The following is a 226,103-nucleotide window of genomic DNA, read 5'->3' as shown; positions in this document are numbered from 1 at the left end:
TTCGGCGGACGCTCCTGGCCGATCAGCAGGCGCTGGCGGTGCGGGTCCCAGGCGATGGCTTCGAAGCCTTTGTTTTCCTCAGGCGAGGTGCCGAGGTCGTAGGTGGTGAAGTCAGCGCGATTGAGCGCGGTGGTCTCGGCATCGAGCTTGACCAGCACCAGGTCGTGCTTGCGCTCGTCTACGATGGCGATCTGGCCATCGGGCATCACCGCCACGCCTTCGGGGTTGTCCCAGCCGAGCAGGCGAATCTTGCGCAAGACCTCGCCATCGAGGCTCAGCTCGACCAGAAACGGGTGCTTGCCCATCACCGAAAACAGCGTGCGGGTCTGCGGGCTGAAGGCCAGATCGGAGGCTTCATCGTCGCCGATACCGGCCATCTGCTTGGCGTCGATGTCGACGCTGTAGTCGGGCAGCCAGACGCTTTCCAGGCGCGTGCCGGGGCTTTGCTGGCTTTCCTTGAGCCACAGCAGCCCGCGGTCGTCCCAGTGCATGAGCACGGCAACGCCATAGAAAGTCACCGCCAGCAGCGCCAGCCACACTGGCCAGCGGCGCAGGGCAGAACGTTTCGGCGGCGTGGCCAATGAGGAGGAAGAAGAACGGGGCATCGTGCGGGTCACCTGAATCATGGGCAGCCAGCGCGATGCCTGGGGCCGACCTGCAGCCCCGGTCATGCGCCTGTACCCGGGAAAAGACCCGGCGATTATCCACATGGGTTGTGAAAAAAGGGTAAAGCCTGGGCCGCTGGCCGCTGCGGCGACTTACAGCACCCGGCTGTCGAAACGGCTGACGCCCGGCAGCTCCAGCACCAGCTCGTCACCGGAGTGGAACGGGCCAACGCCGGCCGGGGTGCCAGTGAGAATGACGTCACCTGCCTGCAGCGAGAACTGCGCGGCCATGTGCTGGATGATCGGCACGATGGGGTTGAGCATCATTGCGCTGTTGCCATCCTGGCGTACTTCACCATTGATGGTCAGGCGAATCGGGATGTCGTTGACGTCGGCGAAGGCGTCGGCGGACACGAACGGCGGCAGCACGCAGGCACCGTCGAAGCACTTGGCAATTTCCCACGGCAGGCCCTTCTCGCGCAGGTTGCTCTGCACATCGCGCAGGGTCAGGTCGAGCGCCGGGGCGAAGCCGGAAATGGCGTCGCGCACGTCTTCTTCGCTGGCCTGGGCCGACAGCGGCTTGCCCAGCAGCACGGCGATTTCCGCCTCGAAGTGCACCGAGCCACGATCGCCTGGGATGTTGAACCCACCTTCGGCAGGCACCACACAACTGCCCGGCTTGATGAACAGCAGCGGTTCGGTCGGAATGGGGTTGTTCAGCTCTTTGGCATGTTCGGCGTAGTTACGCCCCACGCACACCACCTTGCCCAGCGGAAAGTGGATGCGCGTGCCGTCTACGTATTGGTGCTGGTAACTCATGGCCGATTCCTTTGCTGACTAGGGTTCAGGGGCGAAGATCTTACCCGGATTGAGGATGCCATTCGGGTCGAACACCGCCTTGATCGCTTTCATGCAGGCGATTTCCGCCGGCGAGCGACTGTAATGCAGATAGTCGCGTTTGGTCATGCCCACGCCATGTTCGGCGGAGATCGAGCCCTGGTAGCGCTCGACGATCTCGAACACCCACTGGTTGACCGTGGCGCAGCGGGCGAAGAACGCCGCCTTGTCGAGGTGGGCCGGCTTGAGGATGTTCAGGTGCAGGTTGCCATCACCGATATGGCCGTACCAGACCACCTCGAAGTCCGGGTAATGCTGGCTGACCACCGCATCGATCTCACGCAGGAACGCCGGCACCTTGGCCACGGTGACCGAGATGTCGTTCTTGTACGGGGTGAAGTGGGAAATGGTTTCCGACAGGTACTCGCGCAGTTTCCACAGGTTCCTGAGCTGGGTTTCGCTCTGACTCATCACCCCATCGAGCACCCAGCCTTGTTCCACGCAGCGCTCGAAGGTGGCCAGAGCCTGCTCGGCGACCTCGTCGTTGAGCGCTTCGAATTCGAGCAGGGCGTAGAACGGGCATGGCGTCTCGAACGGGGCCGGAACGTCGCCACGGGCGAGGATGTGCGCCAGTCCCTTGTCGGAAAAGAACTCGAAGGCGGTGAGGTCGAGCTGCCCCTGGAAGGCATGCAGCACCGGCATGATCGAATCGAAGTCAGGCGTGCCGAGCACCATCGCCGTGAGGTTGCGCGGGGCGCGCTCCAACCGCATGGTGGCCTCGACCACGAAGCCCAGGGTGCCCTCGGCACCGATGAACAACTGGCGCAGGTCGTAGCCGGTGGCGTTCTTCACCAGGCCCTTGTTCAGTTCGAGCAATTCTCCCGTGCCGGTGACCACTTTCAGCCCGGCGACCCAGTTGCGCGTCATGCCGTAGCGGATCACCTTGATGCCGCCGGCGTTGGTGCCGATATTGCCGCCCACCTGGCTGGAACCGGACGAAGCGAAGTCGACCGGGTAATACAGGCCGTTCTCTTCGGCGAAGGCCTGCAACTGCCGGGTGATGACCCCAGGCTGGCAGACCACGCTGCGATCGACCGCGTCGAAGCCGAGGATCTGGTTCATCTGGTCGAACGCCACCACCACTTCGCCCAAGGCCGCCACCGCCGCCCCCGACAGCCCGGTACGTCCGCCCGAAGGCACCAGCGCAACTTGGTGGCGGTTGGCCCAACGGACGATGGCCTGGACCTGCTCGATGGTTCTGGGCAGCACCACGGCACTGGGTGCCGGCGGGTACTGGCGGGTCCAGTCGGTGCCGTAGGCCTGCAGCGAGGCGGGGTCGGTCAGCACCTTGGCGGGTGCGACCAGCGTCATGAGTTCAGCGAGTACCGCGGTGTCGGTCATGGCAGGAACACTCGGACTATTCATGGTCAGCCTGAACAGGCTTCATGTGGCGGAATCAGCGCAGATTGCGTCGCGCATGGTAGCATATCGCCCCCGTTGTTCGTGCTAGGCACCCTCGCCGCGCCGCTGCAACTTCTCGCCATTTTTCTCCGGGATACAGGTTTACGCAGATGAGCAAGACTTCTCTCGAAAAGAGCAAGATCAGGTTCCTTCTCCTTGAAGGTGTGCACCAGAACGCTGTCGATACCCTCACGTCAGCCGGTTACACCAATATCGAGTACCTCACTGGTTCGTTGCCCGAAGCCGAGCTGAAAGAAAAGATCGCCGATGCCCACTTCATCGGTATCCGCTCACGCACCCAGTTGACCGAAGAAATCTTCGACTGTGCGAAGAAACTGGTCGCGGTCGGCTGCTTCTGCATCGGCACCAACCAGGTCGACCTCAATGCCGCCCGCCAGCGCGGCATCGCCGTATTCAACGCGCCGTACTCCAACACCCGTTCGGTCGCCGAACTGGTGCTGGCCGAAGCCATCCTGCTGCTGCGCGGCATCCCCGAGAAAAACGCTTCGTGCCATCGCGGTGGCTGGATCAAGAGCGCTGCCAACTCCTTCGAGATTCGTGGCAAGAAGCTCGGCATCGTCGGCTACGGCTCGATTGGTACCCAGCTGTCGGTACTGGCCGAGAGCCTGGGCATGCAGGTCTACTTCTATGACCCGCTGACCAAACTGCCGCTGGGCAACGCCACCCAGGTCGCCAACCTGCACGAACTTCTGGGCCTGGCCGACATCGTGTCGCTGCACGTGCCTGAGCTGCCGTCCACCCAGTGGATGATCGGCGAGAAAGAAATCCGCGCCATGAAGAAAGGCTCGATCCTGATCAACGCCGCCCGCGGCACCGTGGTCGAGCTCGATCACCTGGCCGCCGCGATCAAGGACAAGCACCTGATCGGCGCCGCCATCGACGTCTTCCCGGTCGAGCCGCGCTCCAACGACGAAGAGTTCGAAAGCCCGCTGCGCGGCCTGGACAACGTCATTCTCACCCCGCACATCGGTGGCTCCACCGCCGAAGCACAGGCCAACATCGGCCTGGAAGTGGCCGAGAAGCTGGTCAAGTACAGCGATAACGGCACCACCGTTTCCTCGGTCAACTTCCCTGAAGTGGCGCTGCCGGCGCACCCTGGCAAGCACCGTCTGCTGCACATTCACGAGAACATCCCGGGCGTGCTCAGCGAAATCAACAACGTGTTCGCGGAAAACGGCATCAACATCTCCGGCCAGTTCCTGCAGACCGACGACAAGGTTGGCTACGTGGTCATCGACGTCGATGCCGAGTATTCCGACCTGGCGCAGGAAAAACTCCAGCACGTCAAAGGCACCATCCGCTCGCGCGTATTGTTCTGATACGTCGCGCTCGCCCGCATACGGCCTGTTCTGCCAGGCCGTATGCGGGCGCGCCGTACCGGCCCGGATCATCATGACTGGGCCAATCAACCCCTTCTGCATTACTCTGCCCGTCTGGCCTGCCCATCTGGCCTGCCCGTCTGGCGCGGGAAAAAATTCACCCTTTGGCAAACATTCCCCGCCGCGCACGGTCATAGCCTGCGCTTCACCGGCCAGGAGCAGCGCCGGCGAACGCCATTCACCTGCCAGACACAAAAAAAGGGACACCCATGCGTTTAACCATTGGCGTACTGCTTGCAGTACTGATCAGTCCATTGGCCCAGGCCGAGCTGCTGGATGAAGTCAACGACCGGGGCGAACTGCGCATTGCCGTACTGGCCGACACGCCGCCCTACACCTTCAAGGACGGCGAGCACCTGGCAGGCTACGACGTGGAACTGGGTCAGGCCCTGGCCGATGAACTGGATGTACGCGCCGCCTTCGTCGAGGCGCCGGCCTCGGAACTGGTGCCGGGCCTGGAAAGCGGGCGCTATGACATCGCGCTGAATGATCTGAAGGCGCCCGCCCAGGCCGAGATCGACACCAGCCAACCGTTCAGCAGCGAAACACGGGTGATTCCCTTCCAGAAAGACAACCCGGCCTTCCAGAGCGCGGTGAACAACGCCTTGCAGCGCCTGAGCGAAGCGGGTCGCCTGGCCGAACTGGAAGCCAAGTGGCTGAAACCTGCCGAGCAACCTACCGCGGCGCACTAGGCACTGCGATTCGCCCGAGGGCCTGGCTGGCCTGCTCCAGCTCGAGCTCGCTGAACACCTGCACGCCCTCGCGGCGCAACAGTGCAGCAGTGACGCCCTCGCCGCTCACCTTGACCCCGCTGAAACTGCCGTCATAGGTCAGGCGATTGCCGCACGACGGGCTGCCTGATTTCAGCACCGCCACAGCGATGGCGTGTTGCCGCACCAGCGCCAGTGCCTGCTGCGCACCACGCACGAAGGCCTGGGTGACATCTTCGCCGTCAAGGGTCAACACCTGAACCTGGTCATCGAGCACCTGCCCGCCCTGCCCACCGGGAATCTCTGCCGCTGGGCGCGGCGTGGGCAAGCCACCGGCCACCTCTGGGCACAGCGCAACCACCCGACCCTCGGCCTGCCAACCGCGCAATACATCCGGATGGCCACTGGCGCGACCGTCATAGCGCACCGGCTGGCCGAGCAGGCAGGCGCTGACCAGCACCTTGGGCAGCTCAGAAAGGGTCATTGCCGCGGCGCCTGAACCAGCCGGTGAGCGACAGCCGATCACGGCTGGCCGGCAGCACTTCATGGGCTACATCGCCCGACAGAAACACCACCAGCGAGGCCGCCTGCGGGGGCACATCGTGCTCGCCCTCGCGCAAATACATGCGCAGCTCCCCGCCTTGCCCGGCTTGCCAGTCTTCGTTGAGGTACAGCACCGCTGAGACCATGCGCCGGTCGTCATCCTGGAAGCGATCGAGGTGCCGCCGGTAGAACGCACCCGGGGGGTACAGGGCGAAATGGCACTCGAAATCTTCAAGGCCCAGGAACAGTTCGCGATTGATGGTCTGGCGCAAGCCATCCATCACCTCCAGGTAACGGTCGCAGCAGTCTGCGTCACCCGGCTCGATCCACTGGATGCGGTCACCTCGGATCGCCTCGCGGATGGTCTGGGCATCGCCTCGGCCGATCGCCGCCGGCTCCAGCTCGCCTTCCGCCGAACGGCGGCGACACTCGCCCGCCAGCGCGCGGATCAGCTCGCCGGGCAAGAACAGGGCCTGCTGCGACCAGCCACGGGCGGCTAGATCGTCGACGATGGCCGACAACATCGGGTGTACGGAAGGTAGGGTCATGGCCGGCATCATAGCGGTAACCCGAGCGCACAAATAGTAGGCTTCGCTGGCGGTACGCGCGTACCACCTGACGGGCAGCGGCCTTTGGGTTCTCGACAAATCAGGCCGGTGCCTAGGACAATGGCGCCCTGCCGACAGGAGTCCTGAATGCGCCGTCCGTTTTCCCTGCTTGTGCTGATGATCTGCGCCATGCCTGTCTGGGCAGACAGTCTCGATCAACTGTACAAAGCCGCTGGCTGGGCCGACCAACGCGCCCACTTCACCGATGCCGTGAGCGCCGCCCAGCAGCGCTACCGCAACAGCCTGCCGCCTGCGGTGTTCCAGGCCCTGGTCAACAACAGTAACCAGCGCTTCCAGGCCCAGGCCATGGATCGCCGCGCCCAGAGCCAACTGCGCGCCACCCTGCCTGACCCCGCTGCAGCGCTGACCTTCTTCCAGTCGCCGCTGGGGCGCAAGGTGGTCGCCGCCGAACTGCTGGCCACGCGCAAGGACCAACTGGCGAAAAACGCCGAAGGGCTGCCGAAGATTCAGGCCAGCGACAACCGCCTGCTGCTCATCGACCACCTGGCGCGGGCCTTGCCTGCGCGCGAAGCCGGGGCGGAGGTGAGCCTGGCCATCGCCGGTGTCGCCGCCGACAGCTTGAGCTCGATGCTGCCTGGCCTGTTCGGCGGTGGGCAGGCGCAGGGCATGCTCGACGGCCAGCGGCAACGGCTGATGCAGCAGATCGGCAGCGACCTGAACAACACCTTGCTGTATGTCTATCGCGAATTGTCTGACACCGAGCTGGAAGAATTCGCCACCTTCGCCGAGTCCGCCGAGGGCAAGGCCTATTACCAGGCCGCGCTGGCTGCCGTGCGCGCCGGCCTGGCCGTGGGCCAGAGCGGCGCCGACCTGAACTGATCAGCCCAAGTGCTGACCGAGAAACGTGAAGTACTGCTGGCGCACATCAGGCAACTCGTTGGCCAGGTGATGGCGCGCCTGGGGCAGCATGAGAATCTGCGGCTTGGCGAACTTGTCCTGCAGCACCCGCAGGTTGTGCTGCCAGTCCACCGTCCCGTCGGCCTCGCCCTGCACGATCAGTAACGGCCGATTGCTGCGCGGCGCCGCTTCGATGTGCTTGACCCACTGCACCAGCGCACCGACCCAGGCGGTCGGTAGACGCCGCGGCTGCAAAGGGTCTGCCTGCAGAAACGGCAGGAAGGCCGGGTCGCTGCTGTTGTCGGTGAAGCGCCGCTCGATACCACTGACGAAATGCCGCAGCACGCTATAGCTGAGCTTCGAGCGGCCCCAGGCGCGCGGCCGCACCAGCGGCGCCAGCAACACCACCTGGCCTTGCGCGGGGCTCTGTTCGGCGCAGTGCAACAGGTGATCGACGACGATGGCGCCACCGGTGCTCTGCCCGCACAGGTGCCAGGGTTGTGGCAGCTCGAGGGCCTGGGCCTGGATGAACAGCGCATCGAGCACCTGCTGATACACCGCGAAATCATCGATGCTGGCCCGCGGCCCACTCGACAGCCCGTGCCCCGGCAAGTCGCAGCTGAGCACCGCATAGCCCTTGCCCAGCGCCCATTCGATGACGTGACGGAACAGCCCCATGTGGTCATAGAAGCCATGCAGCAGGAACAGCGTCGCCACCGGCTGCGCTGGCAGCCATGCCTGTCCGACCACCTCGAAGCCGGCCACCTCGAACTTGCCCAGGCTGCTCGGGGTGGGCAAGTCGAGGCCGTAGAAGCGCTGGTAGAGCACGCCTTGCTCACTCAGCACGGCGCGCGCGTTCAGTGGTGCGAGGCTTTCGCGCAACAGGTCGGGGTGAAAACTGGCAGGCATGGGGCAAGTCCGAATCAAGCAAGCATTGACCTGCGATATTCAGCTCTGGCTCACGCCGTGGCAAGCTGGGCGACTCGTTCATCGCCAGCGCCGCAGCGCGACATCCGTGGATCGCCCATGTCCAGCCCTTCTCGCTCCACCCTGTCGCTCGTCCTGCTGGCGCTGCTCGGCGCCGCCGTGGCCTGGTTCGCTTACGAGCGTTTCCAGGCCCGCTACCTGCGCACGTTCGATCATCAGGCCACCCTGTTCGACGGCAGCCTGTTGCGGCTGCCGGCCGAAATCGCCGGCCCCGGGGCGATTCGCGTGGTGCACTTCTGGGACCCAACCTGCCCCTGCAACGTCGGTAACCAGCAGCACCTGAGCGAGCTGGTGCAACGCTTCGCCGGCGACGACGTGCAGTTCTATACCGTGCGCAAACCCGGCAGCCACGGGCAGCTGCCGCAGCCTCTGGCAAGCTTGCCGGAACTGCCAGCGCTGCCCGGCAGCGCGCAATTACCGGCAAGCCCCGCCGTGGCGATCTGGGATCGACACGGCACACTGGTGTACTTCGGGCCGTGGAGCGAAGGCGCGGTGTGCAATGCCGGCAACAGTTTCGTCGAGCCCATCCTCGAGGCCCTGCACGGCGGACGTACGGTGGCGGCGACCAACACCCTGGCGGTGGGCTGCTACTGTCCATGGTCAACCGCCGAGGCCCCTCGATGAAAACCCGTCTGAGCCTGCTGGCGCTGAGCGTGGTGCTCGCCTTGGCCACCTGCGTTGGCGTCTATCTGTACCAGAAGCAGCCACAACGCCACGGCGAGCTACGCCTGGCCGGGTTGCAGGCGCCGGTGCAGGTCGACTACGACGCCCGCGGCGTGCCGCATATCCAGGCGCAGAACGAGGCCGACCTGTACCGGGCACTTGGCTATGTGCACGCCCAGGACCGCCTGTTCCAGATGGAGCTCATGCGTCGCCTGGCCCGCGGCGAACTGGCCGAAGTACTCGGCAAGGCCCTGGTGCCGACCGATGCGCTGTTTCGCAGCCTGCGCATCACCGAACGCGCCACGCGCATGGCGCAACGTCACGACCACCAGAGCCCCACCTGGCAGGCGCTTCAGGCCTACCTCCAGGGCGTCAACGCCTGGCAGGCCGAACATCGGCCGATGGAGTTCGACCTGCTCGGCATCACCCCGCGCCCATTCACCGCCGAAGACACCTTCAGCATTGCTGGCTACCTGGCCTACAGCTTCGCCGCAGCGTTTCGCACCGAACCTGCGCTGACCTACATTCGCGACCAACTGGGCGCTGACTACCTGGGTGTGTTCGACCTCGACTGGCAGCCCGCCGGCAGCGTCGCCGCGCCCCTGAGCGCTGCCGACTGGCGCGGCCTCGAGCATCTGGCGCAGACCAGCCACGACGCCCTGCAGCTCACCGGCATCGCCCAGTTCGAGGGCAGCAACGCCTGGGCGGTGTCTGGCAGCCATACCCGCAGTGGCAAGCCGCTGCTGGCCGGCGACCCGCACATCAGCTTCGCCGTGCCGTCGGTGTGGTACGAAGCCGAGCTGAGCGCGCCAGGTTTCAACCTCTATGGCCATCACCTGGCGCTGACCCCGTTCGCCCTGCTCGGGCACAACGCCGAGTTCGCCTGGAGCCTGACCATGTTCCAGAACGATGACGTCGACCTTGTCCGCGAGCAGGTCAATCCGGCCAACAGTGAGCAGGTGCTGATCGACGGGCGCTGGCAAACCCTCGAACGCCGCGCCGAATCGATTGCCGTCAAAGGTGAGCCGGCGCAGGTGATCGAACTGCGCCACTCGGCCCACGGCCCGATCGTCAATCGCGTGCTCGGCGACAGCGCAGGCGATGCGCCGATTGCCCTGTGGTGGGCGTTTCTGCAAACCGAAAACCCTATCCTCGACGGTTTCTACCAGATCAACCGCGCCGCCTCGCTGGCGCAGATGCGCGAAGCGGCGAGCAAGATCCACGCTCCGGGGCTGAATCTGGTGTGGGCCAACGCCGCCGGCGACATCGGCTGGTGGGCCGCGGCGCAGTTGCCGATTCGCCCCGATGGCGTCAATCCTGCGTTCCTCCTCGACGGCAGCAGCCACGCCGCCGACAAGCTGGGCTTTCGCCCCTTCAGCGACAACCCGCAGGAGGAAAACCCAGCACGCGGCTACGTGGTCTCGGCCAACGCACAGCCGCCAGGCGAGGTCGCCATTCCTGGCTACTACAACCTTGCCGACCGCGGCCGCCGCCTCGACCAGCGTCTGCGCGAAGGCGGCACGCAGTGGGACACCGCGCGCAGCCAGGCGCTGCAACACGAGGTCGGCAGCGACTACGGCCCGCGCACGCTGGCACCGCTGCTGCCGACCTTGCGCCGGGTGGCCGAGGGCGAGCGGCAACAGGCACTGGTTCAGGCCCTGGCAGACTGGCAAGGCGACTACCCACTGGAGTCTACGGCGGCCACGCTGTTCAACCAGTTCCTCTATGAGCTGGCCTTCGCCGCCCTGCATGACGAGCTGGGCGACACTTGGTTCGAGGTGCTGCTGGGCACCCGCGCCATCGATGCCGCGCTGCCGCGCCTGGCCGCCGATGCCGGCTCACCCTGGTGGAAAAACCGCCATGAGCCATCGGCAAGTGGGCGCGAGGCGGTGGTGCGCCTGGCCTGGCAACGCAGCCTGAGCCACCTGCAAGCGCTATACGGTGAAGATCCGGCGGACTGGCGCTGGGGCCAGGCACACACCCTCACCCATCACCACCCGCTGGGAGCGAAAAAACCGCTGAACCTGCTGCTGGACGTAGGCCCGTTCGAAGCACCGGGCAGCCACGAAGTGCCGAACAACCTGTCGGCAAAAATCGGCCCGGCGCCCTGGCCCGTCACCTATGGCCCCTCGACGCGACGGGTGATCGACTTCGCCCACCCGCAACTGGCACGCACCCTCAACCCGGTCGGGCAGAGCGGCGTGCCCTTCGACCGTCACTACGCCGACCAGGCCCAGGCATACATAACTGGACAAGATTTCCCGGCGCAGCCGCCCACGGAGGATGGTCGCAGCACGCTACGCTTGCTGCCCGCCAATCCTACTCAAAAGGAATAGCCCGCCATGGACAAACACTTCATCGACATCGATGGCGCACGCCTGAGCTACGTCGACCAAGGCCAGGGGCCGGTCGTGCTGCTGGGCCACAGCTACCTGTGGTCTGCCGAAATGTGGGCGCCGCAGGTCGAGGCCCTGTCGAGCCGCTACCGGGTGATCGTCCCTGAACTGTGGGGCCACGGCGACTCGGCGGCGCCGCCACCCGGCACCACAGACATGGCCGCCCTGACGCGCCAGTACCTGCAACTGCTCGACGCCCTGAACATCAGCCGCTGCCATGTCGTGGGGTTGTCGGTGGGCGGGATGTGGGGCGTGCACCTGGCCCTTGCGCACCCGTCGCGAGTCGACCGCCTGGTGCTGATGGACACCTACCTGGGTGCTGAACCCGATGCCACCCGCGAGCGCTATTTCGCCCTGCTCGACGCCGCTTCACAAGCCGGTGAGTTCACCGAGCCGTTGCTGGACATCATCGTGCCGATCTTCTTCCACGCCGGTGGGGCCACCGTACCGGAAGTACGCGAGCGCTTTCGCAACGACCTGAAAGCCTTCAGCGCCGAGACCATTCGCAACAGCATCGACCCTTTGGGCCGGCTGATCTTCGGTCGGGAAAACCTGCTCGAACAGCTCGGCCAACTGCCTGCCGAGCGCAGCATCGTCCTGGGGGGCGATCAGGACATCCCGCGTCCGCCCGCCGAAGCCACTGAAATGTCCCGGCTGATCGGCTGCCTGGCGGCGCAGATCCCCGATGCCGGGCACATCTCCAGCCTGGAGAACCCCAAGGTGATCAATGAGTTTCTGCTGAACTGGCTGCCGCGCGCGGCGGGCTGAGTGGCGGCAGACACCCCACAGGTGCCATGCACACGCTGTGGGGGGCCGCTTGCGTTCGCTGCGGGTGCAGCGAAGCGGTGGCATCAGAACGCTGGCAGTACCGCGCCCTGGTATTTCTTCTCGATGAAGGCTTTCACCTCAGGGCTGGTCAGGGCCTTGGCCAGTTTCTGTATGGCATCGCTGTCCTTGTTGTCTGGACGAGCCACCAGGAAGTTCACGTATGGCGAGTCGCTGCCTTCGATGACCAGCGCATCCTTGGCCGGGTTCAGGCCGGCTTCCAGGGCATAGTTGGTGTTGATCATGTCCAGGTCGACCTGGTCGAGAACGCGCGGCAGCATGGCCGATTCCAGTTCACGGAATTTCAGCTTCTTGTCGTTCTTGACGATGTCCTTGGGAGTCGCCAGGGCATTGTTCGGGTCTTTCAGGGTGATCAACCCGGCTTTTTGCAGCAGCAGCAAGGCGCGGCCGCTGTTGCTGCCCTCGTTGGGAATGGCGACGGTCGCGCCTTGCTTGAGCTCGTCGAGGCTCTTGACCTTCTTCGAGTAGCCGCCGAACGGCTCGACGTGCACGCCGACCACGGTCACCAGGTTGGTGCCTTTGCCTTCGTTGAAGTTCTTCAGGTATGGCAGGGTCTGGAAGTAGTTGGCATCCAGACGCTTCTGGTCGACCTGTACGTTGGGCTGCACGTAATCGGTGAAGACCTTGATTTCCAGGTCCACACCTTCCTTGGCCAAGGTCGGCTTGATCAGCTCGAGGATCTCGGCATGCGGCACCGGGGTGGCAGCCACCACCAGTTTTTCAGCCGCCGAAGCCAGGCCAGTGAATGCAAGGGCAGCGGCCAGGGCCGTGGTCAGCAACGTCTTCTTCATGATGTTCCTTGAAAGTGTGCGAGTACGGGGTCGACAAGGTGCGGCCGAGCACAGCGATGGGCCGGCGTGAGGCGGACAATACCGGTAATACTTATGCCTTAACAATATCTTTTGATTTGCTTCTTATTCCAAATTGATCAGTCGTTATTCCCGTTGTTTCTGCTCCCCACAACGCCCTGCCCCGACTCGCCGGATTCCAGCTGCGCCAGGGCCTGACGCAGGGTGTCGCGCAGTCGTGCCAGTGTCTGCGGCTCGCGGCTGGCACCGAGTTGCGCCACCTTGGCGGCCAGCTGTTCGATGGGGTCGGCAGGTGGCAACCCGAGGTGTTCAGGCAGCACTTCAGGTCCGTGGCTGACCAACAGGGCAAAGTGGATGACGTTTTCCAGCTCGCGGGTATTACCCGGCCAGTCGTGCCCTTCCAAGGCCAGTTGCGCCGCCTCGCTGAGCAACGGCACGGGGCGGTCCAGCCGGGCGCTGTAGATGCCCACGAAGTACTCGGCAAGCGGCAGGATGTCACCCACGCGTGCGCGCAACGCCGGCAACAGCAGTTCGCCCTCGTGCAAGTAGTGGTACAGCCGCTCGTTGAACAGCCCTGCGCGCACCGCATCGGCAAGGTCGATGCTCGACGCTGCTACCAGGCGCACATCCACTGCCTGCGGCCGCTGCGCGCCGACGCGGGTCACTTCGCGGTTTTCCAGCGCTGCCAGCAACTTGCCCTGGATCGCCAGCGGCAGGTCAGCGATTTCATCCAGATACAGCGTGCCGCCGTTGGCCGAGCCAAACCAGCCTGCGCGGCCGCTGGCCGTGCCGCCATGGCTGCCGGCGCTGTAGCCGAAAAGCTCGGCATCGGCATAGGTCGGACTGATCGCCGCGCAATTGACCGAAACGAACAGCCCGACCCGATCGCTGGCCCGGTGGATCTGTCGCGCCAGCAGTTCCTTGCCGCTACCGGTCTCGCCGCGAATCAGCACGGGCAAGGGTTGCGGCGCCAGGCGTTCGAGCTCGTCGCGCAACTGCTGCGAGCGCGGATCGACGAACACCAGCGCCTTGGCGCGAATGCTCAGCGGGCTTTTGTCCAGCTCGGGGAAGGTCAGCAGCGGCTGGCCGAAGGTGTCGTGCAACGTCATGTGAACACTCCCACCACGGCATCGGTGGCCCTGGCGTGTACGCGGAAAACGGTGATGGCAGAGGCGCGTCAGGCGCGGCGCAAGCTGCGCTGTTCGGCCCGGCCCTGCAATCGATAAAGGTAGGCGAAGCCCTGCTCCCAGCGCTCGTGCCCGGACTTGACGTTGATATGCCCGGCGCTGGCCAGCAAGCCCACCTCGGCACCCCAGTCCTGGGCCAGGCACATCGCCCGTGGCACGCTGACGGCGGGGTCGTTATCGGAACTCACCACATGGGTGGCGAACGGCAGGCGCTGCCTGGGAATCGGTGCGAAGTTGCGCAGCGCAGCCGCGCAGCCAGGGCGCTCGACGTCGGCAGGCGCCACCAACAATGCCGCGCGCACCCGGCGCAGCAGGGTCGGGCTGGCCTGTGCGGCCCAGTGCGCCACGGTGACGCAACCCAGGCTATGGGCCACCAGAATCACCGGCGAGCACTCGGCGGCAATCGCCTGCTCCAGCGCCGACACCCAGTCCTCGCGCTGCGGGGTGAACCAGTCGAGCTGCTCGACCCGCGCGCTGTTGGGCAGTGTGCGCTGCCAGTGACTCTGCCAATGGTTGTCTGGCGATCCTTGCCAGCCCGGCACGATCAGATAGCGGATCGACTCATTGCGCATGGGTACGCCTCCCTAACGTGTGCATTGATGTGGCCGATTATAAGGGTGGTGTTATATGCGTAAAGGAATAAGAAGCTATTTGTTAATAACCATAAATCCAGATCAAAAAAAGGGTCGACCTCTGCCAAGAGACCGACCCTGAAGGCTTGCCTGATTCCACTCACACTCAGCGCGCGGTGATCACCGCCAGCTTGCTGATTCCCGCGCGCTCGATCGCCGCCATCGCCCGCGCCACCTCGCCGTAGTTCACGCTATCATCGGCCTGCAGTTGCACGCGCACCTCTGGGTCGTCGAGCTTGGCGCGCTTGAGCCGCGCCTCCAGGCCGTCGGACGGCAGTTCGTCCTTGTTGATGAACAGCTTGCCCGAGCCATCGATGCTGACCACCAGCGGGTCTTTCTGCTCGACCGGCGCCACCGCCTCGGTCTTGGGCAGGTTGATGGGAATGGCGTTGGTCAGCAGCGGCGCGGTGACGATGAACACCACCAGCAGCACCAGCATGACGTCTACCAGCGGCGTGACGTTGATTTCACTGAGGACCTCGTCGCTGTCCTGGGTCGAAAAAGCCATGTCAGGACGCCTCCTTCACGGCAACCGCTGGGCCAGCCTGGTGCTTGTGCAAGGCCGGGTGCAGCAGCACGCGGAACGCGCTCTTCTGCGCCAGGCTATAGAAGTCGTGGGCGAAATCATCGAGGTCGGCCGTGGTCAGCTTGAGCCGACGCAGGAAGTAGTTGTAAACCAGCACCGCCGGCACGGCGACGGCAATGCCGACCCCGGTGGCCACCAGGGCAGCGCCAATGGGCCCTGCCACGGTTTCAAGGCTGGCCGAGCCTGCGGCGCTGATGCCCTTGAGCGCTTCCATGATGCCCCACACCGTACCGAACAGGCCGATGAACGGCGACGTGGTACCGATACTGGCAACCACCGCCAAGCCACTTTCCAGCGAACGTCGTTCACGCACGATCTGCTGGCGCAAGGCGCGTTCGAGGCGGTCCTGGTGGTTGATGGCGTGGCTCAGGTCACTGCTCTGGCCCGGCTCGGCCACGGCGATGGCTGCGTAACCTGCCTGGGCAACACGTGCGGCGGGGCCTGGCTGGGTCTGGCTGAACTCAGCCGCAGAGTCGAGGCTGGAGGCAGCCCAGAAGTGGCTGTGGAAACGTTTGTCCTGACGTTTCAGGCGTATGAACTGCGTGATCTTGATCAGCGCCAGCGCCCAGGTGGCGACGGAGAAACCAACCAGCAGCCAGATGACTGCACTTTCAACGGATTCGAGGGGGGATGCCAACACGCTCATGATAGGGCCTTCCTATGTTCGGTCGATGGACGCCGGTTAACGAAGTTTGAAATCGATCGGGACGCTGACCCAGCCCGCCTGGGCCACGTCGCCTTGCTTGGCCGGCACGAAGCTCCAGCGCTTGACCGCGGCGATGGCGGCAGCATCCAGGGCATCGCGGCCACTGGTCTTCTGCAGCTGAATCTGTCCGGGTTTGCCGCTGGGCAAGACCTCCACGCGAAGCAGCACGGTGCCTTCCCAGCCGCGACGCTGGGCCAGCTGCGGGTATTCGGGTGCCGGATTCTTCAGGTAGGCGGCATTGGCCGAAGGCGGAGTGACCGGTGCAGGCTTGGGTGCCGGCGGAGCTGGCGCGGCCGCCGCTGCCGGCGGTGGTGCTTGAACCGGCTCTGGCTGTGGCTGCGGCTTGGGCACGGGCTTGGCGACTGGCTTGGGCAGCGGTTTGGGCTTGGGCTTGGGTACCGGCTTGGGCGCAGGCTTGGCAGCCAGTTCATCCACCACCGGCGGTGGCGGTGGCTCGACCACTGGCGGAGCAGGCGCAGGCGGCGGCGGTTCGACCACCGGTGGCGCCGGGGCGGCGAACTCGATGGTCATCGGCGGAATCTGCGGCGGCACCACCGGCAGTGCCGGCGTCGGCGCCTGGCTGATCCAGTAGGCAGCCGCGCCATGCAGTGCCACCACCAGCAAACCCAGCAGCAGCTTGTCACGGCCCTTGAGGCCGCTGAACGGCGTGCGTTGTAGACGTAGTTGAGCCAGCGGCACGCGTAGCGTGCGTCCAAGCTCGACCAGATCACCCGGCGCCGGGCGCCATGGCAGGTCGTAAGCCTTGACGGCCGTCTGGACATTACCCATTGAACGAGCTCCTGGGGGCGTTGATTCGAAACAGCGCGCCACGGGGCACCCTGTGAGCGAATCATCGACAGCCAGGCTTATCGCATAAAGTAATGTTTAAAATTAAAGTTATAACTAAAGCTGATATTTAGCGTGATCGCAGCGCCCGAAGTCGCGGATCTTCAGGGCTGCAAAGCAAAGCCATTGCATGGCATGCCTGAGCGGCATTGAAAATATACCTGACAGGCATCGTCCGGCAGCCAGCCGCTTGCCCCATGGAAACGAAAAAGCCGCCCATGGGGGCGGCTTTCGGTCAGCGGCAATGGCTTACAGCTGAGGACCTGCGGCAACGATGGCCTCGGACACTTCGAACTTCTTGAAGTTTTCCGTGAACAGTTTGGCCAGGCCTTTGGCGGCTTCGTCGTAAGCGGCTTTGTCAGCCCAGGTGTTGCGCGGATTGAGCAGCTCGGTATCGACGCCCGGAACGGCTTTAGGCACATCCAGGTTGATAGTGGCGACGTGCTCGGTTTCAGCACCGATCAGCGCGCCGCTCTGGATCGCCGCGATCACCGCACGGGTGGTGGGGATGTTGAAGCGCTTGCCGACGCCGTAGCCACCGCCGGTCCAGCCGGTGTTGACCAGGTACACCTTGGAGCCGAAAGCGTTGATACGCTTGATCAGCAGCTCGGCGTACTCGCCTGCCGGACGCGGGAAGAACGGCGCGCCGAAGCAGGTCGAGAAGGTCGACTTGATGCCGCTGCCCGAACCCATTTCGGTAGAGCCGACCAGTGCGGTGTAGCCGGACAGGAAGTGGTAGGCCGCCTGCTCGTTGTTGAGGATCGACACCGGAGGCAGTACGCCAGTCAGGTCGCAGGTCAGGAAGATCACCGCGTTGGGCTCGCCACCCAGGTTCGCTTCCGAACGCTTGGCAACGTGCTCCAGTGGGTAGGCCGCGCGGCTGTTCTGGGTCAGGCTGACGTCGCTGTAGTCGGCGTGCTTGGCGTCATCGATGATGACGTTTTCCAGCACCGAACCATGCTTGATGGCTTTCCAGATGACCGGCTCGTTCTTCTCGGACAGGTCGATGCACTTGGCATAGCAACCGCCTTCCATGTTGAACACCACGCCCTCGCCCCAGCCGTGCTCGTCGTCACCGATCAGGTAACGGCTTTCGTCGGCCGAGAGGGTGGTCTTGCCGGTGCCGGACAGGCCGAAGAACAAGGTCACGTCGCCGTCTTCACCGATGTTGGCGGCGCAGTGCATCGGCAGTACGTCGGCAGCCGGCAGCAGGAAGTTCTGCACCGAGAACATGGCTTTTTTCATTTCACCGGCGTAACGCATGCCGGCGATCAGCACTTTCTTCTGTGCGAAGTTGATGATCACGCAGCCATCGGAGTTGGTGCCGTCACGCTCGGGCACACACTCGAAGTTGGCAACGTTGAGCACTTGCCATTCGCCACGGCCAGCCGGGTTGTACTGTTCGGGATTGATGAACAGGCAACGGCCGAACAGGTTCTGCCAGGCGGTCTGGGTGGTCATCTTGACGGGCAGGTAGTGTGCGTCGGCGGCCCCTACGTGAACGTAGGAAACGAAGTGATCCTGGGCATCGTTGAAGGCTTGTACGCGGTCCCACAGGGCATCGAACTTGTCGGCCGGGAACTTGCGGTTGATCGGGCCCCAGGCAATGGCGTCCTGAGTGGTAGGTTCTTCGACGATGAAACGGTCAGCCGGCGAACGGCCAGTACGGTGGCCGGTTTCAACTACCAGCGCACCTGTATCGGCCAGCACGCCTTCACCGCGGGACAGCGCTTCTTTTACCAGTTCATCGACGCTCAGGTCGTTGTACACGGTGTTGTTGGCTTGCGTCATGAGAGATCCTCATCCGGCCCGAGGCCGAGTGCTCCAAACGTTTTGTAGTGGTCGGTATAAAACTACTACAGCGAAAAAAGTGGCCGGATTATGCCAGAAAAGCCCAAAAAAAGTAGGCCCCTCCTGTCAGAACTGCGGATTTGCGCAATTCGACAGGAGAATATCTTGGGCTTAAACGATTCAGTGGCGAGTTTCTGAGGGGGCGTCCGTACCACCGCCGTTGAACAGTTGTTCAACATCGCTGGCATCGAAGAAATACCGTTCATTGCAGAACTGGCAATCGATCTCGATCTGCCCATCACACTCTTCCACCAGCGCCTTGGCATCGGCTTCGCCAAGACTGACAAGCGCATTGCCCGATCGTTCGCGAGAGCAGCTGCAATGGAAGCGCAGAGGGTTAGCGTCGAACAGGCGCACGGCGTCTTCATGGTAGAGGCGGTGCAGCAGGGTTTCGTTGTCCTGCGCCCATTCGTCCGCTTTCAAGGTGCTGGCCAGGGCCAGTACATGCTGCCAGCTGTCTTCGCGCTCATCGGCATCGGGTTCGCGGTCGACCGGCAATTGCTGCAACAGCAGACCACGGGCCTTGCCATCGCTGGCATCGAGCCAGAAACGCGTATTCAACTGCTGCGACTGCAGGAAGTAGTTGGTGAAGCACTGCGCCAGATCGACACCGTCCAGCTCGACCGTACCTTGATAGCGCTGGCCTTTGACCGGATCGATGGTCAGGGTCAGGTGGCCGTTGGGCATCAGCTCGGCCAGGGTCGCGTCGGCAGCGATCTGCTCGGCTTCGTAGCGGGCCACGCCGCGGATTTCACGCTCGCCTGAGCACTCGACCATCAGCAGAGGAATCGGCCCCTGCGAGCGTGCCTGAAGAATCAGCAAACCGTCGAACTTGAGCGCGCCGACCAGCAAGGCGGTGGCCGCCATCAGTTCGCCGAGCAGGGTCGCGACCGGCGCAGGATACGGATGCCGGGCCAATACCTCGGCATAGCTGTGTTCGAGCGACACCCACTCGCCGCGCACGTCGCGGTCGTCGAAGATGAAGCGTTGGGTGAAATCGGTGTCAGGCAAGTCGCTCATAGGTTCTGGCTATCTGAAAATAATGACAAAATGATATTCGGGAAGTGAAAACCCGCTGCCGAGTGCGCGTTGACGCACTGAAATTTCGCTGGTGATAAAGGTATCTTATGGACAATCAACCCTTGTTCCAAGCCAGATGGGCTTGGGGGCCGCTGGCGGTGTGCACCTTGCTGCCCATTGCTCTGCTGTGTTTCTGGTTATGGCCTATTGGCCACCAACTGTGTCTGACTTTCGACGAGTGGTTGTTCCATACCCTCAATGCGCCGCTGGCCGAAAGCACGACCTGGCGTTACATCTGGACGGTGGGCAGCCTGCGCCCATTCGACATCGTCGTGGGCCTGATCATGCTCGGCCTGCTGATTCGCGGAAACTGGGTGTTCAGTGCATTCCAGGTGCGCGCGGCGTTCTTCGGGTTTCTGGTCACGCTGTTGCTGTTAGTGGTGATTCGCGCGCTGTTTTCCAAGTGGGTGGACGCCATGGGCTGGCAACATTCCAGCCCGTCGATGAACTTCCCGAGCGCCATCCACCTCAGCGACTACTACCCCACGCTGGAACAGTCCTGGGAATTGAAAGACCGCTCCAGCAAGAGCTTCCCGGGCGATCATGCCTCGGTCTTGCTGGTCTGGGCGCTGTTCATGAGCCTGTTCAGCCGCCGCACCTGGCAACATGTGGTGATCTGGAGCCTGGCGGTGATCTTCATGCTGCCACGCCTGGTGGCCGGCGCGCACTGGGGCCAGGACGACTACATCGGTGGCCTGCTGATGGCGATTCTGGCGCTGGGCTGGAGCTGCTACACGCCGCTGGCGGCCAAGGCCAGCTCCGCCCTGGTGCGCTGGACCACACCGTTGTTCACGCTGCTGCAGAAACTGCCGCTGATCAACCGGATGAGCATCGTGCGCCGCGCCTGATGGCGCGCGCCGAGGCCCTGTCGCTCAGCCGAAATGGCCGTGCAGTTGATGAATCTGCCGGCGCTGTTTCTTGTTCGGCCGACCATCGGTGGTGACACCGGTGGCGCCGGCCTTGCGTAGCTCGACGGCCTGCTCGCGGCGGCGGATGCTGTCTTCGGTCTCTTCGTACAGCAACTGCGCCTCAGGCGCTCCGCGACGCACGGCAGAGAGTGCCTTGACCACCACGGTCTTCTCATCGAATCCCATGCGCAATACGAAGCTGTCGCCTACGCGGGGTTCCTTGCCCGGTTTGCAGCGTTCGCCGCGGCAATGCACCTTGCCACTCTCGATGGCCGCCTTGGCCAGCGCCCGGGTTTTATAGAAACGCGCTGCCCACAGCCATTTATCCAGGCGGACCTTGTCGTCATCTTCGCCTTTGGCGGTCATCCCGATTCCTCGAATTCAGTCGTTCACGGAACTGTACTACCTTCACTGACGGATGCAAAAAGTCCGCGTGGTGCTTACAGTTCACCCCCTTATCCACAAGGCGTGTTATGTGAAGACATTTGACCATCTGAGTGTGATCGGCCTGCGCGAATGGGTCGCCTTGCCCGACCTGGGCGTTGCCAACCTGCGCGCCAAGATCGACACCGGCGCCAGCACTTCCAGTTTGCACGCCACCGAGATCACACCATTCGAGCGCAATGGTGAGCCCTGGGTACGCTTCATCGCACATCTGGGCAGCCTCAAACAGCTGCGCGCCCACCCCTGCGAAGCGCCGCTGGTGAGCATGCGCCTGATCAGAAGCTCCAACGGCCACGAGCAGATGCGTTACGTCATTCGCACCACCCTGGCACTGGGTGACCGGCGCTGGGAGGTGGAATTTACCCTGGCCTGTCGCAAGCGCATGCGATATCGCCTTTTGATTGGCTCGAAAGCGTTGGTTCACGGTCAATTGGTAGTGAACCCCGGTTTGAAATACGTTCAGGACAAGCCGGCCTACCCGGCAACTACCTTTCCTGCCACAGGTGCCGCATGAAGATCGCAGTGCTGTCGCGTAATCCGCGTCTGTATTCCACCCGTCGTCTGGTCGAGGCCGGTACCCAACGTGGCCATGAAGTCGTCGTCATCGACACCCTTCGGGCATACATGAACATCGCCAGCCACAAGCCGCAGATCCACTACCGCGGTAAACCGTTGCAAGGGTTCGATGCGGTGATTCCACGCATTGGCGCCTCGGTGACGTTCTACGGCTGCGCCGTGTTGCGCCAATTCGAGATGATGGGCGTCTACCCGCTCAACGAATCGGTGGCCATCGCCCGCTCGCGCGACAAACTACGCTCGCTGCAGTTGCTGTCGCGGCGCGGCATCGGCCTGCCGGTCACAGGTTTCGCCCACTCCCCTGACGACATTCCCGACCTGATCCAGATGGTCAACGGCGCGCCATTGGTGATCAAGGTGCTGGAAGGTACACAGGGCATCGGTGTGGTGCTGTGCGAGACCACCAAGGCGGCCGAGTCGGTGATCGAAGCGTTCATGGGCCTGAAGCAGAACATCATGGTTCAGGAATACATCAAGGAAGCCGGCGGCGCCGACATTCGCTGCTTCGTGGTCGGCGACAAGGTCATCGCCTCGATGAAGCGTCAGGCCAAGCCCGGCGAGTTTCGCTCCAACCTGCACCGCGGCGGTGTGGCCAGCCTGATCAAGATCACCCCGGAAGAACGCATGACGGCCATACGCGCGGCCAAGGTCATGGGCCTGAGCGTGGCCGGGGTCGACATCCTGCGCTCCAACCACGGCCCGCTGGTGATGGAGGTCAACTCCTCGCCAGGCCTTGAGGGCATCGAGGTCACCACCGGCAAGGACGTGGCCGGGATGATCATCGAGCACCTGGAAAAGAACGGCGGCCCGAACCAGACCCGCACCAAGGGCAAAGGCTGACACCCGCGCCGGCTGCGCCCTGCTGGCGCAGCGAGCGCGGGCGGCTCAGACCGCGTTGCGCGGCAGCAGCAGCCCGAGTGGCAGCCTTACCCGCGCTTCGATACCGCCGCCTGAGCGGTTGCGCAGCTCAACGTTGCCGCCATGCTGGGCGGCGATACGCTTGACGATGGCCAGGCCCAGGCCGGTGCCCTTGCCGCCACGGGCACGGTCGCCGCGAATGAACGGGTTGAAGATGCTCTGCAGCTCCGACTCGTCGATGCCGGCGCCGCGGTCGAGCACACTGAGCACCACGTAGGGCGCGCTGTGGTCGCCCGACACATAAGCCGCCACCTCCACCGCCTGTCCGCCGTGATGCAAGGCGTTACCGATCAGGTTGCCGAGCATGCGCTTGAGCGACACACGCCGCAGCGGGAAGGGCGGGATCGGCTCGAGGCACAGGCGCACCTGCTCTTCGGGCTGGTTGTACGGGGCCACCACTTCACGGATCAGGTGATTGAGGTCGACCTCCTCCACCGGCTCGTCACGCCCATCGCGAATGAAGGCGAGGAACTGGTCGAGAATGGCGTCCATGTCTTCGATGTCACGGACCATGTCGTCGGTGAGGTCGTGCTCGGCGTCCATCAGCGACAACGACAGCCGCAGGCGCGTCAGCGGCGTGCGCAAGTCGTGGGAAACCCCAGCGAGCATCAGCTCGCGCTCGCGCCCGGCCTGCTCGACGTCTTCCGCCATCTGGTTGAACGAGCGGTACACCTCGGTCATCTCGCTCGGGGTATCGCTGATCGGCAACCGCACGCTGCGGCCCTGACCCAGTTGCCGCGCGGCGAACACCAGGCGCTTGAGCGGCTGGTTCAACTGACGCACGAAAATCCACGCCGAGGCCGTGGACAGCAGCCCGATGGCGAGGAACCAGCCCAGCACGTTCCAGATCTTCTGGCCGCGCAGCGGGTGTGGGTAAAGCGGGACTTTCAGCCAGCCCGGCCCAAGACTCGGTGCGTTGACCCACAGCGCGGGCGGCGCATGGATGCGCAGGCGCACTTCGGTGTCTTCGCCCAGCTCGGCCTGCATCTGCCGTTGGTAGATTTCGCTGTAGGGCCAGTGCTGCTCGCCTTCCGGCACGCCGGCGCCGGTGACGCGGATCAGCCCGGCTGCCTCGGCGATCTGATCACGGTTTTCTTCATCGGCCGCCCAGTACGCGCGCAGCGTCAGGGCCACGCCGTGGCTGTACTGACGGTCGACCAGTACGTCCTCGTTCATCAGCAGGTAGACCAGGGTCAACGCCTTGGAGAACAGCACGACGATCAGCACCAGCCACAGGGTGCGAGAGAAGAAGCTTTGCGGGAACCAGAGAGGCGTTTTCATCGGACCAACTGCTGAATGACAGGGGCGCAGCGATGCCGCTGGCCGAACGCGAACGCAAACAGGGCGATCACCGAGGATCGCCCTGCTGCATCAGGGAGCGCCCGCGAACGGGGCTTCATTTACTGGCGTTGCCGTCCGGTACGAACACGTAGCCGACGCCCCATACCGTCTGGATGTAGCGCGGTTTGGAAGGGTCGGGCTCGATCATGCGGCGCAGGCGGGAAATCTGCACGTCGATGGAGCGCTCCAGCGCATCCCACTCGCGGCCGCGGGCCAGGTTCATCAGCTTGTCGCGGGTCAGCGGCTCGCGGGCATGCATGACCAGCGCCTTGAGCACGGCGAACTCACCGGTGGTGAGCATGTGGACCTCGTTGCCGCGCTTGAGCTCGCGGGTGGCCAGCGACAGCTCGTAGTCGCCGAAGGTGACGGTTTCGTCTTCGCTGCCCGGGGCGCCGGGAACGCTTGGCGACTGCCGGCGCAGTACCGCTTTCACCCGCGCCACCAGCTCGTCGGGGTTGAACGGCTTGGCCAGGTAATCGTCGGCACCCAGCTCCAGGCCCTTGATGCGGCTGAGCTCATCACCTTTGGCGGTGAGCATGATGATCGGGATCTGGTTGTTCGCGCTGCGCAGCCGGCGGCAGGCGGACAGGCCGTCCTCGCCAGGGAGCATGAGATCGAGCACGACGAGGTTGAATACCTCGCGCGCCAGCAGGCGATCCATCTGTTCGACATTGGGCACGGCGCGGGCACGGTAGCCTTTGCTGGTGAAGAAACGCTCAAGCAGACTGCTCAGCCCCGGATCGTCATCGACGATGAGAATCTTTTCACCTTCAGCGTTGTTTGCAGTGCCACTCATGAATAACTCCTCTGATGTCGGCCGGCATTATGGCGTAGCCGCTGTAGCCCGTGCCGTGTGCATTGTTAGCAGATTTTTCCCGGGGCGCCACTTCCCTGCTGCGCAGGCTGGCCGGGGGCCATCACCGCAAGCTGGATGCGATGCGTATAATGCCCGGCCTTGACCGAGCAGCGCCGGGCTTGTCGCCCGCCCGCGGCCTACGCATTCACCCATTGTCAGGTAGTTCTCATGGACAGCATCAACAGCCGTATCGCCGAGGAACTGGGCGTTCGCCCGCAGCAGGTCGCGGCGGCCGTAGCCTTGTTGGACGAAGGCTCGACGGTGCCTTTCATCGCCCGTTACCGCAAAGAGGTCACCGGCAGCCTGGACGACACCCAACTGCGCCACCTCGACGAGCGCCTGCGCTACCTGCGCGAACTCGACGAGCGCCGCGCCAGCATCCTCGCCAGCATCCAGGAGCAGGGCAAGCTGACTCCGGAGCTGAGCCGCGACATCCAGCTCGCCGATACCAAGACGCGCCTCGAAGACCTCTACCTGCCCTACAAGCAAAAGCGCCGCACCAAGGGCCAGATCGCTCTGGAAGCAGGCCTCGGCGAGTTGGCCGATGCGCTGTTCGGCGATGCGCAGCTGGCGCCGGAAACCGAGGCTGCACGCTTCGTCGATGCCGACAAGGGCGTGGCCGACGTCAAGGCCGCGCTGGAAGGCGCCAAGTACATCCTCATGGAGCGCTTCGCCGAAGACGCCGGCCTGCTCGAGAAACTGCGCACCTTCCTCAAGCACGAAGCGGTGCTCAGTGCCCGACTGGTGCCGGGCAAGGAAGAGGAAGGCGCCAAGTTCCGCGACTACTTCGCCCACGACGAACTGCTGCGCAGCGTGCCGTCGCACCGCGCCCTGGCGATCTTCCGTGGCCGCAACGAAGGCATGCTCAGCGCGTCACTGAAAGTCGGCGACGAGCTGCCCGGCACCTTGCACCCGTGCGAGCTGATGATCGGCGAGCACGTGGGTATCGAGAACCGTGGCCGGGCCGCCGACAAATGGCTGGGCGAAGTGGTGCGCTGGACCTGGAAGGTCAAGCTCTACACCCACCTGGAAACCGACCTGCTCGGCGAACTGCGTGACAGCGCCGAGAGCGAGGCGATCAACGTCTTCGCGCACAACCTGCACGACCTGCTGCTGGCCGCCCCCGCCGGCCCGCGCACCACCCTGGGCCTGGACCCGGGCCTGCGCACCGGCTGCAAGGTAGCGGTGGTCGATGCCACCGGCAAGCTGCTCGACACCGCTACCGTGTACCCGCACGCGCCGCGTAACGACTGGGACCGCACCCTGGCCGTGCTCGCCGCGCTGTGCGCCAAGCATTCGGTGGAGCTGATCGCCATCGGCAACGGCACTGCCAGCCGCGAAACCGACAAGCTCGCCGCCGACCTGATCAAGCAGTACCCGGCGCTGAAGATGACCAAGGTCATGGTCTCGGAAGCCGGCGCCTCGGTGTACTCCGCATCCGAGCTGGCCGCTCGTGAATTCCCTGATCTGGACGTGTCGATCCGCGGCGCGGTATCGATCGCCCGACGCCTGCAGGACCCGCTGGCCGAACTGGTGAAGATCGAGCCGAAATCCATTGGCGTTGGCCAGTACCAGCACGATGTGTCGCAGGTGAAGCTGGCGCGCGGCCTGGACGCGGTGGTCGAAGACTGCGTGAACGCGGTCGGCGTCGACGTCAACACCGCGTCGGTGGCGCTGCTCACGCGCATCTCCGGCCTCAACGCGACCCTGGCGCAGAACATCGTCGCCCACCGCGATGCCAACGGCCCGTTCGCCACCCGTGCGGCGCTGAAGAAAGTCAGCCGCCTGGGCGAAAAAACCTTCGAACAGGCCGCAGGCTTCCTGCGCGTGATGAACGGCGACAACCCGCTGGACGCCTCCGCCGTGCACCCGGAAGCCTACCCGTTGGTGCAGCGCATCGCCGCCGGCACCGAGCGCGACATCCGTTCGCTGATCGGCGACAGCAGCTTCCTCAAGCGTCTCGACCCCAAGGGCTTCACCGACGAAACCTTCGGTTTGCCGACGGTCACCGACATCCTCCAGGAACTGGACAAACCCGGCCGCGACCCGCGCCCCGAGTTCAAGACCGCGACCTTCCAGGACGGCGTCGAGAACCTCAAGGACCTCGAGCCGGGGATGATTCTCGAGGGCGTGGTCACCAACGTCACCAACTTTGGCGCGTTCGTCGACATCGGCGTGCACCAGGACGGCCTGGTGCACATCTCGGCGCTGTCGGAGAAGTTCGTCAAGGACCCACGTGAAGCGGTCAAGGCCGGCGACGTGGTCAAGGTGAAGGTGATGGAGGTAGACATCCCGCGCAAACGTGTCGGCCTGTCGATGCGCATGGGCGACACGCCGGGCGAGAAGGTCGACGGCCAGCGCGGCGGCGGCCGTGGTGCTGCGGGCAATCGCCCGGCGCAGGCACCGCGCCAGCGCGAAACGCCAGCGGCAGCGCCGGCCAACAACGCCATGGCGGCGCTGTTCGCCAATGCCCGGCAGTTGAAGAAGAAGTGAGGTTGACGCCCTGATGCCAGTGGGTCAGGGCGTACACTCAACCGGGCTGCTTCGCAGCCCGACACCGACACGCCCGAAGACGACAGCCAGCTCGGCAATGTCCAAGGAACCTTCTCCCCGGTCTAGCTCACCAATTGGTATCTGCGGTATTTTCGGCAGTGCTGTGGCACTGCTGGAACCGCGTAAACCAGGCGACAACGCCAGTTCCTTTTTTCCTACCCTTGTAGACCGTCTTTTCCACCCCCATATTGGGGCGACTGACGCGTGAAGGAATACATCTTGAGCGACCTCCTCAACAGCCGCCTGAGCCTGCTCAGCGCTAATCTTCCCCTGCTCGCGCAGTGCCTGCACGGCATTGAACGTGAATGCCTTCGCGTCACCGCCGAAGGTCGCCTGGCCCAGACCCCGCATCCGCATACGCTGGGTTCGGCACTGACCAACGAGCAGATCACCACCGACTATTCCGAATCGCTGCTGGAGTTCATCACCCCGGCGCTGACCGACCCGGCCCAAGTGCTGGAAAACCTCGAAGACATCCATCGTTTCGTCTACACAGGGCTTGGCGACGAGTACCTGTGGAGTCCATCGATGCCGTGCGCGTTGCCGGCCGAGGAAGACATTCCCATCGCCGAATACGGCACCTCGAACATCGGCAAGCTCAAGCACGTGTACCGCAAGGGCTTGGCCCTGCGCTACGGGCGCACCATGCAGTGCATCGCCGGTATTCACTACAACTTTTCCCTGCCTGAAGCCCTGTGGCCGCTGCTGCGCGCCGCCGAGGGCAGCCAGGAGAGCGACCGCGACTTCCAGTCCCGCACCTACATCGGGCTGATCCGCAACTTCCGCCGCTACAGCTGGCTGCTGATGTACCTGTTCGGCGCCTCGCCGGCGCTGGATGCAGGCTTTCTGCGCGGCCGTGCGCACCAGCTCGAACAGCTCGACGCCACCACCCTGTACCTGCCCTACGCCACCAGCCTGCGCATGAGCGACCTGGGTTACCAGAGCAATGCCCAGGCCGGCCTGACGCCGTGCTACAACGACCTGCAGAGCTACACCGACAGCCTGCGCCGAGCGGTGGCAACGCCCTACCCGGCCTATGTCGAAGTGGGTACGCACAAGGATGGCGAATGGGTGCAGCTCAACACCAACGTGCTGCAGATCGAAAACGAGTACTACTCCAACATTCGCCCCAAGCGCGTCACCTACACCGGCGAACGGCCGATCCAGGCGCTGGTCGCGCGCGGCGTGCAGTACGTCGAAGTGCGCTGTCTGGACATCAACCCGTACCTGCCAGTGGGCATCGATCTGCCGCAATCGCGCTTCCTCGATGCCTTCCTGCTGCTCTGCGCTCTGGACGACAGTCCACAGCTGGACAACGCCGAGTGCCGCCAGTGCAGCGACAACTTCCTCAGTGTGGTCAAGGAAGGTCGGCGTCCGGGTCTGGAACTTAGCCGTGATGGCCAGGCGATTCCCCTCACCACCTGGGCCAACGAACTGCTTGAACGCATCCGGCCACTGGCCGAACTGCTCGACCAGGCCAATGACAGCGACGAACACGTCAACGCATTGGGTGTGCAGCAAGCCAAGGTCGATGATCCTTCGCAGACTCCGTCTGCGCGAGTGCTGGCCAGCATGCAGCAGCACAACGAAAGCTTCGCGGCGTTCTCCATGCGCCAGAGCCTGGCCCACGCCGAGACCCTGCGCAGCCAGCCATTATCCAGCGAGCGGCAACAAGCGTTCGAAGCCATGGCGCGGGATTCGCTGGTGGAGCAGACCCGTCTCGAGCAGCAGGAAGTGGGTGATTTCGACCTGTTCGTCGGCGCCTATCAGGCCAGCATCCTGGCCATCAGCAACTGATGAGCCGCGCGTTCGCCCCGCGCCGGCCGCGCGCCAGCAGCCAGGCGCGGATCGCAGCGATCCTCGCCGCCGCCCGCGACCTGCTGCCCGAGCAGGGCGTGGCCGGTCTGTCGATCTACAGCGTGGCCGAACGCGCGCAGATTCCGCCGTCGTCGGTGTATCACTTCTTCGCCAGCGTCCCGGCATTGCTCGAAGCGCTGACTGGCGACATTCACCACGCCTTCCGCCAGGCGCTGCTCGCGCCTATTGACAGCAGCGCCTTGCACACCTGGCATGACCTGGCGCGCCTGCTGGAACAGCGCATGCTGACGGTGTATCACCACGATGCCGCGGCACGTCAGCTGATTCTCGCCCAGCACGGGCTGAGCGAAGTCAGCCAGGCCGACCGCCAGCACGACCTCGAACTGGACAGGCTGATGCACCAGCTGTTCGAGCAGCACTTCCAGTTGCCGGCTCTGCCTGACGATGTCGAGGTATTCGCCCTGGCCCTGGCCTTGAGCGACCGCGTCTACGCCCGCTCGATCCAGCAGCACGAGGTGATCACCCCGCGCATGGCCGAGGAAGGCATGCGCGTGTTCGAGGCGTATCTGGGGATTTATCTGCCGGCGTATCTGCAAAAGAACGTGGCGGAGTGAGCGTCGCGGCCCATCGCGGCTAAAGCCGCTTCTACAGGGTCCGCGGCCTTGTAGGAGCGGCGTCAGCCGCGAATGCTCCTTGGGTTGCGCCCTTCAGAACTGATAACTCACCGTCGCATTCACGTTGCGCTCTTCACCCATGTAGCAAAAGCTCAGGCTCGCACACGACGCTACATAGGATTCGTTGGTCAGGTTGTTGGCATTGAGCCGCACATCCACGCCCTTAAGCCCCACCTTGCCCAGGTCATAGCCCACCGAGGCGTCGAACAGCGTGTAAGACGGCACCTTCATGGTGTTCTCGGCGTCGGCCCAGCTATACCCGACGTAACGCACCCCGCCACCTACCCGCAGGCCGTCCAGCGCACCGCTGTTGAACGCGTAGTCGCCCCACAACGACGCCATGTGCTTGGGCGCCTGAGTCGGTGAGTTGCCTTTGTTGTCGATGACATTGCCTGGCGTGCTCAAGGTGCTCGGCATCGTCTTCGAGTATTCGATGTCGGTCAGGGTGTAGCTGCCCAGCAACTTGAAGTTGTCGGTCAGTTGCAGGTGCGCTTCGAGCTCAAGACCCTGCGAGCGCACCGCGCCGACGGGCCGGTAGAAGTTCTCCTGCGGCAGCTTGGAGGCGAGGTTTTCCTGCTCGATATGGAACACCGAGGCGGTGAACAGATTGTCCGTGCCCGGCGGCTGGTACTTGATGCCAGCCTCCCACTGGGTGCCGTCGGTGGGCGCCAGCGGGTTGCCGGCGCTGTCGGAATAGGAGTTGGGGTTGAACGATTGCGAATAGCTCAGGTACGGCGCAATGCCGTTTTCGAACAGATACAGCACGCCGGCACGGCCGGTGGTCTTGGTGCGCTTGTCTTCGATCTCGGTGCCTAGTGGGCGCGCGGCCTCGGCGATGCGGTTCTCGTCCGAGGTGGTGACCCAGTCGTGGCGCAGGCCCAGCGAGAAGCGCCATTGATCCCACTCGATCAAGTCCTGGGCATAGACCCCGGTTTGCTCCAGGCGCCGCAGGTAGCTGGTGGGGCTGTAGTAGTCGATCGCGTCGTTGCCATAGGCAGGCTCGAACGCATCGAGCGGGGCCACGGCGCCGCTGGTCCAGTCGACCACGGTCTTGCGCCGCTGGTAATCGGCGCCCAGCAGCAACGTGTGCTTGGCGCTGCCGGTGAAGACGTCGGCTTGCAGCATGTTGTCGATGATGAAGGCATGCAGGCGCTCGTCGCCGCCGGTGTAGTAGCGGTTCAGCTCGTTGCTGGTCGGGGTGGTCCAGCCGTAGCTGTAGATCTGGTCGATCTTGACCTTCGAGTCCTGGTAACGGAAGTTCTGCCGCGCCGTGAAGACATCATTGAAGCGATGCTCGAACTGATAGCTGAACGACTTCTGATCACGGCTATAGCCGTCGACATTCGGCTCGCCGTCGAAGAAATGCTCGGAAATCCGTCGGCCGTTGCGCTTGTGCAGGGCGCCATCTGCCGGCACGCCGCCGTGATAGCCGCCTTCTGGATCGTGCTGCAGGTAGGCCTGAAGGGTAAGCGAGGTGTCCTCGGAAAAGTCGATGCTGACCGTCGGCGAAATCGCGTAGCGCTTTTCTTCGGCATGGTCGAATTGCGTGTCGGATTTGTCGGCAAGGCCGATCAACCGGTAAGCGATGCGTTCGTCGTCATCGACCGGCCCGCTGAAATCGAAGGCCACGCCACGTTGGCCCTGGGTGCCGACGGTGGCCTGGATCTGGTGGTAGGGGGTGTACAGCGGCTTCTTGCTGGTCAGCGCCACCAGGCCACCGGGAGAACTACGGCCGTAGAGCACCGATGAAGGGCCTTTGAGAATATCCACGCGCTCGAGGAAGTACGGGTCGACCTGCATGGTGCTGAAGGTGCCGCTGTCGCCCATCGACTTCAGGCCGTCGAGGTAGATGTTATCCACCGCGCCGTCATTGAAGCCGCGCATGGCGACGTAGTCGTAGCGGTGGGTGGCGCCATAGGGGTTGGTCAGCACACCAGGGGTGTAGCGCATGGCCTGGGCGACGGTCTGCGCGCCCTGATCATCCATCTGCTGACGGGTCACCACCGACACCGACTGCGAGGTTTCCAGCAATGCGGTGCTGGTCTTGGTCGCGATCTGGCTGTGCGACGCGTTGTAGCCCTCGGTGCTGCCCAGCGCATTGCCCAAGGTGAAGCTGCGGATGTCGGTCGCAGACAACGACAGCGCCTCGGTTTCGGCGCTGCGCACCACGTAACTGCCGCTGTCGGTGGCCACCGCCTGCAAACCACTGGCTCCGAGCAGCATCGCCAAACCTTGCTCGACCGAGTATTGGCCCTGCAAACCGGCAGACTGCACGCCGGCCGTTTGCTGGGGCGTGACCGACAGGGTGATGCCGGCTTGGCGGGCAAACTGGTTCAGCGCCTGATCCAAGGGGGCTGGCGCAATTGCATAGGCGCGGGTGCTGGCGGCCACCGCTGCGGTTTCCTCGGCCAGGCTCAGCATGGGTAAAGCGGTGATGCCCAACGCAGTGGTCAAGGTCGCGAGCCTGATCGCGCTGCCTAGCCGGGTGCGTGGTGCACGAACGCAAGCGACGGACGAATGCGCGTGAGAAGGGGTCAGTTGCCGGGTCATCGGGGGTTCCATGAAAGACGGGATCGAGGTGGGAATTGCTCTATAGCCGGACCACCTGGGAAAACCCGCCAAAAAATCACGCGTGCCGGCGCAAGGTCACCCACCAACGTGTGCGGTACTCGACCCGCACGGGCAAGGTCTGCGGCAGAACGGCCAGCAGTTTGTCGGTGTCTTGCAGACGAAACACGCCCGACAACCGCAAGTCGGCGATATCGTCGGCGCACACCACACGCCCCCTGCGATAACGCGCCACTTCCGCGAGGAAGTCGTGCAGGCGCATGCCGCGGGTGACGATCAGCCCGTCGATCCATGCACTGGCGTCCATGTCCGGGTCAGCCACCAGGTGTGCCTGGTTGGCGCTTACCCGGTAGTCCTGGCCGGGGCGCGCCTGCACCGGGCGCCCATTCAAAGGACGCACCAGCACCTCACCGGTGATTACGCTCAGGCGGGTCTGAAGCTCGTCGCGACGCACCACGAAGCGCCCGGCCAAGGTTTCGAACACGCCATGGTCGCTATGAACCTGCAGAACCGGCCGGCCCTCGGTCGGGTGCGAAGTGGCGGTATCGAGCAGAATTTCCCCACGGGTGAGGATGATCGAGCGGCGACGCTCGTCGACATCGTGCTGCACCGCGCTGTCGGTGTTCAGTTGCAGCGACGTGCCATCGGCCAGGTGGAAAGTGCTGCGCTGCGCAATGCCGGTGGCGTAGTCGGCGCGCCACTGCTGCAAGGGTGCCAAGTCACGGGCGAACCAGCCGGCGCAGCCCAGTACCGCCACGCCCGAGAGCAGCTTCAAGGCTTGGCGCCGCTGCAATCGTTGCTGGCTCTGCTCCAGCGCTTCGATCGCAACGCCGGTGGCGGGCAGCGCCGCGAACTGCTCACTCAATTCGCCGCTCAACGCCTGCACCCGTTGCCAGGCACGCTCATGCTCGGCGGCCAGGCCTCGCCAGCGCTGGCATTGCTCGTACAGGCGTGAATCACGTGGATGCACCTGCAAGCGCAACGACCATTCGATCGCTTGCCGGACCACCGCCTCGCAAGGCGGCTGCAGCGCCTGTGCGCGGCTCACGCGCCGTATCGCAACAGGTAGCAGTGGTACAGCGCATCGGCCACGTAGCGCTCGACCGAGCGCAGCGAAATGCCCATGCGCGCAGCGACCTGCGGGTGGCTCAAGCCCTCGCATTGCGCCAGCAGAAAGGCCTGGCGGACCTTGGGTTTCAAGCCATCGAGCATGCGCGCGATGCGCTCAAGCAGTTCGAACACCAACTCGCGGGATTCAGGTGAGGGCGATTCCAGATCAGGACGCTGGGCCAGCGCTTCCAGATAGGCACGCTCGATTTCGCCACGCCGCCAGTGATCGATGACCAGGCCCTTGGCCACCGTGCGCAGAAACGCCCGCGGGGTTTTCAGCTCGAGCCGCTCGCGGCGGTTGAGCAGGCGAACGAAGGTTTCCTGAACCAGATCGGCCGCGTCCGCGGCATTGCCCAGCCTGCCGTGCAACCAAGCGTGCAGCCAACGATGATGGTCGAGGTAGAGCGTAGTCACGCCCTGGTTGTGAGAAGGCATAGAGCGCGTCCGGACGCAGCGTAAATGATAACCGGTCGCATTGTGGGCAAGTGGTGGGGGATTTGCAATTGGGCTGGGGGCGGAAGTGTCGAGGCAGGAAGCAATAGCTCTCAGACGAATGTCGTCGCTGTGCTACACGCCTGCCTGTCTTCTGCAACACCCGCGCGAATAGCTATACGCCCGCCCCAGGACAACCCCCAGCCACGCAATCACCCTCCACGTGACTGAACATCTTCCTGCAGCGGACGTCGCGCACGATGCTCTGCCAGTTGTCACAGCTTAGCGATCGACACCTCGGTCGATTTCACGAAGGCAATCACTTCGCTGCCTACCTGCAACTCCAGCTCGCGCACCGAGCGGGTGGTGATGACTGAGGTGACGACGCCGGAGGCGGTCTGCACGTCGATTTCCGACAACACCGGGCCTTCGAGGATTTCTTTCACGGTGCCTTTGAACTGATTACGGACGTTGATCGCTTTGATGGTCATGGCTATTTCCTTCGAGAGTGGTTGGATGCGGTACTTCAGGGTTTCAGGGTTAGTGCGCCCAACGCAGTTGCGTCGGCAGGGGGGCTACGGGGTCGGGTTCGGGCTGGGCGCCCGGCACCGACATGACACGGTTGAGCACTTCGCTTTCCAGTGCCGCCAGGCGGTGTGAGCCGCGTGCGCGGGGCCGAGGCAGATCGACTTCAAGGTCCAGGCCGATTTCGCCGTCTTCGATGAGAATCACCCGGTCGGCCACCGCCACCGCTTCGCTGACATCGTGGGTCACCAGCAGCACGGTGAAACCGTGCTGGCGCCAGAGTCGCTCGATCAGCTGTTGCATCTCGATGCGGGTCAGCGCATCGAGCGCGCCAAGGGGTTCGTCGAGCAGCAGCAGGCGCGGTTTGTGGATCAGCGCACGGGCCAGCGCCACCCGCTGTTTCTGCCCGCCCGACAACGCTGCCGGCCACTCATTGGCGCGGTCGATCAGGCCGACCGCATCCAGCGCCTGCAACGCCTGTTCACGCCAGTTACCCGAAAGGCCCAGGCCGACGTTGTCGATGACCTTCTTCCACGGCAGCAGCCGGGCATCCTGGAACATCAGGCGGGTTTCCTCGCGGGCATCGGCCAGAGGCGCCGCGCCGGCCAGCAACTGCCCCTGGCTGGGCAGGTCGAGGCCGGCCAGCAGGCGCAGCAAGGTGCTCTTGCCGCAGCCACTACGCCCGACGATGGCGACGAACTGCCCGGCCGGAATGTGCAGGTCGATGCCGCGCAGCACCTCGCGCTTGCCGAAGGTCTTGCGCAGGTCGCGGGTCGCCAGCGGGATGCCGCGCAGCAGGTGCGGGGGTTGTTGCTTGAGCACAGTCATGCGCCCTCCTTCTTCGCCACTTGGTAGGCCGGGTGCCAGCGCAGCCAGGCGCGTTCCAGCCCCCGTGCGGCCAGGTCGGCCAGTTTGCCGAGCACCGCGTACAGCACGATTGCCAGCACTACCACGTCGGTTTGCAGAAATTCCCGGGCGTTCATCGCCAGGTAGCCAATGCCGGCATTGGCGGAAATGGTTTCGGCGACGATCAGGGTCAGCCACATGAAGCCCAGGGCGAAGCGCACACCGACCAGAATCGACGGCAGTGCGCCGGGCAGGATCACCTGGCGGAACAGGGCGAAGCCCGACAGGCCGTAGCTGCGTGCCATCTCCACCAGCGCCGGGTCGACGTTGCGGATGCCGTGGTAGGTGTTCAGGTAGATCGGGAACAAGGTGCCCAGGGCGACCAGGAAAATCTTCGCCGACTCATCGATGCCGAACCACAAAATCACCAGCGGAATCAGCGCCAGGTGCGGCACGTTGCGGATCATCTGCACGGAGCTGTCGAGCAGGCGCTCGCCCCAGTTCGACAGCCCGGTGATGAAGCCCAGGACCAGGCCGATGCTGCCGCCGATGGCGAAGCCCAGACCTGCGCGCCAGCCGCTGATCGCCAGGTGCGTCCAGATTTCGCCACTGCGCACCAGCTCGACGCCGGCACTGATGACCGCGCTGGGTGCCGGCAGAATGCGCGTGGACAGCCAGCCGGCGCTGACCGCCAGTTGCCACAGTGCCAGCAGCAGAACTGGCAAGGCCCAGGGCGCCAGGCGCTTGGCCAGGGTGTTGGATGATGTCGTGCTCATGATCGCCCCTCAGCTCTGCGACGCGGCTTTGGGCAGGATATCGTTGGCCACCATCTCGCCGAACGGGCTCACATAACCGCAGCTTGTAGGCTGCTCGGGGCGCTGCACGTCCAAGTGCGGGAACAGCAGTTCAGCCACCCGGTAGGATTCTTCCAGGTGCGGGTAGCCGGAGAAGATGAAGGTGTCGATGCCCAGCGCTGCGTATTCCTTGACCCGCGCCGCCACGGTCGGACCATCGCCGACCAGCGCGGTACCGGCGCCACCGCGTACCAGGCCTACCCCGGCCCACAGATTGGGGCTGACTTCGAGCTGGTCACGCTTGCCGCCATGCAGGGCGGCCATGCGCTGTTGCCCAACGGAATCGAAACGCGCCAGCGAGGCCTGGGCGCGGGCGATGGTGTCGTCGTCGAGGTGCGAAATCAGCCGGTCAGCGGCAGCCCAGGCTTCTTCGTTGGTCTCGCGTACGATCACGTGCAGACGAATACCGAAGCGCACTTCCCTGCCCTGCGCGGCAGCTTTCTCACGCACTGCGGCGATTTTCTCGGCAACCGCTGCTGGTGGCTCGCCCCAGGTCAGGTACAGCTCGACCTGCTCGGCGGCCAAATCCTGCGCCGCTTCCGAGGAGCCGCCGAAATACAGCGGCGGACGAGGCTGCTGCACCGGGGGATAGAGCAGCTTGGCGCCCTTGACCTGCAAATGCTTGCCGTCGTAGTCGACCGTTTCGCCCTCCAGCACCTTGCGCCAGATGCGGGTGAATTCCACCGAGGCTTCGTAGCGCTCCTGGTGGTTCAGGTGCAGGCCGTCGCCGGCCAGTTCGTCGGGGTCACCGCCGGTGACCAGGTTGAACAGTGCGCGGCCATTGGACAGGCGGTCCAACGTCGCGGCCTGACGCGCCGCGACGGTCGGGGAAATGATCCCCGGGCGCAGCGCGACAAGAAACTTCAGCCGCTCGGTGACCGGAATCAGCGAGGCGGCCACCAGCCAGGAGTCCTCGCAGGAGCGTCCGGTGGGTATCAGTACCCCGCCAAAGCCAAGGCGGTCGGCAGCCTGGGCGATCTGTTGCAGGTAGCCATGGTCGACCGCCCGAGCGCCTTCGGCGGTGCCGAGGTACTTGCCATCGCCGTGGGTGGGAAGGAACCAGAAAATGTTCAGGCTCATTGGAGTTGTCTCCTCAAGGGTTGCAGCGCCGGCACCGAGCCGCCGCTGGCGAATCGGTCAAGGCGCGCTGGCGACCTTGGCAGGTGGGGTCCAGATCACGTCCTTGATGCTCAAGGGCTTGGGAATCAACTTGAGCACCTGGAAGGTGTCGGCGATCTTCTGCTGCGCGGCGACCACCTCTGGGGTGAGCGGCGCGGCGCCATAGCCCTGGCGCTTGACCGAGGTCAGCGTGATGTCGGCGGGCAGCCCGAGCAGCGGCGCGACCTGGTCGGTGACCTGCTGCGGATTGGCCTTGGACCACTCGCCCACGGTGCGCACTTCTTCGATCAGGGCGCTGATCACTGCAGGGTGCTGGGTGGCGTAATTGCGGGTGGCCAGATAGAACTGATGGTTGTCGACCAGGTTTTCGCCGTCGCGCAGGGTGCGCGCCTGCAACTGCTGCTCGGCAGCGGCCTGGTACGGGTCCCAGATCACCCAGGCATCGACGCTGCCGCGCTCGAAGGCGGCGCGCGCATCGGAAGGCGGCAGGTAGACCGGTTGAATGTCGCTGTATTGCAGGCCGGCGTCTTGCAGTGCACGCACCAGCAGGTAATGCACGTTGGAGCCTTTGTTCAGGGCGACTTTCTTGCCCTTGAGGTCTTTCACCGCCTGGATGTCCGAGCCTTTCGGCACCAGGATCGCCTCGCTATGCGGCGCAGGCGGCTCGTAGGCGACATACAGCAGGTCGGCGCCGGCGGCCTGGGCGAACACCGGTGGGGTTTCGCCGGTGACGCCGAAGTCGATCGAGCCAACGTTCAGCCCTTCGAGCAACTGCGGGCCACCGGGGAATTCGGTCCATTGCACCTTGATGCCCTGCTCGGCCAGCCGTTTTTCCAGCGAGCCTTTGGCCTTGAGCAGCACCAGCGTGCCGTATTTCTGATAGCCGATGCGCAGGGTTTCAGCCTGGGCCTGGGTGATGACGCCGAAGGACACGGCCGCCGCAAACAGGGCGACCAGACCACGACGCAAGAAGACTGTGCGCATAGCGCTCTCCTGTACGAATGAGGTTCGGGTTGCACCTGCTTGCCCGTTGGCGGGCCAGTAAGGTGGAAAAGCATTACCGCGGTGAAACCGATCAGATACTCCAGCGAGCGCTGATCAGCCGTTCGTTGAGCACCCCTGGCGCCACTGCCTGCGGGCGACGGGCCAGGGCCAGGTGAAACGTCTGCAGCGAGTCGAGCAAGCGTTCGTGCAGTGCCGGGGCCAACTGCGCCGGGGTGTTGCCTTGGGCATAGCTGATCTGGCTGTCGTCGGCGAAGATCCCGTGCAGGGTCTCTTGCGCCTTCAGCGCAGCCAGTACCGGCTTGAGTGCATAGTCCACGGCCAGCATGTGGGCGATGCTGCCGCCGGTGGCGATCGGCAGCACGATGCGGTGTTCCAGAGCCCGTTCAGGCAGCAGGTCGAGCAAGGTCTTCAGCGCCCCGGAAAACGACGCCTTGTACACCGGGGTGGCAACGATCAGCCCATCGGCCTGGGCCACCAGGTCCTGGAAGTGCTTGACCTGGGGGCTGTCGAAGCGCGCGTGGAGCAGGTCTTCGGCGGCAAAGTCACGCACCTGGAAACTCACCACTTCCACGCCACGCTCCTGCAGCCACTGCCGCGAATGATCGAGCAACACGCCTGAGCGCGAACGAGGACTGGGGCTTCCACCGATTGAGACGACCAGCATCACGACGTTTCCTTGTGTTCAGTTGGGGTGACGTTACCAGCACTTACATATAGCTAGAAATCATATTTTTTCATTTGCTTATTCCATTATTAATTAATGGGAGCGGCGTCTCCGCGACCTATCGGCAAGGCAAAAAAAAGGCCGTCGAAACGGCCCGAAAATCCCTGCTAGGTAAGAGCGTGGCAATGAATGAGAGTCAGCGATTGGGTTGCGGAGTCAGGCGCAGGTACGGCTTCACGGCGCGGTAGCCTTTGGGGAAGCGCCGTTTGATCTCGTCTTCGTCCTTGAGCGACGGCACGATCACCACATCATCGCCGTCCTGCCAGTTGCCAGGCGTTGCCACCTTGTGGCTGTCGGTCAGTTGCAGCGAGTCGATCACCCGCAGAATCTCGTTGAAGTTGCGCCCTGTGCTGGCCGGGTAGGTGATGGTCAGGCGCACCTTCTTGTGCGGGTCGATGACGAACAGTGAGCGCACCGTGAGGGTGTCGCTGGCGTTGGGGTGGATCAGGTCGTAGAGGTCGGAGACCTTGCGGTCGGCGTCGGCGATGATGGGGAAATTCACCACGGTGTTCTGGGTTTCGTTGATGTCGTCAATCCAGCGGTGATGGGATTCGACCGGGTCGACCGACAGCGCGATGGCCTTGACCCCGCGCTGGGCGAATTCGTCCTTGAGCTTGGCGGTCAGCCCCAGTTCGGTGGTGCACACCGGGGTGAAGTCGGCTGGGTGGGAAAACAACACCCCCCAGCTGTCACCCAGCCACTGGTGAAAGCGCAGCGTACCGACGCTGGAGTCCTGTTCGAAATCGGGGGCGATATCGCCAAGTTTGAGGCTCATGGGGTGCGGCTCCTATGCTGAGTCAGGCCTGATGTCAGCAATGTGCCTGTGCCACCGATAATTTAAAAAGAATAAATATCGATTTATTTATATGTTTTCGGAATATTAAATTCGGAACACAAAAAACCCTGCCGCAAGGGACAGGGTTTTCAGGTTTAGGGCCTCGAGCGCGATATCGACTCGCGAAAGCCCCGCTCCAGCTACGCCTTACAGGAAGTTGTAGGTGTAGTTGAAGATCAGACGGGTCTGATCCTGGTCAGCCAGCGAGCTGGTGCCCGACCCACGGTACACGCCATGACGCAGGCTGGTGCCCAGGCCTTTGAGCGGGCCTTCCTGGATCACGTAGTCGATGCGCGCATCGCGCTCCCACTCGTTGAAGGTACCGTTGCCGTTGGCGTTCTTGCCGTCTTCACCGCGCAGGTACGATACCGACGCCTTCAGGCCCGGTACGCCGAGGCTGGCGAAGTCGTACGAGTACTGACCGAAGGTGGTGTTTTCACCGGCCTTGGCGAACTGGTTGAGCATGCTGTCGGTGAACAGGTAGAAGCTTGCGCCCGCTGCACCTTCGTTGACCAGGCTGCCCTGGTTCAGCCAGACGAAACCACCGTCATCGCTGACGCGCTGGTGGCCGACCAACAGGGCATGACTGCCGAGGGTGTAGGTGAACATGGCCGACCAGGTCTTGTTGTCGACCTTGCCTGGGTTCTTGGCGTAGCCGCCGTTGTTGTTGAAGCGGTAGCCGGCTTCACCGTTCTTGCCGTCGCTGCTGCTGTCGAAGAAGCGCAGGTCGGTCTTGAACGACTGATCCTTGTCGATCTGGAACAGGTGGGTCGCGCCCAGGAAGTGCTGTTTGTAGAAGTCTTCCAGGTTCGAGTAGTAGTACTGCAGGGTCAGGTCTTTGGTGAGCTTGTAGTCCAGACCACCGTAGCGGAACTTGTTGCTTTCCTCGGTACCACCGGCAACCGACAGGCCAGTACGGTTGCTCGACGCACGGCCCATGGCGTGGGTCAGCTGACCGGCGTTGATGGTCAGGTTGTCGATTTCCTTCGACTGGATGGTGCCGCCTTCGAAGGTCTGTGGCAGCAGACGACCGTCGTTGGAAACCAGGATCGGCAGGTTCGGCGCCAACGCGCTACCGAAGTGCGCTTCGGTCTTGGAGAAGCGTGCCTTGGCGTTGGCGCCCAGACGTGCCCACTGGTTGGCAGAGCCATCACCATCGTTGGGGAAGAAGCCCGACTTGTGATAGCCGCGGCCGCCATCGAGGTGAATACCCCACAGGGCCTGGGCGTCTACACCAAAGCCTACGGTGCCTTGGGTGAAGCCGGAAATGTAGTCGAGCTTGAAGCCTTGACCCGATTCGCGCTGGTCAGGGCGCGGGTCGCTGTGGACTTCACGGTTATTGTTGTCGAAGTACATGGTGCGCGAGCTGAGCGACAGCTTGCTGTCTTCAACGAAACCGGCAGCTGCTGCTTGTTGGGCGAAAACCCCCAGTGCCACGGCCAGAGCCAGGCTGGACTTGTACATGATGTGCTCCTCTACGTTCTAATTTTTGTGCGTCTGCAGTGGCCTGGTCTGGTGCCGTGCTCACCGTGGATTGGCGATTAGCGCCAAAGCGTCATCGCGAAGTCAATCGTTACAGTTCGTTTCGCGACTTTGGTCTAATACGCGAATCGGGCTACAGAATAATGACAATCTGATAAATCAAGAATGATTGTTTTCTAAATTTGTAAGATTTTTGCGGAATAACCTTGAGCTTTTTGAAGCTAACAGGTCTAAGCGCACAGCTTTTTATTCCCGTACATCACACGCAACCCGCGCCGCACGGGCGGGTCCGGCTGATCTCCAAGCCGTGACGGCGAGCCAATACCAGCCGACCAACGGCGCTCGCCTAAGCTAATTCCTAAACGTTATTTATTTTTGTTTTTTTAGATCATTTAGCCTTCTCAGCATTCGCCCATCCCTGATCGTCTGCCGAGGAATGCTTCATGATCGTCCACGCTCCGTTGCGCCTGTTCGCCGCCATCGCCCTCGCCAGCGCCAGTTGGGCTGCCCAGGCCGCCGACCTGACCGTGGCCTACCAGACCACCGTCGACCCCGCTAAGGTGGCCCAGGCCGATGGCGCCTACGAGCAATCGAGCAAGGCCAGCATCGACTGGCGCAAGTTCGACAATGGCGCCGATGTGATCACCGCCGTGGCCTCGGGCGACGTCCAGATCGGGTATCTGGGCTCCAGCCCCCTGGCCGCGGCGGCCACCCGCAAGCTGCCGATCGAGACCTTCCTCATCGCCACCCAGATCGGCGCCGGTGAAGCCCTGGTGGCGCGCAACGGCATCGATACCCCACAAGACCTGATCGGCAAGAAAGTCGCCGTACCGTTCGTGTCCACCGGTCACTACAGCCTGCTGGCAGCACTCAAGCAGTGGAACATCGACCCGGCCAAGGTGCAGATTCTCAACCTCGCGCCGCCGGCGATCATCGCCGCCTGGAAGCGTGGCGACATCGACGCCACCTATGTCTGGGACCCGGCCCTGGGCGTTGCCAAGGAAACCGGCAAGGTGCTGATCACCTCGGGCGAGCTGGCCAGCGAAGGCGCGCCGACCTTCGATGCCTGGATCGTGCGCAAAGACTTCGCGGCCAAGCACCCGGAGGTGGTCAAGGCCTTCGCCAAAACCACCCTGGATGCCTACGCCGACTACCGCCACGACCCCAAGGCGTGGCTGGCCAAGGCCGACAACATCAGCAAGGTAGCGCGCCTGTCGGGGGCCAAACCCGCAGACATCCCGTTGCTGCTGCAAGGCAACGTCTATCCGCTGGCCGCCGATCAACGTACCGCCCTCGGCGCGCCGACCACCCAGGCGCTGACCGACACCGCCACCTTCCTCAAGGAGCAAGGCAAGGTCGAAGCGGTGCTGCCGGACTACGCGCCCTATGTCAGCGCCCAGTACATCCCCCAGTGATTCGCCATTGACCGGAGCCAGCCATGGCCTTGCTTGAACTGCAGCGCATCAGCGCACAGTACCCCGGCGCCGCCAGCCCGGTGCTGGCCGACATCGACCTGAGCCTGGGCCCACGCCAGTTGCTGGTGGCGCTGGGCCCCTCGGGCAGCGGCAAGACCTCGCTGCTCAACCTCATCGCCGGTTTCGTCGCCCCCAGCGCCGGACACATCACCCTCGATGGCGTGCCGATCAGCGGCCCGGGCGCCGAGCGCGGCGTGGTGTTTCAGGATGACGCGTTGCTGCCGTGGCAAACCGTGCTGGGCAACGTCGCCTTCGGCCTGGCCCTGGCCGGTGTGCCCAAGGCGGAACGCGAAGCCCGCGCACGCGAGATGCTGGCGCTGGTCGACCTCGCCGGTTTCGCCGAGCGGCGTATCTGGCAGTTGTCGGGTGGACAGAAACAGCGCGTGGGCCTGGCCCGGGCGCTGGCTGCCGAACCGCGGCTGCTGCTGATGGACGAGCCGTTCGGCGCCCTCGACGCCTTCACCCGCGAACAGATGCAGGAATTGCTACTGCGCGTCTGGCAACGCAGCGCCAAGCCGGTGTTGCTGATCACCCACGACATCGAAGAGGCGGTGTTCCTCGCCACCGACCTGGTGCTGCTGGCGCCTGACCCAGGACGCATCGTCGAACGCCTGCAACTGGACTTCGGCCACCGTTATGCGGCCGGCGAGTCGGCGCGGGCGATCAAGTCGGACCCAGCCTTCATCGCAACCCGCGAACATGTGCTGGCGCGGGTCTTCGAGCAACGCAAGAGCACGCGGCGGGAAACAGCATGAGCAGTCTGCCAGTGCCACTGCAGGCGCAATCCCAACCTGCCGCCGCGGCAGCGCGCCCACCACGGCGGGCCCTTTCGACCCGCTGGATCAGCACCCTGACCGTACTCACCTTGCTTGCCCTGTGGTGGCTGGTGACCGCAGCCGGCTGGGTCGAACCACTGTTTCTGCCCTCGCCCGGCGATATCGTGCGCAAGGCCGCGAGCCTGCTCAGCCAGGGCTACATGGACGCCAGCCTGTGGCAGCACCTGGGCGCGAGCCTGGGGCGGATCGGCGTGGCCTTGCTGGCGGCGGTGGTGACGGCCATTCCGCTGGGCATCGCCATCGGCTGCAATCGCGTGGCGCGGGGCATCTTCGACCCGTTGATCGAGTTCTACCGGCCGATCCCGCCGCTGGCGTACCTGCCGTTGATCGTGATCTGGTGCGGCATCGGCGAGCTGTCCAAGGTGCTGCTGATCTACCTGGCGATCTTCGCCCCGGTGGCCATCGCCACGGCCACTGCGGTGCGTACCGTCGATCCGGTCAAACTGCGCGCGGCGCAGTCGCTGGGCGCCAGTCGGACGCAGTTGATTGCCCACGTCATCGTGCCCAGCGCCTTGCCGGAGATGCTCACCGGCATCCGCATTGGCCTGGGCGTCGGCTGGTCGACCCTGGTGGCTGCCGAGTTGATCGCCGCCACCCGCGGCCTGGGCTTCATGGTGCAGTCCGCGGCGCAGTTTCTGGTCACCGATGTGGTGGTGCTGGGCATCGTGCTGATCGCGCTGATCGCCTTCGCCCTTGAGATGGGCCTGCGCGCCCTGCAACGCAAGCTGGTGCCGTGGCACGGCAAGAGCTACTGAACCCGCCTTTTTGCCGAACCCGGAGAGCGACATGAGCCTGACCGTTCAACCCCTTGGCCCCACCCTCGGCGCGCAGCTCAGCGGTATCGACCTGACCCGCCCGCTGGACGCCGCACATCGCGACGCCATCGAGCAGGCATTGCTCGAACACCACGTGCTGTTCTTCCGTGATCAGCCGATCAGCCCACAGCAGCAGGCGCACTTCGCCGCGCAGTTCGGCGACCTGCACATTCACCCGATCTACCCCAAGGTGGCCGATGTGCCGCAGGTGCTGGTGCTCGACACCGCGGTGACCGACGTGCGCGACAACGCCATCTGGCACACCGACGTGACCTTCCTGCCCACCCCGGCGCTGGGCGCGGTGCTCAGCGCCAAGCAGTTGCCGGCCTACGGCGGCGATACCCTGTGGGCCAGCGGTATCGCTGCCTTCGAGGCGCTGTCGGCGCCACTGCGCGGTCTGCTCGATGGCCTGACCGCCACCCATGATTTCACCCGCTCGTTCCCACTCGAGCGCTTCGGCAGCACCGCCGAAGACCTGGCGCGCTGGGAAGCCACGCGCCGTGAGCACCCGCCGCTGTCGCATCCGCTGGTGCGCACCCATCCGCAGAGCGGGCGCAAGGCACTGTTCGTCAATGAGGGGTTCACGACACGGATCAATGAGCTGGAAGCGCACGAGAGCGACGCCTTGCTCAAACTGCTGTTCGCCCATGCCACCCGCCCGGAGTTCAGCATCCGCTGGCGTTGGCAGGAGAATGACGTGGCGTTCTGGGACAACCGCGTGACCCAGCATTACGCGGTGGACGACTACCGTCCACAGCGGCGGGTGATGCACCGGGCGACGATTCTGGGGGATGTGCCGTTCTGAAGGCCGGGCCGCAACGCGGCCCAGCCTTCATCACTCACCTACCTGACCATGTGCAGGAACTGCATGTGCCGTTCGTACTGGTCGAGGATGTCGTTGATGATCTGCTCCTTGCTGTAGCCCACCAGGTCGTAGTCCTGGCTGCCCTCTGACAGATGCACCTCGGCGCGATAGTAGCGGCGGTTGTTCAGCGATTGCGAGCCGAGTCCGCCGAGGGCGAACGAGGGCGTGAAGTAACCACGCATCTGCACCTGGTAGATGAACGGCTGTTCTTCACCATGGCCGACCTTGAGGCTGACGTTGTCGTGCGCAGGGTCGTCCTGGGTGATCAACACCAGGCCCTTCTGCTCGAACATTTCGGTGACGTCCTTGATCGCCGGGCGCACCACGTCATCCATGAACCGGTACACCTCGTCGCGCGATGGGAAATGCACCACCTGACTCAGGCGCTGACGCCAGCCACCCCGCCCCCGACGAGACTGAGCGAACGGTGCCAACGAATGAGTCCGCGCGATCAACCGCTGCGACTCCATATGGAAGGCCTTGTGCAGCCCCCACATCATGCACAGCAGAATCAGCGAGAACGGCAGCGAGGTCAGCACTACCGCTGATTTCAGCGAATCGATGCTGCCGGCGAACAGCAGGCTGCTGGTCACCAGTGCCGTCATCGCGCCCCAGAAAATGCGCAACCAGTTCGGGCCATCTTCATCGGCCTGCCCACCTTTGGCCGACAACGTCGACAGCACCACGGTGCCAGAGTCGGCCGAGGTGACGAAGAACACGAAGCTGATGAACACCGTGACGGCGATCACCGTCTTGCTCCAGGGGTAGGTTTCCAGCAGCAGGTAGAGGCTCATGGACGGGTTGTCCAGGGCCGACTGGCCCAGCGCGGTCATGCCATGGTTGATCACCTGGTCGAGCGCGCTGTTGCCGAAGATCGACATCCACGCCAGGGTGAAGCCCAGCGGAATCAGCAGCACGCCGAAGACGAACTCGCGGATGGTCCGGCCACGGGAAATACGCGCGATGAACAGGCCCACGAACGGCGACCAGGCAATCCACCAGGCCCAGTAGAACACCGTCCAGCCGCCCAGCCAGTCGCGGTTTTCACCGTAGGCATAGACATCGAAGCTCTTGCGCGGCAACGCGCCGAGGTAGTCCCCCAGGTTTTGGATCAGGGTGTTGAACAGGTGCTGGGTGGGGCCTGCGAACAGTACGAACAGCAGCAGCGCGCAGGCCAGGAACAGGTTGACGTCGGACATCACCCGCACGCCTTTCTCGACCCCGGCGACCGCCACGGCCACCGCCGCGCCCATCATCAACGCCACCAGCAGCACCTGCACCCACTGGCTGTGGCTGACGCCGAACAGGTAGTCCAGCCCGGAGTTCAGGTGCAGCACGCCAAAGCCCATGTCGGCGCCCAGGCCGAACACCGTGGCGATGATGCCGAAGCCATCGACCGCGTAACCGATGGGGCCGTTGATGCGCTTGCCGATCAGCGGGTACAGCGCCGAGCGCAGCGCCAGCGGCAGGTTATGCCGGTAGGCGAAGTACGCCAGCGCCATGCCGACGAAGGCGAATACGCCCCAGCCGTGCAGGCCCCAGTGCAGGAACAGAATCTGCATCGCCTGGCGCCCTGCCTCGACCGTACCGGACTCGCCCTGGGGCGGCTGCAGCATGTGGGTCAGCGGTTCGGACACGCAGAAGAAGAACAGCGTGATGCTGATGCCGGCGGCGAACAGCATCCCGGCCCATGACAGGTAACTGAATTCGGGTTCGTCGTGGTCGGCACCGAGCTTGATCTTGCCGTAGCCAGACAAGGCGGTGACCACCACGAAGACCAGATACAGGGTCATCGCCAGCATGTAGTACCAGCCAACAGTGTTGGCGGCCCAGTTCTGCGCAGCCAGCAGCCACTGGCCGGCAGCTTCGGGGAAACAGATGACAGTGAGGCCGAAGAGCAATATGAAACTCGCCGCAAAGTAGAACACTGGCGGGTTCATGCGGATCTTGTCAGGGACCTGCTCGGGAGCGGAAGAAGCGCTGGAAGCACTCATGGGACGAGTACCTCGCAAGGGTTCGAAATGTTCGGATTGAACGGGTTCAGCAAAGGGAATCCTCCTGTTGAACACCGGCAACGGACCAGCGTTTTTAAATTGAACAAGCGTTCAAGTTAACCACGGATCGTCGGCCATGGCGACCCGCTCGGGCCGAACGGACATGGCAGGGTCGTTCTCGGTGTCTGACTCAGAGAGGGCTTTGCCGAGGCAAGTTCCGCACCTGCAACCGGCGATTCACAGGGGTATCGGGGCAGTGGCCAAGGTGTCCAACGGCGGGCATGGGTCGCTGCACCCTGCCGCCGTTGCGGGCATCACGTGGCTCAGTTCTTGTCCTGGCAATCGAGCTGCAGGTTGGCCTGGGTGATGTTGCTCTGCGCCGGCACGCTACGGGTCAGCCAGACGTTGCCGCCGATGGTCGAGCCCTGGCCGATGGTGATGCGTCCAAGGATGGTGGCGCCGGCGTAGATCACCACGTCGTCTTCGACGATCGGGTGGCGTGGCTGGCCCTTGTGCAGCGTGCCCGACTCATCGGCCGGGAAGCGCTTGGCGCCCAGCGTCACTGCCTGATAGATGCGCACCCGTTCACCGATGATGGCGGTCTCGCCGATCACCACGCCTGTGCCATGGTCGATGAAGAAGCCCGGGCCGATCTGTGCGCCGGGGTGAATGTCGATGCCGGTGGCCGAGTGCGCCAGCTCCGAGCCGATCCGCGCCAGCAGCGGCAGCCCGGCGCGGTACAGGTGGTGCGCCAGGCGGTGGTGGATGATCGCCAGCACGCCGGGGTAGCACAGCAGCACTTCATCGACGCTACGCGCCGCTGGGTCGCCGTGGTAGGCGGCCAGCACATCGGTGTCGAGCAGCACGCGCAGGTGCGGCAAGGCGGCGGCGAAATCCTGGATGACACCCAGCGCCCGGGCATCGCTGTCGGCGACGTCGGCGTTGTCGTGGCGCGCGGCATAGCGCAGTTCCAGGCGCGCCTGGGTCAGCAGCGAGGTCAAGGCGGTATCGAGGGTGTGCCCAACGTAGAAATCTTCGCTTTCCTCGCGCAGGTCGACCGGGCCCAGGCGCATGGGAAACAGCGCACCGCAGAGCTGCTCGAACACCTGACCGATGGCTTCGCGCGAGGGCAGTTCGCGCCCACCCTGCTCGCCGCTGCTGCGCCCATTGCGCGTACGCCACTGTTCACGGGCGCTGCGCAAGCCGCTGACGATGGCCGGAAGCTGCCACTGGCTGGTGGAGGTTGGTTGGCTCACGGTGTTCTCCTGCAACGGATTCTGATTCGAAATGTAACCCTGGCAAGGACCTACTCTACGGGAATCCTGCTCCTGCAAAAAACACCGCTTTGGTCCCAATGGCCGATCATGAACTACCGTCGACTCACGCGTTGGCATTTCCTGGCCTAACCTAATAGCCAGAGGTGCTGAGCAAGCCAATGCCTGGAATAACAAAATGCTTTTTTATTATTTCCTGCACTAAAAGCCTCGCCCCTATAGTCGCCACCCACATCCCCACATTCAGCAGGCTCACCATGATCAAGCTCGCCAAACCGCTTCTCACCGCCGGTCTCGCCCTGCTGTTGGGCGCAGGTGTGCTGGGCCAGGCCTCGGCCGGAGAACAACTCAAGACCATCCAGGAAAAAGGCGTGCTCAACGTCGGCCTGGAAGGCACCTACCCGCCGTTCAGCTTCGTCGACGAGAGCGGCAAGCTCACAGGTTTCGAGGTGGAGCTGTCCGAAGCGCTGGCCAGGCAACTGGGGGTCAAGGTCAAGCTGCAACCAACGCCGTGGGACGGCATTCTCGCTGCGCTGCAATCGAAACGCCTCGACGTGGTGGTCAATCAGGTGACCATTTCCGATGAGCGCAAGAAAGCCTACGACTTCTCGACGCCCTACACGGTCTCGGGCATCCAGGCGCTGGTGCTGAAGAAGAATCTCGACACACTGGCGATCAAGGGCGCGGCCGATCTGGACGGCAAGAAAGTCGGGGTGGGCCTCGGCACCAACTACGAGCAATGGGTGAGAAAGGAAGTACCGGGCGCCGATGTGCGCACCTACAACGATGACCCAGCGAAATTCCAGGACCTGCGCGTAGGCCGCATCGACGCCATTCTCATCGACCGTCTGGCCGCCCTGGAATATGCCAAGAAAGCCCAGGACACCGCGTTGGCCGGCGAGGCGTTCTCGCGTCTGGAGTCGGGTATCGCGGTGCGCAAGAACGAGCCTGAACTGCTCGAAGCCCTGAACAAGGCGCTGGCGGCACTCAAGGCCGACGGCACCTTGGGCAAACTGTCCGAAAAATACTTCGGCGCTGACGTCACGCAATGATCGAAGAAAGCCTGCAACTGGCGCTGGACTCGGCGCCCTTTCTGCTCAAGGGCGCCTACTTCACCATCGTGCTCAGCGTCGGCGGCATGTTCTTCGGCCTGATTCTAGGCTTCGCCCTGGCGCTGATGCGTTTGTCACGGCTGTTGCCGGTGAGCTGGCTGGCGCGCATCTACGTGTCGTTCTTTCGCGGCACACCGCTGTTGGTGCAACTGTTCGTCATCTACTACGGCCTGCCCCAGGTCGGGCTGGAGCTCGACCCGCTGCCCGCCGCGCTGATCGGCTTTTCCCTGAACATGGCGGCCTATACCTGCGAGATCCTCCGCGCGGCGATCTCCTCGATCGACAAGGGCCAGTGGGAAGCCTGCGCCAGCATCGGCATGACCCGCGCCCAGGCGCTGCGCCGGGCGATCCTGCCGCAGGCCATGCGCACGGCCCTGCCGCCGCTGGGCAACAGTTTCATTTCGCTGGTCAAGGACACGGCGCTGGCCGCCACCATCCAGGTGCCGGAGCTGTTCCGCCAGGCCCAGTTGATCACTGCGCGCACCTTCGAGGTCTTCACCATGTACCTGGCGGCGGCGCTGATCTACTGGGTGCTGGCCAGCATTTTGGCGCATCTGCAGAATCGCCTCGAAGCGCGGGTCAACCGCCATGATCAGGAGCACTGAGGCATGATCGCCGTCAAAGGGCTGAGCAAACGCTTCAACGGCCAGACCGTACTGGACAACATCGACCTGCAGGTCAGCACCGGTGAGGTCATCGCCATCATCGGCCCCAGCGGTTCGGGCAAGACCACCTTCCTGCGCTGCCTGAACCTGCTGGAAACCCCAGACAGCGGCAGCATTCGCATCGGCCAGATCAGCATCGACGCCAATCGCCCGCTGGGCAGCCAGCAGGGTGCAATCCGCCGTCTGCGCCAGCAGGCCGGTTTCGTCTTCCAGAACTTCAACCTGTTCCCCCACCGCACCGCCTTGGAAAACGTCATCGAGGGGCCGCTGGTGGTGAAGAAAACGCCACGCGAGCAGGCCTTGGCACTGGGCCGGCAGTTGCTGGCCAAGGTCGGCCTGGCCGGCAAGGAAGATGCCTACCCGCGGAGGTTGTCCGGTGGCCAGCAACAGCGCGTAGCCATTGCCCGGGCCTTGGCGATGGAGCCACAGGTGATGCTGTTCGATGAGCCCACCTCGGCGCTCGACCCGGAACTGGTCGGTGAGGTACTTGCGACGATCCGCAGCCTGGCCGAAGAGCAACGCACGCTGATCATCGTCACCCACGAAATGAGCTTCGCCCGCGATGTCGCCCACCGGGTGATCTTCTTCGACAAGGGGGTGATCGTCGAGCAGGGTGAGCCGCGCGCGCTGTTCGCCAACCCGCAACACGAACGCACCCGGCAGTTCCTGCGCAAATTCATCGGCACTGCGGCGCAAGGCTAGCGTTCAGGCGCCTCTCGCCTGCGAGGTCAGCGCAGGCGCCGCCCGTGTCGTTCAGACACCCCGTTCGCCGCCTCCACCAGTTCATGCGCCGGCACTGGCCGACCGAACCAGTAGCCCTGCCCCAGCTGGCACTCCAGGTTGAGCAGCAACTGCGCCTGCTGCGCGTGCTCGATGCCCTCGGCATGTACCTGCATGCCCATGCTGCGGGCCAGAGCGATGATCACGCGGACGATGGCGATGTCGTCTTCGTCATCCGGCAGGCCGGCGACGAAGCCCTGGTCGATCTTGAGCTTCTGCACCGGCAGACGCTTGAGCCGCAGCAGCGATGAGTAACCAGTGCCGAAGTCGTCGATGGCCAGGCGCAGGCCCAGTTCGCGCAGACGGTGCAGTTGCTCGAGCGACACTTCCGGATCATCCATCACCGCGCTCTCGGTGACTTCGACTTCCAGCAACGCCGGGTTCATGCCGGTTTCATCGAGCACCTTGGCCACTTCCCGGTACAGGCTGCGTTGGCTGAACAAGCGGCTAGAGATGTTCACCGCGACGAACTCCAGTGCGCGCCCCTCGGCCTGCCAGCGCACCATCTGCAGGCAGGCCTGGCGCAGCACCCAGGTGTCGATTTCGGCGATCAGCCCGCTGCGCTCGGCAATCGGGATGAACTCACCCGGGGCCACCAGGCCGCGTTGCGGGTGCTGCCAGCGCACCAGGGTCTCGACCCCGACCATGGCGCCCGAGGCCAGGTCGTGCACCGGCTGGAAGTACGCTTGCAGCTCGTCGTGCTCGAGCGCACGGCGCAGCTCACCGGCGGTTTCCACGCGGTGCTGGGCGTGGGCGGTGAGCTCTTCGGTGTACAAGGCGTAGCCCGCACGGCCAGAGGTCTTGGCCTTGAACAGCGCCGAGTCGGCATTGCGCAGCAACTGCTCGGCCGTCAGCGCATCGTGGGGGAACAGGCTGATGCCGATGCTGACGCTGATGAACAGCCGGTGGCCGTTGAAGTTGAACGGGGTCTTCATGCGCTCGATGACGGTGCGCGCCACACTGGCCGCCTCGCCGACCTGCTCGCAGCCTTCGAGCAACACGCCAAACTCATCACCCCCCAGGCGCGCCAGGGTCAAGCCGCTATCGAGCACCTCGCTCAAACGCTCGGCCACGCGCTTGAGCAACTGATCACCGATGGGATGACCCAGGCCATCGTTGATGCTCTGGAAATGATCGAGGTCCATCAGCAACAAGGCGCAGCCGCGCTTGTGCGCCTGGGCGGCGCTCAGGGCCTGTTCGGCGCGGTCGCTGAACAATAGGCGGTTGGGCAGGCTGGTCAGCGGGTCGTGGTGCACCAGGTGCGCCAGCTCCTGCTCGGAGTGCTTGATCGCGCTGATATCGCTGAACACCGCAACGAAGTGACTGACCGCACCGTGGTCGTCGCGAATGGCGCGGATGGTCTGCCACTGCGGGTAGATTTCCCCGCTCTTGCGGCGGTTCCAGATTTCCCCACTCCACTCGCCCTTGCTCGACAGCGTGGCGTAGATCTGCTGGTAGAAGGCCGAGCCGTGGTGGCCGGACTTGAACTTGTTCGGCCGCTGGCCAAGCACTTCATCTTCCTGGTACCCGGTGATGCGCATGAAGGCGCGATTGACGTGCACGATCAGGCCCTTGCTGTCGGTCACCAGTACCCCCTCAAGGGTGGTGTCGAACACCGCTGCGGCCATGCGCAGCCGCTCACGGTCCTCGCGGCGCAAGCGCGCGCCCAGGCCGATGTAGCTGAGCAGGCGGGCACGGCTGACGAACATCAGCAGGCTGCTGGCAATCACCCAGACCAGCACGCTGGGGTGGCCGCCAAGGGCGTGCCAGCGCGGGTTTTCGATCAGGTCGTCGAGCACCTGCCCGGCGACCGCCAACCAGACTATCGAGAGCACCAGGTACAGCGCGGCCATGCGCAAGGCGTCGCGAACGGAAACAGACATAACGGGTTGGGTCAGCCCATGAAAAATGAACCGCAAGTATAAGGGCACGATGCCGCCATGGCTGCCCGTCAGCGTCGTGCAGCGGTTTTTTTTCCGACGCCTGAACGCGCGACAAGCGGCGGGCGATGGGTGAACTTAATCCCAGTAATTTGCTCATATATGGCATATCGCTCGCGTGGCGGGCCGGCCGTACCACACGCCTACCGCAAACCGACGATCCTTGCCGATGCCGAAGAAACTCGACCCCCCTGCCTACCAAGCGCCCCCTTCAGATACTGCCCAGACCCTGCTCGCCCTATTCCATGCACAAGCCGAAGTCTCGCGCCTGGGCGAGCGTGAACAGCTGTTCAGTTCTCTGCTGGAAAGCGTCAATGCAGTGCTGTGGGCGTTCGACTGGGAAACGCGCCAGGTGCTGTATGTCAGCCCGGCGTTCGAGCGCATCTTCGGACGTCAGCCCGCGCTGGTGCTGTCGGACTACAACGAATGGCGCAATGCCGTGTATCCCGACGACCTCGCCCACGCTGAGCGCAGCATGGCCGATGTGCTGGTCAACGGCGCCGTGGAAGATCGCGAGTACCGCATCATCAACGCCGCGGGCGAAGTGCGCTGGCTCAGCGACAAGTGCTACCTCAAGCACAGTCGCGAAGACGACAACCGAGTCATCATCGTGGGCATCGCCGAGGACATCACCGAGAAGAAACAGCTCGAACGCGAGCTGCAGCGCCTTGCCACCACCGATGTGCTGACGCAGAGCAGCAACCGCCGGCATTTCTTCGAATGTGCCCGCCAGGCCTTCGCCGAGGCGCGCAGCGAGGGCACGCCGTTGTCGTTTCTGTTGCTCGACATCGACGACTTCAAGCAGATCAACGACAACTATGGCCACCAGCAGGGCGACCAGGTGCTGCAACGCATCGCCGACAGCGGCAAGAGCGCGTTGCGCCGGGGCGATTTGTTCGGTCGGGTCGGCGGCGAGGAGTTCGCCGCGGTGTTTCCCGGCTGTACCTCGCAGGTGGCCGAGCAGATTGCCGAGCGCCTGCAGCGGGAAATCCAGCGTCTGAGCTTCAGCCATGGCCAGCAACCTTACCGGGTGACCGTCAGCCAGGGCCTGACCAGCCTGGACGATGGCGATGAAGGCCTGGAAAGCCTGTTCGCCCGGGCCGACGAAGCGATGTACCAGGCCAAGCGTCAGGGCAAGAATCAGATCGTGCTGGGCTGAGCCCAGGCAGAAATCCTGGCAGACAACAAAAAACCCGCCGAGGCGGGTTTTTCGTGAAGCATGCAGCGGTATCAGCCCAGTTCAGCGAAGCACTCTTCGATGATCGCCAGGCCTTTGTCGAGCAGCGCGTCTTCGGCGGTCAGCGGAACCAGAATCCGCAGGACGTTGCCGTAGGTGCCGCACGACAGCAGGATCAGGCCCTTGTCGCGGGCCTTGGCAACCACCTGTGCAACGGCAGCGGCGTTTGGCGTGTGGGTGCCCTTCTCGAACACTTCCACGGCAATCATCGAGCCCAGGCCGCGCACATCACCGATGATCGGGTGCTTCTGCTGGATGGCGCGCAGGCCAGCGGTCAGGTGCTCACCGACCGCCTGGCTGCGCTCGAGCAGTTTTTCTTCCTCGAACACTTCGATCACGGCCAGGGCCGCAGCACAGGCAATCGGCGAGCCGGCGTAGGTGCCGCCCAGACCGCCCGGGGCGATGGCGTCCATGTACTCGGCCTTGCCGCACACACCGGCCAGCGGGAAGCCGCCAGCGATGGATTTGGCGAAGGTGGTCAGGTCAGGCGCGACGCCCATCTGTTCCATGGCGAAGAAGGTGCCAGTACGGCCAGCGCCGGTCTGCACTTCGTCGGCGATCAGCAGGATGCCGTGCTGGTCGCACAGGGCGCGCAGGCGCTTCATCAGTTCTTTCGGTGCTGGCAGGAAACCGCCCTCGCCCTGTACTGGCTCGAGGATGATCGCGGCGATGTCTTTAGGCTCGGCATCGTTCTTGAAGATGCGCTCGACCGAAGCGATGGCTTCATCGACGCTGACACCGTGCAGTTCGTTGGGGAACAGCGCACGGAACACGCCGCCTGGCATCAGGCCCATGCCTGCGGAGTACGGCACGACCTTGCCGGTCAGGCCCAGGGTCATCATGGTGCGACCGTGGTAGGCGCCGGTGAAGGCGATCACGCCGGCACGGCCAGTGGCAGCACGGGCGATCTTCACGGCGTTCTCGACCGCTTCAGAGCCGGTCGACACCAGCAGGGTCTTCTTGGCGAAGTCGCCAGGAACCAGGGCGTTGATCTTTTCGCAAACTTCGACGTACGGCTCGTAGGCCAGTACCTGGAAGCAGGTGTGGCTGACCTTGGTCAGCTGTTCCTGAACGGCGGCGACCACTTTAGGGTGCAGGTGGCCGGTGTTGAGTACGGCGATGCCGCCGGCGAAGTCGATCAGTTCGCGGCCTTCAACGTCGATCACGGTGGCGTTCTTCGCTTTCTCGACGAAGATCGGGTGGATCTGGCCGACGCCACGTGGAACGGCGGCGACACGACGTTGCATCAAGGATTCGTTGGTCTTGCTCATGGTGCCCTCTTTGGCGCCGATTCAGATGGCGCGCTTATCGGGGGTGGCTGGGTGCGCCGCGGACAGTATTCGTTGATCGACTGCCGCGCGCGTCCTGGCCACCAGGTACTGCGCTGTAAAAAAGGCCAGCGAGACGTCGCTCTCGCGCCCCGCTGGCAGAGGTAAAGCCTGTCAGCGCATCAGACGCTGATGCACAGGTATTTGATTTCGAGGTAGTCCTCGATGCCGTACTTGGAGCCTTCACGGCCCAGGCCCGAGGCCTTGATGCCGCCGAACGGCGCCACTTCGTTGGAGATCAGGCCGGTGTTGATACCCACCATGCCGTACTCCAGCGCCTCGGCAACGCGGAACACGCGGCTCATGTCACGGGCATAGAAGTACGAGGCCAGGCCGAACTCGGTGTCGTTGGACATGGCGATGACTTCGGCCTCGTCCTTGAAGCGGAACAGCGGCGCCAGTGGGCCGAAGGTTTCTTCCTTGGCCACGGCAGCGGTTTTCGGCACGTCGACCAGAATGGTCGGCTCGAAGAAGTTGCCTTCGATCAGCTTGCCGCCAGACAGCACCTTGGCACCCTTGGAGACCGCATCTTCGATGTGCTCCTGGACCTTGGCCACCGCCTTGTTGTCGATCAGCGGGCCGGTAGTGGTGCCTTCTTCCAGACCGTTGCCGATCTTGAGCTTGGCGACCGCCGCCTTGAGCTTCTCGGCGAAGGCATCGTAGACGCCGTCCTGAACGTAGATACGGTTGGCGCAGACGCAGGTCTGACCGTTGTTGCGGTACTTGGAGATGATCGCGCCTTCGACGGCCTTATCCAGGTCGGCGTCGTCGAACACGATGAACGGCGCGTTGCCGCCCAGCTCCAGCGAGACCTTCTTGATGTCCTTGGCGCATTCCTGCATCAGCTGACGGCCGATTTCGGTCGAGCCGGTGAACGACAGCTTGCGCACCAGCGAGTTGCCGGTCAGCTCGCCGCCGACTTCGCCGGCGCTGCCGGTGACGACGCTGAGCACACCTTCCGGAATGCCGGCACGGGTGGCCAGCTCGACCAGGGCCAGGGCGGAGTACGGGGTCTGCGAAGCAGGCTTGACCACCATGGTGCAACCGGCGGCCAGGGCCGGGCCGGCTTTACGGGTGATCATCGCGGCAGGGAAGTTCCACGGGGTGATGGCCGCGGTGACGCCGATGGGCTGCTTGATGACGATCAGGCGCTTGTCTGGCTGGTGGCCTGGGATGGTGTCACCGTAGACGCGCTTGGCTTCTTCGGCGAACCACTCGATGAACGAGGCGGCGTAGGCGATTTCGCCCTTGGCTTCGGCCAGCGGCTTGCCCTGCTCGGTGGTCATCAGGCGGGCCAGGTCGTCCTGGTGCTCGATCATCAGTTCGAACCAGCGACGCAGCTTGGTGGAACGCTCTTTTGCGGTCAGCGCACGCCAGGCCGGCAGGGCCTTGTCGGCCGCCTCGATGGCGCGGCGGGTTTCGGCGGTGCCCATCTTCGGGACGGTACCGATGACTTCACCGGTAGCCGGGTTGGTCACGTTGATGGTCTGGCCGCTGTCCGCATCCAGCCACTCACCGTTGATGAAGGCTTGCTGGCGGAACAACTGAGCGTCTTTGAGCTGCATGTCGGCTTCCCGAATTGTGGATTGTTGAAAAGCGCCCGACACAGGGCATCGAGCGTTTGAAATCTCAAACGAATGCTAAGCGTCTGCTGGGGTGTAGGACAATAGGCCGTTCAGAAAAAAGAACGAATGGTCGTTTTGTTTTACAGCCGCACAGGCTGTTCGAGGGGCAGCGGCCTCGGCAGGTTCGCCTTGGCCGCCGTGCATCACTCGCCGATGGCAGCCCGGTAGCCTGCCGCGTCCAGCAGTTTGCTCAGCTCGCTGGCATCGCTTGGCTTGAGCTTGAAGATCCACGCCTCGTAAGGCGTATCGTTGAGCTGCTCGGGGCTGTCGGCCAGCGCCTCGTTGACCGCGATCACCTCACCGCTGACCGGCGAGTAGATGTCGGACGCCGCCTTGACCGACTCGACCACGCCCGCCGCATCGCCAGCGGCGAACACCTTGCCCACTTCCGCCAACTCGACGTACACCACATCGCCCAGCGCTTCCTGGGCATGGTCACTGATGCCCACGGTAACCGAGCCGTCAGTTTCCAAGCGGGCCCACTCATGACTTTCGGCGAAACGCAGCTCAGCGGGGATGTTGCTCATGTCGTGTTTTCCTCGATCAGGTTCAGCGGTCGATCCGCCGTTGGTGTGTTCAGATCAGAATCTTGCCGTGGCGCACGAAGGTCGGCCTGACCACGCGCACCGGGTACCACTTGCCGCGGATTTCCACCTCGGCGCGCTCGCCCGTGGCGATCGGCAACCTTGCCAGGGCAATCGACTTGCTCAGCGTAGGGGAGAAACTACCACTGGTGATCTCCCCTTCGCCAATCCCTGCCACCCGCACCACCTGACGCGCACGCAGCACACCACGTTCTTCGAGCACCAGGCCCACCAGTTTTTCCTGGACGCCATGTTCGATTTCCGCCAGCAACCCGCTGCGCCCAAGGAAATCCCGGCTGGCCGGCTCCCAGGCGATGCAGGTGTCGAGGTTGGACGTCAGCGGCGTGTGCGCTTCGTCGATGTCCTGGCCGTACAGGTTCATGCCGGCCTCCAGGCGCAGCGTGTCACGTGCACCCAGACCACTTGGGGCGATGCCGGCACCGACCAGGTCATAGAAGAACCCCGGCGCCTGAGAGCCAGGCAACATGATCTCCAGGCCGTCTTCGCCGGTGTAGCCGGTGCGCGCGATGAACCAGTCGCCGTCGGCCACGCCTTCGAACGGACGCAGCCGGCGAATCAGCGCAGCGCGTGAATGGCTCACCAGTTCAGCGACCTTCTCGCGCGCGTGGGGCCCCTGGATGGCCAGGCTGGCCAGCTGTGGGCGAGGCGTCACGCTGATTTCGAAACCGCTGCCGCGCTGTTTGAGCCAACCGAGCACGCGATCACGGGTCGGCGCGCTGGCCACAAGGCGGTAGCCGGTTTCGGTGCGATACACCACCAGGTCATCGATGACCTTGCCTTGTTCGTTGAGCATCGGGCTGCAGTGCCCCTTGCCGACCTCGTCCAGCTGGGCCACATCGTTGGCCATCAGATGCTGCAGGTAGGCGGTGGCATCGACACCGTCGAGGTCGAAGACGGTCATGTGCGATACATCGAAGACGCCGCAGTCAGCGCGCACCTGATGGTGCTCCTCGACCTGCGAGCCATAGTGCAAAGGCATGTCCCAGCCACCGAAGTCGACCATCTTGGCGCCAAGCGCCAAGTGCAGGTCATACAGGGGCGTACGCTGTCCCATGGGTTTCTCCTTCCGGGCGTGGCGAAGCAACGACGCCCGATGACGTTTAATCGTCAGTGAATGCTGTAGGACGCGTCGTTGCGAATGCCGCGCATTGTAGCCGCAAGGACGACCCCTGGCACGCTCAGTGGCCCTGCCCCAGACTCCGCGCCGAGCGCCGAATCAGACCGATCACCGGCACCAGGCCGACCGCCACCAGAGTCAGCGCCGGCAGCGAGGCACGCGCCCACTCACCTTCGCTGGTCATCTCGAAGACCCGCACGGCCAGGGTGTCCCACCCGAACGGGCGCATCAGCAGGGTGGCCGGCATCTCTTTGATGACATCGACGAACACCAGCAGCGCAGCGCTGAGAGTGCCGGGCAGCAGCAGGGGCAGATAGACCCTGCGCAACAGCTTCACCCCGCCCACGCCGAGGCTGCGCGAGGCTTCCGGCAGCGACGGACGAATGCGCGCCAGGGTGCTTTCCAACGGGCCGTAGGCGACTGCCATGAAGCGCACCAGATACGCCAGCAACAGCGCCCACAGGCTGCCGAGCAACAACGGTTTGCCTGCCCCGCCGAGCCACTGCGACAGCGGAATCACCAGCTGGTTGTCCAGATAGCTGAACGCCAGCATCAGGGAAACGGCCAGTACCGAGCCGGGCAAGGCGTAGCCCAGGTTGGCCAGAGCCACACCGCTGCGGATGGCCGAGGTTGGCGCCTGACGCCGGGCGAAGGCCAGCACCAGGGCCACGCTGACGGTGATCACCGCCGCGCCCAGGCCGAGCGACACGGTGTGGGTCACCAGGCCCAGGTAACGCTCGTCGAGGTCGTGACGGCCGCGCTGCCAGAACCAGGCCAGCAGTTGCAGCAACGGAATGACGAAGGCGCAGGCGAACACCAGCACGCACCAGCTGCTGGCTGCCAGCGCCTTGACCCCGCGCAGGCGGTACAGCGGCTGCACCCGCGCACGCTCGTTGCCGGTGCGCCCTGCCCCGCGCGCGCGGCGCTCGGCGTACAGCACCAGCATCACGAACAGCAACAGCAGGCTGGCCAGTTGCGCGGCGCTGGACAGGCTGAAGAAGCCGTACCAGGTCTTGTAGATGGCGGTGGTGAACGTGTCGAAGTTGAACACTGCCACCGCGCCGAAATCGGCCAGGGTTTCCATCAGCGCCAGCGCCACGCCGGCACCGATGGCCGGCCGCGCCATCGGCAGGGCCACCCGCCAGAACGCCTGCAGTGGCGTAAGGCCCAGCACCCGCGCCGCTTCCATCAGGCCCTTGCCCTGGGCCAGAAAAGCGCTGCGCGCAAGCAGGTAGACATAGGGATAGAACACCAGCACCAGGACGATGATCACGCCACCGGTAGAGCGCACTCGCGGCAGGCGCATTGGGCCGAACACTTCGCGCAGGGCGCTCTGCACCGGGCCTGCGAAGTCCAGCAGGCCGACGAAGACGAACGCCAGCACATAGGCCGGAATGGCGAACGGCAGCATCAAGGCCCAGTCGAGCCAGCGCCGGCCCGGGAACTCGCAGAGGGTGGTGAGCCAGGCCAGGCTGACCCCGAGCACGGTGACACCCAGACCCACCCCGGCGACCAGGGTCAGGGTGTTGCCCAGCAGGCGGCGCATCTGCGTGTCGAGCAGGTGCGACCAGATCTGCATGTCGATGCTGTGCCACGACAGCACCAGCACGCTCAGCGGCAGGATCACCAGGGCAGCAGTCAGGCCGACGGGCAGGTACCAGCGGCGTTGCGGAGCGTGGGACACGGCAGGGTCTCGATCACTTGATGAAAAGCAGATGGCACAACGCCGTGGCAGGTCCACGGCGTCATGGGTTGGGCTGGGTAAGCGGCGACGTCAGTTCCAGCCGGCGCGATCCATCAGGCGAATCGCCTCGGCCTGGCGCTTGCCGGCCACTTCCACCGGAATGCTGTCGGCCTTGAACTCGCCCCAGGCCGCCACTTCATCCGAAGGCTTGACCTTGGGATTGGCCGGGAACTCCTGATTGAGGTCGGCGAACAGTTTCTGCGCTTGCTCGCCGGTCATCCATTCCACCAGCTTGATGGCCGCTTCCGGGTGCGGTGCATGTTTGGTCAGGCCAATGCCGGAGAGGTTGACGTGCACGCCACGGTCGCCTTGGTTGGGCCAGAACAGCTTGAGCGGCAGCTTCGGGTCGGCCTTGTGCATGCGCCCGAAGTAGTAGGTGTTGACCACGCCGACATCGCACTGCCCGGCGGCGATGGCCTGGAGCACCGCGTTATCGTCGGAGAAGACGTCGGTAGAGAGGTTGTCGACCCAGCCCTTGACGATTTCCTCGGTCTTGGCCGGGCCGTGGTTTTCGATCAGCGTGGCGGTCAGCGACTGGTTGTAGACCTTCTTCGCCGTGCGCAGGCACAGGCGGCCTTCCCAGTGCTTGTCGGCCAGCGCCTCGTAGGTGCTGAGCTCTTCGGGTTTGACCCGATCGGTAGCGTAGACGATGGTGCGCGCGCGCAGGCTCAGGCCGGTCCAGTCATGGGACGAGGCGCGGTACTGGGCAGGGATGTTCTGATCGATCACCGCCGACTTGATCGGCTGAAGAATGCCCATCTGCTCGGCCTGCCAGAGGTTGCCGGCATCGACGGTCAGCAGCAGGTCGGCCACGCCGTTCTGCCCTTCGGCCTTGATGCGCTGCATCAGCGGCGCTTCCTTGTCGGTGATGAACTTGACCTTGACGCCGGTCTCGGCGGTGTAGGCGTCGAACACCGGCTTGATCAGCTCGTCGATGCGCGAGGAGTACACCACCACTTCGTCCGCCGCCTGGGCAGTGCCGCCGAACAGAACAAGGGCCAGGGCGGCCAACAGGGGCTTGCGTGACAACATGGAAAGCGCTCCTCGCTAAATGAGAGGCGCAAAGGGTAGTGGTTCTTATTTGCTGACTCACCCACCCAGGCGTTACCGAATGTTGCGATGGTAGTTTGCCGCGGGGTGGGGGTCGGTCACGGACGCGCCAGTTCCGGCAGGTCACCGCTCAGGCCCAGGGCCTGGCGAACGAACAACGCCTTGGCTTCGGGCAGTTGCTCGACCACCTTCAGGCCGCTGTTGCGCAACCAGCGCAGCGGCAGTGGATCGGCCTGGAACAGCCGCTCGAAGCCTTCCATGGCGGCCATCAACGCCAGGTTGTGCGGCATGCGCCGGCGCTCGAAGCGGCTCAGCACCTTGAGGTCGGCCAGGCGCTCGCCACGGGCGGCAGCGTGTTGCAGCTCCTCGGCGAGCACGGCGGCGTCGAGAAAGCCAAGGTTCACGCCCTGCCCGGCCAACGGGTGGATGGTGTGGGCGGCATCGCCGATCAGCGCCAGACCGCCCTCCACGTAACGCTTGGCATGTCGCTGACGCAGCGGGACACAAAGCCTCGGGTCGGCCTGCAGCACCTCGCCCAGACGCCCTTCGAAGGCCTGCTCCAGGGCCTTGCAGAACGCCTGGTCATCGAGCCCCATCGCCCATTCGGCGCGTTCCGGGGTGATCGACCAGACGATCGAGCACCAGTGCTGGTTGCCGTCGCGGGCCAGCGGCAGAAACGCCAGCGGGCCTTCATCGGTGAAGCGTTGCCAGGCCGTGCGCTGGTGCGGCTGGCTGCAGCGCACACTGGTGACGATGGCGTGGTGCAGGTAATCCCACTCGCGGGTGGCGCTGCCGGTGAGGCGGCGCACCGCTGAGTGGGCGCCATCGGCGGCTACCACCAATGGCGCGCGCAGGCTACGGCCATCGGCCAGGGTCAGCAGCCAGTCGTCGCCGGAGTGACGCATCTGTTCCAGGCGCGCGCCGGGCAGCAGGCCGATGTCGCTGTCGTGCAGGCATTCGATCAGGGCATCCTGGACTACGCGGTTCTCCACGATGTGGCCCAGCACCTGGGCATGCACGCTGGCCGCAGAGAAGTGGATTTCGCCGGTGCCGGTGCCGTCCCACACGTGCATGTCCGAGTACGGCGACAGCCGCCTGCGGGCGATGCCGTCCCAGGCCCCGAGGCGTTCGAGGATGCGCTGGCTGGCCGCCGACAATGCACTGACCCGTGGCTCGAACGGCGCCGCGGCATCGAACGGCTCGACCGCCAGTGGCCCACCGTCGACCAGCAGCACCTGCAGGCCGCTGTGGCGCAAGGCCAGCGCCAGGGCACTGCCGACCATACCGGCGCCGACAATCAACAGATCTGCATGCAATTGCTTCACCTACGCCTGCCTCGCTTGCGGTTTGAGCCGCACATATAGGGTTTTGTCGACCCGCGCCACCAGCTCGCCGGCGTCATCGCGGATGTCGACCTGAAGCCTGGGCAGGTACTTCTTGCCCCCGGCGGTCTGCTGGCGAATGTCGTCCAGCAAGGCGTCATCGATTTCGAACTCGGCGTGCACCGGGCCTTTGCCCGGACTGACGAAATCGATGCTCGCCGCCTTGTCCCAGACGATGTACTCGCTGCCCAACTGCTCGATCAGCAGCAGCATGTAGAAGGGATCGACCATCGAATACAGGCTGCCGCCGAACTGGGTGCCGACGTAGTTGCGATTCCACCGCGTGAGCTTCATGCGCACCTTGATGCGCCGCATGTCCGGGCTGATCGACTGCACGCGAATGCCTGCACCCAGGTAAGGCGGGTAGCAATTGAGCAGCCAGCGCAGCATGCGGGCCCGCCGGGCCAGCCTGCGCACGTCGCTCATAGTCCGCCCCGGGCGGCAGGGCGTGTACCCAGGCCCATCGCCTGGCGGGCGAACCAGCGCTTGGCCGGAGGCAGCAGGTCGAGGCCGAGCAGGCCCAGGTTGCGTGCGTTGGCGAGCAGCGGCTGGCTGCTGCCAAACAGCCGGGTGACCTGATCGGAGAAGCCCACGGTAAGCGTCTGGTCGAGGCGCTGGCGCTGCTGGTACGCCTGCAGGGTGGCCAGATCACCGGGTTGCGCCGGGCCGCTGAGCAGGGCTTCGGCCAGCGCCTGCACGTCGCGCAGCGACAGGTTGAAACCTTGCCCGGCAATCGGGTGCAGACTGTGCGCAGCGTTGCCCAGCACCACCAGGTGCGGGCGCACTTGCTCCTGGGCTTCGACCAGCGCCAGTGGATACAGATGCCGAGCGCCGACCTGGCGCAAGGCGCCGAGGCGATAGCCGAACGCGTCTTGCAGCTCACGCAGGAAGTGACGTTCGTCGATTTCGGCCAAGCGTTGCGCGTCCATGCCCTGCCGGGTCCAGACCAGCGCACACCGGTTTTCCGGCAGCGGCAGCAGGGCCATCGGACCTTGCTCGGTGAAGCGCTCGAAGGCTTGCCCGGCATGCCGCTCGCCGGGGGTGATGTTGGCGATCAGCGCGCTCTGCGCATAGGGCCGCCGGCGCACATGAATACCCAACTGCTCGCGCAGGCCCGAGCGGCCACCATCGGCGAGCACGGCCAGGTCGCAGTCCAGTTGGGTGTCGTCGTCCAGGCACAGCCGGTAGCCGTGTTCGATCGGTTGCAGCGAGGTGACCTCGGCCGGGCAGCGCCAGCTGACCACTTCCGGGTCGAGCGCCTGCCACAGACACTGCCCGAGCCAGGCGTTCTCGACCACATAGCCCAGTGCCGGCACGCCTTCGTCGCTGGCCGCAAGGCGGGTAGCGCCAAAACGGCCGCGGTCGGACACCTGAATCTGCAGGATCGGCTCGCCGCGTCGTTCGATCTGCGACCATACGCCGAGCTGCTGGTAGATTTGCCGGGTGCCGTACGACAGCGCAGAAGAACGCGCGTCATAGCTGGGCTGGAAGCTGTCACCCGGGGCGAACGGCTCGATCAGCAGGATCTTCCAGCCGCGCGCCTTGGCCCCAGCTTGCAGTGCCAGGGCCAGGCTGGCACCGACCAGGCCGCCGCCGATGATCGCCAGGTTGACCCGGCTCATGCCGCCACCCCACGGGCGGCGGCCATCAGGGCCTCGATTTCGCTGACGCTCTTGGGCACGCCACCGCTGAGAATCTCGCAGCCTTGGCGGGTCACCACCACATCGTCCTCGATACGCACGCCGATACCGCGCCACTTCTTGGCCACCGACTTGTCGTCGGCACCGATGTAGATGCCTGGCTCGACGGTCAGCGCCATGCCCACTTCCAGCACCCGCCACTGGCCACCGACCTTGTAGTCGCCGACGTCGTGCACATCCATGCCCAGCCAGTGGCCAGCGCGGTGCATGTAGAAGGCGCGGTACGCCTCGCTGTCGATCAATGCCTGTACCTCGCCCTTGAGCAGGCCCAGTTCGACCAGGCCTTCGGTGATGACGCGAACGGTGGCCTCGTGGGCGTGGTTCCAGTGCTTGCCCGGGGCAATCTCGGCGAATGCGGCCTCCTGGGCCTTGAGCACCAACTCGTAGATGGCTTTCTGCTCAGGCGAGAAGGTGCCGCTGACCGGGAAGGTGCGGGTGATGTCGCTGGCGTAGCAGTCGATTTCGCAGCCGGCGTCGATCAGCACCAGATCACCGTCCTTGAGCGCAGCGTCGTTCTCCTGGTAATGGAGGATGCAGGCGTTGCGTCCGGCGGCGACGATCGAACCGTATGCCGGCATTTTCGCCCCGCCCTGGCGGAATATGTAGTCCAGCTCGGCCTCCAGGCTGTACTCATGCAGGCCGGCACGGCAGGCCTGCATGGCGCGCACATGGGCGCGCGCGGAAATCGCTGCGGCCAGGCGCATCACCTTCACTTCTGCGGCGGATTTATACAGGCGCATGTCGTGCAGCAGGTGATCCAGGGCAACGAACTCGTTCGGCGGCTGCGCACCGAGCCGGGCCTTGGAGCGGATCACGTTGATCCAGTCCATCAGCCTGCGGTCGAATTCGGGGTTGCTGCCCATGGCGCTGTAGACGCGCTCGCGGCCTTCGATCAGGCCGGGAAGGATTTCGTCGATGTCGGCGATGGGAAACGCATCGTCTGCGCCGTGCACCTTGATCGCGCCTTCCTGGCCCGCGCGCAGGCCGTCCCATTGCTCGCGTTCCGGGTTGCGCTCACGGCAGAACAGCACGTACTCGCCGTGCTCGCGGCCGGGAATGAGGGCGATTACCGCCTCAGGTTCGGCAAAGCCGCTGAGGTACTGGAAATCGCTGTCCTGGCGGTAGACATGCTCGACGTCACGGTTGCGGATGGCGACCGCGGCCGCCGGCAGGATGGCGATGCTGTTGGGGACCATCTGCGCCATCAGCGCCTTGCGCCGACGGGCGTACTCCGCCTTGGGTATGTGGCTCATGGGCAAAACGACCCCCGAATGATCAGTGCAGCGAAGGCTTGGGCTCAGGCGCGGCCGGCTTGGCCAGTTCGGTGAACAGCAGCAGCGGCGCCACACGCAGGTACTCCATGACCTCCATGTAGTCGTTCTCGCCGTCTTCGGACTCTTCCAGCGCTTCCTGTACCTGGGAAATGGCCACCAGGTCCTGCAGCACTTCCTTGGCGTCGCTGCTCAGGTCGAGGCCGCCCGAGTGCTGGCCGAAGCCTGCGAGGAAGCCCTGGCACCACTGCCCCAGCGCCACGGCGCGGTCGAGCAGCGCCGCGTCGTCGCCCGGCAGCAGCAGAACCAGCGCGATGTCTTCGCCGGTGAGCTCACCCTTGACCATTTCCTGCAGGCCGATCAGGGCATTGCGAACCGGGTCGGACGGCTCGTTTTCCAGCAACTGCGCCGCATCGGCCAGCCAGGCCTCGGCATCGAAGCCGGCACCGGCGCAGCAGCGGCCGAGCAGCAGGCCGTGCAGTTCGGCGGGAGAGACAGGGTGCCCGTTGCTGGAAAGCAGCGTAGCGAACGCGGTGTACGGCGAATTGGTATTAGGCATGGGCAACTAGGCGCCAGACGGCGCGATGACTAGAATGAAGGGCTTGTATCCTAGCACCGGCAGACGCGCCAAGACCATCGGCACTGGCCGCCGGGGCAGGCACCGAGGCATGATCGTCTGGCGAGTCAACGATGGAGCGAAGCGAGTGCAACCCACGCAAGAGAACGACCTGCAAACGCTCATGAGCCGGTTCGAGATACTGATCGAGCGGGTCGAGCAACTAAAACGGCGAAATGCACTCCTAATGGCTCAGGAAAAATCCTGGCGCGAGGAGCGCGCCCACCTCATCGACAAGAACGAGATCGCCAGGCGCAAGGTCGAATCGATGATCGTGCGTCTCAAGGCCCTGGAGCAAGACTCATGAGTTCACCCAACAGCGTCACCGTGCAGATTCTCGACAAAGAATATTCGATCATCTGTCCGCCGGAAGAACGCAGCAATCTGGTCGGTGCCGCGCGCTACCTCGACGGCAAGATGCGCGAGATCCGCAGCAGTGGCAAAGTCATTGGCGCCGACCGTATCGCGGTCATGGCCGCGCTCAACATCACCCATGAACTGCTGCACCGCCAGGAAACCCCAGACACTCCGCCGGCCATCACCAGCCGCGAGCAGGTACGCGAATTGCTCGAGCGCGTCGATCAGGCGCTGTCCGACGACGTGGGTAGCAAAATCGACTGACGTGGGTATACTGGCGCCACTCCCTGGTGGATGCGCCAGTCGGTTATGTCCCTGAGCCGATACGCACAACCACGGGGGTTGCACGCTGAGGCAGGTGTGCATGTCCGCCTGACGGAAAGCCTTAATGCCTCCTGCAATCTCCACCTTGAACTTTCGGGTTCAAGGGCTACACCGATAGCGGTCTTATCGGGGAGCCTGAATTCTCTTGCCCGCCTTCATTGGCGGGCAATTTGTCTGGGCCGCACACGCTGGCCTGCCGTCTCGAGACCGCCTGTGCCATGACCGACACCGCGCCGCTCACCCGCCCCCAGCTTCGTCGCCTGCTGCGCAATGCCCGCCGCGCCCTCACCCCGTTGCAACAGCTGCGGGCTGCACGTGGGCTGTACCGGCAACTGGCACAGCATCCGCTGTTTCGCCGCGCCCGGCACATCGCCCTGTACCTGCCCAACGATGGTGAAATCGATCCGCGCCTGCTGCTGCGTGAAGCCCAGCGCCGCGGCAAGCGCACCTACCTGCCGGTGTTGCATGCCTGGCCGCGCACGCACATGGTGTTCCAGCGTTTCGACGCCCACGAGCGCCTGCGCCGCAACCGGTTCGGCATCGCCGAGCCGGTGGTCAATCGCAAGCGGCAACGGCCGGTGTGGGCGCTGGACCTGATTCTGCTGCCGCTGGTCGGGTTCGACGAGGTAGGTGGCCGGCTGGGCATGGGCGGCGGCTTCTACGACCGCAGCCTGGCGTACCAGTCACGGCGCAAAAGCTGGAAGAAACCGCTGCTGCTGGGCCTTGCCCACGAGTGCCAGAAGGTCGAGCGGCTGACCCAGGCCAGCTGGGATGTGCCGCTGAAGGGAACGGTATCGGACGGGGGGTGGTACATGGCCTCGAACCCACAGGCCGGTGCCTGCGTCTAGCGTATCGACTGAACCTGAACGACCGGAGCCTGGTACGCCGCGTCGAGCTTGCGTTCCCAGAAGCTTTGCGCGTAACCGGTAGTGACCACACCAAGACCGAAAATGAAGACCAGGATCCATAGCAGATCCGGTTTGCGTTTGTTCATCGATTGCCCCCCAGGCAAACAGATAAGCCCCGTCCGCACACCGGTGCTGACAGGGCAACTAGCTTTAAAAGCGCGCGCATTCTGCGACAACCCGGGTCGCGGCGCAAATGCTGTTAATCACCGCTGGTCGGTTAGATGAAACACTTTATTTCACCGAATGTCAGGAGCAGCTTGCATGGCCTATTGGCTGATGAAATCCGAACCCGAAGAGCTGTCCATCGAGGAGTTGAGCCGGTTGAGCCAGGCCCGCTGGGATGGCGTGCGCAACTACCAGGCGCGCAACTTCCTGAGGGCCATGAGCGTAGGCGATGAATGCTTTTTCTACCACTCCAGCTGCCCACAGCCAGGCATCGCCGGGGTGGCGCGAATCATTGCCGCAGCCTACCCCGACCCCACGGCACTGGACCCGAGCAGCCCCTATCACGACCCCAAGGCCAGCGCAGACAAGAACCCCTGGAGCGCGGTAGACGTCGCTCACGTACAGACTTTCCGCCACGTGCTCTCGCTCGGCCTGCTCAAGCAGCAGGCGGCGCTGGCCGAACTGCCTCTGGTACAAAAGGGCAGCCGGCTGTCGGTGATGCCGGTGAGCGAGGCGCAGTGGACGGCGATCATGGCGCTTAGCGCCTGATACGACGAGCAAGCCATGTGGCCTGCTCGATAGTGTCTATGGCGGGATGTGCTACTGCACGATCAGATTGTTGAACAGCAGGTCTTCGACGACAGGCTTGCCCTCTTCGCTTTCCAGTACCTGCTGGACTTGTTTCAAGGCCTCCTGGCGCAGGCGCTCCTTGGCCTCGACGTTGCTCATCCCGTCGAGGGTCTGCTGGGCGAACAGGGCAACCAGCTGGTTGCGAATCAGCGGCTCGTGCAGCTTCACCGCAGCGGCAGCCTCGGCGCCGGTCACGCGCAGGGCGACATCGGCCTTGTATACATGCAGCTTGGGGCTGCCATCGAGGGCGTAGTTGCCTACGAACGGCGGCGTCAGGCTGTAGTAGGAAACCTTGGCCTCCCCTTCCTTGGCTTCTTCCTCGGCCAGTGCCGCCATAGGCATCAGCAAGGCCAGCACCATCAAGATCCACGCTTTCACGGCTCAGCTCCTTTCAATAATGGCCGCCAGCTTAACCAGCGAATGCAGCAAACCCAAGCGCGTCGATACGCACTCGGGTACTGCTCAAGGTATCGGCCAACACCGGCAAAGAAATAGGCTGATGAACGCGCTGTGCTGCGAGGTCAAGCCTGACGCAGGCCATGACAGCGTCTGACCCGCGCCTCCAGGTTGCGATCGGGCATCTGGTGATGGCGCAGGGCATGCAAGGTCTGCTCGACGTAATCGCGAGTGCTGCCGAAGCGCCCCTGCGCTGTTTCGAGGATTTCGCCGAGCAACGTGTCCGGCAGATTGCCGGCGTAGCAGGGCAAGTGCCGCTCGAGAACGAAGCCCAATGCCTGCACCTTGCTGCCATCGTCCAATCGGCAGTTCAACCAGTGCGGACGGTAGGCCGGAAACGGCATTTCGCGTTGCCACAAGGCCATCAGCGAGTCTTCCAGGCTGCCTTCATCGAGCCGATAGGCGAAGCCACTGCACGAGCCGCCACGGTCAAGCCCGAACACCAGGCCAGGGGTCTGCGGGGTGCCACGATGCTCGTGCGACCACAGGTACAGACCGCGGTGATAGCCATGCACCCTGGCCCGCTGCCGCTCCAGGGCAGTGCCCTCCGGACGCCAGATCAGCGAGCCGTAGGCGAACAGCCAGACCGGGCCACCAGAGTGGCGAGACATGGTCGAACTCATCGAGTTGAGTAGTTGTTCCTGGCTCAATTGCGGGCCGAAATCGAGCCGTGGAGGATAGGAGACTTTCCAGGACGCAGGTTCACTTGCCGACATAATGTGCCGCCACTGTTTCTCATAAACGACTAGAGCATCTGACTGTAACTGAATGATGCTGCGATGGACTTACCGTACGGCAGATCGCCGACCGCTTTCAACCCTGAAGCCCGCGCATTCAGGCAGTTTCACCAACTTTCGCGGCATAACCACCTGCGTTAGTCGTCTATCGGCGGCCCCATCGAATCAACGGCGTGCCCTTGCGGCACGCCATTGCGATCACCCGCGCGGCGCGTACGCGAAGACATCGGCGCGCATCTGATGCGCGTCCATCCCCGCCTCGACCAAGGCATCCAGGGTGGCGTAGACCATGGCCGGCGAACCGCTGGCATAGACGTGAACGTCGGCAAGTTCTGCGATGTCTTCGCACACCGCTTCGTGCAACAGCCCGCAGCGCCCGTCCCAGCCGCACAGATCGCTGACCACCTTGTGCAGGAACAGGTTGGGACGTTGCGCCCACTCGTCCCAGTGCTCGATCTCGTAGAAATCTTCGGGCCGGCGCACGCCCCAGTAAAGGTGCACCGGGTGCGTGAAGTCCTGCGCCCGGCAGTGCTCCAGCAAGCTGTGCATCTGCGCCATTCCGGTGCCGGCAGCGATCAGCACCAGCGGGCCGTCGGGCAGCTCGGCCAGGTGCGCGTCGCCGAACGGCAGCTCCAGGCGCGCCAGTCGCTCACGCTGCAACTGCTCGATCAGCAGCCGGGCGCCGCCTTCACGGGCCAGAATGTGCATTTCCAGATCGCGCCCGCTGTGGGGCGCCGAGGCCAGGGAAAATGCCGCCTTGCTCGCGCCTTCGCGCTCGATCATCAGGTATTGCCCGGCGTGATAGCGCAGCGGCTTGCCGGCAGGAGCACGCAGACGCACGCGCCAGACATCACCGCCCACCTCGATGCACTCGCTGAGGGTGCAGGCCAACGTGCGCACTGGCAGCTCGCCCAGCGCAAGGACGCCGTCCCACAGCAGCACGCAATCCTCCAGCGGCTCGGCGATGCAGGTGAACAGCTCACCATGGTCACGCACTTCGCCGTCCTGGCGCACCCGTCCTTCCACCAGCAACGCCGCGCAGACGTGGCAATTGCCATTGCGGCAGCTGTTGGGGCAGTCATAGCCCAAGCGCCGCGCCGCATCCAGAATCCGCTCTCCGGGCTCGAGTGCAAGCACTGCCCCGGATGGCTGCAAGGTCACCTGCATCACACTATTCCCAACTGATCCCACAGCTCATCGATACGCCGGGTCACGGCCTCGTCCTTGACGATGACACGCCCCCACTCACGCGTGGTTTCGCCTGGCCACTTGTGGGTGGCATCCAGGCCCATTTTCGATCCAAGTCCCGACACGGGTGAGGCGAAATCAAGGTAGTCGATCGGCGTGTTGTCGATCATTACCGTGTCGCGCTTGGGGTCCATCCGCGTGGTGACGGCCCAGATCACGTCGTTCCAGTCGCGGGCATTGATATCGTCGTCGGTGACGATAACGAACTTGGTGTACATGAACTGTCGCAGGAACGACCACACACCGAGCATCACGCGCTTGGCATGGCCGGGGTACTGCTTCTTGATGGTGACCACCGCCATGCGGTACGAGCAACCTTCGGGCGGCAGGTAGAAATCGACGATCTCGGGAAACTGCTTTTGCAGAATCGGCACGAACACTTCGTTCAGTGCTACGCCGAGGATCGCCGGTTCATCCGGCGGACGTCCGGTGTAGGTGCTGTGGTAGATCGGCTGGCGGCGGTGGGTGATGCGCTCGACGGTGAACACCGGGAAGCTGTCCACTTCGTTGTAGTAGCCGGTATGGTCGCCGTAAGGCCCTTCGGGGGCCATTTCGCCTGGGTGGATGACCCCTTCGAGAATGATTTCCGCGGTGGCCGGCACCTGCAGGTTGCTGCCCCGGCACTTGACCAGTTCGGTGCGGTTGCCGCGCAACAGCCCGGCGAAGGCGTACTCCGACAGCGTGTCGGGCACAGGCGTCACCGCGCCGAGGATGGTAGCCGGGTCGGCGCCCAGGGCGACAGCCACGGGGAATGGCTCGCCAGGATGCTTCTCGCACCACTCGCGGTAGTCCAGTGCGCCGCCGCGGTGGCTGAGCCAGCGCATGATGACCTTGTTGCGGCCAATCAACTGCTGACGGTAGATACCCAGGTTCTGGCGTTCCTTGTTCGGCCCGCGAGTGACGGTCAGGCCCCAGGTGATCAGCGGCGCCACATCGCCTGGCCAGCAATGCTGGATCGGCAGCTGGTTGAGGTCGACATCATCACCCTCCACCACCACCTCCTGGCACAGCGCATCCTTGACCACCTTTGGCGCCATGGACACGACCTTCTTGAAGATCGGCAGTTTCGACCAGGCATCCTTCAGACCCTTGGGCGGCTCTGGCTCTTTGAGAAATGCCAGCAGCTTGCCGATTTCGCGCAGTTCCTCGACCGACTCGGCACCCATGCCCATGGCCACCCGCTCGGGGGTGCCGAACAGGTTGCCGAGCACCGGCATATCGAAGCCGGTGGGCTTTTCGAAGAGCAGGGCCGGGCCCTTGGCCCGCAGGGTGCGGTCACAGACCTCGGTCATCTCCAGCACGGGGGAAATCGGAACCTGGATGCGCTTGAGCTCGCCGCGCTGCTCCAGGCCTCGAATGAAGTCGCGTAGGTCGCGATACTGCATGCGTGAGCCTCGTATTGGCCGTATCGGTCGGTTAAGGGGGAGCACAATGCATTGAGGCCGCGTCGCCTCCTTTCGCGGGTGAACCCGCTCCTACAGATTGCGCACCTGTGGAAGCGGGTTCACCCGCGAAAGGCTGCGAAGCGGCCCCAGTCATGCCGGATCGATCGCGCTTACTTGCGCTTCATCGACAAGAAGAACTCGTCGTTGGTTTTGGTCTGCTTGAGCTTGTCGGTGAGGAACTCGATCGCGGCGATCTCGTCCATCGGGTGCAGCAGCTTGCGCAGAATCCACATGCGCTGCAGCTCGTCGTCGGCGGTCAGCAACTCTTCACGGCGGGTGCCGGAGCGGTTGATGTTGATGGCCGGGAACACACGTTTTTCAGCGATACGACGGTCAAGGGGCAGTTCCATGTTGCCGGTACCCTTGAACTCTTCGTAGATGACTTCATCCATCTTCGAGCCGGTTTCCACCAGCGCCGTGGCGATGATGGTCAGCGAACCGCCTTCCTCGATGTTGCGCGCAGCGCCGAAGAAACGCTTGGGTTTCTCGAGAGCGTGGGCATCGACACCACCGGTGAGGACCTTGCCGGAGCTCGGGATCACGGTGTTGTAGGCGCGCGCCAGACGGGTGATGGAGTCGAGCAGAATGACCACGTCCTTCTTGTGCTCGACCAGACGCTTGGCCTTCTCGATGACCATTTCAGCAACCTGTACGTGACGGGTCGGTGGCTCATCGAAGGTCGAGGCGACCACTTCGCCGCGCACGGTGCGCTGCATCTCGGTCACTTCTTCCGGGCGCTCGTCGATCAGCAGGACGATCAGGTGGCACTCGGGGTTGTTGCGGGTGATGTTGGCCGCGATGTTCTGCAGCATGATGGTCTTGCCCGCCTTCGGCGGAGCGACGATCAGACCGCGCTGGCCTTTGCCGATCGGGGCGCACAAGTCGATGACGCGGCCGGTCAGGTCTTCGGTGGAACCGTTGCCGGCTTCCATCTTCAGGCGCTTGTTGGGGAACAGCGGCGTCAAGTTCTCGAAGAGAATCTTGTTCTTGGCGTTTTCCGGACGGTCGAAGTTGATGGTATCGACCTTGAGCAGCGCGAAGTAGCGTTCCCCTTCCTTCGGTGGGCGGATCTTGCCAACGATGGTGTCGCCGGTGCGCAGGTTGAAGCGGCGGATCTGGCTGGGCGAAACATAGATATCGTCAGGGCCGGCCAGATACGAAGCATCTGCCGAACGCAGGAAACCGAATCCATCCTGGAGAATCTCCAGCACGCCGTCACCCGAGATCTCTTCGCCGCTTTTCGCGTGTTTCTTCAACAGGGCGAAGATCACGTCCTGCTTGCGCGAGCGGGCCATGTTTTCGATGCCCATCTGCTCGGCCATTTCCAGCAGATCGGTAATCGGCTTTTGCTTGAGTTCTGTCAGGTTCATAAGGGGAGTGACGTAATCATGTAAGAAGGGAGAATTAAGCTTCTGGCTTAATGAAGCCGCGCCGCTAGATTGGCGACAGGATCGCGTACTGATTCGAATTAGGGATGCGTCGGCGACGGCGTGCAGAGGGCACTGAAGAAGCAGTGCGGGGCCGAATGTAACACTTGCTTTTTTCGGCGTCTAGTGGGCTAAAAAAGAAAAGCCCCGGATTTCCGGGGGCTTTCGCAGATCAGATATTGGCGTCGAGAAACGCAGCCAGTTGCGACTTGGACAAGGCGCCGACCTTGGTGGCCTCGACAGCGCCGTTCTTGAACAGCATCAGCGTCGGGATACCGCGCACGCTGTGCTTGGCCGGGGTTTCCTGGTTTTCGTCGATGTTCAGCTTGGCGACGATCAACTTGCCTTCGTATTCGGCGGCGAGGGCGTCCAGCACCGGAGCGATCATTTTGCAAGGGCCACACCATTCAGCCCAGTAGTCAACCAGCACGGGCTTGTCGGCCTTGAGCACTTCTGCCTCGAACGTGGCGTCGGTGACGTGTTTGATAAGATCGCTGCTCATGGATATCTCCAGGTCATAAGGCAAAATCGACGCTCATCATAGCCGTCCCTTCGTTCTACAGGAAGCCGGAGCCGATTGACTGTCGCTATGAAGGGGCAAGACCCGACGAATCGAAACGGTCATATACCTGTCATAGGATGGACGACGGGTCCGCTCATGCATCACCGGCAGGCGCCGGCGCCTTTCGCCAGCTAATGTGATGAACGATTGCCGCCCATCGAGCCCTTGTCCTGCATCAAGGCCCGGCCCTTCGCGCGTTGGCGTAGGCCAACGATCGTGTCACGATTGCCGGGTTATCGACCGAGAACTACCAGACCATGCCGCATAAAACCGCGAAGAACCTGTCTCTGATCGCCGCTATCGACCTCGGCTCCAACAGCTTCCACATGGTCGTCGCCAAGGCCCATCACACCGAGATCCGCATCCTCGAACGCCTGGGCGAAAAGGTCCAGCTGGCCGCCGGCATCGATGAAGACCGCCTGCTCAGCGAAGAAGCCATGGCCCGTGGCCTGGAGTGCCTCAAGCGCTTCGCCCAGTTGATCAACGGCATGCCGCCGGGCGCGGTGCGCATCGTTGGCACCAACGCCCTGCGCGAAGCGCGCAACCGGGCAGTGTTCATTCAGCGTGCCGAGGCCATCCTCGGGCACCCGGTGGAAGTCATTTCCGGCCGTGAAGAGGCGCGCCTGATCTACCTCGGCGTGTCGCACACCCTGGCCGATACCCCCGGCAAACGTCTGGTGGCCGACATTGGCGGCGGCAGCACCGAGTTCATCATCGGCCAGCGTTTCGAACCGCTGCTGCGTGAAAGCCTGCAGATGGGTTGCGTCAGCTTCACTCAGCGCTATTTCCGTGACGGCAAGATCACCCCGGCACGCTACGCCCAGGCCTACACCGCTGCGCGCCTTGAGCTGATGAGCATCGAAAATGCACTGCACCGCCTGACCTGGGACGAAGCCATCGGCTCGTCCGGCACCATCCGCGCCATCGGCGCGGCGATCAAGGCCGGCGGCCTGGGCAATGGCGAAGTCAACGCCGAAGGCCTTGCCTGGGCCAAGCGCAAGCTGTTCAAGATGGGCGAAACCGACCGTATCGACTTCGAAGGGGTAAAACCTGACCGCCGCGCGATCTTCCCGGCAGGCTTGGCGATTCTGGAAGCGATTTTCGACGCCCTGGAACTGGCACGCATGGACCATTGCGACGGTGCCCTGCGCGAAGGCGTGCTGTTCGACCTGCTGGGCCGTCATCACCACGAAGACGTGCGCGAACGCACCCTCAACTCACTGATGGAGCGCTACCACGTCGATCAGGGCCAGGCTGCCCGGGTCGAGCGCAAGGCGCTGCATGCCTTCGACCAGGTCGCTGCAGCCTGGCAGCTCGACGACGGCAACTGGCGCGACCTGCTGGGCTGGGCGGCGAAAGTCCATGAAGTGGGGCTGGACATCGCCCACTACCACTACCACAAGCACGGCGCCTACCTGCTGGAACACTCCGACCTGGCCGGGTTTTCCCGCGAAGACCAGCAGATGATCGCGCTGCTGGTGCGCGGCCATCGGCGCAACATTCCCAAGGAACGCTTCGCCGAATTCGCTGAAGAAAGCGTGCAACTGCTGCGCCTGTGCGTGCTGCTGCGCTTCGCCATCCTCTTCCATCACATCCGCGGCACTCAAGAGATGCCCACGGTGCAGTTGCAGGCAGGCGCCAATAGCCTGGATGTGATCTTCCCTGACGGCTGGCTGGAACGACACCCGCTGACCCAGGCCGACTTCGCCAACGAGGCGGAGTGGCTGACCCGGGTCAACTTCGTCCTCAGCGTACGTTGAGCACCGGGTTGCTCAGGCGCTCCAGCAGTTGCGCCTGGGCATTGCGCGAGTTCTGGTTGCCGGTCGGGGTGCTGCGCACGTAGCGGCCATCAGACTGCAAGGTCCAGGCGTGGGTGTTGTCGGTAAGGTAGCTTTCCAGCTCTTTCTTGACCCGCAGCAGCAGCTTCTTGCCTTCGACCGGGAAGCAGGTCTCGACGCGCTTGTCGAGATTGCGCTCCATCCAGTCGGCGCTCGAGAGGTAGATCTGCTCTTCGCCGCCATTGAGGAAGTAGAACACCCGGGTGTGCTCGAGGAAGCGGCCGATGATCGAGCGCACGTTGATGTTGTGCGACACGCCGGCGATGCCGGGACGCAAGCAGCACATGCCGCGCACCACCAGATCGATACGCACGCCGGACTGACTGGCCTTGTACAACGCCTTGATCACCTTGGCGTCGGTCAGTGAGTTGAACTTGGCGATAATGTGCGCCGGCTTGCCATCCAGGGCGAACTGGGTCTCCCGGGCGATCATGTCGAGCATGCCCTTCTTCAGCGTGAACGGCGCATGCAGCAGCTTTTTCATGCGCAGCGTCTTGCCCATGCCGATCAACTGACTGAACAGTTTGCCAACGTCTTCGGTCAGCGCCGCATCGGAGGTGAGCATGCTGTAGTCGGTGTACAGGCGCGCGTTGCCGGCGTGGTAGTTGCCGGTGCCGAGGTGGGCGTAGCGAACGATCTCGCCCTGCTCGCGGCGCAGAATCAGCATCATCTTGGCGTGGGTCTTGAAGCCCACCACGCCGTAGATCACCACCGCACCTGCCGCTTGCAGACGGCTGGCCATCTGCAAGTTGGACTCTTCATCGAAGCGCGCGCGCAGTTCGATGACCGCAGTCACTTCCTTGCCGTTGCGCGCCGCATCGACCAGCGCATCGACGATCTCGGAGTTGGCGCCACTGCGGTAGAGGGTCTGCCTCACCGCAAGAACGTGCGGGTCCTTGGCCGCCTGGCGCAGCAGGTCGACCACCGGGGTGAACGACTCGAACGGGTGCATCAGCAGCACGTCCTGCTTGCTGATCACGCTGAAGATGTTGTCGCCGTTCTGCAGCAACTTGGGAATCGCCGGGGTGAACGGCGTGTATTGCAGCTCGGGGTGACTGTCCAGGCCGGTGATGCTGAACAGTCGGGTCAGGTTGACCGGCCCATTGACCTGGTACAGCTCGCTCTCGCTGAGGTTGAACTGCTTGAGCAGGTAATCGGACAGGTGCTTGGGGCAGGTATCGGCCACTTCCAGGCGCACGGCATCGCCATAACGGCGCGAGAACAGCTCACCGCGCAGGGCGCGGGCAAGGTCTTCGACGTCTTCGGAGTCGAGTGCCAGGTCGGCGTTTCGGGTCAGGCGGAACTGATAGCAGCCCTTGACCTTCATGCCCTGGAACAGGTCATCGGCGTGTGCGTGGATCATCGACGACAGGAACACATGGTTGGCGCCCGGGCCACCGACCTCTTCCGGCACGCGAATCACGCGCGGCAACAGACGTGGCGCGGGGATGATCGCCAGACCCGAATCGCGCCCGAAGGCATCGACGCCCTCCAGCTCGACGATGAAGTTCAGGCTCTTGTTGACCAGCAGCGGGAACGGGTGGGTCGGATCGAGGCCGATCGGGGTGATGATCGGCGCGATTTCGTCGCGGAAGAAGCGCCGCACCCAGGTCTTGAGCTTGGGCGTCCAGTAACGCCTGCGAATGAAGCGAATCTGGTGTTTTTCCAGCTCCGGCAGCAGCACATCGTTGAGGATCGCGTACTGGCGGTCGACCTCGATGTGTACCAGCTCGCTGATCCGCGCCAGCGCCTGGTGCGGCTGCAGGCCATCGGCACCGGCCAGTTCGCGGGCGAAGGTGATCTGCTTCTTCAGCCCGGCGACGCGGATTTCGAAGAACTCATCCAGGTTGCTGGAGAAGATCAACAGGAATTTCAGACGTTCGAGCAGCGGGTAGCTCTCGTCCAGCGCCTGTTCCAGCACGCGGATATTGAACTGCAACTGCGACAGCTCGCGATGAATGTACAGGCTGCTGTCGTCCAGGCTCGGCACGTTGATCACCGGGGCCGGGGGCGCCGGCGGCGCCTCGACCACAGGTTCGGCTGGCGGGGCCAGGTCCGGTGGTGTTTGCACCAGTTCTTCGGGCACGACTTGGGCATCCTTGAGATCGACAGCGGTCAGCACTTCATTATTCATCGGACATTCCTGTAAGACAGGCCTGACAGAACGTGCCCGTTTGGGACAGGTCTGTCAGGACGTGCTCGGAGGCATCACTGCGCTCTGAGCATCTGTGCGGCTCGCACCGCGAAATAGGTCAGGACCCCATCGGCCCCTGCCCGTTTGAAAGCTGTCAACGACTCGAGAATCACCGCCTCACTGAGCCAGCCATTCTGAATGGCGGCCATGTGCATGGCGTACTCGCCGCTGACCTGGTAAACGAAAGTCGGAACCTTGAACTCGCTTTTGACCCGGTGAACGATATCCAGGTAGGGCATGCCCGGCTTGACCATGACCATGTCGGCACCTTCGGCCAGGTCGGTGGCCACTTCGTGCAAGGCCTCGTCACTGTTGGCCGGGTCCATCTGGTAGGACGCCTTGTTGGCCTTGCCCAGGTTCAGCGCCGAGCCGACCGCATCACGGAACGGGCCGTAGTAGGCGCTGGCGTATTTGGCCGAGTAGGCCATGATGCGCACGTTGACGTGACCGGCCACTTCCAGCGCTTCGCGGATCGCGCCCAGACGGCCATCCATCATGTCCGACGGCGCCACTACCTGGGCACCGGCTTCGGCATGGGACAGCGCCTGGCGCACCAGCGCATCGACGGTGATGTCGTTCTGTACGTAGCCTTCCTCGTCGAGAATGCCGTCCTGCCCGTGGGTGGTGAACGGGTCAAGCGCCACGTCGGTGATTACCCCAAGTTCTGGGAAGCGCTCGCGCAGGGCGCGGGTGGCGCGCTGGGCGATGCCGTCGGGGTTCCAGCCTTCTGCGCCATCGAGCGATTTCTTCTCGACCGGGGTGACCGGGAACAGCGCCAGCGCCGGAATGCCCAGCTCGACCCACTGCTCTGCAGCTTTTAGTAGCAGATCGATGGACAGGCGCTCGACGCCCGGCATCGACGGCACTTCTTCGCGGCGATTTTCGCCATCGAGGACGAACACCGGGTAGATCAGGTCATCGACGGTCAGAACGTTTTCGCGCACCAGCCGCCGGGAAAAATCGTCCCGACGATTGCGGCGCAAACGGGTGGCAGGAAACATGCGATTGGCGGGGGTAAAGCTCACGGCAGACTCCTGAGCCCGCGCAGGCGGGCGAGCGCGACAGTTATAAGCGCCCATTATGACCCCTGTGTGACAGGGAAGGACAACCCTGCGACTTGCGGCCGCAGGCATTCTCGCCGTAGGAAATGTTCACGTCGAGACACATTTGGACACTTTCCCCCACGCTCACTAAGGGGTAGGCTGCGCGTTCATTTCGCCACCACCCCTACACCATGCTTCAACAATTCCTGCACGATTTTGGCTACTTTGCCCTTTTTCTCGGCACGTTTTTTGAAGGTGAGACCATTCTGGTACTCGCGGGCTTTCTTGCGTTCCGCGGTTACATGGACATCAGTCTGGTGGTGGTGGTCGCGTTCTTCGGCAGCTACGCCGGGGATCAGCTCTGGTACTTCATGGGCCGCCGTCATGGCCGCGCGATTCTGGCGCGCAAACCGCGCTGGCAGGCCATGGGCGACAAGGCGCTGGACCACATCCGCCGTCACCCCGACATCTGGGTACTGAGCTTCCGCTTCGTCTATGGCCTGCGCACGGTGATGCCGGTAGCGATCGGTCTTTCCGGTTACCCGCCACGGCGTTATCTGATCCTCAACGGCATCGGCGCTGCGGTGTGGGCCTTGGCGCTGGGCGCTGCCGCCTACCACTTCGGCGCCATCCTCGAAGGCCTGCTGGGCAATGTGAAGCGCTACGAGCTGTGGGTGCTGGGCACCTTGCTGGTGATCGGCATCTTGCTGTGGGTCCGCCGCTACCTGCGCAACCGCCGTGCCGAGCGCGCCGAACGCGCCGCGGCACTTGCCCACGCCGAAGACACCCGGCCCAAGCGCCCCGAGCCTGAAGCCGGGCGCGAACACCCCTGAGCCGAGGCCGACTGAACACGCTTCGCTGTTTGTGTTCCAACTGAGTACAGTCAGCGCCTCGACTCTGGAGTAACCCTATGACAAAAAAAGTTGCAGTGATCCTGTCCGGCTGCGGCGTCTATGACGGCGCGGAAATCCACGAAAGCGTCATCACCCTGCTGCGCCTCGATCAACGCGGTGCGCAGGTGCAGTGCTTCGCGCCGAATGTCGAGCAGTTGCACGTGATCGATCACCTGACCGGTGAAGAAACTCAGGAAAAGCGCAACGTACTGGTCGAGTCGGCACGCATCGCGCGGGGTCAGGTCAAGGATGTGCGTGAAGCCAAGGTCGAAGACTTCGACGCGCTGATCGTGCCGGGCGGCTTTGGCGCCGCGAAGAATCTGTCCGACTTCGCCAGCAAAGGTACCGACTGCACCGTGCAGGCCGATGTGTTGCGTCTGGCCGAAGGCTTCGCCGCGGCCAACAAGCCGGTCGGGCTGATCTGCATTTCGCCGGCCCTGGCGGCGAAAATCTACGGCCCCGGTGTGGTCTGCACCATCGGCAACGATGCCGACACCAGCGACGCAATGACCAAGATGGGCGCTACTCACGAAGAGTGCGATGTGCACGACATCGTCGAAGATACCCAGCGCCGACTGGTCAGCACCCCGGCCTACATGCTGGCGGAAAACATCAGCGATGCCGCCGGCGGTATCTACAAACTGGTCGACCGCATCCTCGAGCTGACCCACGAAGACGATCAGTAACCCTGCCCGGGCCTGCCTTGCAGGCCCTTGCCGCCTTAGGCCTTGGTCAAGCGCGTGAGGATTCGATCCAGCGCATTGGCGAACGCCTGTTTTTCCCGCTCGCCATAGGGCGCCTGCCCTCCCCCGACCTGGCCCTGCTCACGCAGCTCGGTGAACAAGTTACGCACCGCCAGACGATCACCCATATTGCGCTCATCGAACTCCTTGCCCCGTGGGTCGAGCGCGGCGACGCCCTTCTTCACCAGGCGGTCGGCCAGCGGCACATCGCTGCAGATCACCAGCTCACCCGGCAGAGCGTGCTCGACCAGATAGTCGTCGGCCGCGTCCGGCCCACTGGGCACCACGATCAGTTGCACCACGGCGAACGCCGGCTTGGCCACCGCCTGCCCAGCGACCATGATCACCGCCAGTTTGCGCTTGAGGGCGAACTTGACTACCAGATCGCGGGCAGGGCGTGGGCAGGCATCGGCGTCGATCCAGATACGCATGGGGCGGTTCTTCTTCAGCGAGAGCGGGCAGGCATTATGGCCGGCTGGCGCATGCGTCACAAATCAGCATGAGGGCCAGCGCGGCGCTGCTCCAGCCTGTCCAGCGCGTGAAGGATCAACGTGGCGGCGATCACCGCAGAGTCCAGTACGGCATCGAGCGGTTCACCAGGCTGCGTGCGCTGGTAAGCCTCGGTGGTCTGGTAGATATCCTTTAGCAGCGTGTCGACGCAGACCAGCGCTTCGCGTGCGCTGAGGTGTGTGGGCAGGGAGATAGGGGATGAGGGGAAAGCGGCGGGTCGGAGACGATTTTCTTCATTGCGTAACTCCACGTTAGTCAATGGAGCCACCGCCTCGCTTTCTCACAAGACGAGGGTGGCAGCTGTACGCGGGGTGAGAACCGAGAACGTGGAACCCGGTCAGACCGAGGTCTGCCCGCGCACAGCCGCCATGACAACAGCTGCCTTTCCAGTTATCGGGTTCTCACACCCGGTCGTCATATGGACGACCGAGGGAAATTAGCCCTCCGAGAACTCTTCACGCAATCGGAAACAGAGGCAGCCCCTGCAGGATAATTCCCAAACCCTATAAATCCGAGACATTTTGGGCATCTCGTTTCGCATCAAATAGCTGAGCAAGCGTGCTACCTGACAAATCTGCCAGTTGTGCGAAACGCAACGTGGTCGACAAGCTCCAGCAGGGCAACCGTTCAGGTGAGCCCGTATTTCGGAGGGTAACCGCATGAATCAAGACTTAGCCACGACTCGGCGTTTCTATCAGCACGACCAACTCCACACCGTGCTCAGCGCCAGTGCCAATCGGTACGTGTTTCGCATGCAACAACTACCGCTTGCAGAACATCAGGGGGGCGGCCCCAGTGCTGTAACGCTACTTGCAACCGACAGCCTCGACTCGATCTCACTGATAACAGACCAGCAATCAGCATCGCCAGTGAGCTACACGCCTTACGGCCACATCGCAGAGAATGGACTTGAAACGCTTTTGGGTTTCACGGGACAGGCACGAGATTCATACACCCCTTTTTATCTACTCGGTAACGGCTATCGGGCATTCAATCCAGCGCTGTTGCGTTTCAACTCTCCGGACAGTTACAGCCCTTTTGAGGAGGGAGGTCTCAATTGCTATGTGTATTGCGCTGATGATCCCGTGAACTTCAGCGACCGCACAGGACATATGTTTACCCCAAGGCGTAAACCGATCTATAGCCGAGGCGTTGCGACAATCCCACCGGACCTGACTAGACAAAGTGGCAGTCAGGCAGCCCCGCTGGACCTGACTAGACAAAGTGGCAGTCAGGCAGCCCCGCTGGATCTTACTAAACCAAAAAGCTCGCCCCCCCAAAGCAGACATAACCCGCTGTCCCAGCGCAATCGCACAAGGCGCTCTGCGTCCCGGGCGACAATTCGGCCTGACACCCCTATTGCAAGCAACGTCGTGGTCGCATCACCTTCGACGAGTAGCACTGCCCCGACTCAACGTAGAGAAGAAGCGCCTGCTGTTATGAGATCAATAGCTGACAGGATGTTGAACGGCGAGGACAAACTGAGCCATGGTAATTACAAGGAATTTATAAAACTTTCGGTAGAAAAACTCGTGGCATTGGAACAGCAGCAGGAGGCTGATGCAGCCCGAGAACAGTTCATCAGCGGACTTCCTGGCATACTTTCTGACAAGGCCTACGAAGCAATTAAAAGAAAAGTTTCAGCTATCCGACGCAAACAATACTAGGCGGACCAGATTCAACCCAAGCGGCAGTCCATTAACCGTGAGGTTATCTCGCGGCCATCGCGACTCGCGTCGCTCCTACAGCCACCCCCCACCCAACGCCAAAAACACCCCCACCTGCCCCATCGCCACCTGACTGTTCGCCGCCGCCAACTGCGCACGCATATCAGTGTAGGTGCGGGTCGCTTGCAGGTCGGCAAGGAACGACGCTCTGCCTGCCTGATAAAACCGGTGAGTCTGATCAGCAGCATCCTTTGCCGAACGTTCAGCGTCCACCAGTGCCTCACGGCGTTCAAGCAAGGCGCTGTATTGCGCAAGCCTGGTCTGGGTTTCGCGTACGGCGTTGAGCACCACGCCATCGAAATGGGCCAGCGCGCCCTGAGTCGAAGCTTCGGCCTCGCGGATGCGTGCGCGGGTGGCGTTGGTGGGGATGCTCCAGCTGATCTGCGGGCCGAAGCCCCAGCGGTTGGTCGCGGGTTTGCCGAGGTTGTCGACGATGCCGATGGTGCCGATCTGCGCGCCAATACTGATGTCCGGGTACAGCGCGCCAGTGGCCACGCCGATGTTGGCGGTGGCCGCGGCCAGCTGCCGCTCGGCCTGGCGCACGTCGGGGCGGCGCTTGAGCAGCGCGGCGCCATCACCCACCGGAATTAGCTGGGTCAGTTGCGGCAGCTCGGCACAGTCGGCAACGCCCGCAGGAAGCTGATCGACAGGCTTGGCCAGCAACGCGGCCAGGGTGTACAGGCCGGTCTCGCGCTCGGCCTCGAACCGCGGCAGCTCGGCACGCAGCGATTTGAACTGGGTCTGCGAGCGGGTCACTTGCGTTTCATCGCCACGCCCGGCATCGCGCAGGCGCTGGTTGAGCTGCACGCTCTGTTCCTGCAAGTCGAGCGACTGGCGGGCGATGTGGTATTCCTCGTTGGCCGAACAGACCTGGGTGTAGGCCTTGACCACATCCGCCACCAGGGTGATGCGGGCAGTGTCGGCAGCCGCCTGCACCGCATCGGCATTGGCCTGGGCCGCTTCGGTGCCGCGCTTGAGCGTGCCCCACAGGTCGAACTGGTAGGAGACGCTGGCGATGGCCTCGCCGACGTTGGCCACCGGTACTTTGTCGGGTTTCAAGAATGCCTCGCCCGATTCCTGCAAACGCTGCGCCCCCACCTTCACCCCACCCTGGAAACCGCCCTGGCTCTCAGCGACCTCAACCTGCGCGCGAGCCTTGGCGATGTTCGCAGCGGCGACGCACAGCTCGGTGTTGGCGGCCAAGGCCTGGCGCACCAGGGCGTCCAGCCTTGGGTCCTGATACAGCCGCCACCAGTCCTGGGGCACCGGTGCCGAGACCACGCTGCTCGCGTCTTGGCGCAGTGCGCCGTTGAGGTCGCTGCGCTGCACGGCGGCTTCAGGCGGTACGTTGTAGTCCGGGCCGACCGTCGAGCAGCCGACCACGGCCAGGGCGAGTCCCAGCAACAGCGTGCGCTTCATGGCCGCTGCCCCTCGATGATCGACACCGTGGCGGTGCGCCCGGCGATCATGCGAAAGTCCGCCGGCACCTCATCGAAAGCAATACGCACCGGAATGCGTTGCGCCAGGCGAACCCAGCTGAACGCCGGGTTGACGTTGGGCAGCAGATTGGCGCCGCTGCTGCGGTCGCGGTCTTCGATACCGGCGGCGAAGCTTTGCACACGGCCGCGCAGCGGGGTGTCGTCGCCCATCACGCGGATATCCACGGCATCACCGATATGAATGCCGCCAAGTTTGGTTTCCTCGAAGTAGCCATCAACGTGATACGAGGCGCTGTCGACCACCGCCAGCACCGGTCGGCCTGCGGCGACGAACTCGTGATTGCGCGGCGCGCGGTCGTTCAGATAACCATCCACCGGACTGCGCACCACCGAGCGATCGAGGTTCAGTTGCGCCGAATCCACCGCCACTTGGGCTTCGTTCATTGCCGAGCGGGCGCGGGCTTCGCGGGACTGGCTTTCCTCCAGTTGCTCGGCCGCCACCAGGTTGCCGAGCTTGCGATTGCGGCGGGTTTCCCGCGCCGCCTGGGCCAGGGTCTCCTGGCGCTCGGCAAGGGTTGCCTGGGCTTGGCGCAAGGCCAGGCGGAAACGGTCCTGGTCGATGGTGAACAGCACATCGCCGCGCTTGATGACCTGGTTGTCACGCACCTCGACGTGCTGGATCAGGCCTGAGACGTCGGGGGCGATCTGGATCACGTCGGCGCGGATATGGCCGTCGCGGGTCCAGGGGGCGAACAGGTAGTAGCCCACCATCTGCCATACCAGCACGACGGCGAAGCTCACCACCAACAGGGTCAGGACCACACGGCCCAGGGTCAACATAGGTTTTTTCATGGCAGCATCAGGCTTCGGCAAAAATGGTCGACCGCGCTCAGCAGCACGGCATACAAGGCAACGTTGAACAGCGCCCGGTGCCAGACCAGACGGTAGAAATGCACGCGCACCAGCACCGCGTGCAGCCCCAGAAACAGCACATAGGTGAACACCATCATCACCAGCAGCGTGGGCAGGAACACCCCGCTGACATCCACATCACCAATCACAATGGCGCTCCATCAAGCCCTGCGGGCAATTGCAGTTGTTCGCTCGGCTCGAGCATCACCTCCACCCCCGGCAGCAGTGCCAGGCGCAGGCCGCTCAGGGCATGCAGCAAGTGCGTGCGCGCCTCGCCACGGTCGTCCCCGCTGTCGACGACCAGGGCGCGGCGGGCACGCTCCATGTTGCGCAGCAGCAGCGGCGGCGCCGGCAGTCGTTCGCCCGCGTGCAGGCAATTGGCGTAGTGCCCGCCGACTTCATCGATCACCGTCTGCAACTGCTGCCTGGCCTCGACACCGACCCGCGGCAGGTACGCATGCAGGTCGAGCAGGTTGAGCCCGACTCGCACGTCGCGCAGCGCCACGCCACTGTCCTGACCGGTCTGCGACAGGCGCGGCAAGTGTTGCATCAGGCGGTCGAGCATCTGCACGCCCACCTTGCGCTGCTCGGCCAGCGGCGCCGGGGCGCTCATTTCGACGATGTCGCGCCAGGTGAAGCGGGTCATGCGCTTGGCCGCCAGCTCGACGCCGAACGGGCGCAGCAGCAGGGTCCAGATGAAGGCGAACAACAGCCCCACCGGCCCGGCAAGGTTGGCGTTGATGAAGGTCAGGAAGTCGGCGTCGTAGGCGCCCTGGATGCTGATGAAGGTGGCGGTGTTGACGATTGTCAGCAAGGTGCCGAGGAAGAACCGCGGCTGCACCGTGAGGGTGCCGACGCAAATGAACGGCACGGCGAAGGCCAGCACCAGCATGGGAAAGTCGTGCAGGTTCGGCAGCACCAGGAACAGGTACAGGCTGGAGAAGATCACCGACATCAGCGTCCAGAAGAAGAACCGGTAGATCTGCGGCGCGGGGTCGTCCATGGCGGCGAAGAAACTGCACGCCACTGCGGCGAGAATCACCGCGCTGCCGCCATCGTGCCAGCCCAGCAGAATCCACAAAGCGCAGGCGACGATGATCGCCGTCACTGTGGAAAACACCGAGTAGAACATCAGCCCACGGTCGAAGAACGGCGTCAGCCGGCCCAGCCGCCAGTGCCGGTACACGGCGCGCCAGGGGCTGGCATCGTCGTTGCGCAGGGCGTGTTGCAGGGTGCAGCAGTCTTGCCAGAGGTCGATCCATTCGCGCAGACGGTACAGGGCGTTGGACAACAGCAGGCGTTCGCGCTCGGCGAGCGTGCCGGCATCCGGCTGTAGAGCGGTGAGGCGGCTGCGCAGGGCCTGCCAGCCGGCGCTGTCGGGGCGCTCGGTGCTGCGCTGCAGCCAGTCGCGGGCGTCGTGCAATACAGGTTGCAACTCGGCGAAGCGCGCTGGGGCACGGCCTTCGAGGGCCAGCAGCGCGTCGTCGAGGGCGTCGATCACCGGCAGCAGGTGAATCATGCGTCCGCGCAGTTCGCGCAGGTTTTTCAGGGTCTGGCGCCCTACCCCTTCGTGGCCGAGCTGGCCGATCATCACTTCCAGGCTGTTGAACGTGCTGACCATGGTCGCGCGCATGCCGGCGATCTGCTCGCCACTGGCGGTACGCGCCAGGTAATGCTCGCAATAGCGCGCAGCTTCGGCGAACCAGTTACCGCTGGCGCCGACCACCACCGGTGCCAGTCGCCGTGGCCAGAAGATCGCGCCGACCACCGCCGCGCAGACGATGCCCAGGCAGATTTCCTGCGCCCGCGATGAGGCCACATCGAATACTGCCGTGGGATTGTCGACCACCGCCAGGGCGATCATCGGCAAGGTGTAGCCGGCCAGCATCAGCACGTAGTTGTTGGCCGTGCGCAGGTTCAGCGACAGGTACAGCAAGGTGCCGGTCCACAGCGCCACCGCCACGCTCAACAGCGGCGGCGACTGCACCAGTGGCGGCACCAGCAACACCGCACCGCCCGCACCGAGCAAGGTGCCGAGCGCACGGTACAGCGCTTTGGAACTGGTAGGCCCGACGAACGGGCTGGAGACGATGTACACCGTGGCCATGGCCCAGTAAGGGCGCGGCAACTGCATCCACAAGGCGATGTACAGGGCGATCATCGAGGCGGCGAAGGTGCGCACGCCGTAGAACCAGTCGCGGGCCGGTGGCACCGAGCTGAAAAAGTCCTTCATGCCGGGCCTCCTGCCGCCTCGAAGGCGCGAATGACCCGCAAGGTGGCTTCCAGGTCGGCCTGGTCGATGCCCTGCAGCACTTCATGGCGCAGGCGCACTAGTTCGTTTTCAATGGATTCGGCGAGGATGCGCCCTTGCGCGGTCAGGCTCAGGGCCTTGGCGCGGCGATCATGGGGGTCGGCACTGCGGCAGACCAGACCGGCCTTGCACAGCTGATCGAGCAGGCGCACCAGCGAAGGCCCCTCCAGACCGGCCGCCTGGGCCACCGCCACCTGGTGTACGCCGTCGCCCAGGCGCACGATCATCAGCAGCGGCACGGCGCAGGCTTCGGAAATGCCATAGCCGGTGAGCGCGGCGTGGCACAGCCGCCGCCAGTGGCGAGCGGCAACCACCATGCCGCTGCTGATTTTCAGGTGCAGGGTCTCGAGGGTCATGGGAAAGGTCGACTAATTCATAGTTTGCTAACTATCTATGTTACGCCCCTCCTCCCCCCCATCGTCAACCGCCAGGTGCCAGGCGGCATTCGCGCCCAGATGCCAATACGGCGGCGTTCAGGAGCTCAGCTGGTCGTCGTTGCGGGTACGACCGAGGTGGCCGCCGCCAAGTTCAAGAGCTTGCTCGCGCCAATGCCTTGCCCGCGCGGCGTTGTGCTGGCGAAAGTGCAGCGCCAGTTCTTCGGCGGCCTGCACCACCCCGGCCGCGCTGGCCAGTTCCAGCCAGTGCAGCGCGCCGCGGGCATCGGCCTCGATGTGCAGACCGTGCAGCAGGCGATATCCCACCTCGAAGCGGCAGCGGGCTTCGCCCTGTTCGGCGCCGCGCAGGAACCATTGGTAGGCCACGTGCGAATCGACGTTCCAGTCTTGCTCGCCATCGCAGACTTCTTCTTCATAAAGATCGCCCAGCGCCGCAGCCGCATGCCCCATGCCGCGTTCGAATGCCTGCCGGTAATAGCCCGCGGCGATGGCGTAGGAAATCTCCACGCCCTTGCCGAAGTAATACTGCTGACCGAGGTTGTACCAGGCGGTGGCACTGCCCTGCTGCGCCGCCATGCGTAGCAGGTGCCCGGCCAGCAGCGGATCGGCCCGCCAATAACGGCCATTGAGCCAGATCCAGCCCAGATCATTGAGTGCTGCAGGCTCGCCTCGCAGGGCGCGCTGGCGCAGCTCGGCGTACAGTGCATGGGGCTGGTCGGCCAGCTCCAGGCGCTCGACCAATGCACTGTCGTCGTCCTGACTGGGCAGACCGACGCCATTGAACAGCCGTTGACGCCGACCGAAGCGCGCCGGTGCCGGGCTGACGGCAGGCGGCAGCACGCGCTCTAGCAGTGAATGGATATTGCTGGCAGTCGCCATGTTCATCCCCATTGAACAGACCGCAACCGCGACCTCGACCGCGATAGCCCGATGATTCTTGCGCGACCTCACGACAAAACCCGTCGCGAACGATCCGGTTTCAGGCAACCAAATGCGGGTTCCTTGATCTCACCGACACGTGGCTAATTGCCATGCCTTCCCGCTGCCGCCATGCTATGTCTGCAAGCCTAGACAAGGACGTTTCAATTTGCCGTTTGCCACTACCCGCGCCACCCTCAGTCGCCAATGGGCGCTGTTGCGCCAACTGCCGAGTCGTTCACCGGGAACCACCAGCGCAGAGCTGGTCTGGAGTCTGCGCGATGTCGGATTCAGCGTCAGCAAACGGACAGTGGAACGCGACCTCAACGAACTGTCGCTGATCTTCCCGATCGAGCGCAACGACAAGAGCATTCCGTTTGGCTGGCATTGGTCGGCGACTGCCGGCGGCGAGCTGCGCGGCAGCTTCGACCTGCAAGGCTACCTGCGCGCCGACGGCCTGCAGGCAAGCCCCGGCAGTGGTCTGGAATTGCAGGCGTTGATCAGCGATGCCCTGGCGCGGCAACTGCGTGAAGCGCCGCTGAGTGCCGACATGCAGTTGACCGCCCTGGAGCAGGGCCACCGCCTGCGAGCCACGGTGTGTGATGGTCTGCCGCTGCGCTGGTGGCTGCTCAGCCAGGGCGTTGGCTTGCTGGTGGAGCAACCGCTGTCGCTGCGCGAAGAGATCGCCCACACCCTGAGCAGCGCCGCCGCGCGTTACCTCCCCTGACGCCCCGCTTATCGAGCCTTGCGCACGCCAGGCTGACGCCCCTCAGCGCTGCATGCCCCAACGCCGTACGGTCAGGCGTTCGAGGGTATTGAACACCAGCCCCTCCACCAGCAGACCGATGAGAATCACCACTGCCAGGCCGGCGAACACCTTGTCGGTGTACAGCTCGTTGCGGTTCTGGAAGATGTACCAGCCCAGCCCGCCCTTGCCACTGCTGGCGCCAAACACCAGCTCGGCGGCGATCAGCGTGCGCCAGGCGAACGCCCAGCCGATCTTCAGCCCCGACAGAATCGAGGGCAGCGCCGCCGGCACCAGAATGTGCAGCACCAGGCGCAGCCCGCGCAGGCCGTAGTTGCGCCCGGCCATGCGCAGGGTCTCGGAGACCCCGAGAAACCCGGCATAGGTGTTCAGCGCAAGCGCCCACAGCACTGAGTGCACGAGGACGAAGATCAGGCTGTTGTCACCCAGGCCGAACCACAGCAGCGCCAGCGGCAACAGGGCAATCGCCGGCAGCGGGTTGAACATCGAGGTCAGGCTGCCGAGCAGGTCGCGGCCCAGTTGCGTCGACACCGCCAGGCTGGTCAGGGCGAAAGCCAGGACGATGCCGATCACATAGCCCTTGAGCAGCACCACCATCGACACCGCGACCTTGGCCGGCAGCTCGCCACTGAGCATGCCGTCGAGGAAGGCGCTGGCGGTTTGCAGGAAGCTGGGCAGCAGCAGGTCGTTGTCGGTGTAACGCGCCAGCGCTTCCCAGAGCACCGCCAGTACGGCGAGGATCAGCGCCTTGCGCAGCCAGCCGTGCTGCCACAGGCGCTGGGTCAGCGGCAGACGACGTTCCAGTGGCACGCTCTGCAAGGGTTGCAGGACGTGTTCGAATTCCTGTCGGACAGGCGTGGTGGTCATGGCGTCGCTCCTGTCAGTAGGCAATGCGAATGTCGTTGAAGCCCAGTTCGGTGACCGGCGCCGGGCTATCGCCCTCATCGAACAGCAGGCGATGGATGCGCCGCGCGCTTGCCTGGAACTCGGCACCGCCGAGGCTGCCCTGGTCGTACTGATGGCTGTGCACCTCGGCGCGCACCCGGCCCGGGTGTGGCGAGAGCAGCAGAATGCGGTTGCCCACCACCAGTGCTTCCTCGATGGAGTGGGTCACGAACAGCAGGGTGAAGCGCACCTCTTCCCACAGCAGCAGCAGTTCTTCCTGCATCTTGCGCCGGGTCAGGGCGTCGAGGGCGGCGAACGGCTCGTCCATCAGCAGAATTTTCGGCTGCGTGGCCAGCGCCCGGGCGATCGCCACCCGCGCCTTCATGCCCCCCGACAGCGTGTGCGGGTAGGCGTCGGCGAAGGCTGCCAGGCCCACTTTGTCGAGGTAGTGCAGGGCCCGCTGTTCGGCCTCTTTGCGCGGAAGCTGGCCAGACACCAGCAAGGGAAACATGACGTTCTGCTTCACCGTCTTCCAGGGCGGCAGTTGGTCGAACTCCTGAAACACCACGATGCGGTCCGGCCCTGGCCCGCGCACCGGCACGCCCTGCAGCAGAATCTGCCCCTCCTGCGGGGCGAGAAACCCGGCCACAGCCTTGAGCAGGCTCGACTTGCCGCAGCCTGAAGGGCCGAGCAGGACGAAGCGGTCGGCCTGGTCGACCTCGAAACTGACCTGGTGGGTGGCCCGCACCACGTGCTGGGCGCTGCGGTATTCAAGGCTCAGGTGGTCCACCGCCAACAGCGGTGCAGCCTGTGGATTGCGGCTCTGCGTGCTGGCCGCGTGGCCTGGCAACGGCGCGTTCATGGCGGTTCAGCTCCCTTGCAGTGGCTGCTCGTCCTGGAAGAAGTAGTCCTTCCACGACTCAGGCTTGTGCTTGATGGCGCCGACCCGGTACAGGAATTCGGCCAGTGGGTAGGTGTTCTTCGGGGTGATGGTGAATTCGTACTGCGGGTTGTCGATCAGGCGAATCAGCGCGTCGCGGTCGATCTTGGCCTTGGTCACGCGGATGTAGGTGTCGGCAGCGGCGGCCTTGTCGTTCTGCGCAAAGCTCGCCGCCTCGGCCAGGGCCTGGAGGAAGGCCTTGTAGGTCTTGGGGTTGTCCTTGCGGAATTTTTCCGTGGCGAACAGCAGGGTCGGCGAATTGGGCCCGAGCAGGTCGTAGCTGTTAAGCACGATGTGCACGTCTTTGTTGGCCAGTGCCTGCTCCTGGAACGGCGGGTTGGAGAAATGCGCGTTCAGCTCGGTGCCGCCGGCCAGCAGGGCGGCGGTGGCATCGGGGTGCGGCACCGCCAGGGTGTACTTGTCGAGGCGGTTGTATTCCTTGTCGCCCCACTGCTTGGCGGCGGCGTATTGCAGGAAGCGCGATTGCACCGACACGCCCACCGCCGGCACGGCGATGCGGTCCTTGGCGCTGAAGTCAGCGATGGTCTTGACGTTGGGGTTGCTGCTCAGCAGGTAGGTGGGGAAGTTGCCGAGCGAGGCCACCGCCTTGACGTTCTGCCGACCGTAGGTGCGGTCCCACACGGTCAGCAGCGGCCCGATGCCGGCGCCAGCGATATCCACCGAGCCGGACAGCAAGGCATCGTTGATCGCCGAGCCGCCCGAGAGCTGCGCCCAGTCCACTTCGATATCGATGCCCTGCTCTTTGCCGTACTTCTCGATCAGTTGCTGGTCACGCACCACGTTGAGCAGCAGGTAGACGATGCCGAACTGCTCGGCGATGCGAATCTTGCCTTCGGCCTGGGCCACGGCGGGGGCAGCCAGGCTGCCGACGACCAGGCTGACGCCCAGGCCGATGCTGGCCGTCAGGCGGCTTAGGGTTCTACGCATGATGGGTTTTCCTTGAAAGTCAGAACGGGGCATCGCCCTGGATAGTGGTGCGGTACAGCTTGCGGCGCAGCTGCGGCGGGCAGCCGGCGGCCAGGTGGATCAGCGAGCGGTTATCCCAGAACACCAGGTCGTGGGGCTGCCACTGATGGCGGTAGACGTTGTCGTCCAGCACGCTCAGCGCATACAGCTGCTGCAGCACGTCGCGGCTTTCGTCTTCCGGCAGGCCGACGATGCGGGTGGTGAAGCCTTCGCTGACGAACAGCGCCTGGCGGCCGTTCTCCGGGTGGGTACGCACCACCGGGTGAATCACTTCCTTGACCTGCGCCAGTTGCTCGGCTGAAAGCGTCGGGCGCCAGTTGCCTTCGAACTTGGTCTCGGCATAGCGCGCGGTGTAGGAATGCGCCGCGTCGCGGCCCTTGACGATTCGGCGCAGCTCGCCGGGCACCGCCTCCCAGGCCCGGTGCATGTCGGCGAACAGGGTGTCGCCGCCTTCACTGGGCAATTCCTGGGCATGCAGCATCGAGCCGAGGCTCGGCAGCTCTTTGTACGAAAGGTCGGAATGCCAGAACTTGCCAGCATCGCCCAGGCCGATGTTGCGGCCGTCCTCGACGATGTTGGAAACGATGAGGATTTCCGGATGGTGTTCGAGCAGGAACTGCTTGAGCACATGAATCTGCAAAGTGCCGAAGCGTCGGCTGAAGGCGATGTGCTGTTCGGGGGTGATGCGCTGGTCACGGAACACCAGCACATGGTGATCGAGGTGGGCGCGATGGATGCGCCGGAAATCGTCAGCACTCACTGGCCGGGCCAGGTCGAGGCCAATGACCTCTGCGCCGACGGCCCCGTCCAAGGGTACGATCTCAAAGGCTTGTGCTGCGGTACTGTGCCCGAACGGCACGGCGCTGATGGCGGCTGACATGTTTCACTCCCACGCAGTGCGCGACCCAACGGCGCGCATCGATCCAAAACGCACGGGGGTTGCCCGTGTGGGTTCAAGTTCGTGCGGCGCGCCGATTGGTCGGCAGGTACGCAGTGGGACTGACTATAAAGGTATAAAAATAATTATTTAAATACCTTTGGGGAATATCCATATGTTTGTGGGCCGGCTGATCGATTGCACTACATGTGAGAGCGGGCGGTCCGCCACTGCGGTTCACCCGCGAAAGGCCCAGCGCTCCCCTACAACACCACACGCAAACACTGCCCGGCGTGATACAGCGAAAACCCCGACTCATAGAACGCGGTGCGCAGTGCCGGCGCACGCACCGGCTGTTCGGGACTGAAGGGAATCGGCAAGTCGTCCGCCGTGCCGCCGTTGAGGAACTGCGCCAGGGCCTGGCCGACCACCGTGCCGGTGGTGTTCCCACGGCCGTTGTAGCCGGTCACCGACACCAGCCCGGGGGCCGGCTCGAACAGGCGCATCAGGTGATCGGGGGTGAAGTCGATGCAGCCGGTCCAGTGCATGTCCCAGTCGACCTTGCCCAGCTCCGGATAGTAGTGCTGCTGGATGCGGTCGGCCCAGCGGCGGATGAACCAGGCGGGCTTGTTGTCGACCCGGCCCAGGCTGCCAAGCAGCAGGCGGCCCTGGTCGTCACGGCGAATGCTGCTGAGCACCGTGCGCGTGTCCCATGAGCCTTGGCCGTGGGGCAGCACGCGCTCGGCAGCAGCGCCGTGCAACGGCTTGGACGCTACCTGATAGTAGTAACCGCGGAAGAACTGCTTGCTCAGCGCGCTCCAGTCGCCCTCGGTGTAGGCACCGGTGGAAATCACCACCTGACCGGCTTGCACGGCGCCACGGGCGGTGCTGACGCGCCAGCCGTCACCACTGCGCGCCAGGCCAGTCACCGCCGACTGCTGGAACACCCGCCCGCCCAGGCGCAGCACCGCTGCCGCCAGGCCCTGGGTGTAGCCCATCGGGTTGATGGTGCCGGCGCGATGGTCGAGCAGCGCGGCGGCGATCTGCCGGGTGCCGCAGTACTCCTCGCAGCGCGCCCCGGTAAGCAGCTCGACCTGGGCGCCACGCCGACGCCACTGCTCATGGCGCGCCTGGAGGTCGGCGATGCCTGCGGCGTTGTGGGCCATGTGCAGGGTGCCTTTGTGCTGCGCCTGGCAATCGATGCCCAGACGCTCGATCAGCGCGAAGACCTGCGCCGGCGCCTCGCCCAGCACCGTATTGAGCCGCCCGCCGTGCTTGGCGCCGAGCGTGCTTTCAACGTCGTCCGGACGAATCCAGGTGCCGGCATTGACCAGGCCGACGTTGCGTCCGGAGCCGCCATGCCCGATGCCGTGCGCCTCCAGCAGCACGACCGAACGGCCTTGCTCGAGCAGGTGGATGGCGGCTACCAGGCCGGTGATACCGCCACCGATCACGCACACGTCCGCCTTGTGCTCCCCGGCCAGGGCCTGAGCGGTGGCGGTCGGTTTGGTGACGAATTCCCACAGACATTCTTGACGCAATTCGGACATGGCCGGCTCCAGCACTGTTGTTCTTATAGCGGATCGATCGTGCAGGCCCCCGCCCGCACGGCGCTGAGGCCAGCGCCGGAGGAACAGGGGCCTGTGTGGCGGGAACGGCGTGCCCCGCCGGGGCAATCAGTCGAAGACGATGCCCTGCGCCAGCGGCAGCTCGCGCGAGTAGTTGACGGTGTTGGTCTGGCGGCGCATGTAGCCTTTCCAGGCATCGGAGCCCGACTCACGGCCACCGCCGGTTTCCTTCTCGCCACCGAACGCGCCGCCGATCTCGGCGCCGCTGGTGCCGATGTTGACGTTGGCGATGCCGCAATCACTGCCCGAGGCGCTCTGGAAGCGCTCGGCCTCACGCACGTCGGTGGTGAAGATGCACGACGACAGCCCCTGCGGTACTTCGTTGTTCAGGCGCAGGGCCTCTTCGAAGTCGTCATAGGCCAGCACGTAGAGGATCGGCGCGAAGGTCTCGTGGCGCACCACGTCGCTCTGCGCCGGCATCTCGGCGATGGCGGGCGAGACGTAGTAGGCGTTGGGGAACTGCTCGGCCAGTTGACGCTCACCGCCGAACACCTGCCCGCCTTCGTCGCGGGCCTTGGCCAGCGCGCCTTGCATGGCGTCGAACGACTGCTTGTCGATCAGCGGGCCGACCAGGTTGTCCTGGCGCGGGTCACCGATGCGCACCTTGGCGTAGGCGGCTTTGACCCGGGCGACCACATCGTCCTTGATCGAGCGATGGACGATCAGCCGGCGCAGAGTGGTGCAGCGCTGCCCCGCGGTGCCGACCGCCGAGAACAGAATGCCGCGCACTGCGAGGTCCAGATCAGCGCTTGGCGCCAGGATCATCGCGTTGTTGCCGCCCAGCTCGAGGATGCTACGGCCAAAGCGTGCGGCCACCCGAGGGCCGACTTCACGGCCCATGCGCGTGCTGCCGGTGGCGCTGACCAGTGCCACGCGGGGGTCGTCGACCAGTGCCTCACCGGCTTCACGGCCGCCAATCACCAGTTGCGCCAGGCCCTGCGGCGCGTCGCCGAAGGCCTTCAGGGCTTTTTCGAACAGCGCCTGGCAGGCCAGAGCGGTCAGCGGGGTTTTTTCCGATGGTTTCCACACCACCGCGTTGCCGGCCACCAGCGCCAGCGTGGTGTTCCACGCCCACACCGCCACCGGGAAGTTGAAGGCGCTGATCACACCGACCACACCCAGTGGATGCCAGCTTTCGCGCATGTGGTGGCCAGGGCGCTCGGAGGCGATGGTCAGGCCGTACAGCTGACGCGACAGGCCCACGGCGAAGTCGCAGATGTCGATCATTTCCTGCACTTCACCCAGGCCTTCCTGGGTGATCTTGCCGGCTTCGATCGAGACCAGCTCGCCAAGCTCGGCCTTGTGTGCACGCAGCACCTCACCGAACAGACGCACCAGCTCGCCACGGCGCGGTGCCGGTACGCTGCGCCAGCTTTCGAAGGCGCTGTGGGCCTGATCGATGCTGGCCGTGGTGGCGGCCTTGCCGAGCAGCGTCACCGCGGCGATCTGGCTGCCGTCGATCGGCGTGTGGACCGGGTAATCACCCTGGGTGTGGTCCTGGGCGGCGACGCCCAGGCGCTCGAGCAGTGCAGCGACCATTGTGCTTCTCCTACATCGGTAAACGGGTTGAAAAATGCTGTGGATCAGTATTAATCCGATGGCTGCGGGGCAACAAACGACCTTTATTCCGCTTATCATTCCGCCGGGGAATGCCACCTACCGTCGAGAACCTTATGTCCAAACGCCTGGCGCCGACCATGACCGCCCTGCAGTGCTTCGAGGCCGCAGCCCGTCACCTGAGCTTCACCCGAGCCGCCGAAGAGCTGCACCTGACCCAGAGCGCGGTGAGCAAGCAGGTGGCGCAGCTCGAGGAAATGCTCCATCACCATTTGTTCCTGCGCATCCGCCGGCGTCTGCAACTGACCCCGGCCGGCAGCCTGTACCTGGCAGAAGTGAACAAGATTCTGATCCAGATCGACATGTCCAGCCGCTACGTGCTGACCTACGGTCAACAGACCGAGGTGCTCAAGGTCGCGACCCAGCCCAGCTTCGGCGTGCGCTGGCTGATTCCGCACCTCAAGGGTTTTGGCCGCGAGCACCCCAACATCCACCTCGACATCCGCAACGAGATGGAGCCGTTCATGCTGCTGCAGGGCTCGGCAGATGTGGTGTTCTTCTTCGGCCGCGGCACCTGGCCCGGGGCGACCTGCGTGGAGCTGTTCCGCGAGCAGGTGGTGCCGTTGTGCGCACCGGAGCTACTTGAAGGGGGCCGGCTTGAAGGCGCCGAGGCGCTGGCCGACTGGGTGCTGCTGCAAAGCACATCGCGGCCCGAGGCCTGGCACGAGTGGTTCCTCGAGCAAGGCTTGCAGTCGGCCAACAGTTATCAGGGTCCGCGCTTCGACACCTTCTATATGGCCTTGAGCGCGGCGCAGTCAGGCTGCGGCGTGGCGCTGGTGCCGCGCTACCTAGCCGAGCGCGAGCTGCGCGAAGGCAGCCTGGTGATTCCCTGGGAGCACGCCATGGCCAGCAACGGCGCGCACTACCTGGCCTTCGCCGAACATGCCGCCGAGGTGCCCAAGGTGCGGGCGCTGGTGGCGTGGATTGAAGCCCAGTTGGAGGCCGGGAATCACGCCTGAGGTCGATCAAAAAAGGAATGACTCACGCACTTTTTTTCGCTTGTAGGCAAAGTGCATTCCCAGTTTTCATGTAAGGGTATTCATTTCCTCAGGAAGGTTGCGATGCCCGCCCACGATTTCGTCAGCCCCGACAGCATCCGCGCGCAGTTCTCTGCGGCGATGTCGCTCATGTACAAACAGGAAGTGCCGCTGTACGGCACGCTGCTGGCGCTGGTGAGCGAAATCAACCAGCAGGTGCTGGGGCAACGTCCCGAGGTGGCCGAGGCGCTGCGCTGGACCGGCGAACTGGAGCGCCTCGACCAGGAGCGCCACGGCGCCATCCGCGTCGGCACGGCTGAAGAACTGGCGACCATCGCCCGGCTGTTCGCGGTCATGGGCATGCAGCCGGTGGGTTACTACGACCTCAGCTCGGCGGGCGTGCCGGTGCATTCCACCGCCTTCCGCGCAGTGCATGAACAATCGCTGCACATCAGCCCGTTCCGCGTGTTCACCTCGCTGCTGCGCCTGGAACTGATCGACAACCCGCAACTGCGCGAACTGGCCCAGGGCATTCTCGCCAAGCGGCGGATCTTCACCGACGGCGCGCTGCAACTGATCGAGCAGTGCGAACGCGACGGCGGCCTCAGCGCCGCCGACGCCGAGCGTTTCGTCGAAGAGGCGCTGCATACCTTCCGCTGGCACCGCGAGGCCACCGTCAGTGCCGAGCAGTACCAGCAGTTGCACGATCAGCACCGGCTGATCGCCGACGTGGTGGCCTTCAAGGGCCCGCACATCAATCACCTGACCCCGCGCACCTTGGACATCGACGCCATTCAGCAGGGCATGCCGGGCAAAGGCATTCCGCCCAAAGCCGTGGTCGAGGGCCCGCCCACCCGCCGCCATCCGATTCTGTTGCGCCAGACCAGCTTCAAGGCTTTGCAGGAAACCGTGGCGTTCCGCGGCCAGCACGGCAGCGAGGGCAGCCACACCGCGCGCTTCGGTGAAATCGAACAGCGCGGCGCGGCGCTCACGCCCAAGGGCCGCCAGTTGTACGACACCCTCCTCGACGCCACCCGCGCCGCTCTCGGCGGGGTGCCGGCCGAAGCCAATGCCGAGCGCTACCGCAGCCTGCTCGCCGAAACCTTCGCCGCTTTCCCCGATGACCTGGCGCAGATGCGTGAACAAGGCCTGGCGTACTTCCGCTACTTCGCCACGGAAAAAGGCCTGGCCGCACGCGCAGAGCCCGCGCGCCCACGCACCTTGGCAGCGCTGATCGACGCCGGGCATGTGCATTTCGAGGCGCTGGTGTACGAGGATTTCCTGCCGGTCAGCGCCGCGGGCATCTTCCAGTCCAACCTGGGTGACGACAGCCATGCCGAATACGGCAGCAACGCCAACCGCGACGCTTTCGAAGCCGCCTTGCAGATGACCGTGCAGGACGAACTGGCGCTGTACGCGCAGAGCGAACGGCGCTCGTTGCAGGCGTGTGCGCAGGCGCTTGGTCTGGAGGTGATTCAGATTCTGTAGGAGAGCCCTGACACTCGAGCACCAACAGCCTGTGGCGTGCCCTCAGGCTGAGAGCCTCTGGGTAGATACGTCCCGCTGGGCTACCGTCTTGTGTCAACTTCTTCGCTTCATCCAAAGCTCTATGATCGGCTAATAGAATCTCGGCGTGGAACATCCTGTTCATGGGTCATCGAGGCGTGTCGCTTTTTGGCTGGGATGAGGTCATTGAAATAAAGAACGACCTCCTCAAGCGTCCATCCATGGGCCATGCAAGCCTTGGGAAATAGACTATGACTTGTCAGTCCTGGAAGAGTATTTAACTCAATCAGATAAGGTACGTCATTATGTATGATCACGTCTGCCCGAAAGTAATCAAGCCCAAGGACTTGAGCAAGCCGTGCGCAGTCCTGCTGGAGCACTTCTAGAGTTGAAGGCTTAAGGTTAGCGAGAGCTGAAGTCGTATCGGGTGATGAAAATTTGGCTTCATGGGAAAAGAAAGGCGTTTGAAAATCCAGCTTAAATGGGGGCAAAAGCTCGCCTGCGAGAAAACATACTGACAACTCAGGACCGGTTATGTACTCCTCGACGACGACGCCCGCATGGTAGCCAAGAGCATGTTGTCTGGCTTCATCAAAAGCGGCAGGATCATTTTCAATTAACGAAACCCCGAAGCTGCACCCCTCTTTAACGGGCTTAACCACTAAATGCACTCCTAGCTCGGCTTCCACGTCTCGGTACGAGACCGGAGCATCGCTCAAATCAATGTGACGCGGAACGTTAATGCCGAGGCCTCTAGCAACAAGTTTGGTCAGTATCTTATCCATACAGATAGCGCTTGCAGTCGGCGGCGGGCCATTATATGAGATGTTCCGGAAATCCAAATATGACTGTGCTCGACCGTCCTCGCCAAACCCCCCGTGCAAAGCGAGAAAGACCCGGGTAAAGGGTACCAAATCAAGCAGATAGAGCTCGTTGATGTCGGCGATATTGAATACCTGATACTGAATATCATGTGCTGATAGACATGTAGCCACAGTTTTTGCGGTCTGTTCAGCCACCTCGCGCTCCGATGAGTCACCACCCGTTATAATTGCAATATTCTCACTCATGTCCGGTCACTCCTGAGTCAGTGCGATCAAAGAACTTAAAGCATTAACAATCTCTTCCACTGCAGCATGTAACTCAATGTTATCAATATCGTAGGGAAAGGAGATTCGGATAGCGCATTCAGCGCGATTTTTAGAATAGCCAAGTCCTGTAATGACATGTGACGGCGCAAGGTCCTGCGCATTACATGCAGATCCAGAAGACACGCACACATTTGAGAGACAGCTCATCAGTGTTTCTGAGCGCACACCAGGAATTGATAAATTGAGAATGTGAGGCACACAATAGTTGGATGGTGAGTTGATTTGGTACGGGATACCTTGTTTGGAAAACATCTCAAGGATCATGCTCCGCTTTTTCGCTGCAGACTTCCAAGATGAACGAAGATCCTGTTCGCTGATCAGTTTAGCCGCAGCTCCGAACCCCACAATTAACGGAGTAGGAAGGGTGCCGCTACGTAACGCAGATTGCCCGCCGCCGAAGGTTATTGGGCGTAGTTTATTCATCGACTGCGCACGCGCATACAAAACTCCGACCCCCTTGGGACCGCCAATCTTGTGCGCGGAAAAAGATGCAAAGTCGATGCCGTGGCGCCTGACATCAATGGGTAACTTCCCCAATGCTTGAGAAGCGTCAACATGAATCAAAGCATCACTATTGCCCAGCGCCTGCCGAACTGAAGTGATGCTTTGATAAGTTCCGATTTCAGAGTTGACATAGCAAAACGACACCAAGCCGGTAGAAGAGTCAACGAGTTGCCGGAGATGATTAACATCAATCCGCCCCCGTGAATCTACCCTCATACGCCTAACCTCAACGCCTCTTGATCTCATTTCTTCAGCAGACGCCAATACAGACTTGTGATCTATGGGACTTATGATCATATTGCCACCCGGCTGAACGCTGCCTAGAACCACCAAATTATTACTCTCGGTCGCACCAGCCGTATAAATCAGTTCAGACTCAGAGCAGTTGATGAGCTTTGCTATGTGACGCGTAGCGTCCTGAATGGCTATTTTCGCACGCCTGCCGAAAACGTGAGCTGAAGAGGGGTTGCCAAAATGCTCCGAGTAATAGGGCTTCATTGCTATCATCACATCACTTGAGCATGGCGTTGTCGCAGCTGCATCAAGGTAAACGACGTGTTTATCACTCATTGCTAGCACCTACGGTTGAGTAAATTGCGAGATGAACGCCGCGACGGTAAATCTCTTCAATGGTACTTTCACCACCCCCTCCCAGGTCAGCAACCAACACTTTCATTGGTTCGAAATCGTATAAGCTCAATGCGATCTCGACACCTTTGCGGATGGCGTGGTGACATTCAGCAGGCGCCAATAAAATAAGCATACGAGCGCCGTTTTTATACACCTCAGAAATCATCTCTGTTATCTCCCCGGCGCACGCTGTCATGCCGCATGACACGAGCGGCATTTCGTGACCTGTCGAGTCAATGAAAGAGACCTCGGACATATTAGGTTTTTCTGGAAGATATCGGCTTTGAAGCTTTCCTTTTTTGACTAAGCGCGAGGCTTCATTTTGAAAGCGGTTCTTCAACCATGTCTCAGGGAAGCACAGAGGGTGCTTGTGACTAGCGCATATCTTCCGAAGTGGGGTGAATGAAGCGCGCTTGAGCTCATCAGCGTATCGCTCAGGGAGAGCAAAAGATGAGTAGTAGCTCGATCGCAAGTATTCGGAACCGTCGAGCGATGGAGTATATTGCCAGTCGTTTATCAATAAAATCAGGCTTGCAGGTCGGCGGTTTAAATCGATGTATGCATCTGCAATTTTGACCCCCAAGCCCCAAGAATATGATGGAAATATTCCTACCCGCTTTTTGACAATTACTCTGAGGGACTCGTTTGCGATGTCTTCGAACACTCCAGGTATAAGCCGATTCGTGCTGGCATCAAAAAAAAGCATGAAATGTCCACACATCAGGTACAGGCTTGGAAATCCAGGATCGTTAGTGAATCTACAGACTTCATTCAGGAGCTCATGCTCGGAAAAAATATAGCGCTCGTCTACGTGAATTGCGTTCATCACTATTCCGCCTATTCTAAAATGGTGACGCATCGAAAAAAGCGTTCTGCAAGTCTGAAATAATATCTCCGGGATCCTCAAGTCCGATGTAGACCCGTAAGCATGTTCCGGTTACATCCATGCGTGCTGCGGACGGATTGCTATCAAGGCACACTGGAGTTACAAGGCTCACTGTGCCGCCCCACCCATGCCCAATTTTTATTATGCGAAGCCGACCAAGTTTTTTCATGAGTGTTTGGCCTGCATATGAAAATTTGACAGTAATGAGACTGTTACAACCTTTAATAGATTTATTTTGTAGCTCTGATTCTGATTGCTGTGCCAAAGGGTGCAGTAGTCTTATGACCTGTGGCTGCGCCTTGAGATATTTCATGATGAGCACAACTGAGCGCTGTTGAGTCTCGAGTCGGGCTCCCAACGTGCTAATTGAGCGTAGGACTGCCGCGCAGCTATGTGAACTTACATGGCAACCTGTCAGGGCAGCGATTTGCTTTAAAACTTTGAAAACGCTTGGTTGGCGAGTGACCAGAGCACCGAGTGATACACCTTCCACTGCTGCATGAGACTTGCTAAGTGACAGAACACAGATATCCGCCTTGTTTTCCAAAGGAAATGAAAAAGTGGAAGCAGACCATGTGTTATCTATAACCACCAGTGCTGGATGGTGCGTACACGCTTCAATGATCGTCGCGGAGTCTATCAATTCATATGTGAACGATCCTAACGTCTCCCACAACACGAGGCGTGTATTATCTCTTAGTCGTCCACCAATCCTATTTGCTTCATGGGGTGCAAAGTATTCCACTTCCACTCCTCGCCCTCCAAAATATTCGAGGAGCCATCGAGTTGTGTAAATTACAGAATCGCCTACAAGTACGTGGTCACCCGATTTCGTCATAGCTAGCAGTAACAGGTGTAGTGCGCTTTGCCCAGAGGGCGTAAGCACGGCATAATTACCTTTTTCCAGCAATGCAATCTGTCGGGCGGCTTGCCGGGTCGTGGGGGTGTCGATCCCCCCATAGTAAAGCCCGTCGAAAGGGGATTCGCTAGAGGGCTGCAAGCTATCAGGATCAATAGGCAACAGGTGATTCGGAATATTGGCGATGTAGGTAGTGGCGTCCATGGAGGGAGTTTGGAGCGAGTACAATTCGCCCACAGGAAAAATCCCGACTTGCGCCAAAGCGGTTGGGCCATTATTTTTCATCGAGAGCCTCAAATGCATCCAATCGCTCGATAATCCTTGTCACTTCATCTACCTGCGGCGGTGCTATGCCATGAAGTGGATACCTGGCCGATGCCTCACCGAACCTATGGAAGAGCTCTAGAAGCCGGCCTTCTGGTGTGCCCCACTGTAAATAATCATGATCTGCACTTTCCAAACAGTTTTTTAGCGGATGTTGAACTGCCCAGTTAGCACTCAGGGTCACAGGCTGCCCGGTTGTCCGTCTGAGTTTGATGAGTAAACTGAGGAGATGCTCGCGACTGAACTGACTTTCACCAAGGCCGAATAAAAGTGCACAACCGCAAGATATTCGCAGGCTAATTAATGTACTCAGCGCCTCATGAAATCGCTTCTGCCATGACGCATGTGCGCTACCGATGTCTTTACTCATTCCGCCAATTGCCTCAGGCTCCAGTGTTTCCAAGCCAAGGAATACGTAGCGCAGTCCATTACTGGCGAGTCGTTCGATCAGGCTTCGACGCTGGATAACCAAGTCAACTGTGAACTGCCCTCCAAATATCAATTCAAGCGGCTTTTGCTCGAGCAGTTCACACAGGACATTTATCTGACTCGGGCTCCCATTGAGAAAAATTGAGTCCTCGACAAACGCACTTGCTTTGCGGGCGTTCGGGTTCTCATTGCTAATTGAAATGGTTTCTTGAAATTGTCTATAGACCCTAGCGGGGGCGCCATGAGCGTCATAGATACCTCCTGCAACGCTTCGGCGCTCGCTGCAAAATGCACAATCGTAGAAACATCCGCGTCCAGTGTAGCTAAACACGTGAGATGTTAGCCGACCCCTAAATATGTCAAACGAACTCTGAACTCCAAATGCCTTGATCGCTGATGGCAGTTGGTTCTGATCTAGGCGGATGCCGGAGCTGACGTGTGTCGTGTCCATTCCAGGAAAATCTGCAATCCATAAACCTGGGATTGTGAGACTCAAGAATTCGGAAATATTTTTTAGATTCAGTTCTTTGGACTGCGCAAGCCCCTCACCAATGGCGCTAATGACCATTTCTGCTTCACCCGAAATAATAATATCGAACAGAGGAGAAATTGTTCGATCCCTGATGAGCCTGCCAGGTGAGGCTTTGTGATGCCTTACAGAACTCACCTCTCTTCGTTTTTCATCTTCCAGATAGAGGGTTTCGTTAACATGGCGCCCACCGAGAACTATCACAGCGCTATCACCCAGGAGCCTCCTGACTCGCTTGGCACATTCCACCGCGCCTGGCATGCATAGTGTCATGGCACCAATCAAAACAACGTTTGGTCTTTGCGAGACTAACAGCGCCTCGAATGCGGGGATGTCATCTAGCGAATACATCAGCATGAAATGTTTTCTTACATCACTGCGTTTCGCGGCCCACGTGCTGGATGCCCAAGGGTTTCCTTCGGTTTGCGCAAGACAGGCGGCATGCCGGCAGGCATTGAAGAGGCTTACGGGATCGCAGCTATTCAAAGCGCGGCTGGATTTCGCACCTTCGAGGCATTCAGGTGCTGATACGGCGATGGCGCGGATCTGACGGTAGGTTTCAGATCCAGATCGTCGACTTACCGGCCTAGCTAAAGCGCTGGCTACAGGGGGAAAAATAGGCATTGACGTTCCATTTCGTTATGAAAGGCATCCATGCCATTGCGTTTATTTTTGGATATTGGATACAGTAGCCAAGGATAGAAAATGGAGGATGTAGAAAGTGAGACAAAATGTTATTGCACTGATTTTTGGCGGTAGGAGCACCGAGCATGCTGTCTCACTCATGTCGGCACGCAGCCTTCATCAGGCTTTATGCACATTGGGTCACTCTGTTCATTGCGTAGGGATCGATAGCAGTGGGGCGTGGCACTACCAGGGCTCACCCTGCACATTCCCAGACAAGGTGGACACCTCTGCGCCTCTGGTGACTCTCCAGCCTGGTAGGCGGTCCTTTATCTTTTCAAGACCCGAATCGGCTCCAGTCGAAATCACTGTCGATATGATTTTCCCCGCGCTCCACGGGCTCTATGGAGAGGATGGCGCGCTACAGGGACTAAGTGCGATGTGTGGGATTCCGTGCGTAGGATCTGGAATACTGGGTTCCGCAGTGGCGATGGACAAAGACGTCACCAAGCGACTCGTGGGCGCAGCCGGCATTGCCGTGGCACCATGGATCGCATCCTTCGAGATGCCGACTTGGGAGCACGTTGTAGCATCGCTGGGTGGCGGGGCGCTTTTCGTCAAACCCGCTTGTTCAGGCTCTTCAATTGGCGTAGCCCGGGTTACTTGCGAATCTGAATACCGTGAAGCATATGCAATCGCCCAACGCCTCGATCAGAAGGTGCTTGTCGAGAAGGAAATCAAGGGCAGAGAGATAGAGTGCGGTATCTTGGAATGCAACGGGCAAGTTATTGCATCTCAGCCAGGGGAAGTCTTACCCTCCAAAGATCATGTTTTTTATAGCTACGATGCAAAATATGCCACGCAAGAGGACTCGACGCTCTTGGTGCCTAGCGCTATTTCTCCAACGCTTGCGCTGCACGTTCAGAATTTGTCTTTGGACATATTTCGATGCCTGGAATTAAAGGGCTTGGCCCGAATTGACTTTTTCCTTCGCGACGATGATGAGGTCATCCTAAACGAAGTGAATACGCTGCCCGGCTTCACCAATGCCAGCATGTATCCCAAGATGCTCGAGTTTTCCGGGTATTCCCTCGAACTTATCGTCGACGCGCTGGTGAGGACTGCTCTCACGGCTCCACTGGAAACGTAACGACTACGACGTGGAGCGCTGTTGGTTTTTCAGAAAGCTAACGATATGATCTCGTCCAGCCTCCAGATGCTTTCGCAAAATATCTTTTGCCAAAGCTCGGTTACCGGCTCGGCACGCGTTTAGCATAGCTCGATGATCTTCTTCGGATTTCTTGTGGTATTCCAGATTGGTCAGCAAAAACCGTAGATGCCTGTCGACTGCTTGGTGAAGTGACTTTATAAGAGCCAACAAACGAGGGCGATTGGACCGCGCATAGAGAAAGTCGTGGAATCGCTCATTCAGCTCGCCCAGTGCATGGGGATCCCGATTCGCCGCCATGTTTTCGATGAGCGTCTCCATTTCAAATACATCTTCGTCCGAGATATCACCAAAGCCGAAATCCAATGCCGTCGTTTCTGCCATGATGCGCATGTCGTAAATCTCCACGACATCGTCAATCGTCATAACGCATACGAAGGCACCCTTGTGGCGCTCGGAGGTGACAAGCCCTTCCGCTTCAAGTTGTCTTATTGCATCCCTGACAGGCATGCGGCTAACCCCGAATTTGCCAGCCAGCTCATCCTGGCGTAACGGGGTACCCTCTGGAATCATGCCCGAAAGAATACCGTCGCGAAGGGAATCAACGACGAAGGCCATGGCAGACTTGTGCTGATACCCTGTTGTAACAGTGAAGCTGTCGGGAAGCGAAGGCACTCTATATCTCCAGGCTAATTGCGCGCACGTGTCGAAGGTAGCATAAGGCTCAGCGGGCAATCGTTCCAAGCTCTGCATGAAGAGCCTCGGATGCGATCCCTGAGGATAATTACAAACTTGGCGCTCCCAGCTCGACAACCAGCTGTTCACAGGGCGGATCATCGGCCCCGCCTGGTACTCTTCGTGGCCTCTTGGTACATCACCCGACACCACCCCTCGGCTAATCCTTTTGTAGAACGCCGAGCAAAGTTGCACACTCGCGTCCTGCCCCTGAAGGATGACCCCATGCACGTCGCGCCCACCACCGAACTCAAGGCCCTGCTGCGTCTGGCCGGGCCGTTGATCGCCTCGCAGTTGGCGCACATGCTGATGGTACTCACCGACACTTTGATGATGGCGCGCATCAGCCCGCAGGCGCTGGCCGGTGGTGGCCTGGGCGCGGCCAGCTATTCGTTCGTGTCGATTCTGTGCCTGGGCATCATCGCTGCGGTCGGCACCCTGGTGGCGATCCGCAAGGGCGCCGGCGACATCGCCGGGGCTACGCGCCTGGCGCAGAACGGCCTGTGGCTGGCCTGGGGCCTGGCGCTGCTTGCCGCGTTGGCCCTGTGGAACCTCGCGCCGCTGCTGCGGCTGTTCGGCCAGGATGCGCAGAACATCGACGGCGCCATGCAGTTCATGACCCTGCTGCCGCTGGCCCTGCCCGGCTACCTGACCTTCATGGCCTTGCGCGGTTTCACCAGCGCCCTGGGCCATTCGACCCCGGTGATGGTCATCAGCCTGGTCGGCACCGTGCTCAACTACCTGTTCAACCATGCGCTGATCGAAGGCTGGATGGGCCTGCCGAAACTGGGCCTGCTGGGCATAGGCCTGGTCACCGCGCTGGTCTCGCTGGGTATGGCCGTGGCCCTGGCGCTGTATATCCGCTGGCACCGGGTGTACGACGCCTATCCACTGCGCAAAGGGCTGAGCCGGCCTTCGCTGGGTGCATTGCGCGAACTGCTGCGCCTGGGCCTGCCGATCGGTGGCACCTACATGGTCGAAATCGGCCTGTTCGCCTTCGCCGCGCTGTGCATGGGCGTGCTGGGCAGCACCGAGCTGGCCGCGCACCAGGTTGCCCTGCAACTGGTGTCGACCGCGTTCATGGTGCCGACCGGGCTTTCCTATGCGGTGACCATGCGCGTGGGGCTGTACTTCGGCGCCGGGCAGATTCTTGCCGCGCGCAGCGCCGGGCGCGTCGGCATCGCCTTCGGCGCCGTGCTGATGTTCGGGTTCGCGGCGCTGTTCTGGCTGTGCCCGGAAGCCTTGGTCGGCATTTTCATCGACCGCAACGACCCGGCCTTCGCGGCGATTTTCCAACTGGCCGTGTCGCTGCTGCTGGTGGCGGCCTGGTTCGAGCTGTTCGACGGCGTACAGACCATCGCCATGGGCTCGATTCGCGGCCTGAAGGATGCCAAGACCACCTTCGTCATCGGCCTGCTCTGCTACTGGCTGGTCGGCGCACCGAGTGCCTGGCTGTTCGCCTTCACCCTCGGTTTCGGCGCACCGGGCATCTGGTGGGGCCTGGCGCTGGGCCTGGCCTGCGCCTCGGTGGCGATGACCTACGGCTTCGAGTGGCGCGTGCGACAGAAGCTGGCACGCTAAGGCGGCCTACCAGCGCTCGCGCAGGGCCGGGCTGGCGCCGCTGCCCAGGTAGGCCACCAGCGCCTCCACCGGCAACGGCCGGCTGACCAGAAAGCCCTGTACCTGGTCGCAGCCAAAGCTGCGCAGCAGCCCCAGTTGCTCGGCGCTTTCGACGCCTTCGGCGACCACCTCGAGGTTGAGGTTATGCGCCAGGTTGATCATCGCGTGCACCAGCTTGCGGTTCTCTTCGCGCTGCTCCATGCCGGCGACGAAGCTGCGGTCGACCTTGAGCAGGGTGATCGGCAGGCTGTTGAGGTGGACGAACGACGAGAAACCGGTGCCGAAGTCATCCAGGGAAAAACGCACGCCCAGCCGGCCCAGGGCATCCATGGTCTGGCGCACCTGTTCGTTGCGGCGCATCACCGCCGTTTCGGTCAGCTCGAACTCCAGCCAGCGGGCATCGACGCCATGCTCGATGATCAGCCGGCTCAGGGTCGGCAGCAGCTGGCTGTCCTGGAACTGGCGAAAGCTCAGGTTCACCGCCATGTGCAACGGCGCCACGCCACGCTCGCTCAGCCGCTGCATGTCACGCAGGGCACGGGAAATCACCCAGTAGCCCAGCGGCACGATCAAGCCACTCTGCTCGGCCAGCGGCACGAATTCGCCAGGCGGCAACAGGCCACGCTCGGGGTGGCGCCAGCGCACCAACGCTTCGAGGCCGACAATGCGCCCATCGGCCAGGCTCAGGCGGGGCTGGTAATGCAGCTCCAGCTCGTCACGGCGCAAGGCCCGGCGCAGCTCGCTTTCGAGGTCGGCCAGGCTGCGCGCATTGCGGTTGATCCGCTCGTTGAACACATGGAAGGTACAGCCCTGCACCGCCTTGGCCTGGCGCATGGCGATGTGTGCGTGCCACATCAGCGGGTCGGCGCCGGCCTGGGCGCGGGCGTGGGCCAGGCCCAGGCTGCAGCCGAGCAGCAGGCTTTCGCCATCGATCCAGTAGGGCTCGGCCAGGGCTTCGGTGATGCGCTCGGCCACCCACTGCGCGCGGCTGGGGTCGCGCTGGGTGTCGATCAGCAGGGCGAACTCGTCGCCGCCCAGACGTGCCAGTTGGTCGCCCGCCTCCAGTTGCTGTTGCAGGCGCGCCACCACTTGCAGAATCAGGCGGTCGCCGCCCTGATGGCCGAGGGCGTCGTTGGCATGGCGGAAGTTGTCCAGATCCAGATGGCCCAAGGCCACGCCACGGCCGTCGTGCTGGGCCAGGCGGGCGCTGAGCAGCGCCTGAAAACCTTGGCGATTGGCGATCCCGGTGAGTGGGTCCTGCTCGGCCAGGCGTTGCAGGGTGGCCACCAGTACGCTGCGCTCGCGAACATGGCGCAAGGAGCGGCGCAGGGCATCTTCATTGAGCTGGCCGCGCACCAGCCAGTCGCTGACCCCGTTCGGCGCAGCCGCAGGTTCGGCATCGAGCAGCAGGATGGTCGGCAACGCACAGCGCCCGGGGGCCGGCTGCAAATCGGGGGTTGCCAGCACCACAGCTTGACGGTCGTCACAGAATAGAGTGTCGACGGCTTCCCAATTTGGCGCCGTCAGCAATACTGCCGAGCCACCCAGCGTTTGCAGGCAAGCGCGCAATTGCGTGGCCCATTCCGGCTCTTCGGCCAGCAACAGCAGACGCAAGGGTTGGGCAGGCGTGGGCACGCAGGCTCCTTAGGCATGAAGACCATGGCGGTGGACGGCGGTATGCTACCCCACAAGTGGAAATGATTCTCACCTGAATAGAGGCAAAGTGCCTTATAGCACGACACATTTTGTCGTGCATCCTGCGCCAACCGTCCTGCTTCGGCAAATGTGATTTACCTCGGACTTCGCGGCGGACGGTCGCGCCACAAGCCTTGCAGGCCTGATAGAATGCGCGGCTATTTTCTGGCCACCCCCGGTTTCCCCGCATGTCCCGACTCAACCCCCGGCAACAGGAAGCCTGCGATTACGTCGGCGGCCCTCTCCTGGTGCTCGCCGGTGCCGGCTCGGGCAAGACCAGCGTGATCACACGCAAGATTGCTCACCTGATCCAGAACTGCGGCATCCGCGCCCAGTACATCGTCGCCATGACCTTCACCAACAAGGCCGCGCGCGAGATGAAAGAGCGTGTCGCGACCCTGTTGCGGCCCGGCGAAGGCCGCGGCCTGACGGTGTGCACCTTCCACAACCTGGGTCTGAACATCATCCGCAAGGAACACGCGCGGCTGGGTTACAAGCCGGGGTTCTCGATCTTCGACGAGACCGACATCAAGGCCTTGCTGTCGGACATCATGCAAAAGGAATACTCCGGCGACGACGGCCTCGACGAGGTCAAGAACATGATCGGTTCGTGGAAGAACGACCTGATCCTGCCCGCCGAAGCCCTGGAGAAAGCCCGCAACCCGCGCGAGCAGACCGCAGCCATCGTCTATACCCACTACCAGCGCACGCTCAGGGCATACAACGCGGTGGACTTCGACGACCTCATCCTGCTGCCGGTCAAGCTGTTCGAAGAGCACGCCGATGTGCTGGAGCGCTGGCAGAACCGCGTGCGCTACCTGCTGGTGGACGAATACCAGGACACCAACGCCAGCCAGTACCTGCTGGTGAAGATGCTCATCGGCATGCGCAACCAGTTCACCGTGGTCGGTGACGACGACCAGTCGATCTACGCCTGGCGCGGCGCGCGACCGGAAAACCTGATGCTGCTCAAGGACGACTACCCCTCGCTCAAGGTGGTCATGCTCGAGCAGAACTACCGCTCCACCAGCCGCATTCTGCGCTGCGCCAACGTGCTCATCGCCAACAACCCCCATGCCTTCGAAAAGCAACTGTGGAGCGAGATGGGCGTGGGCGACGAGATCCGCGTGATCCGCTGCAAGAACGAGGACACCGAGGCCGAACGCGTGGCCATGGAAATCCTCACCCTGCACCTGCGCACCGACCGCCCGTACAGCGATTTCGCCATCCTCTACCGGGGCAACTACCAGGCCAAGCTGATCGAGCTGAAGCTGCAGCATCACCAGGTACCGTATCGCCTGTCGGGCGGCAACAGCTTCTTCGGCCGCCAGGAAGTCAAAGACCTCATGGCCTACCTGCGCCTGCTGGTCAACCCGGACGACGACAACGCCTACCTGCGGGTGATCAACGTGCCGCGCCGGGAAATAGGCTCGACCACCCTGGAAAAACTCGGCAACTATGCCACCGAGCGTGGTGTGTCGATGTATGCCGCCAGCGAGGAAATGGGCCTGGGCGAGCACCTCGATGCGCGCTACACCGAGCGCCTGCAACGCTTCAAGCACTGGCTCGACGGCGTGCGCCACAAGGTCGCCCTGGACGACCCGATCGCGGCCCTGCACGAAATGGTCCGCGACATCGACTACGAGAACTGGATTCGCCAGAACACCGCCAGCGACAAGGCCGCCGATTTTCGCATCAGCAACGTGTGGTTCCTCATCGATGCGCTGAAGAACACCCTCGAGAAAGACGAAGAGGGTGACATGACCATCGAAGACGCCATCGGCAAGCTGGTGCTGCGCGACATGCTCGAGCGCCAGCAGGAAGAAGAAGACAACGCCGAAGGCGTACAGCTGATGACCCTGCACGCCTCCAAGGGCCTGGAATTTCCCTACGTGTTCATCATGGGCATGGAAGAGGAAATCCTCCCGCACCGCTCGAGCATCGAGGCCGACACCATCGAGGAAGAGCGGCGCCTGGCCTACGTCGGCATCACCCGAGCGCGGCAGACCCTGGCGTTCACCTTCGCCGCCAAGCGCAAGCAGTACGGGGAAATCATCGACTGCACGCCGAGCCGCTTCCTCGACGAACTGCCACCCGACGACCTGGCCTGGGAAGGCCTGGACGACGCCCCGGTCGAAGTCAAGGCAGCGCGCGGCAACAACGCGCTGGCCGACATCCGGGCCATGCTCAAACGCTGAGCAGCCCTTACCCTTTAACTGTGCACCGGCCATGTGGGCCGGGGCCCTTTTCGTTACATCGAGGACACCACCGTGCAAGCACTGCAGCAGAAGATTCGCGAAGAAGGCATCGTGCTTTCCGATCAGGTTCTCAAGGTCGATGCGTTTCTCAACCACCAGATCGACCCTGCGCTGATGCAGTTGATCGGTGACGAGTTCGCCCGTCTGTTCGCCGATGCCGGCATCACCAAGATCGTCACCATCGAGGCCTCCGGCATCGCCCCTGCGGTGATGACCGGCCTGCGCCTGGGCGTGCCGGTGATCTTCGCCCGCAAGCACCAGTCGCTGACCCTGACCGAGAACCTGCTGACCGCCTCGGTGTACTCGTTCACCAAGCAGACCGAAAACACCGTGGCGATCTCGCCGCGCCACCTGAGCAGCAGCGACCGCGTGCTGGTGATCGACGACTTCCTAGCCAACGGCAAGGCTTCGCAGGCGCTGATCTCGATCATCAAGCAGGCCGGCGCAACCGTGGCCGGCATCGGCATCGTCATCGAGAAGTCGTTCCAGGGCGGCCGCGCCGAACTGGACAGCCAGGGCTACCGCGTTGAATCCCTGGCCCGGGTCAAGTCGCTGGAAGGTGGTGTGGTCAGCTTTATCTGAGGTCTTTGTATTGGTGCTGGGCCTGCTCGCGGCTGAACCGCAGCGCCTGTAAGAGCGAACGGTCCGCCGCTGCGGTTCACTCACGAAGGCGTGCGAAGCGCACCCAAGGAAAGCCACCCGGTTCCACCAAGCGGCTTCGATTGCCTGAGATGGATCAGCACCCATCACCCGCTATGAACGGTCGCCTGCAACGCCGCCAACAGCAGGCGCTGGTACAGCTCTTCCTTGAGCCCATCCGGCGCGTGCAGTTGCATGCGCTGCAGGTGCCGCGGGTAGGCTTCAGGCTCAGGTGCGTCCAGCGCGGCCTTGCCCAGCTCCAGCGCCTCGCTGAGCTTGAATTTGCGCTTGAGCCAGTCCAGTGCACGCACCAGGTCACGTTCTTCGTCGGTAAAGTCGCTGCCCAGCGGGTATTCGGGGAAGAACGCTGGGTGTTCGGCGCGTAGCGCTTCCAGGCGCTCGGGTGTGTTGTCGGTGAAGCGCGGCGCCAGTTCGAAGTCCTCGGCCAGCTTGCCGGCCTTTTTCGCCTGGGCCATCAGCTCGGGCTGGAAGCGCGAGTCGCACACTGCCAGCAGGCGGGCGATCACTTCGCTGTCGCTCTGCCCGCGCAGGTCGGCGATGCCGTACTCGGTCACCACGATGTCGCGCAGGTGCCGGGGAATGGTGCAGTGCCCATATTCCCAGTACAGGTTCGAGCTGACTTTCCCCGCCGCCTCACGCCAGCTGCGCAACAGCAGAATCGAGCGTCCGCCGTCCAGCGCATGGGCCTGGGCGACGAAGTTGTACTGCCCACCGACGCCGCTCAGCACCCGGCCATCTTCCAGTTGGTCGGCCACCGCCGCGCCGAGCAAGGTACAGGCGAACACCGTGTTGACGAAGCGCGCATCCTGGCGCTCGCGGCGCTTGCGCGGCTCATCGCCATACAGTTCGTTGATGTAGCTGATGGCGGTCATGGCGAACTGGCTGCGCTGCGCCAGCGGCATCTCGCGCAGGCGTTGGTAGAAGCTGCGTGGGCCGAGGAAAAACCCGCCATGCACCAGCACCCCGTGCTCGTCGGCCGGGCGGCGGATGACCCCGGCTTCGACCAGCGCCAGCAGCCCGTTAACGAACATTTCGCTGCAGCCATACAAGCCCTGCTCGAACGCCTCCAAGCCGCCCTCGCCCGCCACCAGACGCTGCCAGGGGCTCAGATCCAGCGCCTCGAGCAGGCTGCGGTAGCCGGCATTGTCGCGATGCCGGGCCAGCAGCGCCGAAGCCACGGCATCGCCCATCGCACCGATGCCGATCTGCAAGGTGCCGCCATCGCGCACCAGCGCACTAACGTGCAGGCCGATGCAGTGGTCCTGGGTGGTCACCGGCATGTTCGGTGTGGAGAACAGTCGGCGCCGCTCGGGGGTGTCGATCAGCAGGTCGAACTGCGCCTCGCCGAGTTCGGCATCGCCGGGCATGTAAGGCAGCTCTTCATGCACCTGGCCGAGCACCAGAATGGTCTCGCCGGCTTCGCGGCGCCGGGCGATCATCGGCAACAGGTCGAGGGTGATGTCCGGGTTGCAGGCCAGGCTCAGTTGCCCGGGCCGCTCGGGGGTCGCCGCCACCAGCTGCGCGATCAGGTTCAGGCCCTTGGCGTTGATGTCACGCGCGGCATGGCTGTAGTTGCTGCTGACGTAGTCCTGCTGGGCCGCCGCGCTGTGCAGCAGGCTGCCGGGCTGCATGAAGAACTGCTCGACGCGGATGTTCGGCGGCAGGCTGTCGCTCCGCAGGTCGGCGAGGTACTGCAGCTCTTCGTAGTCGGCGAACACCCGCTCGACGAAGGGTTCGAGAAAGCGCCGCTGCAAGCCATCGCCCAGCGGCGGGCGGCCGAGGCTCAGTGCGGTGTACAGGGTCAGGCGGCGTTCGGGCAGGTCGCGGATGCGCGCGTACAGCGCATTGACGAAGGCATTGGGCTTGCCCAGGCCCAGCGGCATGCCCATGTGAATATGCGCCGGCAATTGCGCCAGCACCTGGTCTACCGCCTGATCGAGAGAGCAATGCCGGGCCATCGTGGCCTCCGTCAACGTCCGAGGGTGCGGACGTTGGACCGGTGCCGGAAGAGTTTTGCTGCATCGCTGCACGGCGTCAGGGCCGTGCCACTGGATACACCGCTTACAGCCCGGACATCTTCTTGATGGCCTGTTTCAGGTCGTCGTCGGAGCAGTCGGCGCAGGTGCCTTTGGGCGGCATGGCGTTGATGCCGGTGATGGCCTTGGCGAGGATGCCGTCGAGGCCGCCCTGGTGGTCGGCACGCTCTTTCCAGGCGGCCGTGTCACCCACCTTCGGCGCCCCCAGCAGGCCGGTGGCATGGCAGGCGTTGCAATGCTTGGCGATGACATCGTCGACGTTCTTCGCCGCCCCGCCACTGGCGCTGACGGCCACTGCCATGCCCTTGCACTCCTGGCCCTGGATACACACCTGGCCGACCGGTGCCAGGCGCTTGGCGATGTCGTCGCTGGTCGCTGCCTGGGCGTTGAGCGCCCACAGGGCGAAAAGAGCTGCTGGCAGGGCCAGCCACTGGTTGATCTGGTTCACGCTTACACCCTCATGGTGGCTGATCACGCCCACGGCCACGGTTTACGCGGGCGGCAAAAAGTATATCGGGAAGGCCTACCCTGCGGAACGACCCCACATTGGAAAGGGGTATTGCCGAGACATTTGCCTGCGCCAGATCAAAAATTCGAGGGGGTAGCGGCGCTGATCAGCCGTGCGGGCTTGTCGAACGGGTTGCGAAAACGGTGCGGGCGGGTGCTTTCGAAGTAGTAGCTGTCGCCGGCTTCGAGGATGAACGTTTCGTTGCCCACCACCAGCTCCAGCTGGCCTTCGAGGAGGATGCCGGTTTCCTCGCCATCGTGGGTGAGCATTTCGACCCCGGTGTCGGCACCGGGCGGATACACCTCGTTGAGAAAGGCGATGGCGCGGTTGGGGTGCGACTTGCCGACCAGCTTCATGGTCACCGCGCCGTCGGAGATGTCGATGAGTTCATCGGCCTTGTAGACGATCTGGGTCGTGCCTGCGGTTTCAAGTTCCACGGAAAAGAACTCGACCATCGACATGGGAATGCCACTTAGCACCTTGCGCAACGAACTGATCGAGGGGCTGACGCTGTTCTTCTCGATCATCGAAATGGTGCTGTTGGTCACCCCTGCGCGCTTGGCCAGTTCACGCTGGGACAGGCCCTTGAGCTTACGGATGGCCTGCAGTCGTTCGCCGACGTCCAAAGCTGAGCCTCCTGAAACGGTCGCGGGGGGAATGTGGCCGATATGATGGCAACCGCGTTCAGAATTTACAACACTCAAGGGTCGGGCCGTTCGGGCTCAGGCGTCCACGTACTCCAGCGGCACGCGCTTGAGGTTGCAGAAGATCTGGTAAGGAATGGTGCCTGCCTGGGCGGCGACGTCACTGGCCAGCACCTGCTTGCCCCACAGCTCCACCGGGCTGCCGACCACGGCCTGCGGCACGTCTGTGAGATCGACACAGAGCATGTCCATCGACACCCGGCCGATCAGCTGGGTGCGCTGCCCGGCAACCACCACTGGCGTACCGGTGGGTGCCTGACGCGGATAGCCATCGGCGTAGCCCATGGCGACCACGCCGACCCGCGAGGTCCGCGCGGTGGTGTACAGGCCGCCATAACCCACCGGCTCGCCGGCCGGCAGTTCGCGCACACTGATCAGCCGCGATTGCAGGGTCATCACCGGCTGCAAGCGTGAGGCTTGGGCCTGCGCCACGTCGAACGGGGTCGCGCCGTAGAGCATGATGCCTGGGCGGACCCAGTCACTAGGGATCTGCGGCCAGCCCAGCAGCGCCGGTGAGTTGCGCAGGCTGCATTCTGCCGCCAACCCCTCGCGGGCAGCCAGGAACACCGCCAGCTGGCGCTCGGTGGTGCTGGCGTCGAGTTCGTCGGCGCGGGCGAAGTGGCTCATCAGCACCACGCGGGCCACCTTGCCGCTGGCCAGCAGGCGCTGATAAGCGTTCTGGTATTCATCGGGGTGCAGGCCTGCGCGGTGCATGCCGGTGTCGAGCTTGAGCCAGACCTTCAGCGTCTTGTGCAGCGGCGTCTGCTCGATTGCTTGCAGCTGCCACGGCGAATGCACCACGCACCACAGGTCATGCTCAGCGATCAGCGCCAGTTCGCTGGCCTCGAAAAAACCTTCCAGCAGCAACACCGGCGCCTTGATGCCGGCAGCACGCAGTTCCAGCGCCTCTTCGATGCAGGCCACGGCGAAGCCATCGGCCTCAGGCTCCAGGGCCAGCGCGCAGCGCACGGCACCATGTCCGTAGGCATCGGCCTTGATCACCGCCAGCGCCTTGGCGCCGGACAGCTCACGGGCCAGGCGGTAGTTGTGGCGCAGGGCCTGGAGATCGATGAGGGCACGGGCAGGACGCATGACTACAGCCTTCTGGCAGTTCGTTGAGAAAGTGAAAACGCCGCGCGTCAGAGGCGCGGCGGACAACCTGGACGCTACGCCGCCCGCAGCGTCTAGCGGTGAGCCGGCGCCGGGTGGCCGTGGCGGGCCACGTCCTGGACATTGCCATAGCGCGAGATGTCCAGCCCGGCAGCGCTGATCTGCGGCGTCTTGCGCGCGATCAGATCGGCCAGCAGGCGTCCCGAGCCACAGGCCATGGTCCAGCCCAAGGTGCCATGCCCGGTATTGAGGAACAGGTTGCTCAGGCGCGTGGCACCGACGATCGGCGTGCCATCGGGTGTGGCCGGGCGCAGACCGGTCCAGAACTCCGCCTGGCGCAGATCGCCGCCGCGAGGATAGAGATCATTGACGATCATCTCCAGCGTTTCGCGCCGACGCGGGTTGAGGCTGAGGTCGAAGCCGGCGATCTCCGCCATGCCGCCGACACGAATGCGGTTGTCGAATCGGGTAATGGCGACCTTGTAGGTTTCATCGAGAATGGTCGAGGTTGGCGCCATGCCCGGATCGGTGATCGGCACGGTCAACGAGTAGCCCTTGAGCGGGTACACCGGGGCCTTGATGCCCAGCGGCTTGAGCAGTTGCGGCGAGTAGCTGCCCAGGGCCAGCACGTAACGGTCGGCAGTTTCCAGCTTGCCGTCGATCCACACGCCCTCGAGGCGATCACCATTGGCATGGAGGCGCTGAATATCCTGACCGAACCGAAACTCCACACCCAGCTCGGCGGCCATGTCGGCCAGACGCGTGGTGAACAGTTGGCAGTCGCCGGTCTGGTCGTTGGGCAGGCGCAGGGCACCGGCGAGCAGGTGCTTGGCCCCGGCCAGCGCCGGCTCGACGCGGGCAATGGCGTCGCGGTCGAGCAGTTCGTAGGGCACGCCGGACTGCTCGAGCACGGCGATGTCCTTGGCCGCGGCATCGACCTGCGCCTGGGTGCGGAACAACTGCGTGGTGCCCAGCGTGCGGCTTTCATAGGCGATGCCGGTTTCGGCGCGCAGCTCGTCGAGGCAGTCACGGCTGTACTCGGACAAGCGCACCATGCGCTCCTTGTTCACCGCATAGCGATTGGCCGTGCAGTTGCGCAGCATCTGCGCCATCCACAGGTACTGGTCGATATCACCGGTGAGCTTGATCGCCAGCGGCGCGTGGCGCTCGAGCAGCCATTTGATGGCCTTGAGCGGTACACCCGGGGCAGCCCACGGCGAGGCGTAGCCCGGCGAGATCTGGCCGGCATTGGCAAAGCTGGTTTCCATGGCCACCGCAGGCTGGCGGTCGACCACCGTCACTTGAAAACCTTGTCGGGCCAGGTAGTAAGCGCTGACGGTTCCAATGACACCGCCACCCAATACCAGAACTCGCATTGTCGCTCCCTCTCGCGCGGCCAGCCGCGGGCGTTTGTTGAGATGTATCGAATGGCCGCAGTATAAAAACTACCGCTCAGTGCTTTTCACTATATAAAAGCCTATATTTGGCGACAATTCTCGGCACTTTGGCCTTTCACGGAGGGGCATCCCCTATGAGAACCCAGCATCAAAGCAAGCGCGAACTGGACAAGATCGACCGCAATATCCTGCGTATCCTGCAGAATGACGGACGTATCTCGTTCACCGAGCTGGGGGAAAAGGTCGGCCTTTCAACCACCCCGTGCACCGAGCGCGTTCGCCGCCTGGAACGCGAAGGCATCATCATGGGCTACAACGCGCGGCTCAATCCGCAGCACTTGAAGGGTAGCCTGCTGGTGTTCGTGGAAATCGGCCTGGACTACAAATCCGGCGACACCTTCGAAGAATTCCGCCGCGCCGTGCTCAAGCTGCCGCATGTGCTGGAATGCCATTTGGTTTCGGGTGATTTCGACTACCTGGTGAAGGCGCGGATTTCCGAGATGGCCTCCTACCGCAAGCTACTCGGCGACATCCTGCTCAAGCTGCCGCACGTGCGTGAGTCGAAAAGCTACATCGTCATGGAAGAAGTCAAAGAGAGCCTGTGCCTGCCGATTCCCGACTGAAGCTCGCTGGCGTTCAGACCAGCACTTGCCGAGTCGTGGCGATGAACTGATGCACCAGGTGCTCGGCCTCGGGCTCGATCGGGGTCGCCGGCCCTCGCCCCCGTGGGCAGGCCATGCGCGGCGTGGTGCCGAACAGGCGGCAGATCAGCGGTCGGTCGGCGTAGACCGTGCAGCCCTGCGGCCCCAGGTGCACGCAGTCGAGGCGCTCCAGCGCTGCGGCCTGTTGCGCCGCCGAAGTGCGCGGCAGGCAGGCCATTTCTTCGGCAGATGTGGTCACCGGCCCACAGCAATCGTGACAGCCGGGCTCGCATTCGAAGCTTGGGATCAGTTCACGCAGGAAGTGGATCTTGTGGCGGTTATCAGACATGTGCCCAGCAGGTTGTAAGAAGGGCCGCGCAGTGTAAGGCAAACCGCAGCGCTGGCCCAATCACCGAGACCCGCGCTTGCCCGGCCCGGAAACCAGCGCTTATCCTCGCCTGCTCGCGCCCACGCCAGGATTCGCTCATGTCGCATACCGCCTCTTATTACGCTGCCAGCCGCAACGCCTCGCTCACATTGCCCGCCTTGCAAGGCACGCAGCGAGCCGATGTATGCGTCGTCGGCGGGGGGTTCTCGGGGCTGAACACCGCCATCGAACTGGCCCAGCGCGGGCTTTCGGTGATTGTCCTGGAAGCGCAGCAAATCGGTTGGGGCGCCAGCGGGCGCAACGGCGGACAGCTGATTCGCGGGGTTGGCCATGGCCTCGAGCAATTTCGCTCGGTGATTGGCGAAGACGGCGTGCGCAGCCTGCAACTGATGGGCCTGGAGGCGGTGGATATCGTTCGGCAACGGATCGAGGGCAATGCCATCGCCTGCGACTTGACCTGGGGTTACTGCGACCTGGCGAACAAACCCGGCGAGCTGGACGGGTTCGCCGAAGAGGCCGAGCACCTGCGCAGCCTGGGCTATCCGCATGAACTGAAACTGGTGGCCAAGGCCGACATGCACAGCGTGGTGGGCAGCGAGCGTTACGTCGGCGGCCTGATCGACATGGGCTCGGGCCACCTGCACCCGCTCAATCTGGCGCTGGGCGAAGCCGCACTGGCGCAGCGCCTGGGCGTGCAGTTGCACGAGCAGTCTGCGGTCACGCGCATCGACTACGGGCCGCAGGTGGCGGTGCACACGGCAACGGGCAAGGTCCAGGCCGACACCCTGGTGCTGTGCTGCAATGCCTACCTCAATGGCCTGAATGCAGAACTCGGTGGCAAGGTGCTGCCGGCCGGCAGCTACATCATCGCCACCGAGCCGCTCGGCGCCGAGCGCGCCAGGCAGTTGCTGCCGCGCAACATGGCAGTGTGCGACCAGCGCGTCGCCCTCGATTACTACCGACTGTCTGCCGACAACCGCCTGCTGTTCGGCGGCGCCTGCCACTACTCCGGGCGCGACCCGCAGGACATCGCCGGGTACATGCGGCCGAAGATGCTTAAGGTCTTCCCGCACCTGGCCGACGTGCGCATCGACTATCAATGGGGCGGCATGATCGGCATCGGCGCCAACCGCCTGCCCCAGATCGGCCGGCTCGCCAGCCAGCCCAACGTCTATTACGCCCAGGCTTATTCAGGCCATGGCGTCAACGCCACGCACCTGGCCGGACGCCTGCTCGGCGAAGCCATCAGCGGCCAGGCCAGCGGCCGCTTCGACCTGTTCGCCAAGGTCCCGCACATGACCTTCCCCGGCGGTAAATACCTGCGCTCTCCGCTGTTGGCCATGGGCATGCTCTGGCATCGACTCAAAGAGCTGGTCTGATCAGGCCTTCCAGAACGGTTTCGAACCTTCGGCGATGGCCTGCTCGCGGCTCAAGCCAATGTCGCGCAGGTGCTGATCGCTCAGGGCCAGCAGCGCTCGCCGGGTTCTCCAGCGCTGAACCAGGTATCCGTAGCGGCCCAGGCCGACAGCCGTCGGCTGGCCCGCCTGGGGCGTCTTGGCACGCTGCTGGGTCGCTGCACCGGTATCGCTCACTCCATTCATTGCCGTGTCTCCTGCTCACTGAACCGTGAACACAGCATCGCGCAGCCGTGGATGCTCAATACAGACGCAAACAATCTTTATTAAAACCATACAGAAATGCCCGAAACGGCCATGAATGCTGTATTTTTGCCCGATCTGTACCGGTCGTAAGCAGCTAGAGCTGCGGGAGTATGGGATGACGCTGTACATGAATCTTGCCCAATTGCTCGGCGCGCGGATCGAGCAAGGCCTGTACCGGCCCGGCCAGCGCCTGCCTTCGGTGCGCTCGTTGAGCGTCGAGCACGGCGTCAGCCTGAGCACCGTACAGCAGGCGTATCGCCTGCTCGAAGACAACGGTCTGGTCTCGCCGCGGGCCAAGTCGGGCTACTTCGTCAACGAAGGCCGCAGCCAGCCTGCCCTGCCGGCGATCAGCCGCCCCGTGCAGCGGCCTGTGGATATCTCGCAGTGGGAGCAAGTACTCGAGCTGGTGCGCAGTACCCCCAGCCCCGAGGTCATCCAGCTCGGCCGTGGCATGCCCGATGTCGACACCCCGACCCTCAAGCCGCTGCTGCGCAGCCTGGCGCAGCTGAGCCGGCGCCAGGACATGCCTGGCCTGTATTACGACACCATCCAGGGCAACCTGCACCTGCGCGAACAGATCGCCCGGCTGATGCTCGACTCAGGCTGCCAGCTGGGGCCTGCCGACCTCGTGGTCACCACCGGCTGCCACGAAGCGCTGTCGTGCAGCATCCGCGCCGTGTGCGAGCCGGGCGACATCGTCGCGGTCGACTCGCCGAGCTTCCACGGGGCCATGCAGACCCTCAAGGGTCTGGGCATGAAGGCGCTGGAAATCCCCACCGACCCGCTCACCGGAATCAGCCTGGAGGCCCTGGAACTGGCCTTGGAACAGTGGCCGATCAAGCTGATTCAGATCACCCCCAACTGCAACAATCCGCTGGGCTACATCATGCCCGAGGCGCGCAAGAAGGCTCTGCTGAACCTGGCGCAGCGTTTCGACGTGGCGATTCTTGAAGACGATGTGTATGGCGATCTGGCCTACACCTACCCGCGGCCACGCACCCTCAAGTCCTTCGACGATGACGGCCGGGTGCTGCTGTGCAGCTCGTTCTCCAAAACCCTGGCCCCGGGGCTGCGGGTCGGCTGGGTGGCGCCAGGGCGCTATCTGGAGCGGGTGCTGCACATGAAGTTCATCGGCACCGGCAGCACCGCCGTACAACCGCAACTGGCGATTGCCGACTTCATCGCCGGCGGTCACTACCAGCCGCACCTGCGGCGCATGCGTAGCCAGTACCAGCGCGGCCGCGACGTGATGAGTGACTGGGTGGCGCGCTACTTTCCGCCCGGTACCCGGGTCAGCCGCCCGCAGGGCGGTTTCGTGCTGTGGGTGGAACTGCCGGAAAGCTTCGATACCCTGCGCCTGAACCGCATCTTGCTCGAACAAGGGGTACAGATTGCCGTGGGCAGTATCTTCTCGGCCTCAGGCAAGTACCGGCACTGCCTGCGCATGAACTACGCGGGCCGGCCCTCGGCGCAGATCGAGGCGGCGGTGCGCACGGTCGGTGAAAGCGCACAGCGCCTGCTGGCCGAGCAGGCCAACCCGGCGTAACGTGCGCAGGTAACTTTGTCCCTCAAGGAAGGGTCATACCTGCAGCCTCCCGTACAGGACGATCCATTTCTTGAACCTCCAGCGCGCTTTGCCTCTTCTGCTGGCCCTGCTGCTTGGCCTCGGCGGCTGTGCCAGCGTCAGTCCTCCGCGCGAGATCAGCCACACGCTACCGGCCGAACAGTCGGCGTTCGGCCGCTCGGTCCAGCACCAGGCGGCCGAGCACGAGGGGCGATCGGGCTTTCGCCTGCTGCCCAACAGCACCGAAGCCTTCCACGCCCGCGCCGAGCTGCTGCGCCATGCCCAGACCAGCATCGACCTGCAGTACTACATCGTCCACGACGGCCTCAGCACCCGCGCACTGGTGCATGAGCTGCTCCAGGCCGCCGACCGTGGCGTGCGCGTGCGCGTGCTGCTCGACGACACCACCAGCGACGGCCTGGACACGCTGATCGGCACCCTGGCGGCGCACCCGAACATTCAGATTCGCCTGTTCAACCCGCTGCACCTGGGCCGCAGCACCGGCGTGACCCGCGCCGCCGGGCGCCTGTTCAACCTGTCGCTGCAACACCGGCGCATGCACAACAAGCTGTTCCTGGTGGACAACAGCATGGCCATCGTCGGCGGTCGCAATCTGGGCGATGAGTACTTCGATGCCGAGCCCAACCTCAATTTCACCGACATCGACATGCTCAGCGTCGGCCCCGTCGCCGAGCAGCTGGGGCACAGCTTCGACCAGTACTGGAACAGCGCCCTGAGCCGGCCAATCGGCGATTTTCTCTGGCAGCAACCCGATGCCCGCGACCTTGTGGCCAGCCGCCGCAGCCTGGACGCCTGGCTGGGCGACGCGCGCACCAAGCGTCACGTGCTATACGACCGGCTGATGGAATGGCAGCGCAAGCCGCGCCTGGACAAATGGCGCAATGAACTGATCTGGGCCCATGCGCAAGCGTTGTGGGACGCGCCGAGCAAGGTGCTGGCCAAGAACGAGCCAGATCCGCAGTTGCTCATGACCCGGCAACTGGCCCCAGACCTCAAGCACGTCGAGCACGAGCTGATTCTGGTCTCAGCCTATTTCGTCCCTGGCGAGACCGGCTTGCTCTACCTCACCGGGCGCGCCGATGCCGGGGTGACGGTAAAACTGCTGACCAACTCGCTGGAGGCCACCGACGTGCCAGCCGTGCACGGCGGCTATGCGCCCTACCGCCGCGCCCTGCTCGAGCATGGCGTGCAGTTGTTCGAGCTGCGCCGCCAGCCGGGCGACCCCAGCTCGACCCGTGGCCTGAATTTCCGTGGCAGTTCCGATTCGAGCCTGCACAGCAAAGCCATGGTGTTCGACGGCAAGAAGACCTTCGTCGGCTCGTTCAACTTCGACCCGCGCTCGGTGCTGTGGAACACCGAAGTGGGCATTCTGGTCGACAGCCCCAAGCTTGCCGCCTACACCCGCGAACTGGCCTTGCAGGGTATGGCCCCTGCGGTCAGCTACAGGCCGACCTTGCAGGGCGACAAACTGGTGTGGATCACCGAAGACAACGGCCAACTGCACACGCTGGAGCACGAGCCAGGCGGCCTGTGGCGGCGTTTCAACGCCTGGGTGGCAAAGGCGGTGGGCCTGGAACGCATGCTCTGAGCGGGCACCTCAGGCCGCGGCCGGCTCGAAGGCACCGCGGCGCTGGGTCAGCCATACCAGTCCGGCGGCACCCGCAGCCATCAGCCATAGCAGCGCGTGACCGCTCACCCACTGGCTGCCAGCCCCGGCCAGCAGCGGCCCGAGCAGGCAGCCGATGCCCCACAGCTGCGCCACGTGAGCATTGGCCCGCACCAGCGCATCATCCCGGTAGCGCTCGCCGATCAGCACCAGCGACAAGGTGAACAACCCGCCTGCGCTGGCACCGAACAGCACCCACAACGGCCACACCAGCGGCGTGTGCAGCAGAAACGGAATGGCCAGGCTGGACACCAGCAAGCTCAGCGCACAGGCGGTGAACAACAGGCGCCGCGAGACGCGGTCAGCCAGCGCACCGATGGGCAACTGCAGCACGGCATCGCCGACCACCACGGTACTGACCATGAACAGCGCCACTTCCGCGGTGAAGCCCTGTTGCAGGCAATACACCGGCAGCAGCGTCAGAATCATCGCCTCGAAGGCGGCGAACAACGCAATCGCCCAGGCGATCACCGGCAGGCGACGACAGAACCCCACCAGGTCCATCAGGCTGACGCTGCACGCTTCGGTGCTGGGCGCACCGCCACGGCCAATCAGTACCAGGGGCGCGATCAGCAACAGGCCGGTAGCTGCCCAGAAGCCGAAATCGTCGTCCGTGCCGAGCACACCCAGCAACAGCGGGCCGGCCAGTTGGCTCAGGGCATAGCTGCTGCCATACAGCGCCACCAGGCGGCCGCGCCACTGCTCGACCACCAGTTGGTTGATCCAGCTTTCGCCGAGGATGAACACCACGGTCAGGGCCATGCCAATCAACAGCCGCAGGCCCAGCCACAGCGGATAACTGTGCAGCACCGCCAACAGCCCGATCGACAGTGCCCCGCTCCACAGGCACACGCGCATGGCCGCCGGCACGCCAAGCCAGCCCGCCAGACGGCTGGACAGGCTCGCGCCCAGCAACACCCCCAGCGCCGGCATCGCCGCCATTACGCCAATGGCGAAGCCACCGTAGCCTTGCTGCTCCAGGCGCAGCGACACCAACGGCATGCTCACGCCCAGCGCCAGGCCGACACTGAGCACCGCCGCAAGCACGGCGAAATAAGTACCCCAACGCATGCAGCCCTCCCCGGCCCGGCATGATCAATGGCAGAAACGAAGCAGCCGGGTCGACCTGCGTCGACCCGGCTGCTGATGGCGGACGCCGTCCGCGGCGGTTACAGCTTGACCCAGGTGGCCTTCAGCTCGGTGTACTTCTCAAGCGCGTGCAGCGACTTGTCACGGCCGTTGCCCGACTGTTTGAAGCCGCCGAACGGCGCGGTCATGTCACCGCCGTCGTACTGGTTGACCCAGACGCTGCCGGCGCGCACCGCGCGGGCGGTCTTGTGCGCCTTGGAGATGTCTGCCGTCCAGATGCCTGCCGCCAGGCCATACGGCGTGTCGTTGGCAATGGCAATCGCTTCCTCGGCACTGTCGAAGGTGATCACCGACAACACCGGGCCGAAGATCTCTTCCTGGGCGATCTTCATGGCGTTGGTAACGCCGTCGAAGATGGTCGGCTCGACATAGGTGCCGCCGGTCTCTTCCAGGATGCGCTTGCCGCCAGTGAGCAGCGTGGCGCCGTCCTGATGGCCGGCCTCGATGTACGACAGCACCGTGTTCATCTGCTGAGTGTCGACCAGCGCACCAACGGTGGTCGCAGGGTCCAGCGGATTGCCTGGCTTCCAGGCCTTGAGCGCCTCGACTACACGCGGCAGGAACTGGTCGCGGATCGAGCGCTCCACCAGCAGACGCGAACCTGCGGTGCACACTTCGCCCTGGTTGAAGGCGATGGCGCTGGCGGCGGCCTGCGCGGCGGCTTCCAAGTCAGGCGCATCGGCGAAGACGATGTTCGGGCTCTTGCCGCCTGCCTCGAGCCACACGCGCTTCATGTTCGATTCGCCCGCGTAGATCATCAACTGCTTGGCGATGCGGCTGGAGCCGGTGAACACCAGGGTATCGACGTCCATGTGCAGGGCCAGCGCCTTGCCCACGGTGTGGCCGTAACCGGGCAGCACGTTGAGCACACCGGCAGGAATGCCAGCCTCGACTGCCAGTTGCGCGATCCGGATGGCCGTCAGCGGGGATTTTTCCGACGGCTTGAGCACCACCGAGTTACCGGTCGCCAACGCCGGGCCGAGTTTCCAGCAGGCCATCAGCAACGGGAAGTTCCACGGCACGATGGCCGCGACCACTCCGACCGGCTCGCGGGTCACCAGGCCCAGTTGGTCGTGCGGGGTCGGTGCGACTTCGTCGTAGACCTTGTCGATGGCCTCGGCAGTCCACTGGATGGCATTGGCCGCACCGGGTATGTCGATGCTGGAGGAATCGCCGATCGGCTTGCCCATGTCGAGGGTTTCCAGCAATGCCAGCTCCTCGACATTCGCACGCATCAGCTCGGCGAAGCGAATCAGGCGAGCCTTGCGCTTGGCCGGCGCCAGCGCCGACCAGACGCCGGAGGCGAAGGTGGCACGGGCGTTTTCCACCGCCAGGTTGGCATCGGCCAGGTCACAGCTGGCGACTTTGGCGAGGAAGCGACCGTCCACTGGGCTGAGGCAATCGAAGGTCTGGGCGGAACTGGCGTGGGTATACTCGCCATTGATGAAGGCGCGGCCTTCGATCTTCAGCTGTTGTGCACGTTGTTCCCAATCCGCACGCGTCAGGGTAGTCATACCAAACTCCTCCTCTTGTGTAGGTGCAACGCCGCACCGAGGACTTCTCGGCGTTGTCTGAAATACTGGCCGGGTACGCTATGCACACGGGCTGCGACACCCTAAACCAGGGCGGTCAGACTATCAATATATTTGACATTAAAGCCAGAAAAGCCCTTCTATGTTCATTTTATTAAACGGTCAAAGGGGTTAATCATGAGTATTGCCACCATCATAGACTTCGCCCAGGCGCTTACCGAGGCCGAAAGCTACCGACCCGCCGCGCAGAAGATCATCAAGGGCGAGCCCGATCAGTTGATCTACAACCACTACGCCAGCCCGTGCGGTCAGTTCGCTGCAGGCGTGTGGGAGGGTGCCGTAGGCCAATGGCAAGTGCATTACACCGAGCACGAATACTGCGAAATCGTTCAAGGCGTTTCGGTGTTGCGCGATGAGGCAGGCGAAGCCAAGACCTTGCGTGCGGGTGATCGCTTCGTGATTCCGGCAGGGTTCAAGGGCACTTGGGAAGTGCTCGAGCCGTGCCGCAAGATTTACGCGCTGTTCGAGTCCAAGTAGCGGCCAGCTTACCGTCCGGCAATCATGGCCTTGCAAGCAGCAGTGCGGCCTGGAGTTCGGACGGTTTCCAATGCAGGTCAGCACTGCCTTGGTGCAACATGGCAGCACTATCTACCGTTTTTTCTCGGCTCACCCGCGTCACCTTTGTACGACCCAATAAAGGGTGACCAACGAGGAAAGATCATGCAACCGTGCAAAGAAAGCATTGGCGACGTTAAACATCTGGTGGGTACGTCTTTCGTCCCCAGCGTCGTGGCCTACATTCAGGAAATGACTGGTATCTCGCGAGTCGAGAAGCTCAGGCCAACACGCGAAGCGCGCTTCTGCGAAGTTGAATATGAAGTCAAGGACGGCATCATCGTCAATATCTACGTCGCTCGCCACGCAAACCCCCATAGGGTGTGGATCGCGCCTGCGGAACGCGAGTGACGAGACCTGGAGTAATCCACTTCTTGCTGCGTAGAAGCAAAAAAAACCCGCCTCCTTTCGGACGCGGGTTTTTTCGGGTCGCTAGATCAATTACTTGATCTTGGCTTCCTTGTAGGTCACGTGCTTGCGAACAACCGGATCGTATTTCTTGATCTCGATTTTGTCCGGGGTAGTACGCTTGTTCTTGTCGGTGGTATAGAAGTGGCCAGTGCCAGCGCTCGATACCAGACGGATCAATTCACGCATGATGCTCTCCTTAAACCTTGTTGCCAGCGCGGCGAATGTCGACCAGAACGGCATCGATGCCGCGCTTGTCGATGATACGCATGCCCTTGGCGGAAACGCGCAGACGCACGAAACGCTTCTCGGACTCAACCCAGAAACGGTGGTGCTGCAGGTTCGGCAGGAAACGACGACGGGTTTTGTTGTTTGCGTGGGAAATGTTGTTCCCGGTTACCGGACCCTTACCGGTAACTTGACAGACTCTCGACATGCCTCAGCCCTCTAAAACCACATGCCCAACCCGGCATGGGTTGGCCGCTTAATCTCTCAGTCTTGGCGCCAGGCGCCGTATTTCAGGGGTCTTACACGACCGGGTCCGTTTGCACGGCAGGCCGAGCCCCTAGAAAAGAGCGCTGCTTTATACCAGAAAGAGTTCTTCGCAACAACAGATTATGCGCAGGAAGCTCAGGCCATACGCGGCCGACCAGCATAGCGACAGGGGCGCAGGGGTGTCGACCGTTTGTCGACGAATTTATCGTCACAGCGGTGGTCATTTGGAAACGTCGCCACTAGTGTGGTGGTCTTTTCCAGACTGCACCGGCAGATGGCTATCTGATCCTACCGAGGAGCCCACATGCGTGCCGCCACCCTTTGCTTCGCGTTGTCTTCCCTGTTCGCCGCGGGCCTTGCCCAGGCCGCGCCGCTGGTGGTGTGCACCGAGGCCAGCCCTGAAGGCTTCGATGTGGTTCAGTACAACTCGCTGACCACCACCAATGCCTCGGCCGACGTGCTGATGAACCGCCTGGTCGAATTCGACGCGGCGCAGGGCAAGGTGATTCCCAGCCTGGCCGAACAGTGGAAAGTTTCGGCCGATGGCCTGACCTACGATTTCACCTTGCGCAAAGGGGTGAAGTTCCACAGCACGGCCTACTTCAAGCCCACCCGCGAGCTACAGACCGACGACGTACTGTTCAGCTTCCAGCGCATGCTCTACCCGGCCCACGCGTGGTACAAAAGCGCACCCGGTGGCTACCCGCATGCCCAGTCGCTGCAACTGGCCAGCCTGATCAAGTCGATCGAGGCGCCCACCCCAGACACCGTACGCTTCACCCTCGACCACCCGGACGCCACCTTCCTGGCGACCTTGAGCATGGGCTTCGCGTCGATCTATTCCGCCGAATATGCCGACAAACTGCTCAAGGCCGGCGCCCAGGACAAGCTCAACAGCCAGCCGATCGGCACCGGGCCGTTCGTCTTCCAGCGTTTCCAGAAAGACGCCCTGGTACGCTACCGCGCCAACCCCGACTACTTCGCCGGCAAACCGGCAGTCGACCCGCTGATCTACTCGATCACCCCGGACGCCACCGTGCGCTTGCAAAAGCTCAAGCGCAACGAGTGCCAGGTGGCGCTTTCACCCAAGCCGCTGGACATCGCCGAAGCCAAGCAGGATGACACCCTGCAGGTCGCCAGCACGCCTGCGTTCATGACCGCCTTCGTCGCCATCAACAGCCAGCACCCGCCGCTGGACAAACCCGAGGTGCGCCAGGCGATCAACCTGGCCTTCGACAAGAACAGTTACCTGCAAGCGGTGTTCGAGAACACCGGCACTGCCGCCAATGGCCCGTACCCGCCGACCACCTGGGGCTATGCCAAGAATCTGCCCGGCTACCCGACCGACGTGGACAAGGCCAAGGCGCTGATGGCCAAGGCGGGCCTGGCGGATGGCTTCAGCACCACCATCTGGACGCGTCCGTCCGGCAGCCTGCTCAACCCCAACCCCAGCCTGGGCGCACAAATGCTTCAGGCCGACCTGAAGAAGATCGGCATCAAGGCTGAAATCCGCGTGATCGAATGGGGCGAGCTGATCCGCCGCGCCAAGACCGGCGAGCACGACCTGCTGTTCATGGGCTGGGCCGGTGACAATGGTGACCCGGACAACTTCCTCACCCCGCAGTTTTCCTGCGCCGCGGTGCAGTCGGGCACCAACTTCGCCCGCTTCTGCGACCCGCGCCTGGACCAGTTGATCACCGCCGGGCGCACCACCGCCGACCAGAGCGTGCGCAGCCGCCTGTACCAGCAGGCGCAGACCCTGATCCAGCAGCAGGCGCTGTGGCTGCCACTGGCCCACCCCACCGCCTCGACGTTGCTGCGCAAGGGTGTCGAGGGGTATCAGGTGAGCCCGTTCGGACGCCTGGACTTCGCCGGCACCTCGGCGCCGCGCTGATCGGCCTCAGGCGCTGAACCAACCGTGCTCGACCATCGACAACGGCTCGCCGTCGCCGACGATGATGTGATCGAGCACGCGCACGTCCACCAGCTTCAGCGCGGTCTTGAGGGTAAGGGTCAGGTGCAGGTCGTCGGGACTGGGCTCACACACCCCTGAAGGATGGTTATGACACAGGATCGCCGCAGCGGCGTTGCGCGCCAGTGCCCGTCGCACCACTTCGCGCGGGAACACACTGGCACGGTCGATGGTGCCGCGAAACAGCACTTCGAAGGCCAGCGGCCGATGCCGGCTGTCCAGGAACAGGCAGGCGAAGACCTCGCTGGCTTCATGGCGCATCATTGCCTTCAGGTAACGCCTGACCTGCTGCGGCGACTCCAGCGCCGGCTCGCGGGCGATGGACTCGGCCAGATGACGCCTGCCGATTTCCAACAGGGCCTGCAACTGCGCATAACGCACCGGCCCCAGCCCCGCTTCGCCGAGAAACGTCGCCTTGTCGGCCTCCAGCACCTGCCGCAGACCACCGAAGCGGGCAAGCAGCCCGCGGGCCAGATCGACCACGTTACGCCCGCGCACGCCCGAGCCGAGCAACACGGCCAACAGCTCGGCATCCGACAGGCCGGCAGCACCTTGCTCGAGCAACTTTTCCCGTGGCCGTTCGGCCAAAGGCCATTCCCTGATGTTCATCGACGCTCCTTGTGTGGTACTGCGGCGCATTTGGGCGCTGTGTTAACCTAGTTCGTCCCGTAGATGCGACGATCCGCCGCAGGCAGGTTCGTCGCCGCACGCTCTCTCTGGAAAAAGGCCTTTCTATGCAGCGGCTGTATCGCAAGCGCATCGTGCTCGGCGTAGGAGGCGGTATTGCCGCCTACAAAAGCGCCGAGCTGATTCGCCGGCTCCTGGAACATGGCGCGCAGGTGCGCGTCGTCATGACCCGTGGCGGTGCCGAGTTCATCACCCCGCTGACCTTGCAGGCGCTGTCCGGACACCCGGTACACCTGGATCTGCTCGACCCGGCCGCCGAAGCCGCCATGGGCCATATCGAACTGGCCAAATGGGCCGACCTGGTGCTCATCGCCCCGGCCACCGCCGACCTCATGGCACGCCTGGCCCAGGGCATGGCCGATGATCTGCTGACCACCCTGGTGTTGGCGACCGATGCCACTGTCGCCGTCGCGCCAGCGATGAACCAGGCCATGTGGCGCGACCCGGCCACCCAGGCCAACCTGCAACTGCTGCAACAGCGCGGTATTCAGGTATTCGGCCCGGCCTCGGGCAGCCAGGCCTGCGGCGACGTCGGCCTGGGCCGCATGCTCGAAGCCAGCGACCTGGCCTGGTGCGCGGCCGAGAGCTTCAAGCGCCAGTCGCTGACCGGCAAGCACGTGCTGATCACCGCAGGTCCGACCCAGGAAAACATCGATCCGGTGCGCTACATCACCAATCATAGCTCCGGGAAGATGGGCTTCGCCCTGGCCGAAGCGGCCGCCGAGGCCGGGGCTCGGGTGACCCTCGTGACCGGCCCGGTGCACTTGCCAACGCCCGACCGGGTGACGCGAATCGACGTGGTCAGCGCGCGAGACATGCTCGCCGCCTGCGAAGCGGCCATGCCCTGTGATCTGTTGATCGCCTCGGCGGCGGTTGCAGACTACCGCCCAGAAGTCGTTGCCTCGCAGAAGCTGAAGAAAGATCCCACGACCGGTGACGGCATGCTGCTGCAGATGGTGCGCAATCCGGATATCCTTGCCACCCTCGCTGGCCGTCACGACCGTCCGTTCAGCGTGGGCTTCGCCGCCGAAACCGAGCACCTGCTCGACTACGCCACGCGCAAGCTCAAGGACAAGAACCTCGACCTGATCGTCGCCAATGACGTGGCCAACCCCAGCATTGGCTTCAACAGCGAGGAAAACGCCTTGACGGTGATCGACCGCCAGCAGCAGCAAACCCTCTTCGCGCAGACCAGCAAGGGCAAGATCGCCCGGCAACTGGTCAGCTTCATCGCCGAACGTCTCAATCAGGTTCAATAAGTCAGATGCACGCTCTTCAAGCCAAGATCCTCGACCCTCGTCTGGGCAGCCAATTCCCCCTCCCGCAGTACGCCACCCCAGGCTCGGCAGGCCTCGACCTGCGCGCCCTGCTGCAACACGACACCGTGCTCGAACCGGGCCAGACCGTGCTGATTCCCACTGGCCTGTCGATCCATGTCGCCGACCCGGGGCTGGCGGCGCTGATCTTGCCGCGCTCAGGCCTGGGGCATAAGCACGGCATCGTGCTTGGCAACCTGGTCGGGTTGATCGACTCCGATTACCAGGGCGAGTTGATGGTGTCGTGCTGGAACCGTGGCAGCACGTCGTTCACCATCACCGTAGGCGAGCGCATCGCGCAGTTGGTGCTGGTGCCGGTGGTGCAGGCGCAGTTCGAGATCGTCGAGCACTTCGACGCCTCGCAGCGTGGCGAAGGTGGCTTCGGTCACTCCGGCAGCCAGTGAACCTTTAACGCCAAGAACTACTGTGACCCACAGGTTGGGCACCTCTCCAGACCCAGAGGCACCTTGCATGGACGAACAGGTTCCTACGCTGCCGGCGAGCATCTTCCGCGCTTACGACATCCGTGGCGTGGTCGGAAAAACCCTGGACGCCGATGCTGCCTACTGGATCGGCCGCGCCATCGGCGCCGAAAGCCTGGCCCAGGGCGAGGCGCAGGTGGCCGTGGGTCGCGACGGGCGTCTGTCCGGCCCGTCGCTGGTCGCGCGCCTGATCGAGGGTCTGGTGGACGCCGGCTGCCAGGTCAGTGACGTCGGCATGCTACCGACGCCGGCCTTGTACTACGCCGCGCATACCTTGCCGGGACGCTCGGCAGTGATGCTCACCGGCAGCCACAACCCGCCGGACTACAACGGTTTCAAGGTCATCATCGCCGGCGACACCTTGGCCAACGAGCAGATTCTCGGCCTGCTGGCGCGGCTCAACGAGGGCCGCCTCAGCCGCGGCCAGGGCCAGGTCGAGCGGCTCGATATCCTCCAGCGCTACCAGCAGCGCATTCTGGCCGACATTCGCCTGGCCCGGCCGCTCAAGGTAGTGGTCGATTGCGGCAATGGCGTCGGCGGCGTGGTGGCGCCCCAGTTGATCGGGGCACTGGGCTGTGAAGTCGTGCCGCTGTTCTGCGAGGTCGACGGCAACTTCCCCAATCATCACCCTGACCCGGGCAAGCCGGCGAATCTACAGGCACTGATCGCCAAGGTGCAGGAAACCGGCGCCGACCTGGGCCTGGCTTTCGATGGCGATGCCGACCGGGTCGGGGTGGTCACCAACGCCGGCACCATCATCTACCCAGACCGCCTGCTGATGCTGTTCGCCCAGGACGTGCTGGCGCGAAACCCCGGCGCCCTGGTGCTGTTCGACGCCAAGTGCACCCGCCGCCTGCCGGCGCTGATCGCCGCGCACGGCGGCACCAGCCTGATGTGGAAGACCGGCCATTCGTTGATGAAGAAGAAAATCAGGGAAACCGGGGCCCTGCTGGCCGGCGAGATGAGCGGCCATCTTTTCATTCAGGAGCGCTGGTACGGCTTCGATGATGGCATCTACGTCGGCGCGCGCCTGCTGGAGATCCTCAGCCGCAGCGACGCGGACGCCGAGTCGGTGTTCGCCGCCTTCCCGGATGATATTTCCACACCGGAAATCAACATTGATGTGACCGACGAAGGTAAATTCAGCATCATTGCAGCGCTGAATCGCGATGCCGAATGGGGCGATGCCGACTTGACCACCGTCGATGGCGTACGCGTCGACTACCCCCGCGGCTGGGGCCTGGTGCGCGCCTCCAATACCACGCCGGTGCTGGTGCTGCGCTTCGAGGCCGATGATCAGGCCGAACTGCAACGTATTCAGCGTATTTTCCGCACGCAGTTGCTCCGGGTTGCCCCCGAACTGCAACTGCCGTTCTGACCGACCCTCTGTTTTCACTGGAGTCCCGCATGACCCTCGAACGCGATGCCGCTTCCCAAGTCGCCAAGGTACTGTCCGAAGCGCTGCCCTACATCCGCCGCTTTGTCGGCAAGACCCTGGTGATCAAGTACGGCGGCAACGCGATGGAGAGCGAAGAGCTCAAGACCGGCTTTGCCCGCGACATCGTGCTGATGAAGGCGGTGGGCATCAACCCGGTGGTGGTCCACGGCGGCGGCCCGCAGATCGGCGATCTGCTCAAGCGCCTGTCGATCGAAAGCCACTTCATCGATGGCATGCGCGTCACCGACGCGGCGACCATGGACGTGGTGGAAATGGTGCTGGGCGGCCAGGTCAACAAGGACATCGTCAACCTGATCAACCGCCATGGCGGCAGCGCCATTGGCCTGACCGGCAAGGACGCCGAGCTGATTCGCGCCAAGAAGCTCAAGGTCAGCCGTCAGACCCCAGAAATGACCACGCCCGAGATCATCGACATCGGCCACGTCGGCGAGGTGGTCGGGGTCAATACCGACCTGCTCAACATGCTGGTCAAAGGCGACTTCATTCCGGTGATCGCGCCAATCGGTGTTGGCGCCGACGGTGAGTCGTACAACATCAACGCCGACCTGGTCGCCGGCAAGGTGGCCGAGGCGCTGAAAGCCGAGAAGCTGATGCTGCTGACCAACATCGCCGGCCTGATGGACAAGCAAGGCCAGGTACTCACCGGCCTGACCACCGAGCAGGTCAACGAGCTGATCGCCGACGGCACCATCTACGGCGGCATGCTGCCGAAAATCAAGTGCGCCCTGGAAGCGGTGCAAGGCGGCGTCAACAGCTCGCACATCATCGATGGGCGCGTGCCCAACGCCGTACTGCTGGAGATTTTCACCGACAGCGGCGTCGGCACCCTGATCACCAACAAGAAACGCGCCCTGATCAACTGATTCACCTGGGGGCGGCACCTGCCGCCCCATTCGTTCCTATCCCTTCTGGAGAAACCGCGTGAAATACGCATCACATGGACTCGTGCTGGCTGCCGCCATCGCTTTCGGGTCACTCGCTGGCTGCGCCACTGAAACCTCTAGAGCCGTTGCCGTGCAACAGGTCGAAAGCGTCAACCGCCCCTACACCGGCCAGCGCTCGCCGATTGCCGTCGGCAAGTTCGACAACCGCTCCAGCTACATGCGCGGCATCTTCTCCGATGGCGTCGACCGCCTCGGCGGCCAGGCCAAGACCATCCTCATCACCCACCTGCAGCAGACCAACCGTTTCAGCGTGCTGGACCGCGACAACATGAGCGAAATCCAGCAGGAAGCGGCGATCAAGGGTCAGGCCCAGCGCCTGCGCGGTGCCGACTACGTGGTGACCGGCGACGTCACCGAGTTCGGCCGCAAGGAAGTCGGCGATCACCAACTGTTCGGCATCCTCGGCCGCGGCAAGACGCAGATCGCCTACGCCAAGGTGGCGTTGAACATCGTCAACATCAGCACCTCGGAAGTGGTCTATTCGACCCAGGGCGCCGGTGAGTACGCCCTGTCCAATCGCGAGATCGTCGGCTTCGGCGGCACTGCCAGCTACGACTCCACACTCAACGGCAAGGTGCTTGACCTGGCCATGCGCGAAGCGGTCAACAAACTGGTCAACGCCGTAGACAACGGGCAATGGAATCCCCAGGCCAAATAATCGGCCCGCACGACAAGGAAACAGTTTCGATGAGCATTACCCTACCGGCCTGGCGCACTGGCGCCGGGCTGCTGCTGGGCAGTCTGCTGCTGGCCGGCTGCAACATGCCCAAGCCGCTGTATCAGTGGGAAAGTTACCAGCCGCAGGTCTATGAGTACTTCAATGGCCAGTCCAAGGAAGAACAGGCCATCGCCCTGGAGCGCGACCTGGAGAAGATCAAGGCGAAGAATGGCGCCGTACCGCCGGGCTACCATGCCCAGCTGGGCCTGCTGTATTCGGAGCTGGGTCGTGACGACCAGATGGTTCAGCAGTTCAACACCGAGAAGGCGCTGTTCCCTGAATCAGCCGCCTACATGGACTTTCTGCTGAGCAACGCCGGGCAAGGAGCCAAACGATGATCAAGCGACTGACTCAACTGGTACTGGGTGCCTGCATCGTGGCCCTGTTCAGCGGCTGCGCCGAGCGCCAGACGGTGGACTATTCGGCGTACAAGCAAGCGCGGCCCAAGTCGATTCTGATCATGCCGCCGCTGAACCAGTCGCCGGATGTGAAGGCGACCTACAGCATGCTCTCGCAGGTCACCTATCCGCTGGCCGAGGCGGGCTACTACGTGATGCCGGTGGCCTTGGTGGCACAGACGTTCAACCAGAACGGCCTGACCCAGCCCGAGGACATCCATCAGTTGCCGCCACAGAAGCTGCGCGAGATTTTCGGCGCGGATGCCGGGCTGTACGTGACCGTCAGCGATTACGGCACCCGCTACATGGTCCTCGCCAGTGCGACCATCGTCACCGCCAGCGCCAAGCTGGTCGACCTGAAGACCGGCAGCACTCTGTGGACCGGCAGTGCCACGGCCTCGAGCCAGGAAAACCAGCAGAACCAGGGTGGCTTGATCGGCATGCTGGTGGTCGCGGCGCTGAACCAGATCATCAGCAGTGCCCAGGACGACGCCGGCTACCCGATCGCCGGAATCACCAGCGCCCGCCTGCTGACGCCCTACCCCAACGGCGGCATCCTCTACGGACCACGTTCACCGAAGTACGGCACCGACTGAGGCAAAGCCGCTCCTATACACGACCGCGTAGGAGCGGCCGGTCGGCGCTCCGGTTTAGCCGCGATGGCCGGCCGCGCCGGCCCAGTTCACGCGATCAAATACCGTACTGCGCCCGGTAGGCTTCGACGGCGGGAAGATGCTGCTTGAGTTGCGGGTCGTCGGCGAGGAATTCCAGCACTTGGGTCAGCGAAACGATGCTGACCACCGGAATGGCGAAGTCGCGCTCGACTTCCTGGATGGCGGACAGCTCGCCATTGCCACGCTCTTCGCGGTTCAGCGCGATCAACACGCCGGCCGCCTTGGCCTGCTGCGCCTCGATGATCTGCATCACTTCACGAATGGCTGTACCGGCGGTGATCACGTCATCGATGATCAGCACCTCACCGGCCAGTGGCGCGCCAACCAGGCTACCGCCTTCGCCGTGGGCCTTGGCTTCCTTGCGATTGAAGCACCAGGGCATGTCGAGCTGATGCTGTTCGGCCAGGGCGACCGCCGTGGCAGCAGCCAGCGGAATACCTTTGTAGGCAGGGCCGAACAACACATCGAAGGGGATCTTGCTGTCGACAATGGCCGCGGCATAGCAGCGACCCAGTTGCGCCAGCGCCGAGCCGGTATTGAACAGGCCGGCATTGAAGAAATAAGGGCTGGTACGCCCCGATTTCAACGTGAACTCACCGAAGCGCAGAACGCCGCGGTCGATGGCAAAACGAATGAAGTCACGCTGATACGGCTGCATGTAAAGTCCCGAATACCACGGATTTAGCTAAATGAGTTGAGCTCGGGTATCATACACGCACGAGATTTTTGGGGCCATTTATGCGGATCATCAGTGTGAACGTCAATGGCATTCAGGCAGCGGCCGAGCGTGGATTGCTCAGCTGGCTTCAAGCCCAGAATGCCGACGTCATCTGCCTCCAGGACACCCGCGCCTCGGCCTTTGAACTCGATGACCCAGCTTTCCAGCTCGATGGCTATTTCCTTTATGCCTGCGAAGCGGAGGTGCCCGCCCAAGGTGGCGTTGCGCTCTACTCGCGGATGCAGCCCAAGGCAGTCATCACCGGCCTGGGCTTCGAGACGGTCGACCGTTACGGGCGTTACCTGCAAGCAGATTTCGACAAAGTCAGTATTGCCAGCCTGTTGCTGCCTTCGGGCATGAACGGCGATGAAGACTTGAACCAGAAGTTCAAGTTGATGGACGACTTCGGCAAGTACCTGGACAAACAACGGCGCAAACGCCGTGAATATATCTACTGCGGCTCACTGTATGTAGCGCAGCAGAAACTGGACATCAAGAACTGGCGCGACAGTCAGCAATCGCCTGGTTTCCTGCCACCTGAACGTGCCTGGCTCGATTCGGTGGTTGGCGACATGGGCTATGTCGACGCACTGCGCGAAGTCAGCCGCGAGGGCGATCAGTACAGCTGGTGGCCCGATAACGAACAAGCCGAAATGCTCAACCTCGGCTATCGCTTCGACTATCAGTTGCTGACCCCCGGCCTGCGCCGCTTCGTTCGCAATGCCCGTCTGCCACGCCAGCCGCGCTTCTCGCAACACGCGCCGCTGATCGTCGATTACGACTGGACGCTGACCATCTAAGCGCCCTGGCGAACACAAAAAAGCCGACTTCAACGTCGGCTTTTTCGTGTCTGCCCAGCTGTCAGTCGACCAGCGCGGCCTTCTGCAACTCGAAAATCTCGTCCATGCCCTTCTGCGCCAGCGCCAGCATGGCGTTGAAGTCTTCCGGCTGGAACGGCGCACCTTCGGCAGTGCCCTGCACTTCGATGAAACCACCCGCGCTGGTCATCACCACGTTGAGGTCGGTTTCGGCAGCGGAGTCTTCCAGGTAGTCGAGGTCGAGTACCGCTTCGCCTTTGTACATGCCCACCGATACCGCGGCGATCATGTGCTTGAGCGGATCACCGCCCTTCAGGCCGCCGCGCTTCTTGATCACGCGCAAGGCATCGACCAGCGCGACCATGGCACCGGTGATGGACGCCGTGCGGGTGCCGCCATCGGCCTGGATCACATCGCAGTCGACGTACAGGGTGATGTCGCCCAGCTTGCTCATGTCCAGCGCGGCGCGCAGCGAGCGGCCGATCAGGCGCTGGATTTCCAGGGTGCGGCCGCCTTGCTTGCCACGGCTTGCCTCACGCTGGTTACGTTCACCGGTCGAGCGCGGCAGCATGCCGTACTCGGCAGTCAGCCAGCCCTGGCCTTGCCCCTTGAGGAAGCGCGGCACACCGTTCTCGACGCTGACGGTGCAGATGACCTTGGTGTCACCGAACTCGACCAGAACCGACCCCTCGGCGTGCTTGGTGTAATTGCGGGTGATGCGGATCGAGCGGAGTTGGTCGGCAGCGCGACCACTTGGACGTTTCATCTGGAATACCTGTACCGGGTTCGAATCTGCCGGGCAGTATAAAGCCGGGGCTGCGACGAGGACATGCCTATCGTCGCGGGGAGTGGATTGGGCGGCGCTGCCGCACTGCGCTACAATCCTGCGCCTTGCAGCCGCATGGCTGATCTTCAACTCATCACCGTTCGCGAGGTCGTCCCCATGGTGCACAGCATGACCGCTTTTGCTCGCGTCGAGCGCGCCGGCAGCCAAGGCACCCTGGCCTGGGAGCTGCGCTCGGTCAATCACCGCTACCTCGAGCCGCACCTGCGCCTGCCCGAAGCGCTGCGCGACCTCGAAGGCGCGGTTCGCGAAGGCCTGCGTCAGGGCCTGTCGCGGGGCAAGGTCGAATGCACCTTGCGCCTGGCCGAAGACAGCACCGGCAAGCCGCTGCAGGTCGACCGCGAGCGCGCAGCGCAACTGGTGGCCGCCGCCGAGACCGTGGCCAGCCTGATCCAGCAGCCGGCCCCGCTCAATCCGCTGGAAGTACTGGCCTGGCCCGGTGTGCTGGTGGCCGATGCCAGCGACCCGCAGGCGCTCAACGCCGAGGCCATGAGCCTGTTCGACGAGGCCCTCAAGGAGCTGGTTGCCGGCCGTCTGCGCGAAGGCCAGGAGCTGGCCCGTCTGATCAACGAGCGCCTCGACAGCATGGCCCGCGAGGTCACCACCCTGCGCGAGCTGGTGCCGCAGATGCTCGCCGCCCAGCGGCAGAAGGTGCTCGACCGCTTCCGCGACATGCAGGCCGAACTCGACCCGCAGCGCCTGGAGCAGGAAATGGTCCTGCTGGCGCAGAAAAGTGACGTTGCCGAAGAGCTGGATCGTCTCGACACCCACATTGGCGAAGTTCGCCGGGTATTGAAGTCGGCCGGCGCTGCTGGTCGGCGCCTGGATTTTTTGATGCAGGAACTCAACCGCGAAGCCAACACCCTCGGTTCCAAGGCCTTCGACCCGCGCAGCACCCAGGCGGCGGTCAACCTCAAGGTGTTGATCGAACAGATGCGTGAACAAGTACAGAACATCGAGTAAGGCCATTCCCACCATGAATCACTGCAGCGGCACCCTCTATATCGTTTCGGCGCCCTCCGGCGCCGGCAAGACCAGCCTGGTCACGGCGCTCACCGCCCGCGACAGCGCCGACAGCAAGATCCGCGTGTCGGTCTCGCACACCACCCGCGCCATGCGCCCAGGCGAAGTCGATGGGGTGAACTACCACTTCGTCAGCCAGGCGCAGTTCAAGGAACTGATCGCCCAGGGCGACTTTCTCGAGCATGCCGAAGTGTTCGGCAACCACTACGGCACCTCGCGCAGCGCGATCCAGCAGACCCTCGATGAAGGTTTCGACCTGATTCTGGAAATCGACTGGCAGGGCGCGCAGCAGGTGCGCGAATTGATGCCGGACGTTCGCTCGATCTTCATCATGCCGCCCAGCAAAGAGGCGCTGCGTCATCGTCTGGACGGCCGCGGCCAGGACAGCGAGGCGATCATCGCCGCACGCATGAGCGAAGCGGTCAGCGAGATGCAGCACTATCAGGAATTCGACTACGTCATCGTCAACGATGACTTCGAACTGGCCTTGCAGGACCTGCGCGCGGTGTTCCTGGCCAACCGCGTACTGCTGAGCAAACAGCGCCTGCGCCATGCCGCGCTGTTCGAACAACTGATCGCTTGAAGCAAGGGCCCGTTCACGGGCCCTTTTTCTTAGTCGCGCAGTTGCAAGGTCGCCTGCTGCTGCAGCGTGGCGCCGAGAAAGAACGCCGGCGCCCGCAGCCGTGACAGCACCATCAACACGATGCCCAGCACAGAGATGATCGCGGCGATCACGAACACCAGCCCGAGCCCGCCAACATGCGAACCGCTGCCGAAATCCGGCGAGGCGCTGTCGATGGCGGTACGCACGAAGATCACCGAAAGAATCACGCCACCCACCAGCGGGCACAGTCCGCGCATCAGCAGATGCCGCAGGCTGCTGAACAGGCTATGGCGGAAGTACCAGACGCAGGCGAACGCCGTCAGCGAGTAATAGAAGCAGATCATCATGCCCAGCGCGGTGATGGTGTCGGCCAGCACGTTCTCGCTGAGGGTGCGCATGGTGACGTAGAACACCGCCGCCGCAATTCCTGCACAGATGGTTGCGTAGCGGGGGGTCTGCGAGCGCGGGCAGACCCGGGCAAAACGCTGCGGCACCGCGCCGTAATAGCCCATGGCGAGCAGGGTGCGCGCTGGCGAAACGAAGGTCGATTGCAGTGAGGCTGCGGTACTGGCGAGCACGGCGATCGACATCAGGATCGCCAGTGGCCCCATCACCGGCCCGGCCAGGTGGGCGAACACGTTTTCCTGAATGCGCGGATTGCCCAGGCCCAGGCCCTCTTCGCTGATGCCAGCGAATTGCAGGGTGGCGATGCCGGTCAGCAAGTACAGACAGAGAATCAGCAGCACCGTCCAGGTCGCAGCCTTGCCCGGGACCTCCTCGCTGCCGATGGATTCCTCGCTGACCGTCAGGCACACATCCCAGCCCCAGAAGATGAAGATCGACAATGACAGCCCGGCGGCGAAGGCCGAGAACGACTCGACCCCGAACGGGTTGAACCACGACAGATCGAACGCTAGCGGCGGTGGCGCCGTAGTTTCACCGAAGGCGGCGAAAGCGAAGCCGATCAACACCAAAAGCTGCAAGGCCACCAGGGCGTACTGCACGGTCATGGTGGTGCCCATGCCGCGGCAACAGATCCACACCGCCAGGGCGATGAACACGCAACAGGTGGTGATGTTGATCAGCAGGTTGTCGGCCAGCCCGGCAAGGCTCTGCTCGCCGGTGATCTGCCCGATGAACAGGTAGAAGAAGTCGACCGCGACCCCGGCGAGGTTGGACAACACGATGGTGGTCGCCACCACCAGGCCCCAGCCGCCGATCCAACCGATCATCGGCCCGAAGGCGCGGGCCGACCAGGTGAACGAGGTGCCGCTGTCGGGTTCGGCGGCATTCAGCTCGCGGTAACCCAGCGCGACCAGCAGCATCGGCAGGAAGCCGACGATGAACACCGCCGGCAGGTGCGCACCGACTTCACGGACAGTCGGCCCCAGCGCGCCAGTCAGGGTGTAGACCGGGGCGATGGTGGAAATGCCCAGCACCACGCTGGCCAGCAACCCAAGGCGGCCTTTGGCCAGGCCTTTGCTGGCGGTCTTGCCTGGCGCTGCCGACTCAGCCAGGCCATCGGGAGGGCGGCCGGCTTCTGTGTATTCGCTCATGAGTATTTGCCATCGCTATTGATATTGTTTTCGCAGACCTTGCATACAAGGGCTACTCGGACTCATTGCACGCTGGCTGACACGACCGCACGCTCGCCGCTGCCAGTCATGTTCGCTACAGGCTCTGGCGGATGTCCTCCAGCCAGTACTCGGTATCGATTCGGGGGGCGCCATTGTAATGACGACGTTGCAGATTTGAAGGGGGCAGGCACAAAAGGCTGCCGTCACCGTCACGCAGTGGCCATGGGAGGTACGCGGTGGCAACGTTCATGGGCAACGATCGGTTGCGGCAAAGCGGGTGGAAAGCTGAAGCGTCATGGCTGTGCATCCTGTGCGGCGGAGCAGCAATGCTGGAAACAGCGGCTTACGCCTGGAGCAGGCGATGTACGCGGGCGTTGTTATTGTTCAGGCCCCATCGATGGGGCAAAGGCCGGTGGCCTGCACGTTGATTCCCGGGTGCCGTTTCACTATAAAATGGCCCTCACGCAACAGACACTGGCATTCTGGCAAGCAGAGCGTGCACCCATGCAATATCAGATCACCCATGCCGACCTGACGCTGGTCCTCGCGCTGGACCGCGGACGCTCCCTGGCCAAGGCGGCCGAACTGCTCAAGGTCGACGTTTCCACGGTGTTTCGTTCGATTCGCCGGCTCGAATCTGCCCTGGGCAGCGCGTTGTTCGTGAAAAGCCGCAAGGGCTATCTGCCCACCGATACCGCGCAGGCCCTGGCCGAGCAGGCCGAGCGCGCCGAACTGGCGCTGGAAGCTGCGCGAATCGCCCTGACCAGTGGTGAGCAGGTGGTCAGCGGCACGGTTCGCCTGACCTGCACCGAAGCGGTGTTGCACGGCCTGCTGCTGCCGGCGCTGGCAGACTTCATGCCTGCGTATCCTGCGCTGTCGCTGGAACTGGGCACCTCCAACACCTTCGCCAACCTCAGCCGGCGCGATGCCGACATCGCCCTGCGCCTGACCAACACACCGCCGGAGCATCTGGTCGGCCGCTGCCTGGGCTCGACCTCCTACGTGCTGTGCGGCCGCCCCGAGCTGCGCGAAGCCCTGCAGCAGGGCGTGCACAACGTGGCCTGGATTACCCCGGACGATTCCATGGCCGATCACCCCACGGTGGTCTGGCGCAACCAGCATCACCCCGAGCTGATCCCGCGTTACCAGTGCAGCGGGATGTCCACCGTGGCGCAGTTGGTCGCCAGCGGCATGGGCGTGGCGGCGCTGGCCGACTACATGGTGCCGACCTTGCCTGGCGTCGAGGCCCTGAGCGGGCCGCTGCCGGGGTGCGACACTCAGCTCTGGCTACTGACTCGCCCCGACTGCCGCGCCCTGCGCTCGGTGCAGACGCTGTTCGAAGAACTGACCCCACGGCTGCGCGGGGCGCTGCAACGTTGAGTGGGCCACCGGGGCCCGGCGACAAAACAGCGCTTCCCTATTGGCTGGTGATTTTTTAAACTATCGAGTCCGCCCGCCCATTCTGGGCACGCTCACCGATTTTGCTACCGAGGAACACCATGGCCCGCGTAACCGTCGAAGATTGCCTTGAACACGTGGACAACCGCTTTGAGCTGGTAATGCTGTCCACCAAACGCGCGCGTCAGCTGGCCACCGGTGGCAAAGAGCCGCGCGTGGCGTGGGAAAACGACAAACCCACCGTCGTTGCCTTGCGCGAAATCGCCGAAGGCATCATCACTGAAGAATTCCTTGCCGCCGAAGAAATCGTCACCGAAGATCCGGTCTTCGCCGCCTTCGAGGACGAGTCCAACGAGGCCGTCTGATTGCAGCCAGGTCGACGTCGTAGGGTCTCAGAGGTGAACTCATGCCGAGCATAGACGCTCTCGCCGAACGGCTGTCGACCTACCTCGGCCCCGACCAGGTCAACCTGGTGCGGCGCGCCTATTTCTACGCCGAACAGGCGCACGACGGCCAACGCCGGCGCAGCGGCGAGCCCTACGTGACCCACCCGCTGGCGGTGGCGAACATTCTTGCCGACATGCACATGGACCATCAGAGCCTGATGGCCGCCATGCTGCACGACGTCATCGAAGACACCGGTATCGCCAAGGAAGCGCTCTGCCAGCAGTTCGGCGAGACCGTCGCCGAGCTGGTCGACGGGGTCAGCAAGCTGACCCAGATGAATTTCGAGACCAAGGCAGAGGCTCAGGCCGAGAACTTCCAGAAAATGGCCATGGCCATGGCCCGCGATATTCGCGTGATTCTGGTCAAGCTGGCCGACCGCCTGCACAACATGCGCACCTTGGAAGTGCTGTCGGGGGAAAAGCGCCGCCGCATCGCCAAGGAAACCCTGGAAATCTACGCGCCCATCGCCAACCGGCTGGGCATGCACACCGTGCGCGTGGAATTCGAAGACCTCGGCTTCAAGGCCATGCACCCGATGCGCTCGTCGCTGATCAATCGGGCGGTCAAGAGCGCACGCGGCAATCGCAAGGAAATCGTCGCCAAGATCGAGCATTCGCTGGCCAACTGCCTGGCCGCCGATGGCATCGAAGGCGACGTCAGCGGCCGGCAGAAGCACCTCTATGGCATCTACAAGAAGATGCGCGGCAAACGCCGTGCCTTCACCGAGATCATGGACGTGTACGCCTTCCGCATCGTCGTCGACAAGGTCGACACCTGCTACCGCGTGTTGGGCGCCGTGCACAACCTGTACAAGCCATTGCCCGGGCGCTTCAAGGACTACATCGCGATCCCCAAGGCCAACGGCTACCAGTCGCTGCACACCACTTTGTTCGGCATGCACGGGGTGCCCATCGAAATTCAGATTCGCACCCGCGAAATGGAAGAGATGGCCAACAACGGCATCGCCGCCCATTGGCTGTACAAGTCCAATGGCGATGAACAGCCCAAAGGCAACCACGCCCGGGCCAGGCAGTGGGTCAAGGGCATTCTCGAATTGCAGCAGCGCGCCGGCAACTCGCTGGAGTTCATCGAGAGCGTGAAGATCGACCTGTTCCCGGACGAGGTCTACGTCTTCACCCCCAAGGGTCGCATCATGGAGCTGCCCAAAGGCTCCACCGCGGTCGATTTCGCTTATGCCGTGCACACCGACGTCGGCAACAGCTGCATCGCCTGCCGCATCAATCGCCGCCTGGCGCCGTTGTCCGAGCCACTGCAAAGCGGCTCGACGGTGGAAATTGTCAGCGCACCCGGCGCACGACCGAACCCGGCCTGGCTCAACTTCGTGGTCACCGGCAAGGCGCGCACGCACATTCGTCACGCGCTCAAGCAGCAGCGCCGGTCCGAGTCGATCAACCTCGGCGAGCGCCTGCTCAACAAGGTGCTGACCGGCTTCGACAGCAGCCTCGAGCAGATCGCCGCCGAACGCATCCAGCCGATCCTCGACGAATACCGCCTGGAACTGCTCGAAGACCTGCTCGAGGACATCGGCCTGGGCAACCGCATGGCCTACGTCGTCGCCCGTCGCCTGCTCTCGGCGGAAAGCGAGCAACTGCCTGCACCTGAAGGCCCGCTGGCGATCCGCGGCACCGAGGGCCTGGTACTGAGCTACGCCAAATGCTGCACACCGATTCCAGGCGACCCGATCGTCGGCCACCTGTCGGCGGGCAAAGGCATGGTCGTGCACCTGGAAGACTGCCGGAACATCAGCGAAATTCGCCATAACCCGGAAAAGTGCCTGCAACTGTCGTGGGCCAAGGACGTCACCGGCGAATTCAATGTCGAGCTGCGGGTCGAGCTGGAACATCAACGCGGCCTGATCGCCTTGCTGGCCAGCAGCGTCAATGCCGCCGACGGCAACATCGAAAAAATCAGCATGGACGAACGCGACGGCCGTATCAGCGTGGTCCAGTTGGTGGTCAGCGTGCACGACCGCGTGCACCTGGCTCGTGTGATCAAGAAGCTGCGCACCTTGACCGGCGTGGTCCGCATCACCCGTATGCGTGCGTAGTCCGTCAACCGCAAGGAGTCATCATGAGCAAGACTGTCATCAACAGCGACAAGGCCCCGGCCGCCATCGGAACCTATTCCCAGGCGATCAAGGCTGGCAACACCGTTTACATGTCAGGCCAGATTCCCCTCGATCCCAAGACCATGGAACTGGTCGAAGGCTTCGAAGCGCAGACCGTACAAGTGTTCGAGAACCTCAAGGCTGTCGCTGAAGCGGCTGGCGGTTCGTTCAAGGACATCGTCAAGCTGAACATCTTCCTCACCGACCTCAGCCACTTCGCCAAGGTCAACGAGGTCATGGGCCGTTACTTCGAACAGCCCTACCCGGCCCGCGCCGCCATCGGCGTAGCTGCCCTGCCCAAGGGCGCCCAGGTCGAGATGGACGCCATCCTCGTCATCGAGTGATGCCCGCGTGACGGGCCCTGCGGCCCGTCACCTCCCCTGCATAAGGTTCCTACCATGCGTCAAGCCCTTTCCCTTGCACTGGCAGCCCTGCTCCTCGGCGGTTGCGCCAGCCACAAACCTGAAGATTTCAACGGCACCTGGATCAACCAGCGCGCCATCGATGCCGCCAGCAAAGGCACCAGCCTGCGTCAGGCCATTGCCGACAATGGTCCGGTTCTGGAATGGAAGATCGACACCAGCAAGCAACAGGCGACGCTAAGCAACGGCTTCGAAGCCGCCGACGGCCAACTGCTGGCCAACAAGAACGACTGGCAGGTCAATTTCCAGAGCGGCCAGAGCGAGCAGCTCAGCCTCGACGGCAAGTCGCTGGTTCAAGCCCCAGGCCAACTCGGCAAGGAGCAGGTGTTCAGCCGTACCAACCCGCCGGCCAATACGCCGCTGGGTGGCGCCTTCGAGAAGGCGCTGTACCAGGCGTATCTGGGCGGCAACTGGAAAATCGTCGAAGGTCCGGGCCAGGGCGGCGTCGCTCACTTCCGCGAAAACGGCAGTGTCGATGGCCTGCCCGGCCCTGATCGTTACGCCCTGTGCCTGGCCGGCGACTGCGCCACCATGGGCGGCGAGCACGACAGCCTGTGGCTGGAGCGCGAACAGCGCGGTTCGCCGTGGATCTTCACGCGTAACGGCAACCGGATGGAAATCTTCCAGGCCATGAACCGCGCGCAGCCTGACCAAATGCCGCTGCTGGCCCCGGCTGCACGTCGCTGGGTGCTGGAAAAGCAGTAACCCCACTCGCCCTCAGCCCTTCAAGGCTGCGCGAGAATCGCCGCATACCCCTGTTTGTAACTGGGGTACTGCGGCGCCCAGCCCAACGCCCTCGCCCGGGCGTTGCTGCATCGCTTGCTGCCAGTGCGGCGCACGCGCTGCTCATCGGACCAGTGCGTCACCCCCATGTACTCACGCAACCAGGCCACCACCTCGGACAACGCCGCCGGGTCGTCGTCGACGCCGAGGTAGCAGTCATCCAGCCCTACGCCGCGCGAGTCGCTTTCCAGTAAAAAGGCCATCAGCCCTGCCGCATCCTCGGCATGAATGCGGTTGCCATACAGCGGCGGCTGCGCGGCCACGCGGTAGCCCTGGCGCACCTGGCTGAGCAGCCATTCCCGCCCCGGCCCATAGATACCGGTGAGGCGCACAACGCTGGCGGCCAGACCGCTGTCCAGGACCAGTCGCTCGGCAGCCAGCATGATCCGTCCGGAATAACCGTGCGGCTCGGTGGGCGCCGTTTCATCGACCCACTCGCCCTGCTGCTGGGCGTACACGCTGCTGCTGGAAACTAACAACAGCCGCCGCGGGCGTTGTCCGTTTTGCGCCAGCCAGCCGAGAACACGGCGCAGACCGTCGACATAAGCCGCCTGGTAACCCGCCTCGTCATGCTGATCGGCAGCGACGCAATACACCAGGTAGTCAGGGCTACGTGAAGGCCATGCGGGCGGCAGATGGTCCTGGCCCAGATCGGCGCAAATCGGTGTAACCCCCGCCGGCAGATGCTCCACCGAGCGACGCAAGCCACTGACCTCCCAACCTTTTTTCAGCAACTGAAGGGCCAATCGCCCCCCAATATCGCCGCACCCCACAATCATCGCGGACAGTTCTGACATCACCTAACTCCCGATCTGTAAATCAACGCCCTAGACAGACCTGACGGTCAACGGCTAGGAAACGAATAAAAAAAGTTACTCTATTACTTCTGTTAACAAGAATTAATTGCAATAATGGCGCCCTCTCTGTTCTCGGCCTTACACGGGGCCGTGGTGACGTCAACTCTTTTCTTCATCAGGTCCGGCCAGCATGACACGCATCCAACCCTCCGCCTCGCCAACCCCGTCGCGCGCCTGGCGCGCCATTGCCGCGCTGCTGTTCAGCCTGGCACTGGCTCCCGCAGCCATGGCCGATGAACCCAACGCCACCACCCCCGCGCCTGCCGCCGCCGCTGCTCCAGCGCCAGCCACCACCAGCGAAACCCCGGCCACGCCAGCCGACAGCGTTCCGGCCAGCGACGCTGCCGCCGACGAAAACGTCCAGGCGCTGGTCGAGGACACCAGCCTGGGCATGGCCCACGACCTCTCGCCGTGGGGCATGTACAAGAACGCCGACATCGTGGTGAAAATCGTCATGATCGGCCTGGCCATCGCCTCGATCATCACCTGGACCATCTGGATCGCCAAAGGCTTCGAGCTGATGGGCGCCAAGCGTCGCCTGCGCGGTGAAATCGCTGCGCTGAAGAAGTCGGCAAGCCTCAAGGAAGCCAGCGACGTTTCCAACAAGCAAGGCACCCTGGCCCATACCCTGGTGCACGACGCTCTCGAAGAGATGCGCCTGTCGGCCAATACCCGCGAGAAGGAAGGCATCAAGGAACGCGTCAGCTTCCGCCTCGAGCGCCTGGTCGCTGCCAGCGGCCGCACCATGAGCAGCGGCACCGGCGTGCTCGCCACCATCGGTTCGACCGCACCGTTCGTGGGTCTGTTCGGCACCGTGTGGGGCATCATGAACAGCTTCATCGGCATCGCCAAAACCCAGACCACCAACCTCGCCGTCGTTGCTCCGGGTATCGCCGAAGCCCTGCTGGCAACTGCCCTGGGTCTGGTCGCGGCGATCCCTGCGGTGGTCATCTACAACGTCTTCGCCCGTTCCATCGCCGGCTACAAGGCGCAGGTCTCCGACGCTTCGGCGCAGGTGCTGCTGCTGGTCAGCCGTGACCTCGACCACCAGGGCGGCGACCGCAGCGCCCCACACATGGTGAAAGTGGGGTAAGCCATGGGCCTGCATCTGAATGAAGGTGGCGACGACCTCGCCGAAAACCACGAAATCAACGTCACGCCGTTCATCGACGTGATGTTGGTCCTGCTGATCATCTTCATGGTCGCTGCGCCCCTGGCCACCGTCGACATCAAGGTCGATCTGCCTGCCTCGACTGCCAAGCCGGCGCCAAGGCCGGAGAAACCGGTGTTCGTCAGCGTCAAGGCCGACCAGAAGCTCTACGTCGGCGACGATCAGGTGCCCACCAACGCTCAGCTCGGCGCCATGCTCGACGCCAAGACCAAGGGCGACAAGGAGACCACCATCTTCTTCCAGGCCGATAAAGGCGTGGATTACGGTGACCTGATGGAAGTGATGAACACCATGCGCGCGGCCGGCTACCTGAAAGTCGGTCTGGTAGGGCTTGAGACGGCAGCGAAAAAATGACGAAGACGCGGCGAACCCTGGCGCGTTACAGCACCAGCCTGGGCATCGTGCTCGGCCTGCATGCCGCCGCTGTGCTGCTCATGCTCGACTGGTCGGTGCCGCAAGCCATCGAACTGCCTCCGGCAGCGATGATGGTCGAGCTGGCACCGCTGCCTGAGCCTGCGCCACCACCACCTCCCAAGGTGGTGCCTCAACCACCGGCTCCGGTCGAAGAACCGCCGTTGCCGAAACTGGTCGAAGCACCGAAACCGAAAATCGCGATTCCAAAACCGCCCAAGCCCAAGGCCAAGCCGCAACCGCCCAAGCCTGAGAAAAAGCCTGAGCCGCCACGCGAGGAACCGCCCCAGGAGCAGGTAGCCGATACCCCGCCCAGCACCGAACCGCCGAAGAAGTCGGCAGCCCCGGCGCCGAGCATCGCTTCCAACAGCAAAGCATTGCCCACCTGGCAGAGCGACCTGCTGCGCCACCTGGCCAAGTACAAGCGCTACCCGGAAGACGCGCGTCGTCGCGGCCTGCAGGGTATCAACCGGCTGCGTTTCGTCGTCGATGCCAACGGCAAGGTGTTGTCGTTCGAAATGGCCGGAGGCTCAGGCAGTGCGGCGCTGGACCGCGCCACCCTGGAAATGATCCGCCGTGCGCAACCGCTGCCCAAGCCGCCAGCCGAAGTGCTGAACAACGGCAGCATCGAAGTGGTCGCCCCGTTCGTCTACTCGCTGGATAAACGCTAGACCGTTGTTTCTGTCACACATGCGCACGTCTGATAACGTGCGTCTATCGATTGCAGCCGCTATGCTGGGCCCGCAACTTCATGGACGCACGTTATGACCCTCACTGAACTCCGCTACATCGTCACTCTCGCCCAGGAACAGCACTTCGGCCACGCCGCCGAGCGCTGCCACGTCAGCCAGCCAACCTTGTCGGTGGGCGTGAAGAAGCTCGAAGACGAGCTTGGCGTGCTGATCTTCGAGCGCAGCAAGAGCGCAGTTCGCCTGACACCCGTCGGTGAAGGCATCGTCGCCCAGGCGCAGAAGGTGCTGGAACAGGCTCAGGGCATTCGCGAACTGGCCCAGGCCGGCAAGAACCAGCTCACCGCCCCGCTCAAGGTCGGCGCCATCTACACCGTTGGCCCGTACCTGTTCCCGCACCTGATTCCGCAGTTGCATCGGGTCGCGCCGCAGATGCCGCTGTACATCGAAGAAAACTTCACCCATGTGCTGCGCGACAAACTGCGCAATGGCGAACTCGACGCGGTGATCATCGCCCTGCCGTTCAACGAGGCCGACGTGCTCACCCTGCCGCTGTACGACGAGCCGTTCTGTGCGCTGATGCCCAGCGGGCACCCGTGGACCGCACGCGAAACCATCGATACCGCCTTGCTCAACGACAAGAGCCTGCTGCTGCTCGGCGAGGGCCACTGCTTCCGTGACCAGGTGCTGGAAGCCTGCCCGACGCTGAGCAAGAACAGCGATTCGCGGCACACCACCGTCGAGTCCAGCTCGCTGGAAACCATCCGCCACATGGTCGCCTCCGGCCTCGGGGTGTCGATCCTGCCGCTGTCGGCGGTGCACAGCCACCACTACGCGCCGGGCGTCATCGAAGTGCGCCCGCTGACTCCGCCCGCGCCGTTCCGCACCGTTGCCATCGCCTGGCGGGCCAGTTTCCCGCGGCCCAAGGCGATCGAGATCCTCGCCGATTCGATCCGCCTGTGCTCGGTGGTCCCTAACCGCACGGAACAGCCGACCTGAACCATGACCGAGCTGTCGAATGTGCCGGTCACGGCGCTCAAAGGGGTCGGCGAGGCGATGGCCGAGAAGCTTGCCAAGGTCGGCCTGGAAACGGTCCAGGACGTGCTGTTCCACCTGCCCGCGCGCTACCAGGACCGCACTCGCGTGGTGCCCATCGGCGAGCTGCGCCCTGGCCAGGATGCGGTGATCGAAGGGGTGGTCAGCGGCACTGACGTGAGCATGGGCAAGCGCCGCAGCCTGGTGGTGCGGCTCAACGATGGCAGCGGCACCCTGACCCTGCGCTTCTATCACTTCAGCAATGCGCAAAAAGAAGGGCTCAAGCGTGGCACGCAACTGCGGTGTTATGGCGAAGCCCGGCCCGGCGCCTCGGGGCTGGAGATCTACCACCCCGAATACCGCGCGCTCAATGGCAGCGAGCCGGCCCCTGCGGTCGAGCAGACCCTGACGCCGATCTACCCCACCACCGAAGGCCTGACCCAGCAACGTCTGCGCCTGCTCTGCCAGCAAAGCCTGAGCCTGCTCGGGCCGCGCAGCCTGCCAGACTGGCTGCCGGCCGAACTGATCGGTGAGTACCAGCTGGCGTCGCTCGACGACGCCATTCGCTACCTGCACAACCCGCCTGCCGACGCCGATGTCGATGAACTCGCCGAAGGCCATCACTGGGCGCAACATCGCCTGGCCTTCGAAGAGCTGCTGACCCACCAGCTGTCGCAGCAGCGCCTGCGCGAAAGCCTGCGCAGCTTGCGCGCACCCGTGCTGCCCAAGGCCACGCACCTGCCGGCGCAGTACCTGGCCAACCTCGGTTTCGCCCCGACCGGCGCGCAACAGCGGGTCGGCAACGAAATTGCCTACGATCTGAGCCTGCACGAGCCGATGATGCGCCTGGTGCAGGGCGACGTCGGCGCGGGCAAGACCGTGGTGGCTGCCCTCGCCGCCTTGCAGGCGCTGGAAGCCGGCTATCAGGTGGCGCTGATGGCGCCCACCGAGATTCTCGCCGAACAGCATTACCTGACCTTCAAACGCTGGCTCGAGCCACTGGGCCTGGAAGTCGCCTGGCTGGCCGGCAAACTCAAGGGCAAGGCCCGGGTCAGCGCGCTCGAGCAGATCGCCAGCGGCGCACCGATGGTGGTAGGTACCCACGCCCTGTTCCAGGAAGAAGTGCATTTCAAGCACCTTGCCCTGGCCATCATCGACGAGCAGCACCGCTTCGGCGTGCAGCAGCGCCTGGCACTGCGCAAGAAGGGCGTGGCCGGCGAGCTGTGCCCGCACCAGCTGATCATGACCGCCACGCCGATCCCACGGACCCTGGCCATGAGCGCCTACGCCGACCTCGACACCTCGGTACTCGACGAGCTGCCACCGGGGCGGACCCCGGTCAACACCGTGCTGGTGGCCGACAGCCGGCGTTTCGAGGTGGTCGAGCGCGTGCGTGCAGCCTGCGCCGAAGGGCGTCAGGCGTATTGGGTGTGTACGCTGATCGAAGAATCCGAGGAACTGACCTGCCAGGCTGCGCAGAGCACCTTCGAGGACCTGGGCAGCGCCCTTGGCGAGCTCAGCGTCGGCCTGATCCATGGCCGTATGAAGCCGGCCGACAAGGCCGCGGTCATGGCCGAATTCAAAGAGGGGCGGCTGCAACTGCTGGTGGCAACCACCGTGATCGAGGTCGGGGTGGACGTGCCCAATGCCAGCTTGATGATCATCGAGAACCCCGAACGCCTGGGCCTGGCGCAGTTGCACCAGCTGCGTGGACGGGTCGGGCGCGGCAGCGCCGCCAGCCATTGCGTGCTGCTGTACCACCCGCCGCTGTCGCAGATCGGCCGAGAGCGGTTGGGCATCATGCGCGAGACCAACGACGGCTTCGTCATCGCTGAAAAAGACCTGGAACTGCGCGGCCCCGGCGAGATGCTCGGAACCCGCCAGACCGGGCTGTTACAGTTCAAGGTCGCCGACCTGATGCGCGATGCCGACCTCCTGCCGGCCGTGCGCGACGCGGCCCAGGCATTGCTGGCACGCTGGCCCGCTCACGTCAGCCCACTGCTGGACCGCTGGTTGCGCCATGGCCAGCAATATGGCCAGGTGTGATGCCGGTCTCACAATCAGCTCGGCGAGGACAGCCGGCTGATTATACTTTCGCGATTGCAAGGAGAACCTGGACCAGACCATGACTGAAGTTGCCCTGGACACCGCAACCCCACACGCACCGTCTGTAATCCGGCTGCTGCTCGACAAACTCGGCGTGGCCTATCGCGAAGTGCCGGACCACCCGGCCCTGGCTGCCGGTGCCAAGGTGCAGGCGATTCTGCTCGACGACGAAGTCGGCGCGTTGATGGTGCTGTTCCCGCAGAGCCAGTTGCTCGACCTCAAGCGCCTCGAAGAACTCACCGGGCGAACCTTGGTGGCCGTGCGCGGCGTGCGCCTGAAAAGCATGCTCGACAAGCACGGCCTCAAGGCGCTACCCGGCATCCCGGCCCTGACCAGCTCGCCCTGCCTGTACGAGCAGAGCCTGCTTGCGCTCGACTCGGTATTGCTGCAGTCCGGCGAAACCGGTTTGTGGCTGGAGCTCGAGCGCGACGTCTTCAAGCGCCTGCTGAGCAAGGCCAGCGCCGGCAGCTTCGGCGAGAACCTGCAGCTGATACAGCCCAATTTCGATCGTCCCAACGACGACACCCGGGAAATCTCTCACGCGGTGCAGGTGTTCACCGCACGGCGCATCCAGCAGCGGCTGGAGCAGACCATCGAGATTCCGCCGCTGGCCGATACCGCGCAGAAGATCATCAAGCTGCGGGTAGACCCCAACGCCAGTGTCGATGACATCACCGGCGTGGTGGAAACCGATCCTGCGCTGGCAGCGCAGGTGGTGAGCTGGGCGGCCTCGCCCTACTACGCCTCGCCCGGCAAGATCCGCTCGGTGGAAGATGCCATCGTGCGGGTCCTGGGTTTTGACCTCGTCATCAACCTGGCCCTGGGCCTGGCCCTGGGCAAGACCATGAGCCTGCCCAAGGACCAGCCACAACACATGACGCCGTACTGGCAACAGGCGATCTACACCGCGGCGGTCATTGAAGGTCTGACCCGGGCGATGCCGCGCACCTCGCGCCCGGAAGCCGGCCTCACCTACCTGGCCGGCCTGCTGCACAACTTCGGGTATCTGCTGCTGGCCCATGTGTTTCCACCGCATTTCTCGCTGATCTGCCGGCATCTGGAGGTCAACCCGCACCTGAGCCACACCTATGTGGAACAGCATCTGCTGGGTATCAACCGCGAACAGATCGGCGCGTGGCTGATGAAACTGTGGGATATGCCGGAAGAAATCTGCGCCGCGCTGCGCTTCCAGCACGATGCCAGCTACGACGGCGAGTATGCCGCCTATCCGAACCTGGTCTGCCTGGCCAATCGCCTGCTGCGCACCCGAGGCATCGGCGCTGGGCCGCACAAGCCGATTCCCGACGAACTGCTGGAGCGCCTGGGCCTTTCGCGAGAAAAGGCCGATGACGTGGTAAGCAAGGTGCTCGACGCCGAAGCGCTGCTGCGCGAGCTGGCCTCGCAGTTCAACACGCCGTGACCTCAGAGCCGTGCATGCTCAGGCTTTCTTGCGCGGCTTGAGGTACTTCATCAGGTTCTGGAACCACATCACCAGCGCCGGATTGCCCTTGATCTGGATGTGCTTGTCCTGAATGCCCTGCATGAATGCCAGCTGCTTGTTGCTGGCTTGCAGGGTGGCGTAACCATAGGCCGCATCCTTGAAGGCGATGGCGAACGCTGGCTGCGGATGCACGCCTGCCTTGCTGCTCACGCGCTGGTCGCGAACGAAGAAATGCCGAGCGATCTTGCCATCGAGGGTTTGCATCTGGAACACCAGATCCTTGTCAGCCAACTGCTGCTGAAAAGCAGGATTGTTACGGCTGGCCCTGGCCATCAACAGGCCCATGGCCCAGAGCAGAAAACGAAACTTCATCAAGGCTTCTCGGCTTCAAAGTGACTGAAACCGCGATTCTATCCGCAAAACTGAATGTGTATAGGGCCTTTCGCTCCAGCGGCAGCGCATGAACACAAAGGGCGCCCAAGGCGCCCGTTTGCTGACTGGGAAAATCTGACGATAACTACTTGGCGGATTTGCCAGTCTTGCCTGCGGCGCCTTTCGCGCGCGACGCGCTGGCAGTGTCCTGCGCTGGCAAGCCGACCGTGCCCTTGAGCAGCTTTCCGGGTTTGAAAGCAACGGTATTGGTGGCTCTGATCTGTACCGGCTCGCCGGTCTGAGGATTCTTGCCCGTGCGTGCGCCGCGGTGACGTTTCTCGAACGTCCCGAACCCAACCAGGGTGACCGACTGCGTTTCGACTGCAGAGGCGATCGAGTCAAGAATAACGTTGAGCACATGATTGCTCATGTCTTTTGTGAGATCGGTTTTCTCCGCGATGGCGGCGGCCAAATCGGGTTTACGCATAGTGATGCCTCGTAGACGGGTTATTGTTGTTATGCCGTGCTGCCAGCAACGCGACGCCGACAGCGCCGACAGGCTCTAGCCTGCGGTGGGCGGTTTTGAGAATGGCACGCCCTCCAGCACCGCGCCAGTGGCCGCCGGGGCCTTGTCGCTTACAGGCAATGGCATAGGTGCCATACACGGCAGTTTTTCCGCCAAGCCGGGGTTCAGCAGCTGCACTCATGCAATCGAGAAGCGTGCTCGACGCGGGTCCGGGGTCGGGAATGAAGAGCGAACATGCTAAGCTCGCCGCCTCTCTGGCCTGTATCAGCGTACCGACGTGCCCGACGACATTTCACAAGTAGCCCCCCCTCAGTGGCTGGCGCCCTCACAGCTGGCAAGCGACCTCGAACCGTACCTGCTCGACTGGCTGTTCGATGAGGGCTCGCTCACCCGTCGCCTGACCCAGCTCGCCGACCAGCAGTTTTCCGTTACCCCCCTGTGTGAAGGCTGGCAAACCCTGCGCGCCGACGAACGCTCAGCTCTGGGCATTGGCCCAGGTGCCGAGGGTTGGGTGCGCGAGGTCTACCTGCGCGGCCACGGCCAGCCTTGGGTGTTCGCCCGCAGCGTGGCGGCGCGCAGCGCGCTGGAACGCGGCGGGCTCGACCTGCAGGCGCTGGGCACGCGCTCGCTGGGCGAGCTGTTGTTCTGTGATCAGGCATTCGTGCGCCATCCGCTGCAGGCGTGCCAGTACCCACCCGCCTGGCTGCCTGCCGATGCGCCCCGACAACGCCTGTGGGCACGCCGGTCGCGCTTCGAGCGCGAGGGCCTGAGCCTGCTGGTGGCCGAAATCTTCCTGCCCGCCCTGTGGCGCGCGGCCGACAAGGACGTTCGTTGATGTACGTGCAACTGCTCAAGTCGCTCAATCGTCTGCACCCGCGTGCCTGGGATTTCATTCAACTAAGCCGCATGGATCGCCCGATCGGCATCTACCTGCTGCTGTGGCCAACCCTGTCGGCGGTGTGGATCGCCGGTAACGGCGCACCCACCCTGGCCAACGTGCTGATCTTCGGCCTTGGGGTGGTGCTGATGCGCGCCGCCGGTTGCTGCATCAACGACTTCGCCGACCGCAAGGTCGACGGCCACGTCAAGCGCACCGCCGACCGCCCTCTGGCGGCCGGGCGCATTCGTTCGCGCGAAGCGCTGGCGCTGTTCGCCGCGCTGGTGACGCTGAGCTTCGTGCTGGTGCTGTGCACCAATGCCACCACCGTCGGGCTGTCGTTCGGCGCGCTGGCCCTGGCGGCGTGCTACCCGTTCATGAAGCGCTACACCTATTACCCGCAGGTGGTGCTCGGCGCTGCGTACTCGTGGGGTATCCCCATGGCCTTCACCGCCGCCACCGGCACGCTGCCGGCCAGCGCCTGGCTGCTGTACATCGCCAACGTGCTGTGGACGGTCGGATACGACACGTACTACGCCATGGTCGATCGAGACGACGACCTGAAAATCGGCGTGAAGTCGACCGCGATTCTGTTCGGTGAGGCCGATCGAGTGATCATCCTCAGCCTGCAACTGCTGTCGCTGGGCTGTCTGCTGCTGGCCGGCAATCGTTTCGAGCTGGGCGGCTGGTTCCAGTTGGGCATCCTCGCTGCGGCGCTGTGCTTCGTCTGGGAGTTCTGGACGACCCGCAGCCTGGCTCGGGACGCCTGTTTCAAAGCCTTCCTGCACAACCATTGGGCCGGACTGCTGGTGTTCGTCGGTGTGGTCCTGGACTACGCCATGCGCTAAGCGCAAGACAACTGCCTGTCACACAGCTGCAATAATTCCGTTATCTAATGCGCTGCATGAAACGGTTAGCCCAGGAGAGGTTGTGAGCATGGTTGGCAGAAGCATTCTGATCGTCGACGACGAAGCGCCCATTCGCGAGATGATCGCCGTCGCGCTGGAAATGGCCGGCTATGACTGCCTGGAAGCCGAGAATTCGCAGCAGGCCCACGCCATCATCGTCGACCGCAAGCCTGACCTGATCCTGCTCGACTGGATGCTTCCGGGCACCTCCGGCATCGAGCTCGCCCGGCGCCTGAAGCGCGATGAGCTGACCGGCAGCATTCCGATCATCATGCTTACCGCCAAGGGTGAGGAAGACAACAAGATCCAGGGCCTGGAAGTCGGCGCCGATGACTACATCACCAAGCCGTTCTCGCCCCGTGAACTGGTGGCGCGACTCAAGGCCGTGCTGCGCCGCACCGGCCCGGCCGACAGCGAAGCACCCATCGAGATCGGTGGCCTGCTGCTCGACCCCATCAGTCATCGCGTCACCATCGACGGCAAACCCGCCGAGATGGGCCCCACCGAATACCGTCTGCTGCAGTTCTTCATGACCCACCAGGAACGAGCCTATACCCGCGGGCAATTGCTCGATCAGGTCTGGGGCGGCAACGTCTATGTCGAAGAACGCACCGTCGATGTGCACATCCGTCGCCTGCGCAAAGCGCTGGGTGAGGCCTACGAGAATCTGGTACAAACCGTTCGCGGCACCGGTTATCGCTTCTCCACCAAGAGCTGAAGCGGCAGCGCCACGCCTCTAGTCCCATGCTGCTCGCGGCAGGGCTGAACAAAGGACGTCACAGCACCACCGATCCGCTCCCGCTCGCAGCGCCTTGCCTGCGGCGGGCTGCCGGATCCGAAGGATTTCCACGTGAACCAGAACTGGCATGCGACCCTGATTCGCCACCTGTTGCTGCTGATCACTCTCTGCCTGCTCGGCGGCCTGATCAGCGGGCACTATGGCTGGAGCCTGACTATCGGGCTGGCGCTGTACCTGGGCTGGACCCTCAAGCAACTGCTGCGCCTGCATGACTGGCTGAGCCATCACAAGCCCGATGAAGCACCACCCGATGGCTACGGCCTGTGGGGCGAGGTGTTCGACAGCATCTACCACTTGCAACGCCGTGATCAGCGCGTGCGCGGTCGCCTGCAAGCGGTGATCGACCGGGTGCAGGAGTCCACCGCCGCGCTACGCGATGCGGTGATCATGCTCGACAGCGACGGCAACCTGGAATGGTGGAACCGTGCAGCGGAAACCCTGCTCGGCCTGAAGACGCCTCAGGATGGTGGTCAGGCCGTGACCAACCTGGTGCGCCACCCGCGCTTCAAAGAGTATTTCGAGGCAGAAAACTACGCCGAACCGCTGGAAATCCCCTCGCCGATCAACGACCGCCTGCGCATTCAGCTCAACATCACCCGCTACGGCAACAACGAGCACCTGATGCTGGTGCGCGACGTCACCCGCATCCATCAGCTCGAACAGATGCGCAAGGACTTCGTCGCCAACGTTTCCCACGAATTGCGCACGCCACTGACGGTGATCGCCGGCTATCTGGAAACCCTGCTCGACAACGTCGACGAGGTGAATCCGCGCTGGGCCCGCGCCCTGCAGCAGATGAGCCAGCAAGGCTCACGCATGCAGGCACTGCTCAACGACCTGCTGCTGCTGGCCAAACTGGAAGCCACCGACTACCCCTCGGACAACCAGCCGGTGGCGGTCGAGGCGATGCTCAAGACCATTCAGGCCGACGCCCTGGCGCTGTCCGGGCCGCGCCAGCAACAGATCAGCCTCGAAGCGCAACCCGGCGTGCGCCTCAAGGGCAGCGAATCGGAGCTGCGCAGCGCTTTCTCCAACCTGGTATTCAACGCCGTGAAGTACACCCAGGATTCGGGCAACATTCGCATTCGCTGGTGGAGCGATGAGCATGGCGCGCACCTGAGCGTGCAGGACACCGGCCCCGGCATCGAGGCCAAGCACCTGCCGCGGCTGACCGAACGCTTCTATCGGGTCGATTCGAGCCGCGCGTCCAACACCGGCGGCACCGGGCTGGGCCTGGCCATCGTCAAACACGTGTTGCTGCGCCATCGCGGGCGCCTGGAGATCAGCAGCGTGCTGGGTCACGGCAGCACCTTCACCTGCCACTTCCTCCCCTCGCAGGTGGCCGCACCCAACCGCTGAGAACCACGGTGCAGCACTGTGCTTTGCTTTTATGGTCTCAACCGCTACATTGGATCGCTTGTGCCAGCATCCGCTGGCACTTTTTTCCCTACTCAACAACTGACGGACCCCGTAAAAAATCCATCATGGACCCTTCCCCTGCGTTTAGCCTCACCTCGCTGTTTGCCGATTTCGGCATGATTCTCTTCGCGCTGTTCCTGGTCTTGCTCAACGGCTTCTTCGTCGCCGCCGAGTTCGCCATGGTCAAACTGCGCTCGACCCGCGTCGAATCCATCGCCGAACTGCATGGCTGGCGCGGCGGCATCCTGCGCAAGGTACACAGCCAGCTGGATGCCTACCTGTCGGCCTGCCAGCTGGGTATCACCCTGGCGTCGCTGGGTCTGGGCTGGGTCGGTGAACCGGCGTTCGCCCACCTGCTCGAACCGCTGCTGGCCTACCTGGGCGTCGACAGCCCCGAGCTGATCAAGGGCATTTCGTTCTTCGTCGCGTTCTTCGTGATTTCCTACCTGCACATCGTGGTCGGTGAGCTGGCGCCCAAGTCGTGGGCGATCCGCAAGCCCGAGCTGCTGTCGCTGTGGACGGCCGTGCCGCTGTACCTGTTCTACTGGGCCATGTACCCGGCCATCTACCTGCTCAATGCCAGTGCCAATACCATTCTGCGCATTGCCGGCCAGGGCGAACCTGGCCCGCACCACGAGCACCATTACAGCCGTGAAGAACTCAAGCTGATCCTGCACTCCAGCCGTGGCCAGGACCCCAGCGACCAAGGCATGCGCGTGCTGGCGTCGGCGGTGGAAATGGGCGAGCTGGAGGTGGTCGACTGGGCCAACTCGCGCGAGGACATGATCAGCCTCGACTCACGCGCCCCACTCAAGGAAATCCTGGCGATGTTCCGTCGCCACAAGTTCAGCCGCTATCCGGTGTACGACCACGAGCGTGAAGAATTCACCGGCCTGTTGCACATCAAGGACCTGCTGCTGGAACTGGCCGAGCCCGACCACCTGCCCGGCACACTCGACCTCGAAGACCTGATCCGCCCGCTGGAGCGTGTGTCGCGGCACATGCCGCTGTCGCAGTTGCTGGAGCAGTTCCGCAAGGGCGGTGCGCATTTCGTGCTGGTGGAAGAGGCCGATGGCAAGGTGATCGGCTACCTGACCATGGAAGACGTGCTGGAAGTGCTGGTCGGTGACATCCAGGACGAACACCGCAAGACCGAACGCGGCATCCTCGCCTATCAGCCCGGCAAGCTGCTGGTGCGCGGCGACACGCCACTGTTCAAGGTCGAGCGCCTGCTCGGTGTCGACCTCGACCACATCGAGGCCGAAACCCTCGCGGGCCTGGTCTACGAGACCCTCAAGCGCGTTCCGGAAGAGGAAGAGCTGCTGGAGGTCGAAGGCCTGCGCATCAACATCAAGAAGATGAAAGGCCCGAAGATCGTCCTGGCCAAGGTGCTCAAGCTCGACTGAGCACCCAGCGGGGCTGGCAACAGCCCCAGCGTCAGGCGCCTGGGGTGAAGTGTTTCTGCGCGGTACCCCGGGCGATCAGCCGCGACAGGTAGTCGAGCTTCTGCGCATCCTGATCGACGAACTTGAACGTCAGCTGCAGCCAGTCGCTGTCCGGCCGCTGCTCCAGTGCGGCGATGGCGTGCAGGTAGCCGTTGAGCCGCGCCACCTCTGCCTGCTCGCCCTGCTCCAGGTCTAATACCGCACTTTCCAGAATCTGCGGCAGCGCGTCGCTGCGGCGGATGACCAGCAGCGCCTCCTTGAGGCTCAGCGCCTTGATCACACAGCCCTGCACCGCGCCACTGGCCAGACGCAACTGGCCCTGGCCACGACCGGCCGGCGCGGGGGCCGCAGCGGCAGTCGGCGGTGCTGCCACAGGCGCACGCTGTACTGCGCTGGCCGGCGCCGCCATGGCCGCTGCCGGAGCCTGAGCGGTTTGCGGGCGGCCACCGGTAAGGGCATTCAGCGAATCATTGGCGAATGCCGAGGTAGCACGCGCCGGCACGCCACTGAGCAATACCTCGAGCTTGCCGGTCTTGCCCAAGGCCTTCTTCACCTTGGTCAGCAGTTGCTCGTTGGTGAACGGCTTGCCAACGAAGTCCGAGACGCCCGCCTGAATCGCCTGAATGACGTTTTCCTTGTCGCCGCGACTGGTCACCATGATGAATGGCAGACCCTTGAGCTGTGGCTGCTGGCGGCACCACTCGAGCAGCTCCAGGCCGCTCATTTCCGGCATCTCCCAGTCGCACAGCACCAGGTCGAACGGCTCTTTGCTCAACATCGCCATGGCCTTGCGGCCGTTGATGGCATCTTCCACAGCGATGCCGGGGAAGGCGCTGCGCAGGGCTTTTCTGACCAGATCGCGAATGAACGAGGCGTCGTCCACCACCAGCACTTTGACTTTACTCATCGATATTCCTCATCTATGCCGGCCAGCATACCGCCGACTAGTGGCATTTTGCCAAAAAGCCGTGCCAGCCGCGCTCATCGCAGGCGCCCCCTGAAAACGACGACGCCCGGCACTGGCCGGGCGTCTTGGCGAACGCGCAGTACTAGTTATCGTCAGGCGACGGCGGAACATTAGCCAGCAGTGCGTCATCCAGGCTCTTGCCCTGCACTTCGGCCTGCATGCGTTTGAGGCCCATGTGCCGCACATCGGTGCCACGCACCAGGTAGATGACCAGCTCGGAGATATTGCGCGCATGGTCGCCGATACGCTCCAGCGAACGCAGCGCCCAGATCACGCTGAGTACCCGCGAGATCGAGCGCGGGTCTTCCATCATGTAGGTCACCAGTTCACGCAGGGCGGTCTTGTACTCACGGTCGATGGTCTTGTCGTACTGCGCCACCGACAAGGCCAGGTCGGCATCGAAACGGGCGAAGGCGTCGAGGGCATCGCGGACCATGTTGCGCACCTGGTCACCGATGTGTCGCACCTCGACATAGCCACGCGGCGACTCGCCTTCTTCGCACAGCTGGATGGCACGGCGGGCAATCTTGGTCGACTCGTCGCCGATGCGCTCGAGGTCGATCACCGACTTGGAGATGCTGATGATCAGGCGCAAGTCCGAAGCCGCCGGCTGACGCCGGGCGAGAATGCGCACGCATTCCTCGTCGATGTTGCGCTCCATCTGGTTGATCTGCTCGTCGACCTCGCGCACCTGCTGGGCCAACCCCGAGTCGGCCTCGATCAGCGCGGTGACCGCGTCGTTCACCTGCTTCTCGACCAGCCCGCCCATGGCCAGCAGATGGCTGCGCACCTCCTCCAGCTCGGCGTTGAATTGCTGGGAAATGTGGTGGGTGAGGCTTTCTTTGTTGATCATGCTGTCGCTCCGCGATCGCGCCTGTGGCGGCGAGCTGCAAGCTCTGAGCTGCACGCTTCAAGCTGCACGTGTGGGTTTCATACATTGGGAACAGGCTCAGCGACTTGCTTACAGCTTGCCGCTAGCAGCTTGCCGCTGCCGCTAGCCATAGCGGCCGGTAATGTAGTCTTCGGTCTGCTTCTTCGCCGGGTTGGTGAACAGCGTATCGGTATCACCGAATTCCACCAGTTTGCCCATGTACATGAACGCGGTGTAGTCCGACACCCGCGCCGCCTGCTGCATGTTGTGGGTGACGATGACGATGGTGTACTTGGATTTGAGCTCGTAGATCAGCTCTTCGACCTTCAGCGTCGAGATCGGGTCGAGGGCCGAGCACGGTTCGTCGAGCAACAGCACTTCCGGCTCGACGGCGATGGTGCGGGCGATCACCAGGCGCTGCTGCTGACCGCCAGAGAGCCCCAGTGCCGACTCGTGCAGTCGGTCCTTGACCTCATCCCACAGCGCCGCGCCCTTGAGCGCCCACTCCACGGCTTCGTCGAGCACACGCTTCTTGTTGATGCCCTGAATGCGCAGGCCATACACGACGTTCTCGTAGATGGTCTTGGGGAACGGGTTGGGCTTCTGGAACACCATGCCGACACGGCGGCGCAGCTCGGCCACTTCCTCGCCCTTGCGGTAGATGTTGTTACCGTACAGGTTGACCTCGCCGACTACGCGGCAACCGTCGACCAGGTCGTTCATGCGGTTGAAGGTGCGCAGCAGGGTCGACTTGCCGCAGCCCGACGGGCCGATGAAGGCAGTCACGCGCTGCTTGGGGATGTTCAGCTTGACGTCGAACAGCGCCTGTTTGTCGCCGTAGAACAGCGACAGGCCAGGCACTTCGATGGCCACGGTCTCTTCGGCCAGGCGCAGGCTCTGTTTGTCACGACCCAGGGCAGACATGTCGATGCTGCGGGTGTGGGAATCATGTTGCATGGTCACACTCCTTCGGGAGCTGCAGGCTGTGAGCTGCAAGCTGCAAGTTGAGGCACAGCGGCGAACGGCTTGCCGCTTGTAGCTTGGCGCATGGCGCTGCTGTCAGCTGTCCAGGGCCTTGTATTTTTCCCGCAGGTGGTTACGAATCCACACTGCCGAGAGGTTGAGCGTGGCGATCACCAGCACCAGCAGCAAGGCGGTCGCGTACACCAGCGGCCGCGCAGCTTCGACGTTGGGGCTCTGGAACCCGACATCGTAGATGTGGAAGCCCAGGTGCATGATCTTCTGATCCAGGTGCAGGTACGGGTAGTTGCCGTCCAGCGGCAACGAGGGTGCCAGCTTGACCACCCCGACCAACATCAGCGGCGCCACCTCGCCCGCGGCGCGCGCCACCGCCAGGATCATCCCGGTCATCATCGCCGGGCTGGCCATGGGAATGACGATCTTCCACAGGGTCTCCGCCTTGGTCGCACCGAGCGCCAGCGAGCCTTCACGCACCGTGCGCGGAATGCGCGCCAGGCCCTCTTCGGTGGCCACGATCACCACCGGCACGGCCAGCAGCGCCAGGGTCAGCGAGGCCCACAACAGCCCTGGCGTACCCAGGGTCGGCGCCGGCAGTGACTCGGGGAAGAACAGCCGGTCGATCGAGCCCCCCAGCACATAGACGAAAAAGCCCAGGCCGAAGACGCCGTAGACGATCGCCGGCACCCCGGCGAGGTTGTTCACGGCGATGCGGATCAGGCGGGTCACTGGGCCTTGCCGGGCGTATTCGCGCAGGTACACCGCCGCCAGCACGCCGAACGGGGTGACGATCACCGCCATGATCAGGGTCATCATCACCGTGCCGAAGATGGCCGGGAAGATGCCGCCTTCGGTGTTGGCTTCGCGCGGGTCATCGCTGAGGAATTCCCACACCTTGGCGAAATAGGTGCTCAGCTTGGTCAGGGTCGACATGCCGTTGGGCTGGATCGCATGCACCACCTTGCTCAGGTTGATCTCCACCTGCCGGCCGTTGCCATCGCGGGCCACCAGGCTGTCGCGGGCGAAGGCCTGGTGCAGGCTGCTCAGGCGCTGCTCGATGGCCTTGTAGCGGTTGTTCAGCTCGGCGCGGTCAGCGTCCAGATCAGCCTGCGCGGCAGCATCGAGCTTGCCTTCGAGTTCCAGCTTGCGGCCTTGCAGACGCAGGCGCTCGAGGCCGTGGTTGATGGCGCCGATGTCTTTCTTTTCCAGGTTCTGCAACTCGGCGTTGAGCTTGCTGGCGCGCTTGAGCCGTGCCTGCAGCTCGGCCCAGGCGGCTGGCCCCTGGGCCACCACCCGGTCGCCTTCCTTGACGCTGACCAGGTAGCCATAGAAGTTGCCCCACTCGCGGCGCTCCAGCGCCATCAGCTCGGCGGGGCGCTGCAGGTTGACCAGCCAGTCGCCGATCACCCAGCTGAAATCGTTGCCGTTGAGGTCACGGTTGCCGACCTTGAGCAGCTCGCGGGTCATGAATTCCGGGCCTTGGTCGGGCACCGGCAAGCCTGCGCTCTTGAGCCGCGCACGGGGCACCTGCTCGCTCTGGACCACTTCGCCGATGACGATCTGCTCGGGTTGCCCAGGCACCTGGTAGCTGGCCTGCACCAGGTCGGCCGGCCAGAAGTGGCCAAGGCCACGCACGGCGATGACCGAGAGCAGGCCGATGGTCATGATCACCGCGATGGCGACCGCGCCACCGCTGATCCATACACCGGGCGCGCCGCTCTTGAACCAGCCTTTGAGGGAATCCTGTTTCACGGATCTCTACCTTTCTATCAAAGCGACGAGTATTTCTTGCGCAGACGCTGGCGAATCAGCTCGGCCAAGGTGTTCATGATGAAGGTGAACACCAGCAGCACCAGCGCGGCGAGGAACAGCACGCGGTAATGGCTGCCGCCCACCTCCGATTCGGGCATTTCCACCGCCACGTTGGCGGCCAGGGTGCGCATGCCTTCGAACAGGTTCATCTCCATCACCGGCGTGTTGCCGGTGGCCATCAGCACGATCATGGTTTCACCCACGGCGCGGCCCATGCCGATCATCAGCGCCGAGAAGATGCCCGGGCTGGCGGTGAGGATGACCACGCGGGTCAGGGTCTGCCAGGGCGTCGCGCCCAGGGCCAGCGAGCCCAGCGTCAGGCTGCGCGGCACGCTGAACACGGCGTCTTCGGCGATGGAGTAGATGTTCGGGATCACCGCGAAGCCCATGGCGATACCCACGACCAGGGCATTGCGCTGGTCATAGGTGATGCCCAGGTCGTTGCTGATCCACAGGCGCATGTCGCCGCCGAAGAACCAGCTTTCCACCTGCGGGCTGATGCTCAGGGCGAACCAGCCGATGGCCAGGATCACCGGAATCAGAATCGCCGCTTCCCAGCCATCAGGCACGCGCAGACGAATCGATTCGGGCAGCCGGCTCCAGGCGAAACCGGTCAGCAGAATCCCCAGCGGCAGCACCAGGAACAGGCTGAACACACCGGGCAGATGGCCTTCCAGATACGGCGCGAGGAACAGCCCGGCGAAGAAGCCGAGGATCACCGTCGGCATCGCTTCCATCAGCTCGATCACCGGCTTGACCTTGCGGCGCATGCCCGGCGCCATGAAGTAGGCGGTGTAGATCGCAGCAGCGATGGCCAGGGGCGCAGCCAGGATCATGGCGTAAAACGCTGCCTTGAGGGTGCCGAAGGTCAGCGGCGAGAGGCTCAGCTTGGGCTCGAAGTCGGTGTTGGAGGCAGTGGACTGCCAGACATACTGCGGCGCGTCGTAGTTTTCGTACCAGACCTTGCCCCACAGCGCGCTCAGCGACACTTCCGGGTGCGGGTTGCGCAGGCTCAGCGGCAGCAGTTGGCCGTTGCGCTCGATGATCAGCCGGTTGGCGCGCGGCGACAATGCAAGAATCCCGGCACCGTCAGCCACCGGCTCGACCAGCAAGGTGCGGTGCGCAGTGCTGTGGAACACCCCCAACTGGCCTTCGCTGTCGAGGGCGGTGAAGCCTTTGCGGCGCTCTTCGGCATCGATCTGCACGACGGGCGCCTTGCCCAGCTGGAAGCTGCGAATGTGTTTCAGGCGCTGCTCGCCATCGGCGTCGCGGGCCATGAACCACTGGCTCAAGCCGCCCTTGGAATCACCGAAGATCAGCGAAATCCCGCCGACCAGCTGGCCACTGGCAGTCACCTCGGCGTTGCCGTCTTCGAGCAGCTTGTAGCGGCCGTTGAGGCTGTTGTCGCGCAGGCTGAAGACGTCTGCCGTGGCCCGGCCATTGATCACGTACAACCATTGCTGGCGTGGGTCGACATAGATCGCCTTGACCGGCTCGATCATCTGCGGCAGCACGATACGGCTCTGCTCGCGGGTTTGCTCGCCGGTCATCATGTTTTCTTCGCGGGTGATCTTCATCACCTGCAACTGCGCGCCGACCGAACCGGCCAGCAGCAGGCTGTCGCCGTTGCGGTTGAGGCTGACGTGGTCGAGCGCGCGGCCTTGCTCGTCGAGCACGAACGGCTGCTCGCCGTAGGGGAAATCCAGGCCAGGGGTGATGGTTTTCTTGTTCTCGGGGTAGGTGATCTTGTAGGTGTGCTGAAACACCAGCGCCTGGCCGTTGGACAGGCCCAGGGTGATCAGCGCACTGCCCGGCTGGTCACCGCCGATGGCGGTCACCTGGCTGCCCGCCGGCAGCGGCAGGTCGACGCGCTTGAGTTCGGCGCCGGTCTTTGTGTCGAAGAACAGGACCTGGCCGCGGTCGGAAACACGCATGCCGACCAGGTTCTGCTCTTCCAAGGCGATCATCAGCGGCTTGCCGGCATCGTGCTGTAGCCAGGCAGGCGTCAGCGCCGGCTTGCGCGTCAGCTCCGCGCCCTGGAACAACGGCAGCACCACATAGGCCAGGTAGAAGAAGATCAGGGTGATCGCAGCCAGCACGGCCAGCCCGCCAACCAGCACATACCAGCGGGTGATGCGGTCCTTCAAGGCACGCAGGCGGCGCTTGCGCTGCATCTCTGGGGTATTGAAATCGATCCGCGCAGAGGAGGAATTTTGAGTCATGGAGGCCTTGACCAGATCATTCATGCGCACACCCTAGCCGCGACATATGACAGAAACGTTACAACCGCGTGACGCAAAAAGGCCCGCAGCCCAGAGTCTGTGCCACGGACCGGAAACAGGATGGGCGTCATCGGCCAGGCCGATGCGCCCTGCTCGCGGTTACTGCTTGGCGACGTTGCCCGCGTGGGACAAGCCCAGGTCAGCCAAGGTCTTTTCCACCACTTTGGCCGGCAGCGGGATGTAACCGTCTTTCACCACAACCTGCTGGCCCGACTGCGACAGCACCAGCTTGATGAACTCGGCATCGAGCGGCGCCAGCGGCTTGTTCGGCGCCTTGTTGACGTACACGTAGAGGAAGCGCGACAGCGGGTAGGTGCCGTTCAGCGCGTTGGCTTCGTTGTCCTCGACGAACTCGCCACCTTCCTTCTTCGCCAGCGGCACGGTCTTGACGCTGGCAGTCTTGTAGCCGATGCCCGAATAGCCGATGGAGTTCAGCGAGCTGCTGATCGACTGCACCACCGAGGCCGAGCCAGGCTGCTCGTTGACGTTGGGCTTGAAGTCACCTTTGCACAGGGCCTCTTCCTTGAAGTAGCCGTAGGTGCCCGACACCGAGTTACGACCGAACAGCTGCACTGGCTTGTTCGCCAGATCGCCCGTTACACCGACATCGCCCCAGGTCTTGACTTCGGTCTTGGCGCCACACAGGCGGGTCGAAGAGAAGATCGCATCGACCTGCGCCATGGTCAGGCCCTTGATCGGGTTGTCCTTGTGCACGAACACCGCCAGCGCATCGACTGCGACCGGAATGGCGGTGGGCTTGTAGCCGTACTTCTGCTCGAAGGCCTGCAGCTCGACGTCTTTCATCTTGCGGCTCATTGGCCCGAGGTTGGCAGTGCCCTCGGTCAGCGCAGGTGGCGCCGTGGATGAACCGGCCGCCTGAATCTGGATGTTGACGTTCGGGTATTCCTTTTTATAGGCCTCGGCCCACAAGGTCATGAGGTTCGCCAGGGTGTCGGAGCCGACGCTGGAGAGGTTGCCCGAAACACCGGTGGTCTTGGTGTAGGTCGGAATCGAGGGATCGACAGCAGCAACCGCATTGGCGGTGGCAACGCCAGCGGCGACGAATGTCAGGGCCGCCATCAAACGCTTGAGTTTCATGCCTTGCTCCTAGCAGGAATTCGGGGGTCGGAAGAGAGCGGGCCAAGTATCGAAAGACCGTGTGAAGACTCTATGTACGGATTGTGACAATTGGATGAAAGGCCATCATGGGTGATGGCCTTTCATCCGCTCTGTGAGTCGCTCAGCGCTTGTTGACCAGCAGATACCCCCCAATCACCAACCCCAACCCACACAACCCCGCCACGTAATACCCCGGCGCCAGCGGGCTGAACTTGAGCAGTGCGGTGACCACCATCGGTGTCAAGCCGCCGAAGATCGCGTAGGCCACGTTGTAGGAGAACGACAGACCGGTGAAGCGCACTACTGCCGGGAAGGCCTTGACCATCACGAACGGCACTGCGCCGATGGTGCCGACGCACAGGCCAGTGGCGGCGTAGAGCATGAATAGCCATTCGGGGTGGCTTTCCAGGCTGTGGTAGAAGGTCCAGGAACTGGCCAGCAGCAGCAGGCTGCCGATCACCAGCACACGACCGGCGCCGATGCGGTCGCACAGCCAGCCGGCGCCGATGCAGCCCAGGCTGAGCAGCACGATGGCCAGGCTGTTGGCCTTCAGCGCGTCGGTGGGGCTGATGTGGTAGATGCTTTGCAGCAGCGCCGGGGTCATCAGGATCACCACCACGATGCCGGCCGACAGCAGCCAGGTCAGCAGCATCGACAGGATCACCGCACCGCGGTGGTCACGCAGCACCGCGCGCAGCGGCAGCTCTTCGGCGAGGGCCTTGCGTTGCTGCATTTCGGCGAATACCGGGGTCTCGTGCAGCCAGCGGCGCAGGTACACCGAGAACAGGCCGAACACCCCGCCCAGCAGGAACGGGATACGCCACGCGTAGTCGGCAACCTCTTCGCTGCTATAGACGCTGTTGATCAGCGTGGCCACCAGCGAGCCGAGCAGAATCCCTGCGGTCAGGCCGGCGGTGAGGGTGCCGCAGGCATAACCGGTGTTGCGCGCAGGCACGTGCTCGGAGACGAATACCCACGCCCCTGGCACTTCACCGCCAATCGCCGCGCCCTGGATCACCCGCATCAGCAGCAACAGCATCGGTGCCCACAGGCCGATCTGCGCATAGGTGGGCAGCAGGCCCATGATTAGCGTCGGTACCGCCATCATGAAGATGCTCAGGGTGAACATCTTCTTGCGCCCCAGCAGGTCGCCGAAGTGAGCCATGACGATGCCGCCCAGAGGCCGTGCCAGGTAACCCGCCGCGAAGATGCCGAAGGTCTGCATCAGGCGTAGCCATTCGGGCATGTCCGGGGGGAAGAACAGCTTGCCGACCACCGTGGCGAAGAACACGAAGATGATGAAGTCGTAGAACTCCAAAGCGCCGCCCAGGGCGGACAGGGAAAGCGTCTTGTAGTCGTTGCGGGTAAGCGGGCGCGCGGGCTGCTCGATACTGCTGGGCACGGTGGTCATTTATTTTGCACTCTTGTGGGGCACGCAGGCCGCGTAGCGCGCGGCTTCTGGAATAAGCGAGGGAGGAAGATAACAAATTGCCAGCGCCGCCTCATAGCCGCGCGGTTTGTGGGCAATTGTCATGAAGGTGCGGTCGTGCCGGCCCTCTGCGCTCTATATACTCGGCCGATTGTAGGAAAAGGCTGCTTCCGACGTGGGATGTTGTGTGAAATCGTCGGTCCGTATGCTCAAGGGTATTTCCGGGTGTGTCCTGGTGCCCGCCTGCCACGGTGAAATGGGCGTAGTATGTGGCCCGCCTTCATCGTTTTCTCGGCGCCTGTTGAGTGCGCCCCCTCACGAAGCGTCACGGGTCAGAGGCCCCACGGCATGATTGAGCTCGAACAAGAAGATCCCATTCCGCAAGGCGACCTGGCCTTGCAGATCACCGCACTGCCGCGCGAAACCAATGGCTTCGGCGACATTTTCGGCGGCTGGCTGGTGGCCCAGATGGACCTCGCTGGCACCGCCATGGCCAGCCGCATCGCCGGTGGCCGGGTGGCCACCGTCGCCATCGACCGCATGGCATTCCTGGTGCCGGTGGCCGTCGGCGCACAGTTGTCGTTCTACACACAAACGGTTGAAATCGGCCGCAGCTCGATCCAGATGATGGTCGAGGTGTGGAGCGATGATCCGTTGTCCAGCGAATGGCGCAAGGTCACCGAAGCGGTGTTCGTCTTCGTCGCCATCGACGCCAGCGGCCGCACCCGCTCGGTGCCGCGCCGCTAACAGACACGCCCACCCTGCCCTTGCCCCGCGCCGATAGGAAACCTGCATGACCCAGCCCCTCATCGAGACCTTCGAACGTGGCGCACTCAGCGGCTGGCGTATCGTCACCGAGCACGCCGAGCTGCTGATCGCCCGCCAGGGTGCCCAGGTGCTCGGTTACCAGCGCACAGGTGAGCCGCCGCTGCTGTGGCTCAGTGATCAGGCACTGTTCAAGGCAGGCAAGTCGGTACGCGGTGGGGTGCCAGTGTGCTGGCCCTGGTTCGGCAACCTGCAGCGCAATCCAGCAGCGGTACAGGCCGAGTACCACGGCGCAGAGGCGCCGGCCCATGGATTGGTACGGGGGCGTGACTGGACGCTGCTCGGCATCGAGGAACAGGGCAACGACGTCAGGGTGACGTTGAGCCTGCCCGAGGCGCAGCAAGGTTTGCCGGGCTGGCCACACAATGTCGAACTGACCTTGCTGGTCGAGCTGGGGCAATGCCTGCGCCTGACCTTGACCAGCCGCAACCTGGACGACCGTCCGCTGACCCTGAGCCAGGCGCTGCATAGCTACTTCGCCGTCAGCGACGTGCGCCAGGTGCAGGTGCCCGAAGTGGCGGGCCTGGATTACCTGGAAACCCTGGAAGACTGGGCGCAGCGGCGTCAGTACGACGCCCTGGCTTTCAGCGGTGAAACCGACCGCATCTACCTGCAGCCACCTGCTCGTCTGAGCATCGTCGACCCGGGCTACAGCCGGCGCATCACCCTCGACACCCAGGGCTCACGCTCGGCGGTGATCTGGAACCCCTGGACCGAGCGTGCCGCCGAGCTGCCAGACATGGCCGCCGAAGGCTGGCAGGGCATGCTCTGCATCGAAACCGCCAACGCCTGGGACAACATCGTCACCCTGGCTCCCGGCGCCAGCCATTCACTGGCCGTGACCCTCGCCAGCGAACCGCTGTAAGTCAGCCATCGCCGGTCAGCAGAGCGTCGACGCTGACACTACAGATCAGCGTCCTCAACAACCCGCACGCGCTGCGCATCCAGCGCATAGGCGGCATCGGCCAGGTCATTGCTGACCTTCTCCACTTTCAGCGGACCGGTGACCCACAGCGGCGTGTAGATATCGTCGATCTTCAAGCCTTTGGGATAGCGCACCAGCACCAGCTGGTTGGGCGGCGGCGGCGGTACGTGGATGCAGGCGCCGGGGTACGGCACCAGGAAGAACAGCGTGCTATTGCCCTTGGCGTCGCTTTCCAACGGCACCGGATAACCGCCCAGGCGGATGGTCTTGCCGTTCATGCCGGCAACGGTCTTGGTCGAGTACATCACCGCCGGTAGGCCTTTGCTCTGCTTCAGGCCACCTTTGTCGGTGAAGGTGCCCATGGCCTCGGGGGAGTTGTGGTCGATCTCGGGCATGGCTTCGAGGGCCTTTTGATCGGACGCCGGCATCAGCTCGAGCCAGTCGGTCTCGGGCAGCTCGGCATGGGCCAGGGTGCTGGCAAGCAGCAGGGAAAAGAGGAACGACGCACGCATGGAGAGCTCGGCAACTCAGTGGGATGAATTGCCGGGCATTCTAGCGGTATTTCAGCGTTTCTTGATGAAGCCGTAGATCACCAGAATGATGATCGCGCCCACCAGTGCACCGAAGAAGCCTGCGGCCTGGCCAGCCTGGTAGATACCCAGTGCCTGGCCGCCGTAGGTGGCGAGCAGGGAGCCGGCGATGCCGAGCAGGATGGTCATGATCCAGCCCATGCTGTCGTCGCCCGGTTTCAGGAAGCGAGCCAGCAGGCCGACGATGAAGCCGATGAAGATGGTTCCGATGATGCCCATTGGCGATCCCTCTTGAAATGAAGTGGAACGCGCCAAGGACAGTGCAGCCGCTTGGCGTGTTGCCACTTCAGAGGGGCACAAGCCCGCCGAGGTTCCCTCAGCCGCCGATCAATGCCTCTACCTCGGCGATCTTGGCGCGCAGGGAAGGCATGTCGTGGCAGCGCAGAGTGGCGTGGCCGACCTTGCGTCCGACCTTGAAGGCCTTGCCGTAGTGGTGCAGGTGGCATTCGTCGATGGCCACGGTGCGCGCCACGTCGGGTACTTCACCGATGAAGTTGAGCATGGCGCTCTCGCCGACCTTGGCCGTCGAGCCCAGCGGCAGGCCGGCCACGGCGCGCAGGTGGTTTTCGAACTGGCTGCACTCGGCGCCTTCGATGGTCCAGTGCCCGGAGTTGTGTACCCGCGGGGCGATCTCGTTGGCCTTCAGGCCGCCGTCGACTTCGAAGAACTCGAAGGCCATGACGCCGACGTAGTCGAGCTTGTGCAACACACGCCCGACATAGTCTTCGGCCAAGGCCTGCAGCGGGTGCGCATCGCTCGCCACCGACAGGCGCAGGATGCCGCTGTCGTGGGTGTTGTGCACCAGCGGGTAGAAGCGCGTCTCGCCATCACGGCCACGCACGGCGATCAGCGACACTTCGCCGGTGAACGGCACGAAGCCTTCCAGCAGGCACGGCACGCTGCCCAGCTCGGCGAAGGTGTCGAGCATATCCGCAGGCGTGCGCAGGACTTTCTGGCCCTTGCCGTCGTAACCCAGGGTGCGGGTCTTGAGCACGGCGGGCAGGCCGATGCTGGCGACCGCGGCGTCGAGATCGGCCTGCGAAAGAATGTCGGCGAACGCCGGGGTGGGGATGCCCAGGTCGCGGAACAGGCTCTTCTCGAACAGCCGGTCGCGGGCGATGCGCAGGGCGTCGGCACTCGGGTAGACCGGCACGAACTGCGAGAGGAAGGCGACCGTTTCGGCCGGAACGCTTTCGAACTCGAAGGTGACCAGGTCGACCTCGTCGGCCAGCTGGCGCAGGTGGTCCTGATCGCCATAGTCAGCCCGCAGGTGCTCGCCAAGCGGCGCCGCACAGGCGTCCGGGGCTGGATCGAGGAAGGCGAAGTTCATGCCCAGCGGGGTGCCCGCCAGGGCCAGCATGCGGCCCAGCTGGCCGCCACCGATTACACCGATCTTCATGGATTCAACCTCAAGCCTGGCGCGGGTCTGGATTATCCAGCACGGTGTCGGTCTGCTCCGTGCGGAACTGCTTGAGCGCAGCATGGAACTGCGGATGCTTGGCGCCGAGGATGCTCGCCGACAGCAGCGCCGCATTCACGGCGCCGGCACGGCCGATGGCCAGGGTCGCGACCGGCACGCCAGCAGGCATCTGCACGATCGACAGCAGCGAGTCGACGCCCGAGAGCATCGACGACTGCACCGGCACGCCCAGCACTGGCAGGTGGGTCTTGGCCGCGCACATGCCCGGCAAGTGCGCAGCGCCGCCGGCACCGGCGATGATCACTTCGATCCCGCGGCTCTCGGCTTCATCTGCGTACTGGAACAGCAGATCCGGGGTGCGGTGCGCCGACACCACCTTCACTTCGTAGGGAATGCCGAGCTTTTCCAGCATATCGGCGGTGTGGCTAAGGGTGGACCAATCGGACTTGGAGCCCATGATCACGCCAACCAGTGCACTCATCGTCGAGCCTCTTCTGCAAGCGCCTGCTGGCGCGCTAAAAGCAACAAGCCACGCAGGTGGACCGGCGTGGCTTGTCATATGGATTCTGATCGACCGAGCCGGTCGAAGGCGCGGGATTATAGCCTACTGGCGCGCGAGCCGCCCACCCCTGCAAGCACACGGCGGATCAAAGGGCAAGCTGTCTTGCGGGACAACTTTTCCAGCGGCTCAGCGGCTCACCTCGGCCTGAGCGCTGGCCGACTCCAGCTTGCGCCAGAGCAGACGCACGTTGGCCTTGCGCACCAGCGCGCAGCGGTACAAGCGGATTTCCAGCGGCACATGCCACTGCGCGGCGCCGCAAATCACCAACTCGCCGCGCTCCAGTTCGCCGCGCATCGACAGCCGCGGCACCCAGGCCACGCCCATGCCTTCCAGGGCCATGCTTTTCAGGCTGTCGGCCATGGCCGTTTCACACACCGTGGTGTAGCGCAGGCTGCGCTGGCGCAGCAGCAGGCTCACCGAGCGGCCCAGGAACGCGCCTGCGCTGTAGGCCAGCAGCGGCACGCTGGCTTCGCCCTCCAGATCGAACAGCGGCTTGCCGTCCTTGCCGACTGCGCAGATCGGCAACATCTCGGTGGTGCCCATGTGCAGCGAAGGGAAGATTTCGGCATCCATCTGCAAGGCGGCATCCGGGTCATAGAAGGCCAGCATCAGGTCGCAACCGCCTTCACGCAACGCATGCACCGCCTCACCCACGTTGGTGGCGACCATACGCGTGGCGATGTTCAGGCCATCGTTGCGCAGTTGCGCCACCCAGTGCGGAAAGAAACCGGACGCCAGGGAGTGGGCCGCGGCCACCTGGACCACCTCGCCCTGCCCGCCTTCCAGATGATGCAAATGGCGAAGAACTTCGCCCAACTGGTCGACAACAGTGCGCGCCGTGACCAGGAACAGCTGCCCAGCCTCGGTCAGTTCGATGGGCGTTCGCGAGCGGTTGACCAGGGTCAGCCCAAGCGCTGCCTCAAGGCTGCGGATGCGCCGGCTGAAGGCCGGCTGGGTGACGAAGCGGCGCTCGGCCGCCTGGGAGAAGCTGCGGGTCGCCGCCAGTGCGCTGAAGTCTTCCAGCCATTTGCTTTCCAGGTTCACGAAGCGTGTCTCCCGGCGCGCACCAAAATGGAACACGCCTGATAGTCAGTTGGCGTCACATGAATCGGTATGCCGTTTGTGCATAGGTCAGTGTGCATCAGCATTGGCCGCATTATGCGCTGCGCCCTAGGATTGGCGCCATTCCGGCAGGTGCCGGGCCAAAACCGAGATGATACCCATCATGTCCTCTGCTGCATCGTTCCGCGTCGAAAAAGATCTGCTTGGCACTCTGGAAGTCCCTGCCGATGCCTACTACGGCATCCAGACCCTGCGCGCTGCCAACAACTTCCACCTCTCTGGCGTTCCGCTGTCGCACTACCCGAAACTGGTAGTGGGCCTGGCGATGGTCAAGCAAGCCGCTGCCGACGCCAACCGTGAGCTGGGGCACCTGAGCGATGCCAAGCACGCTGCCATCAGCGCGGCATGTGCACGACTGATCAAGGGCGACTACCACGAGCAGTTCGTGGTCGACATGATCCAGGGCGGCGCTGGCACTTCGACCAACATGAATGCCAACGAAGTCATCGCCAACATCGCGCTGGAGGCCATGGGCCACCAGAAGGGTGAGTACCAGTACCTGCACCCCAACAACGACGTGAACATGGCGCAGTCCACCAACGACGCCTACCCCACCGCGATCCGCCTGGGTCTGCTGCTGGGTCACGATGCGCTGCTGGCCAGCCTGGAAAGCCTGATTCAAGCCTTCGCCGCCAAGGGCGAGGAATTCAGCCACGTGCTGAAGATGGGCCGCACCCAGCTGCAGGACGCCGTGCCGATGACCCTCGGCCAGGAATTCCGCGCCTTCGCCACCACCATGACCGAAGACCTGCACCGCCTGCGTTCGCTGGCTCCTGAGCTGCTCACCGAAATCAACCTGGGCGGTACCGCCATCGGCACCGGCATCAACGCCGACCCGGGCTACCAGGCCCTGGCCGTACAGCGCCTGGCGCTGATCAGCGGCCAGCCGCTGGTACCGGCTGCCGACCTGATCGAAGCCACCTCCGACATGGGCGCCTTCGTGCTGTTCTCCGGCATGCTCAAGCGCACCGCGGTCAAGCTGTCGAAGATCTGCAACGACCTGCGCCTGCTGTCCAGCGGCCCACGTACCGGCATCAACGAAATCAACCTGCCAGCGCGTCAGCCAGGCAGCTCGATCATGCCCGGCAAGGTCAACCCGGTGATCCCGGAAGCGGTCAACCAAGTGGCCTTCGCCATCATGGGCAACGACCTGGCACTGACCGTCGCCGCCGAAGGTGGGCAGCTGCAGCTCAACGTCATGGAGCCGCTGATCGCCTACAAGATCTTCGACTCGATCCGCCTGCTGCAACGCGCCATGGACATGCTCCGCGAGCACTGCATCGTCGGCATCACCGCCAACGAACAGCGCTGCCGCGAACTGGTCGAGCATTCGATCGGCCTGGTCACCGCGCTGAACCCGTACATCGGCTACGAGAACGCCACCCGTATCGCCCGCGTTGCCCTGGAAAGCGGCCGCGGCGTGCTGGAACTGGTGCGCGAAGAGAAGCTGCTGGACGATGCCATGCTCGACGACATCCTGCGTCCGGAAAACATGATTGCCCCGCGCCTGGTTCCGCTCAAAGCCTGACCACGCGCAACACCCGTCTCACCAGGTCGAGGGACTAGACACCTCTCAACCTCTTGAGGGCTCGCTGCTTCGGCAGCGGGCCCTTTTTTTATGCGCTCATGACCGCCATGCCTTGCGCAAGCGCATCAAGGCCTGGGCGATGTCCGCTTCCTTGACCGCAGCGAAACCCAGCACGAGTCCGGCGTGGTTATCCACAGGTGCGCCCTCATCCAGCCAATAGCGGCTCAGCGGGTTGATTTCAACGCCCACCGCTGCGGCCTGGTCAATCAGCTGTGTTTCGCGCGCCAGGCTGTCCACCGCCACTTTCACGTGCAGACCCGCCGCCACCTCAGGCATTGCTCCGAGCCCCGCCACTCCTGCCGGCCAGCCAGCCCTGAGCACGGTGCGCCGGCTCAACGCGGCACGGCGCATGCGGCGGATATGCCGCTGGAAATGCCCCTGGGCGATGAACTGCGCCATCACGCACTGGCTGCCGATGTCGGTCAGCCGCACGCCAAGCGCCTTGGACTGGCGGAAATGCTCCACCAACCGCTGCGGCAGGACCAAGTAACCCATGCGCAGCGCCGGGAACGCGACTTTGCTGAAGGTGCCGACATACAGCACGCGACCCTGCCGATCGAGGGCCGCCAGCGGCGCCAGGGGCGCGCCGCTGTAGCGGTACTCGCCATCGTAGTCGTCCTCGACGATCCAGCCCTCGTTGCGCTCGGCCCATTGCAGCAGTTGTAGCCGCCGGGCCAGGCTCATGGTGACTCCAGTGGGGTACTGATGGGCGGGCGTCACGTAGACCATGCGGCAATCATCCAGACGCTGCAGTTGCTCTACCGCGATGCCCTCCTCATCCACCGCCACACCTTGCAAGCGGCCACCGGCCAGGCTGAAGGCATCACGCGCAGAGCGATACCCTGGGTTTTCCACAGCCACGGCGTCGCCAGGCTGCATGAGCAACTGTGCACAAAGGCTGATGGCCTGCTGTGCGCCACTGGTGATCACAATTTGTTCAGCCGTGCACGAAAGCCCTCGCGAGCGCCGCAGGTAAGCGGCTACCAGCTCCCGCAGCAGTGGCTCGCCCGTGGGATTGTCATAACCGAGCAAGGCAGGGTCGGGGTTGCGCCAGAAAGCCGCCTGTAGCTTGGCCCACACGTCGAACGGGAACAGATCGAAAGCCGGAATGCCCACCTGAAACGCGCGCGGCATGGCGCTACGAGAAGGCTCGGAAGACGCATTTGTCGGCTGTTGGGAAGGCTCACCAAAGCAATAAGAGCTGTATAAATCCCCAGCGCTTTTGGTCGCAAATGTGGATAAGTCTGTTGATAAGCCCAGGGATAACCCTGTGGATAGTTGTGTGGATAGTTTTGGCAGCTGGCTGACGTAAGTGCCATCGCCGACGCGGCTTTCGATATAGCCCTCGGCGTACAGCTGGTCGTAGGCACGCATGACGCTGTTGCGGGAAATGCCCAAAACACCCGCCAGATCACGTGACGCAGGCAAGCGAGTACCGCTACTCAAGCGCCCGTCCAGCACGCGCAGACGCAGTGCCTGGTACAGCTGGCGACTCAGCCCGCGCTGGCCATCCAAGACGATCCCGGCGGGATCGAACGGTAGTTTTGAACGCTGCTCGGCCATAAAATTGGACCCTGTGAATAAGCTGCTAATGGCTCTTAACCAGAACCAATAGGCTGCCTACGATTGAGCGCACCCACAAGGGCTAAACCCGATCAGCCGAACTCGCCGGCAACACAATACGCCGGCAGGTTCTCGTTCACCTCGCATAAGGATTCACCCATGAGCACCGTAACCCTGCGCCCCGTCACCACCGACGACCACGCCGCCTGGCTGTCGCTGTGGCAGCCCTATCTGACGTTCTATGAAACCGTCCTTCCCGAGGAAGTGACCGCCAGCACCTGGCAGCGCCTGCTCGATCCCCAGGAGCCCATGTACGCTGCCCTGGCCTGGGTCGATGGCAAGGCGGTGGGCATGGTCAACTGGATATTCCACCGCACCTGCTGGAGCATTGGCGATGGCTGCTACCTGCAAGACCTGTTCGTCGACCCCAACCAGCGCGGTCTGGGTATTGGCCGCGCCCTGATCGAACACGTGTGCAGCGTCTCCAAGGACGCCGGCTGCAGCAAGGTGCACTGGCTGACCCAGCACACCAACGCCACCGCCATTCGCCTCTATGAACAAGTCGCCCAGCGCTCGGGCTTCATTCAGTTTCGCAGGACGCTGTAACGCAGGTTTCGCAGGGCAAAAAAAAGGGGGAGCCTGGCGCTCCCCCTTCACGTTCCGGTCTAAGAACGCAGGCCTGATCAGCCCTCGATCTCGATCAGAATCTCGCCCGGTGTCACGCGGTCCCCCTTGGCCACGTGAATCGCCGTGACCTTGCCGGCGATGGCGGCCTGTACTTCGGTCTCCATCTTCATCGCTTCGGTGATCAACACCGCCTGGCCGGCCTTGACCGTATCGCCTTCCTTGACCAGCACGTCGACGATGTTGCCCGGCATGCTGGTGCTGACGTGCCCCGGCTCGCTGGCCTGCTTGCGCTTGCTGCTGCCGCCGCCGACGAACTCGTTGAGCGGCTCGAACACCACTTCTTCGGGCATGCCGTCGATGGACAGGTAGAAGTGGCGCTTGCCTTCGGCCTTGACGCCCACGCCGGTGATGTCCACGCGGTAGGTTTCGCCGTGCACATCGATGACGAACTCGGTCGGTACGCCTTCGCCGCCGGGCGCCGCCACTGCGCCGGCTTCCGGAATTGGCAGCAGCACTTCAGGGGTCAGGGTGCCGGCTTCGCGCTCTTCGAGGAACTTGCGCCCAATGTCCGGGAACATGGCGAAGGTCAGCACGTCTTCTTCACTGTGCGCCAGCGCGCCGATGTCGCTGCGCAGCTTGCTCATTTCCGGCTTGAGCAGGTCGGCAGGGCGCACGTCGATCACCTCTTCGCTGCCGATGGCCTGACGCCGCAGGCTCTCGTTGACCACGCCCGGGGCCTTGCCGTAGCCGCCTTGCAGGTACAGCTTCACCTCGTTGGTGATGGTCTTGTAGCGCTCGCCGGCGAGAACGTTGAAGAACGCCTGGGTACCGACGATCTGCGAGGTTGGCGTCACCAGCGGCGGGAAGCCGAGGTCTTCACGCACGCGGGGGATTTCCGCCAGCACTTCGCTCATGCGGTTGAGCGCGCCTTGTTCCTTGAGCTGGTTGGCCAGGTTGGAAATCATCCCACCGGGCACCTGGTTGACCTGCACCCGGGTGTCCACTGCGGTGAATTCACTTTCGTACTGGTGATACTTCTTACGCACCGCGTAGAAGTACATGCCGATTTCCTGCAGCAGCTCCAGGTCCAGGCCAGTGTCGAACTCGCTGCCTTTGAGCGCCGCGACCATCGACTCGGTGCCGGGGTGGCTAGTGCCCCAGGCGAAGCTGGAGATCGCCGTGTCGATATGGTCGGCGCCGTTTTCCACCGCCTTGAGCTGGCACATGGCGGCCAGGCCTGCGGTGTCGTGGGAATGGATGAACACCGGCAGCGACTGCTCGGCCTTGAGCGCCTTGACCAGCTCGCCGGTGGCGTAGGGGGTCAACAGGCCGGCCATGTCCTTGATCGCCACCGAGTCGCAACCCATGGCTTCCATCTGCTTGGCCTGTTTGACGAAGGCGTCGATGGTATGCACCGGGCTGACGGTGTAGGCGATGGTGCCCTGGGCATGCTTGCCAGCGGCCTTGACCGCTTCGATGGCCACTCGCAGGTTACGCACATCGTTCATGGCATCGAAGATGCGGAACACGTCGATGCCATTGACCGCGGCCTTGGCGACGAAGGCCTTGACCACATCATCGCTGTAGTGGCGGTAGCCCAGCAGGTTCTGGCCGCGCAGGAGCATTTGCAGGCGGGTGTTGGGCAGTGCTGCGCGCAGCTTGCGCAGGCGCTCCCACGGGTCTTCCTTGAGGAAGCGCACACAGGCGTCGAACGTGGCGCCACCCCAGACTTCCAGCGACCAGTAGCCGACTTTGTCGAGCTTGTCGCAGATCGGCAGCATGTCTTCGGTGCGCATGCGGGTGGCCAGCAGCGACTGGTGAGCGTCACGCAGGATGGTATCGGTTACATGGATTTTCTTGGACATTTTTATCTCCTCGGAGCTGCAAGCTTCAAGCTGCAAGCCACAAGTCAAAGCCGATTGGCATCTACTTGCCGCTTGCCGCTTGGCGCTCGCCGCTTGCTGTTCAGATGCCTGCGTGGGCAGCGATGGCGGCAGCGATGGCCAGGGCCAGTTCTTCAGGTTTGCGCTTGATCGAGTAGTTGGTCAGCTCGGGATGCGATTCGACGAAGCTGGTGTTGAACTCACCGCTGCGGAATTCGGCATTGCGCAGGATTTCCTGGTAATACGCAGCGGTGGTCTTCACCCCTTGCACACGCATGTCATCCAGGGCGCGCAGGCCGCGGTCCATCGCCTCTTCCCAGGTCAGCGCCCAGACCACCAGTTTCAGACACATCGAGTCGTAGTACGGCGGAATGGTGTAGCCGGTGTAGATCGCCGTGTCGGTGCGCACGCCCGGACCACCGGGGGCGTAATAGCGGGTGATCTTGCCGAAACTGGGCAAGAAGTTGTTTTTCGGGTCTTCGGCGTTGATACGGAACTGCAACGCGTAGCCACGGTGAATGATGTCTTCCTGTTTGACCGACAGCGGCAGGCCCGAGGCGATACGAATCTGCTCGCGAACGATATCGATACCGGTGATTTCTTCGGTGATGGTGTGTTCCACCTGCACCCGCGTGTTCATCTCCATGAAGTACACCTCGCCATCGGCGAGCAGGAACTCCACGGTACCGGCGTTCTCGTAGTTCACCGCCTTGGCCGCGCGCACTGCCAAGTCGCCGATATAGGCGCGCTGTTCGGGCGTCAGTTGTGGGCTGGGAGCGATTTCGATGAGTTTCTGGTTGCGCCGCTGAATCGAGCAGTCGCGCTCGAACAGATGCACCACGCTGCCGAAGCTGTCACCGAGAATCTGCGCCTCGATGTGCTTGGGATTGACGATGCACTTCTCCAGAAACACTTCCGCCGAACCGAAGGCCTTGGTTGCCTCGGAGATTACGCGGGGGAAGTTCTGTTCCAGTTCCTCGCGGCTGTTGCAACGGCGAATCCCGCGCCCGCCGCCACCGGAGGTGGCCTTGAGCATCACCGGATAGCCGATGCGCTCACCTTCGCTGAGCGCTTCATGAATGTCGGCGACATTGCCTTCGGTGCCAGGCGTTACCGGAACGCCTGCGGCGATCATCGCCCGACGTGCTTCGGTCTTGTCGCCCATGCGGCGAATCACTTCAGCGGCAGGACCGATGAACTTGACTCCCCGTTCGGCACAAATTTCTGCCAGCTCGGCGTTTTCCGACAGGAAACCATAGCCCGGATGCAGGGCATCGCAGCCGGTCTCCACCGCCAAGTTGACCAGCTTGCGCGGGTTCAGGTAGCCGGCCAGTGGCTCGGCACCGATGCTGTAGGCCTCATCGGCGCGCTTGACGTGCAAGGCGTGACGGTCGGCGTCGGAATAGATCGCCACAGAGCGGATGCCCATTTCGGCACAGGCGCGAACGATGCGAACCGCAATTTCACCCCGGTTGGCGATCAGGATTTTTTTTATCACTTGGAGTCTTCCCAAAGCCGTGGAACACAACGGGCCACGCATGTTGCGCGACCCGCGAACAGACCTGCGGTCAGTCGTGAATCCACCCTAGCGCTGCAGGACGATAAACAAAAATCAATATTTATTAGGTCAACTATTAGGCAATCCTTATACTTCGGTAACAACGTATTGCCATAACGCCTGACAAGAGCCTAATAAAATGCGTAAGTCGTTGATGCGAATGACATTGCGTCAGTTGCAAGTATTCAATGAGGTGTGCGACTTGCGCTCGTACAGTCGCGCCGCCGACGAGATGTCGCTGACTCAACCTGCGGTCAGTCTGCAAATTCGCCAGCTCGAAGAGCTGGTGGGGCAGCCATTGTTCGAATACGTGGGCAAGAAGCTGTACCTCACGGAAGCGGCCGAGGCGCTGCAGAACGCGAGCCGGGACATTTTCGGCCGCCTGGAAAGTTTCGACATGCAGTTGTCGGACATGCAGGGTTCGCTGCAAGGCCAACTCAAACTGGCCATCGAATCCAGCGCCAAGTACTTCGTTCCGCATGTGTTCGCCGCCTTCAAGGCGCGGCACCCGGAAGTCAACCTGACCCTTACCGTGGTCAATCGAGCCCAGGCGATTCGACGCCTGTCGGACAACCGCGACGACCTGATCATCATGTCGATGGTGCCGCAGGACATGGGCCTGGAGTTCCTGCCTTTCCTCAATAACCCCATCGTGGCCGTCGCGCCGCCCGACCACGCGCTGTGCAGCGCTGCGCACTTGCGCCTGCAAGACCTCGAAGCGCACACCCTGCTGGTTCGCGAGCAGGGTTCAGGCACGCGCAAGGCTTGCGAGGAGTACTTCAAGGAAAAACGCGTGCACTTCACCGAAACCCTGGAAGTGGCCTCCGGCGAAGCGCAACGCGAATGCGTGGTGGCCGGGCTCGGCATTGCCCTGCTGACCCGCCACGCGGTGAGCATGGAATTGGCCACCGGCATGCTCAAGGAGCTGCCGGTCGAGGAGCTGCCGCTCTACCGCAGTTGGTGCGTAGTGCAATCGAAGGCCAAGCGCCAGTCGCCGGTGTCGGTCGCCTTTCTCGGCTTCATTCGCAGCGAGCGGGCGTTGATCAGCGAGATTGTTGAACGCTTCTCGGGGAAGATGCCGCCGCTACCTGCCATGGGCTGATATCGGGCGAGTCTGGGTAGTAGGCAATCTCGCGCAGCAGTTGGCGTTGATCGCAGTAGCTTTCGATCGCGCGGCGGTATTCCATGCGGCGCTGATCTCTTTCCTGCTGCTTGCGCGCCTTGGCGTTCGGTTGGTAGGAACCTTCGTGATCACGAACCATTGCCTGTCTCCCAGACTGGATGCGGTAGCAGCAGACTGGCGGGACGGGTTTACGGTTTGATGCACGGCAAATGACAGAACAGTGAAATTCGCCGCATGGCGGCGAACATTCGACGAAGTTCGTCAGATCAGTCGTCGGTCGCCTTGATCGACTTGGGCGACAGCCGCAGGCTGCGCAGGCTGCGCTTGACGCTCTTAAGGTGATTGACCAGGTTCGGCCCGCGGGCCATGGCCACGCCCATCGCCAGCACGTCGATCACCACCAGGTGGGCGATACGCGAGGTCAACGGGGTGTAGATTTCCGTGTCTTCATGCACGTCGATGGCCAGGTTGACGGTCGACAGTTCGGCCAGCGGGGTCTGGCTTGGGCACAGAGTGATGAGGCTGGCGCCGCTCTCGCGCACCAGGTTGGCGGTGATCAGCAAATCCTTGGAGCGCCCCGACTGTGAAATGCACACCGCGACGTCGCCAGGCTTTAGGGTAACGGCTGACATGGCTTGCATGTGCGGGTCGGAATAGGCGGCTGCGCTCAGGAGCAGACGAAAGAACTTGTGCTGGGCGTCGGCGGCCACCGCGCCGGACGCGCCAAAGCCGTAGAACTCGACCCGCTGCGCCTGGGCCATGGCGGTCACCGCTTGCTGCAGGGCCTGGGCGTCGAGGTGTTCGCGCACCTCCATCAGCGTGTGCAGAGTGGTGTCGAAGATCTTCAGGCTGTAGTCGGCGACCGAGTCGTCTTCGTGAATCGCGAACTGGCCGAAGCTGGCACCGGCGGCCAGGCTCTGCGCCAGCTTGAGCTTGAGGTCCTGGAATCCGGAACAGCCAATCGCCCGACAGAAACGCACGATGGTCGGCTCGCTGATGCCGACGCTGTGGGCCAGATCGGCCATCGAACTGTGCATGACGGCAGCCGGGTCCAGCAGCACATGGTCGGCTACCTTGAGCTCCGATTTGCGCAGCAAGTGACGCGATTGGGTGATGTGTTGCAACAGATTCACGGGCGGGACTCGGTTATGATCGGCGGGCCAAAAATGTAGCATTCTTGTAGTTATACTACATGACCGACAAACCGCCCAGTTAAACCATGTGGAGAGCCGTTTCCTTGACGATCCCCTGCGACATTCTGGTCTTTGGCGGCACCGGCGACCTGGCCTTGCACAAGCTACTTCCGGCGCTCTATCACCTGTATCGGGATGGCCGTCTGCACAACGCCGTACGCATCATCGCCCTGGCCCGCCGGGCGTTGCCGCGCAACGACTACCTCAAGCTCGCCGAGCGTCACTGTCGCGCCCAGGTCGCCCGCCAGGACTTCGAGCAGGAGGTCTGGCAACGCTTCGCCGCGCGCCTCGACTACTTCCCGATGGACGCCTCGCAAAGTGCCGATTTCGTGCGTTTGGCGCGCTATTTGGGTGAACCGTTCGGTTTGACCCGCGTCCACTACCTCGCCACCGCACCCGACCTGTTCGTGCCCATTGCCCGCCACCTGCGCCTGGCCGGGCTGGCCGACAGCGAAGCGCGCATCGTGCTGGAAAAGCCGATCGGCCATTCGCTGGCATCGGCCGCCGAGATCAACGCCGCCATCGGCGCGGTATTCGATGAAGCCCAGGTGTTTCGCATCGACCACTACCTGGGCAAGGAAACCGTGCAGAACCTCATGGCCCTGCGTTTCGCCAATGCCCTGCTGGAGCCGGTCTGGCGCAACAGCCAGATCGACCACGTGCAGATCAGCGTGTGTGAAACCCTCGGCGTAGAGAACCGCGGCGCTTACTACGACCGCGCTGGCGCCACCCGTGACATGCTGCAGAACCATCTCTTGCAGCTGCTGTGCCTGATCGCCATGGAGCCGCCTGCGCAGTTCGAGGCTGAGGCGATACGCGACGAAAAGGTGAAGATCCTGCGCGCACTCAAGCCCATCAGCGGCCTGGACGTGCAGGACAAGACCGTGCGCGGGCAGTACGCCGCAGGCAAGATCGGCGGCCAGGAAGTGCCCGCCTATTACTTCGAGAAAGGCGTCGATCACGACAGTGACAGCGAGACCTTCATCGCCGTACAGGCCCATGTCGATACCTGGCGTTGGGCCGGCGTGCCGTTCTACCTGCGCACCGGCAAGCGCATGGCGCGGCGCTCGTCGCAGATCGTCATCCAGTTCAAACCCGTGCCCCATGCGCTGTTCAGCGGCGGCCAGGTCAACCAGCTGCTGATTCAGTTGCAGCCCGAAGAGCGTGTCAGCCTGCGCATGATGACCAAGGCGCCGGGCAAGGGCATGCGCCTGGAGCCAGTGGAGCTTGACCTGAACCTGGCCCAGGTGTTCGGCCAGACTCGTCGCTGGGAGGCCTACGAACGGCTGCTGCTCGATGTGCTGGAAGGGGATTCGACGCTGTTCATGCGCCGCGACGAAGTCGAGGCGGCCTGGGCTTGGATCGATCCGATCGTGCAAGGCTGGCAGGTGCACTTCCAGGCCCCGAGGCCCTACCCGGCCGGCAGTAATGGCCCGGAACACAGCAACCAGTTGCTGGCCCGTGAAGGTAGGGAATGGCAGCTATGAAACGCTGCACTGTGCACCTTGGAAGCGGACTTGCGCAAAGTGCCTCAAGCCCTGATTCACAGGGTCAACTCACTTGAGGAACTACTCATGAACAACGACAAATGGTTCGCCGTACAAGACAACATGCCCGGCGCCGTGGCGCTGCGTGTCAGCGGCACGGTGACCGTACCAGGCCCAAACTACAGCGCAACGCTCACCCCCTATGAAGGCCCGGCCCCGAAAGACCTGACTCTGCGCCTGCAGTTGAATGTGACCAGTGAAGGCTCCATCGGCCTGGCGGTGTTGACCGATATGGAAGTCAAGTACAGCATCCCTGGCACCACTAGCTCCCACATTGTAGAGATCTTCTCGGGTGACGCAGTAATCGCAGTCATCCCGGTCTCGCAGGTGTACTGACGGCAAGGCGGGCCTGGTGCCGCACTGCACCGGGCCCCGCCTGCGTCATTCGCTGCGCCATCACCTGCGCCAGAAGTACTCGCTCCCGGGCAGCGCCGATGGACGGTTGGCCTCTGTCCGAAGAATTGTCATCCCGACGTTTGCCCCCTGCCACGGCCCGGCCCTAGAATGGCCGGATGCACACTGACGACCTCTCCCTCCTGCTGAACTCTCTCAACGATGCTCAACGCCAGGCCGTAGCCGCCCAGGTCGGGCGTCAACTGGTGCTTGCCGGCGCCGGCTCGGGCAAGACCCGCGTGCTGGTGCACCGCATTGCCTGGCTGATCCAGGTCGAGCACGCTTCGCCGCATTCGATCCTCTCGGTGACCTTCACCAACAAGGCCGCGGCCGAGATGCGCCAGCGAATCGAGCAGTTGCTCGGCATCAACCCGGCGGGCATGTGGGTCGGCACCTTCCACGGCCTGGCCCATCGCCTGCTGCGCGCGCACTGGCAGGAAGCGCGGCTGGTGCAGAACTTCCAGATTCTCGACAGCGATGATCAGCAGCGGCTGATCAAGCGGGTCATGCGCGAGCTGGGCCTGGATGAACAGAAGTGGCCGGCGCGTCAGGCCCAGTGGTTCATCAATGGGCAGAAGGACGAAGGCCTGCGTCCGCAGCATATCCAGGCCGGCGGCGATCTGTTCCTGGCGACCATGCGCGAGGTCTACAGCGCCTACGAGCTGGCCTGCGAACGCGCCGGGGTGATCGACTTTTCCGAGCTGCTGCTGCGCGCCCTCGACCTGTGGCGCGACAACCCCAGCCTGCTCGAACACTATCAGCGGCGCTTCCGCCACCTGCTGGTCGACGAGTTCCAGGACACCAACGCCGTGCAGTACGCCTGGCTGCGCATGCTCGCGGCCGGCGGCGACAGCCTCATGGCGGTGGGCGATGACGACCAGTCGATCTACGGCTGGCGCGGCGCCAAGATCGAAAACATCCATCAGTACACGGCCGACTTCCCGGATGCCGAACTGATCCGCCTCGAACAGAACTACCGCTCCACCGGCGGCATTCTCAAGGCTGCCAACGCCCTGATCGTCAACAACAGCGGGCGCCTGGGCAAAGAGTTGTGGACCGACATGGGCGAAGGCGAACCGCTGACCCTGTACGCCGCCTACAACGAACACGACGAAGCGCGCTATGTGGTCGAGACCATCGAAAGCGTGATCAAGCAAGGCAGCGCACGCAACGATATCGCCATTCTGTACCGCTCCAACGCCCAGTCCCGGGTGCTGGAAGAAGCCTTGCTGCGCGAGCGCATTCCCTATCGCATCTACGGCGGGCAACGCTTCTTCGAGCGCGCCGAGATCAAGAACGCCATGGCTTACCTGCGCCTGATCGAGGGTCGCGGCAACGACGCGGCGCTCGAGCGCGTGATCAACGTGCCGCCACGCGGTATCGGCGAGAAGACCGTCGAGGCCATTCGCGCCCATGCCCGGCACAGCCAGTTGTCGATGTGGGAAGCCCTGTGCCAGCTGCTCGCCGGCAAGGGCCTCAAAGGCCGCGCGGCGAGTGCCCTGGGCGCTTTCGTCGAGCTGATCGACAACCTCGCCGCGAAAGTCGCCGAAATGCCGTTGCACGTGATGACCCAGACGGTCATCGAGCAGTCAGGACTGATCCCCTATCACCAGGAAGAAAAAGGTGAAAAGGGCCAGGCACGGGTAGAAAACCTTGAGGAACTGGTCAGTGCCGCACGCAACTTCGAGCCCAGCGCCGAGGATGCCGAGCTGACCGAACTGTCGGCGTTCCTTGGCCATGCCTCGCTCGAAGCGGGCGATACCCAGGCCGAGGAGCACGAAGACAGCGTGCAGTTGATGACCCTGCACAGCGCCAAGGGCCTGGAGTTTCCCCATGTGTTCCTGGTGGGTATGGAAGAAGGCCTGTTCCCGCACAAGATGAGCCTGGAAGAGCCGGGTCGCCTGGAGGAAGAACGGCGCCTGGCCTATGTCGGCATCACCCGCGCCATGCGTCAGCTGGTCATGACCTACGCCGAAACCCGGCGCCTGTATGGCAGCGAAACCTACAACAAGGTGTCGCGTTTCGTGCGCGAGATTCCCGGTGGGCTGATTCAGGAAGTGCGTCTGTCCAACTCGGTGAGCCGCCCGTTCGGCGCCGCCAAGCCGCAGAACGGCAACCTGTTCGCCAATGCGAGCATTCCGCAGACCACCTTCACCCTGGGGCAGCGGGTACAGCATTCGGTGTTCGGTGAAGGCACCATCCTCAATTTCGAGGGTTCCGGCGCCCAGGCCCGGGTGCAGGTCAACTTCGCCGAGGGCAGCAAGTGGCTGATGCTCGGCTACGCCAAGCTCGAAGCGATTTGATCTGACCGAAAATTCAGACCCTTCCCACGCTCAACTCAGAAGGGTCTTGTAGCCAAGCAGGCAAAAGCTCGAAACACTCTCGCGCTGGTCACAGGTCTTGTAACCTGTGCACCATGCGCGCGTGCAATCCACAAAATGGGAAATCCCTTCTATGCAACGTTTTCTTAGCATCGCACTGGCGCTTTGCGTCGGCCTGACGCTGAGCCTCGATGCCAACGCCAAGCGTTTCGGCGGCGGCAAGAGCTCGGGCTCCGCGCCCATCCATCAGACCCGCCAAGCCACGCCTGCCACTCCAGCCCCAGGCGCTGCCGCCACTGCCCCGGGCCGCGCGCCCGCTGCTGCAAGCGGTGCTTCGCGCTGGCTCGGCCCATTGGCCGGCCTCGCCGCCGGTGGCCTGCTGGCCTCCATGTTCATGGGTGACGGCTTCGAAGGGATGCAGATCTTCGACTTCCTGCTGATCGGCCTGATCGCCTTCCTGGTGTTCCGCTTCATCGCCGCACGGCGTCGCAAGCAGGAAGCGCACATGGCGCCAGCCGGTCACGCTCCGTTCCAGCGTGAACAGCACGCCCAGCCAGCCCAGCAGCCGATGTTCGGTGGCGGCCCCGCCGCAGCCGCCGCTCCGGTGATCAACGCTCCGGCCTGGTTCAACGAAGCCAGCTTCCTGGCCGCTGCCCGTTCGCACTTCCAGACCCTGCAACAGCACTGGGATGCCAACGAAATGGACAAGATCGCCGAGTTCGTCACCCCGCAGCTGCTCGAATCGCTCAAGCGTGAGCGTGCTGCCGAGGCCGAAGGTTATCAGTCCACCTACATCGATGACCTCGATGTGCAGCTCGAAGGTGTCGACGATCGCGCCGATGTCACCATCGCTACCCTGACCTTCCGCGGCGTGGCCAAGACCTCGCGCTTCGATCAAGGCGAGGCGTTCAGCGAAAGCTGGCACATGCAGCGCGCACAAGGCGAAAACCAGCCTTGGCTGCTTGCCGGTATTCGCCAGAACGGCTGATCCAGAGCGGCTTTAACGAAAACCCCCGGGCTGGTCCCGGGGGTTTTTGCTTTTAGTGGAGCGGGCTACTAGGGTATAAACCGCAAAATTGCCGACAAGGTCAGAGGAAGCGAACCGTGGAAGAAGTGATCGAACAGCTCCGTGAAGCCAACGAACCGGTGCCCGTACCGCTGGAGCTGCCTGACGAAGACCTGCTGGTGGAAGTCGAAGAGCAACTGTTCATCAACATCCCCTTCGTCTTCAAAGAGTTCCTGCTTAACGTCAGCGATGTGGTGTACGGCAGCCTGGAGCCGGTCACCGTCACTGATCCGCAGTCGCACACCTACCTGCCGGAGGTCGCGGCCACTGCCTGGGATCTGGGCGTACCCCGCGAGCTGATTCCGATCTGCCAGGATGGCGACGATTACTACTGCGTCGAAGAAGACGGCACCGTAGTGTTGTGGAGCGGCGAAGAAGAGCTGGTCGGTGAAGACAGCTGGGAGTCGGTGTGGCACTGGGCGCGGGATGTCTGGTTGGAAAGCTGAGCCTGGTCGTCTACACCTCGATCAATGAAGAACCCCGCCTGGCGGGGTTCTTCGTTTGAGCCTAGTGAGAATGGTCGCGGCTGTTTTCCAGCGTCTCCAGCAAGGCGATCTGCATCCGCGTGTGCACACGGATGAACCAGCGCCACAGCACCGCCACCACCACCGCCGCCACCACCGCGATGATCAGCAACAGCTCGCTGGTCGGCAGAATGCTTGCCGACAGCGCCGAGAGCAGCAGGAAGATCACCAGCAGCGAGAGCAATGGAATGACCTCGGCCACCACGCGGCGTACGCGTTGGGTATGCCGACCCGCCATCTCCGGCTTCACGCCCATCTCGGCCAGCAGCATCGACAGCGCCTTGAGCTTGCGGTAGGCGGCGATCAAAAACGGTAGCGAGAGCAACAATGCGGCGCCCCAGATCAACGCCTTCTGCTGGCTGACATCCGTCACCCACTCGCTCATCCAGGCACCCAGGCGAGTGGCGAAGTAGCCTCCGCTGAAGAAGATGGCGATGACCAGCGCCAGGTTCACGCCCACCTGCAACAAAATGCGCCGAATCATCGCCGCGACCATCGCCCCCTGGCCTTGCGGCTGAATGCTGCGCAGCCATTCGCCGTACAACGACAGCACCCGGCCGAGCCGGTCGGGCATGACCTTGCCCAGCTTGATCGACAGTGGGTCGGCGGCCTTGATCAGGTAAGGGGTGAGCAAGGTGGTGATGGCTGAAACGGCCACTGCCACCGGGTACAGGAAGTCGCTGGTGACCTGCAAGGTCATGCCGAGCGCGGCGATGATGAAAGAAAACTCGCCGATCTGGGACAGCCCCATGCCCACCCGCAGCGAGGTGCGCCCATCGTTGCCGGCAATGAACGCGCCCATGCCGCACGAGAGCATCTTGCCCAGCACCACCGCCAGGGTGATGACGACGATGGGCCAGGCATAGTCGATCAGCACCTGCGGGTCGATCATCAGGCCGATGGCGACGAAAAAGATGGCGCTGAACATGTCGCGTACCGGCTCGATCAGACGCTCGATTTTCAGCAACTGGCGCGACTCGGCCATGATCGCACCGATCAAGAAGGCGCCCAGGACCATGCTGTATTCGAGCTTGACCACCAGCAGGCAGAAGCCGAAACATAAGCCCAGAACGGTGATGAGCAGCATCTCGTTACTTTCGAACTTGGCCACGTAGGCCAGCAGGCGCGGCACCAGCAGAATGCCGATGACCAGCGCGACGATCATGAACAGCGACAGCTTGCCGACGGTGGAGAACACCTCGCCGGAGCTCACCGTGCCGCTCACCGCGATCCCGGAAAGCAAGGCGATGATGCCAATGCCGAGAATGTCCTCGACGATCAGCACGCCGAAAATCAGCTGGGCGAAGCGCTCGTTCTTCATCTTCAGGTCGTTGAGCGCCTTGACGATGATGGTGGTCGAGGAGATCGCCAGAATGGCGCCGAGGAACAGTGAATCCATGGTGTTCCAGCCGAACCAGCGACCGATCTCGAAACCGATCCAGATCATCAGGACGATTTCCAGAAACGCCGCGATGAACGCCGTGGCGCCGACCTTGAACAGCTTGCGCAGGCTAAACTCCAGCCCCAGGCAGAACATCAGGAAGATGACCCCCAGTTCGGCCAGGGTCTTGATGGTGTCTTCGGCGTGGATCAGGCCGAATGGCGGAGTGTGCGGGCCGATGATGAACCCGGCGACGATGTAACCCAGGACAACCGGCTGCTTGAGCCGATGGAACACAATGGTCACCACACCGGCGACCAGCATGATCACGGCCAGGTCCTGGATGAAGCTTATGGCATGCATGGCGTGATACTCCTTGTTCGAGCCACAGGCAAAGCCCGCAGCGCCGGGCCCCAGCCCCGCACCGCGAGTACAAATTGTTCTAAGAATGGTAAGCCCATGTTGCATAGGCGTGGTCAGGGTAACATTGCGGTTTGCCGCAGAACGTCGATGCAATATGCCGAAACAGATCGACGTTCATGCGCCGCAACGTTTCGCACCTCGACGCCTCTGTGCTCTGAGGCGTTCGGTCACACGAAGCACATCAACAGGGGAAAGAATGTGTCCACAGATACCCACCCCGTTTCACCGCAACCACACCGTGAGCTCTCTATGGAACCTGGAAACGCCCAGTTGACGATGACCGTCCTGATGACCCCGGACATGGCCAACTTTTCTGGCAATGTCCACGGCGGCACCCTGCTCAAGTACCTCGACGAAGTGGCCTACGCCTGCGCCAGCCGGTATGCCGGGAGCTATGTCGTGACCCTGTCGGTCGACCAGGTGATCTTCCGCGAACCGGTGCATGTCGGCGAGCTGGTGACCTTCCTCGCGTCGGTCAACTACACCGGCAACACCTCGATGGAAGTCGGCATCAAGGTAGTGACCGAGAACATCCGCCAGCGCTCGGTGCGCCATTCCAACAGCTGCTTCTTCACCATGGTCGCGGTGGATGACCAGCGCCGCCCGGTAGCTGTGCCCGCGCGCCAGCCGCAAACCAGCGAAGAAAAACGCCGCTTCCTGCAGGGCCAGCAACGCCGGGAAATTCGCCAGGAGCTGGAAAAGCGCTACCAGGAGCTGAAAAGCGACGGCGTTTAAAGCGTCAGCAGCTCGGCCTGGAAGCGCACCCGCGGATGGGCGATGCGGTCTTGCGCGCGCACCAGTTGCAGCTCATAGCTGGCACAGGCCTGGGTTTCCAGCAGCACCTCATGCACGGCCGCAGCGGCGAATTCAAACGCTTCGCGCCAGCTGTCACCCAACAGAGCACGGGCCAGGAATAGCCCGGAGGTCAGGTCGCCCACCCCCACCGGCTGGCGCGGGAACGCCAGCAGCGGACGGCGCAGGTGCCAGGTCTGCTCGGCGGTCACCAGCAGCATTTCGAAGGCATCGGCTGGCCGCTCGGGGTAAGCCAGGTGCTTGACCAGCACCACCTGCGGACCCCGCGCCAGCAGGCTGCGAGCCATCGCCGCGCAATCGGCCAGCGACTCGGCGCGACGACCACAGAAGGTGTCCAGCTCGAGCTGGTTGGGGCAGAGGATATCGGCTTTGGCCAGTGCCTGGCCGACCAGGAAATCGCTGACCGCCGGCGGCACGTTGCAGCCCTTCTCGGGATGGCCCATCACCGGGTCGCACAGGTACAGCGCCTTGGGGTTGACCGCCTTGATGCGTTCGACCCCGGCCAGAATCGCCTGGCCCTGCTCGGCACTGCCCAGGTACCCCGAGAGCACCGCATCGCAATCACCCAGCTGGCCGATGTTGCAAATGCCTTCCACCAACGCAGGAATTTGCTCAGGGGGCAGCACTTGCCCGCTCCACTGACCATACTGAGTGTGGTTGGAGAACTGCACGGTATTGAGCGGCCACACATTCACCCCAAGGCGCTGCATGGGAAACACGGCGGCACTGTTGCCAGCATGGCCAAACACGACGTGGGACTGGATGGCGAGCAAATGCGGCGTACGTTTCATGCAGGTGATTTCCAAAGCGGTCGAAGAATTTGCGCCGCGCAGTATGAACCCGATTGCCACCTGTACGACAGGCCGACGACGCAGTTAAGCTGCCGCCACCTGTCTGGAGCCCGAACCCATGTTGACCCTGGAAAACCTTTTCGTCCTGATGCTGCTGGTGAGTGCCGGCGCGTGGGTCTGGCATAACCATGGGCTGCGCGAAAAAGCCTTGGAGCGGGTCAAGCAGCACTGCGCCAAGCTCGATCTGGAACTGCTCGACGACGCCGTGGCACTCAAGCGCATCGGCTTCGTTCGCGACGCCAGTGGCACCAAACGCCTGGCGCGCATCTACGCCTTCGAATTCACCGTCACCGGTGAGCAGCGCCATCCCGGCGTAGTCACCCAGTTCGGCCCGCACACGATGCAGATCGAGCTGGCGCCCTACCCGTTCGAGATCAAGACGCCGCCAAGAGCCGACAACGTCATCGAGATGCAGCAGTGGCGCCAGGAGCACAACCGCTGGAACGGCTGATCAGCCTGCCGCCCGGCACTTTGCAAATACGCAGCCGAGGCGCTCTGCGTCCTGCGCATGGTCGAAGATCAGCTCGATTCGTGAATCCTTGCGCCACTCGCTGTCGCGCCACTCCACACCACCGGGCGCCAGGCCGTTGAACGAGCGCCAGCCCAGCGCGCTGTGGACAACCCCTTTGGCGCGCCGCCAGGGCAGCATCGCCAGCGCATCGGCAATCCGCTCGGCATCGAATGACTGGCTCGAATGCCAGCGCCAGCCGATGCTCCAGCCGCCCTCAGCGGCCGCGATCTGACACAGCGGCTGTGCAACATCAGCCCATAGCGTTCCTGGCACAGCGGAGATATCCACAGGCCCAGGCTGCTCTTCGCCATCATCAGTCGACGTGACCGGCGTGAGCCGCAACTGAGCTAGATCCAGCCGCCCGAAACTTGTCCACAAGCTCTCTATCTCGGGCATTTGCGAGGTTATCAACAACCGCTCGGAATGATCCACAGCGTCCGCCTTGTTGATAACTACGCTGCCCGCCAGCGCCAGTGCTTGCTGCTGGACCTCCGGCAGGGCTTCGCCGCGCGCCAGCGACTGTGCGTCGAGCACCATCACCAACGGCTGCACTGCCAACACACCGGCCCACGGCGCCTGCTGCAATTGCTGCAGCAACTGCACCGGGTGACCGAGGCCGGAAGGTTCGATGAACAGCCGATGCGGCCTGGTACTGCGCAGCAGCTTGCCCAGGCCCACCTGGAACGGCACGCCGTTGACGCAGCACAGACAACCGCCGGCGACCTCGGCAATCTGCACGCCTGCTCGCTCTGCGCTGAGCAACGCGGCATCCAGGCCAATCTGCCCGAACTCGTTGATCAGCACCGCCCAGCGTTCACCCTGCGGACGCTGGCTGAGCAGGTGCCGCAACAGGCTGGTCTTGCCGGCCCCGAGCGGCCCGGCAATCACATGGGTAGGAATATTCTTCAGCATCACTCAAGCCGTGGATAAAGTTATCCCCACTATGCGCGCTCACGCCAACCAGTCAAGGCTGAGCAGCAGACGACGCTCACCCACAGCCATTTCCGGCGACCTGTGGATAATTCCATGTCCTTCATTTCCCTCGAATTTTTCCCCTTTGAGGATTGCCACGTCACCTGTACACAGGCGCCTGATGTTATCCACAGAGACCATTGCGCGTGGCAGATCGCTGCGCTCTATGCACCCTTCAGCGAGCCATTCACTGCCTGCGCCTGCGTAGGTGGTCAGCAGGCGCAGCGGCACATGGTCGACATGAAAGCGCGGGCACATCGCGCTTTCCAGCACCCGCACACGCAGTCCCACCCGACGTGCACCCAACAAGCAGGCGTACGCCGCCACCAGCCACTCCACATCGGCGACGAAACTGTCGTAGCCCTGCACATCGACTGCGCCCTTCAACAACCCTGGCAGGCTCGGCGCTTCATGCTCGTCCACCTCGACCACACGTTCATCGCCAAGCGGCTGCTCAAGCCCGAGCACCAGCGTGGCGAAGTCCTCGACCTGCACCGGCAGCTGGCGCTGCCAGACCGCCAGATTGACATCGTCGCGCAGGATATCGGCCAGGCTCTGTGGCGAGTGACCCAGTACCTGCTGCACCGTCCGGCTGCGCACGTTGAGCATCATGCCGCAGCCTCCTCGACCCATGGCCCGAAAGGATCTTCCAGGCGCAGCCACGCCTGTGAGCCCAGCGCCATTTCTGCATCGCTGAGCAGGCAGGCGTCGAGGTCGGCTGCAAGCCGGGCGAAGTCGATGTTCTGGCCGATGAACACCAGTTCCTGACGGCAGTCGCCGGTGTCGGGGGTCCAGTGTTTGAAGATTTCCGCCGCGCTTTCCTGATCCTGCGGCCACTGCGCCTGCGGCACGAAACGCCACCAGCGGCCGGCCAGGCCATGGCGCACCATGCCGCCGGCCTGCGACCAGCTGCCGGCGTCCTGGTACTTGCTGGCCAGCCAGAAGAAACCCTTGGAGCGCAGCAGGCGGCCGTTGCTCCACGGCGCGTGGAGGAAGTCATGGAAGCGCTGCGGGTGCAACGGCCGGCGTGCCTGCCAGGTGGTCGCGGCGATGCCATAGGCCTCGCTTTCCGGCACGTGCTCCCCGCGCAGTTCCTGCAGCCAACCGGGCGACTGGGCAGCCTGTTCGAAGTCGAACAGCCCGGTGTCGAGAATGCGCGCCAACGGCACCTGGCCCATGACCATCGGCAGCACTTCAGCGCGGGGGTTGAGCCGTTGCACGATTGCCATCAGCTCCTCGCGCTCGTGCTGGCTGACCAGGTCGATCTTGCTCAGCAGAATCACATCGGCGAACTCCACCTGCTCGATCAGCAAGTCACTGATCGAGCGCTGGTCGTCTTCGCCCAAGGTCTCGCCGCGACTGGCGAGTGAGTCAGCCGCCTGGTAGTCGCGCATGAAATTCAGCGCATCGACCACCGTGACCATCGTATCCAGGCGCGCCAGGTCAGACAGGCTGCGGCCCTGCTCGTCGCGGAAGGTGAAGGTCTCGGCCACGGGCAAGGGTTCGGAAATGCCCGTGGACTCGATCAGCAGGTAGTCGAAGCGGCCTTCCTCGGCCAGTCGCGCGACTTCCTCGAGCAGATCCTCACGCAGCGTGCAGCAGATGCAGCCGTTGCTCATCTCGACCAGTTTTTCCTCGGCGCGGTTGAGACTGACATTGCGCTGCACCTCGCTGGCATCGATGTTGATTTCACTCATGTCGTTGACGATGACGGCAACGCGCAGGTTGTCGCGGTTGCGCAGCACATGGTTGAGCAAAGTGCTCTTGCCGGCGCCGAGAAAGCCGGAAAGCACGGTGACGGGAAGACGGGTGGACATGATCGGGCCTCATCAGCGGGCGCATTCGAAACGATGCGTTGCTTAACGTTATATTATAACAATACAATGCTGCCAAGCCGTATTCGCCCAACGGTGTCGCTCGGGAGCTGTGATGAACCTACTTCGTGCGTTTGCCGCGTTGATCGCGCTGTCGCTTGGCGCGTCCGTTCACGCCATGCCGCGCGCCGACCTGCCGCTGTGCACGCGCTCGGCCACATTGGTCGCGTGCAAGGACAACCGCGGCAATCACTACAGCGTGCGCACCCAAGGCAGCACGCTGTTCTTGCGCGGCTACGACGCCGTCGGTGCACGTCAGTGGGCACAGACCAACCAGCGCTACGGCCCGCTCACGTTCTTCACTGGGTTGGCCAGCGATGGCGAAGTCTGGGTCGGCTACAGCCGTCGCGTCGGCTGGACCTCCATCAGCCGCGTTTCCAGCTCGAGCGGTCAACGCTTCAACCTGCATTGCGCCCTGATTGGCGGCTGCCGGTGACAACCTTTCAATTCCATCAGGTGCTTCGATGACCAGCCTTTCACTCCCCGATATCGCCGCGCAGACCGTTCCACACGCCACCGCGCTGGAATGGGTAGGCATGTGCGGCATCGCCTTGCCCATCGTGTTCGAACAGCAACGCGTCAGCGCCATTGCCGATGCCGGCGTCAGCCTCGACGACGCCCATGCCCGCGGTATCCACATGTCGCGCTTGTACCTGGCGCTGGAGCAACTTGAGTCCGCGCCCCTGGACTGCAACGCACTGCGCCGGCTGCTCGACAGCTTTCTCGCCAGTCACACCGGGCTTTCCAACACGGCGTCGGTGCGCATTGCCTTCAATCATCTGCTTAAACGCCCCGCGCTGGTCAGCCCACTCGCGGGCTGGAAGCATTATCCGGTTGAGGTCATGGCACGCGCGAACGATGGAATGTTCCACGTGGAACTATTTATGGATATCGCCTACTCATCCACCTGCCCTTGCTCGGCAGCCCTCGCGCGTCAGCTGATCCAGGAAAGCTTCGCCAGGCAGTTCGCGGATCAAACAGCAGTGGATTCGGAGGCGGTGCTGAGTTGGCTGGGTACCACCGAGGGAGTGGTGGCGACGCCGCACAGCCAGCGCAGCCGCGCGCGCCTGAAGGTGCGGCTAGAAGACGGGGTTGACGAGCTGCCGTTCACTGCACTGATCGATGCCGCTGAGCGCGCGTTGGGCACCGCCGTGCAGACTGCGGTGAAGCGCGCCGACGAGCAGGCGTTTGCCTTGGCCAACGGGCAGAACCTGATGTTCTGCGAAGATGCGGCGCGGCGCCTGCATCAGGCACTGCGCCAGGAGAAACGGCTCAGCGGTTTTCACCTGCGCGTGGAACATGCAGAAAGCTTGCATGCCCACGACGCGGTGGCCGCCAGCCAGTGGCGCTGGTGATCAGCTACGCGGGCGAACGTTGCCGCAGTCGGCGCCCAACCAGGTGGCGCGCGTGTTCATGCTGCCCTTCTGCTGTACACCCGAGGCGTTGAAGGTGCCGTTGACCGTGGTGACGAACTCACGGTCGCTGAGGAAGGTGGCCTGACCGGTGCCTTGCGCACGCGGGCAGGTGAACTGGAAGTTCCACACGTTGCCATTGCGTGCGGTGATCTTCTGCGTGCAGCCGGATTGCGGGTCCTGCAACGGAATGTCATTGGTATTGACCTGCTGCTGAGTCAGGCACGAACGCACACCTTTGCCCGCCACGGTGATGCCCTGCTTGGCCAGCGCGCCTTCCATCATCGCCCGCTGTTCGGGCGGCAGGTTCTTCAGTTGGCCGAGCATGAAGTCCATGTCGGGCAGCGGCTTGCCGTCGACCTGCATGTTGCTGGTGGTCAGTTCCCACAGGCCGGGTTGCAACATCTGCGCGTGCAACACAGGAGAGGCAATGCCCAGGGCCAGGGCAAGCAGTGGCAGACGGATGTTCATGTATGAGTGCTCCTTGAGAGTACCGGCCCCAAGCCGGACCTTCGCTTAGACGCCATTTCCCGGTTCGGGTTGCACGGCGTGCGCGGAACGTGGTCTGTTAGCCATCTGCCCTCGGAATGCAGGATGCACATGGACTACCACAGCCCGTATTTCTTCGGTTATCTACTCGGCGTGATTCACACGCTGGGCATCATCGCTGCGCTGCATGCGCTGTTTACCGTACGCACCGCACAGGGCGCAATCGCATGGGCGATGTCGCTGCTGTTCATTCCCTACCTCACCTTGATCCCCTACCTGGTCTTCGGGGCGCGCTCGTTCTCGGCCTATATAAAGGCCCGCCGTCAGGCCAACCGGGAAATGCACGTGGCCATGGCCGACCTGAACTGGCGGCCGTGGGTCGAAGAGGCGCTCGCAGCCCGTGAGTCGAGCAGCTACAAAGCCCTGCGCGCCATGCCCAAGCTGGGCAGAACACCGTGCCTGGCGAACAACCAAGTGCAGCTGTTGATCAACGGCAAGGCGACGTTCGAGGCGATCTTCCAGGCCATCGAAGCGGCCCAAGACACGGTGCTGATCCAGTTCTTCATCATCCACGACGACATCATCGGCAAAGAGATGCAGCAACTGCTGCTGCGCAAGGCCGCTGCCGGGGTGCGTATCTTCGTGCTCTACGACCAGGTCGGTAGCCATGCCCTGCCCGCCCGCTACAGCCAGACCCTGCGTGACGGCGGCGTGGCCATCCAAGCGTTCACCACCCGCCGCGGCTGGTTCAACCGCTTCCAGGTGAATTTCCGCAACCACCGTAAGATCGTCGTGGTCGACGGCCAAGTGGGCTTTCTCGGCGGGCTCAACGTCGGCGACGAATACCTGGGCGGCAACCCGCGCCTGTCGCCCTGGCGCGATACGCATCTACAGGTCAGCGGGCCTGTGCTGGCCTGCCTGCAGGAATCGTTTGCCGAAGACTGGTACTGGGCGACCCGCACCCTGCCGCCGCTGATCCTGCAAGACAGCTACCCTGATGACGGTGTGCTGTGCCAGGTGCTCGCCAGCGGCCCGGCCGACCCACAGGAAACCTGCGCGCTGTTCTTCCTCGAAGCGATCCACTCGGCGACCCACCGTATCTGGATTACCAGCCCCTATTTCATTCCTGACGAAGCGGTATTTGCCGCTCTGCGCCTGGCGGTACTGCGCGGCGTCGATGTCCGCGTGTTGATTCCGGCCCGCCCCGACCACCGCGTGGTGTACGCAGCCACTACCCTGTTCGCCTTCGAAGCGGTGCGCGCCGGCGTGCGGATGTTCCGTTACCAGCCCGGCTTCGTGCATCAGAAAGTGGTGTTGGTGGACGACGAGGTCAGCGCCATTGGCAGCGCCAACCTGGACAACCGCTCGTTCCGCCTGAACTTCGAAGTGATGCTGCTGACCATCGACCGCGCCTTTGCCGATGAGGTCGAGCATATGTTGCTGGATGACTTCAGCCATGCCCGGGAAATCAGCCCCGAGGAAAGCCACGACACGCACCACCTGCAAAAGCTGGGGATGCGTGTCGCGCGGCTGATTTCGCCGATTCTGTGAGGCTTAACGGTACAGGTCGTCGCGAGTCCACGGCAGGTCGTGACGGCCATCGGCATAGGGTTTGACCGCCAGCACCTGGTGCAGGTTGATCCAGCCACGGCTGAAGGCGTAGGCGCAGCCGGCCAGGTATAGGCGCCAGATGCGCAAGGTCTGCTCCGGCACCAGCGCGGCGGCGCGATGCAGCTGGTTCTCGAGGTTCTGGCTCCACAGGCTCAGGGTGCGCGCGTAGTGCAGGCGCAGGCTCTCGACATCCACCACTTCCAGCCCGCTTTCACACACCGCAGCGGTAATCATCGACAGATGTGGCAACTCGCCATTAGGGAAGACATAACGGTCGATGAACGCACCAGCGCCCTTGCCCACCGGCCGGCCATCGACGGCCTTGGCGGTGATGCCGTGGTTCATCACCAGCCCGCCTTCACGAACCGCAGCGAACAGCGTCTGGCAATAAAGTGGCAGATTGGCATGACCGACATGCTCGAACATGCCGACGCTGACCACCTTGTCGAAACGGCCATCCTGCGGCAGGTCGCGATAGTCGAGAATCTGCAATTGCACCTGGTCGCTCAGCCCCTGCTCGTCGACGCGCTGACGCGCCAGGGCCAGCTGCTCTTTGCTCAGGGTGATGCCGAACACCTTGGCGCCGTATTCCCGCGCAGCGAAACGGGCCAGGCCGCCCCAGCCGCAGCCCACATCGAGCAAATAGTCACCGGCCTGCAAACGCAGCTTGCGGCACAGGTGGTCGAACTTGTTCGACTGCGCCTCGTCGAGGGTGTCGTCCGGTTCGCGGAAGTAGGCGCAGGAATAGGCCATGTCACGGTCCAGCCAAAGCTGATAGAAGGCGTTGGACACGTCGTAGTGGTAGGCGATGGACTGCGCGTCGGTCTGTTTATCGTGCGCCACGCGCTGTGGCGAGGCGTCCTGACCGGGCGGCAGCAAGGCCTCACTGAGCTGATCGCAGACGCGCACGGCCTCGCCGATATCCCCTTCCAGCTCAAGTGTGCCGTCGACGAAGGCTGACCCCAGCTGATCGAGGCTGGGGTGGGCCAGTTGAGTGACCACCTGAGGCTCCTTGATCACGATAGTGACCTGCGGGTCAGGCCCAAGATCGAACTGATTGCCATCCCACAGCTTCACGCGAAGCGGCAGGTGTAAACGCTGCAAAGCAGGTGGAAGTTGCCCAAGCATGAAAGACCCCTCCGACGAATGGAAAGACGACTGGAAAGCGAACTACGCCCCGCATTCAAGATAGTTGATGGTGCGCACAATGGCCGCACTCAGCGCCCGTCAATAGCGCGATGAACGGCGCGCCAGCGCATCCCCCTGAAAGCGCCATTCGCATGAATGAATAACCGCCTGATTATTCAAACAAACACTTATTTGAAAGTTGTCCAGGAAGACAGTTTCAAGTCATCAGCGGCTGCGCCGATATCCCTAAGGGAAGAGCTTGGCTGAACGAATATCAAAGTAAATAATCGTTACAGCAAGGTGTTCTAAGAGCGCCGCTGATGTCGCCTCATAGAACCGCGCGCAGTCACCGGATGCAGGGTTTAACACATTCATTTGACTGACTTACTTATGTTTCCAGGGAACCCTCACACGATAATGGCAGTCCGGTATCATTCGACTACTCTGAGCCTCAGCTGATTGTGGAATAGCACGCTATGAAGATTCTGATTCTGTTCGGCACCCGCCCGGAAGCCATCAAGATGGCGCCGCTGGTGAAAGTGCTGGAAACCACCGAAGGTGTCGAAAGCATCGTCTGCAGCACCGGCCAGCACCGGCAGATGCTCGATCAGGTTCTGCAACTGTTCGATATCCAGGTCGACCATGATCTGGATGTGATGGTCGCCGGGCAGACCCTCAACGGTCTGTTCAGCCGCCTGATGGGGCGCCTCGATAGCCTGCTCGAAGACGTGCGCCCGGACTGCGTGCTGGTGCACGGCGACACCACAACCGCCGCCGCCTGCGCGCTGGCCGCGTTCCACCGGCGCATCCCCATCGGTCACGTCGAAGCGGGCCTGCGCACCGGTGATCTGTCGCAGCCATTCCCCGAAGAAATGAGCCGCCGCGTGGTCGATGTCATGGGCCGCTGGCTGTTCGCCCCGACCATCACTTCCCGCACCAACCTGCTGCGCGAGAACCTCCAGGGCGAGATCTACGTCACCGGCAACACGGTGATCGACGCTCTCGACCTGATCGTACAGAAGCTCGAGCGCGAGCCGGCGCTGGGGCTCTCGTTCGCCGCGCGCTACCCCTGGCTGGACGATGGCCGTCGGCTGATTCTGGTCACCGGCCACCGCCGCGAGAACTTCGGCGATGGCTTCAGGCAGATCTGCCAGGCCCTGGCGGAACTCGGCCAGCGCGACGACGTGCAGATCGTCTATCCGGTGCACCTCAACCCAAGCGTGCGCGAGGTGGTGCTGAGCATGCTCAGCGACCAGCACAACGTGCACCTGATCGACCCGCTCGACTACCTGGAGTTCGTCTGGTTCATGCAGCGCGCCTACCTGGTGCTGACCGACTCGGGCGGCGTGCAGGAAGAGGCCCCGCATCTAGGCAAGCCGGTACTGGTGATGCGCAACACCACCGAGCGCCCCGAAGCGGTGACTTCGGGCACGGTGAAGTTGGTCGGTACCGACAGCGCGACTATCGTTCAGGCCGTGCAGTTAATGCTCGACGACGAAACGCTGTATGCGCAGATGGCGCGCAGTGTGAATCCCTATGGCGATGGCAAAGCCAGCGAACGAATTGCCGATGCTTTATTAGGGCGAGAGTTCAATCCGTTTCAGCAGGAAATCATCAGCCTGAAAAGTCATAATAATGACGCATAACTTTTGACAACGCTTGATTAATCAAGAGGCCACCAATTAATTGACGATTCCACTTTGATACTGGAGAATGCCGAATTAATAGGGTTCCAGGCGTGTAGACGAGGCGTGTATTCAATACACGCGCTCGCCAGCGCTGATGCCGCTAGTTAAGTAAAAGTTACACACCCTAGTCGCCGTCAGCGCTTGCGTTTCATGCTTGTGACAGCTGCCTCTGCCACCAGACATCCAAGGACCTGAAGTTGAGCCACACGCCCAGTCGTTTCCAGTTAGCCATTCTTGGCACGGTACTCCTTGCCTCGCCATTCGCCTGGGCAAACCCGCCTGCCAGTTCACCGCTCAGCAGTGCCTTGCAGACGCTGGCAGGCGAAGACTGGGTGTCGCGCAGCATCTCGCTCAAAGATCTGGGCATCGCCAATCCGATCGTGCTCGACCAGGCAGACAACCGTCAGTCGTTCTTCCTGCCGGTGCCACGAACGGTGGCGATCAGCGATGCGCAGCTGGAGCTCAACGGTCAGTTCATCCGCGGTGAAGAACTGCCGGCCACGTTCCGCGTCGGCCTGGACGGTCAGCCGCGCATCGCCGAACGCGTCACCCGTGGCGAAGGCGATGTCAATCGCAAGCTGCCGGTCGACACCGGCCAGCACATGAGCGGCTTCGTGCGCCTGTCGGTGGACTGGAGCTCGCCGGTTTCCGAAGAGTTCTGCAGCCCGCCACGGCCGACCGCGAACATCCTCACCCTGTCGCCGCAGACCCGCCTGACCTACCGCTTCTCGCTGGCATCGCTCAAGACCCTGTCGGACGCCTGGAGCATTCTGCCGGCCGACCCGGTGATTCTGGTTGCCGCCGGCCCACTGGCCCGCGAAAGCTTCGACAGCGCCTGGCGCGTGGGTGTAGCGCTCGAGCGCAATGCGCGCCGTTCCAAAGTGCAGGCGCTGCCGCAGGTGGGTGACAAGGTCAACCTGCCGAACCTCGAGATTCCTGCAGCCCTGAGCAACGTGCCGGCCTTCGCCGCCCTGCGCAGCGGTTCCGAGCACACCTTGGCCAACGCTGCCGAGCTGGGTGCACTGCTGATGCTCGACACCCCGGCCACCCGCGCCGACCTGGCGATTGCCGACAGCGAACTGGTCAAGCAGCTCAATGCCGCGTTCGACGCGTTGGGCCAACAGCTGAACAACGATCCGGCCGCCGCTGCCGTGCTGCAGCAATGGCGTAAACAGCGCGCCAGCCTGGCCAATGCCCCGCTCGCCAGCCAGCAGGTGCAATTGCTCAGCCTCGGTCGTCAGGCGCTGATCGGCGTCGCCGCCGACGCCGGTGCCAAGGCTGCGGGTGTGTTCGACCCGCAGTGGCGCAACGTGCTGGTCTCGCCCACCGCCGAAGTCAAGGAAGCCGACACCGCACTGCGCAACGCCCACGACCACCTGCGCCTGAGCACCTTGGGCGGTGATTTCGGCGTGTTCGACGTGGTCAGCCGCGGCGAATGGACCGCCACCTTCCCGCTCAGCGCGGTGTCGGTCAACGGTCGCATGCCGGGCGAGTTCAACCTGGATGTCGCCGCCGCACCGGGCGCCTCGATCACCAAACCAGTGGCCTCGATCATCTGGAACAACGTGCTGCTCAACGCCGCCCAGCTGGATGCCGATGGCACCCGCGAGCGCCTCAGTGCACGCATTCCCGGCTACGCCCTGGGCGTGACCAACACCGTGCAAGTGCGCTTCCAGCGCCAGCCGGTGTCGCCGAACTGCGCCGAGGTGCCGCAGGCCTACCCGGTCAACGTGCTGCCCAGCAGCTACCTGACCTCGGCCAAGGCCGAGCCCGATGGCACCTTCCTCGGTCTGCTGCCATTGCTGGCCGGTAGCCCGCAGGTGATCGTCGATGCCAAGGCCCTGAACAACCCGGTCGCGCCACTGGGCAAGCTGATCCGCCTGGCCAATGCCGCCGCGCTGTCGCCGCTCAAGGCCGAACTGGTGCTGCATGAAGGCGATGGCGAGGTTTCGCCGAACCAGGCGTTCCTGGCGATGGATGTGAAAGTGGCTGGCGCCAAGCCGATTCTCGGCGTCGCCGAGGTCGAGCGCCTGCAAGCCCAGGGCAACGATCGCCTGGCCCTCGACCTGCAAGGCCCGCAACCGCTGGGCACGCTGTCGGTGGTCGATTCCGGTGCCCAGCACGGCATCCTCTGGAGCACCTTGGGCAACCCGCAGATGGTGCCTGCCGAACCCTTCCTGCTGACCAAGGGCAATGCCGTGGTGATCGGCGAGCAAGGCCCGCTGACCTGGGTCGATACCACCGATCCTGAGCTGGACCTGACCGGCACCCCGTTCCATCAGTGGCGCAAGCAGCTGGTGTGGGCGCTGCCGACACTGGCCGGTATCGTCCTGGCGCTGTTGCTGCTCGGCATCCTTGCGCGCCGCATGCGCAACAAGAACAAAGGCCACTGAGTCGTGTCCTCGCTCTATTGGCCGTACCTGCTGGCGGACTATTACCGGATCCTGGAGATGTTCACGGCGGTGGTCGGGATTCTGATCCTGGTCTCCAGCCTCGACGACTTGTTCATCGACCTTTGGTACTGGACCCGCCAGGCCTACCGCAAACTGCTCATCCGTCGTAAGCGCTACCAGGCGCTGACGGTCGAGCAGTTGCTGGCCAAGCCGGAGCAACCGCTGGCGATCATGATTCCCGCCTGGCTCGAATACGACGTGATCGCGCCGATGCTGGAAAACATGGTCGGCTCGCTGGACTACAAGAACTACTACATTTTCGTCGGCACCTACTGCAACGACCAGCGCACCATCGACGAAGTCGAGCGCATGCGTCGGCGCTACAAGCAGCTGATTCGCGTCGAAGTGCCCCACGGCGGCCCGACCTGCAAGGCCGACTGCCTGAACTGGATCATCCAGGCGATCTTCGCCCAGGATGCGCGCATGCCCGAGCCCTTCGCCGGGATGATCCTGCACGACAGCGAAGACGTGCTGCACCGGCTGGAGCTGCACTACTTCAACTACCTGCTGCCGCGCATCGACTTCATCCAGTTGCCGGTGACCTCGCTGGAGCGTGACTGGTACGAATTGGTCGCCGGCACCTACATGGACGAGTTCGCCGAATGGCACACCAAGGACCTGGTGGTGCGTGAAAGCCTGTCGCGCATGGTGCCTTCGGCCGGCGTCGGCACCTGCTTCTCGCGCAGGGCCATGCTCGAGCTGTCGGCTGAAACCAACAACCAGCCGTTCAACACCGACACCCTCACCGAGGACTACGACATCGGTGCGCGCCTGGCGCGGCGCGGCATGAAGCAGATCTTCGGCAAGTTTCCGGTCGACTACGTGGCCAAGCGAAGCACTTGGTTCGGCCATGGCCGCGACAAGATGATCGCCATCCGCATGCCGCTCGGCGTGCGTGAATACTTCCCCGACACCTTCCGCACCGCCTACCGGCAGAAAGCCCGATGGACCCTGGGCATCGGCTTGCAGGGCTGGAGCCAGGTGGGCTGGGAAGGTTCGCTGGCGACCAAGTACCTGCTGTTCCGCGACCGCAAGGGCCTGATCACCTCGTTCATCGCCATCCTGGCCTATGTGCTGCTGGCCCAGCATCTGTTCTTCCTGGCCATCGGCATCTCGGGGTACTGGTCGACCTTCTTCCCCTCCACCTTCCGCCCCAACAGCTGGCTGCTCGACCTGATGTGGGTGAACACCTTCGCCCTCAGCCTGCGCATCATCCAGCGCGCCTATTTCGTCGGCAACATGTATGGCTGGGAACACGCCCTGCTGTCCGGGCCGCGGATGATCATCGGCAACTTCATCAACGCCATGGCCGCCGCCCGCGCCTGGCGCCTGTACCTGGGCTACCTGTTCCTCAACAAGCCGCTGGTGTGGGACAAGACCATGCACGACTTCCCTTCCGCCGATCAGTTGCACCAGCAACGGATGCGTCTGGGCGAGCTGCTGGTGTCGTGGCGCGCCATCGACGAGAACACCCTGGCCCAGGCGCTCAAGGCCCAGGCCGAAGAACACAAGCCGCTCGGGCAGATTCTGCTGGAGAACGGCTATCTGGATGCCGATACCTTGAATGAGGCGATCCTGTTCCAGCAGGAAGTCAGCGAGCCGGCACCCGGCTCGCCGGAAGCTGCCAAGCACGCTGATGCCACCGTCAACCCGGAACAGGTCACCGCCAAGCCATGAATTTCGCCCGTACCACCTCGCTGTTCCTGGGGGCCTGGCTGAGCTGCGCGGCGGTGTCTTCGTTCGCCGCCGAGGAAGTGCCGCTGGAAGGCGTGGCCTGGGGCGAAGCCAGCCGCGCCTACAGCAACTATGAAGCGGGCTGCTACCGCGAAGCGGTGCAGCATGCCGACGGCGCGTTGAAGTTTCGTCCCGACGTCGTGCGTCTGCACCTGCTGAAGATCTATGCCCTGGAAAAGCTCGGCCAGCGCGCTCAGGCCCGTCAGGCGGCGCAAGCGGCGATCAAGCAAGGCCTGCGCGACCCGGCGCTGCAAAGGGCGGTGGTCAACCTGCAACCGACCGCACCGGTACGCCGCAGCGCCAGCGGCGCCGCGGCCAGCGCACCGACTACCTCGGCCGTCTACCGCCGCGGTTTCCCGATTGCCACCAAGGCCTATGCCGCCTACAACGCCGACGCCTTCCAGGAGGCCGAACGCGGCGCCGAACAGGCGTTTCGCATCGACCCCACGCAAGGCGCCTGGGCGATGCTCTGGCTTGACTCGCTGGAAGCCCAGCAGCGCTGGGCCGATGCTGCCCAGGCGGTAGACACCGCGATCAAGCTCGGCGCGCCCAACGCCAACGACCTGCAAGCGCGGCGCCAGACCCTCAACCGGCGCATGGCCATCCGCCCGGCAGAACAGGCCTATCAGGCGCTGATCGCCAACCGCCCGGGCGATGCCGTGCCGCTGGCCCGGGAAGCCACGCGCCTGGCGCCGGACATCGCCAGCCACCGCCTGCTGCTGGTTACTTCGTTACTGCTGGACAACCAGCCGGCCGCCGCCGAACAAGCCGCCGACCAAGCCTTGCAGGACGATGACGAAAGCACCGTGATGCTGGTCATGCGCGGCTATCTGCGCCAGTTCCAGGGCAAGACCCAGGCCGCGCAAAGCGATTTCGACGCGGCCCTGGCCCAGGACTGGCTCGACGAAGAACAACTGCGCAACGTGCGCCTGATCGCCATCGATGCGGCTCTGGCCAGTGGCGACAAGGCCCGTGCCCAGGCCCTGCTGGCACCGATGGACAAGACCGACGACGCAGTCATGCGCCGGCAGAAAACCCTCGATGAGGGCCGTACCCCCGCAGCCCCGCTGACACTGGCCAGCTACCCTTCGCCAAGCCAGTCGTGCCAGGACACGCCCTACGGCACCCAGTGCGAACTGCTGCCCGCCGACACCAACGGCGCCACCGGCCCTGCCGGCGAAGCCTACGCCGCCTATGGCCGCCAGGACTTCCAGGAAGCCATCGACAAGGCCCGCCTGGCGGTCGACCAAGAGCCGGACAACGTCAACTTCCAGCGCCTGCTGACCACCGCGCTGGCCGCAGGCACCGACGCCCAGGCGGCCGAAGCCGAGCAGCGCATGAGCGATGCCATCGCCCGCACCCCAAGCGATGCCGACCTGCTGATGCAGCGCGGCTACCTGCGCATGCGCATGCGTGAGCCGGCCCGCGCCCGGGAAGACTTCCGCGCCGCCCAGGACACCGGCAAGGCGCCGAAGACCGTCGCCCTCGACGAGGCGTACGCGCTGTCGGCCATGGGCGAAAATCCGGCTGCCGTGCGTCAGCTCAAGGGCGTGATCGACAAGGACGATGCCGGCGAGCTGAAACTCGACCCGCAGCAGCGCTACAACACGCGCAACGCCATCACCGGGCTGGACCGCGAATGGGGCGCGACGCTGTCGCTCGGCTACCGCGGCGCACGGCCCAGCACTTCGGTGTCCGGCGCCGGCCTGAGCACCGCAGGCGATGCGGTGTTCAGCACCGCCGAGGCGTACTGGCGGCCCTCCGAGCTGAACAACCAGAACGGCATGCTGGAAGTCTATGGGCGGCTGACCAACACGCTGTACGACAGCGGCGGCAAGCTGGAGTCGGACGGCTTCATCGACCCGTGCTCGCGGGCCTTCACCGCCAACGCGCGCACCACCGAGTCCAGTTCGGTCACCGGCTTCCCCAGCACCATCGGTTCGCTGGGTGTGCGCTATATGCTCTCTGACACCGGCTTCACCTTTGGCCTCGAGCGGCGCTTCTTCATTGGTTCGGCGACGCGCGAGGGGACGGCGTTTCCGTCGTCGAGGACCGACCAGTGCTCGATTCAGCAGGCGATTCAGCAACAGAACGCCGAGATCAACCGACAAGATCCCAACGCGCCGCAAATCAACGGCCTGCTCACCCGCTACAAACTCGGCGGCAGTGCCGGCGGTTGGCTGGCCTACACCACCTACGGCTTCTACCACGGCACCGAACGGCGCATGGACGTGCCGAGCTGGTTCACCACCGAGGCCTATTCGCAGTTGGGCTATTCGCTGGAAAACAACTCGGCCAAGTACACGCTGTACGACGTCGATAGCAACGGCAAGGCCAGCCGTGAGCTGATGCAGGCCAATGGCAGCCTGCGCCGCGAGCAGCTGTTCCTCAGCAACGAGATTCGCATCGGTCGCAGTTACCGCATCGACGCCATCTCGCCGAACCTGGTGGCGTTCCCGCACATCGTTGGCGCCGCCGACTGGATCTGGCAGAAAGACCAGGCCACTGGCCTCAAAGTCAGCAGCGGCGCAGAGAATTTCCCAGCGCTTGCGGCCGGTCTGCCGGACAAGAACCTGTCCCTGACCAATGATGCCCGGTCGTGGTCGATGGGCGTCGGCCCCGGCCTCAACCTGCGCTACTGGTTCCGCGAGGACCACTACCACACGCCACGCTCCTACCTCGATTGGTCCATGCAGTACCGCCTGCCGATTGGCGGCGGCGCAACCGAACGAGCCAAGGGCCTATTCATGAACCTGACGCTGTCGTACTGACCAGCGCCATGCCGAGGTACACCATGACTTTCTCGCCTCTGTTCGCACCCGTTGCCAAACGCCTGAGCACCGCCCTGCTGGCGGCCACCCTGGGCCTGGGCGCCAGCGCCGCGCTGGCCGACGATTCCTCGATCATCCTGCGCGGCAGCGATGGCTGGCTGTTCCCCGGTTGGGGCAGCCTCACCGAGGTCGACAGCCGTGGCATCAACGATTCCACCGCGCTGATCAAGGACGCCCAGCAAGCCCTGGCCGCCCGCGGCATCAAGCTGCAAGTGCTGGTGCTGCCCGACAAGACCCGCTTCTACCCCGACAAACTGCCCGCCGGCAAAAGCCTGAGCCCGGCCGTGCAGCAGCGCTACAAGACCATCCTCAGCAGCCTGCGCCAGGCGGGCATCAGCGCCATCGACGACGAACAGGTGCTGCGCCAGCTCAAGGACAAAGGCACCGACGTGTTCTACCGCACCGACCAGCACTGGACGCAACCGGCAGCCGATGCCACCGCCGTCGCCACGGCTGAACAAGTGCGCCGCGATGTACCGACCCTAAAAGGCAACGCCGGCAGCGGCATGGCCCTGGGCAGCGAGTTCAAGGAGCGCCGTTTCGGTGACCTGGCCGAACGTTTCCTGACCCCCGACCAGCGCAAGGAAACCGGTCGCGAGACCTTCACCGTGCGCCGTCAGGTCGCCGCCGACAGCCTGCTCGGCGACACCCCGGCGCCGCTGCACGTGACCGGCCACAGCATGGTGCAGCCGTACTTCGGCTTCCCGCAGAAGCTGTCCAACAGCCTAGACCGTCCGGTGTCGGTGAACTGGAAGCCGGGCAACGTCGGCCAGTGGATCATGCTGCTCGAGTACCTGGAGTCGGCCGACTTCAAGCGCAACCCGCCGCAGGTGCTGGTCTGGCAGATGTTCGAACCGACCTACGCGCAAGGTCCGCAGGCCAGCGGCCTGTGGGACAACGCCTCGATCATGAGCCCTGACGTCTGGCGCCAACGCCTGCGTGCTGCCGTCGGAAAGTGAACCATGGCTGAAAAAGGCTCATCTGAGTCGCCCACTCACCGCGGCTATACCACCGCGGTGATCGCGTTACTGGTGTTCGCGCAGGTCTGCGGGCTGTGGATGCTGTTCACCAGCAAGCTCGACACCGCGCAGTTGCGCCCCGCCGCCTGGTTCGATGGTGAAGCCGGCAAAGCCATGGGCGATGCCTTGCAGCCCAGCCTGCAGAACGACGCCGACACGCTCAGCGCCGCGCTGCGCTATCGGCTGCTCGGTGACCTTGGCGCCCAAGTGGTGCAGGGTTGCCCTGGCTGGCTGTTCTACCGCGATGGCCTACGCGCGCAGCCCGGCGTGCACGGCGCCTTCGAGGCGCGCGTGGCGCTGATGAAGCACTGGTCGGCGCAACTGCGCGAGCAAGGCGTGCAGTTGCTGGTGGTCACCGTGCCGGACAAATCCCGGGTGGAAACCCAGGCCCTGTGCGGGCTGCAGCAAACTGCCCAGATGCAGGCGCGGCTCGGGCAATGGCAAGCGATCCTGACGCAACAGGGCGTGCACCACGTCGACCTCAGCTCGGCCCTGGGCGAGCAGGCGTTTTTCCGCACCGACGTGCACATGAACACCCGCGGCGCGCAGCGCGCGGCCGATGCCGTGGCGCGTGGCGCCCTGGCGCTGCTGCCGGGCAAGGGCGAGCAACGCTTCAGCAGCGTGCTGGCCGATGCCGAGCAGCCGCGCATGGGCGACATGATCGTCCTCGCCGGCCTGGAGCACGCCCCCGCCAGCTGGCGCCCGGCGCTGGACCAGGAACGCGAAGAACAACTGCGCGCCGAGGCCTCGGGTGGCCTGCTGGATGACACGCCACCGGTACAGGTGCTGCTTGCCGGCAGCTCCAATGGCCGGCGCAGCGGCTTCGCCGAGCGGTTGGGGCGTGACCTAGGCCAGCAGGTGTGGAACCAGAGCCGCGATGGCGGGCAGTTCTGCGGCGCCTTTCTCGCCGCCCTGGGCGAGCGAGCGCGCTGGCCCGGCAGCCTGAAACTGGTGATCTGGGAATTCTCCGAGAGCGCACTGTCGCTCCCCTTGACCGCCGATGAACGCACCGCGCTGGCGGCGTTACCTGAAGGACAGGCACCCGATGCTCTTTAACTCCTACCTGTTCCTCTGCCTGTTCCTGCCGCTGACCCTGGCCGTGCATTACCTGGTCGCCGCGCGCAGCCCGCGCGGCGCGGCGTTCTGGCTGTGCGCGACGTCGATCATCTTCTACGGCTGGTGGAACCCGCAGTTCGTCCTGCTGCTGCTCGGCTCGATCGCCTTCAACTACCTGGTGAGCCTGGCGATTCTTGCCTGTGCCGGGCGCTCGCGCCTGCAACTGCTGGTGACCAGCCTGGGCGTGATCGCCGACCTGGCGCTGCTGTTCCACTACAAGTATTTCGTCACCCTGGTGAACTTCGCCCACGACTGGGGCCTGGCCGGCACCCGCCTGGACGACATCATCCTGCCGCTGGGCATCTCGTTCTTCACCTTCACCCAGATCGGCTTTCTGCTCGACTGCCGCGCCGGCATCGTCAAGGAACGCAGCCTGCTCAGCTACGTGCTGTTCGTGACCTTCTTCCCGCACCTCATTGCCGGGCCGATCCTGCATCACAAAGAGATGATGCCGCAGTTCGCCGACCCCAAGACCTACCGCTTCCGCGCAGAAAACCTCAGCGTCGGCGCCATGCTGTTCGTCATCGGTCTGGCCAAGAAGGTGCTGCTGGCCGACCCCATCGCGCCGTATGCCGACGCCGGTTTCGCCACCCCCGGCACCCTGGGTTTCTGGGCCTCGTGGGGCACCGGTACCGCCTATGCGCTGCAGCTGTACTTCGACTTTTCCGGCTATTCGGACATGGCCCTGGGCCTGGCGAAGATGTTCGGCGTGCGCTTCCCGCTCAACTTCAACTCGCCATACAAGGCCAGCAACATCATCGAGTTCTGGAGTCGCTGGCACATGACCCTGACCCGCTACCTGACCGCCTACCTGTATTACCCGGTGGCCATGGCGGTGTCGGAATGGCGCGCCAGGCGCGGCCTGCCCATCGGCACCCAGGGCACCTCCACGCTGGGCGGCTTCGCCGCGGCGATCATCCTGCCCACCACCTTCACCATGGGCTTGGCCGGAATCTGGCACGGCGCCGGCCTGCAATTTCTGATCTTCGGCCTGCTGCACGCAGGCTACCTGTCGATCAACCACGCCTGGCGCATCTTCGTGGTCGGGCGCAAGGTCGGGCAGATTCAGCCCGGGCGTTTGAAGCTGATCGGCTGCGTGCTGCTGACCTTCGCCGCGGTGATCGTCGCGCAAGCGTTCTTCCGCGCCGAATCGACCTCTGATGCCGTGCTGCTGGTCGAAGGCATGTTCGGCCTGCGCGGCTTCGACGCGTTGCCAGACGTCGTGTATCCCGCCGGGATCGCCCTCGGCGATGGCTGGCGCCTGCTGATCGGCCGCCACCTCGAGGGGCTGCATATTCTGGCGGTGCTGGCGGTGGCTTGGTTCTTGCCCAACTCCCAGCAGATAATGGGCGGCTTTTCGCCATCACTGGCCAAGGCCCGCCTCGATGGCCCGGCGCTGCTGCGCTGGAAACCCAACGCGGCGTGGCTGCTGGTCATGCTGGTGCTACTCGCGCTGTGCCTGATGAACCTGCACAAGGAAGCGCGCTTCCTGTATTTCCAATTCTGACGCCCTGGAGCGACCCCGATGAGCGACGCAACCCTCAAGCAACAACTGGCCACCATCATCGAAGGGGTCATCGGCACCCCGGTCGAACACGACGACCTGCTCATCGAATCCGGCCTGGTCGATTCGATGACCGCAGTGGACATCGTGCTGGCGGTGAAGAACGAATTCGGCTGCAAGGTGCCGCCGACCGAGATCGACGAGCACCTGGAGTCGGTCGACGCCTTGGCGCTGTTCGTTGAGAACAATCGCTGAGCCGTTCGGCTGGCTGAGGAGCGCGACCGATGCATTTCGATTTCCAGCAGTGCCAGTTCGCAGGCACAGAGCACGCAGCCGACGCCCCTGCCCTGCGTGACAGCCAGCGCGTGCTGCACTGGGCCGGCCTTGCGCAAGCCGTCGAGGCCTGGTGCGCCCGCGCCGTAACGCAGGGCATCGCGCCGGGCACGGCGTTGGTGCTCAGCGGCCACAAGCAGATCGAATTCGTCGTCGCCATGCTCGGCTGCCTGCGCCTGGGCGTGACCTACGTGCCGGTCGACAGCATCAACCCGCCGCCGCGCCTGCAACGCATCATCGAACTGGTCGACGCCGGGCACTGCTACGACGCCGAGCAGGATGATTTTCGTGCCACCCAGGCCGCCGCCGTGCCGCTCAAGGAGGCCGGCCTGGCCTACATCATGTTCACCTCCGGCAGCACCGGTGACCCAAAAGGCGTGCAGATCGGCCGCGACAGCGTGGCGCTGTTCGCCGGCTGGATTCGCGACTGCCTGGCGTTGGGCGAAGCGCCGTGCTTCATGAACCAGATGCTGTTCAGTTTCGATTTCTCGCTCTTCGACCTGTGCGGCGCTCTGGCGCTGGGCGGGCAATGCGTGCTGTGCCCGCGCGAGGTGATCGCCGACCCTGAACAGTTCGTCGGCTACCTGGCCGACAGCCGGGTCAACGTCTGGGCCTCGACACCGTCGTTCGTGCGCCAGCAACTGCTCAACGATGACTTCAACGCCCAGCACCTGCCGGCGCTGAACGCCTTCGTGTTCGGCGCCGAATCGCTCACGGGCGCGTTGGCCAACCAGCTGTGGCAGCGCTTCCCCACGGCGCGGATCATCAACTCCTACGGCCCCACCGAGGCCACCTGCTCGACCACCTGGATCGAAATCTTCCCGCCGCTGGAAGGCTCGACCCAGCCGCTGTCGATTGGCCGCGCCAAGCCTTACGCCGAGCTGTTCCTCGAGGACGGTGAGCTGTGCATCGCGGGCGACCACGTCATGCGCGGCTACCTAAACCGTCCCGACCTGAGTGCTGCCGTGCTGTTCGAGCACCACGGCAAGCGCGCCTACCGCAGTGGCGACCTGGCCGAGATCGACGAACAGGGCCGGGTATTCTTCCACGGCCGGCGCGACGATCAGATCAAACTGCATGGCTATCGCATCGAGCTGGGCGAAGTGGATGCCAAGCTGGCCGCCCTGCCCGGCGTCGGCCAGGCGGCGGCGATCGTTCTGCGCCGCCCGGATGGCACGGCGCTGCGCATGGTCGGCTTCGTCGAAACCCACGGCCACCTGCCCAGGGAAACCCTCGGCGCGCTGCCCGAGGGCCTGGGTGACTGGAAGCAACGGCTCGCCGCCAGCGTGCCGGCGTATATGATTCCCTCGGAACTGCTGGCCTGCGGCGGCTTTCCTACGACTGCGTCAGACAAAGTCGACCGCAAGCGTCTGGCAGCGCTGTATCAACAGGCCCGCTCGAAAAAGCCCAAGGAAGCCCAATGACTATTCGTGCTGTGATGGCCGGCGTCTCGCTGCTGGTCGCTGCTGTATCTGCTCCCGTGTTCGCCGAGGGCCGCCTTGCCCAGCTGTACGCGCCGCGCGCGCCCGAAGGCTCGGCGTTCATTCGCGTGCTGCAAGCCGGCGAGAAGCCGCTGAGCGTGCAGGTCGGGCGTAACCCGCCGCAGAAACTCGAAGCCGGTACCCGCGCCAGTGCCTACAACGTGGTGGAAAGCGGCAAGTCGGTGGAACTGCGTATCGGCGACGCCGTGGTCGGCAGCCTCAACCCGCCAGCCGGCAGCTACCAGAGCGTGCTGCTGGACAACGGCAAGCTGGTGGTGCTGAACGATCAGAGCGCCGGCGACGACGCGCTCAAGGCCGAGCTGCGTTTCTATAACCTGGTCAGCGATTGCCCGACTGCCGCCCTGGCGGTCGAGAATGGCCCGGCGTTGTTCACCGACGTGGCCGTCAACACCAGCCAGGCCCGCGCCATCAACCCGGTCAAGGCCAGCCTGAGCGCCAGTTGCGTCACGGCCAAGAGCCAGGCTCTGGAGCTGCCGCCGCTGCAACCGGGCGATCACTACGCCCTGTTCCTCACCGGCAGCGCCAGCCAGCCGACCCTGCACGGTGAACTCAGCCGCACCGCACCTTTCACTCGGTGAACCCCATGCGTTCGATCTTCCGCGACGACCACCTGCAGTTCCGTGACCAGGTACAGCGCTTCATCAGCGAGCGCATCCTGCCGCACTACGCCGAGTGGGAGCGCGACGGCATCACGCCGAAATCACTGTGGACCGACGCCGGCGCCCAGGGCCTGCTGTGCGCCGGGCTGCCCGAGCCGTATGGCGCGGGCGGTGATTTCGCCCACTCGGTGGTGGTGATCGAAGAACTGGCCCGGGCCAACTGCCTGGGCATCGGTTTTTCGATCCATTCCGACATGGTCGCGCCGTACCTTTACCACCTCGGCACCCCGGCGCAGAAAGACCGCTGGCTGCCAGCCATGGCCGCCGGCGAGCTGATCGGCGCCATCGCCATGACCGAACCCGGTGCCGGCAGCGACCTCAAGGCGATCCGATGCCGCGCCCGCCGCGAGGGCGAGCATTACGTGCTCAACGGGCAGAAAACCTTCATCACCAATGGCGTCAACGCCGGCCTGATCATCGTTGCGGCCAGCACCGACCCCGACCTCGGCGCCATGGGCATCTCGCTGTTCTGTGTCGAGGCAGACACGCCGGGCCTGAGCAAAGGCCCGGCCATGGCCAAGGTCGGCCAGCATGCGCAGGACACCTGCGAGCTATTCTTCGACGAGCTGCGCATTCCTGCCGAATGCCGGCTGGGCGAAGAGAACGCCGGCTTCGAATACATGGGCCGCGAGCTTGCCCGCGAACGCCTGGCCATCGCCCTGCGCGGCGCGGCCCATGCCGAAGGCATGCTCGCAGAGACCCTGACCTACACCCGTGGGCGCAAAGTGTTCGGCAAACGCATCATCGATCACCAACACAACCGCTTCCTGCTTGCCGATGCCTCGGCGCAACTGACCATGCTGCGGGTGTTCCTCGACCACTGCGTGCAGCAGTTGCTGGAAGACACCCTCGACCCGGTAGTGGCCGCCATGGCCAAGCTCAACGCCACCGAGCTGCAAGGCAAGATTCTCGACCAACTGCTGCAATTGCACGGCGGCTACGGCTACAGCAGCGAATACGGCATCGGCCGCGCCTGGGCCGATGCGCGGCCGCTGCGCATCTATGGCGGCAGCAGCGAGATCATGCGGGAAATCATCGGCCGCGACCTGTAAGCCAGGCGCGCTTCAGCGCTTGAGCCACTCCTCACGCAGTCGCCGTGCGCGGGGTTCGTCGCTCAAGGCCCAGGGGTCGAGGGCGAAGGCCACCACCTGCTCGGCGCCGGTGCTGCGCGCCCACTCCAGCTGACGCAGCACCCGCGGATAATCCGCCGAGCGCGCCTTGAATTCACTGCCGTCGTTGTTCTGGGCCGGCAGTTGCTCGAACAATTCCACCACCACCTCGAACGGCGCCCGACGTCGGCGCAGCTCCAGCAGCAGCGGCTCGATGGCCAGCAGGTTGCCCAGCCCGGCCACGCCGACTCCGTCCTGCACCATCGGCAGCAGCGGCACGGCATCCAGCAGCACGCGCCACAGCTGGGTGAGCGAGCCTTGGGTGGGCAGCACACTGAAATAGGTGGAAATCGCCGCATTGCGGTTGCTGTACTGCAGCACGCTGCGCGACATCGCCTGCAACCACTGCGCCAGGCGCTGCTGACGATCATCGGTGGCCCAGTGGTACTGCTCGAGCTCGTAGGGGATGTACCAGCCGGCAAAGGCCCGGTGCTGCGGCCACGGCGCGCTGGCCAGGTACTGGCGGGTGGTCACCAGGCTGCTGTCGAAGAACGCCGCCTGTTCGCCCGGCTCGGCCGACAGCGCCTGCCACCAGGCGTTGTCGAAGGGCAACCCGACCTGCACCTGCATGCCTTCGTCATGGGCGATGTCCAGCACCGTGCGCAGCAGCGACTCAGGAATCATCCAGGCCGCCTCGCCGCCGATCAGCCCGACCCATTGCAGGGTCAGGGTGCGACAGCCCATCTCGGCCATGGCCGCAAGCCGCTCGCGCCACTGCGCGGGCGTCAGATCAGCGTGGCTTTTCCACAGTTGCAGGAAACTGCCTTGCACGCCGACCGGGGGCGTACAGCCCGGCAGCCCGGCAAACAACGGCGCGCAGGCCAGGAAGGAGAGCAGCTGGCGGCGGCGCAAAGGAAAGTGAGAGATGGCGAAATCCTTTTTTATCGTAGGAATCGGGGGCAATCGCTCGAGCTCGGCCATTCTAGCGCCCCGTCATCCAGCACGGCACCCTCGCGCTGTGGATTCGGCCTGCCGGTCGCAGGCCGAACCTGCCTTACGCTGGCACCGCCACCCGCTCGAAGCGACTCGCCAGGAACGGCGCGAGGTCCAGCGGCGTCCGCTCGTTGTGGATAACCTTGTCGAGCAACACCCCGGTAATGGCCGAGGTGAGCATCCCGGTACGGAAGTGTCCACAGGCGTTGAAGTAGCCCGGCATTTCATCCACAGGCCCGAGAATCGGCAGTTCATCGGGCGATCCTGGCCGCAAACCGGCCCAGGTCCGCTTGAGATTGACCCCCGCCAGCTGCGGCATGCAGCGGATCGCGCCCTGCACCAGGCTGGTGATTTCCGGCACCGTGGTGGTCACGTCGAAGCCCTTTTCCTCCGTGGTGCTGCCGATGAGGATTTCGCCGTTGTCCTTCTGCGCCAGGTAGCAATCGCTGGTGGTGATGCAGCCGTCGAGCAGTCTGGGCATGCGCTCGGTGAGCACGATCTGGCCTTTCACCGGGTTGACCGGCAGGCGTGTACCGGTGGCCCATTCACTCAGTTCGGCGGCCCAGGCGCCGGCAGCGTTGATCAGCGTGTCGCAGTGAAAATCCCCGGCCTGTTCGGTGCGCACGCCCTTGATCCGCCCGCCGTGGTGCAGCACCTGGCTGACGCAGGTATTGGGGTACAGATCGACGCCGTTCTGCCGCGCCGCCTCCATGTAGGCATCGCACAAACGGAACGGGCTGAGCTGGTGGTCGCAGAGAAACTCCAGGGCGCCATGGGCCTGCTCGGTAATGGCCGGCTCGGCCTGGCGCAGGGCCTGGCGGTCGAGCCAGCGGATCTGCGCCTGCAAGTGCGGAATGTGGCGCACGATGTGCTCGGCGTAGAGCTGGTCTTCGTCGTCCTGGATCACGTACTTGAGGCCCGTGCGCTCGAACTTGAAGTCCATGCCGTGGCGGGCGATCAGCTCTTCGTGCAGCTGTGGGTACAACGCGTTGGATTGCAGGGCCAGGTCGAAGAAGCACTCGGGCAGGATGTGCGGCGTGCTCGAATCCACCGCTACGGCTGCCCCGTGGGCCTGACGCTTGGCCTGGGACGAGAGCATGCGGAAGAAGATCACCCCGCAGCCCAGCCCCACCGACTCACCGATGGCCCACAGCCCGCCCGCCGAGGCGCGCGTGGCATTGCCGGGGCGTTTGTCGTCGATCAGGGCGATGCGCAGGTTGCCGCGTTTGGACAGTTGATACGCGCAGGACGCGCCGATCACCCCGGCGCCGGCGATGACGATGTCGTAGGTCTTGTTCATGCTCAGGCCTCCGTGCCCAGGTGCTGAAATGCCGAGAAGGGAATCGGCTCGAGCGGAAAGCGCGGGCGCAGCCAGCCGACATCGGCACGCCCGGTGGCGGCGCGCAGGCGGTCGCTGCAATAGCCGACGCACATGCGCCCCTGGCAGTCGCCCATGCTCACCCGCGTGCGCATCTTCAGGCTGGCCATGTCCTCCACGCCTTGCGCCAGGGCCACGTCGATGGCCTCACGCCTGACCTGCTCGCAGCGGCAAATCACCGTATCGGGCTGGGCCAGCTCGATCTGCGCCGGCCCCCGCGCGGTGTAGCGCTCGACCCCGGAGCGGAACCGTGTGATCGCCGCCAGCCGGCCCAGGTAGCGTTCGCGGCGCTCGATGGCCTGCTCGGCATCCAGCACGCCGCGCCGCTGCAGCATCGACACCGCAGCGATACGCCCGGTAAGCATCGCCGCCTCACCCCCACGAATGCCGCCCATGTCGCCGGCCAGGTGAATGTGCGCCAGGCTGCTCTGCTGCCAGACGTTGCAGTCGGCGCGCAGGTAGCCGTCATCACTGAAACCATGGGCCAGGCCCAGTTGCTGGCTGAGCTGGGTACGCGGAATGAAGCCATAGCCCACCGCCAGGGTCTGCGCCGGCTGGCGCTGGACACGGCTCATGTCCGCCTGCCAGTGCGCGTCATACGGCGCCACGCTGACGCCGCTCAGTTCAGCCTCGCCCTGGGCGCTGACCACGCCCCAGCCGTAATGCATGTCGATGCCGTGCAGCTTCATGTAGCCGAGCATGCTCAGGCCATCGAGAAACAGCTGCGGCTTGTTCATCAACGCCAGGCTTTGCCGGGCGATACGGCTGAAGGCGCACGCCTCGTACACCCCCACCACCTTCGCCCCGGCCGCATGCAACTGGCAGGCGACCAAGGGCAGCAACGGCCCGGTGCCGGCGATCAGCGTGCCGCCCAGCGGCTTGACCACGTTGCTCTTGATCTGCAACTGCAACCCGCCCAGTAGCATCACCCCCGGCAGCGTCCAGCCCGGAAACGGCACGTTGCGCTCGTGGCAGCCCGCGGCCAGCAGCAGGTGGCTGTAGTCGAGCGGCTGCAGTTGCTCGTGCTCATCGAGCACCATCAGGCGCTGCGCGTCGCCGCCGACCACCCGGCTGCCCAGGCGCACGTCGACGTGTTCGGCGCAGGCGGCAAAGTCCGTATGCAGCTGCTTGAGCGCCTTGCTGTAGCGCGCCCCCAGATACCCCAGGTCGACCCCCGCACGCAGCGGCCCGCGATACACCACCCCACCCAGGCGCGAGGCCTCGTCGACCAGCACACTGGCCACCCCCGCACCGGCCAGCTCGATGGCCGCCGCCATGCCCGCCGAACCCCCGCCGACGATCACCGGACGCAGGCTCATGACGCCTCCCCGGCAACCACGGCATTGACCTGGGTTTCAATGCGCATGCCCGCCCGCACCACGGTCTGACACGCCCGTCGCTTGGCCCGCCCATCGATCGCCACCAGGCAGCAATGGCACACGCCCATGCCACAGAACGCGCCACTGAGCTGCCCATGATCGTTGCGCGCCACCTGGCGCAGCCCCACTGCATTGAGCACGCTGAGCACGGTTTCACCAGCCGCCGCCGTGACCTGCGTGCCGTTGACCTGCAATGACAGTTGATCCGCCGCGAGTGGCTGGATATCGAGGATTCGTTCCATGAAGGTGCCTGCCTTATCGTCCGAGAGTGAAAAGGCCGGCCAACATAAGTCAGGGGTATGGCAGGAAAGTTGATCTGTGCCGGGCTTGCAGCGGTTAGCGCGCCAGCGCTGACGACCGGTGCACAGAGCAAGCCGCAGCGCTGATCGGGTGTGGGTTCAGCCCGGACAGCGCGGCAGGTAGCGATCGAGTCTTAACGATCGGTCTTGACGCGTCGCTCGACGAACCGATAGTCGGACTGACAGTCGCTCGCAGGCGACGCCTGCGTGTTGACCACCTCGAGCGTGTCGGCGTCGAGCAGCCGGTAGGTGTAGACATCCGGCTTGTCGACCCCGGCAGTGTGCATCACCCAATTGCCCGCTTTGGCGGTCCAGGTGCCCGACTCGGACTGAATGAACTTGGTCTTCTGGGGATCTTGGTAGAACGCGATCTTGAACTGCCCAGCCGCGTCAAAGCTGACGTCCCACGACAACGGCTGGCAGGGCCCCTCGGCATCACGCGTACCCGTCCACTGCCCGACCAACGCTGGGTCGATGTCCGCAGCCGATGCCGCAGTACAGTGCAGGCTGACCAGTAGGAAAGTTGAGGCAAGGTAGGAAAGTCTGTTCATTCGAGCTCCATGCAAGGGTGATCCAAACTGCGCCACGGCCCTTCGGCAGGCACGTGACAGCCTTTGGACGAAGCTCAACGCCCTTGGTTCACGGCCTCCTCGGAAAGGCGCTTGGGCAAGAACCAGAACGCCGTCAGCCCCAAGGTCACAGCGCTCATCACGAAGCCTGGCAACAGCGACAACTGCTGGTCGACAACGCCTCCCTCCTCGCGATCCCGTTTACGCATCTACGCCGACCGTGCCGCGCACGATCTGCTGGCGGTCCTTGTTGTAGTTCCAACCCTCGACACTCCAGCCGTCTTTCTGGTCGTCGCCCTTGCCCACCTGGCTTGGGTCTTGGGTGGTGTCCTTGCCGACGCCGTACGAGCCGCC

The 226,103-nt window shown here is 63.5% G+C and carries 213 protein-coding genes, 1 other RNA gene and 1 pseudogene (1 of these 215 running past the window's edge); 95 read left to right on the top strand and 120 right to left on the bottom strand.

The features are described from left to right. The 3 genes from H618_RS0101055 to H618_RS0101045 all read right to left on the bottom strand — a co-directional run. On the bottom strand, window positions 1-605 hold the 5' portion of the coding sequence (locus tag H618_RS0101055; protein ID WP_028693292.1) for an SdiA-regulated domain-containing protein. It extends 343 nt beyond the left edge of the window; 605 of the gene's 948 nt are visible here — the first part of the coding sequence; its start codon is at window positions 603-605; the stop codon falls past the left edge of the window. Between the two features lie 153 nt (window positions 606-758). Further along, complete coding sequence (locus H618_RS0101050; protein WP_028693291.1) at window positions 759-1,424, bottom strand: fumarylacetoacetate hydrolase family protein; 666 nt, start codon at window positions 1,422-1,424, stop codon at window positions 759-761. Window positions 1,425-1,442: 18 nt separating this feature from the next. Then, window positions 1,443-2,843 carry an FAD-binding oxidoreductase gene (locus H618_RS0101045; protein WP_028693290.1) on the bottom strand — a complete coding sequence of 467 codons (1,401 nt, stop codon included), beginning with the start codon at window positions 2,841-2,843 and terminating at the stop codon, window positions 1,443-1,445. 170 nt (window positions 2,844-3,013) lie between these two features. Between H618_RS0101045 and serA the strand changes: the two genes are divergently transcribed. Together serA and H618_RS0101035 are read left to right on the top strand one after the other, a co-directional pair. Continuing rightward, window positions 3,014-4,243 carry a phosphoglycerate dehydrogenase gene (gene serA, locus H618_RS0101040; protein WP_028693289.1) on the top strand — a complete coding sequence of 410 codons (1,230 nt, stop codon included), beginning with the start codon at window positions 3,014-3,016 and terminating at the stop codon, window positions 4,241-4,243. A gap of 269 nt (window positions 4,244-4,512) precedes the next feature. Continuing rightward, window positions 4,513-4,995 carry a transporter substrate-binding domain-containing protein gene (locus tag H618_RS0101035; RefSeq protein WP_028693288.1) on the top strand — a complete coding sequence of 161 codons (483 nt, stop codon included), beginning with the start codon at window positions 4,513-4,515 and terminating at the stop codon, window positions 4,993-4,995. Here the strand turns inward: H618_RS0101035 and H618_RS0101030 are convergent. Continuing rightward, window positions 4,979-5,497, bottom strand: coding sequence for a 2-thiouracil desulfurase family protein (locus H618_RS0101030; protein WP_028693287.1), 519 nt, complete (start codon window positions 5,495-5,497; stop codon window positions 4,979-4,981). The genes H618_RS0101035 and H618_RS0101030 overlap by 17 nt on opposite strands. Continuing rightward, entirely contained in the window at window positions 5,484-6,113 is a 630-nt protein-coding gene (locus tag H618_RS0101025; protein ID WP_033727392.1) for a 2OG-Fe(II) oxygenase, read from the bottom strand. Before H618_RS0101025 ends, H618_RS0101030 begins: the two co-directional genes overlap by 14 nt. Window positions 6,114-6,251: 138 nt before the next feature. On the opposite strand from H618_RS0101025, the gene H618_RS0101020 reads away from it, so the two are divergent. Next, entirely contained in the window at window positions 6,252-7,004 is a 753-nt protein-coding gene (locus H618_RS0101020) for a DUF2059 domain-containing protein (RefSeq protein ID WP_028693285.1), read from the top strand. Here the strand turns inward: H618_RS0101020 and bipL are convergent, their stop codons facing one another. Continuing rightward, window positions 7,005-7,931, bottom strand: coding sequence for a phospholipase BipL (gene bipL / locus H618_RS0101015; RefSeq protein WP_028693284.1), 927 nt, complete (start codon window positions 7,929-7,931; stop codon window positions 7,005-7,007). It abuts the gene before it with no gap. 117 nt (window positions 7,932-8,048) lie between these two features. Here bipL and H618_RS0101010 point away from each other — a divergent pair, with 117 nt between their 5' ends. The 3 genes from H618_RS0101010 to H618_RS0101000 are packed head-to-tail and all read left to right on the top strand — an operon-like array spanning window position 8,049 to window position 11,836. After that, the gene (locus H618_RS0101010; protein WP_028693283.1) at window positions 8,049-8,633 is read left to right on the top strand and encodes a DUF6436 domain-containing protein; all 585 of its coding nucleotides are present in this window, start codon (window positions 8,049-8,051) and stop codon (window positions 8,631-8,633) included. After that, window positions 8,630-11,008 carry a penicillin acylase family protein gene (locus H618_RS0101005; protein ID WP_028693282.1) on the top strand — a complete coding sequence of 793 codons (2,379 nt, stop codon included), beginning with the start codon at window positions 8,630-8,632 and terminating at the stop codon, window positions 11,006-11,008. The genes H618_RS0101010 and H618_RS0101005 overlap by 4 nt, the downstream gene beginning before the upstream one ends. A gap of 6 nt (window positions 11,009-11,014) precedes the next feature. Continuing rightward, complete coding sequence (locus H618_RS0101000; RefSeq protein ID WP_028693281.1) at window positions 11,015-11,836, top strand: alpha/beta fold hydrolase; 822 nt, start codon at window positions 11,015-11,017, stop codon at window positions 11,834-11,836. Between the two features lie 83 nt (window positions 11,837-11,919). On the opposite strand, the gene H618_RS0100995 is transcribed toward H618_RS0101000, so the two are convergent. From H618_RS0100995 to hslO, 8 genes are all read right to left on the bottom strand, one after another. Further along, a complete protein-coding gene (locus H618_RS0100995) occupies window positions 11,920-12,705 on the bottom strand; it encodes a MetQ/NlpA family ABC transporter substrate-binding protein (protein ID WP_028693280.1) in 786 nt (261 codons plus the stop codon). A 137-nt stretch (window positions 12,706-12,842) separates the two neighbouring features. Next, window positions 12,843-13,832 carry a sigma 54-interacting transcriptional regulator gene (locus H618_RS21070; protein ID WP_050577175.1) on the bottom strand — a complete coding sequence of 330 codons (990 nt, stop codon included), beginning with the start codon at window positions 13,830-13,832 and terminating at the stop codon, window positions 12,843-12,845. 68 nt (window positions 13,833-13,900) lie between these two features. Next, window positions 13,901-14,482 carry an alpha/beta hydrolase gene (locus H618_RS0100985; RefSeq protein WP_028693279.1) on the bottom strand — a complete coding sequence of 194 codons (582 nt, stop codon included), beginning with the start codon at window positions 14,480-14,482 and terminating at the stop codon, window positions 13,901-13,903. A 166-nt stretch (window positions 14,483-14,648) separates the two neighbouring features. Then, complete coding sequence (locus tag H618_RS0100980) at window positions 14,649-15,050, bottom strand: ExbD/TolR family protein (RefSeq protein WP_028693278.1); 402 nt, start codon at window positions 15,048-15,050, stop codon at window positions 14,649-14,651. A 1-nt stretch (window position 15,051) separates the two neighbouring features. Continuing rightward, window positions 15,052-15,774, bottom strand: a complete 723-nt coding sequence (locus H618_RS0100975; protein WP_028693277.1) for a MotA/TolQ/ExbB proton channel family protein — start codon at window positions 15,772-15,774, stop codon at window positions 15,052-15,054. Between the two features lie 36 nt (window positions 15,775-15,810). Beyond that, on the bottom strand, window positions 15,811-16,623 hold the full coding sequence (locus tag H618_RS0100970) for an energy transducer TonB (protein ID WP_028693276.1): 813 nt from the start codon (window positions 16,621-16,623) through the stop codon (window positions 15,811-15,813). Window positions 16,624-16,929: 306 nt separating this feature from the next. Continuing rightward, complete coding sequence (locus H618_RS0100965; RefSeq protein ID WP_028693275.1) at window positions 16,930-18,471, bottom strand: phosphoenolpyruvate carboxykinase; 1,542 nt, start codon at window positions 18,469-18,471, stop codon at window positions 16,930-16,932. Between the two features lie 180 nt (window positions 18,472-18,651). Beyond that, a complete protein-coding gene (gene hslO / locus H618_RS0100960) occupies window positions 18,652-19,551 on the bottom strand; it encodes an Hsp33 family molecular chaperone HslO (RefSeq protein WP_028693274.1) in 900 nt (299 codons plus the stop codon). Between the two features lie 107 nt (window positions 19,552-19,658). Here hslO and H618_RS0100955 point away from each other — a divergent pair, with 107 nt between their 5' ends. Beyond that, window positions 19,659-20,459, top strand: a complete 801-nt coding sequence (locus H618_RS0100955; RefSeq protein ID WP_028693273.1) for a phosphatase PAP2 family protein — start codon at window positions 19,659-19,661, stop codon at window positions 20,457-20,459. Between the two features lie 24 nt (window positions 20,460-20,483). On the opposite strand, the gene H618_RS0100950 is transcribed toward H618_RS0100955, so the two are convergent. After that, complete coding sequence (locus tag H618_RS0100950; RefSeq protein WP_028693272.1) at window positions 20,484-20,885, bottom strand: RNA-binding S4 domain-containing protein; 402 nt, start codon at window positions 20,883-20,885, stop codon at window positions 20,484-20,486. Window positions 20,886-20,994: 109 nt separating this feature from the next. Between H618_RS0100950 and rimB the strand changes: the two genes are divergently transcribed. Both rimB and rimK read left to right on the top strand, forming a co-directional pair. Continuing rightward, window positions 20,995-21,477, top strand: coding sequence for a retropepsin-like aspartic endopeptidase RimB (gene rimB / locus H618_RS0100945; RefSeq protein ID WP_028693271.1), 483 nt, complete (start codon window positions 20,995-20,997; stop codon window positions 21,475-21,477). Further along, a complete protein-coding gene (gene rimK / locus H618_RS0100940; RefSeq protein WP_028693270.1) occupies window positions 21,474-22,379 on the top strand; it encodes a 30S ribosomal protein S6--L-glutamate ligase in 906 nt (301 codons plus the stop codon). Before rimB ends, rimK begins: the two co-directional genes overlap by 4 nt. Before the next feature lie 45 nt (window positions 22,380-22,424). Here rimK and H618_RS0100935 read toward each other — a convergent pair whose 3' ends face one another. Further along, the gene (locus H618_RS0100935) at window positions 22,425-23,738 is read right to left on the bottom strand and encodes an ATP-binding protein (protein WP_028693269.1); all 1,314 of its coding nucleotides are present in this window, start codon (window positions 23,736-23,738) and stop codon (window positions 22,425-22,427) included. A gap of 115 nt (window positions 23,739-23,853) precedes the next feature. Then, on the bottom strand, window positions 23,854-24,594 hold the full coding sequence (gene ompR / locus H618_RS0100930; RefSeq protein ID WP_028693268.1) for an osmolarity response regulator transcription factor OmpR: 741 nt from the start codon (window positions 24,592-24,594) through the stop codon (window positions 23,854-23,856). A 228-nt stretch (window positions 24,595-24,822) separates the two neighbouring features. Between ompR and H618_RS0100925 the strand changes: the two genes are divergently transcribed. The 3 genes from H618_RS0100925 to H618_RS0100915 all read left to right on the top strand — a co-directional run bounded on the left by H618_RS0100925 (window position 24,823) and on the right by H618_RS0100915 (window position 29,639). Continuing rightward, window positions 24,823-27,147: a Tex family protein gene (locus H618_RS0100925; protein ID WP_028693267.1), complete on the top strand. Its 2,325-nt coding sequence runs from the start codon at window positions 24,823-24,825 to the stop codon at window positions 27,145-27,147. Between the two features lie 264 nt (window positions 27,148-27,411). Beyond that, window positions 27,412-29,004, top strand: coding sequence for a glutamate--cysteine ligase (gene gshA, locus H618_RS0100920; protein ID WP_028693266.1), 1,593 nt, complete (start codon window positions 27,412-27,414; stop codon window positions 29,002-29,004). After that, a complete protein-coding gene (locus H618_RS0100915; protein WP_028693265.1) occupies window positions 29,004-29,639 on the top strand; it encodes a TetR/AcrR family transcriptional regulator in 636 nt (211 codons plus the stop codon). Before gshA ends, H618_RS0100915 begins: the two co-directional genes overlap by 1 nt. 93 nt (window positions 29,640-29,732) lie before the next feature. Here H618_RS0100915 and H618_RS0100910 read toward each other — a convergent pair whose 3' ends face one another. From H618_RS0100910 to H618_RS0100860, 11 genes are all read right to left on the bottom strand, one after another. Further along, window positions 29,733-32,249 carry a TonB-dependent siderophore receptor gene (locus tag H618_RS0100910; protein ID WP_028693264.1) on the bottom strand — a complete coding sequence of 839 codons (2,517 nt, stop codon included), beginning with the start codon at window positions 32,247-32,249 and terminating at the stop codon, window positions 29,733-29,735. A 76-nt stretch (window positions 32,250-32,325) separates the two neighbouring features. Then, window positions 32,326-33,315, bottom strand: coding sequence for a FecR domain-containing protein (locus H618_RS0100905; RefSeq protein WP_028693263.1), 990 nt, complete (start codon window positions 33,313-33,315; stop codon window positions 32,326-32,328). Continuing rightward, complete coding sequence (locus H618_RS0100900) at window positions 33,312-33,812, bottom strand: sigma-70 family RNA polymerase sigma factor (RefSeq protein ID WP_028693262.1); 501 nt, start codon at window positions 33,810-33,812, stop codon at window positions 33,312-33,314. Before H618_RS0100900 ends, H618_RS0100905 begins: the two co-directional genes overlap by 4 nt. 272 nt (window positions 33,813-34,084) lie before the next feature. Next, a complete protein-coding gene (locus H618_RS0100895) occupies window positions 34,085-34,300 on the bottom strand; it encodes a TOBE domain-containing protein (RefSeq protein ID WP_027595183.1) in 216 nt (71 codons plus the stop codon). Window positions 34,301-34,349: 49 nt separating this feature from the next. Then, a complete protein-coding gene (ssuB, locus tag H618_RS0100890; protein ID WP_028693261.1) occupies window positions 34,350-35,162 on the bottom strand; it encodes an aliphatic sulfonates ABC transporter ATP-binding protein in 813 nt (270 codons plus the stop codon). Then, window positions 35,159-35,956, bottom strand: a complete 798-nt coding sequence (gene ssuC / locus H618_RS0100885) for an aliphatic sulfonate ABC transporter permease SsuC (protein WP_028693260.1) — start codon at window positions 35,954-35,956, stop codon at window positions 35,159-35,161. Before ssuC ends, ssuB begins: the two co-directional genes overlap by 4 nt. 9 nt (window positions 35,957-35,965) lie before the next feature. Continuing rightward, window positions 35,966-37,114, bottom strand: coding sequence for an FMNH2-dependent alkanesulfonate monooxygenase (ssuD, locus tag H618_RS0100880; RefSeq protein ID WP_028693259.1), 1,149 nt, complete (start codon window positions 37,112-37,114; stop codon window positions 35,966-35,968). A gap of 57 nt (window positions 37,115-37,171) precedes the next feature. After that, complete coding sequence (locus H618_RS0100875) at window positions 37,172-38,137, bottom strand: sulfonate ABC transporter substrate-binding protein (RefSeq protein ID WP_028693258.1); 966 nt, start codon at window positions 38,135-38,137, stop codon at window positions 37,172-37,174. A gap of 91 nt (window positions 38,138-38,228) precedes the next feature. Then, entirely contained in the window at window positions 38,229-38,822 is a 594-nt protein-coding gene (ssuE, locus tag H618_RS0100870) for an NADPH-dependent FMN reductase (RefSeq protein ID WP_028693257.1), read from the bottom strand. 196 nt (window positions 38,823-39,018) lie between these two features. Then, a complete protein-coding gene (locus tag H618_RS0100865) occupies window positions 39,019-39,657 on the bottom strand; it encodes a peroxiredoxin (protein ID WP_028693256.1) in 639 nt (212 codons plus the stop codon). Between the two features lie 207 nt (window positions 39,658-39,864). Further along, window positions 39,865-41,181 carry an OprD family outer membrane porin gene (locus H618_RS0100860; protein ID WP_028693255.1) on the bottom strand — a complete coding sequence of 439 codons (1,317 nt, stop codon included), beginning with the start codon at window positions 41,179-41,181 and terminating at the stop codon, window positions 39,865-39,867. Between the two features lie 461 nt (window positions 41,182-41,642). Between H618_RS0100860 and tauA the strand changes: the two genes are divergently transcribed. The 4 genes from tauA to tauD are packed head-to-tail and all read left to right on the top strand — an operon-like array spanning window position 41,643 to window position 45,130. Then, the gene (gene tauA / locus H618_RS0100855; RefSeq protein ID WP_028693254.1) at window positions 41,643-42,614 is read left to right on the top strand and encodes a taurine ABC transporter substrate-binding protein; all 972 of its coding nucleotides are present in this window, start codon (window positions 41,643-41,645) and stop codon (window positions 42,612-42,614) included. A gap of 23 nt (window positions 42,615-42,637) precedes the next feature. Next, the gene (gene tauB, locus H618_RS0100850) at window positions 42,638-43,429 is read left to right on the top strand and encodes a taurine ABC transporter ATP-binding subunit (RefSeq protein ID WP_028693253.1); all 792 of its coding nucleotides are present in this window, start codon (window positions 42,638-42,640) and stop codon (window positions 43,427-43,429) included. Beyond that, window positions 43,426-44,265, top strand: a complete 840-nt coding sequence (gene tauC, locus H618_RS0100845; protein WP_028693252.1) for a taurine ABC transporter permease TauC — start codon at window positions 43,426-43,428, stop codon at window positions 44,263-44,265. Before tauB ends, tauC begins: the two co-directional genes overlap by 4 nt. A 31-nt stretch (window positions 44,266-44,296) precedes the next feature. Next, window positions 44,297-45,130 (top strand): taurine dioxygenase, encoded by an 834-nt coding sequence (tauD, locus tag H618_RS0100840; RefSeq protein WP_028693251.1) that lies wholly within the window; start codon window positions 44,297-44,299, stop codon window positions 45,128-45,130. 38 nt (window positions 45,131-45,168) lie between these two features. Here the strand turns inward: tauD and betT are convergent, their stop codons facing one another. Together betT and epsC are read right to left on the bottom strand one after the other, a co-directional pair. Beyond that, window positions 45,169-47,184, bottom strand: coding sequence for a choline transporter BetT (gene betT / locus H618_RS0100835; protein WP_028693250.1), 2,016 nt, complete (start codon window positions 47,182-47,184; stop codon window positions 45,169-45,171). 323 nt (window positions 47,185-47,507) lie between these two features. Beyond that, window positions 47,508-48,440, bottom strand: coding sequence for a serine O-acetyltransferase EpsC (gene epsC / locus H618_RS0100830; RefSeq protein ID WP_028693249.1), 933 nt, complete (start codon window positions 48,438-48,440; stop codon window positions 47,508-47,510). Window positions 48,441-48,715: 275 nt separating this feature from the next. On the opposite strand from epsC, the gene tcyJ reads away from it, so the two are divergent. Genes tcyJ through tcyN form a run of 3 tightly spaced genes read left to right on the top strand, consistent with a single transcriptional unit; the run spans window position 48,716 to window position 50,937 of the window. Beyond that, window positions 48,716-49,510 carry a cystine ABC transporter substrate-binding protein gene (tcyJ, locus tag H618_RS0100825; RefSeq protein WP_028693248.1) on the top strand — a complete coding sequence of 265 codons (795 nt, stop codon included), beginning with the start codon at window positions 48,716-48,718 and terminating at the stop codon, window positions 49,508-49,510. Next, on the top strand, window positions 49,507-50,175 hold the full coding sequence (tcyL, locus tag H618_RS0100820) for a cystine ABC transporter permease (protein ID WP_033727342.1): 669 nt from the start codon (window positions 49,507-49,509) through the stop codon (window positions 50,173-50,175). Before tcyJ ends, tcyL begins: the two co-directional genes overlap by 4 nt. A gap of 3 nt (window positions 50,176-50,178) precedes the next feature. Beyond that, window positions 50,179-50,937 carry an L-cystine ABC transporter ATP-binding protein TcyN gene (gene tcyN / locus H618_RS0100815; protein ID WP_028693246.1) on the top strand — a complete coding sequence of 253 codons (759 nt, stop codon included), beginning with the start codon at window positions 50,179-50,181 and terminating at the stop codon, window positions 50,935-50,937. 26 nt (window positions 50,938-50,963) lie between these two features. Here the strand turns inward: tcyN and dibA are convergent, their stop codons facing one another. Beyond that, window positions 50,964-52,898 carry a phosphodiesterase DibA gene (gene dibA / locus H618_RS21065; protein ID WP_050577173.1) on the bottom strand — a complete coding sequence of 645 codons (1,935 nt, stop codon included), beginning with the start codon at window positions 52,896-52,898 and terminating at the stop codon, window positions 50,964-50,966. A gap of 226 nt (window positions 52,899-53,124) precedes the next feature. Here dibA and H618_RS0100805 point away from each other — a divergent pair, with 226 nt between their 5' ends. After that, entirely contained in the window at window positions 53,125-54,114 is a 990-nt protein-coding gene (locus tag H618_RS0100805; protein ID WP_028693245.1) for a GGDEF domain-containing protein, read from the top strand. Window positions 54,115-54,185: 71 nt separating this feature from the next. Here H618_RS0100805 and gabT read toward each other — a convergent pair whose 3' ends face one another. The 11 genes from gabT to H618_RS0100750 form a co-directional block, all read right to left on the bottom strand. After that, window positions 54,186-55,463 (bottom strand): 4-aminobutyrate--2-oxoglutarate transaminase, encoded by a 1,278-nt coding sequence (gene gabT / locus H618_RS0100800; RefSeq protein WP_028693244.1) that lies wholly within the window; start codon window positions 55,461-55,463, stop codon window positions 54,186-54,188. 179 nt (window positions 55,464-55,642) lie between these two features. Then, the gene (gene gabD / locus H618_RS0100795; protein ID WP_028693243.1) at window positions 55,643-57,085 is read right to left on the bottom strand and encodes an NADP-dependent succinate-semialdehyde dehydrogenase; all 1,443 of its coding nucleotides are present in this window, start codon (window positions 57,083-57,085) and stop codon (window positions 55,643-55,645) included. A 203-nt stretch (window positions 57,086-57,288) separates the two neighbouring features. Next, window positions 57,289-57,672, bottom strand: a complete 384-nt coding sequence (gene gcvH, locus H618_RS0100790) for a glycine cleavage system protein GcvH (RefSeq protein ID WP_028693242.1) — start codon at window positions 57,670-57,672, stop codon at window positions 57,289-57,291. A gap of 49 nt (window positions 57,673-57,721) precedes the next feature. Further along, window positions 57,722-58,804 (bottom strand): glycine cleavage system aminomethyltransferase GcvT, encoded by a 1,083-nt coding sequence (gcvT, locus tag H618_RS0100785; RefSeq protein ID WP_028693241.1) that lies wholly within the window; start codon window positions 58,802-58,804, stop codon window positions 57,722-57,724. A gap of 124 nt (window positions 58,805-58,928) precedes the next feature. After that, on the bottom strand, window positions 58,929-60,551 hold the full coding sequence (locus H618_RS0100780) for an ABC transporter permease (RefSeq protein WP_028693240.1): 1,623 nt from the start codon (window positions 60,549-60,551) through the stop codon (window positions 58,929-58,931). 90 nt (window positions 60,552-60,641) lie between these two features. Then, window positions 60,642-61,643, bottom strand: coding sequence for an extracellular solute-binding protein (locus tag H618_RS0100775; protein WP_028693239.1), 1,002 nt, complete (start codon window positions 61,641-61,643; stop codon window positions 60,642-60,644). A 116-nt stretch (window positions 61,644-61,759) separates the two neighbouring features. Next, window positions 61,760-62,977 (bottom strand): 2-octaprenyl-3-methyl-6-methoxy-1,4-benzoquinol hydroxylase, encoded by a 1,218-nt coding sequence (locus H618_RS0100770; protein WP_028693238.1) that lies wholly within the window; start codon window positions 62,975-62,977, stop codon window positions 61,760-61,762. Window positions 62,978-62,986: 9 nt separating this feature from the next. Further along, the gene (locus H618_RS0100765; protein WP_028693237.1) at window positions 62,987-63,469 is read right to left on the bottom strand and encodes a DUF4442 domain-containing protein; all 483 of its coding nucleotides are present in this window, start codon (window positions 63,467-63,469) and stop codon (window positions 62,987-62,989) included. After that, window positions 63,466-64,665, bottom strand: coding sequence for a 2-octaprenyl-6-methoxyphenyl hydroxylase (gene ubiH, locus H618_RS0100760; RefSeq protein ID WP_028693236.1), 1,200 nt, complete (start codon window positions 64,663-64,665; stop codon window positions 63,466-63,468). Before ubiH ends, H618_RS0100765 begins: the two co-directional genes overlap by 4 nt. Then, window positions 64,662-65,996, bottom strand: coding sequence for a Xaa-Pro aminopeptidase (pepP, locus tag H618_RS0100755; protein WP_028693235.1), 1,335 nt, complete (start codon window positions 65,994-65,996; stop codon window positions 64,662-64,664). The genes ubiH and pepP overlap by 4 nt, the downstream gene beginning before the upstream one ends. 22 nt (window positions 65,997-66,018) lie before the next feature. Then, window positions 66,019-66,573 (bottom strand): YecA/YgfB family protein, encoded by a 555-nt coding sequence (locus tag H618_RS0100750; RefSeq protein WP_028693234.1) that lies wholly within the window; start codon window positions 66,571-66,573, stop codon window positions 66,019-66,021. 109 nt (window positions 66,574-66,682) lie between these two features. Between H618_RS0100750 and H618_RS0100745 the strand changes: the two genes are divergently transcribed. The 4 genes from H618_RS0100745 (at window position 66,683) to H618_RS0100735 (ending at window position 68,159) form a co-directional block, all read left to right on the top strand. Further along, a complete protein-coding gene (locus H618_RS0100745) occupies window positions 66,683-66,937 on the top strand; it encodes a TIGR02449 family protein (protein ID WP_050577172.1) in 255 nt (84 codons plus the stop codon). Beyond that, window positions 66,934-67,251, top strand: a complete 318-nt coding sequence (locus tag H618_RS0100740) for a cell division protein ZapA (protein ID WP_028693232.1) — start codon at window positions 66,934-66,936, stop codon at window positions 67,249-67,251. Before H618_RS0100745 ends, H618_RS0100740 begins: the two co-directional genes overlap by 4 nt. A gap of 17 nt (window positions 67,252-67,268) precedes the next feature. After that, window positions 67,269-67,448: non-coding RNA, 6S RNA (ssrS, locus tag H618_RS22190), on the top strand. An 81-nt stretch (window positions 67,449-67,529) separates the two neighbouring features. Beyond that, window positions 67,530-68,159, top strand: a complete 630-nt coding sequence (locus H618_RS0100735) for a 5-formyltetrahydrofolate cyclo-ligase (protein WP_028693231.1) — start codon at window positions 67,530-67,532, stop codon at window positions 68,157-68,159. On the opposite strand, the gene H618_RS22905 is transcribed toward H618_RS0100735, so the two are convergent. Next, window positions 68,156-68,305 (bottom strand): hypothetical protein, encoded by a 150-nt coding sequence (locus tag H618_RS22905; protein ID WP_169338826.1) that lies wholly within the window; start codon window positions 68,303-68,305, stop codon window positions 68,156-68,158. The two genes, H618_RS0100735 and H618_RS22905, sit on opposite strands and share 4 nt — an antisense overlap. A 175-nt stretch (window positions 68,306-68,480) precedes the next feature. Here H618_RS22905 and H618_RS0100725 point away from each other — a divergent pair, with 175 nt between their 5' ends. Further along, window positions 68,481-68,933, top strand: coding sequence for an EVE domain-containing protein (locus H618_RS0100725; protein ID WP_028693230.1), 453 nt, complete (start codon window positions 68,481-68,483; stop codon window positions 68,931-68,933). 51 nt (window positions 68,934-68,984) lie between these two features. On the opposite strand, the gene H618_RS0100720 is transcribed toward H618_RS0100725, so the two are convergent. The 6 genes from H618_RS0100720 to trxA form a co-directional block, all read right to left on the bottom strand. Beyond that, entirely contained in the window at window positions 68,985-69,392 is a 408-nt protein-coding gene (locus tag H618_RS0100720) for a flagellar basal body-associated protein FliL (RefSeq protein WP_028693229.1), read from the bottom strand. 143 nt (window positions 69,393-69,535) lie between these two features. Beyond that, window positions 69,536-70,186 carry a gamma-glutamylcyclotransferase gene (locus H618_RS0100715; protein WP_028693228.1) on the bottom strand — a complete coding sequence of 217 codons (651 nt, stop codon included), beginning with the start codon at window positions 70,184-70,186 and terminating at the stop codon, window positions 69,536-69,538. Between the two features lie 219 nt (window positions 70,187-70,405). Further along, window positions 70,406-71,374, bottom strand: a complete 969-nt coding sequence (locus H618_RS0100710) for a CDP-6-deoxy-delta-3,4-glucoseen reductase (protein ID WP_028693227.1) — start codon at window positions 71,372-71,374, stop codon at window positions 70,406-70,408. After that, window positions 71,374-72,840, bottom strand: coding sequence for a 4-hydroxy-3-polyprenylbenzoate decarboxylase (gene ubiD, locus H618_RS0100705; RefSeq protein WP_028693226.1), 1,467 nt, complete (start codon window positions 72,838-72,840; stop codon window positions 71,374-71,376). The genes H618_RS0100710 and ubiD overlap by 1 nt, the downstream gene beginning before the upstream one ends. A gap of 170 nt (window positions 72,841-73,010) precedes the next feature. Next, window positions 73,011-74,270 (bottom strand): transcription termination factor Rho, encoded by a 1,260-nt coding sequence (gene rho / locus H618_RS0100700; RefSeq protein WP_028693225.1) that lies wholly within the window; start codon window positions 74,268-74,270, stop codon window positions 73,011-73,013. A 229-nt stretch (window positions 74,271-74,499) separates the two neighbouring features. After that, entirely contained in the window at window positions 74,500-74,829 is a 330-nt protein-coding gene (trxA, locus tag H618_RS0100695) for a thioredoxin TrxA (RefSeq protein WP_028693224.1), read from the bottom strand. A gap of 317 nt (window positions 74,830-75,146) precedes the next feature. Here trxA and ppx point away from each other — a divergent pair, with 317 nt between their 5' ends. Continuing rightward, the gene (ppx, locus tag H618_RS0100690; protein WP_028693223.1) at window positions 75,147-76,649 is read left to right on the top strand and encodes an exopolyphosphatase; all 1,503 of its coding nucleotides are present in this window, start codon (window positions 75,147-75,149) and stop codon (window positions 76,647-76,649) included. On the opposite strand, the gene ppk1 is transcribed toward ppx, so the two are convergent. Both ppk1 and hemB read right to left on the bottom strand, forming a co-directional pair. Further along, entirely contained in the window at window positions 76,636-78,861 is a 2,226-nt protein-coding gene (ppk1, locus tag H618_RS0100685) for a polyphosphate kinase 1 (RefSeq protein ID WP_028693222.1), read from the bottom strand. The genes ppx and ppk1 overlap by 14 nt on opposite strands. A gap of 74 nt (window positions 78,862-78,935) precedes the next feature. Then, a complete protein-coding gene (gene hemB / locus H618_RS0100680) occupies window positions 78,936-79,946 on the bottom strand; it encodes a porphobilinogen synthase (protein WP_028693221.1) in 1,011 nt (336 codons plus the stop codon). Between the two features lie 209 nt (window positions 79,947-80,155). Here hemB and H618_RS0100675 point away from each other — a divergent pair, with 209 nt between their 5' ends. Both H618_RS0100675 and elbB read left to right on the top strand, forming a co-directional pair. Next, on the top strand, window positions 80,156-80,797 hold the full coding sequence (locus H618_RS0100675; protein WP_028693220.1) for a DedA family protein: 642 nt from the start codon (window positions 80,156-80,158) through the stop codon (window positions 80,795-80,797). Window positions 80,798-80,874: 77 nt separating this feature from the next. Next, on the top strand, window positions 80,875-81,543 hold the full coding sequence (gene elbB, locus H618_RS0100670) for an isoprenoid biosynthesis glyoxalase ElbB (protein ID WP_028693219.1): 669 nt from the start codon (window positions 80,875-80,877) through the stop codon (window positions 81,541-81,543). A 35-nt stretch (window positions 81,544-81,578) separates the two neighbouring features. On the opposite strand, the gene H618_RS0100665 is transcribed toward elbB, so the two are convergent. Then, the gene (locus tag H618_RS0100665) at window positions 81,579-82,031 is read right to left on the bottom strand and encodes a YaiI/YqxD family protein (protein WP_028693218.1); all 453 of its coding nucleotides are present in this window, start codon (window positions 82,029-82,031) and stop codon (window positions 81,579-81,581) included. A 56-nt stretch (window positions 82,032-82,087) separates the two neighbouring features. After that, window positions 82,088-82,369, bottom strand: coding sequence for a hypothetical protein (locus H618_RS0100660; RefSeq protein WP_028693217.1), 282 nt, complete (start codon window positions 82,367-82,369; stop codon window positions 82,088-82,090). A gap of 400 nt (window positions 82,370-82,769) precedes the next feature. Here H618_RS0100660 and H618_RS22185 point away from each other — a divergent pair, with 400 nt between their 5' ends. Further along, entirely contained in the window at window positions 82,770-83,777 is a 1,008-nt protein-coding gene (locus H618_RS22185) for an RHS repeat-associated core domain-containing protein (protein WP_081673674.1), read from the top strand. Window positions 83,778-83,852: 75 nt separating this feature from the next. On the opposite strand, the gene H618_RS0100655 is transcribed toward H618_RS22185, so the two are convergent. The 6 genes from H618_RS0100655 to H618_RS21060 all read right to left on the bottom strand — a co-directional run bounded on the left by H618_RS0100655 (window position 83,853) and on the right by H618_RS21060 (window position 89,773). After that, window positions 83,853-85,256 (bottom strand): efflux transporter outer membrane subunit, encoded by a 1,404-nt coding sequence (locus H618_RS0100655; RefSeq protein WP_028693216.1) that lies wholly within the window; start codon window positions 85,254-85,256, stop codon window positions 83,853-83,855. Then, window positions 85,253-86,128, bottom strand: a complete 876-nt coding sequence (locus H618_RS0100650) for an efflux RND transporter periplasmic adaptor subunit (RefSeq protein WP_028693215.1) — start codon at window positions 86,126-86,128, stop codon at window positions 85,253-85,255. The genes H618_RS0100655 and H618_RS0100650 overlap by 4 nt, the downstream gene beginning before the upstream one ends. Next, a complete protein-coding gene (locus H618_RS0100645) occupies window positions 86,125-86,337 on the bottom strand; it encodes a DUF1656 domain-containing protein (protein ID WP_028693214.1) in 213 nt (70 codons plus the stop codon). The genes H618_RS0100650 and H618_RS0100645 overlap by 4 nt, the downstream gene beginning before the upstream one ends. After that, on the bottom strand, window positions 86,334-88,421 hold the full coding sequence (locus H618_RS0100640) for an FUSC family protein (RefSeq protein ID WP_028693213.1): 2,088 nt from the start codon (window positions 88,419-88,421) through the stop codon (window positions 86,334-86,336). The genes H618_RS0100645 and H618_RS0100640 overlap by 4 nt, the downstream gene beginning before the upstream one ends. After that, entirely contained in the window at window positions 88,418-88,855 is a 438-nt protein-coding gene (locus H618_RS0100635; protein ID WP_028693212.1) for a MarR family winged helix-turn-helix transcriptional regulator, read from the bottom strand. Before H618_RS0100635 ends, H618_RS0100640 begins: the two co-directional genes overlap by 4 nt. Before the next feature lie 117 nt (window positions 88,856-88,972). Further along, window positions 88,973-89,773: a tetratricopeptide repeat protein gene (locus H618_RS21060; protein ID WP_033727385.1), complete on the bottom strand. Its 801-nt coding sequence runs from the start codon at window positions 89,771-89,773 to the stop codon at window positions 88,973-88,975. Window positions 89,774-89,981: 208 nt separating this feature from the next. Here H618_RS21060 and H618_RS0100625 point away from each other — a divergent pair, with 208 nt between their 5' ends. Then, window positions 89,982-90,539 carry a WCX domain-containing protein gene (locus tag H618_RS0100625; RefSeq protein ID WP_028693211.1) on the top strand — a complete coding sequence of 186 codons (558 nt, stop codon included), beginning with the start codon at window positions 89,982-89,984 and terminating at the stop codon, window positions 90,537-90,539. A 42-nt stretch (window positions 90,540-90,581) separates the two neighbouring features. Here the strand turns inward: H618_RS0100625 and H618_RS0100620 are convergent, their stop codons facing one another. The 6 genes from H618_RS0100620 to amaB all read right to left on the bottom strand — a co-directional run bounded on the left by H618_RS0100620 (window position 90,582) and on the right by amaB (window position 97,434). After that, complete coding sequence (locus H618_RS0100620) at window positions 90,582-91,445, bottom strand: ABC transporter permease (protein ID WP_028693210.1); 864 nt, start codon at window positions 91,443-91,445, stop codon at window positions 90,582-90,584. A 13-nt stretch (window positions 91,446-91,458) separates the two neighbouring features. After that, a complete protein-coding gene (locus tag H618_RS0100615; RefSeq protein ID WP_028693209.1) occupies window positions 91,459-92,325 on the bottom strand; it encodes an ABC transporter ATP-binding protein in 867 nt (288 codons plus the stop codon). A 6-nt stretch (window positions 92,326-92,331) separates the two neighbouring features. Beyond that, a complete protein-coding gene (locus H618_RS0100610; RefSeq protein WP_028693208.1) occupies window positions 92,332-93,351 on the bottom strand; it encodes an ABC transporter substrate-binding protein in 1,020 nt (339 codons plus the stop codon). A gap of 19 nt (window positions 93,352-93,370) precedes the next feature. Beyond that, a complete protein-coding gene (locus H618_RS0100605) occupies window positions 93,371-94,270 on the bottom strand; it encodes a TauD/TfdA dioxygenase family protein (RefSeq protein ID WP_028693207.1) in 900 nt (299 codons plus the stop codon). 260 nt (window positions 94,271-94,530) lie between these two features. Beyond that, complete coding sequence (amaA, locus tag H618_RS0100600) at window positions 94,531-95,817, bottom strand: L-pipecolate oxidase (RefSeq protein ID WP_028693206.1); 1,287 nt, start codon at window positions 95,815-95,817, stop codon at window positions 94,531-94,533. Window positions 95,818-95,943: 126 nt separating this feature from the next. Continuing rightward, a complete protein-coding gene (gene amaB, locus H618_RS0100595) occupies window positions 95,944-97,434 on the bottom strand; it encodes an L-piperidine-6-carboxylate dehydrogenase (protein WP_028693205.1) in 1,491 nt (496 codons plus the stop codon). 134 nt (window positions 97,435-97,568) lie between these two features. Between amaB and H618_RS0100590 the strand changes: the two genes are divergently transcribed. Both H618_RS0100590 and hglS read left to right on the top strand, forming a co-directional pair. Then, on the top strand, window positions 97,569-98,471 hold the full coding sequence (locus H618_RS0100590; protein ID WP_028693204.1) for a LysR family transcriptional regulator: 903 nt from the start codon (window positions 97,569-97,571) through the stop codon (window positions 98,469-98,471). 102 nt (window positions 98,472-98,573) lie between these two features. After that, window positions 98,574-99,977, top strand: coding sequence for a 2-oxoadipate dioxygenase/decarboxylase HglS (hglS, locus tag H618_RS0100585; RefSeq protein WP_028693203.1), 1,404 nt, complete (start codon window positions 98,574-98,576; stop codon window positions 99,975-99,977). Between the two features lie 119 nt (window positions 99,978-100,096). On the opposite strand, the gene H618_RS22180 is transcribed toward hglS, so the two are convergent. Genes H618_RS22180 through H618_RS22165 form a run of 5 tightly spaced genes read right to left on the bottom strand, consistent with a single transcriptional unit; the run spans window position 100,097 to window position 105,931 of the window. Beyond that, window positions 100,097-101,065 (bottom strand): D-alanine--D-alanine ligase family protein, encoded by a 969-nt coding sequence (locus tag H618_RS22180; RefSeq protein WP_081673673.1) that lies wholly within the window; start codon window positions 101,063-101,065, stop codon window positions 100,097-100,099. Window positions 101,066-101,071: 6 nt separating this feature from the next. After that, window positions 101,072-102,220: a cysteine desulfurase family protein gene (locus H618_RS22175; protein ID WP_081673672.1), complete on the bottom strand. Its 1,149-nt coding sequence runs from the start codon at window positions 102,218-102,220 to the stop codon at window positions 101,072-101,074. After that, window positions 102,213-103,106 carry a hypothetical protein gene (locus tag H618_RS21055; protein WP_033727332.1) on the bottom strand — a complete coding sequence of 298 codons (894 nt, stop codon included), beginning with the start codon at window positions 103,104-103,106 and terminating at the stop codon, window positions 102,213-102,215. Before H618_RS21055 ends, H618_RS22175 begins: the two co-directional genes overlap by 8 nt. Window positions 103,107-103,122: 16 nt before the next feature. Further along, window positions 103,123-104,310, bottom strand: a complete 1,188-nt coding sequence (locus H618_RS22170) for a PLP-dependent transferase (RefSeq protein ID WP_245586737.1) — start codon at window positions 104,308-104,310, stop codon at window positions 103,123-103,125. After that, on the bottom strand, window positions 104,300-105,931 hold the full coding sequence (locus H618_RS22165) for a B12-binding domain/radical SAM domain-containing protein (protein ID WP_081673671.1): 1,632 nt from the start codon (window positions 105,929-105,931) through the stop codon (window positions 104,300-104,302). Before H618_RS22165 ends, H618_RS22170 begins: the two co-directional genes overlap by 11 nt. A 97-nt stretch (window positions 105,932-106,028) precedes the next feature. Here H618_RS22165 and H618_RS0100565 point away from each other — a divergent pair, with 97 nt between their 5' ends. Further along, on the top strand, window positions 106,029-107,081 hold the full coding sequence (locus tag H618_RS0100565; RefSeq protein WP_028693200.1) for a D-alanine--D-alanine ligase family protein: 1,053 nt from the start codon (window positions 106,029-106,031) through the stop codon (window positions 107,079-107,081). A gap of 3 nt (window positions 107,082-107,084) precedes the next feature. Here H618_RS0100565 and H618_RS0100560 read toward each other — a convergent pair whose 3' ends face one another. Beyond that, window positions 107,085-107,774 (bottom strand): GntR family transcriptional regulator, encoded by a 690-nt coding sequence (locus tag H618_RS0100560; protein WP_028693199.1) that lies wholly within the window; start codon window positions 107,772-107,774, stop codon window positions 107,085-107,087. Window positions 107,775-108,059: 285 nt separating this feature from the next. Between H618_RS0100560 and H618_RS0100555 the strand changes: the two genes are divergently transcribed. After that, window positions 108,060-109,415 carry a NorM family multidrug efflux MATE transporter gene (locus tag H618_RS0100555; RefSeq protein ID WP_028693198.1) on the top strand — a complete coding sequence of 452 codons (1,356 nt, stop codon included), beginning with the start codon at window positions 108,060-108,062 and terminating at the stop codon, window positions 109,413-109,415. Window positions 109,416-109,421: 6 nt separating this feature from the next. Here H618_RS0100555 and H618_RS21050 read toward each other — a convergent pair whose 3' ends face one another. Then, window positions 109,422-111,089, bottom strand: coding sequence for a putative bifunctional diguanylate cyclase/phosphodiesterase (locus H618_RS21050; RefSeq protein ID WP_050577171.1), 1,668 nt, complete (start codon window positions 111,087-111,089; stop codon window positions 109,422-109,424). A gap of 248 nt (window positions 111,090-111,337) precedes the next feature. On the opposite strand from H618_RS21050, the gene rep reads away from it, so the two are divergent. Both rep and H618_RS0100540 read left to right on the top strand, forming a co-directional pair. Then, entirely contained in the window at window positions 111,338-113,347 is a 2,010-nt protein-coding gene (gene rep, locus H618_RS0100545) for a DNA helicase Rep (protein WP_028693197.1), read from the top strand. A 72-nt stretch (window positions 113,348-113,419) separates the two neighbouring features. Beyond that, window positions 113,420-113,989: a xanthine phosphoribosyltransferase gene (locus tag H618_RS0100540; protein WP_028693196.1), complete on the top strand. Its 570-nt coding sequence runs from the start codon at window positions 113,420-113,422 to the stop codon at window positions 113,987-113,989. A gap of 164 nt (window positions 113,990-114,153) precedes the next feature. Here H618_RS0100540 and H618_RS0100535 read toward each other — a convergent pair whose 3' ends face one another. The 5 genes from H618_RS0100535 to dadA all read right to left on the bottom strand — a co-directional run bounded on the left by H618_RS0100535 (window position 114,154) and on the right by dadA (window position 119,801). Beyond that, a complete protein-coding gene (locus H618_RS0100535) occupies window positions 114,154-116,025 on the bottom strand; it encodes an acetyl-CoA hydrolase/transferase C-terminal domain-containing protein (protein ID WP_033727330.1) in 1,872 nt (623 codons plus the stop codon). Between the two features lie 103 nt (window positions 116,026-116,128). After that, window positions 116,129-116,551, bottom strand: coding sequence for a c-type cytochrome (locus H618_RS0100530; protein WP_028693194.1), 423 nt, complete (start codon window positions 116,549-116,551; stop codon window positions 116,129-116,131). 137 nt (window positions 116,552-116,688) lie between these two features. Next, a complete protein-coding gene (locus tag H618_RS0100525; protein ID WP_028693193.1) occupies window positions 116,689-117,237 on the bottom strand; it encodes a cupin domain-containing protein in 549 nt (182 codons plus the stop codon). A 96-nt stretch (window positions 117,238-117,333) separates the two neighbouring features. Then, window positions 117,334-118,407: an alanine racemase gene (gene alr, locus H618_RS0100520; RefSeq protein ID WP_028693192.1), complete on the bottom strand. Its 1,074-nt coding sequence runs from the start codon at window positions 118,405-118,407 to the stop codon at window positions 117,334-117,336. Between the two features lie 92 nt (window positions 118,408-118,499). Beyond that, on the bottom strand, window positions 118,500-119,801 hold the full coding sequence (gene dadA / locus H618_RS0100515; protein WP_028693191.1) for a D-amino acid dehydrogenase: 1,302 nt from the start codon (window positions 119,799-119,801) through the stop codon (window positions 118,500-118,502). A 155-nt stretch (window positions 119,802-119,956) separates the two neighbouring features. On the opposite strand from dadA, the gene H618_RS0100510 reads away from it, so the two are divergent. Then, window positions 119,957-120,445, top strand: a complete 489-nt coding sequence (locus tag H618_RS0100510) for an Lrp/AsnC ligand binding domain-containing protein (protein WP_028693190.1) — start codon at window positions 119,957-119,959, stop codon at window positions 120,443-120,445. A gap of 13 nt (window positions 120,446-120,458) precedes the next feature. Here H618_RS0100510 and H618_RS0100505 read toward each other — a convergent pair whose 3' ends face one another. Beyond that, the gene (locus tag H618_RS0100505; protein ID WP_028693189.1) at window positions 120,459-120,812 is read right to left on the bottom strand and encodes a YkgJ family cysteine cluster protein; all 354 of its coding nucleotides are present in this window, start codon (window positions 120,810-120,812) and stop codon (window positions 120,459-120,461) included. Window positions 120,813-120,949: 137 nt separating this feature from the next. Here H618_RS0100505 and H618_RS0100500 point away from each other — a divergent pair, with 137 nt between their 5' ends. Beyond that, the gene (locus H618_RS0100500; protein ID WP_028693188.1) at window positions 120,950-122,230 is read left to right on the top strand and encodes an NAD(P)/FAD-dependent oxidoreductase; all 1,281 of its coding nucleotides are present in this window, start codon (window positions 120,950-120,952) and stop codon (window positions 122,228-122,230) included. On the opposite strand, the gene H618_RS0100495 is transcribed toward H618_RS0100500, so the two are convergent. Continuing rightward, window positions 122,231-122,452, bottom strand: a complete 222-nt coding sequence (locus H618_RS0100495; protein WP_028693187.1) for a DUF1127 domain-containing protein — start codon at window positions 122,450-122,452, stop codon at window positions 122,231-122,233. Window positions 122,453-122,627: 175 nt separating this feature from the next. On the opposite strand from H618_RS0100495, the gene H618_RS0100490 reads away from it, so the two are divergent. Then, window positions 122,628-124,058: an aminotransferase-like domain-containing protein gene (locus H618_RS0100490; RefSeq protein ID WP_161628440.1), complete on the top strand. Its 1,431-nt coding sequence runs from the start codon at window positions 122,628-122,630 to the stop codon at window positions 124,056-124,058. A gap of 70 nt (window positions 124,059-124,128) precedes the next feature. Further along, window positions 124,129-125,685: a phospholipase D family protein gene (locus H618_RS0100485; RefSeq protein WP_028693185.1), complete on the top strand. Its 1,557-nt coding sequence runs from the start codon at window positions 124,129-124,131 to the stop codon at window positions 125,683-125,685. A gap of 9 nt (window positions 125,686-125,694) precedes the next feature. Here H618_RS0100485 and H618_RS0100480 read toward each other — a convergent pair whose 3' ends face one another. After that, window positions 125,695-126,834, bottom strand: coding sequence for an MFS transporter (locus tag H618_RS0100480; RefSeq protein ID WP_028693184.1), 1,140 nt, complete (start codon window positions 126,832-126,834; stop codon window positions 125,695-125,697). A 98-nt stretch (window positions 126,835-126,932) separates the two neighbouring features. Further along, entirely contained in the window at window positions 126,933-128,426 is a 1,494-nt protein-coding gene (locus H618_RS0100475; RefSeq protein WP_028693183.1) for an aldehyde dehydrogenase, read from the bottom strand. Between the two features lie 195 nt (window positions 128,427-128,621). Between H618_RS0100475 and H618_RS0100470 the strand changes: the two genes are divergently transcribed. Together H618_RS0100470 and H618_RS0100465 are read left to right on the top strand one after the other, a co-directional pair. Continuing rightward, entirely contained in the window at window positions 128,622-128,981 is a 360-nt protein-coding gene (locus H618_RS0100470; RefSeq protein ID WP_028693182.1) for a cupin domain-containing protein, read from the top strand. Window positions 128,982-129,164: 183 nt separating this feature from the next. Beyond that, complete coding sequence (locus H618_RS0100465; protein ID WP_028693181.1) at window positions 129,165-129,410, top strand: hypothetical protein; 246 nt, start codon at window positions 129,165-129,167, stop codon at window positions 129,408-129,410. Between the two features lie 90 nt (window positions 129,411-129,500). Here H618_RS0100465 and rpmG read toward each other — a convergent pair whose 3' ends face one another. Together rpmG and rpmB are read right to left on the bottom strand one after the other, a co-directional pair. Beyond that, complete coding sequence (gene rpmG / locus H618_RS0100460; protein ID WP_021702025.1) at window positions 129,501-129,656, bottom strand: 50S ribosomal protein L33; 156 nt, start codon at window positions 129,654-129,656, stop codon at window positions 129,501-129,503. 10 nt (window positions 129,657-129,666) lie between these two features. Beyond that, a complete protein-coding gene (gene rpmB, locus H618_RS0100455; protein ID WP_028693180.1) occupies window positions 129,667-129,903 on the bottom strand; it encodes a 50S ribosomal protein L28 in 237 nt (78 codons plus the stop codon). Between the two features lie 363 nt (window positions 129,904-130,266). Between rpmB and H618_RS0100450 the strand changes: the two genes are divergently transcribed. Beyond that, a complete protein-coding gene (locus H618_RS0100450; protein WP_028693179.1) occupies window positions 130,267-131,856 on the top strand; it encodes an ABC transporter substrate-binding protein in 1,590 nt (529 codons plus the stop codon). Between the two features lie 6 nt (window positions 131,857-131,862). Here H618_RS0100450 and radC read toward each other — a convergent pair whose 3' ends face one another. Next, complete coding sequence (gene radC, locus H618_RS0100445; RefSeq protein WP_028693178.1) at window positions 131,863-132,543, bottom strand: RadC family protein; 681 nt, start codon at window positions 132,541-132,543, stop codon at window positions 131,863-131,865. A 125-nt stretch (window positions 132,544-132,668) separates the two neighbouring features. On the opposite strand from radC, the gene coaBC reads away from it, so the two are divergent. From coaBC to H618_RS0100410, 7 genes are all read left to right on the top strand, one after another. Next, window positions 132,669-133,880: a bifunctional phosphopantothenoylcysteine decarboxylase/phosphopantothenate--cysteine ligase CoaBC gene (gene coaBC / locus H618_RS0100440; RefSeq protein WP_028693177.1), complete on the top strand. Its 1,212-nt coding sequence runs from the start codon at window positions 132,669-132,671 to the stop codon at window positions 133,878-133,880. A gap of 5 nt (window positions 133,881-133,885) precedes the next feature. Beyond that, window positions 133,886-134,341: a dUTP diphosphatase gene (gene dut, locus H618_RS0100435; protein WP_028693176.1), complete on the top strand. Its 456-nt coding sequence runs from the start codon at window positions 133,886-133,888 to the stop codon at window positions 134,339-134,341. 67 nt (window positions 134,342-134,408) lie between these two features. Next, on the top strand, window positions 134,409-135,797 hold the full coding sequence (locus H618_RS0100430) for a phosphomannomutase/phosphoglucomutase (protein WP_028693175.1): 1,389 nt from the start codon (window positions 134,409-134,411) through the stop codon (window positions 135,795-135,797). A 29-nt stretch (window positions 135,798-135,826) separates the two neighbouring features. Beyond that, entirely contained in the window at window positions 135,827-136,741 is a 915-nt protein-coding gene (gene argB, locus H618_RS0100425; protein WP_028693174.1) for an acetylglutamate kinase, read from the top strand. Window positions 136,742-136,799: 58 nt separating this feature from the next. Continuing rightward, window positions 136,800-137,480 carry a CsgG/HfaB family protein gene (locus tag H618_RS0100420; RefSeq protein WP_050577170.1) on the top strand — a complete coding sequence of 227 codons (681 nt, stop codon included), beginning with the start codon at window positions 136,800-136,802 and terminating at the stop codon, window positions 137,478-137,480. A 29-nt stretch (window positions 137,481-137,509) separates the two neighbouring features. Continuing rightward, on the top strand, window positions 137,510-137,878 hold the full coding sequence (locus H618_RS0100415) for a DUF4810 domain-containing protein (protein ID WP_028693172.1): 369 nt from the start codon (window positions 137,510-137,512) through the stop codon (window positions 137,876-137,878). After that, complete coding sequence (locus H618_RS0100410; protein ID WP_028693171.1) at window positions 137,875-138,534, top strand: DUF799 domain-containing protein; 660 nt, start codon at window positions 137,875-137,877, stop codon at window positions 138,532-138,534. The genes H618_RS0100415 and H618_RS0100410 overlap by 4 nt, the downstream gene beginning before the upstream one ends. Before the next feature lie 94 nt (window positions 138,535-138,628). Here the strand turns inward: H618_RS0100410 and pyrE are convergent, their stop codons facing one another. Further along, a complete protein-coding gene (pyrE, locus tag H618_RS0100405; RefSeq protein WP_028693170.1) occupies window positions 138,629-139,270 on the bottom strand; it encodes an orotate phosphoribosyltransferase in 642 nt (213 codons plus the stop codon). 80 nt (window positions 139,271-139,350) lie between these two features. On the opposite strand from pyrE, the gene H618_RS0100400 reads away from it, so the two are divergent. Then, entirely contained in the window at window positions 139,351-140,130 is a 780-nt protein-coding gene (locus tag H618_RS0100400) for an exodeoxyribonuclease III (RefSeq protein ID WP_028693169.1), read from the top strand. 61 nt (window positions 140,131-140,191) lie between these two features. Here the strand turns inward: H618_RS0100400 and rph are convergent, their stop codons facing one another. After that, a complete protein-coding gene (gene rph, locus H618_RS0100395; protein WP_028693168.1) occupies window positions 140,192-140,914 on the bottom strand; it encodes a ribonuclease PH in 723 nt (240 codons plus the stop codon). Between the two features lie 177 nt (window positions 140,915-141,091). Here rph and H618_RS0100390 point away from each other — a divergent pair, with 177 nt between their 5' ends. Both H618_RS0100390 and gmk read left to right on the top strand, forming a co-directional pair. Continuing rightward, window positions 141,092-141,955: a YicC/YloC family endoribonuclease gene (locus H618_RS0100390; protein WP_028693167.1), complete on the top strand. Its 864-nt coding sequence runs from the start codon at window positions 141,092-141,094 to the stop codon at window positions 141,953-141,955. A gap of 13 nt (window positions 141,956-141,968) precedes the next feature. After that, a complete protein-coding gene (gene gmk, locus H618_RS0100385) occupies window positions 141,969-142,598 on the top strand; it encodes a guanylate kinase (protein ID WP_028693166.1) in 630 nt (209 codons plus the stop codon). 29 nt (window positions 142,599-142,627) lie between these two features. On the opposite strand, the gene H618_RS0100380 is transcribed toward gmk, so the two are convergent. After that, on the bottom strand, window positions 142,628-144,175 hold the full coding sequence (locus H618_RS0100380; protein ID WP_028693165.1) for an APC family permease: 1,548 nt from the start codon (window positions 144,173-144,175) through the stop codon (window positions 142,628-142,630). Between the two features lie 525 nt (window positions 144,176-144,700). Here H618_RS0100380 and H618_RS0100375 point away from each other — a divergent pair. From H618_RS0100375 to H618_RS0100355, 5 genes are all read left to right on the top strand, one after another. Then, complete coding sequence (locus H618_RS0100375; protein ID WP_028693164.1) at window positions 144,701-145,576, top strand: LysR family transcriptional regulator; 876 nt, start codon at window positions 144,701-144,703, stop codon at window positions 145,574-145,576. A 119-nt stretch (window positions 145,577-145,695) separates the two neighbouring features. Beyond that, entirely contained in the window at window positions 145,696-145,959 is a 264-nt protein-coding gene (gene rpoZ / locus H618_RS0100370) for a DNA-directed RNA polymerase subunit omega (protein WP_028693163.1), read from the top strand. Between the two features lie 41 nt (window positions 145,960-146,000). After that, entirely contained in the window at window positions 146,001-148,109 is a 2,109-nt protein-coding gene (gene spoT, locus H618_RS0100365; RefSeq protein ID WP_028693162.1) for a bifunctional GTP diphosphokinase/guanosine-3',5'-bis pyrophosphate 3'-pyrophosphohydrolase, read from the top strand. A gap of 23 nt (window positions 148,110-148,132) precedes the next feature. Further along, window positions 148,133-148,513, top strand: a complete 381-nt coding sequence (locus H618_RS0100360) for a RidA family protein (protein ID WP_009684531.1) — start codon at window positions 148,133-148,135, stop codon at window positions 148,511-148,513. A 54-nt stretch (window positions 148,514-148,567) separates the two neighbouring features. Further along, complete coding sequence (locus H618_RS0100355) at window positions 148,568-149,296, top strand: hypothetical protein (RefSeq protein ID WP_028693161.1); 729 nt, start codon at window positions 148,568-148,570, stop codon at window positions 149,294-149,296. A 20-nt stretch (window positions 149,297-149,316) separates the two neighbouring features. Here the strand turns inward: H618_RS0100355 and H618_RS0100350 are convergent, their stop codons facing one another. Then, the gene (locus tag H618_RS0100350) at window positions 149,317-150,171 is read right to left on the bottom strand and encodes an NAD-dependent epimerase/dehydratase family protein (protein WP_028693160.1); all 855 of its coding nucleotides are present in this window, start codon (window positions 150,169-150,171) and stop codon (window positions 149,317-149,319) included. 190 nt (window positions 150,172-150,361) lie between these two features. On the opposite strand from H618_RS0100350, the gene exbB reads away from it, so the two are divergent. From exbB to H618_RS0100320, 6 genes are all read left to right on the top strand, one after another. Continuing rightward, complete coding sequence (exbB, locus tag H618_RS0100345; RefSeq protein WP_028693159.1) at window positions 150,362-151,324, top strand: tonB-system energizer ExbB; 963 nt, start codon at window positions 150,362-150,364, stop codon at window positions 151,322-151,324. A gap of 3 nt (window positions 151,325-151,327) precedes the next feature. Beyond that, window positions 151,328-151,756, top strand: coding sequence for a TonB system transport protein ExbD (gene exbD / locus H618_RS0100340; RefSeq protein ID WP_028693158.1), 429 nt, complete (start codon window positions 151,328-151,330; stop codon window positions 151,754-151,756). After that, the gene (locus H618_RS0100335) at window positions 151,753-152,484 is read left to right on the top strand and encodes an energy transducer TonB family protein (protein ID WP_028693157.1); all 732 of its coding nucleotides are present in this window, start codon (window positions 151,753-151,755) and stop codon (window positions 152,482-152,484) included. The genes exbD and H618_RS0100335 overlap by 4 nt, the downstream gene beginning before the upstream one ends. A gap of 93 nt (window positions 152,485-152,577) precedes the next feature. Continuing rightward, on the top strand, window positions 152,578-153,501 hold the full coding sequence (locus H618_RS0100330; protein WP_028693156.1) for a hydrogen peroxide-inducible genes activator: 924 nt from the start codon (window positions 152,578-152,580) through the stop codon (window positions 153,499-153,501). 3 nt (window positions 153,502-153,504) lie between these two features. Beyond that, window positions 153,505-155,583 carry an ATP-dependent DNA helicase RecG gene (recG, locus tag H618_RS0100325; protein ID WP_028693155.1) on the top strand — a complete coding sequence of 693 codons (2,079 nt, stop codon included), beginning with the start codon at window positions 153,505-153,507 and terminating at the stop codon, window positions 155,581-155,583. Window positions 155,584-155,662: 79 nt separating this feature from the next. Further along, window positions 155,663-157,063: an aminoacyl-tRNA deacylase and HDOD domain-containing protein gene (locus H618_RS0100320; protein ID WP_028693154.1), complete on the top strand. Its 1,401-nt coding sequence runs from the start codon at window positions 155,663-155,665 to the stop codon at window positions 157,061-157,063. Between the two features lie 18 nt (window positions 157,064-157,081). On the opposite strand, the gene H618_RS0100315 is transcribed toward H618_RS0100320, so the two are convergent. Both H618_RS0100315 and H618_RS21045 read right to left on the bottom strand, forming a co-directional pair. After that, window positions 157,082-157,456, bottom strand: coding sequence for an SCP2 sterol-binding domain-containing protein (locus H618_RS0100315; protein ID WP_028693153.1), 375 nt, complete (start codon window positions 157,454-157,456; stop codon window positions 157,082-157,084). A gap of 145 nt (window positions 157,457-157,601) precedes the next feature. Beyond that, window positions 157,602-157,943, bottom strand: coding sequence for an HU family DNA-binding protein (locus H618_RS21045; RefSeq protein WP_050577169.1), 342 nt, complete (start codon window positions 157,941-157,943; stop codon window positions 157,602-157,604). Window positions 157,944-158,259: 316 nt separating this feature from the next. Here H618_RS21045 and H618_RS0100305 point away from each other — a divergent pair, with 316 nt between their 5' ends. The 5 genes from H618_RS0100305 to H618_RS0100285 all read left to right on the top strand — a co-directional run bounded on the left by H618_RS0100305 (window position 158,260) and on the right by H618_RS0100285 (window position 163,391). Beyond that, a complete protein-coding gene (locus H618_RS0100305) occupies window positions 158,260-158,817 on the top strand; it encodes a chorismate--pyruvate lyase family protein (protein ID WP_050577168.1) in 558 nt (185 codons plus the stop codon). Continuing rightward, a complete protein-coding gene (ubiA, locus tag H618_RS0100300; RefSeq protein ID WP_028693151.1) occupies window positions 158,817-159,707 on the top strand; it encodes a 4-hydroxybenzoate octaprenyltransferase in 891 nt (296 codons plus the stop codon). The genes H618_RS0100305 and ubiA overlap by 1 nt, the downstream gene beginning before the upstream one ends. An 88-nt stretch (window positions 159,708-159,795) precedes the next feature. Further along, complete coding sequence (gene phoB / locus H618_RS0100295; RefSeq protein ID WP_028693150.1) at window positions 159,796-160,485, top strand: phosphate regulon transcriptional regulator PhoB; 690 nt, start codon at window positions 159,796-159,798, stop codon at window positions 160,483-160,485. Window positions 160,486-160,617: 132 nt separating this feature from the next. After that, entirely contained in the window at window positions 160,618-161,925 is a 1,308-nt protein-coding gene (gene phoR, locus H618_RS0100290) for a phosphate regulon sensor histidine kinase PhoR (protein WP_028693149.1), read from the top strand. A gap of 125 nt (window positions 161,926-162,050) precedes the next feature. Continuing rightward, the gene (locus tag H618_RS0100285; protein WP_028693148.1) at window positions 162,051-163,391 is read left to right on the top strand and encodes a hemolysin family protein; all 1,341 of its coding nucleotides are present in this window, start codon (window positions 162,051-162,053) and stop codon (window positions 163,389-163,391) included. Between the two features lie 31 nt (window positions 163,392-163,422). On the opposite strand, the gene H618_RS0100280 is transcribed toward H618_RS0100285, so the two are convergent. The 7 genes from H618_RS0100280 to H618_RS0100250 all read right to left on the bottom strand — a co-directional run bounded on the left by H618_RS0100280 (window position 163,423) and on the right by H618_RS0100250 (window position 172,870). Then, window positions 163,423-164,337, bottom strand: coding sequence for a response regulator (locus tag H618_RS0100280; RefSeq protein ID WP_028693147.1), 915 nt, complete (start codon window positions 164,335-164,337; stop codon window positions 163,423-163,425). A 142-nt stretch (window positions 164,338-164,479) separates the two neighbouring features. After that, window positions 164,480-165,250, bottom strand: coding sequence for a phosphate signaling complex protein PhoU (phoU, locus tag H618_RS0100275; protein ID WP_028693146.1), 771 nt, complete (start codon window positions 165,248-165,250; stop codon window positions 164,480-164,482). A 141-nt stretch (window positions 165,251-165,391) separates the two neighbouring features. Beyond that, complete coding sequence (pstB, locus tag H618_RS0100270) at window positions 165,392-166,225, bottom strand: phosphate ABC transporter ATP-binding protein PstB (protein WP_028693145.1); 834 nt, start codon at window positions 166,223-166,225, stop codon at window positions 165,392-165,394. A gap of 102 nt (window positions 166,226-166,327) precedes the next feature. Continuing rightward, window positions 166,328-167,998 (bottom strand): phosphate ABC transporter permease PstA, encoded by a 1,671-nt coding sequence (gene pstA, locus H618_RS0100265; RefSeq protein WP_028693144.1) that lies wholly within the window; start codon window positions 167,996-167,998, stop codon window positions 166,328-166,330. A 17-nt stretch (window positions 167,999-168,015) separates the two neighbouring features. Then, entirely contained in the window at window positions 168,016-170,304 is a 2,289-nt protein-coding gene (locus H618_RS0100260) for an ABC transporter permease subunit (protein ID WP_028693143.1), read from the bottom strand. A 135-nt stretch (window positions 170,305-170,439) separates the two neighbouring features. Continuing rightward, window positions 170,440-171,438, bottom strand: a complete 999-nt coding sequence (locus tag H618_RS0100255) for a phosphate ABC transporter substrate-binding protein PstS (protein ID WP_028693142.1) — start codon at window positions 171,436-171,438, stop codon at window positions 170,440-170,442. Window positions 171,439-171,580: 142 nt separating this feature from the next. After that, a complete protein-coding gene (locus H618_RS0100250; protein WP_028693141.1) occupies window positions 171,581-172,870 on the bottom strand; it encodes an MFS transporter in 1,290 nt (429 codons plus the stop codon). 366 nt (window positions 172,871-173,236) lie between these two features. Here H618_RS0100250 and H618_RS0100245 point away from each other — a divergent pair, with 366 nt between their 5' ends. Together H618_RS0100245 and H618_RS0100240 are read left to right on the top strand one after the other, a co-directional pair. Beyond that, a complete protein-coding gene (locus tag H618_RS0100245) occupies window positions 173,237-173,635 on the top strand; it encodes an acyl-CoA thioesterase (protein WP_028693140.1) in 399 nt (132 codons plus the stop codon). 46 nt (window positions 173,636-173,681) lie between these two features. Then, a complete protein-coding gene (locus H618_RS0100240; protein WP_028693139.1) occupies window positions 173,682-174,578 on the top strand; it encodes a D-hexose-6-phosphate mutarotase in 897 nt (298 codons plus the stop codon). Between the two features lie 38 nt (window positions 174,579-174,616). On the opposite strand, the gene H618_RS0100235 is transcribed toward H618_RS0100240, so the two are convergent. From H618_RS0100235 to H618_RS0100215, 5 genes are all read right to left on the bottom strand, one after another. Next, window positions 174,617-175,150, bottom strand: coding sequence for a DUF3299 domain-containing protein (locus H618_RS0100235; protein ID WP_028693138.1), 534 nt, complete (start codon window positions 175,148-175,150; stop codon window positions 174,617-174,619). Window positions 175,151-175,201: 51 nt separating this feature from the next. Further along, entirely contained in the window at window positions 175,202-175,447 is a 246-nt protein-coding gene (locus tag H618_RS0100230) for a GlsB/YeaQ/YmgE family stress response membrane protein (protein WP_028693137.1), read from the bottom strand. Window positions 175,448-175,544: 97 nt separating this feature from the next. Next, the gene (locus H618_RS0100225; protein ID WP_028693136.1) at window positions 175,545-176,627 is read right to left on the bottom strand and encodes a 5-(carboxyamino)imidazole ribonucleotide synthase; all 1,083 of its coding nucleotides are present in this window, start codon (window positions 176,625-176,627) and stop codon (window positions 175,545-175,547) included. A gap of 10 nt (window positions 176,628-176,637) precedes the next feature. Then, window positions 176,638-177,129, bottom strand: coding sequence for a 5-(carboxyamino)imidazole ribonucleotide mutase (gene purE, locus H618_RS0100220; RefSeq protein WP_028693135.1), 492 nt, complete (start codon window positions 177,127-177,129; stop codon window positions 176,638-176,640). A 207-nt stretch (window positions 177,130-177,336) separates the two neighbouring features. After that, on the bottom strand, window positions 177,337-178,254 hold the full coding sequence (locus H618_RS0100215) for a LysR substrate-binding domain-containing protein (RefSeq protein ID WP_028693134.1): 918 nt from the start codon (window positions 178,252-178,254) through the stop codon (window positions 177,337-177,339). A 181-nt stretch (window positions 178,255-178,435) separates the two neighbouring features. Between H618_RS0100215 and aspA the strand changes: the two genes are divergently transcribed. Beyond that, a complete protein-coding gene (gene aspA / locus H618_RS0100210; RefSeq protein WP_028693133.1) occupies window positions 178,436-179,860 on the top strand; it encodes an aspartate ammonia-lyase in 1,425 nt (474 codons plus the stop codon). Window positions 179,861-179,956: 96 nt separating this feature from the next. Here the strand turns inward: aspA and pdxR are convergent, their stop codons facing one another. Then, window positions 179,957-181,483: a MocR-like pyridoxine biosynthesis transcription factor PdxR gene (pdxR, locus tag H618_RS0100205; RefSeq protein WP_028693132.1), complete on the bottom strand. Its 1,527-nt coding sequence runs from the start codon at window positions 181,481-181,483 to the stop codon at window positions 179,957-179,959. A gap of 159 nt (window positions 181,484-181,642) precedes the next feature. Between pdxR and H618_RS0100200 the strand changes: the two genes are divergently transcribed. After that, the gene (locus H618_RS0100200; protein ID WP_028693131.1) at window positions 181,643-182,089 is read left to right on the top strand and encodes a GNAT family N-acetyltransferase; all 447 of its coding nucleotides are present in this window, start codon (window positions 181,643-181,645) and stop codon (window positions 182,087-182,089) included. Between the two features lie 77 nt (window positions 182,090-182,166). Here the strand turns inward: H618_RS0100200 and oadA are convergent, their stop codons facing one another. Together oadA and H618_RS0100190 are read right to left on the bottom strand one after the other, a co-directional pair. Continuing rightward, entirely contained in the window at window positions 182,167-183,975 is a 1,809-nt protein-coding gene (gene oadA, locus H618_RS0100195) for a sodium-extruding oxaloacetate decarboxylase subunit alpha (RefSeq protein ID WP_028693130.1), read from the bottom strand. Window positions 183,976-184,075: 100 nt separating this feature from the next. Beyond that, complete coding sequence (locus tag H618_RS0100190) at window positions 184,076-185,491, bottom strand: acetyl-CoA carboxylase biotin carboxylase subunit (RefSeq protein ID WP_028693129.1); 1,416 nt, start codon at window positions 185,489-185,491, stop codon at window positions 184,076-184,078. Window positions 185,492-185,690: 199 nt separating this feature from the next. On the opposite strand from H618_RS0100190, the gene H618_RS0100185 reads away from it, so the two are divergent. Further along, window positions 185,691-186,653 carry a LysR family transcriptional regulator gene (locus tag H618_RS0100185; protein WP_028693128.1) on the top strand — a complete coding sequence of 321 codons (963 nt, stop codon included), beginning with the start codon at window positions 185,691-185,693 and terminating at the stop codon, window positions 186,651-186,653. On the opposite strand, the gene H618_RS23050 is transcribed toward H618_RS0100185, so the two are convergent. Together H618_RS23050 and hexR are read right to left on the bottom strand one after the other, a co-directional pair. Further along, the gene (locus tag H618_RS23050) at window positions 186,595-186,813 is read right to left on the bottom strand and encodes a PA3496 family putative envelope integrity protein (RefSeq protein WP_081673670.1); all 219 of its coding nucleotides are present in this window, start codon (window positions 186,811-186,813) and stop codon (window positions 186,595-186,597) included. The genes H618_RS0100185 and H618_RS23050 overlap by 59 nt on opposite strands. 127 nt (window positions 186,814-186,940) lie before the next feature. Further along, a complete protein-coding gene (hexR, locus tag H618_RS0100180; RefSeq protein WP_028693127.1) occupies window positions 186,941-187,807 on the bottom strand; it encodes a transcriptional regulator HexR in 867 nt (288 codons plus the stop codon). 104 nt (window positions 187,808-187,911) lie between these two features. Between hexR and zwf the strand changes: the two genes are divergently transcribed. From zwf to H618_RS0100155, 5 genes are all read left to right on the top strand, one after another. Further along, window positions 187,912-189,354 (top strand): glucose-6-phosphate dehydrogenase, encoded by a 1,443-nt coding sequence (gene zwf / locus H618_RS0100175; RefSeq protein WP_028693126.1) that lies wholly within the window; start codon window positions 187,912-187,914, stop codon window positions 189,352-189,354. Between the two features lie 87 nt (window positions 189,355-189,441). Then, window positions 189,442-189,750 carry a hypothetical protein gene (locus tag H618_RS21040; RefSeq protein WP_033727317.1) on the top strand — a complete coding sequence of 103 codons (309 nt, stop codon included), beginning with the start codon at window positions 189,442-189,444 and terminating at the stop codon, window positions 189,748-189,750. Between the two features lie 176 nt (window positions 189,751-189,926). Beyond that, window positions 189,927-192,110: a DNA helicase II gene (uvrD, locus tag H618_RS0100165; protein WP_028693125.1), complete on the top strand. Its 2,184-nt coding sequence runs from the start codon at window positions 189,927-189,929 to the stop codon at window positions 192,108-192,110. 151 nt (window positions 192,111-192,261) lie between these two features. After that, window positions 192,262-193,116 (top strand): Tim44 domain-containing protein, encoded by an 855-nt coding sequence (locus H618_RS0100160; RefSeq protein WP_028693124.1) that lies wholly within the window; start codon window positions 192,262-192,264, stop codon window positions 193,114-193,116. 116 nt (window positions 193,117-193,232) lie between these two features. Next, window positions 193,233-193,640 carry an SMI1/KNR4 family protein gene (locus H618_RS0100155; protein ID WP_028693123.1) on the top strand — a complete coding sequence of 136 codons (408 nt, stop codon included), beginning with the start codon at window positions 193,233-193,235 and terminating at the stop codon, window positions 193,638-193,640. Window positions 193,641-193,701: 61 nt separating this feature from the next. On the opposite strand, the gene H618_RS0100150 is transcribed toward H618_RS0100155, so the two are convergent. After that, entirely contained in the window at window positions 193,702-195,462 is a 1,761-nt protein-coding gene (locus H618_RS0100150) for a cation:proton antiporter (protein WP_028693122.1), read from the bottom strand. A gap of 309 nt (window positions 195,463-195,771) precedes the next feature. Between H618_RS0100150 and H618_RS0100145 the strand changes: the two genes are divergently transcribed. Beyond that, a complete protein-coding gene (locus H618_RS0100145) occupies window positions 195,772-196,257 on the top strand; it encodes an acyl-CoA thioesterase (RefSeq protein WP_028693121.1) in 486 nt (161 codons plus the stop codon). Here H618_RS0100145 and pdxY read toward each other — a convergent pair. Next, entirely contained in the window at window positions 196,254-197,126 is an 873-nt protein-coding gene (gene pdxY, locus H618_RS0100140; RefSeq protein ID WP_028693120.1) for a pyridoxal kinase PdxY, read from the bottom strand. The two genes, H618_RS0100145 and pdxY, sit on opposite strands and share 4 nt — an antisense overlap. Window positions 197,127-197,244: 118 nt before the next feature. Here pdxY and H618_RS0100135 point away from each other — a divergent pair, with 118 nt between their 5' ends. Further along, entirely contained in the window at window positions 197,245-197,637 is a 393-nt protein-coding gene (locus H618_RS0100135) for a DUF3301 domain-containing protein (protein WP_028693119.1), read from the top strand. On the opposite strand, the gene H618_RS0100130 is transcribed toward H618_RS0100135, so the two are convergent. From H618_RS0100130 to zigA, 3 genes are read right to left on the bottom strand one after another with little or no spacing between them, the layout of a single operon-like run. Then, a complete protein-coding gene (locus H618_RS0100130; protein ID WP_028693118.1) occupies window positions 197,638-198,609 on the bottom strand; it encodes a CobW family GTP-binding protein in 972 nt (323 codons plus the stop codon). A 39-nt stretch (window positions 198,610-198,648) separates the two neighbouring features. Then, window positions 198,649-199,281, bottom strand: a complete 633-nt coding sequence (locus H618_RS0100125) for a DUF1826 domain-containing protein (RefSeq protein WP_425414149.1) — start codon at window positions 199,279-199,281, stop codon at window positions 198,649-198,651. Continuing rightward, a complete protein-coding gene (gene zigA / locus H618_RS0100120) occupies window positions 199,278-200,486 on the bottom strand; it encodes a zinc metallochaperone GTPase ZigA (RefSeq protein ID WP_028693116.1) in 1,209 nt (402 codons plus the stop codon). Before zigA ends, H618_RS0100125 begins: the two co-directional genes overlap by 4 nt. 112 nt (window positions 200,487-200,598) lie before the next feature. Here zigA and H618_RS0100115 point away from each other — a divergent pair, with 112 nt between their 5' ends. Both H618_RS0100115 and folE2 read left to right on the top strand, forming a co-directional pair. Further along, window positions 200,599-200,979, top strand: a complete 381-nt coding sequence (locus tag H618_RS0100115; RefSeq protein ID WP_028693115.1) for a hypothetical protein — start codon at window positions 200,599-200,601, stop codon at window positions 200,977-200,979. Between the two features lie 28 nt (window positions 200,980-201,007). Next, window positions 201,008-201,898 carry a GTP cyclohydrolase FolE2 gene (gene folE2 / locus H618_RS0100110; RefSeq protein ID WP_028693114.1) on the top strand — a complete coding sequence of 297 codons (891 nt, stop codon included), beginning with the start codon at window positions 201,008-201,010 and terminating at the stop codon, window positions 201,896-201,898. Here folE2 and H618_RS0100105 read toward each other — a convergent pair whose 3' ends face one another. Beyond that, complete coding sequence (locus H618_RS0100105) at window positions 201,899-202,426, bottom strand: DUF3617 domain-containing protein (RefSeq protein ID WP_028693113.1); 528 nt, start codon at window positions 202,424-202,426, stop codon at window positions 201,899-201,901. It lies immediately after the preceding gene. A gap of 129 nt (window positions 202,427-202,555) precedes the next feature. Here H618_RS0100105 and cls point away from each other — a divergent pair, with 129 nt between their 5' ends. Continuing rightward, the gene (gene cls / locus H618_RS0100100) at window positions 202,556-203,995 is read left to right on the top strand and encodes a cardiolipin synthase (RefSeq protein ID WP_028693112.1); all 1,440 of its coding nucleotides are present in this window, start codon (window positions 202,556-202,558) and stop codon (window positions 203,993-203,995) included. A 3-nt stretch (window positions 203,996-203,998) separates the two neighbouring features. Here the strand turns inward: cls and cfaB are convergent, their stop codons facing one another. Continuing rightward, on the bottom strand, window positions 203,999-205,183 hold the full coding sequence (gene cfaB / locus H618_RS0100095; protein WP_028693111.1) for a C17 cyclopropane fatty acid synthase CfaB: 1,185 nt from the start codon (window positions 205,181-205,183) through the stop codon (window positions 203,999-204,001). A 476-nt stretch (window positions 205,184-205,659) separates the two neighbouring features. Between cfaB and wecB the strand changes: the two genes are divergently transcribed. The 11 genes and pseudogenes from wecB to H618_RS0100040 all read left to right on the top strand — a co-directional run bounded on the left by wecB (window position 205,660) and on the right by H618_RS0100040 (window position 221,074). Next, window positions 205,660-206,829 (top strand): non-hydrolyzing UDP-N-acetylglucosamine 2-epimerase, encoded by a 1,170-nt coding sequence (gene wecB / locus H618_RS21035; protein ID WP_050577167.1) that lies wholly within the window; start codon window positions 205,660-205,662, stop codon window positions 206,827-206,829. A 239-nt stretch (window positions 206,830-207,068) separates the two neighbouring features. Continuing rightward, window positions 207,069-209,264, top strand: a complete 2,196-nt coding sequence (locus H618_RS21030; protein WP_050577166.1) for a cellulose biosynthesis cyclic di-GMP-binding regulatory protein BcsB — start codon at window positions 207,069-207,071, stop codon at window positions 209,262-209,264. 3 nt (window positions 209,265-209,267) lie between these two features. Then, window positions 209,268-210,917: pseudogene (locus H618_RS0100080) on the top strand (glycosyl transferase family protein); the annotation flags it as partial. 80 nt (window positions 210,918-210,997) lie between these two features. Continuing rightward, a complete protein-coding gene (locus H618_RS0100075; protein WP_028693109.1) occupies window positions 210,998-213,829 on the top strand; it encodes an NfrA family protein in 2,832 nt (943 codons plus the stop codon). 23 nt (window positions 213,830-213,852) lie between these two features. Beyond that, a complete protein-coding gene (locus H618_RS0100070; RefSeq protein ID WP_028693108.1) occupies window positions 213,853-214,848 on the top strand; it encodes an alginate O-acetyltransferase AlgX-related protein in 996 nt (331 codons plus the stop codon). A gap of 3 nt (window positions 214,849-214,851) precedes the next feature. Then, the gene (locus tag H618_RS0100065) at window positions 214,852-215,964 is read left to right on the top strand and encodes an alginate O-acetyltransferase AlgX-related protein (protein WP_028693107.1); all 1,113 of its coding nucleotides are present in this window, start codon (window positions 214,852-214,854) and stop codon (window positions 215,962-215,964) included. Then, the gene (locus H618_RS0100060) at window positions 215,954-217,531 is read left to right on the top strand and encodes an MBOAT family O-acyltransferase (RefSeq protein WP_028693106.1); all 1,578 of its coding nucleotides are present in this window, start codon (window positions 215,954-215,956) and stop codon (window positions 217,529-217,531) included. The genes H618_RS0100065 and H618_RS0100060 overlap by 11 nt, the downstream gene beginning before the upstream one ends. Window positions 217,532-217,549: 18 nt before the next feature. Then, complete coding sequence (locus H618_RS0100055; RefSeq protein WP_028693105.1) at window positions 217,550-217,783, top strand: acyl carrier protein; 234 nt, start codon at window positions 217,550-217,552, stop codon at window positions 217,781-217,783. Window positions 217,784-217,812: 29 nt separating this feature from the next. Further along, window positions 217,813-219,285 carry an AMP-binding protein gene (locus H618_RS0100050; RefSeq protein ID WP_028693104.1) on the top strand — a complete coding sequence of 491 codons (1,473 nt, stop codon included), beginning with the start codon at window positions 217,813-217,815 and terminating at the stop codon, window positions 219,283-219,285. Beyond that, window positions 219,282-219,941 (top strand): alginate O-acetyltransferase AlgF, encoded by a 660-nt coding sequence (locus H618_RS0100045; RefSeq protein ID WP_028693103.1) that lies wholly within the window; start codon window positions 219,282-219,284, stop codon window positions 219,939-219,941. Before H618_RS0100050 ends, H618_RS0100045 begins: the two co-directional genes overlap by 4 nt. A 5-nt stretch (window positions 219,942-219,946) precedes the next feature. After that, window positions 219,947-221,074, top strand: coding sequence for an acyl-CoA dehydrogenase family protein (locus tag H618_RS0100040; RefSeq protein ID WP_028693102.1), 1,128 nt, complete (start codon window positions 219,947-219,949; stop codon window positions 221,072-221,074). A gap of 12 nt (window positions 221,075-221,086) precedes the next feature. Here the strand turns inward: H618_RS0100040 and H618_RS0100035 are convergent, their stop codons facing one another. The 6 genes from H618_RS0100035 to H618_RS22670 all read right to left on the bottom strand — a co-directional run bounded on the left by H618_RS0100035 (window position 221,087) and on the right by H618_RS22670 (window position 225,958). Continuing rightward, window positions 221,087-222,112 carry a DUF4434 domain-containing protein gene (locus H618_RS0100035; protein WP_081673669.1) on the bottom strand — a complete coding sequence of 342 codons (1,026 nt, stop codon included), beginning with the start codon at window positions 222,110-222,112 and terminating at the stop codon, window positions 221,087-221,089. Window positions 222,113-222,185: 73 nt separating this feature from the next. Beyond that, window positions 222,186-223,424, bottom strand: a complete 1,239-nt coding sequence (gene hcnC, locus H618_RS0100030) for a cyanide-forming glycine dehydrogenase subunit HcnC (RefSeq protein WP_028693100.1) — start codon at window positions 223,422-223,424, stop codon at window positions 222,186-222,188. 2 nt (window positions 223,425-223,426) lie between these two features. Then, window positions 223,427-224,821: a cyanide-forming glycine dehydrogenase subunit HcnB gene (gene hcnB / locus H618_RS0100025; RefSeq protein ID WP_028693099.1), complete on the bottom strand. Its 1,395-nt coding sequence runs from the start codon at window positions 224,819-224,821 to the stop codon at window positions 223,427-223,429. After that, window positions 224,818-225,123, bottom strand: coding sequence for a (2Fe-2S)-binding protein (locus H618_RS0100020; protein WP_028693098.1), 306 nt, complete (start codon window positions 225,121-225,123; stop codon window positions 224,818-224,820). The genes hcnB and H618_RS0100020 overlap by 4 nt, the downstream gene beginning before the upstream one ends. Before the next feature lie 191 nt (window positions 225,124-225,314). Continuing rightward, complete coding sequence (locus H618_RS0100015; protein ID WP_028693097.1) at window positions 225,315-225,731, bottom strand: hypothetical protein; 417 nt, start codon at window positions 225,729-225,731, stop codon at window positions 225,315-225,317. A 74-nt stretch (window positions 225,732-225,805) separates the two neighbouring features. Continuing rightward, window positions 225,806-225,958: a hypothetical protein gene (locus tag H618_RS22670; RefSeq protein ID WP_154660602.1), complete on the bottom strand. Its 153-nt coding sequence runs from the start codon at window positions 225,956-225,958 to the stop codon at window positions 225,806-225,808. Between the last annotated feature and the right edge of the window lie 145 nt (window positions 225,959-226,103).

Origin of the sequence: Pseudomonas cremoricolorata DSM 17059 = NBRC 16634 (genome assembly GCF_000425745.1) — a bacterium.
Taxonomy (GTDB): domain Bacteria; phylum Pseudomonadota; class Gammaproteobacteria; order Pseudomonadales; family Pseudomonadaceae; genus Aquipseudomonas; species Aquipseudomonas cremoricolorata.
Note: the sequence above shows the minus strand (reverse complement) of the source record. Positions and strands in the feature narration are given on the sequence as shown.

Excerpts from the sequence above, each read along its gene's own strand:
- H618_RS0101050 (WP_028693291.1), bottom strand. The coding sequence starts at position 1,424 with ATGAGTTACCAGCACCAATACGTAGACGGCACGCGCATCCACTTTCCG.
- H618_RS0101045 (WP_028693290.1), bottom strand. The coding sequence starts at position 2,843 with ATGACCGACACCGCGGTACTCGCTGAACTCATGACGCTGGTCGCACCC.
- serA (WP_028693289.1), top strand. The coding sequence starts at position 3,014 with ATGAGCAAGACTTCTCTCGAAAAGAGCAAGATCAGGTTCCTTCTCCTT.
- H618_RS0101035 (WP_028693288.1), top strand. The coding sequence starts at position 4,513 with ATGCGTTTAACCATTGGCGTACTGCTTGCAGTACTGATCAGTCCATTG.
- H618_RS0101030 (WP_028693287.1), bottom strand. The coding sequence starts at position 5,497 with ATGACCCTTTCTGAGCTGCCCAAGGTGCTGGTCAGCGCCTGCCTGCTC.
- H618_RS0101025 (WP_033727392.1), bottom strand. The coding sequence starts at position 6,113 with ATGCCGGCCATGACCCTACCTTCCGTACACCCGATGTTGTCGGCCATC.
- H618_RS0101020 (WP_028693285.1), top strand. The coding sequence starts at position 6,252 with ATGCGCCGTCCGTTTTCCCTGCTTGTGCTGATGATCTGCGCCATGCCT.
- bipL (WP_028693284.1), bottom strand. The coding sequence starts at position 7,931 with ATGCCTGCCAGTTTTCACCCCGACCTGTTGCGCGAAAGCCTCGCACCA.
- H618_RS0101010 (WP_028693283.1), top strand. The coding sequence starts at position 8,049 with ATGTCCAGCCCTTCTCGCTCCACCCTGTCGCTCGTCCTGCTGGCGCTG.
- H618_RS0101005 (WP_028693282.1), top strand. The coding sequence starts at position 8,630 with ATGAAAACCCGTCTGAGCCTGCTGGCGCTGAGCGTGGTGCTCGCCTTG.
- H618_RS0101000 (WP_028693281.1), top strand. The coding sequence starts at position 11,015 with ATGGACAAACACTTCATCGACATCGATGGCGCACGCCTGAGCTACGTC.
- H618_RS0100995 (WP_028693280.1), bottom strand. The coding sequence starts at position 12,705 with ATGAAGAAGACGTTGCTGACCACGGCCCTGGCCGCTGCCCTTGCATTC.
- H618_RS21070 (WP_050577175.1), bottom strand. The coding sequence starts at position 13,832 with ATGACGTTGCACGACACCTTCGGCCAGCCGCTGCTGACCTTCCCCGAG.
- H618_RS0100985 (WP_028693279.1), bottom strand. The coding sequence starts at position 14,482 with ATGCGCAATGAGTCGATCCGCTATCTGATCGTGCCGGGCTGGCAAGGA.
- H618_RS0100980 (WP_028693278.1), bottom strand. The coding sequence starts at position 15,050 with ATGGCTTTTTCGACCCAGGACAGCGACGAGGTCCTCAGTGAAATCAAC.
- H618_RS0100975 (WP_028693277.1), bottom strand. The coding sequence starts at position 15,774 with ATGAGCGTGTTGGCATCCCCCCTCGAATCCGTTGAAAGTGCAGTCATC.
- H618_RS0100970 (WP_028693276.1), bottom strand. The coding sequence starts at position 16,623 with ATGGGTAATGTCCAGACGGCCGTCAAGGCTTACGACCTGCCATGGCGC.
- H618_RS0100965 (WP_028693275.1), bottom strand. The coding sequence starts at position 18,471 with ATGACGCAAGCCAACAACACCGTGTACAACGACCTGAGCGTCGATGAA.
- hslO (WP_028693274.1), bottom strand. The coding sequence starts at position 19,551 with ATGAGCGACTTGCCTGACACCGATTTCACCCAACGCTTCATCTTCGAC.
- H618_RS0100955 (WP_028693273.1), top strand. The coding sequence starts at position 19,659 with ATGGACAATCAACCCTTGTTCCAAGCCAGATGGGCTTGGGGGCCGCTG.
- H618_RS0100950 (WP_028693272.1), bottom strand. The coding sequence starts at position 20,885 with ATGACCGCCAAAGGCGAAGATGACGACAAGGTCCGCCTGGATAAATGG.
- rimK (WP_028693270.1), top strand. The coding sequence starts at position 21,474 with ATGAAGATCGCAGTGCTGTCGCGTAATCCGCGTCTGTATTCCACCCGT.
- H618_RS0100935 (WP_028693269.1), bottom strand. The coding sequence starts at position 23,738 with ATGAAAACGCCTCTCTGGTTCCCGCAAAGCTTCTTCTCTCGCACCCTG.
- ompR (WP_028693268.1), bottom strand. The coding sequence starts at position 24,594 with ATGAGTGGCACTGCAAACAACGCTGAAGGTGAAAAGATTCTCATCGTC.
- H618_RS0100925 (WP_028693267.1), top strand. The coding sequence starts at position 24,823 with ATGGACAGCATCAACAGCCGTATCGCCGAGGAACTGGGCGTTCGCCCG.
- H618_RS0100915 (WP_028693265.1), top strand. The coding sequence starts at position 29,004 with ATGAGCCGCGCGTTCGCCCCGCGCCGGCCGCGCGCCAGCAGCCAGGCG.
- H618_RS0100910 (WP_028693264.1), bottom strand. The coding sequence starts at position 32,249 with ATGACCCGGCAACTGACCCCTTCTCACGCGCATTCGTCCGTCGCTTGC.
- H618_RS0100900 (WP_028693262.1), bottom strand. The coding sequence starts at position 33,812 with ATGCCTTCTCACAACCAGGGCGTGACTACGCTCTACCTCGACCATCAT.
- H618_RS0100895 (WP_027595183.1), bottom strand. The coding sequence starts at position 34,300 with ATGACCATCAAAGCGATCAACGTCCGTAATCAGTTCAAAGGCACCGTG.
- ssuB (WP_028693261.1), bottom strand. The coding sequence starts at position 35,162 with ATGACTGTGCTCAAGCAACAACCCCCGCACCTGCTGCGCGGCATCCCG.
- ssuC (WP_028693260.1), bottom strand. The coding sequence starts at position 35,956 with ATGAGCACGACATCATCCAACACCCTGGCCAAGCGCCTGGCGCCCTGG.
- ssuD (WP_028693259.1), bottom strand. The coding sequence starts at position 37,114 with ATGAGCCTGAACATTTTCTGGTTCCTTCCCACCCACGGCGATGGCAAG.
- H618_RS0100875 (WP_028693258.1), bottom strand. The coding sequence starts at position 38,137 with ATGCGCACAGTCTTCTTGCGTCGTGGTCTGGTCGCCCTGTTTGCGGCG.
- ssuE (WP_028693257.1), bottom strand. The coding sequence starts at position 38,822 with ATGCTGGTCGTCTCAATCGGTGGAAGCCCCAGTCCTCGTTCGCGCTCA.
- H618_RS0100865 (WP_028693256.1), bottom strand. The coding sequence starts at position 39,657 with ATGAGCCTCAAACTTGGCGATATCGCCCCCGATTTCGAACAGGACTCC.
- H618_RS0100860 (WP_028693255.1), bottom strand. The coding sequence starts at position 41,181 with ATGTACAAGTCCAGCCTGGCTCTGGCCGTGGCACTGGGGGTTTTCGCC.
- tauA (WP_028693254.1), top strand. The coding sequence starts at position 41,643 with ATGATCGTCCACGCTCCGTTGCGCCTGTTCGCCGCCATCGCCCTCGCC.
- tauB (WP_028693253.1), top strand. The coding sequence starts at position 42,638 with ATGGCCTTGCTTGAACTGCAGCGCATCAGCGCACAGTACCCCGGCGCC.
- tauC (WP_028693252.1), top strand. The coding sequence starts at position 43,426 with ATGAGCAGTCTGCCAGTGCCACTGCAGGCGCAATCCCAACCTGCCGCC.
- tauD (WP_028693251.1), top strand. The coding sequence starts at position 44,297 with ATGAGCCTGACCGTTCAACCCCTTGGCCCCACCCTCGGCGCGCAGCTC.
- betT (WP_028693250.1), bottom strand. The coding sequence starts at position 47,184 with ATGAGTGCTTCCAGCGCTTCTTCCGCTCCCGAGCAGGTCCCTGACAAG.
- tcyJ (WP_028693248.1), top strand. The coding sequence starts at position 48,716 with ATGATCAAGCTCGCCAAACCGCTTCTCACCGCCGGTCTCGCCCTGCTG.
- tcyL (WP_033727342.1), top strand. The coding sequence starts at position 49,507 with ATGATCGAAGAAAGCCTGCAACTGGCGCTGGACTCGGCGCCCTTTCTG.
- tcyN (WP_028693246.1), top strand. The coding sequence starts at position 50,179 with ATGATCGCCGTCAAAGGGCTGAGCAAACGCTTCAACGGCCAGACCGTA.
- dibA (WP_050577173.1), bottom strand. The coding sequence starts at position 52,898 with ATGTCTGTTTCCGTTCGCGACGCCTTGCGCATGGCCGCGCTGTACCTG.
- H618_RS0100805 (WP_028693245.1), top strand. The coding sequence starts at position 53,125 with ATGCCGAAGAAACTCGACCCCCCTGCCTACCAAGCGCCCCCTTCAGAT.
- gabT (WP_028693244.1), bottom strand. The coding sequence starts at position 55,463 with ATGAGCAAGACCAACGAATCCTTGATGCAACGTCGTGTCGCCGCCGTT.
- gabD (WP_028693243.1), bottom strand. The coding sequence starts at position 57,085 with ATGCAGCTCAAAGACGCTCAGTTGTTCCGCCAGCAAGCCTTCATCAAC.
- gcvH (WP_028693242.1), bottom strand. The coding sequence starts at position 57,672 with ATGAGCAACATCCCCGCTGAGCTGCGTTTCGCCGAAAGTCATGAGTGG.
- gcvT (WP_028693241.1), bottom strand. The coding sequence starts at position 58,804 with ATGGGACAGCGTACGCCCCTGTATGACCTGCACTTGGCGCTTGGCGCC.
- H618_RS0100775 (WP_028693239.1), bottom strand. The coding sequence starts at position 61,643 with ATGTTGTCACGCAAGCCCCTGTTGGCCGCCCTGGCCCTTGTTCTGTTC.
- H618_RS0100765 (WP_028693237.1), bottom strand. The coding sequence starts at position 63,469 with ATGAGCGACGTGCGCAGGCTGGCCCGGCGGGCCCGCATGCTGCGCTGG.
- ubiH (WP_028693236.1), bottom strand. The coding sequence starts at position 64,665 with ATGAGCCGGGTCAACCTGGCGATCATCGGCGGCGGCCTGGTCGGTGCC.
- pepP (WP_028693235.1), bottom strand. The coding sequence starts at position 65,996 with ATGAGCCACATACCCAAGGCGGAGTACGCCCGTCGGCGCAAGGCGCTG.
- H618_RS0100750 (WP_028693234.1), bottom strand. The coding sequence starts at position 66,573 with ATGCCTAATACCAATTCGCCGTACACCGCGTTCGCTACGCTGCTTTCC.
- H618_RS0100745 (WP_050577172.1), top strand. The coding sequence starts at position 66,683 with ATGATCGTCTGGCGAGTCAACGATGGAGCGAAGCGAGTGCAACCCACG.
- H618_RS0100740 (WP_028693232.1), top strand. The coding sequence starts at position 66,934 with ATGAGTTCACCCAACAGCGTCACCGTGCAGATTCTCGACAAAGAATAT.
- H618_RS0100735 (WP_028693231.1), top strand. The coding sequence starts at position 67,530 with ATGACCGACACCGCGCCGCTCACCCGCCCCCAGCTTCGTCGCCTGCTG.
- H618_RS22905 (WP_169338826.1), bottom strand. The coding sequence starts at position 68,305 with ATGAACAAACGCAAACCGGATCTGCTATGGATCCTGGTCTTCATTTTC.
- H618_RS0100725 (WP_028693230.1), top strand. The coding sequence starts at position 68,481 with ATGGCCTATTGGCTGATGAAATCCGAACCCGAAGAGCTGTCCATCGAG.
- H618_RS0100715 (WP_028693228.1), bottom strand. The coding sequence starts at position 70,186 with ATGTCGGCAAGTGAACCTGCGTCCTGGAAAGTCTCCTATCCTCCACGG.
- H618_RS0100710 (WP_028693227.1), bottom strand. The coding sequence starts at position 71,374 with ATGCAGGTGACCTTGCAGCCATCCGGGGCAGTGCTTGCACTCGAGCCC.
- ubiD (WP_028693226.1), bottom strand. The coding sequence starts at position 72,840 with ATGCAGTATCGCGACCTACGCGACTTCATTCGAGGCCTGGAGCAGCGC.
- rho (WP_028693225.1), bottom strand. The coding sequence starts at position 74,270 with ATGAACCTGACAGAACTCAAGCAAAAGCCGATTACCGATCTGCTGGAA.
- trxA (WP_028693224.1), bottom strand. The coding sequence starts at position 74,829 with ATGAGCAGCGATCTTATCAAACACGTCACCGACGCCACGTTCGAGGCA.
- ppx (WP_028693223.1), top strand. The coding sequence starts at position 75,147 with ATGCCGCATAAAACCGCGAAGAACCTGTCTCTGATCGCCGCTATCGAC.
- ppk1 (WP_028693222.1), bottom strand. The coding sequence starts at position 78,861 with ATGAATAATGAAGTGCTGACCGCTGTCGATCTCAAGGATGCCCAAGTC.
- H618_RS0100675 (WP_028693220.1), top strand. The coding sequence starts at position 80,156 with ATGCTTCAACAATTCCTGCACGATTTTGGCTACTTTGCCCTTTTTCTC.
- elbB (WP_028693219.1), top strand. The coding sequence starts at position 80,875 with ATGACAAAAAAAGTTGCAGTGATCCTGTCCGGCTGCGGCGTCTATGAC.
- H618_RS0100665 (WP_028693218.1), bottom strand. The coding sequence starts at position 82,031 with ATGCGTATCTGGATCGACGCCGATGCCTGCCCACGCCCTGCCCGCGAT.
- H618_RS22185 (WP_081673674.1), top strand. The coding sequence starts at position 82,770 with ATGAATCAAGACTTAGCCACGACTCGGCGTTTCTATCAGCACGACCAA.
- H618_RS0100655 (WP_028693216.1), bottom strand. The coding sequence starts at position 85,256 with ATGAAGCGCACGCTGTTGCTGGGACTCGCCCTGGCCGTGGTCGGCTGC.
- H618_RS0100650 (WP_028693215.1), bottom strand. The coding sequence starts at position 86,128 with ATGAAAAAACCTATGTTGACCCTGGGCCGTGTGGTCCTGACCCTGTTG.
- H618_RS0100640 (WP_028693213.1), bottom strand. The coding sequence starts at position 88,421 with ATGAAGGACTTTTTCAGCTCGGTGCCACCGGCCCGCGACTGGTTCTAC.
- H618_RS0100635 (WP_028693212.1), bottom strand. The coding sequence starts at position 88,855 with ATGACCCTCGAGACCCTGCACCTGAAAATCAGCAGCGGCATGGTGGTT.
- H618_RS21060 (WP_033727385.1), bottom strand. The coding sequence starts at position 89,773 with ATGGCGACTGCCAGCAATATCCATTCACTGCTAGAGCGCGTGCTGCCG.
- H618_RS0100620 (WP_028693210.1), bottom strand. The coding sequence starts at position 91,445 with ATGACCACCACGCCTGTCCGACAGGAATTCGAACACGTCCTGCAACCC.
- H618_RS0100615 (WP_028693209.1), bottom strand. The coding sequence starts at position 92,325 with ATGAACGCGCCGTTGCCAGGCCACGCGGCCAGCACGCAGAGCCGCAAT.
- H618_RS0100610 (WP_028693208.1), bottom strand. The coding sequence starts at position 93,351 with ATGCGTAGAACCCTAAGCCGCCTGACGGCCAGCATCGGCCTGGGCGTC.
- H618_RS0100605 (WP_028693207.1), bottom strand. The coding sequence starts at position 94,270 with ATGTCAGCCGCCATCAGCGCCGTGCCGTTCGGGCACAGTACCGCAGCA.
- amaA (WP_028693206.1), bottom strand. The coding sequence starts at position 95,817 with ATGTCCGAATTGCGTCAAGAATGTCTGTGGGAATTCGTCACCAAACCG.
- amaB (WP_028693205.1), bottom strand. The coding sequence starts at position 97,434 with ATGGTCGCTGCACTGCTCGAGCGCCTGGGCGTCGCCGCCCAGGACCAC.
- H618_RS0100590 (WP_028693204.1), top strand. The coding sequence starts at position 97,569 with ATGTCCAAACGCCTGGCGCCGACCATGACCGCCCTGCAGTGCTTCGAG.
- hglS (WP_028693203.1), top strand. The coding sequence starts at position 98,574 with ATGCCCGCCCACGATTTCGTCAGCCCCGACAGCATCCGCGCGCAGTTC.
- H618_RS22180 (WP_081673673.1), bottom strand. The coding sequence starts at position 101,065 with ATGAGTGAGAATATTGCAATTATAACGGGTGGTGACTCATCGGAGCGC.
- H618_RS22175 (WP_081673672.1), bottom strand. The coding sequence starts at position 102,220 with ATGAGTGATAAACACGTCGTTTACCTTGATGCAGCTGCGACAACGCCA.
- H618_RS21055 (WP_033727332.1), bottom strand. The coding sequence starts at position 103,106 with ATGAACGCAATTCACGTAGACGAGCGCTATATTTTTTCCGAGCATGAG.
- H618_RS22170 (WP_245586737.1), bottom strand. The coding sequence starts at position 104,310 with ATGAAAAATAATGGCCCAACCGCTTTGGCGCAAGTCGGGATTTTTCCT.
- H618_RS22165 (WP_081673671.1), bottom strand. The coding sequence starts at position 105,931 with ATGCCTATTTTTCCCCCTGTAGCCAGCGCTTTAGCTAGGCCGGTAAGT.
- H618_RS0100555 (WP_028693198.1), top strand. The coding sequence starts at position 108,060 with ATGCACGTCGCGCCCACCACCGAACTCAAGGCCCTGCTGCGTCTGGCC.
- rep (WP_028693197.1), top strand. The coding sequence starts at position 111,338 with ATGTCCCGACTCAACCCCCGGCAACAGGAAGCCTGCGATTACGTCGGC.
- H618_RS0100535 (WP_033727330.1), bottom strand. The coding sequence starts at position 116,025 with ATGGCCCGGCATTGCTCTCTCGATCAGGCGGTAGACCAGGTGCTGGCG.
- alr (WP_028693192.1), bottom strand. The coding sequence starts at position 118,407 with ATGCGTCCTGCCCGTGCCCTCATCGATCTCCAGGCCCTGCGCCACAAC.
- dadA (WP_028693191.1), bottom strand. The coding sequence starts at position 119,801 with ATGCGAGTTCTGGTATTGGGTGGCGGTGTCATTGGAACCGTCAGCGCT.
- H618_RS0100510 (WP_028693190.1), top strand. The coding sequence starts at position 119,957 with ATGAGAACCCAGCATCAAAGCAAGCGCGAACTGGACAAGATCGACCGC.
- H618_RS0100505 (WP_028693189.1), bottom strand. The coding sequence starts at position 120,812 with ATGTCTGATAACCGCCACAAGATCCACTTCCTGCGTGAACTGATCCCA.
- H618_RS0100500 (WP_028693188.1), top strand. The coding sequence starts at position 120,950 with ATGTCGCATACCGCCTCTTATTACGCTGCCAGCCGCAACGCCTCGCTC.
- H618_RS0100495 (WP_028693187.1), bottom strand. The coding sequence starts at position 122,452 with ATGAATGGAGTGAGCGATACCGGTGCAGCGACCCAGCAGCGTGCCAAG.
- H618_RS0100490 (WP_161628440.1), top strand. The coding sequence starts at position 122,628 with ATGACGCTGTACATGAATCTTGCCCAATTGCTCGGCGCGCGGATCGAG.
- H618_RS0100480 (WP_028693184.1), bottom strand. The coding sequence starts at position 126,834 with ATGCGTTGGGGTACTTATTTCGCCGTGCTTGCGGCGGTGCTCAGTGTC.
- H618_RS0100475 (WP_028693183.1), bottom strand. The coding sequence starts at position 128,426 with ATGACTACCCTGACGCGTGCGGATTGGGAACAACGTGCACAACAGCTG.
- H618_RS0100470 (WP_028693182.1), top strand. The coding sequence starts at position 128,622 with ATGAGTATTGCCACCATCATAGACTTCGCCCAGGCGCTTACCGAGGCC.
- H618_RS0100465 (WP_028693181.1), top strand. The coding sequence starts at position 129,165 with ATGCAACCGTGCAAAGAAAGCATTGGCGACGTTAAACATCTGGTGGGT.
- rpmG (WP_021702025.1), bottom strand. The coding sequence starts at position 129,656 with ATGCGTGAATTGATCCGTCTGGTATCGAGCGCTGGCACTGGCCACTTC.
- rpmB (WP_028693180.1), bottom strand. The coding sequence starts at position 129,903 with ATGTCGAGAGTCTGTCAAGTTACCGGTAAGGGTCCGGTAACCGGGAAC.
- H618_RS0100450 (WP_028693179.1), top strand. The coding sequence starts at position 130,267 with ATGCGTGCCGCCACCCTTTGCTTCGCGTTGTCTTCCCTGTTCGCCGCG.
- radC (WP_028693178.1), bottom strand. The coding sequence starts at position 132,543 with ATGAACATCAGGGAATGGCCTTTGGCCGAACGGCCACGGGAAAAGTTG.
- coaBC (WP_028693177.1), top strand. The coding sequence starts at position 132,669 with ATGCAGCGGCTGTATCGCAAGCGCATCGTGCTCGGCGTAGGAGGCGGT.
- dut (WP_028693176.1), top strand. The coding sequence starts at position 133,886 with ATGCACGCTCTTCAAGCCAAGATCCTCGACCCTCGTCTGGGCAGCCAA.
- H618_RS0100430 (WP_028693175.1), top strand. The coding sequence starts at position 134,409 with ATGGACGAACAGGTTCCTACGCTGCCGGCGAGCATCTTCCGCGCTTAC.
- argB (WP_028693174.1), top strand. The coding sequence starts at position 135,827 with ATGACCCTCGAACGCGATGCCGCTTCCCAAGTCGCCAAGGTACTGTCC.
- H618_RS0100415 (WP_028693172.1), top strand. The coding sequence starts at position 137,510 with ATGAGCATTACCCTACCGGCCTGGCGCACTGGCGCCGGGCTGCTGCTG.
- H618_RS0100410 (WP_028693171.1), top strand. The coding sequence starts at position 137,875 with ATGATCAAGCGACTGACTCAACTGGTACTGGGTGCCTGCATCGTGGCC.
- pyrE (WP_028693170.1), bottom strand. The coding sequence starts at position 139,270 with ATGCAGCCGTATCAGCGTGACTTCATTCGTTTTGCCATCGACCGCGGC.
- H618_RS0100400 (WP_028693169.1), top strand. The coding sequence starts at position 139,351 with ATGCGGATCATCAGTGTGAACGTCAATGGCATTCAGGCAGCGGCCGAG.
- rph (WP_028693168.1), bottom strand. The coding sequence starts at position 140,914 with ATGAAACGTCCAAGTGGTCGCGCTGCCGACCAACTCCGCTCGATCCGC.
- H618_RS0100390 (WP_028693167.1), top strand. The coding sequence starts at position 141,092 with ATGGTGCACAGCATGACCGCTTTTGCTCGCGTCGAGCGCGCCGGCAGC.
- gmk (WP_028693166.1), top strand. The coding sequence starts at position 141,969 with ATGAATCACTGCAGCGGCACCCTCTATATCGTTTCGGCGCCCTCCGGC.
- H618_RS0100380 (WP_028693165.1), bottom strand. The coding sequence starts at position 144,175 with ATGAGCGAATACACAGAAGCCGGCCGCCCTCCCGATGGCCTGGCTGAG.
- H618_RS0100375 (WP_028693164.1), top strand. The coding sequence starts at position 144,701 with ATGCAATATCAGATCACCCATGCCGACCTGACGCTGGTCCTCGCGCTG.
- rpoZ (WP_028693163.1), top strand. The coding sequence starts at position 145,696 with ATGGCCCGCGTAACCGTCGAAGATTGCCTTGAACACGTGGACAACCGC.
- spoT (WP_028693162.1), top strand. The coding sequence starts at position 146,001 with ATGCCGAGCATAGACGCTCTCGCCGAACGGCTGTCGACCTACCTCGGC.
- H618_RS0100360 (WP_009684531.1), top strand. The coding sequence starts at position 148,133 with ATGAGCAAGACTGTCATCAACAGCGACAAGGCCCCGGCCGCCATCGGA.
- H618_RS0100355 (WP_028693161.1), top strand. The coding sequence starts at position 148,568 with ATGCGTCAAGCCCTTTCCCTTGCACTGGCAGCCCTGCTCCTCGGCGGT.
- H618_RS0100350 (WP_028693160.1), bottom strand. The coding sequence starts at position 150,171 with ATGTCAGAACTGTCCGCGATGATTGTGGGGTGCGGCGATATTGGGGGG.
- exbB (WP_028693159.1), top strand. The coding sequence starts at position 150,362 with ATGACACGCATCCAACCCTCCGCCTCGCCAACCCCGTCGCGCGCCTGG.
- exbD (WP_028693158.1), top strand. The coding sequence starts at position 151,328 with ATGGGCCTGCATCTGAATGAAGGTGGCGACGACCTCGCCGAAAACCAC.
- H618_RS0100335 (WP_028693157.1), top strand. The coding sequence starts at position 151,753 with ATGACGAAGACGCGGCGAACCCTGGCGCGTTACAGCACCAGCCTGGGC.
- H618_RS0100330 (WP_028693156.1), top strand. The coding sequence starts at position 152,578 with ATGACCCTCACTGAACTCCGCTACATCGTCACTCTCGCCCAGGAACAG.
- recG (WP_028693155.1), top strand. The coding sequence starts at position 153,505 with ATGACCGAGCTGTCGAATGTGCCGGTCACGGCGCTCAAAGGGGTCGGC.
- H618_RS0100320 (WP_028693154.1), top strand. The coding sequence starts at position 155,663 with ATGACTGAAGTTGCCCTGGACACCGCAACCCCACACGCACCGTCTGTA.
- H618_RS0100315 (WP_028693153.1), bottom strand. The coding sequence starts at position 157,456 with ATGAAGTTTCGTTTTCTGCTCTGGGCCATGGGCCTGTTGATGGCCAGG.
- H618_RS21045 (WP_050577169.1), bottom strand. The coding sequence starts at position 157,943 with ATGCGTAAACCCGATTTGGCCGCCGCCATCGCGGAGAAAACCGATCTC.
- ubiA (WP_028693151.1), top strand. The coding sequence starts at position 158,817 with ATGTACGTGCAACTGCTCAAGTCGCTCAATCGTCTGCACCCGCGTGCC.
- phoB (WP_028693150.1), top strand. The coding sequence starts at position 159,796 with ATGGTTGGCAGAAGCATTCTGATCGTCGACGACGAAGCGCCCATTCGC.
- H618_RS0100285 (WP_028693148.1), top strand. The coding sequence starts at position 162,051 with ATGGACCCTTCCCCTGCGTTTAGCCTCACCTCGCTGTTTGCCGATTTC.
- H618_RS0100280 (WP_028693147.1), bottom strand. The coding sequence starts at position 164,337 with ATGAGTAAAGTCAAAGTGCTGGTGGTGGACGACGCCTCGTTCATTCGC.
- phoU (WP_028693146.1), bottom strand. The coding sequence starts at position 165,250 with ATGATCAACAAAGAAAGCCTCACCCACCACATTTCCCAGCAATTCAAC.
- pstB (WP_028693145.1), bottom strand. The coding sequence starts at position 166,225 with ATGCAACATGATTCCCACACCCGCAGCATCGACATGTCTGCCCTGGGT.
- H618_RS0100260 (WP_028693143.1), bottom strand. The coding sequence starts at position 170,304 with ATGAATGATCTGGTCAAGGCCTCCATGACTCAAAATTCCTCCTCTGCG.
- H618_RS0100255 (WP_028693142.1), bottom strand. The coding sequence starts at position 171,438 with ATGAAACTCAAGCGTTTGATGGCGGCCCTGACATTCGTCGCCGCTGGC.
- H618_RS0100250 (WP_028693141.1), bottom strand. The coding sequence starts at position 172,870 with ATGACCACCGTGCCCAGCAGTATCGAGCAGCCCGCGCGCCCGCTTACC.
- H618_RS0100245 (WP_028693140.1), top strand. The coding sequence starts at position 173,237 with ATGATTGAGCTCGAACAAGAAGATCCCATTCCGCAAGGCGACCTGGCC.
- H618_RS0100240 (WP_028693139.1), top strand. The coding sequence starts at position 173,682 with ATGACCCAGCCCCTCATCGAGACCTTCGAACGTGGCGCACTCAGCGGC.
- H618_RS0100235 (WP_028693138.1), bottom strand. The coding sequence starts at position 175,150 with ATGCGTGCGTCGTTCCTCTTTTCCCTGCTGCTTGCCAGCACCCTGGCC.
- H618_RS0100230 (WP_028693137.1), bottom strand. The coding sequence starts at position 175,447 with ATGGGCATCATCGGAACCATCTTCATCGGCTTCATCGTCGGCCTGCTG.
- H618_RS0100225 (WP_028693136.1), bottom strand. The coding sequence starts at position 176,627 with ATGAAGATCGGTGTAATCGGTGGCGGCCAGCTGGGCCGCATGCTGGCC.
- purE (WP_028693135.1), bottom strand. The coding sequence starts at position 177,129 with ATGAGTGCACTGGTTGGCGTGATCATGGGCTCCAAGTCCGATTGGTCC.
- aspA (WP_028693133.1), top strand. The coding sequence starts at position 178,436 with ATGTCCTCTGCTGCATCGTTCCGCGTCGAAAAAGATCTGCTTGGCACT.
- pdxR (WP_028693132.1), bottom strand. The coding sequence starts at position 181,483 with ATGGCCGAGCAGCGTTCAAAACTACCGTTCGATCCCGCCGGGATCGTC.
- H618_RS0100200 (WP_028693131.1), top strand. The coding sequence starts at position 181,643 with ATGAGCACCGTAACCCTGCGCCCCGTCACCACCGACGACCACGCCGCC.
- oadA (WP_028693130.1), bottom strand. The coding sequence starts at position 183,975 with ATGTCCAAGAAAATCCATGTAACCGATACCATCCTGCGTGACGCTCAC.
- H618_RS0100185 (WP_028693128.1), top strand. The coding sequence starts at position 185,691 with ATGCGTAAGTCGTTGATGCGAATGACATTGCGTCAGTTGCAAGTATTC.
- H618_RS23050 (WP_081673670.1), bottom strand. The coding sequence starts at position 186,813 with ATGGTTCGTGATCACGAAGGTTCCTACCAACCGAACGCCAAGGCGCGC.
- H618_RS21040 (WP_033727317.1), top strand. The coding sequence starts at position 189,442 with ATGAACAACGACAAATGGTTCGCCGTACAAGACAACATGCCCGGCGCC.
- uvrD (WP_028693125.1), top strand. The coding sequence starts at position 189,927 with ATGCACACTGACGACCTCTCCCTCCTGCTGAACTCTCTCAACGATGCT.
- H618_RS0100160 (WP_028693124.1), top strand. The coding sequence starts at position 192,262 with ATGCAACGTTTTCTTAGCATCGCACTGGCGCTTTGCGTCGGCCTGACG.
- H618_RS0100150 (WP_028693122.1), bottom strand. The coding sequence starts at position 195,462 with ATGCATGCCATAAGCTTCATCCAGGACCTGGCCGTGATCATGCTGGTC.
- H618_RS0100145 (WP_028693121.1), top strand. The coding sequence starts at position 195,772 with ATGGAACCTGGAAACGCCCAGTTGACGATGACCGTCCTGATGACCCCG.
- pdxY (WP_028693120.1), bottom strand. The coding sequence starts at position 197,126 with ATGAAACGTACGCCGCATTTGCTCGCCATCCAGTCCCACGTCGTGTTT.
- H618_RS0100135 (WP_028693119.1), top strand. The coding sequence starts at position 197,245 with ATGTTGACCCTGGAAAACCTTTTCGTCCTGATGCTGCTGGTGAGTGCC.
- H618_RS0100130 (WP_028693118.1), bottom strand. The coding sequence starts at position 198,609 with ATGCTGAAGAATATTCCTACCCATGTGATTGCCGGGCCGCTCGGGGCC.
- H618_RS0100125 (WP_425414149.1), bottom strand. The coding sequence starts at position 199,281 with ATGATGCTCAACGTGCGCAGCCGGACGGTGCAGCAGGTACTGGGTCAC.
- zigA (WP_028693116.1), bottom strand. The coding sequence starts at position 200,486 with ATGTCCACCCGTCTTCCCGTCACCGTGCTTTCCGGCTTTCTCGGCGCC.
- H618_RS0100115 (WP_028693115.1), top strand. The coding sequence starts at position 200,599 with ATGAACCTACTTCGTGCGTTTGCCGCGTTGATCGCGCTGTCGCTTGGC.
- folE2 (WP_028693114.1), top strand. The coding sequence starts at position 201,008 with ATGACCAGCCTTTCACTCCCCGATATCGCCGCGCAGACCGTTCCACAC.
- H618_RS0100105 (WP_028693113.1), bottom strand. The coding sequence starts at position 202,426 with ATGAACATCCGTCTGCCACTGCTTGCCCTGGCCCTGGGCATTGCCTCT.
- cls (WP_028693112.1), top strand. The coding sequence starts at position 202,556 with ATGGACTACCACAGCCCGTATTTCTTCGGTTATCTACTCGGCGTGATT.
- cfaB (WP_028693111.1), bottom strand. The coding sequence starts at position 205,183 with ATGCTTGGGCAACTTCCACCTGCTTTGCAGCGTTTACACCTGCCGCTT.
- wecB (WP_050577167.1), top strand. The coding sequence starts at position 205,660 with ATGAAGATTCTGATTCTGTTCGGCACCCGCCCGGAAGCCATCAAGATG.
- H618_RS0100075 (WP_028693109.1), top strand. The coding sequence starts at position 210,998 with ATGAATTTCGCCCGTACCACCTCGCTGTTCCTGGGGGCCTGGCTGAGC.
- H618_RS0100070 (WP_028693108.1), top strand. The coding sequence starts at position 213,853 with ATGACTTTCTCGCCTCTGTTCGCACCCGTTGCCAAACGCCTGAGCACC.
- H618_RS0100065 (WP_028693107.1), top strand. The coding sequence starts at position 214,852 with ATGGCTGAAAAAGGCTCATCTGAGTCGCCCACTCACCGCGGCTATACC.
- H618_RS0100060 (WP_028693106.1), top strand. The coding sequence starts at position 215,954 with ATGCTCTTTAACTCCTACCTGTTCCTCTGCCTGTTCCTGCCGCTGACC.
- H618_RS0100055 (WP_028693105.1), top strand. The coding sequence starts at position 217,550 with ATGAGCGACGCAACCCTCAAGCAACAACTGGCCACCATCATCGAAGGG.
- H618_RS0100050 (WP_028693104.1), top strand. The coding sequence starts at position 217,813 with ATGCATTTCGATTTCCAGCAGTGCCAGTTCGCAGGCACAGAGCACGCA.
- H618_RS0100045 (WP_028693103.1), top strand. The coding sequence starts at position 219,282 with ATGACTATTCGTGCTGTGATGGCCGGCGTCTCGCTGCTGGTCGCTGCT.
- H618_RS0100040 (WP_028693102.1), top strand. The coding sequence starts at position 219,947 with ATGCGTTCGATCTTCCGCGACGACCACCTGCAGTTCCGTGACCAGGTA.
- H618_RS0100035 (WP_081673669.1), bottom strand. The coding sequence starts at position 222,112 with ATGGCCGAGCTCGAGCGATTGCCCCCGATTCCTACGATAAAAAAGGAT.
- hcnC (WP_028693100.1), bottom strand. The coding sequence starts at position 223,424 with ATGAACAAGACCTACGACATCGTCATCGCCGGCGCCGGGGTGATCGGC.
- hcnB (WP_028693099.1), bottom strand. The coding sequence starts at position 224,821 with ATGAGCCTGCGTCCGGTGATCGTCGGCGGGGGTTCGGCGGGCATGGCG.
- H618_RS0100020 (WP_028693098.1), bottom strand. The coding sequence starts at position 225,123 with ATGGAACGAATCCTCGATATCCAGCCACTCGCGGCGGATCAACTGTCA.
- H618_RS0100015 (WP_028693097.1), bottom strand. The coding sequence starts at position 225,731 with ATGAACAGACTTTCCTACCTTGCCTCAACTTTCCTACTGGTCAGCCTG.
- H618_RS22670 (WP_154660602.1), bottom strand. The coding sequence starts at position 225,958 with ATGCGTAAACGGGATCGCGAGGAGGGAGGCGTTGTCGACCAGCAGTTG.